This is a genomic window from Sedimentibacter sp., from assembly GCF_032080165.1.
Taxonomy (GTDB): domain Bacteria; phylum Bacillota; class Clostridia; order Tissierellales; family Sedimentibacteraceae; genus Sedimentibacter.
Window position 1 is genome coordinate 173,015 of the sequence record NZ_DAMASY010000003.1, and the last position, 193,783, is coordinate 366,797.

Here is a 193,783-nt window from a genome sequence, read left to right on the forward strand (position 1 = left end):
ATGCACAAGAAAATCCTGTTATGTATAGTTATGGTAATGCGTTATACGATGTATGCAAATATTTAGTATTAACTAACCATGTTTTTAGTACAGATGTGTTCATATTTAATGATAAGTTCTTTAACAGTCTTCCGGCTGAACAACAGCAAATTTTCAAAGAAGCTGCAAAGGAAGCAGGAGATTTCAGAACAAAGCTTGTTGAGGATCTGGAAACAAAAACAATCCAGCAGATGGAAGATAAAGGAATGGAAGTTTTAAGACCGGATTTAACCGGATTTCAAGCGAAGCTTGCTGATTTTGCAAAAGAATTTCCCAATTTAGCTAGTTTAGTTGAAGAAGTACACGCATCAAGATAAGGTAAAAAATTACAAAGTGCTTATTTACAGATATTTTGTATTTCTGTGAATAAGCATTTTTGAAAATTTTATTAGAAGGAGGTAATAATACGGAGATATATCCCTGTATTATTAAAAAAAATGAAAATAGTTTTCGATAAACTAGAGAAATTTATTTTGGGAATATTGTCAATATTATTTACTGTCATGGTAGTAGCTTTATTTTATCAGATCATTATGAGGTTTTTATTTGAGAGTGCGAATTCATGGTCTGAAGAATTGACAAGATATTCATTCATTTGGATGTCTATGCTTGGTTCAGCTATAGCTACAAGGCGTAGTAGACATATGAATGTTGATTTTTTAATGAATCGTATGCCTAAGATTTTAAAAATCATAAATTCAATTATTATAAAAAGCTTAATTATAGCATTTTTAATTGTAATTATTTTTTATGGTATAAGCCTTGTTAGCATTACTTTTAAACAATTATCTCCCGGATTGAGAGTTCCTATGGCATATATGTATGCCTCGGTTCCGATAGGTGGAATTTTGATGTTGTTATTTACAATAGAAGTAATTATTAATGACATCAAGAATAAGAAGATTGCGGAGGGTTAGCATGGGAACTTTATTAATTATTTCAATATTAGTTTTTGCAGCAATAGGTATACCTATAGCATTTTCATTAGGAATTTCATCACTTATAACAATAATAACTGAGGGATATCCACTAATAGTGGTGCCGCAAAAGTTATTTGGCGGCATGGATTCCTTTCCATTGTTAGCTATTCCTTTTTTCATGTTATCAGGAGATTTAATGAATGGAGGAGGATTAAATAAAAGAATTATAAGAGTTGCAAATGCTTTTTTAGGGAATTTACCGGGTAGTCTTCCAATTATAACAATAGTTGCATCTGCTTTTTTTGCAGCTATATCAGGATCCGCTGTCGCTACTGTAGCTGCTATTGGAGGCATAACTATTCCTGCTATGATAAAGCAAGGATACCCCGATCATTATGCAGCAGGCGTTGCATCTTCATCATCTATAGTTGGGCCTATAATTCCTCCAAGTATAACTTTAATAGTCTATGGTTCATCGCTTCAACTTTCAATTAGCTCATTATTTCTCGCATCTGCAATTCCTGGAATTTTTATGACCCTTGTCTTTATATTAGTGGCTGTATATCAGGCAAAGAAAAATAATTATCCTAAGGAAGGAAAAATTAGTTTTGCAGAAAAGATAGATGCTGTTAAAGATGGTTTCTGGGCATTAATGATGCCGGTTATAATATTGGGAGGAATATTTTCAGGAAAATTTACACCTACAGAGGCAGCAGTTGTGTCTGTAGTATATGCTTTTATAATAGGAATGTTTGTATATAAAGGGTTTACGCTTAGAGACCTACCAAAACTGCTTTCAGAGTCTGCAGTTTCCATTGCAACTATTATGTTAATTTTGGCAACATCAAAAATACTCGCATGGGTAATAACAGTTATTAATTTGCCAACAATGGTTGCGGATGCAATATTGGGATTAACCAGCAATGCATTTTTGATATTTATGCTGATTAATATTATATTGCTTTTAGTTGGATGTTTAATGGAAGCAAATGCAGCTGTTATAATTCTAATTCCTATATTGGTTCCAATAATAACAAAACTTGGCATGTCACCAATAACATTTGGAGTTGTTATGACAGTTAACTTATGTTTGGGATTACTGACTCCGCCAGTTGGAATATGTTTATTATTGGGTTCTCAAATGGCTAAATCAAAATTTGAAAAGGCCGTCATATCTATGTTGCCATATTTCGCAGTTGGCGTGATAACATTGCTATTAGCAACTTATGTACCTGCTTTTACTCTTTGGCTTCCAGGATTGATGTAGATTTTTTAGGAATTACTATTTAATATACAACAAAAAGTGGTACATAGAATTTTGTATGATGGTGGGCATTTTGTTGAAGGAGAGAATCACTACTTAATCAGAAAATTTGATGAGGAAACCGGATTTACACTTTTTCAAATTGTTTAATATTAACTATTTTAGTAAGTACATGGAAATGCAAATATATTTAAAGGAGCAGAATATGAAAATGGGAAAGTATAACAAAGAATTATTAGAAACATTTTACTATAAAATGATGAAGATCAGAAGATTTGAAGAAACAGTTGAGAGGTATTTTTTAGATGGAGAAATACCGGGGTTTGTGCATCTATACATAGGTGAAGAAGCAATTGCATCAGGTGTTTGTACAAGCTTAACAGATGAAGATTATATAGCAAGTACACATAGAGGTCACGGACATACAATTTCAAAGGGTGCAGACTTGAATCAGGTTATGGCCGAGATATTTGGAAAGAAGGCAGGTTCTTGCAAAGGCAAGGGCGGTTCAATGCATATTGCTGATTTTTCAGTAGGAATGCTGGGAGCAAACGGAGTAGTAGGCGGAGGATTTAACTTAGCTACAGGTGCTGCATTAGCTATTAAAATGAAAAAAGGAACTAATGTTTCGGTTGCTTTTTTCGGTGATGGTTCATCAAACAGAGGAACATTTCATGAAGCATTAAACATGGCATCTGCATGGAAATTACCTGTAATATTTGTTTGTGAGAATAACCAATGGGCATCAACAACTCCTTATAGAACTACAACAGCAGTAGAAGACATATCAGTAAGAGCACAGGGATATAATATGCCGAGTAAAATTGTTGATGGCAATGATATTTTTGCAGTGTATGAAGGCTTCAAGGAAGCATTAGAATATGTTAAAGCCGGTAATGGTCCATTCTTCTTAGAAGCTAAGACATATAGAATTAAAGGCCACTTTGTTGGTGACCCTGAAATGTATAGAACAAAAGAAGAAGTTAATGAAATCTATGTAAACAATAATCCAATAACAAGATTTGAAGAAGAAGTTTTGTCAGAAAAATTAATGACTGAAGAACAGCTAAAGAAAATAAGAGAAAAAGTTGAAATAGAAATCAAAGAAGCATTAGAATTTGCACTCAATAGTGAATACCCGGATCCTTCAGAAATCTTTGATGACTTATATGTGTAGGAGGTAGAAAAATGAGAGAGATTACATTTTCACAAGCAACATTAGAAGCAATGGCAGAAGAAATGAGATTAGATGAAAACATAATTGTAATGGGAGAAGACATAGTAAGACAGGGTGGAATTTTCGGACAGTTCAAAGGCTTGCCTGCTGAATTCGGCGAAAGAATTATGGATGCTCCAATATCTGAAACAGCAATTGTCGGAGCATCAGTTGGAGCTGCGTTGGCAGGATTAAGACCCGTAGCGGATATGCACTATGCAGACTTTTTAGGTGTTGCCATGGATGAGGTATTTAATCAGATGGCTAAAATCAGATATATGTTCGGAGGACAGACTACAGTTCCAATGGTTATCAGAGCACCTGACGGATTGTCTTTGAGTGCAGCAGCACAGCATTCACAGAGCATTGAAGCATGGTTTATGAATATCCCAGGGCTTATGGTAGTTACACCATCAAATCCTGCAGATGCTAAAGGACTATTAAAGTCAGCAATAAGAGATAACAATCCTGTAATATATTTTGAAAATAAAATATTATATAAGGAAAAAGGACCGGTTCCTGATGGTGAATATTTCGTTCCTATAGGAAAGGCTAAGGTAGCAAGAGAAGGTGCGGATATCACTATAGTTTCTTATTCTATAGCAATGAAAAAAGCTTATGAAGTTGCTGATTTGTTAGCTAATGATGGAATTAATGCCGAAATTATAGACCTTAGAACGATAGTGCCTTATGACAAAGAAACAATATTAGAATCAGTAAAGAAAACTCATAGGTTAGCCATTATACATGAGGCGGTAAAACAAGGGGGCGTTGGATCTGAAATTGCTGCATACGTAGCAGAAGAGGCAGTAGAATATTTAGACGCACCAATTAAGAGATTTGGGGCACCATTTACTCCGGTACCATTTTCACCCCCATTAGAAAATGCTTATAGATTAAATTCAGAAAAAATTGCAAAAGAGTTAAAGGATTTATTTTAATTAAAGCTGTGAAGGAGGATGAACATGGCAAGAGAAATATTAATGCCCAAATTAGGACTTACGATGGCAGAAGGAACTGTCACCAAGTGGTTTGTTGAAGAAGGAAATAATGTAAAAGTAGGAGATAAGTTATTTGAGGTAGAAACAGATAAGCTTACCAATGAAATTATTGCAGATACAGAAGGAATAGTTAGAAAGATAGTTGTACAAGCAGGTGAAACCGTACCTGTTAAGGCACTTATAGGTGTTATTGCTGATGAAAATGAGGATATATCCGAAATAGTAGGAGAGCACTCAGGCGATAAAGAAGAGGAAAAAGCTGCAGATACAGCGGATAAATCAGATGTGGAAGTTAGTGAAGTAAAGAATACAAAAGAAAATTCCGATTACATTCTTGCTACACCTTATGCTAAGAAATTATCCTCTGAAAAAGGTATAGATTTATCGGAAGTTGAAGCAACAGGCTTTAGCGGAGTTATATTGGCAAAAGATGTTGAGAGATATCAAAACGATAAGCCAAGAGTAAAGGCTACACCTGCAGCTAAGAAGATGGCTTCTGAAAATAATATAGATTTATCCGGAATTGAAAAGTATGACAGAATTAAGAAAGCAGATGTTGAAGGATATGCGGCAAGGACTAAAGAAGCTGTATACAGTCAACCGACAGAGACAGAAAAAGCTGTTGGAATGAGAAAGATTATTGCTGAGAGAATGAGAGCAAATTGGGTTGCTACTCCTATGGTAACATTTAATATGGAAGTAGATATGACCGAATTTATCAGATTAAGAGAAAAACTTAAACCGTTATATGCAGAGGAAGGCTTAAAATTAACGTATAATCATATGATTATGAAGGTACTCGGCAAGCTTCTGATGAAGTACAGACATCTTAATGCAAGCTTGGAAGATGATACCATAACATATCATAACTATGTAAATCTTGGCATAGCAGTAGATGTTGAAAAGGGATTAATGGTACCTAATGTTAAGGGTATGGAAACAATGACTCTTAAGGAAATAGCAGAAAAAACAGAAAGATTGATAGATAATGCAAGAACTAATAATCTGAATCCTGATGATTTATTTAATGGAACATTCACGATTACAAATATCGGTATGTTTGGAATGGATTCATTTACACCAATAATCAACAGACCTGAAGTTGCTATTTTGGGAATAAACAGAATAGTTGATAAGCCTGTAACAATCGATAAGCGAGTGGTTGTACGATCTATGATGAATTTAAGTCTGACAACTGATCATAGCTTGGTTGACGGTGCATTATCAGCTAAATTCCTGAGTGAAATAAAGGAATTTATAGAAAATCCATATTTGTTGATTGATTAAACATCAATCAGTGTATTACATTTCTCCTTTTTAAAATAAACAGATGCTATTAAGTAATTTTAGAAGGAGTATTCTAAATTTAATTACTATGAGGTGAATATAATGAAGAAAAAAAGTATTCTTGACTTGCAATCTATGAAGAAAAAGGGTGAAAAGTTAACCTGGATTACAGCATATGATTTTCCTATGGCTTCGTTTGCTGAACAAGCCGGAATTGACATGATACTTGTTGGCGATTCCTTGGGAATGGTTGTATTGGGATATGAAGGAACCATACCTGTTACAATGGATGATTGTATATCACATTGTCAGGCTGTAAGAAGAGGTGCTAAAAATACAATGATAGTAGGTGACATGCCTTTTATGTCATATCAGATATCAGATGAATCTGCAGTTGAAAATGCAGGCAGATTTTTAAAAGAAGCTGATGTTGATGCTGTTAAGCTTGAGGGCGGAAGAAGAATGTGTTCACGTATAAGAGCTATTACTGATGCAGGTATAGTTGTTTGCGGACATATTGGCTTAACTCCTCAAAGCTCAGGAGTTCTTGGCGGATTTAAAGCACAGGGCAGAACCGTAGAAAGTGCAAGAGAATTAATTTTAGATGCTATAGCAATAGAGGAAGCCGGAGCAAAGTTTCTTTTATTAGAAGCAGTTCCGCCGGAAGTAACGGAATATATAACTAAAAAATTAACTATTCCTGTATATTCTATTGGTGCCGGAGCACCATGTGACGGACAATTAATTATTTGCGGAGATATGTTGGGATTGTTCCAGGCATTTACTCCTAAATTTGTAAAGAAATATGCAAACCTGTCAGAGATAACTATAAATGCAATAAAGGAATATTGTGATGACGTAAGAAATGTTAAATTTCCTGAAGATAAACATGTATATCACATAAGTGAAGATATTGCCGAATTCGAAAAGTTATTTGAGGAATTTAAATAATAAGAAAGGAGCAATCTTATGGCAGTAAATGATTATAAAGTGACTGTGATCGGTGGAGGTATAGGGGGATATGTATCTGCAATAAGAGCAGCACAATTAGGCGCAAAGGTTGCATTAATAGAAAGAGCAGAGGTTGGAGGTACTTGCCTTAATGTTGGATGTATTCCTACAAAGGTATTGCTTCATACTGCAGAGCTATATGAAGAATTAAAAAATGCCGACGAATTAGGATTAGAATTAGAAAACAAGCCCAAAGTGAATTGGCAGAAATTACAAACAAGAAGGGTAAACATAATAGACAAGCTTGTTAAGGGAGTGGAAATGCTTCTTAAATCCAATAATATAACATTAATAAGAGGAGAAGCAAGCTTCGTTGACAATAAGAGTGTAAAGGTAAGACTGTCAGATGGAAAAGAAGACGTTATAAACAGCGAATATTTTGTAATAGCTACGGGCTCCGAGCCGATGATTCCACCTATAAAGGGTTCTGACCTGGAAGGCGTTATAGACAGTACCAAAGCCCTTTGCTCAGATAAATTACCTGAAGAAGTGGTTATTATAGGAGGTGGTGTCATAGGTATCGAATTTGCCAGCGTATATAGTGCATTTGGTACAAGAGTAAACATGATTGAAATGATGCCTAAAATAGGTCAATCAATGGATTCTGATGTGGCAGCAATGCTATCTGCAAATATGGAGAAGTCAGGGATTGAAATTCATACCTCAGCAAAGGTTGTCGGAATAGAAAAAAAGGATGGCAGGCTTTGTGTTAAGTATGAGCTAAACGGAGAAGACAAATTTGCATATGGAGATAATGTATTGATTTCAACCGGCAGAAAGTCGGTGATAACGGGACTTGAGACAGAGAATGCTAAAGTAGCCGTAAGTAATAGGGGTTTTGTAACAATCGACAGCAATATGAGAACAAATGTTAATAATATTTATGCAGTAGGGGATGTAACGGGAAAGGTTATGTTGGCACACGTTGCAGAAGAACAAGGAATAGTTGCAGTTGAAAATATGCTGCTTGGGGATAATAAAACTATAAACTATGATATTGTACCTGGATGTCTATACACTAAACCTGAAGTAGCATATGTGGGAATTACGGAGGATGAAGCTAAAAACCGCGGGATTGACTATGAAACAGGTATGTTCCCGTTAATTAATAATGGAAAGACATTAATTACAGGTGATGTTGAAAATACCTTTATTAAAGTTGTAACCGATAAAAAGTATGATGAGATAATAGGAATTTCAATTTATGGACCGAGGGCGACTGAAATGATTTCAGAATTTTCTCTTGGCATCAATTTAGAAGTCACAGTAGATGAGCTCATTGAAACGATTCATCCACATCCTACTGTTTCCGAAGGATTGAAGGAAGCGGTATTAGCCGTGAAAAAACAAGCTATACATTCTATGAAAGCTAAATAAGCAAGATGCCCTAACCCCATTTCTTAGAGTTTTTTTCTGAGAAATGGCAGGTAGGTCATTCGCAATGAATTCTCAATGTTTGCGACCAAAGGGAGCTAAAACATTGGTGAATGAGACTGGGACGACCCAAATCTCTGATTTGGTGTCGGTCGCTTATACTGTAAGTGCAAAAAATGCGGTGCGCCAATGACCACCGCATTTTGAATATCTAATGATCCTCTTATCCGTTCACAACCATTACCGGACACGGTGCTTGTGAAATTACTTTTTGAGTTATAGAACCGATAAAAATTCTTTCTACATTTGACAATCCACGTCTTCCCATAACAATTAAATCAAATTTTTCATCAGTGGCAATTTTTAATATTTCGTCTGCTGCTTTTCCAACTACCACTCTTTTTTCTGTCATTAAATCACCGGAATCAAGGTTTCTTACAAGAATATCAAGCATTTTGGTTTCTTCCCGTATGAGATTTTTAAGCATTTCCTCACAATTTGTGATAAATGCATGCTCCACATTCATTCCGAAGTACGAATATTTATCTTCTGTGGGAAGGCTTACAACTGTTACAAAAGTAAGCTCTGCGTTTATTAATTTACCGATTTCAACCGCTTTTATTGCTGCTTTTTCTGATGCTATAGAGCCATCAACTGGAATTAATATTTTTTTCATACCATCACCTCTAATTATAAATCTTTCTATACTTATACCTATATCTGAATCATGTAAACATTATACTATAAAATAATCATATTGAGAAGTGGTGCTTTATTATGATATAATTTGTTGAGAGTTTAAAAATTTTATAATAAAAATACGTTGCGTTTAAATAAATTGGAGGAAAAATGGATTTGTTACAATCTTTAAATGAAAAACAAAGGGAAGCAGCTTCATATGATAAGGGTCCTATTTTAGTTATAGCCGGTGCAGGTACGGGTAAAACGAGAGTTTTGACTCATAGGATTGCATATTTGATAGATACAAAAAAGTCGATGCCGTGGGAGATACTTGCAATTACGTTTACTAACAAAGCTGCTAATGAAATGAAGGAAAGAATTGGACAGCTATTAGATTATCCAATTGATAGAATGTGGATTGGAACATTCCACTCTATTTGTGTGCGTATATTAAGAAAGAATATAGAAAGAATAGGATATGACTCAAATTTTGTAATCTATGATACTAATGATACTAAAATAGTGATTAAGGATTGTATTAAAGAACTGAATTTGGATACCAAAAAATATAATGTTAATTCTATTAAGGCAGTTATAAGCTCTGAGAAAAACAGACGAAACAACGCAGATGATTATATAAAAGAGCATTTTAATGAATTTTATAAAAGAAATGTGGGCGAGGTTTATGCTCTGTATGAAAAGAAGTTAAAAATTGCAAATGCATTGGATTTTGACGATTTAATTTTAAAAACTATAATACTTCTTGAAAATGAGCAGGATATAAGAGAGTACTATCAGGAGCGCTTTAAATATATATTGGTGGATGAATATCAGGATACCAACTTAGTTCAATACAGCTTAGTTAAAATATTGGGTAAAAAGCCCAATGGCGAAAATAACGTATTTGTTGTTGGTGATGAAGACCAATCAATTTATGGTTGGAGAGGTGCAGATATAAACAATATTCTTAATTTTGAAAAGGATTTTGAAGGAGCCAAGGTTGTAAAGCTTGAAAAGAATTATCGCTCTACAAATGTCATTTTGAATGCAGCTAACGGTGTAATTAAGAATAATTGTCAAAGAAAGGGCAAGAACCTTTATACTGACTTTGAAGGTGGTAATCTCATAAGAATACTGGAAATGGACAATGAGAAAGATGAGGCCTTTACCGTTGCATGCCTTATCAGAAAGGAAAGGAGAGAAAATAATTCCTCATATTCTGATATGGCTGTTTTGTACAGAACCAATGCACAGTCGAGAGCATTGGAGGAAGGATTAATCAGAGAAGGAATCCCTTATAAAATAGTCGGAGGATTAAAGTTCTATGAAAGAAAAGAAATAAAGGATATAATGGCATATTTGATGCTGACCTTTAACCAAAAGGATAACATAAGTTTTAACAGAATAATAAATGTGCCAAGAAGAAAAATCGGGCAGAAAACTATAGATTTGATTACAGAATATGCCGACCGAAAAGGAATATCAAAATTTGATGCCTGCTATGAATTGAATGAAATCGGTTTAACCAATGCTGCTGCTAAAAGCATTGCAGACTTTGTTTCTATGATGGAAATGTTGATGATTAAAAAGGATGTAATGCCTGTTTCGGAATTTATATCAGATGTTTTTGAGGTTACAGGTTACAAATCAATGCTTCTTGAGGATGAAACAGTAGAAGGAAGAAGCCGTTTAGAAAATATAGATGAATTTTTATCGGCAGCCAAGGATTTTGAAGAAAGATATGAAGAAAATGGTTTGGAGGATTTCCTGTCTCACGTATCATTGCTGGCTGATATAGATAAAACTGATGAAACTAAAAATGATTGTGTAACTCTAATGACTGTTCACAGTGCCAAGGGTTTGGAGTATGATACAGTGTTTGTAACAGGTCTCGAAGACGGAATTTTTCCGATTATCCATCAGGAAGAAGCTGACAGTGACGACGAAGAGGAACGAAGATTGTTTTATGTGGCAATAACAAGAGCTAAAAGGATGCTGTTCATAACGTATGCCAATGACAGGATGCGTTTCGGAAACCACGAAACTAAGCTTAAATCAAGATTTTTAAAAGAAATACCTGCAGAATGCATAGAGGACGTTAACCCTATGTCATATGCCGCTAAAAAAATACAAAACTTAGATGAAAACATAAAAAGAATGCCGTCATTTGTGAAAAGTGACTTTTTTAAAGGCGGTTTAGATACAGAAAAGGAAAAACCAAAATTAAAGTCAGATAAAATTGTTGCCGGAGATAAAGTAATGCATAAATCATGGGGAGTGGGAACCGTGGTTCAAATAAAGGATGAGATTGACTCAAAAACAGTGGTTATTGCTTTTGAAAGCAAGGGAATAAAGAATCTTAACTTAGAATATGCCCCGATAGAAAAGATATAGGTCAGAAAAAATATAAATTGAAGAGGATAAGCTATGGAAGATAAGCTTCTGTTGATGAAGGAAAAAATTAAACTGTTAAATGAAGCAAACAAAGCATACTACCAGGAAAACCGGGAAATTATGTCAAACTATGAGTATGATGCCCTTTATGATGAATTGGTTGAATTAGAAAAAGAAACTAATATTACATTGTCTAACAGCCCTACCATTAATGTGGGCTATGAGCTTTTGTCTAATTTACCTAAGGAAAGACATGAAAAACCAATGCTTTCTTTGGATAAAACAAAGGATGTTAATGAGTTGCAGCAGTGGCTTGGAGCTAATGAAGGTGTTCTTTCATGGAAGCTTGACGGCTTAACTATTGTTATGACATATTTAGACGGAAAGCTAATCAAAGCGGTTACCAGAGGTAACGGCGAAGTAGGAGAGGTTATAACAAATAATGCAAGAGTATTTACTAACATTCCACTGAATATCAGCTTCAGGGGAAGCTTGGTTTTAAGAGGGGAAGCTGTTATCAGTTATCCGGATTTTGAAAAAATCAACAATGAAATTACAGATGTTACGCTTAAATATAAAAATCCTCGTAATCTATGCAGTGGATCTGTAAGGCAGCTTAACAACAAAATTACCGCTGAAAGAAATGTTCGATTTTATGCTTTCTCATTAGTGAAAGCAGATGGTATGGATTTTAAAAATTCAAGGACAGAACAATTAATTTGGCTTAAAAATCAAGGCTTCGGAGTGGTGGAGTATAAAAAAGTCAATTATCTTAATTTACAAGATACGGTTATATATTTTGAAGAACAGGTAACTGATAATGAATTGCCGTCCGATGGGTTGGTTTTAATGTATGATAATATTTCATACGGAGAATCCTTGGGAGCAACATCTAAATTTCCGAGAGATTCAATTGCCTTTAAATGGAGAGATGAAATTAAGGAAACTAAGCTGTTAGAAATTGAATGGAGCGCGTCAAGGACCGGACTTATAAACCCTATAGCAATTTTTGAGCCGGTTGAACTTGAAGGTACGACAGTAAGCCGTGCCAGTGTTCATAATTTAAGTATTATGGAAAATCTTGAGCTTGGAATAGGTGATACCGTAAGCGTTTATAAGGCAAATATGATTATTCCGCAAATATCTGACAACTTAACAAGAAGCAATAATATGGAAATTCCGGGCAGCTGTCCTGTATGCGGCGGAGAAACCGTAATTAAGAATGATAATGATATTAAAACCTTATATTGTATAAATGATGAGTGTATGGCTAAGCAGATAAAATCCTTTACGCATTTTGTCAGCAGAGATGCAATCAATATAGAGGGATTGTCGGAAGCAACCATAGAAAAGCTGATTGCTAAGGGTTTAGTTAAAGAATTAAGCGATATATTTCATATTGAAAGCTTTAAGGATGTTATAGTCAATATGGAAGGTTTCGGTGAAAAATCATTTAATAACTTGGTTCAATCAGTTAATAAGGCAAGAAATACAACTGCTGCAAGGCTGCTATATTGCCTTGGTATACCTAATATCGGAGTTTCAAATGCTAAATTAATATGCAGGAAATTCAATGACAATTGGGAAAAAATAGAAAATGCGGTCTATGAAGAATTAATCGAAATATCGGGCATAGGAAATGTAATGGCAAAAGCTTACGTAGATTTTTTTGGTAGTGATAGAAATAAAAAAATTGTGCATGACCTGCTTAATGAAGTTACAATAGAAAAAGCAGAAGAAAATAATGCGGCACAGCTGTTTGAAAGCTTAACATTCGTAATAACAGGTTCGGTTGAACAATTTAAAAACAGAGATGAAATAAAGGATGTAATAGAAGAAAGAGGCGGAAAAGTTACCGGCTCAGTAACTTCAAAAACAGATTATCTGATAAACAATGACAATATGTCCAATTCATCCAAAAATAAAAAAGCAAAAGAATTAAATATTAAAATAATAACAGAAAATCAATTTATTGATTGGTTAAACGGTGGTGTAAAACCGCAGTAGTTATGAGGGGGAGTTATGGCACTTAGAATTTTATTGTATTTCGGTTTATTGGCAGTTGGATGGCTTTTAAGCAGCAAAGGGTTAATCCATAATAATTTGATGAAAAAGATATCAGGTATTCAAGCTGTTATATTGTTTGGCTTAATATACGTGATGGGTGTAAGAGTCGGAATGGACGAGCAGGTACTTTCGTCAATAGGAAAAATCGGCTTGACTGCAGCTGTATTTGCGGCTATTACCGTTGCTTTCAGTATTCTTTTTGTCTATTTATTAAGGAAGAAGCTGTTTTCTGATAAAAGAATCGTAGGAGGCAGCAATGACTAAAAAGATATTGATTGCATTGATATTAGGAATAATCAGCGGATTATTTATAATTCCTCAGGCAATTTATGCTCATACAGGATTATTGATGGATATAGGATTATGCCTCTTACTGTTTTTTGTTGGAATTGATTTAGGCAGCAACAAGGAGATTTTTTCAAATTTAAAGAAGGTAGGCTTTAAAGTGCTGATAGTTCCGGCAGCTACAATAGCCGGAAGTTTATTTGGAGGTATAGTTTGCAGTATAATATTTAAAATGGACTTGTTCGGTTCTTTGGCTATTGCTTCGGGTATGTCATGGTATACCTTGTCGGCGATTATAATAACACCTGTTTCGGCAGAGCTTGGCACAGTTGCATTTTTAACAAATGTTTTCAGAGAAATAATTGCTTTTGTATTTATACCAATCATAGCCAAGCGTATCGGATATTTAGAAACCATTGCTGCAGGTGCTGCAATAAGTATGGATACCGGCTTGCCTATTATAACCAAAAATACAAGCCAGGAGTTAGCTTTAATATCCTTTATAAGCGGAGTAATAATTTCATTATCGGTTACAGTCTTAGTACCTATATTTGTGGGGTTAATATAACAATGGACAAGCGATAGACAGGCAATAGATAAGATGGATCATCCATTGACAGAAAAAAGTAGAAGGAGATATAAATGACAAGAATATATATAACAAGACATGGTGAAACAGAATGGAATAAACAAAGAAGATTTCAGGGAAACAAGGATTCCGCTCTGACAGATAAGGGTATAATGGCTGCTGAGCTTTTATCAAGCAGAATTGAGGATATTGATTTAGATTGCATAGTGGCGAGTCCCTTGAAAAGGGCATATCGTACTGCTGAGATTGTAAAAGGAAATAAGCAAATTGACATAGAAACTCATGACGGCTTCATGGAAATAAATCTTGGAGATTTTGAAGGAATGAGATGGGATGAAATAGTAGAAAATCACGGAGATGTAATTGATAAAATAAAAAGTGATCCATTTAAATACGGATATCCAAACGGTGAAAGCTTAATTCAATTTTATAAAAGGGTGGAAAATGCCTTTAAAGAAGTTGTTGAAAAGTGCAGAGGCAAGAATATTTTAATAGTGGCTCACGGCGGAACTATAAAGTGTATTGAATCATATATAAGGAAGTTTAAAATAAACAACGATTGGATGGGTACGGTAGTCAGTAATTGCAGCTTATCCTGCTTTGAAGTTGATGATAACAATGAAATTAAAGAAATTTTCTACAACGATGTAGAACATCTTAAAGGTTCTGTAGCATTTAACTAATTGTCGAAATTTCCCGGGAAATGGAAAAGTATAAAAGATTTTGAAAAATAATATATAAAAAATCAATCTGTATATAAATTAAACAGATTGATTTTTTATGCCCTAACCCCATTTTTCAGAGTCTTTTTCTGAAAAATGGTTGGTAGGTCAAACGTACAGAATGCCAAATTTATGTGAGTGAAGCGAACAAATAAATTTGATGCATTCCCCTGCGATTATTAAAATTGTATTAATACCGAATAATACAAATAACCTTATTGAAAAAAGGCGGAAAACGATTCGAGAAATTACTTTGTTAATCAAAATAAAGAAAATAAAGTTTTTTATATCTAAATTTAATTTTATTAAATTATATCATTGAAAAACTTATTAAATAATGTTAAACTATGCTTTATAGAATTCGAAAATGTATATTTTTTTGGTGATTTGGAGGACAACATGAAAAATTTCAAAAGAGTTTTGGTTGCTAACCGTGGTGAAATAGCCATTAGAGTTCTCAGAGCATGTGAAGAATTGGGTATAAGAAGTGTAGCAATATACTCTGAAGAGGATAAAAATTCACTTTTCAGAACGAAAGCTGATGAATCCTATAAAATAGGTGAAAATAAAAAACCTGTTGATGCATACTTAGGTATTGACGAAGTAATAAGCTTGGCAAAATCTAAAGGTGTTGAAGCCATTCATCCCGGTTATGGCTTTTTATCGGAGAATGTTGAATTTGCACGCAAATGTGAAGAAGAAGGAATAGTGTTTATAGGACCTGACCACATTATGATGAGCAAATTAGGAGATAAAATTAAATCTAAAATTGTTGCAAATTCTGTAGGGGTTCCTACTATTCCCGGTATTGAAGAAGCCGTTAAATCTGAAGAAGAAGCAAAGAAGTTTGCTGAATTTTGCGGATATCCTGTTATTCTTAAAGCATCGGCAGGAGGCGGCGGAAGAGGGATGCGTATTGCGTGGCGTGAAGATGATTTAATAAGAGAATTCAGAAGTGCTCAAAGCGAGGCAAAAAAGGCATTCGGTATTGATGATATATTTATAGAAAAATATTTGGATAAACCAAAGCATATAGAGGTACAGGTTCTTGGTGATAATTACGGAAACATAGTGCATCTGTTTGAAAGGGACTGCTCTATCCAAAGAAGACATCAGAAGGTTGTTGAATTTACTCCTGCTTTATCAATAAGCAATGAACAGAGAGAAGCGATTTGTCAGGACGCACTGAAAATTGCAAGAGCCGTTAATTACAGAAATGCCGGAACTTTAGAATTTTTAGTAGATAAAAGCGGAAATCATTATTTTATAGAAATGAACCCGAGAATTCAGGTTGAACACACTGTTACCGAAATGGTTACGGGCATTGACTTAGTACAGGCGCAGATTTTAATTGCACAGGGATATAAATTGAGTTCTCCTGAAATTAATATAAAAAACCAAAAAGACATTAAACAAAGCGGCTATGCTATTCAGTGCAGAGTGACGACGGAAGATCCATCCAATAATTTTGCTCCTGATACAGGAAAAATTGATGTATACAGAAGCGGTTCCGGATTTGGTATACGTCTTGACGGCGGAAACGGATTTACAGGCGCCGTTATAAGCCCTTATTATGACAGCTTGCTGGTAAAGGTTATTTCACACGGCAGGTCTTTTAATGATGCTATAAGTAAGAATGCAAGGGCTTTAAAAGAATTAAAGATTCATGGAGTTAAAACAAACATAGGATTTTTGTTGAATGTATTAAATCATGAAATATTTAAAAGCGGTCAATGTGATACCGGATTTATAGCAGACAATCCGTCACTTTTAAATGTAAGAGGCGGTGAGGATAAGGAATTAAAGCTGTTGAATTACATCGGCAACATAGTTGTAAATGAAACAAAGGGTGTTAAGCCTCAATTTAACGTACCGAGAGTTCCTGGTACGAAAAATGCTGAAATCAAGACCGGACTTAAGCAGCTATTGGATTCAAAAGGACCTGAAGAGGTTTCAAAGTATGTCTTGAATCAGAAGAAGCTTTTATTAACAGATACAACGATGAGAGATGCACATCAGTCATTGATGGCAACTCGTGTGAGAACAATTGATATGGAAAAAATAGCACCTGCTATGTCTCTGCTGGCAAGTGAATTGTTTTCAGTAGAAATGTGGGGAGGTGCCACATTCGATGTTGCCTACAGATTTTTAAAGGAAGATCCGTGGGAAAGATTAAGCGTATTAAGAGAAAAAATACCGAATATATTGTTCCAAATGTTACTTAGAGGAGCAAATGCCGTTGGCTATAAAAACTATCCCGACAATGTTATTAGGGAGTTTGTAAAAGTATCGGCCAAGAAAGGAATTGATGTATATCGTATATTCGATTCCTTAAACTGGATTGAAGGCATGGAAGTTGCAATAGATGAAGTATTAAATCAAAATAAAATAGCAGAAGCAAGCATATGTTATACAGGAGATATACTCGATGAAAAAAGAGATAAATATACACTTAAATATTATGTTGATTTGGCTAAGAAGCTTGAAAAAAGAGGAGCCCACATATTAGCCATCAAGGACATGTCAGCTTTGTTAAAGCCCATGGCTGCAGATAAGCTTATCAGAGCTCTGAAAAACGAATTAACAATACCGATTCATCTGCATACCCATGATACAAGCGGAAACGGTGTAGTAACTGTTTATGCCGCCGCAAATGCAGGAGTTGATATAGTTGATACTGCTTTTAACTCCATGGCCGGCTTAACAAGTCAGCCGCCTTTAAACTCGGTTATAGCTGCTATGAACAATACGGAAAGAGACACATCCATTGATTTGGATGATATGCAGAAAATTTCCGACTATTGGGAAGCGGTGAGACCTGTTTATAGTAAGTTTGAATCCGGTTTAAAAACCGGTACGGCTGAAATATATAAATATGAAATACCCGGAGGTCAATATTCAAACTTAAAACCTCAGGTTGAAAGCTTTGGACTTGGTCATAGATTTGAAGATGTTAAAGAAATGTTCAAAACAGTTAACGAAATGCTTGGAGATATAGTAAAGGTTACACCTTCATCAAAAGCAGTAGGAGATATGGCTATATTCATGGTTCAAAATGATTTGTCACCGGAAAATATTTATGATAAAGCAAGAGATATGGATTTTCCTGATTCAATAGTTTCATATTTTGAAGGCATGATGGGTCAGCCGGAGGGCGGATTTCCTGAGAACTTAAGCAAATTAATTTTAAAAGGAAAAGAATCTATTACATGCAGACCGGGTGAATTGCTGCCATCTGAAAACTTTGATGCGATTAAAAGAATACTGAAAGAAAAACACAATCTTGAAGGAACTGATGAAGAAGCTTTAAGCTATGCATTGTATCCTAAGGTGTTTGAAGATTATTTGAAAAATATTAAAGAAGAAGGAAATCTGAGGTTAATGGGAAGCGACATATTTTTCCATGGTTTGGAGGAAGGTGAGACCTGCGGTGTTAAAATTGCCGAAGGCAAAAAGCTGAGCATTAAGCTTGTTGAAATCAAGTCGAATCAAGACGGTACGAAGGATTTGGTATTTGAAGTTAACGGAAACAGAAGAGTAATTACAATAAAAGATAAAAATGCAGTGAATTTAAAAAGCGGGGCAGTTGAGGTTGTTATGGCCGATACCGGCAATCAATATGAAATCGGTGCAAATATTCCCGGCAATGTTTATAAGATTCTTATTAAACAAGGCGACAAAGTGGAATCAGGACAGCCGATCGCTATATTGGAGGCAATGAAGATGGAGACAAACGTACTGGCTCCGTTATCGGGAACTGTCGCTAAAATCCATGTTAAAGAAGGTCAGCGAGTGGTTGCAGGCGAGCTGATTGCCGAGTTGGAATAGTAATTTTAAAGGATGAGGTCTTCAGATGAAATCTGAAGGTCTCATTTTTTAATTTGTGAATAAATGGAATATATTCTATTAATGAAGTAAAAAGGATGGTGTAAAAAATCATTGACAGACATGAGATGTTATTATATGCTATGCATAGGCGACCGACGTTCGGTCTATAATTAAAATGGAGCGAAATTATGAGAATTACTAAAGAATATGGTGAAAGAAAAAATGAAATTCTTGATGCTGCTGAAAAGCTGTTTCTTACGAAAGGATATGAGAAATGCACTGTTAATGATATCCTTAAAGAGGTTGACATTGCAAAGGGTACACTTTATCACTATTTCAAATCTAAAGAAGATATTTTGGATGCGATTGTATGGAGATATAAAGATATGGTAATCAGGAGAACTGAGAAGATACTAAAAATTGATAATATCAGCCCGACAGAAAGACTAATGCGCACATTTATGGCTATGCAGATTACTAATCAGATTGACAACGATATAATCAATAATTTACATAAAACTGAAAATGCTTTATTACATCAAAAAATTTTAAATCAGATAGTCACTGCTATGGCTCCTGTTCTGGCTGGGATTATCCAGGAAGGAATTGAAAAGAAGATTTGGAACTGCAGATATCCGTTACAGTATATGCAAGTTTTTCTTGCAGCATCATTAACATTAACTGATGAAGGTATTTTTGAAATGGACGCTGATTCTCAGATGAAGGTTATGACAGCATTAATTTCGTTACTTGAGAAGATGTTAGATGTTCCTGAAGATTATTTCGCTCAATTGTTTATGCAGAACCGGGGGCAAATGTAAAGACATATGTTGCTGCATATGCAGTCTGCGGTATACTTGCTGACCATGTATTTGAGCCGATGCTTCTGGAGGGTGGCATTCTTGTTGAAGGTGTAGGGCGAATTATCGGCACCGGAGAAGGACGGGGAATTGGATTAATGCTTATAATCACAGGAATTGAAATGTTTACATTTGCGTTTATTTTTGGCTCCGGTAAAAGCATTAAAGAGATGGAAGGGAAATTTATATGAATTGGTTAATAGTTAAAAATGATTTTAAACGAAATAAAGTGATTAATCTTGCATTACTTTTATTTATATTTTTTTCATCCTGCCTTGCAATATTGTCTATGATAATGGCAGTACAAACCTATACATCAATTTCTGAATTATACAAGACAGCACAGCCTCCGCATTTTGTTCAGATGCACAAAGGAGAAATCAGTCAGGATGAAATAGATAAGTTTATGTCAAATTACAGTGGTATTACTTATTGGCAGACATCCGTTATGATTGATGTATATGGAGATAATCTTACAATTATTAATGATAGGGATACATACGATCTTTCTGATTTACGTCTTGACATCGGTCTGGTAAAACAGAGCGAGGCTAAGGATTTATTATTAAATTCTAAACATCAGAAGGTAACAATCCACAACGGTGAAATTGGAATTCCTGTACTATTAAGGGATATGTATGGTTTGGAAATCGGTGATAGAGTAATTTTGAACTCAAATGATATTATGAAGGAATTTATAATTAAAGAATTTATTTTGGATTCCATGATGAATTCCACAATGACCTCTTCCACAAGAATACTATTAAGCAATGGAGATTTTCATATGCTTGAAGGTAAGGTCGGAGAGAATGAATACCTTATAGAAGCATATTTTAATGACTCAAAAGAGGCATCAAATTTCCGGACTGCTTATGAAAATGCAAGACTTCCGCAGAATGGCCAGGCAGTAACATATACAATAATTTTTATTTTAAGTGCTTTAACGGATATCATTACTGTATTTGTGTTACTTCTGGCGAGTATATTTTTAATTATTATTTCTTTTATCTGTATTAAGTTTACAATCATGGCTGCATTAGAAGAAGAAATCAGTGAAATCGGCACTATGAAAGCAATTGGACTGAGTTTTGCCGATATAAGGGATATTTATCTCTATAAATACAGGGCATTGGCGTTATCAGGAATCATATTAGGAAATTTTTTTGCATTATTAATCAGCGGTATATTTACTAAGCATATCAGTTCTGTATTTGGAAATAAAGGGATATCTCTTCTGACAATCATATTATCGCTTGTTGTGAGCTTCATTGTTTTTCTGCTTATAAATTATCGCTGTAAAAAGCTATTTAAGAAAATCAAAAAACTCACGGTTGTTGATGCTTTAGTTACCGGAAAGGGATTTGAAGGAGAAAAGGGCGGTATAAAGGATGGACTATATAAATCAAAGTGGCTTTCCGTTAACTGGCTAATGGGAATACGTGAAATTTTCTATAAGTTTAAAGATTGGACAATTGTATTTGTAATTGTATTGATTGCAGTGATGATGATTATGATCCCCGTCAATTTGTTGAATACCTTCGAAGCACCGGAATTTATTACATATATGGGTAGTTCATTGGAGGATATTTTAATTGAAGTGGAAAATGGGGAAAATCTTGAGACAGGTTACAGGAATGTAAAACAGGTTTTGGATAATGATGATGAAACCCAAGGCTACTTTGAATATAGAAGGGTACGTGTCCAAACTATTGGTGCGGAAAATGAACTTATGAATTTGCATATAGACTGCGGGGATAATGCCGGGAATGAACTTCAGTATTTAAGCGGAAAAGCTCCTGTGGGTCAAAGTGAAATTGCAATGTCCTATCTTAACGCTGAAAAAATCGGAAAAAGTACCGGCGATACAATAGTGCTGTTATTTGATAATAAAGAGCAGGAGTTCATTATTTCCGGAATATATCAGGACGTTACCAGCGGTGGGTATACTGCAAAGTCAAAATATGATTTTTCCGGACGAACTTCTGAAAAATATTCATTTTCAGTAAGTCTTGCTGAAAATGCAGCAGTGGAAAGAAAGGCAGATGAATGGTCTGAAATCCTTGGAACGGGAATAACGGCAGATCCAATGAATGAATTCATAAACCAGACACTGGGCGGGGTTTCAAAGCAGCTTAAGAATATAGTCTTTTCAATAGTCATCATAGGCACATGCATTGTTATGATTATCACTGTCTTGTTTTTAAAACTGCGTCTGACAAAGGATTTATCAGGAATAGCTGTTTTAAAAGCTATTGGTTTTTCTGAACATGATATTAAACAGCAGTATATGATAAAAATAGGATGTGTATCCTTTACAGGCATCTTGTTGGGAACTTTTTTGACGGATGCCTTAGGAGAAAAAATTGTTAATGCGGGATTAGGTATTGCAGGTATTGGGGTTAAGAAGGTTGAACTTATTTCCAATCCTATAATTCAGTATATAATTTGTCCGTTGATAGTGCTTGTGCTGATTCTATCAGTTACTTATTTTGTAGTTAGGTTAATTGATAAGTACAATATTATTTCTATAATCAATGAATAGAAAGTTTGGAGGTGCGGTATGAAAACAATATTAGATGTTCAAAATCTATGTAAAAGCTTTGACAACACTCAGGTATTAAACGATATAAATTTTAAAGTGGAAAAGGGAGAGTTTATAGCAATTATGGGTCAGTCCGGATCCGGTAAGTCTACACTGCTTTATAATATAAGCGGAATGGATAGACCCACATCCGGCAATGTGCTGCTGTGTGGTAAAGATATTTCTAAACTAAAAGATGAAAAGATCAGTGAAGTAAGACTAAATCAGATGGGATTTATTTTTCAACACTCTTATCTCCTGAAAAATTTATCGGTCAGGGACAATATCGTACTGCCTGGATTTAAGTCCGGTAAGCTGTCAAGAGAACAGGTAAATGAAAATGTGGATGCCATAATGGAAAAGACAGGCATTTCAAATGTGGCTGATCATGATATTAAAGAGGTTTCGGGAGGTCAGCTCCAACGTGCGGCAATCTGCCGGGCACTAATAAATCAGCCGGACATTGTATTTGGGGATGAACCTACAGGAGCACTGAACAGCGGCACCACAAAAGAAGTGATGGATATTATCAATGAAATCAATAATGATGGTACAACAATCATCATTGTTACTCACGATGCAAGGGTGGCATCCAGGGCGAACAGAGTTATATTCCTTATGGATGGAAATATACATAATGAACTCATATTGGGAAAATATAAGGCTAATAAAATTAACAAATCATATCGGGAGAAAATATTATCTGAATGGCTGGAAAAACAGGGATTTTAGGGAACTTATTTCGGGAATGGGTTATGGTAATTCTATTCGCGAAAGATTTCCTGAATCAATTTGGGAGAAGGCATTGGGTCACAAAGATTCATAGAATTAATATCAATTAAAAAAGAAGATAAGACAATTGTTTTAAAGTACACTCATCCTGAAAAAGATAAACACCCTTTATATTCTGAAAATTCATATACTTCTTTCGATAAAAATATGATTGTTCAGCTCTGCCCATAATCTAAATTAAAATCATATAGGAAACATTATTTGAGTTACAGATGCTGTCTCAATTTAATATATTTCATGTATACAAGATAATTAATGCCGCTTTTATTACTGTGTTTTTCTTTGATTCTTTTAAATTCTTGAAAACCCAGCTTCGTATATAAATTCACAGCATTAAGATTGGTGTCAGCAACCTCTAACACATAATTTGTGTAAGGAGTGGTTTTAAAAATATTCGTAATAATTTCTGAGGCAACACCTTTGCCTCTATATTCCGGGGTAGTTGCTACAAATTCAATGCACCCCATATCAGGCTCTATTAGAAAAGGATATTGTTTCTCTTCAAATTCATGTTTCAAAATAGTATAAGCAATGGTTCCTTTTACAAAACCAAGGTGTTTTTTCAATTCCTTCTTTTCAAGATGGACAGATTTAATTTTCCCGTCATTACAAGCAGATATCCCGCAAATCTCGCCATTCAGACATGCAATATAGAAAACATCAGGATTAAACATATGTGAAAAAGCGTTTGTCAGTTTCTTTTTGTCTTTTGAAAAATAATGTAACCATTCATAAAATCCATCTACAAATATTTTGCTGATTTTATCATTTGTACTATCCGGGTATTTGGAAGCAAGTTGAATTTCAAACATAGCGATTCTCCTTTATAATATCCAAACATTATATAAATAATTAGAATTTACTATCAATAAAAAGTGTACATAAGAAATTATACCAAAAAATATATAATAAATCTACTTAAATGTTAACAAGGCAGCGATGAGATAAGTGTTCACTTGCGAATAAATGGAATATATTCTATAATGAAGTAAAAGGATGGTGTATCGGTATGAGTAAATTTAAAGCGGCATTACTACAGACAAAGGTATATGATGATAAGGAAAAAAATGTAGAAAATGCAGTCAGGTTAATTGAAAGGGTTTCAAAGGAAGGTGCGGATTTTGCAGTGCTTCCTGAAATGTTTTGCTGTCCCTATGATAATTCTCTTTTTAAAGCTTACGGCGAAAACGAAGGAGGTTTTGCTTATACAGCTATGAGTACCGCTGCCAAGGATTACGGTATTTATGTGGTTGCCGGTACAATTCCCGAGCTAAAAGACGATAAAGTGTATAATACATCCTATGTATTTGACAGAAACGGAAATCAAATAGCTAAACATAGAAAAATGCACCTTTTTGATATTGATATCGAAGGAGGTCAATATTTTAAAGAATCTGACACATTAACTCCCGGCAGGGATGTAACATTGTTTGATACTGAATTTTGCAAGATTGGTCTCGCTATTTGCTATGATATCAGATTCCCTGAACTGTCGAGGTTAATGGCGGCAGAAGGAGCAGAAGTGATTATTTATCCCGGTGCCTTTAACATGACTACAGGTCCTGCTCATTGGGAGCTCAGCTTCAGGGCAAGAGCACTTGATAATCAGGTTTATACTATAGGGGTAGCTCCTGCAAGAGATTTAGAAGCAACATATCATTCTTACGGTAATTCCATTGTGGTATCTCCCTGGGGAACTGTATTGAACAGAATGGATGAAAAAGAAGGATATATTATACAGGAAATTGACCTAAATTATGTGAAAAAAATAAGAAATGAACTTCCCCTGCTGAAACATATCAGGAAAGATATTTATACATTGAATAAAAGTATAAAATAGTTTTGACTATTATATATTTATAGTAGTTATGTACACAGTTAAATATAAAGGTAAGGAGTATAAGATGATAACGATAATAAGAAATGCAGAGGTTTATAGACCTGAGTATGCAGGCATAAAAGATGTATTGCTAATCGCTTACGCTAAAAGTGGAGGTTTTATTGATTTCACTGGAAGTGAGGACCCGGATTTCTGGGAGGAAACAGAAGGCGAGGTTAGCTTCAGCAAGGGACTTAAGAGATTGCTAAAAGAAGGTGTTGATGAAAACAATTATACTCTTTCGTCGGATGGACAGGGAAGCTTGCCGATATTTAATGATAAAAAGGAATTTGTAGGAATTGGTATTGGTAAATCAACTTGCTTAATAAAAGCAATTAAGGATTGTGTAAACAAAGAAAGCATATCTCTTGAAAAGGCACTGAGAGCAATAACTTGCAATCCGGCTAAAATTCTTAAGCTTAAAAATAAGGGAAAAATTGAAGTTAACATGGATGCAGATGTTTGCTTGCTTGATGAAGAGCTAAACATAGACACGGTTATAGCGAAGGGTAGATTAATGGTTCAAGATAAAACTCCTTTGGTGTACGGTACTTTTGAAAATAAATAATTCTCTTTTTATTTACTGTCATCAATCAACAAATTAAGACATATATCATAATTATAAAGTAAAAAGGAGTTTTTTCCATGCGAATTATAATAGATGGGGATGCATGTCCGCAGCGTGTCAAGGAAATATGTGAGCAAGCAGCTAAAGAATTTAAAATTGAATTAATTATTGTAGTAGACATTGACCATTATATTGTTAGCGATTTTGAAGTAATAGTTGTTGAGCAAGGCAGAGATTCTGTGGATTATAAAATTGTTCAAATATTCAGAGAAGGGGACATATTAATTACACAGGATTACGGTCTTGCAAGCTTAGTTTTGTCGAAGGCCTCAGCAATAATCCATACTTCAGGATTTTTTATTAATAAAAATAATATTGATAATCTTTTGCAATCGAGATATATAAGTGAAAGAATAAGAAAGCAGGGAGGTAAGACAAAGGGTCCGTCCAAAAGAACGAAGGAACAGGATGAAAACTTTAAAAAGTGCCTTTATAAAGTCCTGCATGAAAAGTTTGGTAAAAGCTCAAGGAGAACAATAAAAAAACCATAAATATTAACTATTGGAGGAAGAAAATATGTCAAACTATGCAAAACGAATGAAAACAATGGAGAAGCAAGCTAATATAATAAAAAGCTTATTCAGCTCCATGAATGATCCTGATGTAATTTCATTTGGAGGAGGGGCTATTGCTAAGGAATGCCTGCCGGTAGACAAAATCAGAGAAATTACAGAAGATATCATGAGAATTGAAGGCAGAGGTTATGAAATTTTATCTTATGGACCGGTTCTTGGTGCTAAGGATTTAAGAGAAGTTATAGTTAATGATTTATTAGCTCCTAAAGGTGTTAATGCAAATCCTGATAATATATTAATTATAACAGGCGGGTTAGAAGCAATGAATCTGATGTGTCAGCTTTATATCGAGCCGGGAGATGTAATTTTAGTTGAATCTCCTACCTTTGTACATTCGGTTGAAACATTCAGTATGTTTGAAGCAAATTGTATTCCGGTTGATATGGACGATGAAGGAATGGTTACTGAGGACTTAGAAGCCAAAATTATTAAATATAATCCAAAGATGGTTTATGTAATTCCAACATTCCAAAATCCTACCGGAAGAACATTGTCCCTTGACAGAAGGAAAAAAATCGCTGAGCTTGGAAGCAGGTATGATGTAATTATATTAGAAGATGATCCCTACAGGGATATCAGATATAGCGGTGAGGATTTGCTGCCGATTAAGGCATTTGATAAAACGGGTCACACAGTATTAGCCAATAGTTTTTCTAAAATATTTTCTCCGGGAAGCAGAATCGGATATGTATATGCAAATGATGAAATAATTGCTAAAATGATTGATGCCAAATCAGCTACAAATTCACATACATCACTTTTGCCTCAGATAATCTGTGCGGAATTTTTCAAGAGAGGATATTATCCCGGACATCATAAATTGTTGTGTGATGTACACAGAGAAAGAAGAGATGCAATGATAGAAAGCATCGATAAGTACTTCCCGGAAGGAACCAAAAGAACATTCCCGGACGGCGGATTATTTACATGGGTTGAATTGCCGGTCGGAATTAACACATCAGAGTTGTTAACAGAAGCAACCTCAAACCCTGACGTTAAGGTAGCATTTGTAGCAGGTGAGGGCTTCTTTACGGAAGGAAACGGCAAAGGGAGCAATTGTATACGATTAAGCTTCGGAGCAAGCTCACCTGATAAAATAAAAATAGGCATGGAGAGATTAGGAAAATTAATTAAATCTAAATTAATGTAATATTAAGATAACATCCTTGGAGGTAAAAATGTTTGAAAATAAACTTAAGAAGAAACTAAAAGGAGGTAAAGCAGCCATAGGAACATTCATTGTTTGCAATGCACCTGATTTAGTGGAAATTGCCGGATTAGCGGGATTTGACTTTGTTATAATCGATAATGAGCACGGACCTATGAGAGCAGAAAGTTCTCAGCATATGATAAGAGCAGCGGAACTGAGAGGTATAACTCCAATCGTAAGAATTCCTGATAGATTAGAAAGTACGATACTTCATACACTTGATATCGGTGCTCACGGAATTCAAGTACCACAAATAAATGATGCTCAGGCAGCTAAAGAAATAATAGAACGCAGCAAATATGAGCCCATAGGTAAAAGAGGTTTAGCTTTCCCTAAATCTGCGGATTACGGTATGTCGGGTATTTCCAATTTTACCGACTGTTCAAATGAACAAACACTAATAATAACTCACTGTGAAAATAAAATATGTTTGGAGAATCTTGAAGAAATATGCAAGATACCGGAAATAGACGTTATCTTTTTAGGACCATATGATATGTCCCAATCTATGGGAGTAACAGGACAGGTTACCCATGAATTAGTTGAAAATGCAGCTAAGAAGGTAATTGAGCTAACAAGAAAATATAATAAAATTGCAGGCATTTTTGCCGGAAATGGTGAAGCAGCAAAAAAACGTGCCGAGCAAGGCTTTCAATATATTGCAATAGGCATGGATACAACCTTCTACAGTGCTAAATGTGTAGAAGAAATTAATAAATTTAAAAGCTAACTCTTATGTCACCAATTTTTGCGCAGTCGAATTCACAAAAATATCTACTCCCTTTGGTCGTATATTTTTAGAATTCGTTGCGAATGCCCTAACCCTATTTTTCAGAAAAAACACTCTGAAAAATAGGGTTAGGGCATCTATTTCTCTATAGTTTCCACAACGTCTTCAACAATTTTGAAAGATGATGATTTGTTATACATTTTTTTCATATTATTTTTCATTGTATTTAGCATTGAAGGGCTGTTTATCAATTCAATTGTGCTGTTTACTATTTGATAAGAATTATTTGCAATTATGGCAGCTCCTTTTTTTTCAAAATATAATGCATTTTCTTTTTCCTGACCGGGCACGGGTTTAATTATTATTAAAGGAAGCTGGACGGACAATGCTTCACTTAATGTTATACCACCGGATTTAGTAATCATGCAGCATGCAATTTTGTACAGATCATCTATATTTTCTATGAATCCAAAAACCTTTAAATTCCTTAGTTTTAATGATTCAAGCTTTGACTTTTGCAATGTATTGTTACCGCATACCACGGCAACTTGAATTGATTTGTATTTGCAAAGCTCCATACATACTTTTTTTATATCCTTGAAAACTCCAAAAGCCCCCGAATTAATCAAGATGATTTTTTTATTTCTTTTAAATCTATATTTTTTATATAGCATAGAAAAGTTTTCGATTTCTTCAAATGCTTCTCTTATGGGGATTCCCGAAACAACTGTCTTTTCAACAGGTATGTTCATTTTTTTCAACTCTTCCTGTAATTCCTCGGTGGCTATATAAAATTTGTCTATTTCCTTGCTTAACCATAACTTATGAACATAAAAGTCCGTAACAATATTGAAAACAGGAATATTTTCCCCTGATTCATTTTTTATTTTTAATGAAGCTAAAATCGGAAATGTATTGATTATTACGTGGGGCTTAAATGATTTCGCAATATCTCTCAGCTTTTTATATCCGAAATTTCGGTATATTTCAATAACCCTCATATTAGTTAATTTTTCTGAACCATAATATAGCATAGAATATGCTTCACCAAAATCATAGCTTTTAATATAAGCTCTTTTAATTGTTTCTGTAATTGTCGGATGTGCTTCAGTGAATAAATCAACAACAAACACATTGTTGTAACCTTTATTTATAAATGCATTCTTTAATGCAGTTGCAACCATTTTATGACCGTTACCAAAGGGAGCTGTTGTTATTAAAATATTAAATCCCATAATTCCTCCAAAATTATATATCCTTAAATAAATGTATGGTTCTTATTATTTATATCATTAAATATTATAATATATAACTTGTTTTTATTAAAGAGTATTTATGTAAAAATAATTATATATGGAGGAAAATATGACAGGAGAATTTTTAGAAGCTTTTGCACTTGTATTTACCGCAGAAATTGGAGATAAAACTCAATTGATGCTTATGACATTATCGGCAAAATATACAGTGGTGCAAATGCTTTTAGGAATACTTTTAGGAGTTTTTATAAATCACGGAGCAGCTGTTGTAATCGGATGCTGTTTATCCAACGTTATACAAGGTGAACTGCTTCAAATATTCGCAGGTTTTATATTTATTATTTTTGGCATATTAACAATTGTATACGAAGAAGAGGACGAGAAAAGGAAAAGTTTCAAATTCGGTCCGGTAATTACAACGGCACTTACATTTTTATTAGGAGAAATGGGAGATAAAACACAGCTTACAGCAATGACATTGGCAATGGAAGCGGACTATCCCGGATTAGTGCTTACGGGCTCCGTTTTAGGAATGCTTGCAATTGGCTTGGTTGGAATAATAATAGGAACATCATTGACTAAACGCATACCTTCTAATATAATAAAAATAATATCCGGATTGGTATTTATTATATTTGGACTTATGAGGTTTATAGATAAATGAACATAAATGATGTAAAAAAACTAATAGAAAAATATGTACCGCAGCCTATGGATGAAGATTTTAGATTTTCAGTTTTGCTTCCCATAATTGAAATAGAAGGGAAGCTTAATCTTATATATGAGGTCAGGTCAAAATCCATAAGACAACCGGGAGAAATTTCTTTTCCCGGAGGGAAAATCGAAGACGGAGAAAGTCCTGAATATGCAGCTTTAAGAGAGACACATGAAGAGCTGGGTATAGAGATGGAAAACATAGAAATAATATCGGAAATGGACTATGCCACAAGCAAAAGCGGTTCATTCGTTTATACTTATTTAGGATATATTAAAAATACGAAGATAAATGAAATCAAATATAATAAGGATGAGGTTTCCGAAATTTTTTATGTACCTCTATCTTATTTTTTGGAAAATGAACCGGAAAGATATTTTATGAATTATTATCCTAAAGCAGACAATGATTTTCCATATCATATGGTTAATGACGGAAGTAAGTATAATTGGGAAAGCATAAGATATCCTGTTTATTTTTATAAATACAATGACTTTATAATTTGGGGATTGACTGCTAAAATTACCTACAGTTTTGTGAAAAAACTAAAGGGAAATTAAAAGGTTTAATTTTCTATAAAAAAATTTTATAAAAACTGTTGCATTTTGTGATTAGGTATAATATAATAATTAAAAATATAAACCCAACTAAATTAGTAGGAAATACTATGAAGAAGGAAAGTAATGTATACTGAATTTTAAGAGAGAGTATCTCATGGCTGAAAGGATACTTATCGGAGGTATATGTGAAGTGCCCTTTGGAGTACAGCACCGAAATTATTATTTAATAGTAGGCTGCTGCGGAGCATATCCGTTATCGTATAATAGCATGATGGTGCTAGCAAAAGGTGGGCAATTTTATTGTCAATAAGAGTGGAACCGCGGATATACTCCGTCTCTATATAATATTTTTATATGGAGTCGGAGTTTTTTTATGCCCTAACCCCATTTTTCAGTTTTTTTCCTGAAAAATGGTTGGTAGGTCAACGCACAGAATACCAAATTTGTGCGAACGGGAGTGAGCAAACAAATTTGTTGTATTTCCCTGCGACGCATAGCTATTAAAATAAATTTCCTTAGTTTATCGGGTTAAAAGGAAGGTAGTAATATGAAACAATTTACAACATTAAATTTAATAGGTAACACACCTATAATACAATTGCCGGGAGAAAATATTTTTATTAAAATGGAAAAATTCAATCCCGGAGGAAGCATTAAGGATAGAACTGCATTAGGCATGATTTTGGATGCGGAGAAAAAAGGATTATTGCAAAAGGACAGCGTAATAGTTGAACCAACCAGCGGTAATACAGGTATTGCATTAGCGTTTATAGGAAGATTAAAGGGATACAAAGTAATTTTGACGATGCCTGAAACTATGAGTGTAGAAAGAAGAACAATGATTTCTTCATACGGCGCAACATTAATTTTAACCGAAGGACCGAAAGGAATGAAGGGTGCCATTGAAAGGGCTAATGAAATTTTAAAGGATAACAGCAAGAATTTCATGCCTGATCAATTCAACAACCCCGCAAATCCGGAATTTCATTATATGACTACAGCTGAGGAAATAATAAAACAGTTAAATGATTTGGATATGTTTACGGCAGGTGTAGGTACCGGCGGAACTATTTCAGGAGTTTCAAAAAGATTGAAAGAGTATAATAAAAACATTAAAATTGCAGGTGTAGAGCCGGAAAAATCACCTGTAATATCAGGAGGAAGTCCCGGACCTCATAAGATTCAGGGTATTGGTGCAGGTTTTATTCCTAACACATACAACGGAGAAAATATTGATGAAATATTGACAATAACTGAAGAAGAGGCAATTGACACAGCCGTTGAGGTATCAGCTAAAACAGGTATATTGGTTGGTATTTCTTCAGGAGCCAACGTAGCGTCAGCAAGGAAGCTTGCGGCTAAATACGGCAATAATAAAAAAATATTGACCATAGCTCCGGATGGCGGCGAAAAGTATTTGTCAATGGTGAAATATTACTAACATCAAATCAATTGTTATTCAATTGAATGGAAGGGGTTGATAATATGATTAAATTTGTTAAATCAATTATTGAAGATATAGATTCGGTATTTGACAGAGATCCGGCTGCAAGAAACAGGATAGAGGTATTGTTGTTATATCCTCACATTAAGGCATTAATAGCATATAAAATATCCCACGGCTTGTACAAAAAGAAAAGATTCTTTTTGGCAAGATGGGTTTCAAATATAGGAAGGCATATTACAGGTATAGAAATTCATCCGGGAGCAACAATCGGCAAGGGGCTTTTCATAGACCATGGTATGGGTGTAGTTATAGGTGAAACCGCTGTTGTAGGCAACAACGTAACTATGTTTCACGGTGCTACATTAGGTGGTACAGGAAATGAAAAAGGAAAAAGACATCCTACAGTTGGCGATAATGTTGTAATCGGAGCGGCAGCTAAAATATTAGGCAATATTTATATAGCTTCAGGTACCAAGGTGGGAGCTAATGCAGTTGTGCTAAACGACACAAAACCTAATGCAACAGTTGTGGGGATTCCCGCAAGAGAGGTAAAAAATACCGGCAAGATAATATCATTATATGATTACGCAATTTAAAATAGGTCGCTGAAAATGCCCACCTGCTGCGTTGCCGTTCAGCCAGTCAATCCTCACGTATGTTTGAATACGCTGCGGTTGCCAGGCTTCCGGCGCCTTGCAGGATGAACTTTTTCAGCAACCTACCCAACGAGGGATTTTCCCTCGTTTTTAAATTGCACTTATTTATTGATTTATTACATTGCTGTAATCCGCTTTAAGAGGTTCATTTTCTTTTAAGGAAATATGACCTGATTCATATAAATTACCGTCTACGGTAAGATATATATTTTCTACTCCGTAGTAAGAACCTAAAGTGTTGGCAATACTTTGAAGTATCAAGCCTTCAAATCCTGCGCCGGCATTCATTTCATCAATGAAATTCTTTGTTAAATCTATATGCACACTTTCATCATTTTCATCAAAGTAAAGCTCGTTTATTTCGGTATTTATACTGAATAATTCATATACAGATAAATCCTTGACAGTTTTTTCAATAACATCCTTAGTTAAATCGTTTGTGTTAAATGATATTTGTACATCGACAGAGTTTAAATGAACTCCGTCAATATCAGGATAATATAATGTAACAGTTTGTATTAAGGGTATATTTTGTTCAATGCCGGCTAAAGTTGATGATACTTCGTAGTCATCATCCTTATATATTGACTTTATTAAACCGACATCCTTTGCATAGTAATTTGTACTTGTTCCCTGACCGTTTTCGACTATTACTTCAATTGCATTGAAATTGCCTTGAGGAGTTACAATTTGTTTTAATTCTCCGGTATAGGGAACCTTTAGTGCTGCGTTACCCTCTTGAAATTCACGGTTTGTAAAATCCTCCCTGAAGTAAGTTTCTCCTCTGCTATACAGCTCGACTAATTGATTATCTTTAAACTCATAAACTTTGATGGTTTCAGTTCCGCCGTTATTAGTTCTTGTTTGAAATCTGTTATTGTTTATATAATCTATGAAAACAGTGTATGCAGCAAATTCGTTTCCTTCACCTTGATACGAATATTTAGTATTTTCAACCACCGGGAAATAATCTTCTATAGAATATTCATCTTGATTATCATTATTACCATCAGGTATATTTGTATTATTTTCACATGCAGTAAACAGCATAAGAATTATTAAACCTAAGCTTATTAATTTTTTCATACATTCCTCCTAAATTTAAATATTTATTGTTTATATTATACCTAAATTTGAATATATTAACCATTCATACACATAAAAAACCTCCAAGGTAAATTCAATTTTATCTACTTTAGAGGCATTAAATTATTTTAATTAACTTTCCTTAACTTGAATGGTTCACTAATGTAGTATTCCCATTGTTTCAATGAATCCGTCATATATCCTGCAACATCCATGTCATACACTTTATTTAACAGCTTAGACGATATTACATCAGTTGCTTTACCGTAAGCAGCAATTTCCCCTTTATCCAAAAGCAAAATGTTGTCGGCTAATTTCATGGTCAAGTTTAAATCATGAAGAACGCCTATTACAGCATGCCCTTTTTCTTTGGACCAATTTTTTAAGAAATCTATTAACTCAGCCTGATTTTTCAAATCCAAGTGATTAGTGGGCTCATCAAGCAATATAATTTTTGGTTCCTGAGCCAATGTTCTTGCTAAATATACTCTTTGAAGCTGACCACCTGACAATGTGTTAATCTGCTTATCCTTCAGATTGTATAAATCTACTGCCTTCAAGCATTTTTCTGTATATTCCTTATCCTTTACAGAGGGCTGTTTGAAGCTTCTGTCCTTCATATGCAAATACCTGCCTAAAAGTACGGTTTCATAAACTGTATAAGAAAAGTAAATAGAAGAAATTTGACTCATAACAGCCATTTTCTTAGCCACTTCAGCACGTTTCATGGATAATATGTTTACATCATTTATTTTTATGTTACCTGTGTGAGGAATAAGTCCGGCAATTGCCTTTATAAGAGTTGTTTTGCCGCAGCCGTTTGGACCTATGATACATAGGTTTTCACCCTCGCTTATATTCAGAGATATGTTTTTTAATACGTCATATCCGTTGTAACCTGCCGATACATTTTTTAAAGTGAGCATTTATAACTCCTTTCTTTTTGAGAAATATACATAGGCAAAAAACGGTGCTCCCACCAATGCTGTAATAGCACCCACCGGAAGCTCGGAAGGTGATACAACGGTTCTTGCTATTAGATCACATATAATCATGAAAGAACCGCCGAAAATCATTGACATGGGGATAACAATTCTATGTGAAGAACCAAATATTTTTCTCACTACATGAGGTGCGATTAAGTCTATAAAGCCAATGACACCTACAAACGAAACTGCACTGCCTGTAAGTCCGGCTGATAAACCAAGCAGCAGCCATTTTAATTTATATACATCTACCCCCATTGTAAATGCCTGTTCTTCACCAAAGGTCATTATGTCCATTTCTCTTGAATAGCTTCTTAAGATTATAGTTCCTATCAATACAATCGGAAACAGAACGAACACGTTTGACCAATCCTTTAAGCTGAATGAGCCCATTTGCCAATAGGTAAGCTGTTGAAGATGTTCATCAGATAAAGCGGTTACCAATGTAAGTAATGCATTAACAAACAAAGAAAAAACCATTCCAACCAATATAATTGTATTATTTTCTAAATTTTTATCCATTTTAGCTGCAAATTTAACTGCAATAAAAACAGTAAACAGCCCGCATAATAAACCTATACTCGGCAGTGTAAATAATCCTAAAATCGGTATTCTAAACCCTGTTACGATTACTAAAGCAGCACCTAAGGAAGCCCCTGAAGAGACACCCAATGTATATGATGATGCAAGGGGATTTTTTAATACAGATTGCATAACAGTACCGCTTACGGCCAGGGCACCTCCTACAATAAATGCCAATATAGTTCTTGGTAATCTTAAATTCCAAACTATAGACACATGATTAGGTAATATTGTCGGTAACAATTCCGTATTAAACATTTTGTGTGAAATAATGTTTATTATTTCGTTAAACGGTACGTTAATACTTCCTAATGCAATACCCAATATAAAAATCAGCAAACAAATAATTATAGAAGCTGTTAATTTAATATTTCTCATTTTTTATAAGCTTCAGGATAAATTGCCTCTGCCATTTGCTCTAATGCCTTAATAATATTATGATTTGACAAAGAACTTGCATCCTTATCAATATAATAAACATCATTATTTTTTACGGCAGTTATATTTTCCCACCCTGAACGAATTTTAATTTCGTCTGTAGCATTTGCTATATAATCCACATTTGTAAGTATAACGTCCGGATTTTTAGATACTATTGCCTCTTCCGATACGGTAATCCATTGGTCCTGATCCTTTAATATATTTTCCGCACCTAAAATTTCAATCATTTCATTTAAAAACACTCCGCTGCCAAAGCTGTATAAATTAGGAGCTCCTGCTATTTCAAAATAAACGGTTTTTTTGTTCTCTATTTTTGAACCGAATTCCCTGTATTCATCTACCTTTATTTTCATCTCATCGATTATTTTTTCACCTATATCCTTAACCTGTAAAGTTTCGGATATATATATTATATCTTCGTATATACCTTCAATGCTATTGCTTGACGGTATATATACTACCGTAATTCCTAAATTCTTAATGGGCTTAAATGGATCATTACCCTTTGCCATACTCATTCCTGTTGCGTAAATAACATCCGGATTTAAAGCAACCAATTGTTCAACATCCGGATTCATTATATCAAATTGCGGTATATCTGAAGGGATTCCTTCAATATCCGAAGAATGCTTATCTACTGCAACTAATTTATCACCTAATCCTAATGCGATAATTATTTCGGTATTAGACGGTGAAATAGATATGATTCTATTTATTTCTTCAGGTATTTTAACCTCGTTACCTGCTCTGTCGGTCGTCGGTAATTGGGGAGCTTCTGTCTGAGGTTGTTCCTGTACTGCCCCTTGTTCTGCAGGCTCTGACGGTTTCTCGTTTGTGCATGCAGCCAAGCTTGCCAATATAAGTATCATAGCAATGGATAAAGAGATTTTTTTAATAATTTTGTTCATTTTGATCCTCCGTGTTATACGTTATGTTTAGTCTTTTTTATTAAAGTGAGTTATTTAGGAGCAAAGTTATCGCAGGCTTCATCACAAATTTGTTCGCTCCCTATGATCGCGCAAATTTGGATTACGCTGCATTAGGTCTACCATCCATTTGTTCATCGCTGTCGCTTGAACAAATGGTGGTAGCACCATAATAAAAAAAACGTTCCGAATTTTCGAAACGTAAAGCCCACAAATTGCTTTGAATGTGTATTCAAGTTTGCTACTACCTTTTTTCCATGAAAAGCATAGCATTTGCGGTATTTACGCAAATAATACTGGCAGGTTTTCCGACTTAGAGGTCATCGCAAGTTTTTAACCTTCCCGGGTTTCCAGTGGTTGGCATTGCCTAAAAAACTGCTCTCTCATTACGGCAGCAGGACTGTTTAGGATTTTAACCTAATTCCCTATTATCACATTTTATGTGCACCAATATCGAAAGATGTTTAGTTAAATAAAGTATATTACAAACAAATGTAGTTGTCAATTGAAGAATTAATGCTTTATGTTCATCTAAATCATATTAGTATTTAATACCTAAAATATTTAAAATCTCTGTAATATTTTTTATACTAACGTCTGCCATTAAACCTTCTTTTTTGTCTCCGTATCCGTATTCACAGTATATAGATTGAATGCCATTTTTGGTGGCCGCATCAATGTCGTGGAATCTGTCACCTACAATAACCTGATTCATTTCATAATTATCTTTTATTATTTTAAGCACCTCATGCTTTGGAATAAAATCATACATTTCAGAACAAATCATATCATCAAAATATAAGTTTAGGTTAAAAAGTTTTTTTGATGCCTCCATGTACTTTATTGAACAATTGCTTAAAAATATTAATTTATATCCTCTGATTTTCAATTTCTCCAATACTGTTAAGGAATTTTCATAAAGCTTTGCATTGCCCAAAAGAAATTGGTTTTGCATTTCTTTTCCGATGATTGAACTGACTTTCTTTTTAAATGGTTCCTCTAAATCTTTAATAAAATTGTCCCACATTTCTTTGATCGTATAACCTAACCATTTTTGAATTTCTTCATCATGCCAAATCTTATGCTCAGCTTTTTTGTTTTCAACTAAAAAATCATATCCTTTTCTAAAGCTTGGTGCATATATTTTTATACTGTCATGAAGTGTTCCATCAAAATCAAAATATATAGTTTTAATATTACTTAGTTTCATTTTGCTTTTTTAGCTCATCAATTAAATTTACAATTTCAATTGCGGTACAAGCTGCGTCGTATCCCTTATTTCCTGATTTTGTTCCGGCTCTTTCAATAGCTTGCTCAATTGAATCAGTGGTAAGCACTCCAAATATAACCGGTATACCTGATTCAAGTGAAACATTAGCAATTCCCTTTGATACTTCGCTTGAAACATAATCAAAGTGAGGAGTAGAACCCTTAATTACTGCACCAAGACAAATAACGGCACTGTATTTATTTAAGCCAACCATAGTTTTAGCTATCAAAGGAATTTCAAAAGCACCCGGTGCCCATGAAATTTCTATATCATCCTCTGATATGCCATGTCTTTTTAATGCATCCAATGCTCCTGAAAGAAGCTTTCCGCCAATAAACTCATTGAACCTTCCCACTACTATACCATATTTCTTATTATTAGCTATTAATTTACCTTCAAATATTTTCATCTTTTTCCTCCAAGATTTTTTAATTTTAAGTCGAATTTAAAATTTTAAGTCGTGTCCCATTTTTTCTTTTTTGGTTTTTAAATAAAATTCATTTACTGAATTACAGCCGACCTGAATATTTTCTTTTCCGATTATTTCAATACCAAAACCTGATAAACCAATTATTTTTTTAGGATTGTTTGTCATCAAATTTATTTTTCTTATGCCAAGGTCATAAAGTATTTGTGCACCTATTCCATAATCCCGTAAATCATCTTCAAATCCTAATGCTATGTTAGCTTCAACTGTATCAAGACCTTGATCCTGTAAAGTATAAGCTTTTAGTTTATTTATAAGACCTATACCTCTTCCTTCTTGTCTCATGTATAAGAGAACACCTCTGCCTTCTTCTTCTATCCTTTTTAATGCCTCGTGCATCTGATCTCCGCAATCGCATCTCATGGAACCAAAAGCATCACCTGTTAAGCATTCCGAATGTACTCTTACTAAAACAGGCTCATCTGTTCTTACATTACCTTTGACTAAAGCAATATGATGCTCACCGTTTATTTTATTGATATATCCAATAATTTTAAAATCACCATACTTTGTTGGCATATTTGCTTCAGTAACTCTTTCGATTAAAACTTCTTTTTTTCTTCTGTATTCAACTAAATCTTTAATAGTAATTAGCTTTAAGTCGAATTTTTTTGCATAATCAATTAAATCAGGCACTCTTGCCATTGTTCCATCATCTTTCATTATTTCACATATAACTCCTGCCGGATAAAAACCTGCTAATCGTGCCAAATCAACCGAAGCTTCGGTGTGACCGGTTCTGACAAGCACCCCTCCATTTTTTGCAGCTAACGGAAAGATATGTCCCGGCCTGCTAAAGTTATTTGGTTTAGCATCCTTTTCCAATAAATGCTTTATAGTACATGCTCTTTCATATGCTGAAATGCCTGTAGTGCATCTGTCAGAATCAACAGAAACTGTAAATGCTGTTTCTTTTGGATCAGTATTGTTGCTAACCATACTTTTTATATTTAATTCATCAAGACGTTCATGTATCATTGGCATACATATGAGACCTCTGCCGTGCTTTGCCATGAAATTAATGTGTTCAGGTGTAACCATTTCGGCAGCCATTAGCAAATCGCCTTCATTTTCCCTGTCCTCATCATCTACAACAATAACCATATTGCCTTTTTTTAATTCTTGAATCGCTTCTTCAATTGTATTAAACATTTCTATTCTCCTTCAATGAGGGCTTTGCCCTTTATAAAAATCCGTTTTCCATTAAAAAATTCATATCTATAGTTTCTTTATCCTTCTTATCATCTTTAAACTTCAAAAATCGTTCGATATATTTTCCAACTATGTCGCATTCTAAATTTACTTCATCTCCGATTTTTTTCGTTAATAAAATTGTTTCTTTTTTCGTAATAGGTATTAAAGAAACTCTAAATGAATTATCAAAAACGTCTACCACAGTTAAGCTTGTGCCGTCTATAGAAATCGATCCTTTTGGAATAATATATTTAATTATATTCCTGTTAGTTTCAACAGTAACCCAAGTAGCGTTGTATTCATCCTTATACCCCTTTATACTGCCTGTTCCATCAATGTGACCGGACACTAAGTGACCGCCAAGCCGGTCACTTACTTTTAAAGCCCTTTCAAGATTAACACAGCTTCCATTTTTTAATTTGCCAAGGTTAGTCTTTCTCATAGTTTCAGGCATCACATCAACAGTGAATGAATTTTTGGTAAAGTCAGTAACAGTCAAACAAACTCCGTTTGTGCTTATACTGTCTCCGATATTAATATTTTCAAGTATTTTTTTAGCTTTAACAGATAGCTTCATAGATTGTTTCCCATTTATTATGGCTTCTATTATTCCGATTTCTTCTATTAACCCTGTAAACATATTGAATCCTTTCTGACATAAGCTTCAATCATAATATCATCATTAAAAGTTCTCATATTTATATCCTTTAGCATGACAGCATCTTTAAGTTTTTCAAAACCGTTTCCACCTACAGGAGATTTTGAATTTTTACCTCCTAATATCTTTGGCGCAATAAAAATTATTACCTTGTCTACCAGCCCTTCTTTAAGAACAGAGAAATTAAGTTCAGAACCGCCCTCAACTAATACACTGTCTATACCTTCATTACCAAGCCAACAAAACAAATAAATTAAATCAACCTTTGATTCCTTAATAGGTGTAATAATTACCTGAATATTTTCCATTTCATTTAATGCTTCTAACTTGTTTTTATCAGCTTTCTCTGTCGTAGCAATGATAGTTTTTTTTGGTGAGTTTATCTTTAAAACTGTTGAATTTAGTGGTATTTTCAAAGAAGAATCAACAATTATTCTTATGGCATCATTGCCTTCGTTTGTTACCCTTGTTGTTAAAGAAGGATCATCTTTGATAACTGTATTAACCCCTACTAATATTGCAGATGCCATGTTTCTTAATTCATGAACATAATATCTTGATTTTTCATTTGTAATCCATTTAGATTCACCGGTACTTGAAGCTATTTTTCCATCCATGGTCATGGCCGACTTAAGAATGCAAAATGGTCTTTTTTCTTTAATATATTTAAAGAATATTTCATTAATTTTTTTTGCTTCGCTTTCTAATACACCGATTACTACCTCAATATTATTTTCCTGAAGAATCTTTATACCTTTGCCTGCAACTTTAGGATTTGGATCCGTTATTGAAACTACAACTTTTGACAGTTTTTCCTTGACAATTAATTCAGCGCATGGAGGTGTTTTTCCATAATGTGAACATGGTTCCAATGTTACATATAAAGTTGCACCCTCAACATTTTCCGTGGCATTTTTTATTGCATTTACCTCAGCGTGAGGACCTCCATAATATTCATGGTATCCTTCTCCTATTATTTTTCCGTTTTTTACAATAACAGCACCAACAAGAGGATTAGGGTTTGTTTTTCCAACACCATTTAACGCCAAAGCCAAAGCTCTTTTCATATACAATTCATCCATTCAATACATCCTTTCATATATTAATTTTTAAGATATTAATAATAAATATCAGTTCCTTATAAGTATCGCCTGTATAATCATTTGTATGCGAATATCTGTGTAAAGAACAAGCAGGGGAATGCATCAAATTTATTTGCTCACTACCGTTCGCATAAATTTGGCATTCTTTGCATTTGACCTACCGCCATTTTTCAGAAAAAAGACTCTGAAAAATAGGGTTAGGGCATAAAAAAAGGTCCTGAAATAAAAATTCAGAACCTATACGTTCAAAATAAACAAATATAAAAAAATATATTTGTAATCACTTCTCCCATCCAGACTTTACTGTCGGTCTTGGAATTACACCAAGTCAACCGCATTGCGGCTCGTGGACTTTACCACCGGTCGGGAATTACACCCTGCCCTGAAGATTTATTTAATTTTGTTAATTATAAAACTATTAAAGATAAATGTCAAATGCTTTTTTATACTTGTAAATTTTTATATAATGAAAATAAAAATACAAATACAAATTTATATGTCAAATAAGCTTTTAATTGATAAAAAGAAACTTTATTGACAAGCTAAAAAACGTAATGTATAATGAAAATAATTTAATATCGATATTTTGGTAACAAATGTTTTAAAAGGGAAAACAGTAAAAGCTGTTACAGCCCCCGCTACTGTGAAAGGTGATAGCGTTCGATGCCACTGTGCTATGCATGGGAAGGTGAATGTTAGATGAACCGAAAGTCAGGAGACCTGCCAGGATATGTATTTATAGATTTTCGGGAGGAATTTCTAAAATAATCAAATAGTATGAAAATATTTATTGTTATTTAATCTTCTGAAAATTCAGAAGATTTTTTTATGTGCATAAATAATAAGGTTTCGTAAGCAAAGAGAAATTGAGTGGCGTTTTCAATGCTTGGAGGAATATATGGAAAAATTTACGATTAAAAATGGAAAAAAGTTAAGATGCGGATTTACTACAGGAACATGTGCTGCAGCTGCCGCAACAGCAGCTGCGTTGATGATATTTATCGGTGAGGTTGTGGACAAGGTTTCAGTCAGATTGCCAAAGGGTGAAATATTGAGTATTGACATTAAAGAGCCAACCTTCAGTGTGCATGGAGTAAGATGCTGCGTAAAAAAAGACAGTGGAGACGATCCTGATGTAACAGACGGAATTTTAATATATGCGGACGTAAATCTTGATGATTCAGGTGAAATTCGCATTAGCGGGGGAAAAGGCGTAGGATACGTTACTCAAAAGGGATTGGATTGTCCTGTCGGGGGACCTGCTATAAATTCAGTACCAAGAAAAATGATAACTGAAAATGTTCAAAGGATATGTAATGAATATGGTTACAATGGAGGGGTGAACATTGTAATATCCGTACCGGAAGGTGAAGAGGCAGCGAAAAAAACCTTTAACCCTCAGCTGGGTATTGTGGGCGGCATATCGATCATAGGTACTACTGGCATTGTGGAGCCCATGAGTGAAAAAGCATTGATTGACAGCTTAAAGGTTGAAATGCAGGTAATAAAAGAAAGAAGATACAATACACTTTTAGCATTTCCCGGCAACTATGCAGAGAAATTTATTTACGATACACTTGGTATACGCAGTGAAAACAGTTTAAAATTCGGCAATTATTTAGGAGAAGTTTTAAATTTTGCGTTGGAGCTTGATTTTAATGAGATATTAATTGTGGGACATATAGGTAAGATGGTGAAGGTGGCCGGAGGCATGATGAACACTCATTCTCATACCGGAGATTTCCGGATGGAGATGTTTGCTTGCTATGCAGGGCTTTACGGAGCAGGAAGAAGTGTTATTGCTGAGATACTCTCCTGTGCTGCAACAGAGCAGGCAGTAGATGTTTTAATCAGAGAAAAACTAAAAGATAAGGTTATTTGTAAAATAAGCGAAAGAGCTCTTTATTATATAAATAAAAAAGTAGATAACAGAATTAAAATTAAATTGATTATTTATTCAAATAATCATGGGATTTTAAATTAGCAAGGAGGATAAAATGGTACATTTTGTAGGAGCAGGTCCCGGGGCAACGGATTTGATAACAATGAGAGGATATAAACATTTGTCCGAAGCTGATGCAATAATATATGCCGGCTCATTGGTAAATAAAGAATTATTAAGTTATGCAAAAGAAGGGGCGGAAATTCATAACAGCGCGCATATGACTTTAGAAGAAGTTATAGACGTTATAAAAAAAGCTGAAAAGGAAAATAAGGATACGGTAAGGCTGCATACCGGAGACCCAAGCATATACGGTGCAATAAGAGAGCAAATTGATTTGTTAAAATCATTAAATATTCAATATGACGTGGTTCCCGGTGTCAGCTCCTTTTGCGGCGCAGCAGCTTCATTGAATGCTGAATATACATTGCCAAATGTGAGCCAGTCGGTCATCATAACCCGTATGGAGGGAAGAACTTCCGTTCCTGATAGAGAAAGCATACGATCATTTGCTGCACATAAATCAACCATGGTTTTGTTTTTAAGCTCCGGCTTAACGGAAGAATTATCAAAAGAATTGATTGCAGGAGGATATGAAAAAGAAACACCTGTTGCGGTAGTTTACAAGGCAACGTGGCCTGATGAAAAAATATTCAGATGCACCGTTGAAAGCTTGCCTCAAACCATGAAGGACAACAATATAACAAAGACGGCTCTGATTTTAGTTGGTAATTTCCTTGGGGATGATTACGAAAGAAGCGAATTGTACAACCCCAAATTCACACACGAATTCCGAGAGGGGATTAAATGATGCATGTGTGCATTTTCGGAGGAACGACGGAAGGTCGTTTGTTAGCTGTATTTTTAAGTGAATTTAATGTAAAAGCTGATTTATATATAGCCACTGAATATGGTGAGCAGTTTGTTAAGGATTTAAATAATGTAAATGTTCATCAAAAACGGCTTGATAAACAGCGTATGATTGAATTATTTGAAAAAAACCGCTTTGACTGTGTCGCAGATGCAACTCATCCCTTTGCTAAAATTGTTTCACAAAATGTCAAAGAAGCAGCAGAACATTGCAATTTAAAATATTACAGAATTGTAAGAGAAACAGATAAAAATGAATATCCGATGTACTTTGACCATATTGAAGATATTATAAGCCATCTGAATAATGATGAAGGAAGTATATTGTTAACCACCGGCAGCAAGGATTTAGATAAATTTATAGCCGTCAATAATTATAAGGAAAGAATTTTTGTAAGAATTCTGCCTATGGAAAGCTCGTTGAAAAAAGCTGTAGAGCTCGGTTATTCAAACAAAAATATTATATGTATGCAGGGACCCTTCAGTGAAGAGCTGAATATAGCAATGATGAATTCTATCGGTGCAAAATTCATGGTAACAAAGGAAAGTGCAGCATCCGGAGGATTTGAGGAAAAAGTAAACGCATGTATTAAAACAAATGCAAAATGCCTTGTATTAAAAATGGCTGAAGAAGAAGGTATAACCTTAAAAGATTTTAAGCAAATAATAAGAGGGAAAATATGAAGACGGTTTATATAATCGGACTGGGTATCGGAAATTTAAGTTACGTGCATAACAAGGCGACAGAGACAATATGGTCGTGCGAATGTTTAATAGGAGCCAAAAGAATGCTTAAGGATTTTCTCGGTTTTAACAAACAAATTTATGAAAATTCAAATGCTGAAAGCATATGTAATTATGTTGCTCAGGGAGATTATCAAACTTATGGAATTTTAGTTTCAGGTGATTGCGGTTTTTACAGCTTATCTAAAAAGATTACCGTAATTTTAGGAAAAAACGAGGATATTAAGGTTGAAAACATTCCGGCAATCAGTTCAATTCAATATTTTGCATCAAAATTGAATATACCCTGGGACAATATAAAATATGTCAGTGCGCACGGGAGAAATTTGAACATTATATCCAACGTTATTTTCAATAAAAAAATATTTATTCTTACTTCGGTTGATTTTGGTCCGGACAGTATATGTGAAATTCTGACAAGCAAGGGATTGGGACATTTAAGAGTCAGCGCAGGAGAAAATTTATCCTATGATAATGAAAGAATAGTGGAAGCTGAAGCATGCGTAATTGCTGAAATGAAATTTAAAGGTCTCGCCGTTATGATAGTTCATAATGATGATTACATATCCATGGATGAAGCGCATCGTTCTATAAAGGATGAAGAGTTTGTTACAGGTAACGCTCCCATGACTAAAAGTGAAGTAAGGACCGTAAGTGTCGGAAAGCTTAATTTGAAAAGTGATTATATTGTATACGATATTGGCGCCGGAACAGGTTCCGTATCGGTTGAAGCAGCTTTAAAATTATACAACGGAGCTTTGTACGCTATAGAAAAAGATGATGCAGCAGTGAATTTAATTGAAAAGAATATAGAGAAGTTTAAAACTTATAACATTGAAATTATCAGAGGTACAGCACCTGAGGCAATGAAAAATCTTCCAAGACCTGATGCCTGCTTTATAGGAGGAAGCAGCGGAAACATGGATGAAATAATAAATGCTGTTCTGAAAAAAAATCCAAATGTGAATTTGGTTATTAACACAATTACGATTCAAAGCTTAAACGAAGCAATAAATTGTATGGAAAAGTATGATCTTAAAGATGTGGAAATTATCAGCGTTACTGTTGCAAAATCCAAAAAAATGGGCAGGTACGATCTTATGATAGGACAAAATCCCATTTATATAATCAGTGGAAGAGGAAGTGATGTACTGTGATATCAAATGTGCCAAGACTTATGATTTCAGCAGCAGGCAGCAACAACGGTAAAACAACGGTGACATCGGCAATTTTAAAAGCATTCACAATGAAGGGAAAAAAGCTTGCGGCATTTAAGGCAGGACCTGATTACATAGACCCAATGTTCCACTCAAGGGTGATTAAAATTCCATCCAGAAATTTAGATAAATTTATGATGGGTGAAAATAATTGCAGATATGTATTTGACAAGAACAGTCGTGGCATGGATATTTCAATCATTGAAGGAGTAATGGGTTATTATGACGGTATAGGTACAGGTACTTCCTGCAGTTCCTATGAGCTTGCATCCATCTTGAATTGTCCCGTTGTCTTAGTCATTAATCCAAGCGGCATGGCTGCATCCGTAGGTGCAATAATTGAAGGATTTAAAAATTTCAAGGGAAAAAGCAATATCAAAGGAGTAATATTAAACGCTGTTTCAAATACAATGTTTGAATATTACAGAAAAATCATTGAATCAAATACGGGTGTCAGAGTTTACGGCTACATGCCCCGATTATCAGACTGTAAGCTTGAAAGCAGGCATCTGGGGCTTGTAACTGCTGAGGAAATCGGAAACCTTGAATCAATAATAGAAGAATTAGGCGAGGAGGCACTAAAAACCATTGACTTAGAAGGCTTATATTCACTGGCTGTAAGTGCAGCTCCCATAGAATATGAGGAACCGAGCATAAATTATATAGGCAAGATAAAAATTGCCGTGGCATATGATAAAGCATTTTGCTTTTACTACGAGGATAATTTAGACATACTTGCAGAAATGGGTGCTGAAGTAATTAAATTCAGTCCGATTAAGGATAAAGTGCTCCCGGAAGACATAGGCGGATTATATATCGGAGGAGGTTATCCTGAGTTATATATCAAAGAGCTTTCCGGTAATAAATCAATGCTTGATGACATAAAGGCAAAAGTTGCTGCAGGTCTTCCTACCTTTGCGGAATGCGGAGGATATATGTATTTAATGGAAAGCTTCATTGATAAGAATGTGGATAAGGACGGCAAGGTTTACAGCTTAGCCGGAGCAATAGAAGGAAACAGCTGCATGACGGGGTCTCTTAGAAGGTTTGGATATATTACCTTAACCAGCCGCAATGATAATTTAATGTGTAAAGCCGGAGAATTAATAAACGGACACGAATTTCATTATTCGGACAGCAGCAATACAGGCGATTCATTTTTGGCTGTAAAGCCGGAGTCGGACAGAAGCTGGAAGACAATTATAGCAGACGATACGAAGTTTGCGGGATATCCGCATATAAATTTTATGGGAAACTTAAAGTTTGCAGAAAATTTTATAAAAAAATCAATTGAATATTATTCCGGTAACAGGTGAAAAAAATGAAAATTGACATATATGCATTTTCCGGTAACGGAGCAAAGATTTGCGATAAATTAATTGAACATTTAAATGATAATGAAGTGAATTCCTATGTTCCTCAAAGGTATACAGCTTCTGCCAAATTGGTTAAACTGCGTGAAGAGAACCTGTATAAGGCAACTGAGAAATCCTTTAAAAGTGCCGATTGCATTATTTTTGTCGGCTCCGCAGGCATAGCGGTTAGAGCCGTAGCGCCCTTTGTCAGAAGTAAAAAAACCGATCCTGCTGTCATATGCATGGATGAAAGAGGCAGTAATGTAATCTCTCTTTTATGCGGTCACATAGGCGGGGCCAATAAGCTCACCAAAAAGATTGCGGATATTGTTGGGGGTAATCCTATTATAACTACGGCTACCGATATTAACGGTAAATTTGCGGTTGATGAATGGGCTCATGACACAAACCTCCACATAATGAGCTTAAAAAGAGCAAGGGACATCGCTGCCGACATACTGGACGATAAAAAAATAGGTTTTAAATCGGATTTCGAAGTAAGAGGTAATGTACCTGATGAAATAAATTTTGATGAAAAGGAAACAGGAATATGTATAAGCCTTGATTCAAATAAAGCTCCATTTAAAAATACATTGAATTTAATTCCAAGAATTATATCTGTGGGTGTGGGCTGCAGAAAAGGAATCGATTTTAATGATGTTTACACTGCCGTAAAGGAGATTTTAAGCAGGAACAATATCTCGCATTTTGCCATCAGCTCCATAAATTCAATTGATTTAAAAAAAGAAGAAGAGGCTATTAAGAGGACAGCCGAGATTTTCAAGGTACCCTTTCATACGTATTCAAAGGACGAGCTTAATCAAGCGCAGGGACAGTTTTCAAGCTCTGATTTTGTAAAAGGTGTTGCGGGAGTTGACACCGTATGTGAAAGAGCCGCAATTATGGGCAGTAAAACAAAAAGGGTAATAATAAATAAAACAGTTGTTAATTCGGTTACAGTAGCGGCAGCAGCAGACGATTATGAAGTGGTTTTTTAAGATGAACTTTTTCAACAGCCTACTATATGTGTTTTAGAGGAGAAAAGATGGAAAATATTATATTTATAGAGCCAAATAACATTGAAAAGAGAAGCTTTGAAATAATACAGAAGGAAATGGGAGAAATACGGCTTGAAAAAGAAACAGAGCCGATTGTAAAAAGAGTCATACATACATCAGCAGATTTTGATTATTTAAATAACATGTGTTTTTCAAAGAGTGCCGTAAAAAAAGCGAAAGAGGCTTTAAAAAACGGAGCAACAATTGTTACCGACACAAACATGGCTCATTCGGGAATAAATAAAAAAGCAGCTGCTAAATATGGAGTAAATATACAGTGCTTCATGGCTGACGAAGATGTGGCGAAGGAATCAACGCTGCGGGGAGAAACGAGAGCTGCTGTTTCCATGGAGAAGGCAGCCATGATAAAGGGTCCCGTAATTTTTGCCGTAGGCAATGCCCCGACGGCTTTGATAAAGCTTTATGAAATGATAAAAAGCGGAATGATTAAGCCGGAGGTTATTATCGGAGTTCCTGTGGGCTTTGTAAATGTAGTTGAAGCAAAGGAATTGATAATGAGCCTGGATAATGTTGAATACATTGTTGCAAAGGGAAGAAAGGGAGGCAGCAATATAGCTGCGGCAATATGCAATGCCTTATTATACAACATTGAATAATACAGAATAATTTTAATAAGGAGGTTTTATGTTTTATGGTATCGGAGTAGGTGTGGGAAGCAGTCTGACAGTAACAAAAAAAACAATAGATGTACTGGATACACTGGACATTTTATATGTACCTACAGCTAAAAAAACAGAAAGTTACAGCACTGCACATAGTATTGTAAAAGATTATATAAATGAAAAAACAATAATAAAAGCTAAGCATTTCCCTATGAATTACAATACTGAAGAGCTTCAGAAAGTATGGAATGAAATTGCATCTGAAATAATTAAAGATGTATCAGAAGGTAAAGATGTAGGCTTTATAACTATCGGAGACCCAATGGTCTACAGTACCTATATTTATCTTTTAAAAATCTTGAAGGATAAAACTAAAATAACAACAATACCCGGCATAGCATCATTTTTGGATATTGCTTCCAATAATAATTTTCCTTTAGTGGAGGGAGAGAACCCTTTGATAATTCTGCCTGCTACCATGGGCACAGAAAGGTTAAGAAGCTATATCAAAAATGAAAATTCAATTGTTTTGATGAAGGTATACAATAATTTTGATGAAATTTTAGAAATGCTTATTGAGGAATGCTTAGAAAATCATTCTATAGTAGTAAGCAATTCATCAAAGGATGAAGAAATAATATATAAGAATATTAAAGATGTTAAAAAATCCGATGTATCTTATTTTACCACCATATTAATAAATAAAAAATGGGAGTTATCATGATATACGCAGTAGGAATAGGTCCCGGAAGCCGGGAAACAATGACATATGAGGCAATGGAGGCAATTGAAAAATCAGATGTTATAGTCGGCTATAAAACATATATTGACTTGGTCAAGGATTTAATAAAGGAAAAGCAAGTGGTTTCAAATGGTATGAAACAGGAAATAGACAGAGTTAAAAAAGCCGTAGAAATTTCAAAAACAGGCAAGACCGTGTCGGTTATAAGCTCGGGAGATGCAGGAGTATATGGCATGGCAGGTTTGATTTTAGAATTGTCAGAGGATGAGGATGTCAGGATTATAAGCGGGGTAACTGCCTCCACAGCTGCCGCCGCTGTATTGGGGGCACCTCTCATGCATGATTTTTGCCACATAAGCTTAAGCGATTTATTAACGCCGTTGGATTTAATATATAAAAGAGTTGTTTTGGCGTCAGAGGGTGATTTTGTTATATGCATTTACAACCCCAGAAGCAAGGGACGTCCGGACTACTTGAAAAATTCCTTTGAAATAATGAAAAAATATAAATCCGGTTCAACTCCTGTGGGCATAGTCAAAAACGCATGCAGGGAAAATCAAAAGGTGCATATTTGTACAATAGATACAATTGATTATGAATCAGTTGATATGCTAAGCATAGTAATAGTGGGCAACAGCTCAACCTATATTAAAAATAACAAAATCATAACCCAAAGGGGATATGAAACAAAATATTAATTATTGGAGGAAAGAATGAAAAAATCAATAATTCTGGACATTATGTTAACGGTTGTAATAATGGCGGTATTTTTTGCAGGATGCAGTAAATACAGCAATAAAAACGAGCTGCCTGTAGAAGAAAATCCATCAGAAGAAGGTGCAAAATCAGCTGATGATGATAAGAAGGACGAAGCATCAGATTACGGAATAGTAATTAATGAAGAAAATGTTGTATTTACAGATTCATCAGGAGAGGAAGTAACAATAACCAGGAATCCTCAAAGAGTGATTGTTTTGCAGAATTCCCTCCTGGAAATTTGGGACCAGTCAGGTGGAAAGGTTGTAGGCAGAGTTGAAGAATCTGAAGATAAAATGGTTGAAAATGCTATGACGGCAGAAGTTGTCGGTTCAATGGGAGCACCAAGTCTTGAAAAAATATTATCACTGCAGCCTGATTTGATTATTATTTCAGGCAGCTACACTGCACAAAGAGAAATGGTACCCTCATTTGAGCAGAATAATATACAGGTAATTAATTTAGATAACGATTTGCTTGAGGACTATTATAAAACAGTAAGATTATTTACTGCCATTACAGGCAGAGAAGATTTGTATGAAAACCATGTAAATGATATACAAAAGAAGGTCGATGAAATAGTTTCAAAAGCACCCAAAGATAAAAATTATAAAGCAGTAGTAATGTTTGCAACAGCTAAAAGTATCACGGTCAGAGATTCAAGTACTATGGTGGGAGAAATGATAAAGGACTTAAATGTAATTAACATATCTGATTCAGCTGATGCAGGTGCAGACACAAAGACATTCAGTATTGAAAAAATATTACAGGAGGATCCTGATTTCATTTTTGTACAAACAATGGGAAGCGACCTGGAGAAAATTACCGAAAGATTGAAGTCTGATGCTTTGGATAATCCCGCATGGGCATCGCTTACTGCGGTAAAAGAAGACAGATACATCGTTCTTCCGAAGAATTTATATTTGTACAAGCCTAATGACAGATACCCTGAGGCATATGAGAGGTTAGCAATAATGATATATCCGGAAGTGTTTTTGGAATAGCCGGTCGCCGAAAAGTCCCGCCTGCTGCGTTGCCGTTCAGTCAGTCAATCATCACGTATTTCTGAATACGCTGCGGTTGTCCTCCTTCCGGCGCCTTGCAGGACGAACCTTTTCGCCAACCTAATGTATTTTATTGTCGTTATCAATATTGTAAAGGCTGGTAGAAATAAATTATGACTAACATAAATAGAAAAGACAAAATTAAAAAAAGCACAATTTTAATTGCTTGTATATGTTTTTCAATTGCGGGATTCTTTATAAGCATAATGAACGGTGCTGTAAAAATATCTCCGTCAGAAATAATAAGTGCCATATTTTTTGAAGAAGCAACAGTCAACTATCAGATAATATGGAATGTCAGGTTGCCCCGTACAATAACTGCGTCATTGGTGGGAACCAGCCTCGCATTGTCGGGCTGCATACTTCAGGGCGTAATGCGAAACCCCTTGGCAAGTCCTAATATAATCGGAGTTTCCTCAGGTGCAGGGCTTATGACCTTGATTGTTTTGATAATTTTTCCTGATTACTATTATCTTGCTCCATTAGGCGCTTTTACAGGAGCACTTTTAGCCACACTTTTTATATATTTTTTAGCCTGGAAGGAAGGAGCAGCAACAACACGGCTCATTTTAGCCGGAGTAGCGGTTTCATCCTTGCTGGGAGCAGGCAACAATGCCATAATGACCTTTTATCCGGATAAGGTTTCCGGAGTTATAGGATTTATGGTAGGAGGGCTGTCGTCTACTAATTGGAAGCATGTTGATATGATATTTAATTATGCGGTTATAGGAATCATACTTCTTTTATTTGTTACAAACAAATTGAATATACTCATGCTTGGAGATGAGGTAGCGACAGGACTCGGGTTAAATGTGGAAGCAACAAGGTTTTTCTTTATAATAATTTCATCCCTGCTTGCGGGAGCTGCAGTCAGCGTAGTGGGATTATTGGGATTTGTGGGTCTTATAGTTCCTCACATTACACGGCTTTTTATAGGCTCGGATTACAGGTACTTGCTTCCTGCATCAATTTTTACCGGCTCGGCTGTTGTGGTTCTTTGTGATACCTTAGCAAGAGTTATGTTCGCTCCTCTCGAAATACCCGTAGGAATTATAATGTCAGCGTTGGGAGCACCATTTTTTCTATATTTGCTGAGAAGAAAGAAGGAATATTAAATGGACTTAAGGGTTGAAGGCTTAAATGTAAGCTATGACGAAAAAAGGATACTTAAGGATATCAGCTTTAATGTTGAATCAGGCGAAGTTGTAACCATTATCGGTCCTAACGGCTCAGGTAAATCTACACTTATAAAATCAATAAGCCGTTACTTAAAACCAAAGAGCGGAGATATTTATCTTAATAAGGTTAATATAAATCGTATAAACACAAAGGAAATAGCTAAAAATCTTGCTGTGCTGCCTCAGGTTAAAGCTGTGTCGTCGGATATTTCAATTGAAGAATTAGTATCATATGGACGGTTTCCACACCTTAAGTTTGGAAAAAGAATGAGTAAGGAAGACAAGGAAGTAATTGCGTGGGCATTGGAGAAAACGGGATTATTTAAAATGAAGGACAGATATGTAGTTACCCTTTCGGGAGGAGAGCGGCAAAGAGCATGGATTGCAATGACTCTGGCACAAAAACCAAAGATGCTGTTACTCGATGAGCCCACAACATTTCTTGATATCTGCTATCAAATGGAGACATTGGAGATGGTAAAAGTACTGAATAAAACACTTGGCATCACCGTTGTCATGGTTTTGCACGACATAAATCAGGCGGCAAGGTATTCGGATAAGATGATGGTCATAAATGACGGTGAGCTAAGAGAATATGGAGAGCCATGCGAAATAGTCAGCAAAGATTTATTAAAAGATATTTTTAAAATTGATGCCGACATTTATGAAGATAAGGTAAACAATTGTCCATATTTTATTCCTAAAAAGAATAATGGTACAGCAGGGAAGGGATTAAATGATTGAAATAAAAAATCTCAGCAAAAAATTCAATGATTTTACAGCTATAGACAATATTGATTTAGTTATAGAATCAGGTGAATTTATTGGAGTTTTAGGACCAAACGGAGCAGGCAAAACTACAACTATAAAAATAATTACAGGTTTGTTAAAACCTACTGCCGGAAATATATATATTAACGGAAGCTTAATGAACAGGAAGAATAAAGAAGTAAAAGGAATCATGGGTATTGTTCCGCAATACTCCAATCTGGACAAGGAGCTTACCATATATGAGAATCTTATTTTTGCCGCAAAGCTTTTCAGAGTAGAAAATTATAGAAATAAAATAGAGGAACTTTTGGATTTCGTTGAATTATCAGATTTTAAAGACAGAATGACGGGAAATTTGTCGGGAGGTATGGCAAGGCGTCTTACAATTGCAAAAGCTCTCATAAATGATCCCGATATAATTATACTTGATGAACCTACGGTAGGAATAGACATAAACGGAAGAAGAAAGATATGGGATATTTTAAAGTATTTGAAGTCAAGGAATAAGACGGTGCTGCTGACCACTCATTATATTGAGGAAGCAGAATATCTGTGCAGCAGAGTATGTCTCATTGATAAGGGTGTGATTATTCAGGACAGTACGCCTGAGAACCTGAAAGAGCAATTAGGAGTTTTCACTGTTGAATATTTTGATAAGGAATCAAAAACCGCATATAAATTTTTTGACTCAAAGCAAAAAGCATTGGATTACTCCATAGGCATAGACAGCTTAAATTATACAATAAGAGAAACCACCTTAGAGGATGTTTTTTATAATTATACAAACAGGAAGGTAATATGATGGAAATAGTTACTGTTTTGTGGAGAGAATATTTGTTTTTTAAAAGGCGGGTCGGAAGAATTACCTCCTCAGCCATCATGAGTCCTGTTTTATATCTTATTGCTTTCGGCTGGGGGCTTGGTAAGGATGTGGTAGTGGAAGGAGCCACATACATGCATTTTCTCATACCCGGGCTTATTGCCATGACAACCATGAACACAGGCTTTAATGCAGTGTCTACGAGAATTGTTACGTCAAAGCTATATGAAAGAAGCTTTGAATATTATCTGACATCTCCCATAAGCATGCCTCTTATGTCCTTCGGATACATATTATCGGGGGCACTGAAAGGAATTTACGCAAGCATTCTTATTATACTGGTATCATTACTATTCGGTGTAATAATAGAAATCAGCTTTTATTTCTTAGTAATTTGTTTTTTAAACAGCTTTGTGTTTTCGGCCTTGGGATATGCTGCCGCTCTGTCAATTGAAAGCCACTATGATATGGGAAGGTTTAATACATACATAATGACACCAATGTCATTTTTATGCGGGACATTTTTCTCGCTGGAGAACTTGCCGGGTGCCGTAAAGTCAATAGTAGGCATATTGCCGCTGTCTCATGCAGCCACATCTCTCAGAAGCATCGTATTAGAGGGGAGTTTCTCGTACAGTTCAATTTTGATTCTGACGGCATATGCATTGTTATTATATATTATCGGTGTCTACATGAGCTACAGGGAAATGAAATGAAATACGAGATTTTGGAGGAAATATGAAAAAAGCAATAGTTATTGCAAGCTTTGGGTGCTCAATAAAGGATTCAAGGGAAAGATATATTGAGACCATTGAAAATGCGGTTAAGGATACATATAAGGACATTGAATGCTTCAGAGTATTCACATCGGAAATTATCAGGAAAAAGATGAAACGGGAAGAAAATCTGGATATCCATAATATGAAGAGCTGTTTGCAGAAGCTTAAGGAAGAAAACTATACTCATGTCTACGTATCCGTAACTCACGTGATACCGGGATTTGAATATGAAAAGGTTCTAATGGCAGTTAATGAATATAAAGACAGCTTTGAAGAAATAAAAACAGCAAGAACATTTTTAGACGAACATATGGGAGAAGTTGAAGTAAACGTCATAAAATCATATATAAATACTGATTTAAAGGATGATGAGGCAGTAGTATTGGTGGGACACGGTACAGAACATGACTCTCATAAATACTATGAACAAATTGAAAGACTGCTGAAAATGGATGTAAATAATCTTTACATAGTAAATATTGAAGGAAGTCCATATATTGACGACGTAATGGACGAATTAAAAGAAAAGAAATACAAAAATGTTCATCTTTATCCGTTTCTAATAGTATCAGGTGACCATGCATTAAATGATATAGGCTCGGATGATAAAAATTCGATACAATCTAAAATTGCTGTCAATGGAATCAATGTAAAAATGTTCTTTACAGGACTGGGTGAAAACGAGAATGCTGTCAATTTATTTGTTGACAGATTAAATGAGGTTTTGACTGTATAATTAAAATACAGTGCAAATAAATAAGGAGGAAGAAATGAAAAAAGGATTTATTTTATGTCTGGCATTACTGTCAGTAATGCTATTATCTCCAAATTATATTTTTGGCATGCACATTATGGAAGGGTTTTTGCCTGTAGGCTGGGCAATATTTTGGATGGTTGTGAGTCTGCCTTTTGTTGTTCTGGGCATAAGAACAATATCCAAAACATTTAACGAAAATCCAAATCAAAAATTATTATTTGCTTTGGTAACAGCATTCGTATTTATATTATCAGCTCTTAAGATGCCTTCCGTAACAGGCAGCACGTCACATCCCACAGGAACAGGACTTGGGGCAATATTGTTCGGACCCTTGCCAATAGCTGTGTCAGGACTTATAGTCCTGTTGTTTCAGGCACTTTTACTTGCTCATGGAGGCATAAGCACATTGGGAGCAAATGTATTTTCAATGGCAGTTGTAGGACCTTTTGCAGCGTATTTTACATACAAGCTGTTAAAAGGCACCAATAAAAAGCTTGCCGTATTTTTAGCAGCAGCTTTGGGAGATTTGGTGACATATATGGTAACATCCGTGCAGCTCGCTTTGGCTCATCCAGATGCGGTAAGCGGAGTAATGGGTTCATTGACTAAATTTTTAAGCATATTTGCGGTTACTCAGATTCCGCTTGCTATAGCAGAAGGAATTTTGTCGGTAATAGTTTTCGAGTTAATTGTAAATTATCAAAAAGAGGGAGGATACCAGCTTGAAAGGATCAACTAAAAATATTTTATTGATTTTAGCTTTAATTGTACTGTTAACTGTGCCCCTGTTAGTTTTAAAGGATGCTGAATTCGGCGGAGCTGACGGACAGGCAGAGGAAGTTATAACAGAGATAAATCCTGATTATGAGCCATGGTTCAGCCCGTTGATAGAGCCGGCAAGCGGTGAAATTGAAAGCTTATTGTTTTCCTTGCAGGCAGCAATAGGAGCAGGAGTTATAGGGTATTTCTATGGTCTTGTAAGAGGCAAGAGAGCAACTAATCAATAAAGAGAAGGTATAAAATGCTTATTATAGACAGATTTGCATATACAAATAAATTCAGCAATTCAAGTCCTTATTTAAGGGTAACAATTTCGCTGCTTTTGATATTACTATCAATTGTCAGCTTAAACGTATACTTTTTATGCTTAATGAGTACAGGAATTATTTTAACTACAATATTCGGTGCCGGTATTCCAAAAAAATCATATGCCAAGATGATTGCGGCTCCCGCAGTGTATTTATTAATAAGCATTTTTACTGTTGTATTCACCTTTGGTTTTTCAGATAACGCATATACTGAAGGATTTATATATTTCAAACAATTTCAGATTTTAAATTTTTACATCGGATTGGCGGAAGGGGCTGCCCAAAACGGATTTATATTGGGATTAAGAGCGTTAAGCGGTATAGCAAGCATGTATTTTCTCATACTTACAACCCCTTGCAGTCAACAGATAAAGGTTATGAAAAAAATAAAGCTGCCGGCTGTATTTATTGAGCTGTATGTATTGACATACAGGTTTATTGCAATATTCTTTGAAGAGGCAATTTTAATTCATACTGCTCAAAAAATGAGGTTTGGATACGATGGATATAAAAATTCAATGAACTCATTGGCGGTATTGATTAAAATACTGTTTGTCAGAATAATGATGAGATTTAAGGATATGGAAGCAATATTGGAACTAAAGCATTTTGACGGTAATTTTTATGTGGATTGATTAAAGCAGGTGCATTATGTTAAGGATGGAAGATGTAACATATATTTATGAAGATGGGACTGTGGCACTTAAGGATGTTAACATAGATTTAAAAAAAAGCGGGAAAATAGGTATTGTAGGTTCAAACGGCTCAGGAAAATCAACGTTGTTTATGATATTTTTAGGTTTATTGAAGCCTACAAAGGGAAGAGTAATTTTTAATGAAAAAGAGTTAAAGTATGATAAGAATACATTATCAGAGCTCAGAAAAAATGCAGGCATAGTATTTCAGGATCCGGACAAGCAGATATTTTTCTCAAGTGTCTTTGATGATGTGGCTTTTGCACTTAGAAATCTTAAATTTAATGAAGACGAAGTACAGAAAAGAGTTAAGCTTGCCATTGAAAAAACGGGCATAACGGAATTACAAAATAAGCCGGTACATTTTCTGAGCTACGGTCAGAAAAAGAACGTATCAATTGCAAGTGTGGCGGCAATGAACCATAATATTATTTTTTTTGATGAACCGACGGCAGGATTAGATTACAGGTCACAAGAAAATGTGAAAAGCATATTAGAAAATATAAGCGAAAAGCAAGAAAAATCCATTGTGGTTTCAAGTCACGATATGAATTTTATTTATGAAGCTTGTGACTATATATATGTACTTAACAAGGGGTGCGTGCTGTCGGAAGGGAAAAAGGAAACAATATTTCTTAATAAAGAAATTTTAGATAAAGCCGGACTGGAAGAACCATTTTTGATTAAGGCCCATAAATATTTGGGAAAAGAACTGTACAAAAATGAAAGTGAGTTATTTGGGAAATTCAAGGAGGACATAGAATGAACGTTATAAAGAGAGACGGAAGGTTGATAGAATTTGATAAAAGCAAAATATCTGATGCCATACTTAAGGCGATGAGCCACACAGCTATAGGACAAGACATAGGAATCGCAAAACAAATCGCACAGGAAATAACGGATGAAACCAATGAAACTATTTCTGTGGAGGACATACAGGATCTTGTTGAAAAAAAGCTGATGGCAAGTCAGCGAAAGGATGTAGCCAAGGAATATATAATTTACAGAAATAAAAGAAATATTGCCAGAGGAAGAAAGCAATATGATATATACATGGATATAGTCAATGCGGTTCCTAATGACGTTACGAGAGAAAATGCAAATATGAACGCTGACACTCCTGCAGGCATGATGATGAAATTTGCCAGCGAATCTTCGAAGCCATTTGTTGATGATTGTCTTTTGTCGGAACAGTCAAAGAATTATGTGGAAAATAACTACATACATGTGCATGACAAGGATTATTATCCTACAAAATCACTTACATGCTTGCAGCATCCCTTAGATTATATTTTAAAAAACGGGTTCAGGGCGGGACACGGATCCAGCAGACCTGCCAAGCGTATAGAGACAGCTTCTATAATAGGATGCATCTCCATGGAGCAAATACAGAATGAAATGCACGGAGGACAATCTATACCTGCCTTTGATTTTTATCTGGCTCCTTACGTAAAGCTTACCTACAAGGAAGAAATACGTAAGATAGAAGCGCTTTTAGATATTGATTTAAGCACTCTCTATGATATCGAAATAGAGGATTATATTGAAAAGCCTTTAGATAGACTTGAAGGGAATTCAAGATATATTCAGCAGTCCGTGAATAATACCGTTAAGCGCGTACATCAATCGATGGAAGCATTTATTCATAACATGAATACGATTCACTCAAGAGGCGGAAATCAGGTTGTTTTCAGCTCCATAAATTACGGTACCGATATCAGTGCGGAAGGAAGATGCATAATAAGAGAGCTGCTGATTTCAACCTATAAGGGTGTTGGAAATGGTGAAACGCCTATTTTTCCCATACAAATATGGAAGAAAAAAAGAGGTGTAAACTACCTGCCCGGGGACAAAAACTATGATTTGTATAAATTTTCCTGCAAGGTTACGGCAAAAAGATTTTTCCCCAACTATTTAAACTTAGATGCTACATACAATATGCATGAAGATTGGGATGAAAATGATCCTCGCAGATTTGAAAAAGAGGTTGCGACCATGGGCTGCAGGACAAGAGTTTTTGAAAACAGGCACGGCGCAAAAACTTCCATAGGAAGGGGGAATTTGTCCTTCACAACTATTAATATAGTTAAGCTTGCATTGGAATGCAGGGATATGGAAAGTCTGGATAATAAGAAAAGAGAGTTTTTTAAGAAGCTTCAGAAATGCATAGACGTAGCTGCAGAGCAGCTTTATGACAGATATGTATTTCAGTGTACTGCAATAAAGAAGCAATTCCCAATGCTTATGTCCGGAATGTGGCTTGAAAGTGAAAAACTGAATCCCGATGACAGCGTTAAAAATATATTGAAGCACGGTACGTTGGGAATCGGATTCATCGGTTTAGCCGAAGCATTAATAGCATTAACGGGAAAGCATCACGGCGAAGATGAAAAAACGCAGGAGCTCGGAATTGAAATTGTTAAATATATGAATAAAAAAATAAAAGAAAAGTCAGATTATTATGATTTGAATTACAGCTTGCTGTCAACACCTGCAGAGGGCTTAAGCGGCAGATTCATAAAAAAAGACAGAAAGCAGTTTGGCAGTATACCTCATATTACCGATAAGAAATATTATACAAACAGCTCACACGTGCCCGTTTGGTATAAATGCTCCATAGAACATAAAGCTAAAATTGAAGCACCATACCACGAATTTGAAAAGGGCGGTCATATATTTTATGTGGAGCTTGACGGTGATGCAACTCATAACCCGTCAGCCGTCATGCAGACCGTTGAATTGATGGATAGGTACAATATGGGATACGGTTCAGTTAATCATACCAGAAACAGATGCAAAAGCTGCGGATATGAAGATGCTTCGGACAATTTAGAAATGTGCCCTGAATGCGGAAGCAAAGACATTGACACAATTCAGAGGATAACAGGGTATCTGGTTGGAGGAGTAGACAGCTGGAATAATGCAAAAAAGGCAGAATTAAAAGACAGGGTGAAGCACAATTGAATGATAAATTACTTTATGTAGCCGATATTGTACAAAATACCATAGTGGACGGCACCGGTTTCAGAACTTCCCTCTATTTAAGCGGATGTGACATAAGATGTGAAGGATGTCATAATAAAAGTTTGTGGGATATTAATTCGGGACATGCCATGGACATTGACGAGGTTTATGAAAAAATTACCGGAAATTTCACAAACATTACCTTTATAGGCGGTGAGCCCATGATGCAGGCAGAGCCTCTCGCTTTGCTTGCAGAAAAAATAAAGACAAATACCCGTAAGGATATATGGATATACAGCGGACATACTTACGAAGAGATACTTAACAATAAAGCATATTTTAAACTACTGAAGCTTTGTGATGTATTAGTCGACGGTAAATTTGATAAAAGCTTTTATAAAAACAATTTGCGGTTCAAAGGTTCAACAAATCAAAGAATTGTAGATATAAAAAAATCGTTGGAGAAAAATAATATAATTCTTTGGAATGATGAAGAGGATTTTAATATAGATTACAATATCAGAAATTAAGCAGCAACTTTTTAATATAGGCGAAGGAGAGCTTGTTATGAATTTAAAAAAAATTGGTGTTATTCACAATATTTATAAAGAAAAAGGAGATGCTCCAAGGCAAGGAAAGCTTTCAAATCAAGAATCTACAATCGAAATATTTCCGGAGTATATAGATGGCTTAGATGGAATTGAAGAGTTAAGTCACATAATAGTTCTATATTGGGGTGACAGGGCAAATAGAGAAACACTAAAATCTACGCCGCCTGGAAGCGAAACAGAAAAGGGAGTATTTGCAATAAGATCTCCCCACAGACCTAATCCCATAGCTCTATGTGTTTGTAAGATAAATTCTGTAAAAGAAAACAAAATAGTAGTAACAGGATTGGATGCGTTCAATGATAGTCCGGTGTTAGATATAAAGGTTTATGTGCCCAAAATAGATACAGATAAAGATTATGAGTAATTTGAGATTTGGTTATTCATATAAGCAGATGACCCAAATTTCTGATTTGGTGTCAGTCGCTTATACTGTAAGTGCAATTTGAATTAATGGCTGATAGAGCATTAATATAAACAACTATATTAGGAGGAGCAAATGAAGGGTTTTAAAAAACTATTTGCTTTAGTATCTTTGGTTTTAGTGATTATTTTGTCTTTAACCGGATGTGGACAAGATATACAAACTCAAGGAAATGAAAGTGAAAAAGTTAACACATCTTTTGCAGGAACATATAACGGTTCGGCAAAAGGGTACAAAGGAGAGGTACCGGTAACGGTAGAGCTTGGAGATGATGGTTCAACAGTAAATATTACAGTCGGAGACCATCAGGAAACAGATGGAATAGGAAGTATTGCAGAAGAAAAGATTCCGCAAGCAATAATAGAAAGCCAATCATTAGATATTGATACCGTATCAGGTGCTACAGTTACAAGTGAGGCAATCATTACAGCTGTCGCAAATGTTTTAGAGATAGCAGGAGTTGATGTTGGCAGTTTTAATTACGTACCAGCAATACGTGATTCAGACGAAGACATTGTTGAAATTGAGCCGGAGGCGATGCCTGAAAAGAAGGCGATAACCGAAACCATTACCGTTACAGATGCAAAGGGAAGAGAAGTAGAAATTGGTTTGCCTATATCGTCATATGCAATCAGTACAATGGATTTAATTGATTTTATTGTACCATTAAAGGGAGAAGAAGCGTTTCATATGTTAGTTGGTTCAGGTCAGGATGGTGGCCACGGGTTGAATAAGTATGCGAAATTATACACACCAATTGTAGGAAATTATATGGCACATACAGGACAAATATCGGATCACAATGCGCCGTTTGACCTTGAAATGATATTGGCGATGCAGCCGGATGTGTTGATTGTAAATTCGGCAATGTCAGCTCATAAATATGCTCTTGAAATAGAAGATCAATTAACACAGGTAGGAATTAAAATAGTATTAGTAGACGTTCCGGGAAAAAATTTAGCAAACTCAGTGCAGCAAACGATGGGAATTTTAGGACAAATATTCCAGGAGGAAGAACGGGCGACTGAAGTAAGTGAATTTATAAACCAGCAATTTCGGCTTATTGCTTCTAAGAAATTAAAAGAAAATCCTGATGCTCCAACTGTTTACTATGAAAAGTCGGGATATGCAGATGTATTTGGTTCAACCTCCACAAGCAAAAGCGGATGGGGCTTAGTAGTAGATATTGCCGGAGGGAAAAATATAGCAGATGATTTATTGTTAAATACTGCTGCATCAGGCGGCGGCGGAAATACATTAGATCCTGAATATGTATTAAATTCTGATCCGGATTTTATAGTAGTAAGTGGAATTAATGATGGCTGGCTTGACAGTGTAAGTGAAAAAAAAGCTTCTAAATTTGATATATTAAACAGAAACGGATGGAGTAATTTAAAAGCTGTTAAAAACAATAATCTATATGAGTTTGCACATTCCACAAGCAGATCAATATACTGCTTCTATCCATCTTTAAAGTTGGCAACGATTTTTTATCCTGAAGAATTTGAAGGGGTAAATCCGGAAGCCGTATTAGATGAGTTTTTTGACAGATTTATGTTAGTTGACAGCAGCATCAGTACTTGGTTTAACAGCATGGAAGACGGCACAAATTAGTTAATATTAATGCGAAGGATATTAACCTTCGCATTATTTTCACTTACAGTATAAGCGACTGATACCAAATGAAAATTTGGGTCATCTGCTTAAATTTGTCTGAAAATTGAGGTGAATTCATGAAAACTGCTAAAACAGTCGAATATATAAGTGATAACAGGAAATTGTACAACAACATGATTGGAAAGAGAGTTCTGATAATCAGTATACTGTTTGCCGGGCTAATAATTTTGTTTTTATTCAATATTTCCGTAGGGTCATCCTCTATAAGCATTAAGCAAATTTTAAGAGCGTTGTTCCTTAATACAGGTGAAGGAAATAATGTTATGATTATAAAAGATATCAGATTACCAATGGCATTAATGACTATAGCTGTAGGGGCAGCTTTAGGAATAGGGGGATGCGAAATTCAGACAATATTAAGAAATCCCATAGCAAGTCCTTACACCTTAGGGATATCTTCCGCAGCTTCTTTCGGTGCTGCAATGGGTTTAATTCTAAATAACAGCATATTAAACTTACCTGAAGCTTTAGCGGTAACAGGAAATGCATTTTTCTTTACACTAATTGTATCAACAGCAATATATATATTTTCGTTGCAAAGGCAGATAGGTAAGACGGCCATAATTTTGTTTGGGGTAGCTTTAAATTTTCTATTTAGTTCTTTAACAATGATTTTGCAGTATATAGCGGATGAAGGTCAGCTGCAAGCGCTAATTTTTTGGAACTTTGGCAGTTTATTAAAAACAACATGGACTAAGTTTTTTATTGTATTTACAGTACTGATTATATGTATGATAATTTTGTATAAAAATGCATGGAAATTAACAGCTATGACTCTTGACGACACAAAGGCAAAGAGTATTGGAGTTGACACGAGTAAAGTAAGGCGATTCGTTATCTTAATAACATCTTTAATTTCAGCTGTTGCTGTTAGTTTTGTTGGAACTATAGGATTTGTCGGCTTAGTAGCACCTCATATAGCAAGGTTAACCGTAGGGGAAGACCAACGATTCTTTATGCCATTATCTGCACTATTAGGCGGGTTTATTTTGTCATTAGCGTTTTTATTAAGTAAATTAATAATTCCGGGAGTAATTTTACCCATTGGCTTAGTTACATCAGTAATAGGAATACCATTTTTTATGTCCGTAATATTCAGTAAAATGAGGAGTATATAATGTTAAAAGTTAATAATTTAAGATTTTCATATAGAGAAAGTACAGCTAATGTTTTTGATAATTTAAATATTAAATTTGATAAGGGCTTTAATGTAATTCTTGGTCCAAACGGAGCAGGGAAATCCACGTTGGTAAAAGCTATTTTTGGATTGCTGGACTATCAGGGAGATATCTATTACGGTCATAAAAATATATCCAAAATGAAAATATGTGAAAAAATTGAATTAATGTCATATCTCCCGCAAATGGATTTAGATATTTCATCATTAACGGTCTTAGAAATGGTGTTACTCGGAAGATTACCCGAGCTTGGTCATAAGGTTTCCGATGAAGATTTAAACATAGTAATGGAAACTCTTAAAGCTTTAAATATTAACCGGTTGGCGACGAATAAATTTAATCAATTAAGTGGCGGACAGAAAAAGATAGTATTCATTGCTCAAACTTTAGTCAGGAATCCCGAAATAATTCTTTTGGATGAGCCGACAAATTCTTTGGATTTACAAAAACAATTAGAATTATGTCAGCTTCTTCGAAGAATAATTAAGGACAGAAAAATAGATATAATAGTAGTTCTACATGATATTAATTTAGCTGCAAGATATGCTGACCACATTGTAATAATAACGAGTGATGGGGAGTATTACGATTCAGGGTCAGCTAAAGATGTAATAACAGAAAAAATGTTAAGGGAAGTTTATGGAGTAATAGGAAGAGTTACTTTAGATGAAGAAAATAAACCTGTAATTTCAGCGAAAAGATCCATACGAGACAGCTGAAAACGAATTTCCATTGACAACACCTTAACTTTGCTGTATAGCCCATCTTTGACAGTTGAAAAGATAAAAAGGTCTGACAACCATTGATATTAATGGTTGTCAGACCTTTTTCTTATGTAAAAATAGTGCACAATGTTATTGGGTTTTGTTGTTTTTAAATTTTTTTCATCTCTAATCATCAGTAAAATCAGCACGAATGTATGAAGGAACATAACCTTCATACATACACTGCGACGACGGTAAATCCTGCAGTGTATGTTTTCATATCATGCAATGATATATTATACAAAATAGGATAATAGTGCCAATACAACAATTTGATTAAAATGTTACTTTAACAATAATATTAAATTAAGTATATCATTAGCCAAAAAATTATTCAAGAATTTTATGACATTTTTTGCTAAAATTGGACAAGAGAATATAATTCATCTTTTTGATCCTGATTAACACCAATATAGCGTAAAGTTATATTTTGAGAACTATGATTGAAAGTATCCATTATTAGACCAATATTATATTTTGACATTTTATAAGTCCAATACCCCCAAGTTTTTCTTAAACTATGAGTTCCGAAATTTTCGATTCCTATTAAAACTGCCGCTTCTTTTAACACGCGATAAGCTTGAATTCTGCCAATATAAGTTCCTTTTTTACTTGGAAACAAGTAATCATCATATAAAAACTTATCATTAATAATATATGACTGTATGTTTTTGCGTAAAGTATCATTAAGCTTTATTTTCTTTTCTTTTTTTGTCTTTTTTTCTTTTATTACAAGATAATCACGAAAATCTCCATTTTTCATGAAAATATCTTTAATCTTCAGAGGAAGGATATCACTTATTCTTAAACCAGTATTAAGTCCAAATTTAAAAATCAAACCATACTTTGGATCTTTTCCATGTAGATAATGGTATAGTTGTTTTATTTTAGATCTATCCCTTATAGGTTCAACTGTCATAAAATTAGCTCCTTTTAATGTAATTATTTAATAAAATATTATATTAAGTGTTACATAAAATTTCAACTAAATTTTATATTTTATTATTATTTTAAATAAATAAAGTGTTTAATAATAAATAAATTTCATATTTTTATATGTAACATTTTAATCAAATTGTTGCATAGATATGACAAAAAGGGGAACGTAAGATGAAAATAGGAAATTTCAATATTTGTGAGATTAAGAAAGCAATAGATGTTAAGAAAGGAATTCTTGATGCACTAATTAATCAAAGTTCATTAAATATAACCGATGAGATACTGGAATTAAGCAACGAGTTAGATAAACTAATAGTGGATTATTATATGATTGAGAGAATAACATCATAACATCATTTAGATGGAATAATATAAAATGTTATACTCATCATATTTGACAAAGAAAAATTATTTTATAATAAGATATGACTATTATTATTAATAGAAAAGGCAAACTTATCGAAAGGTGAGGACGCAAAGCCACAAGTCTAAAGTATGAGATGCTATGACAGTTGGGTTGCCAGATAATAAAGTGTTATTGGTATAGGGAAAATAATTGATAGATAAAGGATCTACTTAAGCCTTAAATATTAGACTTTAACCATATAATAAATAGTGGGCAACTTAACTGCAAACTATTTTTTTATGGAGGAAATTAAGTTGCATTTGACCCAAAATCTTGAAAAAGAGTTTATATATTCTATAACTCATTGGTTTCAACCTATTTATAATTTGAAAAATAACAGCGTTATAGGGTATGAAGCATTGTTAAGAGACGCTTCTGATTTACAACTTTCACCTGTAAATATATTAAAAAATGCTGAACAGAAAGGGTGCAGGAACATACTTGATCTGACATCAATAAAGAATGCACTTGATATATATAAAGGAGAATCACATTATCTTTTTCTTAATATATTTCCATCAACACTATTAAAAGGGAATTTTTTGTCATGGTGGGACATACACGTACCGCGAAAAATACCTGTTGTACTTGAACTGTTAGAAAGTGAGCCTATTAGCGATTGGGAAAAGTTGAAAGCTATAATTAATGAACTGAAAAGAAGGGGAATAAAAATTGCAATCGATGATATGGGTGCAGGATATTCCACCATACGTCAATGGGTTGAGTTGGATCCGGAATTTGTAAAACTAGACAAATACTTTTCGGAAAATTTATCTGTTAATACCCGAAAACAAAAAATAATAAAAAGCTATGCTGATTTATTTTCTGATACTTCTAAATTAATAATTGAAGGAATAGAAAAAAAAGAAGATCTTGAAACTATATATCATTTAGGAGTTCAATATGCACAGGGATATTTTCTTGGCAGACCTTCACCCAGAAAAAAAGACAATGACAATAAAAAACATGTTGACAAAATTTTAAAGATTTAATATTATGGTATGTAATTAAACATTTTTGCGATGAAAAAGAGGAGTAAATACATAAACTTTACAGAGAATGGAATCCACCGGTTGAAAGGTTTCATAAGTCAATGTGTATTGAAGGTAGCTTTGGAGCATTTAATCTGAAATAAAAGTAAGGTTAAACGGTTAAAGCCGTTATAGAATTAAGAGCCGGAAACGGAATTTAGGTGGTACCGCGGGTTTTCTCGTCCTTTTGTGATGAGAAAGCCCTTTTTTATGCCCTAACCCCATTTTTTAGAGTGTTTTTTCTAAAAAATGGTTGGTAGGTCAAACGCACAGAATGCATCAAATTTATGCGACGCAAGGAGCAAATAAATTTGATGCATTCCCCTGCTAAATAATATAGAAAGGAATGATATTTATGAATAATATACCAAGTAAGTATAATCCAAAGGAATTTGAAGAAAAAATTTACAGTGTTTGGATGGAAGAAAATTGTTTTAAAGCAGAAATCAATAAAGATAAGAAGCCGTTCACTATTGTGATGCCTCCTCCCAATATAACAGGCCAGCTTCACATGGGTCATGCGTTAGATATGACATTACAGGATGTACTGATCAGGTGGAAGAGGATGGAGGGCTTTGAGGCATTATGGCTGCCGGGTTCGGACCATGCAAGTATTGCTACCGAGGTCAAAGTGGTTGAAAAGCTAAAAAAAGAAGAAGGAAAAACCAAAGAAGAAATCGGCAGGGATGAGTTCTTAAAAAGAGCATGGAAGTGGAAGGAAGAGTACGGCGGAAAAATAGTTGAACAAGTAAAAAAATTAGGTAACTCATGCGACTGGTCAAGAGAAAGATTTACGATGGATGAGGGCTGCAATGAGGCGGTTATTGAGTTTTTTATATCATTGTACAACAAGGGACTTATTTATAAAGGAAACAGAATTATAAACTGGTGTCCTGATTGTCATACCACACTTTCAGATGCTGAGGTTGAATACGAAGATACACCGGGTAAATATTATTATGTTAAATATCCATATGTTGATAATCCGGATGAATATTTTATAGTAGCAACAACAAGACCTGAAACAATATTCGGAGATGTTGCTATAGCTGCACATCCTGAAGATGAAAGATACAAACATTTAATAGGAAGAAAAGTTATCGTTCCGTTGGTAGGAAGAGAAATCCCGATAATAGGTGATGAATATCCTGATATGACTAAGGGAACGGGAGCTTTGAAGATAACTCCGAGCCACGACCCTAATGACTTTGAAATCGGATTGAGACATAATTTAGAGCAAATAAGCTGCATGAACGAAGACGGGACCATGAACGAGGTTGCAGGAAAATACAACGGTATGGATCGTTATGAATGCAGAAAGGCATTTGTTAAGGACCTCGAAGAAAACGGATTTATGTTAAAGACAGAAAATACTGACCACAACGTAGGAACATGCTACCGCTGCCACAACATTATAGAACCAAGGGTATCAGACCAATGGTTCGTTAAGATGGAACCCTTGGCAAAGCCTGCTCTTCAGGCAAACAAGGATAAAAAGGTTGAATTTGTTCCTGAACGCTTTACAAAAATATATACATATTGGCTTGAAAACATAAGAGACTGGTGTATTTCAAGACAATTGTGGTGGGGTCACAGAATACCTGCATACTATTGTCAGGAATGCGGCGAGATAATGGTTGCAAAAGAGGCTCCCGCAAAATGTACTAAATGTAACAGCACAAATATAAAACAGGATGAGGACGTTCTTGATACCTGGTTTTCTTCCGGACTATGGCCATTCTCAACCTTGGGCTGGCCCCATGAAACAGAGGATTTAAAATATTTCTATCCAACAGATGTATTGGTAACCGGATACGACATAATATTCTTCTGGGTTGTTCGTATGGTATTCTCGGCTTTAGAAGCAACAGGTGAATCACCGTTCAAGCACGTATTCATACACGGCTTGGTGAGAGATGCCGAAGGAAGAAAAATGAGTAAATCCTTAGGGAACGGTATTGACCCTCTTGAAATAATAGATCAGTTCGGTGCAGATGCTTTAAGATTCATGCTTATGACAGGAATATCTCCCGGAAATGATACAAGATTCAATAATGACAGATTAGAATCAAGCCGTAACTTTGCCAATAAGCTGTGGAATGCATCAAGATTTGTTCTTATGAACATTGACGGTGATTTAATAGATGAATCTTTAGCTGAAAACAACTACAAAACTGAAGATAAGTGGATTATTTCAAGAGTAAACAAGGCAGCCAAGGAAGTAACGGAAAACATGGATAAATTTGAATTAGGTATGGCTGCTCAGAGAGTTTATGATTTCATATGGAATGAATACTGCGATTGGTACATTGAAATTGTTAAACCGAGATTATACGGTGAAGAAGGCACAGATAAGGACACTGCAAGATTCGTATTAATTAAAGTATTAAAGAATATGCTTAAATTACTTCATCCGTTTATGCCGTTTATCACTGAAGAAATCTGGTCATACTTGCCTAATGTTGATAAAAGATTGATTAGAGCGCAGTGGCCGTTCTATAATGAAGGTGAAAATTTTGAAGATGCCGAAAACACTATGGAATTTATTATGGAAGCAGTAAGAAGTATACGTAATATCAGAGCAGAAATGAATGTTGCACCTTCAAGAAAAGCAAGAGCAATATTTGTTCCTTCTAAAGAAGGTATTAAAGAATATATTGAGTTAAGTGCTTTACATTTCGCAACATTGGCTAACATTACGGAAATCAAGGTAGTAAATGATAAGTCAATGATAGGTGAAGATACTGCATCATCTGTAATTGACGGAACAGAAATATATTTGCCTCTTTCCGACCTAATTGATTATGAAAAAGAAATAGAGCGCCTTGAAAAAGAAAAAACGAAGCTTCAAGGCGAGCTTGACAGGGTAATTAATAAGCTTAATAATGAAAAATTTATGAGTAAGGCACCTGAAAATGTAGTTAAAGAAGAAAAAGAAAAATTAGATAAATACCAATCAATGATGGATAAGGTAGTAGAGAGATTAGAACAATTAAATAACAACAAGTAAAAAAAGTATCGGGGACGATTTCCTTCATCCTCGAAAAAAGGGAGACAAATATGAACTATCAAGAAGTTTTAGAAAATGCAAGAGAAAAGATGGCACCTAATTGCAGAGTATGCAGGGAATGTAACGGAGTAGTGTGCAAGGGTGAAATCCCGGGAACAGGTGGAAAAGGAAACGGTAACGCCTTTAAAATTTGTATTGATTTTTTGTCGTCAGTAAAAATAAAATTAGATACTATTTATCAAAATGAGGGACAAGATACATCAATCTCATTATTCGGTAAGAATTTTAAATATCCGTTTTTCGTAGCACCAATCGGCGGCATGAGTCTAAATTATAATGGAGCAATTACGGAATCCGAATATATAGATGCCGTTGTTAATGGTTCAATAAAGGCAGGTACTGCTGCGTTTACAGGCGATGGCGCAAATGACAGCTTATTTCTTGACAGCTTACCATATATCAAGGCAGCAAACGGAGTTGCGGTTCCCACAATAAAACCATGGAAAAACGACAAGGCTTTAGAAAAGATAAAGCTGCTTGAAGAAGCCGGTGCTATGGCTTTCGCAATGGATATCGATTCAGCCGGATTAATAAACCTTGCCTTGGCGGGAAAACCGGTTTCGGCGAAAAGCGTTGAAGAATTATCTGAATTAACAGCATCCACTAAAGTACCGTTCATAGTTAAGGGTGTTATGACTAAGGAAGGTGCTTTAAAAGCATTAAAAGCAGGTGCTTACGGTATAGTTGTTTCTTCTCACGGCGGAAGAGTTCTTCAAGATGCTCCTGCAACCTGTGCATGCTTACCTGAAATCAGAGAAGCAGTCGGGGATAAATTAAAAATATTCGTAGACGGAGGCATCAGGTCAGGTGCAGATGTATTTAAAGCAATTGCATTAGGAGCAGATGCCGTCTTGATTGGCAGGACATACGTTATAGCTGCATTTGGCGGAGGAGCCGAAGGTGTAGAGCTTTATACGGAAAAAATAGGTGCTGAGTTAAGAGATGTAATGGTTATGTCAGGATGTAAAAACTTAAGTGACATAATGAGAGATAAGATAATAGTTTAATTGTTTAAAAGAAATATCAGAAACTAAAAGAACCGTCTCTGATATTTCTTTTTCTATTGTGGTGATATAATGACCGGTTGGATTTGTTTGCCTTCAAGTGCTTTTTCAACTGTTGGTATTATTTGATCAACATCAGCAATCATAGAGTTAGGTTTGGATCTATAATTATCTTGACCAAATGGAACAAAAAATACATTCTTAATATTGTAAAGCTCACCTATATTTTTAAAGTTCATGCTAAGTGCGTCGTTTGTTGAAACTGAAATAACAATAGGTTTATTGTTTCTGAGATTCGCTTTTGCTGCCATCAGCACAGGAGTGTCGGTAATTGCATTGGCTAATTTGGCGATGGTGTTTCCTGTAGCCGGTGCAATTATAAAAATGTCGAATAAATTTTTGGGACCAACAGGTTCTGCGTCTACAATCGTTGTAATAGGTTCGGTTCCGGTTAATTTATATACGAGTTCAAGAAAATCCTTTGCTTCACCAAATCTTGTGTCACAAGATTCCGCGTTGTTAGAAAATACGGTATATACATTTGCCTCAAGCTCTTTTAATTTTGCAATCTGAGGAATTATTTTATCAAAAGTACAAAATGATCCTGTAATTCCGATTCCTATATTTTTGCCTGATAAAATCATAATAATCCTACTTTCTTTCATATTTCTTTCAATAAGGGCAATATTTCATTAAATAAAATTTCAGCTGATGCCAAAGGAGCATATTTTCCGGGAATTCCTAAACATAAATAGGCATTGATATTCAGCTCTTTAGCAGCTTCGTAGTCAACACCGCCCGGCAGGGAAGCGATATCTATAATTGTTGTTTTTGGTGATAGAGTCAATAAGAGTTCCTTCGTCAGTATTATAGAAGGTATTGTATTGAAAATATAATCAAACTCGGATACTTTAGTTTTAAACATATCAAGTTCCAATATATTACAACCGCTGACAAATGCTTCTGATAACGCAATTTTACTTCTTGCACCTACAGTTACGTCTACATTAAGGGCTTTAAGTTTAGATGCAATTACTTTTCCTGTCTTGCCGTATCCAAGGACCAATCCTTTGCTTCCATGGAGGTTGCCTAAGCTTTTCATTACCGCTTCAGCGATTGCCCCTTCAGCTGTTGCAATAGCATTAAAAATTGTAATTTCCTCAATTTTCATTAAATCAAGATAAGGGATATTATTTTTATTGCAGATTTCTATAGCTTCTTTAATAAGATTTCCTCCTATTAAATAGTGAGTTGATTTGAGATGAAATAAAAATTCTTCTAAAGTGAGTTTGTTTCCGTCCTGGATATGATCCGTTATATACTTCTTATCTTTTGAAAATGGAATAGGAGTTATGATTAACTTGCTGAAATTCATAGCATAGCTTATATCATCTGTAGTATTTAGATTAAATTCTTTACTGTTTGTTAATCTGTATGTTATTATCTTAAATCCGTTTTCGATTAGAAGCTTAGCCAAATATGTCTGCCTTAAATCTCCGCCTATAAAACATACATCAAATTTATGGATAATATCGTCCTCCTTTTTTACACAATATGTCTTATTTTATGATTGCTTTACTAAAAGGTTACATAATCAGAGCATACAATGTAAATGTTTGCATAAGATCATTGAAATTTAAGTAATTTTTATACTTTTATATTGCTTTAATCGTTTGTTTGTGATATGATTCACAATGGAATTTTAACTGTTGAATGAAGGGTAAACCCTTATTGAAATTATATTGGAGCAGAAAAATGATAAAACAATATTTTCAGGATCTAAAGCTTGAATTCAAAAATTATGATTTAAGAAAATTTACTCTTGATGCCATGGCAGGCTTAACTGTTACCGCTGTTGCTCTGCCTTTGGCATTAGCCTTTGGTGTCAGCTCCGGTGCCGATGCTGCAGCAGGACTTATTACCGCAATTATTGCAGGAGTGCTTATAGGCGGACTATCAGGAGCATCTTATCAGATATCGGGACCAACAGGAGCAATGTCTGCAATACTATTGTCCTTGGCTATGAGAAATGGAATACAAGGCGTCTTGCTGGCAGGATTCTTATCAGGAATTATTTTGCTTTTAGCAGCTGCATTTCGTTTTGGTAAATTGGTTTCATTTATTCCGTCTCCTGTTATTACAGGATTTACTTCGGGTATAGCAATTATTATAGCTCTTGGACAAATAGATAACTTTTTTGGTACAACCTCTCATGGAGAGAATGCCGTTCAAAAGCTGTTATCTTATGGGGAACTTGGATTTTCACCAAATTTATACGCTATAATGTTTGGAATTTTGGTTATAATCGTAATGCTGATATGGCCGAAGAAATGGAATGCAAAATTTCCGTCATCCTTAGCAGGTATTATAATTGCGCTCAGTGTTAACTGGATATTTGATCTGCCTGTAAATGTTGTAGGAAATATACCTAAATCATTAATATCTGAAAACAGATTGATATTTGGATCATTTACAATATCAAATATTATCAGTATGATGAGCCCTGCCATAAGCATAGCCATGTTGGGTATGATTGAAAGCTTGCTTTGCGGAGCTTCTGCCGGAAAAATGAAAAATGAAAAAATAAATGCCGACAGGGAATTGATTGCGCAGGGTATCGGAAATATAATTATTCCATTTTGCGGAGGGGTACCGGCTACGGCGGCAATCGCTCGTACCAGTGTTGCCATCAAATCGGGGGGACAGACAAGATTGGTCAGTATAATTCATTCGGCAGGATTAATCGCTTCTATGTTTTTATTAGGTAATGTTATGTCAAGAATTCCACTTTCTGCACTTGCGGGGATTTTAATGGTTACGGCATGGAGAATGAATGAGTGGCAAGAGATTAAGTACATTTTTGACAAGAAATTCGGTACGGCGATTATGGAATTTGTTATCACGATGGCTGCAACAGTTATGTTTGACTTAACTATTGCAATCTTAATCGGAGTATTCTTTGCAATAATGATGTATGTTGTTAAAAACAGTGAATTACAAATTAATGCAAGTCCTGTTGACTTAAAAAGAATAAAAGGTCATGAGAGTTCATCAGATTATTCTAATACCAAAATTATATATTTAACGGGACCTATGTTCTTTATGACGAGGCAAAAATTATCTCAATTAACCGAATATGCAGAAGATGCTGAAAATATTATACTATCTATGAGAGCCGTAACTACTATAGATGAATCGGCCGTGAGTGAATTAAAACAAATTATAATTAAACTTAATGAATCAAATAAAAATATATTGTTCTGCGGTCTGCAAAATAATGTTAAGGATATGTTTGATCGTTCAGGGCTCACATCATTAATAAATGAAGAGTATTTCTTTTGGGATGCAATTGAGGCACTGAGATATTTGAAAATAATTCAAACAGAAGCCTAAACAATTAAAAAACGGAAGATGAGCATATGCGTTTCTTCCGTTTTTATTGAGTATAATATTTGCTATCCATGATAACACCTTCATATTTTTTTTAATCTTCTTCTTTTCTTAATCCACGTTCATGTAATTCACATTCTTTTTGGCTGCATTTGTTGTCAACATTATATATACATGTGATAGTTCCACATTTTCTAAAAGTCATTTTTGCAACTACATCTTTAATATCTTTCACGCCTACATTCATAATATTACCTCCTTGAATTACTTATAGCTTATTATAACATCAATTATGCAATTTGTAAAGAAAAAAATGCAAAAAAAATTAAAAAAAATATAAATAAGCCATAGAAAACATTTGCTTTTGCAACTTTGCTACTGCAAGGTTCATTAAATTATAATCGAATTTTGGAAGATAATGCAAGAAAAATTGGCAAAGCTTCACAATGATTGATACAAAATATCAATCAAAAGCTCTGTCATCCATAAGTTTGCGGAATTTGTCAATAAAAAATATTTATTGCCAATTCTTTTGTTTTAATATATAATACTTTTGCGAACAAAAAACTAAATATTAGCGCATCAATATAATGTGGAAAATATGGTTCCTAAGTTTCTACCAAACGACCGTAAATTGTTTGACTATTGAGAAGTTGTTATCGATTATGTATGTGATGCGAATATATTCTATTCGTTTTTTTTATGCCCTAACCCCATTTGTGCAAGCGACAGCGCGGCTCAAATGGCGGTAGGTCAAATGCACAGAATACCAAATTTGTGCGAACGAAGTGAGCAAACAAATTAGCTGTATTCCCCTGCTTATGCCCTAACCCCATTTCTTTGACTAAAGGAGAAAGAAATTGATGTGTTTAAAAAGCATATTTCACATACATATGTAAACAATAAAAGTATGGTTAATATTAGTTTAATAATATAATTAATAATTAGGAGGAGCAATGGAAAAGTTTTTTAAACTTAAAGAACACAATACAGATGTAAAGACGGAGATTTTAGCGGGCATTACTACGTTTATGACAATGGCATATATTTTAGTAGTTAATCCGGGAATGTTAAATTTAGCTGGTATGGATTTAGGTGGAGTATTTACAGCAACTGCCTTATCAGCAATGATAGGAACATTAGTAATGGCCATATATGCTAAATACCCATTTGCATTAGCACCTGGCATGGGACTAAATGCGTTCTTTACTTTCTCAGTGGTATTAGGACCTATGGGTAAAACATGGCAATTTGCATTAACTGCTGTTCTTATTGAAGGAATTATCTTTGTATTATTATCTGCTGTAAAAGCAAGGGAAGCAATATTTGAATCAATCCCACTAAATTTAAAAAATGCTGTTTCGGTTGGAATAGGTTTATTTATAGCATTTATAGGTTTATCCGGCTCTGGAATAGTTAAAACAGGAGATGGAACAATCGTAGCTTTAGGAGAATTAACATCTGGTGCTCCATTATTAGCAATTATAGGAATTATTATAACGGGATTTTTATTAGCAAGAAATGTTAAAGGTGCATTATTAATAGGAATAGTTTTAACAACAATTATTGGTATTCCAATGGGTGTTACAGTATTGCCGGAGAACTTCAGTACAATAATTAGTTTACCTCCATCAATGAAGGATGTTGCATTTAAGTTTGTTGGATTTAATGAAATACTTTCTTTTGAAATGTTAATTACAGTGTTTACATTCTTATTCGTTGATATATTTGATACAGTTGGTACTTTAGCAGGAGTTGCAACAAAAGCTGATATGTTAGATGAAAATGGCAAACTACCAAGAGTAGGAAAAGCATTAATGGCAGACTCTATTGGTACAATTGCAGGTGCATGTTTTGGAACAAGTACTGTTACAACTTATGTTGAAAGTGCATCAGGTGTTGCAGAGGGTGGCAGAACAGGTTTAACTTCATTAACAACTGCAATTATGTTTGGAATAGCTTTATTCTTTGCACCATTATTTACATTAGTCCCAACAGCTGCAACAGCACCGGCTTTAGTAATTGTAGGACTATTTATGATGAGCCCTATTACAAAGATTAATTTTAATGATTATACAGAAGCGATTCCTGCTTTCTTAACTATAGTAATAATGCCATTTGCGTATAGTATTGCTGAAGGTATTGTATTTGGTATGATATCATATGTAATTCTTAAAGCTATATCAGGCAGGTACAAAGAAATATCTCCTGTTATGTTGGTATTATCACTTCTATTTGTTTTAAGATTTATATTTATGTAATAAAGAATCGCCCCCAAGCTGTTATATCAGAACAGGAAGAAGAACAGGATACTAAATTTAGTATCCTGCTTTTTTTGCTTTATTCGTATCTTAATGCATCTACTGGTTTTAGCTTTGAAGCTTTATTTGCAGGATAGAGCCCAAAGAAAACTCCTACTGCCAAGGAAAATATAAATGCGCCTAAAATAACAGGTATATTTACCGAATAGCTTATTCCCATCATATTGCTGACTGCATATGAAGCTGCAACACCTGAAATTGCTCCAATTATACCTCCCACACCACTCATGACGGATGATTCTATTAAAAATTGAATCAATATGTTTGCTCTGCCTGCACCGATAGCTTTTCTTATACCTATTTCTCTGGTTCTTTCGGTTACGGTTACAAGCATAATATTCATAATTCCTATGCCGCCTACTAAGAGTGAAATTCCTGCAATACCGCCAAGCATAGCTGTCAGCATTCCGGTCACTTCGCTTATTGTTTCAAGCATTTCATCCTGGCTGAAAACCCTGTAGGAATCCTCATCTTCAAAATAATCCAAAAGATATTTTTCTATATTTTCTTTTGCTGAAATTGACTCTTCAGCAGAATTTGCCTGTACGGTTATTGTGTTTATTGTCTTTGTATTGCTCTGTCTCATCAATGAAGTTATGGGAACTATCACAATTTCATTGCTGTCACCTGCTATTGAACTTCCTTTATCCTTGAGGACTCCGACAATAGTATATTTTTCCCCGTTAATGGATACATCCTTATCAATAGGATTGTCCCTGCCGAATAAATCTTCGGCAGTCGTCAAGCCGATTACTGCTACTTTATTTCTATAATCAACATCAACAGGATTTATTGCTCTTCCGGAACCTATTTCATAATTATTAATGTCCATGTAATTTTCATTACCGCCTGTTATATTTACATTAACTGTCTCCAAATCATATTTGACAGTGGCATTGGTTGTATAAACAGGAGTTACGCTTTTAACACCTTTAAGCTTTTCAAATTCACTTACATCGTTGTAATCAAATGACACTCTTCTTCCGAATATGTTAACACTTATAATGTTTGATCCCATGCTTGATATACTTTCCGTAACTCCTGATGTTGCTCCTTGCCCTATGGATATCAACACAACTACAGCAAAAACACCTATTATTATTCCAAGCATTGTAAGAAATGTTCTCATTTTATTGGAGAAAATAGATTGAAAGGCCATTTTTGTAACACTTTTTATATTCATAATTACTCCCTTTCTAAGCTAATTGTTGCTGTTAACAAGCAGCCCGTCTTTAATTGTAATTGTTCTTTTAGCTTCCATGGCTATTTCACTGTCATGGGTTATCAGCACTATAGTTTTTCCTTCCTTGCTCAGCTGCTTAATTAAATTCATAACGTCGCTTCCTGATTTTGAATCTAAGTTACCTGTAGGTTCATCAGCAAGAAGTACCGGCGGATCTCCTGCCAAAGCTCTTGCTATGGCAACGCGCTGCTGCTGCCCTCCCGACAGCTCTGTAGGTTTGTGATTCATTCTGTCGTTTAATCCTACCTTTGTTAGTGCATCTATGCTTTTTTGCCTTCTTTCCTTTTGATTCATACCTCTGTATATCAGAGGAAGCTCTACATTTTCCAATGCCGTTAATTTCGGAAGAAGGTTGAATTTCTGAAATATGAAGCCAATCTTTTGATTTCTTATTTTAGATAATTGTTTTTCGTTGTAGGTGCTTATTTCTTTTCCGTCCAGATAGTATTCTCCTGTTGTTGGGGTATCAAGGCATCCGACAATATTCATAAGAGTTGATTTTCCTGAGCCCGAGGGACCGATTATCGCTATAAATTCACCTTCATCCACATGCATTGTTATGCCCCCCAGAACCTGGACTTGTACCGAACCCATGTCATATGTCTTAGTAATATTCTTTAAATCTATCATTGTCTCGGACCTTCCTGTCTTATAACAGTATTTCCTCCCGGTCTGCTAACACCTACTCCGGGCATCATTACATTCATCCCTCCCGGCATTTGAGTGTTAGTGGATTGAACTGCATTGTAAACAACTACATCTCCTTCATTCAGACCGGAAGTTATTTCTACCTTGTTCTTTGTGGCAAGCCCCAGCTCCACTTTAACATCTGATTTATTTCCTGCAGAATCCTTCACAGTAACCATGTAATCACCATTTAATCTGTGAACGGCATTTATCGGTACCGTTAATACATTTTCTCTGCTGTCTGCTGATATTTCAACATCTACATTCATCCCCGACATAAGAGATTTCCTGTCGTCTAATTTAATAGTTACATCATAAGTGGTAACGCCGTTTTGAGTTATTCCTTCCATTGAAATTTTAGTTACCTTACCTGTGAATTTTTCGTTGGGGTAAACATCACTTGTAATATTTGCCGGCTGATTTAGTTTTATTTTATTGATATCAAGCTCATCAACCGATATTATTACTTCCATGTTTTCTAAATCTGCAACAGTCATTAATGCGGTTGTTCTGTCAACTACTTCTTCTTCTGAAACGCTTATTTTCAGTACAGTACCTTTCATAGGTGAATATATTGTATCTCCTTCGACTAAATCCTCAATTTGTGAATTGTACCTTTCTATTGTGTTTTGTTTTTCTGCAATTTGTAAGCTTATATCTTCACCTTCTATTGTTGCTATTATATCTCCTTTATTAACGTATTTTCCGTTTTCTGTATTAACAGATTTAATTTTACCGCTTATTTTGGAAGTAACTTTTTCTTCCTTGATATCAATTATTTCTCCTATATTCATTCCCTGATACGTACCTTGTGAATTGGATACCGTAATCTGAGCCAAATCTCCTACGCCGTATCCGCCCGGGTTACTCATTTTAACAGTAACTAAATAACCAAATGTACCACCTCCCATTTGTACAGGAGTGCTGTCCTTTTCAATAACTGTTCCTGTTTCGGTGGCAAAAAATTTTGTCATAAAGATTGAAACACTGTCAGAGATTGATATTTTGTCATATTGGTCCTTGGTGAAATATACTTCAATGTATGAATTGTCTGTATCCTTAATGTTAGCTATGTTATAATTGGTACTTATTTGATTTCCTTCTTCAATGCTTAAGCCGGATATAACACCGGAAACAGGAGCATAAATATTTAATTCATTCTGACTGTTGTATAAATCATTCAATTCTCGTTTGGACTTTTCAATATTCAGATTTATACTGTTAATTTCTGCTTGGTTTCCGCTTGATGTTTCGGATTTCAATGAAGTAAGAATTTGATTTCTTTCAACTGTATCTCCTTCAGTAACATAGATATTTTCAACTGTTCCGTTAATTTCGGATTTTATAATCCTTTTGTCGGTGGAATTAACATTGCCGCTTTCCGATACCGAAATTGATATGTCGTCCTTGGAAACGGTATATTCAATTTCGCTGTTTAAATTTTTACCTGTTGCATTTACCGAAGAATTTTTCCTCACACTATTGATGCCTATAACAGCGATAATTAAGCCTATTGCAATAATTATTGTCAATGCTAACTTTTTGTTTTTCATAAAAAAATCCTTTCTGTTTCATATTTTCTTAATCTTAATAAATATAGAATATTTGTTTAATGTGTTGAAATTGTGATGAAATTTAAAAAAACAATTATCAGTTCAATTTCTTTAATATAAACTTCACTGTTTTATCACAATTGTGGTATATTATTGTAAAATAACTTTTTCCGAGGGTAACATGAAAATTAAATTTACTTTAAAAAATAAATTATTTGTAGCAATACTGTGTGTTCTGATTTTCAATGTTGTTTTATCAGCAATACTTGGTAACACATTGTTTGATGAACTATACACAAATGATAAGATTAACAGCTTGAAAAATGGAGTTGACAGTATTAAAATAAGCTACTTGTCAGGAAATATAAACAAAACTGTCGAAGAAATAATAAAATATGAAGCACAAAATATGACAATATGTATATTTTCTTTAAATACTGAAACAGGAATCGGTGAAATAGAATATTTTTCGAGGCAGAGATATTTTACGTTGAATCCTTTTAACAATGAAATAAATCTTTTAGCAAAAAGGCTGTACATTGAAAATGCTTTTACTGAATTAAACAATCACAAATATTATATTAAAAATGCTGAAATAGGAAGCCAAGACAATAATATAATCGTTTTATCAGGTATTAAAAATAATAAATATATTCTGATGATGACACCAAAGAAATTTATCAATGATATTTCATATTCCGCCATTAAATATTCAATATTTATTTCTGTTTTTTCTTTGATAATAGTTGCGATAATTATGTATTTTGTTGCAAAAAAAACAACCAAACCTATAAGTCGGCTGCAAATTGTTGCCGACAAAATTTCAAACCTGAATTTTTCAGAAAGATGCGAAATATCGTCAGACGATGAAATAGGTCTTTTATCTCACAGCATAAACAACATGGCCGATAAGCTGCAGGATTATGTAGAACGATTGAAGGATGATTTAATAAGCAAAGAAAAAACGGATAAAATGACGAAGCAACTCATTGCCAATGTTTCACACGATTTTAAAACTCCTCTGACTTTAATAATGAGCTATTCAGAAGCATTAATCGATATGGAGGATATTGACGAGGATACAAAAAAGGATTATCTGAACATTATAATAAATGAAGGACATAAAATATCAGAATTTGTACAGGAACTCCTAAAGCTTTCACAGATAGAGGGAGGACTAATAAAGTTAGAAAAATCAAACTTCAGTATCAATGAAATAATTGAGGAAATTATCAATAAAAATTCTATTATAGCCAAAGAAAGAAATATTAATGTTGAAAAAAATATATATTCGAATTGTATAGTACATGCCGACTACTTTAGAATAGAGCAGGTATTTCAAAATTTGTACGAAAATGCAATTAAATATTGTGATTTAGGAGGAAGTTTACGAGTTTCAACCTTTATTGATAATAATAAATGCAAAGTTGCTATATTTAATACAGGTATGCATATACCCGATGAAGATATTGAAAATATATTTTTGAGTTTTTACAGAGCTGATAAGTCAAGAAAATACACGGGAAGCTACGGTCTTGGCTTGGCAATTGTGAAAGTAATAATGGAAATGCATAATGAAAAATACGGGGTAAAGAATGTTGATAATGGAGTTGAATTCTGGTTCGAGCTTGAAAATATTGAAATGAATTTAGAATTGGAGGATTAGAGTGGAAACTACAATATTATTGGTAGAGGATGAAGACAATATAAGAAAGCTTGTTGCAAATTATCTTATAAAAGAAGGATATAAGGTAGTGGAAGCTTCTGATGGTGAAGATGCAGTAATAAAATTCGATAATAATTATGATTTTTCTCTGATAATTTTAGACGTTATGATGCCTAAAATGGATGGCTACCAGGTCGCTTCCTATATTCGAAAAAACTCTGACATTCCAATTTTGATGCTTACCGCAAGGGATACTGAAGCTGATGAGATTACAGGTTTTAATTCAGGTGCGGACGAATATATTTCAAAACCGTTCAGCCCGAGAATTTTAGTGGCAAGAGTAAAAAATATTTTGAAAAGAGCTTCCCAAAACAGTATACAAGATATTGAGTGTGGGGGAATCACTATTAAGTACAGAGAGCGGCTTGCTTTAATAGATGGCAAAAAGGTTATTCTTACACCCAAAGAATTTGATTTACTATATTATTTGTTACAAAATAAAAATTTAGTTTTAGCAAGAAGTCAAATTTTATCAACAGTGTGGGGATGGGATTATTTTGGGGATGACAGAACTGTGGATACTCACATCAAATGCCTTCGTTCTAAAATAGGTGCATATGGTATGAATATAGTCACAGTGAGAAAAATAGGGTACAAATTTGAATATAAATAATGAAACAGGATACAAATTTTTTTGTATCCTGTTATCTTTGCGCTTTCGCTTAGTTTGCAAATACTTGAGTCCAGTATGGTGTGCCGTTTGAATTAGTTACATATCCAACACCGATTCTGCCGAAGTTTGATGATAATATATTTGCTCTGTGTCCCGGTGAGTTCATCCAAGCAGTTACAACCGCTTCAGGAGTTCTTTGTCCGGATGCAATATTTTCACCCCATGCAGACCATTTGATACCAAACTTAGTAAGCATGTCCCCAGCACTTCCGTATGTTGGAGATTGATGTGCAAAGTAATTGTTCACAGCCATATCTTTTGATTTAGTTCTTGCAACGTTTGAAATTGCTGAATCCAATTTAAGTGCCGGTAATCCTGCCTTTTGTCTTTCGACGTTTACAAGTTCTACAACTTTTTGTTCATAGCTTTGATTTGATGAAGAAACTGTTGTGTCTTTTTCTGAAGGTGCAGATGCTTCCGGTGCAGGTGTTTGAACTGTTTTTTCAGTTTCCTGCGCTTTTGGTGCTTCAACAGGTTTTTCAGTTGACGGCTTAGTTATAGCCGGTTCTTGAACTTCAGGTTGTTTTACTACATTTGTATTATTGTTAAGTAGTGTTTTCCAATCAATTGAGTTTACGTCCACAGCTTTTCCATTTACTTTTACTGTGTATTGTGTGTTTGGTTTAGCATAATTACTGATAAATTTATTCAACGTGCCGTTGATATCATTGTAATTAACTGTTGTGCAATTTTCTGCAGCAAATACCGGTGTTGCTGATAATGCCAATACTGCAGATAGTGATAATGCTATTACTTTATTTTTCATAATGTTACTCCTTTTCAAGCTTTTGATTTTTTGGAAGCAGGGTTAGCCCCTACTTCTTACGAAACTACAGAACTTGCCAATGAGTTTCTTCATGTTGGTATTATAGCACTGAAAAATTAGGAATAAAACGCACAAAAAATTCTTTCAATGGCAAATGTGACATTATTATTACACAATAATGCAATTAGAAAAAAATTTTACAATTATATTACAAATACAAAGAGAAAGTACATAATAGCTTAAGGAAATGTTAATTAGATTGGAATTGGTTGTATGATAAGTTAATATTTACTCCGTTAAAATTTAAATTATCTTGACATTATTTTAAATTTATATTATCATTCCATTTATATAACATATAATATCATAACGATGAAGGAAATTAAGTAACAGTTTGGTTACAAATTAAGAGAGTGAATCGGTGGTGAAAGATTCTCAGTACAAAGTGTGAAATACGCTTCCGGAGTTTCTATGGGAAACCATAGCGGATTAATTGACCGATAAAGCAGGAAGAGGCAAATTATTGCGAATTAAGGTGGTACCACGGGTTATCTCGTCCTTTTAGGACAGATAAGCCGTATTTTTTATATTAGGAGGAATTATGGAAAAGAGAAATGTTTTTGATGTATTGAAAGAGAGAGGTTATATAGAACAATGCACTCATGAAGAAGAAATAAGAGATTTGTTAGATAAAGAATCTGTTACATTTTATATTGGTTTTGATCCTACCGCCGACAGCTTGCATATAGGTCACTATATTCAAATAATGGTTATGTCCATAATGCAGCAGCACGGTCACAGACCGATAGCACTTTTAGGCGGCGGTACTACAATGATAGGAGATCCCAGCGACCGTACAGGCATGCGTTCTGTAATGACACAGGAAATTATTGCTCAAAATGCAGAAAATTTTAAAAAGGTATTTGAAAAATTCCTGGATTTTTCAGAAGGTAAAGCCATCATGGATAATAATGCAGAGTGGCTTTTACCTTTAAATTTTCTTGAATTTATGCGTGAAGTCGGAGTTCATTTTTCAGTCAACAGAATGTTAACTGCAGAATGTTACAAAAATAGAATGGAGCAAGGACTTACATTCTTTGAATTCGGATACATGCTGATGCAGTCATATGACTTCTATGTTTTGAATCAGAAATATAACTGTAAAATGCAGTTTGGCGGAAATGACCAATGGTCTAACATCATAGGAGGTATTGAATTAACAAGAAAAAAATCAGGAGAACAGGTATATGGTATGACATTTTCACTGTTGACAAACAGTGAAGGCAAGAAAATGGGCAAAACAGAAAAGGGAGCCCTCTGGTTAGACAGAAACAAAACTACACCATATGAATTTTATCAATATTGGAGAAATATTGATGATGCGGATGTTGAAAAATGTCTTGCACTATTAACCTTCATACCAATTGATGAGGTCAGAAGATTGGGAGCGCTAAAAGGCTCCGAAATCAATAAAGCAAAAGAGATACTTGCATATGAGGTTACTAAGCTTATTCATTCCGAAGAGGATGCTGTAAAAGCGCAGGAAGCTGCACGGGCATTGTTTGGAGGAAGTGCAGATTCTGAGAATATCCCTGCTACAGAGCTTGCAGCTGATGAGCTTGGAGACGGTATGACGGTAATAGACCTGATGGTAAAAGCAAATCTCATTAAATCAAAGAGTGAAGGCAGAAGGTTAATCGAACAATCAGGAGTATCAATTAATGACAATATCGTTGACGATATAGGTGCAACCGTTTCAAAATCAGATTTTGAAGACGGAAAGCTAATGATTAAAAAAGGCAAGAAAATATACCACAGAATAAAACTTTCATAATCTATCCCTATTTAACGCCTATCTTTTAAGGAGATTCTTCGGACTAAAGTGCTCGGAATCTCCTTTTTTTATATCGAAAAATGGAAGTTTATGTGATATAATTTGTAAAACAATACTATAAAAAAATTCCATAAGGTCGAGTAACTGGTAAGCGACGAAATTATGGAGAATCTGAAGGAAAAACATGTATGGGGTAAATAAAACACCATGAAAAAATAGACGATAAATGGGGGGATAATGGTGACTATTGCAATTATAGCGGCTATTAAGGATGAAAATGAAAGAAGTGTTATTGAGGAATTGTACATAAAACATAATAAGGCTATGTGGAAATATGCAAAGTATTTAACAAAAAATAAAGATGAGGCAGATGAATTGATCCAAATTTCTTTCGAAAAGATAATAAGATGCATTGATGCTGTCAAAAAAATAAATTGTTGCAAAATAGATTCTTATATGGTCTCTATAGTTAGAAACTCTTATAATACAATGATGCTTAAAAAATATGAAGAAAAAGAAAAGTTAGAATATATGGATACTGACGAATTACCTGATGTAGAGATACATGATGATTATGAAAGTGTGTTGGAAAGAAGCAGTTCCTCCGACATATTATCTGCATTAGAAAATATGCCTGATAAATATAAGATGGTTCTGAAATTAAAGTATGTTCATGATTTTGATGATGAACAGATAGCTAAAACTATAGATGTGCAAATAAACAGCGTTAGGATGTATAAAACAAGAGCATTGAGAATGTTGGCAGAACGGTTGAAAGGAAGTGAATATAATGAAAAATAGTTTTAATGACGAATACGGAGAAATTTTACTTAGAAAAGCTGCAATACTTTTGTCTGAAGAAGATAAAAAGATTTATGATAAATTACGAGATGATGAAACTATGGTTAATCCGAATCAGGAAGAACTGGATAAAAAAATATTGGGAATGATAAAAAATTATGAAAAAAAAGAGAAAAGAAAGCAAAAGCTGAAGCTAATAAAAAATGTTGCATTAAAAGCAGCAGTTTTGATTGCTGTTCTCACGATAGGTTTTGCAGTAACATTTAGCACCGTAGAGGCATTTAAAATCACAGTTATAAATTTTATAATAGAGCAAAAAGAGAAGTTTTCGCTAATATCATTATCAGAAGATAATAATATTTCTGTTCCAACGGAGTTAAAAGAGAAATATTATCCTCATTATTTGCCGGAGGGTTATGAAATTGAGAGTACATTTATTACTGATAGTGGAGTTGAAATATCATATATAAATAATAACAACGAAATAATTAATTATTGCTATTTTAGCAAGGATGGAACAGTAGGAATCGATACGGAAAACAGAACGGAAACAAGTGTTCTTATTAATGGGTTAAATGGAAGTATATTCAGTAAAAACGAACATATGATGCTGGTTTTCAATTTAGATGAATACATCTTCGTAATAGACGGATATATCACGCAAGAAGAAATTATTAAAATTGCGGAAAGCACAAAAAAATAGTTTATAAAAAAATAAAAGCTGAACAACTATACAGTTTTTATTTTTTTGAAGAAAATTAAAAAAATATTGTTGCAAATTAAAAAAAAGAATGGTCTATATATATGAAAGATGAAATTAATAACAAATTATTATTCAAGGTCATAAATACGTAGGAGGTGATTTTATTGGACAATGGTTGAAAATTGTTAAATTTTACATATTTAAGCTTCGTATAAAGAAATTAAAACAAAAAAAGGAGTTAATTATGAAAACTATACTAAAATCTGTCTTGGTACTTACTTTAATTTTTGCCTTATTAGTAAATGCATTTGCATCAACCATAGGAATACAATGGGATTATTTAAGTAGAGTGAGAAGCGAATTAAGTATAAATACTTTGGGAATTGCCAGTGCATCAGGAACAGCGACTTTGTACAATGGTGATAGCGTATCAGTAGAATTGAATTTACAACAGTTGAAATCTAATGGTTGGACCACAATAAAAACATGGAATGGATCAGGTACAAAATCATGTACGGTTAGCGGTTCATATGCAGTTTATTCTGGATATGACTACAGGGTTGAGACAATTGCAAAAGTTTATGATGGGAATGGTAATAAAGTAGAAGAAAGCAACGTGTATTCACCCATTAAAAACTATTGATATAAATATCTCATTACAAAAATTAAAATAAAAGGTGGTGGTGCCTATGGAAATGAATATGATAGATTTTTAAAATTATTAGCTTCTTTGCTTATAGCTTTAAATATTAATATGTCTATTTATTTATCGCTCATCAGCCGGAGTTGCCCGCAGGAGCAAATAAGCTTCGTAAATTTTAATTATGTATGGTTTTTGTTAAAAGACAACGGATATGATGGTTTAAAATGAGATAATATCCTCGGAAGACAGAGAAATGTATGTATATGATACTATGGACAACCTTATTTGCATAACAATTTCTACAGTATCGGTATTGATTATATATTCTCTAGCCGGTGGAGGATATGAATAAACCATTATACGATACCGAGGTAAAGGTGTATGGAAAGAAAGCAAGGATAATACTTGGTTTTGAGGTTGGTGTGTTGATTTTGTTGATGGCTCTAGGAATGAAAAGCATTTTTATAGTATGGTGATTTCATTGTTTGTGTTGAGTTTTATGTTAATTTTAGGTAAAATAAAAGAGTGTATAACTCCATATAGTATGTATAGATAAATATTTTTATAAAAAATTAGGATAAAATAACTAATTATAATATTAGAATTAAATTTAAGGAGGAAAATATGAGACGATTTTTTGCGTTAGTTATATGTATAATGATGTCAATAATGATATCGATTTCACCTATGGCATTTGCGAATGATAATGTGGAGAAACATAATTATTTTATAACAGAAGCTTATAATTACCCAATTGTTCCCGAAATGGCTGAGTGGGCAGAGTTAAAGTCTTTGTCTGAAATGATTGAAGTATGCCAGATACCAGAAAACATTTTAAATAATATGACTACAGAAGCATTGATAGAGACAGTAATCAACTATCCGTTGTTAATTAATATGTTCGCTTATGATAAACCTCAACAAGGATTTAAAGAAGTGAGTAGTTACTTTAATGGATTACAAGAGCTTGTAAATAGAGATGATGTATCGCCAAAACTGGAAACGTTTGTTAGCAGGATGTCTGTAAAAAAAGATTATTCTTCGTTAAATAGTGTTTTAGCAAGAGTGATAATGGAAAATCTCCAAATTCGCGATGATGTAGCTGATATGTTAAGATTGGAATATCACTATAATTACACACCAAATGGTACAAGAGTTCAATTTATCTATAATTTGACTTGGGCAGATCATGGTATTACTGCTGAATATGCCGATCAACTTAATGAAGAGTACAAATTAAGATATAAAAATGCAACACCAAAAAGGGAGGAAAATCCTGCATATAACTGTCATTCATATGCATGGTATTCTACTAGTTCAGGAAATTTGTATTGGTTGAACGGTGGTTATGCTGCGTACTATATGTCGGATGGCAGTTATACTGAAGTGACATCTGCCAAAAGTGGTGATAAAGTTTGGTATGGATCATCTGATCATTCTGCTATAGTTAGCAGTGTATCTGGTGGTACTGTAACGGTTATATCTAAATGGGGAGCATTAGGATTGTTTGAACATAGTGTAGAGCATTGTCCATATAGTAGTTCGAATGTATCTTATTGGAGGAGATAAGTTGAGTTGAATTATTAACCAAAATATCGAAAAGTATTAATGAATTACTATCTTGATATTTCGATTTACAACTTAAGGATGGATCTTGGAGTTACATAATTATCAATTCAAAGGTCCATCTTCAGATTCTCAATATTACTTGCTTTCAGAGTATAAGATTTTAAAGTGTGTACTATTATCAATCTAATGGTTCTACATTATATAGTTCAAGAAAGGGAGAGATATATGTTTAATAAGATATTTATAATAGTTGCTTCTATAATTGTCGTATCGATTACTATTTTTTCTGTAGTTAATTCTTATACGGCTGAAGATGATATAGAAGGGGAATATGTTTTTGTTGATTTAAGTTATGTAAGTCCGATTTCCTCAACTTTTTGGACTAAAGAATCACGAGAGAATATCAGATATGTTATTGATAAGGATTATTTTTCTATAGGAGATGATAAATGGCTTAACACCTCTTATACGAAAGAAAAAATAGATAGTGTTTTTGTCCAAGACAATTATGGAAGCGAACTTTTAACTAAGGAATATACTCGAATTTTTTTCTCAAAAAATTCAAATGGTTATAGATATATTATAGTAGATGAGAATAAGAAAGAGATCGGCTATCATATTTTTAGGATTGGCGAAGAAACTTATATATGTGAGACATTTGAAGATTATAAAAAAAATGGTTTTGTGAAAGTTGAAAAAATTAAGAAAGATTAGATATAGTGGAGTTGAAATATCATATGTAAACAATAACAACGAAATAATTAATTATTGTTATTTTAGCAAGGATGGAACAGTAGGAATTGATACGGAAAACAGAACGGAAACTTATTAATGGGTTAAATGGAAGCATATTCAGTAAAAACGAACATATGATGCTGGTTTTAAAGGCATTTTAGGGACGGACCTTTGAATGACCAAAGAGGTAACTCAAAGGTCCGTCCTCAGAATTCCGTCCCCAGAATTCCCCATAATAATTCTGTTCTTTTTATTTTTGAAACCATCATTTTAGGAAATAATATCCAAATATCGTGTAATGTGGTATAATAATATAAGGTGGGAAATGGAGGATATTACAATGAAAAGAAAGTATATTTATTTGCTGATAGCCTTGTGCTTAGTAACAAGGAAGGTGGAGCGGTGCCAGAGCTTGATTCTTTAAAAATGACCGAGGATGAAATGATTATTTACGAAAAAGCTTTAGCTCAGTAGTACTCTAGGTACTCTAGGGACGGACCTTGAATTTTCAAAGGTCCGTCCCCAAAATTACGTTTTCATATTACAGATGATAAATTTACTGAATTAATTGAGACTAATAATCTTGAAGATATGTATAATGTCAAAAATATAATAAAAGAAAAAAGTCTTTTATAAAACTTAAAACAAATACAGGAGGATGTATGATAAGGCGTATAAATTATGTAATATATCTATGTGCAGTGATGCTAATATTTCAGGGATGCGATACAACAAAAGAAAGAAATTCTGAAGATATACCACAAGATACAAAACTGGATATGTACACACTTGATCTTCAAGATGATGTCTACTTTTTGATGGGAATGGACTATACATTATTTCAGAAAATTTTAGACAATGAAGCGGTTGATATATATGAACAAAATTCCGAAGAAAGGATGAGTGAACATTATTATCAGCTAAAAAACGGTGTAGGTGTGAATATTAGTTATGACCATATTACTTCTGTGGGAACTTTTTATTATGAGGATTCTTTGGAATATATGGTGCCGTCCTTATTGGGAATAAACGGAAATGATGATTACAAATCTGTCATAGATAAATTAGGAGAACCTTATAATGATGATCCCAATTCGACTCCTCCTTCAGTTGTTTATTTAGTTCGTTATCAGACATATGTGAAAATTTTCTTTGATTCTAATACCGGAAAGGTAATGTATATTTCGTGTTTTCAACAATAAGAAGATACGGTAAGACATGAGGAAGGTTCATTTATTTTTAAGAAAATTGGTAGTCAGTAATATATTTCAGTATTTAATTAATGTTATTGATAAGAACTGCGTAATTGAAGTGCACTCCAAATGTTATACAGAAATAACATTTTAAGTGCACTTTTTGCTTGTACTAATCATTTTTCTTTTGTCCTAAAATTTGATCTTTTAACCAATTATCATCTGAAAAGAATCTATCCGGTAAGCTTGCTTTTAATATAAGGATAAAAGCAGATTGTATGATCCAAAAGAAGGTACAATTTATATTATGCCTTTCCGGTAGCAGAAAATGTTGCCTTGAGGAAATGGAAAATAATATCCAAATATCGTGTAATGTGGTATAATAAACACATAAGGGGTATGGGATTATATTTAATCTTATTGAATATTTAAAATAGGTGGAGATTATTATGAACAATGAAATCGATAACAACAACAAAAATAATATTGAAGAAAATATAGAAAAACCTAAAAATGCTTTTAATGATATAAAATTATTTTTATACCTACTTTTATGTTCTGAAATATATATGTTATTTTTATCTGGTAAAGATATGTTTTTTGAAAAAGCATATTTTTCAACCGGCGTAGTCGGTTCAGTGGCAGGAATAAATACGGTATTGCTGATTCTAACAATCATTCATATAAGAAAAATTAAAAATAGTGAAAAATAGCATTAGGGGTCAGATCCTTTTGAGTATGTTTATAGGGAAAAGTTTATGCTGAGCTATGCAAGAGAAAATGGTATAGAGGTTTCAAAGGAAGAATTGAAAGAACATATCTCATATGAGAAAAATGTTTGGGAATCAGAAAAAGAAATTTTTGAACAATACCTTTCCGGCAGAGGGATTACAGAAGAAGAATTTTTTAATGAAATTGCTCCACCGTCATATGAAAACACTATTCTGAAAAACAAGGTAAGGAATCATATATTAAAAAATGCAGGCATGATGGAAAAGGACAATGAAGCGAAGCAGAAATATTTAGATGAATTTTATAAGGAAAATATTAAAGTTTTAGAAGTTGATAAAGATTTTATTAAAAAGTATAGCGAATAAAATGTCAAAGTTAGTATTAGCAGAAGAACACATACAATAATCATAAAAACAAAGAAAAAACAGGGTTTGATTCGAAGATTGTGTAAATTTTTAAACTGATATAAAAAATATTCAGTTTAGAGGTTTCCATATATAGTATAATATTAAAAAATAGGATTAAAGATTTTGACGGGTTTTAAAATTGTCAAGAATAATAAAAAATCAGTCAAGCTTGATAGTATAATGAAATGTATATGTTATTTATAATGTAGGGAGCGAATAAAGATTCGGTTCCTATTTACTATTTTTTTGTACAGTGATATTATAAATTCATGTAGGATAAAAGGTTAAAAATCAATTTAATTAATGCAGGAAGGAGCTTAATATGATTCAGAAAACAGAGTGGGGACACATCGAATGGCTGCATAAATGCAAGGAGGATACGGCTTCTTCATTTAGCGTAGGAATAACCTCGTTGCTTAAGGATAAACGTATGCTGAAGCATGTGCATTATGGCATAGAACAGTTTATATATATACTGGAAGGTGAAGGAATTTATTATATAAATGAAGACAAAAAATATATTCAGAAAGATATGTGCTTTTATATGGAGCCTGATATAGCTCATGAAACAATAAACACAGGTTCTGTAACTCTTAAAGAGTTAGTGATATCCAGACCGGTAAGTTATGATTCCGGTATAAAGATAGAAGATGATTATCTTAATGCTAATCAAAGAACAGAAAGGTTAGTTTCCGTGAATATAATATATTCAGCAGTGGAGGCAATAAGGAGTTTACTGCTTGAATCTATCAGTCTTCCGTTTACGATTTACGATGATATGGGAGAAATAATAATTCAAAGCAGTAAGTTTTCCGGTTATTGTACTTCAAAATGTAATCCGGCTTGCAACCGTAAAACCTGTAGCTGCATGCTTCAAAAAAACTTTGATAAATTGGACAAGGCAGCACAATTTACATGCGAATATGGTCTTACTGTTTTCAGTTACCCTATTATATATAATGGGTTACAGCTGGGGACTATTAGCGGAGGGCATATTCTTGTATCCAATTATACAATAAATGAGCATGATGATTTATATGATTCCCCGGAAAGCACGGTTATGGGTATAAAAAGCTTGCTTAAACAAATTGTGAAAAGCATTACAAGCTATTGTTCATTTTATGAATCAAGGATGCTGATTGAAAAAAAGGACAAAGATATAAAAGAGGAAATTATAAGAAACGAAACACTTAAAAATAATTTATATATAATAAATGATAAGGTTACTAATCTGCGTATTAATCATCACTTTCTTTTTAATATTCTAAATTCCATTGCAAGCATGGCATTAACCGGAGACAGAAACTGCCTGTATAATTCTATAATCGATTTATCAAAAATGTTCAGATATACTATGACTGTTGATTTGAGGTTTGTAACATTAACATCTGAAATAGAGTATCTGGAAACATATCTTAATTTACAAAGATTAAGGTATGGACAAGATTTAGAGATATTATACAATATTGAAAAGGGTATGGATAATATTAAGGTTCCGTTTAATTTTATTCAGCCTATTGTAGAAAATGCTTTCACACATGGTTTTATACCCAGTGACAATAAAAAATTAGTAAAAATTTCTGTGGGGAAAAATAAAAATAAAGCAGAAATAGTTATATTAAATAATGGTGTACTTTTAGATGATATTACGCTTAACAGAGTGAACAGAGGGTTGTATAGAAATACCGGGCATGGTCTGTCACTAATATATGAGAAACTAAAATTAGCATACAATGATGAGTTTACCATGAATATAACGTCCGATGTAAGTGATAATACTAAAGTTTATGTAAGGATACCAATTATATACGAGGAGGACAAATATGATAAATGCAATAATAGCAGATGACGAACCGGCAGTAGCAAATATAATATGCTACTTTATCGAAAAGGAGAAATTACCTGTAACAATTGTTGGAACTGCATGTAACGGCAAGGAGGCATTAGAATTATTAAAACACAATAAAGTAAATCTGGTATTTTTAGATATTATAATGCCTTTCATGGATGGATTTAAAGTAATAGAAAATGCCCCGGATAATAACTATATAATTATAACAGCATATGATTCCTTTGAGTATGCCCAGCGCGCTTTAAGGCTTGGTGCCAAGGATATACTCCTCAAACCTATTGAATACAAGCAGCTTCTGCAATCAATAACCAGAGCTGTAGGATGGAAATTTACAGACAATGATACATTAAACGATATACTTGAATACATAAATTTATATTATGCAGAAAAAATTGACTTGCAGAAATTATCAAGTGAATTTTTTGTATCTCCAAGTCATGTATCAAGATTATTTAAGAAGTTTATGGGTACTACTACGGTCGAATATATTCACGAAGTAAGAATTAAGCAAGCTATTCATATGCTTAATGAAGGAAAATATAGCATTAAAGAAGTTGCTGAAATTACCGGATATGACAGCCTAAATAATTTCTATAAAAAATTTAAAACTCATACAGGTACAACACCGGCTCTATATATTCAGATGCATAAGTAGTTTTGCTTTAAAATACTTTAAGTGTATACATTGTTGTCAGCTGCTATAAAGAATTGCACTTCTATTTTCAATCTTATCTTGAGAAAAATAAAGATTAAGCTATTAAATTGTATTAAATGTCAAGAACGATAAATAACAGGCTTGAATTGAGAATTTAAATTGATATGAAAGTAATTATAATTAATATAGATTGATCGGTCGATAGGATAACGTTAACAGTTCTTGTAAGGGGAAATAACTTTTAAATTAAATGAAAGGGAGAAGAATGGATAATATTAAAGAATTAGAGAGATTATACAGTAACGAACTAATAAAATTCAGAAGGGATTTGCATGAAAACCCTGAATTAAGTTTTAAAGAATTTAGAACAACTAAGAAGATAAAAGATAAACTTATGTCTTTAGGAGTTAAAATTATAGACATGGGACTGGAAACGGGAGTAATAGGCTATCTTGAAGGATGCAGCGATGGACCAACCATAGCTTTAAGAGGCGACATTGATGCTCTCCCTATAACAGAAATAAATGATGTGCCTTATAAATCTAAAGTTGACGGAGTTATGCATGCATGTGGGCATGATATACATACAGCGTCGGTTATTGGAGCTGCATGTATATTGTCAGATATGAAAGAAAAATTAAAAGGAAACGTTCTTTTTGTATTTCAGCCTGCTGAAGAGCTGAATAAGGGTGCTAAATTAATGGTTGAAAAAGGGCTTTTTACAAAAATAAAGGCTGATTTGGTTTTTGGGCTTCATAATAATCCTGAAATATCTTGGGGTAAAATAGCTATCAAAAAAGGAGGATTAATGGCCTCGGTAGATACCATTAAAATTAAGATTAAGGGAAAGGGTGGACATGGTGCACTCCCTAATGCAACAAGAGATCCTATTGTCGCTGTTGCAGCTGTTATAATGAATCTACAAACTATTGTAAGCCGTAATGTAAGTCCATTAGAGTCTGCTGTAATATCTTTTGGCACATTGCATGCCGGAACAGCAAATAATGTTATACCTGAACTTGTTGAAATTACCGGAACCGTCAGAAGCTTTGATGCAAATGTACGGAAAATGTTGTCTGAAAGGATAAAACAAGTATTAGAAAGTACAGCTCAAGTCTATGATGTTGAAAGTGAACTGGAATATATATTTGATCTTCCGGCTGTGTTTAACTCAAATGAATTGGCTGATTTAGCGTATGAAGCTGCAGTTGAAGTATTAGGACAAGAATCAATAATTGATCCTGTTCCTTCTATGGGTGGGGAAGATTTCTCTATATTTACTGAAAAGATACCTGGATTTTTCTTATGGTTGGGTGTTGGCAATAAAGAGAAAGATATGAATTATGTTTGGCATAGTCCAAGGTTTGATGGTGATGACAGGGCAATTATTAATGCATCTGCCGTTATGAGTAATATGGTTTTAAAAGGCTTTAATTATATAAATAAAAAGAAGGAGTGATAATGTGAGTGATAAATCAATAAATATATATGATTGGAAGTTACATTTAACAATTTTATTAATATGCGTTATTTCTGAAGCTATAGGTATAGTAAAGATACCATTAGGACCCGGGTCAATAATGTTTCTTCCTCTTTTGTACTCAATGACATTTGCATTGATTCTATACTTATTAAAATCTGTAACATTTATAAATGAAAATCAAGCATCATTGGCGGAAAAATTTATTACTATAGGTATAGGTGTTTTTATTGCAAAGGTAGGAGTTCAAAGCGGCGCTGCAGTTAAGTCTGTAATAGATGCAGGACCTGCACTCATACTGCAGGAATTAGGCAATCTGGGTACTATACTAATTTCGTTACCTTTTGCATTATTGTTAGGGTTTAAGAGAGAAAGTGTAGGTATGTGCCATTCCATTGCCAGAGAACCGAATGTTGGGCTTATTGCGTCAAACTATGGTCTTAGCTCTCCTGAAGGAAGAGGAGTAATGATAATATATATTGTCGGAACCTTAGTTGGAACAATATTTATGGGACTTATGTCAAGTATATTGGCATCGTTTACGTCGCTACATCCTTATGCTATTGCTATGGCTACAGGAGTGGGAAGCGGAAGTATGATGGCGGCTGCCTCCGCGCCGTTGGTGGAAATGTTTCCTGACATTGCAACGGAAATTTCTGCCTTTGCCGGAATGAGTAATCTTTTGTCAACAGCTGACGGTATATATATGTCAATCTTTATTGCAATTCCAATGAGTAACTTTTTATATAGAAAGCTTGAACCAATTCTGGGACAAAGAAAAAAATCTTCAAGCTCTGAAATAAAATAATGGGAGAGGACAATTATGAATAAGGAATTTACAGCAGAAAAATTTTGGGAAAATTTGTTGATTCTATTAATTATTGCCTTTATAAGTATACTGGGTAATCTTACAGGCTATGATACTGGAATAATGGAGAGCATTCCCGGAATGTTAATTTTATTGATTGTTGCACTGATAGGAGTTTCATTGGCAAATATTATTCCTGTGAACATACCGTCAGTTGTTTATATTAGTTTGTTAGGACTATTAATTTCTATGCCTGCCAGCCCCATATCCAATGTTGTAATTGAATATACAAGCAAAATACAAATGTTACCTCTTGCAACGCCGGTGCTTGCATATTCCGGAATTTCAATGGGGAAAAATTGGGCAGAATTTAAAAAAGTTGGATGGAAGGGAATACTTGTAGCCTGTTGCGTAATGTTTGGAACATTCATCGGATCTGCAATTATTGCACAAATTATTTTAAAAAGCCAAGGAATTATTTAATGCAAAATAATTTTTATAGAGAGCAGAAACTAACAGAATTTTTTATAAACGGTTAGGTATGACACTTACCTAACCGTTTTACTTATGCAAAATATGATTATTATATTACTAAATATTGATTTATAATTTTAAGTAAATTTATTAACCAATAAAGATAACGTTAATGGAGATATTCATTTTATAGTGTCAAAAATGATAAATAATGAGCTTAATATGAATATATACAAAGAAATTATATTCTATATAATTTAAAATATAGATTGGCCGATCTAATCCAAATTGAAAAAAGCTTTTTTAAGAAAGTTCAAATTAAAATCGAATAGAGGTAATATAAATGCTTAAATATACAAAAATATCGGACCCGGAAGTATATGGAATCGTTGAAGGCGAATTGAAACGTCAGGAGCATAACATAGAAATGATTGCTTCCGAAAGCACCGCTTCTTTAGAAATTATGGAATTGTCCGGATCAATATTCACAAACAAAACACTTGAAGGATATCCCGGGGCTCGTTTTCAAGCCGGATCATATGAAGCAGACAGACTTGAAATTCTTGGGATAGAAAGGGCAAAGGCATTATTTGGCGCCGAGCATGCCAATCTACAGGTTTATTCTGGATCAACGGCAAATTATGGCGTTTATGCATCAGTGCTGAAACCCGGAGACAGGGTGTTGAGTATGAGACTTGATCAGGGAGGACATCTGACTCACGGAAGTCCGGCGAATTTTTTCTCAAAGGTATATGAGTATGATTTCTACGGGGTAAACAAAGAAACAGAGCAAATAGATTATGATGAGCTTGAAAAAAAGGCTAAGGAATTTCTCCCGAAACTGATTATTGCCGGAGGAAGCTCATACCCGAGGCTTATTGATTACGAAAGAATCTGTAAAATTGCAAAATCCGTAGGAGCGTATTTTATGGTGGATATGGCTCATATAAGCGGTTTGGTAGCCGCGGGAGTTATACCAAGCCCTGTGCCGTATGCGGATTTTGTATCATCATCTACCACAAAGACACTATGCGGTCCAAGAAGCGGATTTATACTCTGTAAAAAAGAATATGCCAAGGCTTTGGACAAGGGAGTTTTTCCGGGGTCAATCGGTTCAATGCATTTAACAACAATGGCTGCTAAGGTATGGCTGTTTAAACATGCTGCTACGGAAGAATTCAAAAATGTAATGAAACAGGTACTTGCCAATGGAAAATTACTGGCAAAAGAGCTTGAAAGTCATGGGTTTCGCATTGTAAGCGGTACTACCGATAACCATATAGTCATGGTAGACCTCAGGTCTAAGGGAATAAGCGGTAAACTTTTCCAGAATTCGCTTGATAAAGTGGGTATTACGGTAAATAAAAATCAGATACCGTTTGACCCTGCATCTCCGTTTGTTACAAGCGGTGTAAGAATAGGAGTTACTTCAATAACTCAAAGAGGATTAAAGGAGAACGAGATAAAAGAAATAGCAGATATAATGGATAAGGTTGCATCTGATCCGGAAAATGAATCTAATCTTTTTGAATGCAAAAAAAGAACAGAAAAATTAATATCAGAATTTTCATTGTATCCTACGGGAAGCTTTAACGATTAATAAGAACTATTTTTGGCTTATTAAATGAAAATTTTTTAATGAGTCATGAAAGCTTATTGAGACAAAATTACAAAAGAACATTTAAAATATGGATAAGTAACAATACATACCGATTTAATGTGTAATTTTGTAAATTTCTATAATGGAGGAACCATGGCAGAAAAATATTTAAGCGATATAGAAATAGCACAACAAGCAGAGATGCAGGTAATTAACAATATAGCGGAAAAAATAGAAATTCCGGACAAATATGTTGAGAACTATGGAAAATACAAAGCAAAAATAGATTACAGATATTTGCAGAGTGAATTAAAAGACAATGAAGAAGCAAAATTGATATTAGTGACAGCAATAAATCCAACACCAGCAGGAGAGGGAAAAACCACTACAACTATAGGGCTGGGAGATTCGCTTTCAAGCCTTGGCAAAAAAACAATAATAGCACTTCGTGAGCCGTCATTAGGACCGGTATTCGGAGTAAAAGGAGGAGCCGCAGGCGGAGGATACGCACAGGTAGTTCCGATGGAGGACATTAACCTTCACTTTACAGGAGACTTCCATGCCATAGGAGCAGCAAACAATTTATTAGCAGCAATGCTTGACAATCATATACATCAGGGAAATCAACTGGATGTCGATACAAGAAGAATAGTATGGCGAAGAGCTGTAGATATGAATGACAGACAATTAAGACGAATAGTTGACGGACTCGGAGGAAAGACAGAAGGAGTAACAAGAGAAGACGGGTTTGACATTACAGTAGCATCAGAAGTTATGGCAGTATTCTGCCTGTCAAACGATATAATCGAATTAAAAGAAAACCTGGCAAAAATAATAGTAGCATACACAAGAGACGGCAGCCCTGTAACGGCAGGACAACTAAAGGCAGAAGGAGCAATGGCCGCACTGCTGAAGGATGCCCTAAAACCAAACCTGGTTCAAACATTGGAAGGAACACCGGCATTTATACACGGCGGACCGTTTGCCAACATAGCACACGGCTGCAATAGTGTAATAGCAACAAGAATGGCAAGCAAAACAGCTGATTACGTAGTAACAGAAGCAGGCTTCGGAGCAGATCTCGGAGCAGAAAAATTCATTGACATCAAATGCCGTAAAACAGGGTTAAGACCAAGTGCGGTAGTAATAGTAGCAACAGTAAAAGCACTGAAATACAACGGCGGAGTAGCAAAGACAGAATTAGGAGCCGAAAATCTTGAAGCATTAGAAAAAGGGCTGCCAAACCTGTTAAAGCATGTTGAAAATGTAACACAAGTATTCAAACTTCCGGCAGTAGTAGCAATCAACAGATTTCCGACAGATACAGAAAAAGAGCTTAATTTAATAAGCGAAAAATGTAAAGAATTAGGCGTAAACGTAGCACTCTCAGAAGTATGGGGAAAAGGAAGCAAGGGCGGAAAAGAATTAGCAGAAGAAGTTTTAAGACTTGTTGAAAAAGAAAGCAGCTTAGAATTTGCATATGACCTGGAATTACCAATAAAAGAAAAAATCAAGTCAATAGCAACAAGACTATACGGAGCAAGCGACGTTGAATTCTCGGCAAAAGCAAGCAAGGAAATTGCAAGCCTTGAAAAATTAGGATTTGGAAGCTTACCGATATGCATGGCAAAAAATCAATATTCATTAACAGACGATGCCAAAATATTAGGAAGACCCACAGGATTTAAAATTACAATCAGAGACATAACAATATCAGCAGGAGCAGGATTTTTAGTAGCATTAACAGGAGATATAATGAAGATGCCGGGACTTCCCAAAGTACCATCAGCAGAATTTATCGACGTAGATGTAGACGGAAAAATTAAAGGACTGTTCTAAGCAGTTATTAAAAGGAAATTACATATCCGGAAGCAACAAATAAAGCCGGCTATTCCTTAAAAACAATAAAGGGGATTAGAAAATTGAGTTCAGCTTGTTTATCACCAAAAGAAACATCAGATGCACTTATACGAACTGCTGTAAAAAAGGCTTCATACTCAACAGAGAAGAGGCTGTTGCTGAGTTTTATGGCAGGAGTCTATATAGCTCTTGGAGCGCAAGGTTTTTTAGTTGCTTACGGAAACCCTTTTATAAGAGCAGCCGTATTCCCGGTTGGATTAATGCTCATTGTTTTAGTAGGAGGAGAACTATTTACAGGTAATTGTTTAATGACATTAGGATTAATGCAAAAGGAAATAACATTCAAGGATTACCTGAAAACACTGGTACAGGTATTTTTAGGCAACTTTCTGGGATCATTGTTCATTGTTGCTCTTTTATATTTCGTAGGAGTATATAACAAGCCCGAAATGGCAGAAACAATTATAACAGTAGCAAAAGCAAAGACCTCCCTATCATTTGTTCAGGTTTTGAACAAGGGTATTATGTGTAACATACTGGTAGCATTAGGAGTATGGTTTGCTACCACCGCAAAAGATACGACAGGCAAATTACTTGGGTGCTGGTTTCCCGTAATGCTGTTTGTTCTTTGCGGATACGAGCATGTAGTGGCAAATATGTTTTTCCTGCCAATGGGTGCCATTCTTAATTCTTCAATAACAATAACTCAAATAATCAGTAATTTAATACCCGCCACAATCGGTAATTTTATTGGCGGAGGTCTGGTAATACCGATGATATACAACAAGATTTATTATACCTAAACTTAAGAGGTGGAAAATGCTTACACAAGAATCATGCAGGGAATTTGCGACCCTTCTGGCATCTAAAATTCCGGCGCCCGGAGGCGGAGGAGCTGCAGCATTAACCGCAGCATTAGGTACAGCATTAAACTCTATGGTTGCAAACTTTTCCATAGGCAAGAAGAAATTTATTGATTGTAAAGATAAACACGAAAAATTATTAGCAAGAGGAGAAGCTTTAAGAGAAAAGTTGGTTGATCTTGTAGATAAAGATGCCGAACTTTTTGAACCATTATCAAAAGTGTATGTAATGCCATCAAACACAGAAGAAGAAAAGAATAAAAAAGAAGAAGTGCTTCAAAAATGCTTAAAGGCTGCATGCACAGCACCGATGGAAACATTGGAATATACCTATGAAGGAATTTTAATGCATGAAGAAATAGTCAATATATCCTCTAAAAACATTATAAGCGACGTAGGTGTTGGAGTACAATGTTTAAAAGCAGCTCTGAACAGCGCTTACCTGAATGTTCTTATAAATTTGAACTCAATAACCGATGAAAGCTATGTAACAGAAAATAAAGAAAAAGCAGAAAAAATTTTATCTGACGGAAATAAAATTGCAGATGAAGTTTATGCTAAGGTTATTAATATGGTAAACGGATAGGAAGTGCAATATGGGAGAATTAATAAAAGGAAAGGCTGTGGCTGATGCTATTACACAAGAGGTAAAAAGCAGTGTCAGTGAGTTAGCAGCTAAAAACATACATCCAAAGTTAATGATTGTCAGGGTCGGAGAAAGGCAAAAAAAGTATCCAGGTTTCTGCATGTTGCAATAAAAAAAGCATGAAACCAACATTTTTGGTATACATGCTTTTTTTCTACTCACCATACATAAATTCCTTAACTCTCAGATAACTATTGTCATCTCCCACAAAGTAAAAAATATCATCTTCTAAAAACAAGGAATATGCGCCTGGGGATAAAATAATGCTGTTATTTCTTTTAATTGCTACAATAGTGGCATTGGTATTTTGCCAGAAATTAATTTCAGATGCTGATTTATTCAAGTGCTTTGAATCCTTAGTAATTTTTATTTCAAAGGGAATAAAGGGATTTGAGGCCTGAAAACGTTGGGTATTCTCAGTCAGCAAATCAAAGTTTTTCTTCAAGGCTTCTATTTCTTTTATTTGATTATTAAAACTTTCATTTATTTCATTTATTAAGGATTTTATAGTTTGCTTATCACTAAAGCCTCTTACATATTTGACAGCATTTTCATAGGACTTAATAATTACTCCGCTACCCTTCATGGTTTCTACTATTTCCAGGTCTGAAAGAATATTTATGGCTCTCCTTGCAGTTTCCGGAGATACTTTGTATTGACTGGATATGGAAGAGCGAGAATATATTTTTTCACCGATTTTCAGGTTTTTTTCTACGATTCTTGAGGCTATATCCAAAGCTATTTTTTGATAAACAGAACCTTTAACTTTATTTTCCACTTTCATCTTCCTTCATCTTTTTTACTTTTCTTTAATTTGTGGAAATTATATCATATAATAATATAAAAAACCATATGATAATTTGTTATATACAAAGATGGCACCCATTGGGTGCCATCAGGCCGCTGAAAAAGTCCCCCTGCTTCGTTGCCGTTCAGCCGGTCAATCCTCACGTATGTTTGAATACGCTGCGGTTGCCCGTCTTCCGGCGCCTTGCAGGATAAACTTTTTCAACAGCCTACCAGCTTGATGACTTTGTCATCAAGCTGATGGCACCCATTGGGTGCCATTTTTTACATTAGTCTATTAAGCCTGCTGATTTTAACCATTCCTCTGCAACATCATCCGGCTCTCTTTCGTTTATATCTACCTCATAGTTAAGCTTCGTCATTGTTTCTGAATCTAATAGCGGTGATATTTTCTCAAGAATCTCTTTAATTTCAGGATGTTTCTCCAAGGCATCCTTCCTGACTACAGGGGCTGCGTTATATACAGGGAAGAAATACTTATCATCCTCTAAATTTACCAAATCAAAGGCAGCAATACGTCCATCGGTTGCAAATCCCATGGCTACATCAACCTGATTTTCTCTTAAGGTTTTGTACATTATACCCAAGTCCATTATTTTAATTTCGTCATCACTCTGGTTAAATCCGTAGTGAGCTTGTACTCCCGGATATCCATCCGGTCTTACTGAAAATTCGTGGTCTATGGCAGATAATAATTCTCCCGGATTTTCATTAATATATTCAGCTAAATCACTTATGGTCTTTATTCCCAAATCTTCTGAATGCTCTCTGCGCATCATCAAGGTATAGGTATTATTTAATGTAGCATATTGCAGCCATATAAAGCCATTTTCTTCGTCTGCATCTCTCACTTTTTCGTAAGCCTCCTGAGAATCCGTTATAGGCTCTTCATTTTGAAGCTGAGATAACCATGCAGTTCCTGTATATTCCCAGTATAGATCAAAATCTCCGTTTTCCAGAGCCAATCTAACCTTATCTGAGCCTGCAACTCCAGTTTTATCCTCAACCTTAAAACCCGCATCCTTTAATGCTAACACAGTTATTTTACCCAGCAATAGCTGTTCCGTAAACTCTTTTGAGCCTACTTTTATAGTATCGCCACTATTGCTGCCACATGCACTTAATATCCCTATGGACAGTACAAGTACCAATACTAACGCAATTATTTTAATAAATTTTGATTTCTTAATCATAACTCCTCCTATATTTTAATGTTCTAAGCTTTTTCAAATAAAGCCATTAAATAATCTGCTAAAATTGCAAGCAGTGCAGATAACAAAGCACCCAGTATTACAATCTGCCATCTGTTTATATTGTTACCTGCAATTATCAAGTCTCCAAGACCTCCTGCTCCTATAAATGCTGCCAGAGTGGCAGTGCCAATATTTACAGTGGCAGCAGTTCTTATTCCTGCCATTATTACCGGAAATGCAATAGGCAGCTCTATTTTGGTTAATATCCTTACCGGACTCATTCCCATTCCTGCGGCAGCCTCCATAACGTATCTGTCAACACCTGTGATACCCACCAATGTATTGTTCAATATGGGAAGAAGTGAATAAATCCACAATGCAAATACGGCAGATTTAAAGCCAATGCCCAGAACACTGACAAATAAGGCCAGTATAGCAAGACTGGGTATGGTTTGCCCCATGTTGACTATACTTATAAATATATTGGCAAGACCTTTGAATTTCGGTCTGGTCAAAAATATGCCCAGTGGAACTGATACCAGTACTGCTGCAGTAGCAGAAACTAATACCAGTACTATATGCTGTTTAAGAAGATTAAAAACCTTGCTGTATGAAACGAAGTCTGCCACAATTTTATCTTGTGGGTAATTTATTACATAGAAGGTATAGGATAGACCGATGAATATAAGAACTAAGGGAATTAACATTGCTTTAATTACAGGTTTTTTATTATTTTTTACATTGCCTGAATCAGTCATTTATACTCACCGCATTTAAAATATCATTGATACCAATCCATCCCTTTAGATTATCTCTTTCATCTGCAACATAAATGTATCGTTGACCTATACGAAGCATTTCTGAAAGTGCATCGTTTAAGGACATTCTTTCATCTACAGTGACCTCCATTTCTTTTTTGTAGTCTCCCGATACTCCTGTTTTACCTTCTATATCCTTTAACTCTGCATAGCCTATAAGCTTATTGTTTTGACCTGTGAGAGCTATGGTTTTAAGACCGTTTTCCAGCATTATTGTTCTGGCTGTATTTAGCGGAGCATCCATTTTTACACTAAACGTATCATGCATTATTTCACTGCATGTAACCAGATTTAAGCGCTTAATAGAGCGATTGCCTCCAATTAAGTTTTCCACAAACTCATCGGCTGGATTACTGAGAATATCGTCCGGGGTGCCCTGTTGAACTATCTTCCCGTTTCTTACCACTACTATTTTATCTCCCATCTTTATAGCTTCATCAATATCGTGAGTAACAAATATAATAGTTTTGCGTATCTTTTCCTGCAAACGCAAAAATTCATTTTGCAGCTTACTTCTGGTAATAGGGTCTAACGCTCCAAAAGGTTCATCCATAAGCATTACAGGAGGGTCTGCTGCTAAAGCTCTGGCAACACCTACTCTTTGTCTCTGACCCCCGCTTAAATCTGAAGGTCTTCTGTTTCTATAAATCTCCGGATTTAGTTCCATTAATTCCAGAAGCTCATCCACCCTATTATCTATTCTTTCTTTATCCCACTTTTTTTCTCTGGGAACGGTGGCAATATTTTCTGCAATAGTCATATGGGGAAATAATCCTATATTTTGGATTACATATCCAATATTGCGTCTTAGATCAACCGGATTATGAGACATAATATTTTCCCCGTTAATATAAATATTGCCGGAGGTTGGTTCTATAAGGCGGTTAACCATCTTCATGGTAGTTGTTTTACCACATCCGGATGGTCCGACAAGCATGCATATTTCTCCCTCGTTAATTTCAAGGTTTAAATTGTTAACAGCCGAATTTTTTGTATTAGGGTACTTTTTAGTTACATTTTCAAATTTAATCAAATTATCCTCTCCTTTCTATGATAATTTTCTTTCTGCCTTTTTTTGCACTAAGGATAATAGTCTGTCTACCAAAATAGCCATTAACGAAATCATAAGAGCACCGATAATAATCATCTTATCGTTGGTTCTCTGTATTCCTTGAAATACATAATCTCCTAAACCGCCGGCTCCCACATAGGATGCAATAGCTCCCATGCCTACACCCATAACTACTGCTGTTCTGATTCCAGCTATTAAAACCGGAAGAGCCAGTGGCAGTTTAATCTTAAAGGTTATTTTAAATCTGGACATACCCATTCCTCTGGCAGCCTCAATAATTGACGGATTAATATTTTTAATTCCTGTATATACATTTCTGACTATGGGTAGCTGGGTATAAAGGACTATCCCTATAATGGCTGGTGTTGCACCGATACGGAATATTGGTATAAGGATTGCAAACAGTGCTAAGCTTGGAATTGTCATGAGAATTTTTGTGATATGCAAGACCACTTCAGCTGCTTTCTCATTGTAAGTAATAAGTATTCCAACTATAATACCTATGGCGATAGAAATAATCATAGCTGTTAATACCATGAAAAAATGTTGTGAAGTCAGTTTCATTATAGTTTCTATACGATCAATAAAAAAAATAAAAATATCCATAATATCCCCCCTTAAATTAATAATCTGACTACCTTAGTATAAAGCGCAAGTAGTTGGTTGTCAAGGATTTTATGGATAAAGTTGGGGATTTAATAAAAATTATTAATACTTTAAGGAAAGTATGGTAAAATATATATAATTATATATATAAAGGAGTGATTGTGTGTTAAATAAAAAGTTGATTGAAGATACATTGAATGCTGCCTTGTCCACGGGAGGAGATTTCGCAGAGGTCTTTGTTGAAGACAGAACAAATACCGGAATTGTAATGATAGGGGGCAAGGTTGACAGCACTATGTCGGGCAGAGATTACGGAGTTGGTGTTCGTATTTTTAAAGGATTTAACAGTGTTTATGCATATACAAATAAATCCGACAGGGATACCCTTATAGAAACAGCAAGGAAGGCAGCTGCAGCAATAGAGGGAAGTACGTTGAACCTGACTGTTAATCTTGAAAAGTCACAGGTTAAAAATATACATAATATAGAAATTGACCCGAATTCCATAGAAAAAACAAGAAAAGTTCAAATTATGAGAAAGGCATATGATACTGCCTTTAACTACAGTGATTTAATTACACAGGTAACCATAAGCTACACTGATTATACACAGGATATAATGGTTGCAAATTCTGAAGGCTTATGGAGAGAGGATAGAAGAGTTCGCTCTCGTCTCGGTATTTCATCGGTTGCATCAAAGGACGGAGAAATGCAATCAGGATTTTTCGGACCGGGAGCAAGCAAGGGCTATGAATTTTTTGAAAATTTGGATATTGATTATTATGCTAAGGAAAGCGCGAGAATTGCAGTAACAATGGTTAATGCAAAGTACAGCCCAAGCGGCAGGATGCCTGTTATAATTGATAACGGATTTGGAGGAGTTATATTTCACGAAGCATGCGGTCACGGTTTAGAAGCTACTTCTGTGGCAAAGGGTCTTTCCGTTTTCACAGGAAAGGTTGGTCAGAAAATCGCATCTCCTCTTGTAACAGCAATTGATGACAGCTCGATTTCAGGAGAATGGGGCTCTTACAACATAGACGATGAGGGCACAAAATCTCAAAGAAATGTTTTAATAGAGAACGGTATATTGAAGGGTTACATGGTTGATAAGCTGAATGCAAGAAGAATGAACATGGATATAACCGGCTCAGGAAGGAGACAATCATACAGATACGCTCCAACATCCCGTATGTCCAATACATTTATAGACAACGGCAAGACGACACCTGAAGAAATAATTTCAAGTACCGAAAAAGGTATTTATGCAAAGTATATGGGCGGCGGTTCTGTAAACCCGAGCACAGGAGAATTTAATTTTGCGGTTATGGAAGGCTATATAGTTGAAAACGGAAAAATAAAAGATCCTGTCAGAGGAGCAACGCTTATCGGCAAGGGAACAGATGTGCTGAATAAAATAGACATGGTAGGAAACAATCTTCTTCAAGGTCAGGGTATGTGCGGCTCGGTAAGCGGCAGCATACCGGCAAATGTAGGTCAGCCAATGATTAGAGTTTCCGAAATAACTGTTGGCGGAAGGGAAGGTTAGAACTAATGGATAAAAAATCATTAATAGAAAAAATATTTAATGAAGGAAAAAAACAAGGTCTTGGAGATATGGAGGTTTATTATTCTTCAGGCAGATCACTTTCGCTTAAGGTTTTCAAAAAGGAACTTGACGGATACAGCTTATCTGAAAGCGAGGGTATATCTTTAAGAGGAGTATATAATGGCAAGATGGGCTATTCTTATTCTGAAAAAGTTGATGAATCATCAATAGAATTATTAGTCAGAAATGTTATAGAAAATGCAACAATAATCGATTCGGATGATGAAGAATATATCTATGAAGGTTCAAAGGAATACAGAGAAATAAAAATATTTAATGAAGCGCTTGAAAAAGTAGAAGAAAGCGATAAGATAAAATTTGTAAAGCAGCTGGAATTTGAGGCGCTCAGTTTAGATAAAAGAGTTGAATCCGTTGATTCTTGTGTATACGGTGACGGCTATGGCGAAGCAATAATTTCTAATACAAAAGGACTGTATCTGCATGACAAAAGCAATATTGCTTATACGTATGTGCAGGTGGTTGCCAAGGAAGGCAATGACATAAAAACCGGCTTGGCTTATAGAACAGGCAATGATTTCAGTAAATTTGACCCTAAGGAAATAGCTAAAGAAGCTGTCGATGAGGCAACTGCACTTCTTGGAGCAAAATCCGTTAAATCGGGGGATTATCCCATAATAATCAGAAACAATGCAGCGGCAGATTTATTGGAGTCATTCAGCAGTATATTTTCCGCAGAAAATGTACAGAAGGATTTATCCTTGTTAAAGGGCAAGCTTGGACAAAAAATAGGAAGCGACAAATTCACCCTTATAGACGACCCGTATCTAAAAGAGGGCTTAAGCTCTAAGTCCTTTGACGGAGAAGGAGTTGCATGTAAATATAAAAAGGTTATTGATAAAGGAGTATTAAAAACATATTTACATAATTTAAAAACAGCTAAAAAGGACGGCATTGAAACTACCGGAAATGCCAGCAAGGGTTCATATAAATCATCTATAGATATTTCACCGTCAAATTTCTATGTTGAGAAGGGTGAAAAAACGTTGGATGAAATGATTTCTGAGATCGGCTCAGGAATTATGATTACTGAATTGCAGGGACTTCATTCGGGTCTTAATTCAATATCGGGAGATTTCTCTCTTGCAGCTTTGGGCTATGAAATAAAAGACGGAAAAATAATAGGTCCGGTTGAACAAATAACCGTGGCGGGAAATTATTTTGAAATGATTAAAAATATAGAAGATGTGGGTTCAGACTTAAAATTTGGTTTACCTGGTGAAGCGTATATCGGCTCACCGTCCTTAAAGATTAAAAAGCTTGCAATAGCAGGGGAATAAGATTCCTGAAGTGCATAAAAAAGACAATCCGGCTTCGGATTGTCTTTTTGTTTCACTTTAATCTACCCTTTCGCGTTGGTCGAACAATAATGTTATGCAGTACAAGCCTGCTAAACCTACAAGCCCATAAACTAAACGGCTGAATATCGCTAATTGTCCGCCGAATATGGCAGCAACGAGGTCAAAACTGAATAATGCTATCAAACCCCAGTTTATAGCTCCTATTATGACTAATATTAATGCAAATTTATCCATAAGTCATATCCTCCTTGAAATTTAATATAAAGATATTGTTTCAAGAATTTTCTATATTATGCATAACTTTAAAAATACTTTGTTTTAGCGTCAATAACGAATTATGTCACCACTTACAATTAAGCTGAATATAATAACTCAAAATGTATTTTTGTTAAGGAGGGTATTATGGATAATTGTAAACCTGAAAATATTGAAGCTGCTGTAGAAGATTTAAATATTCAATGTGATAAAGGTTGTGACAGGATAGGTGGAAGATTTGATAGAAGACCTGTGAGACCACCGGTAAAACCACCATGTGTACATGACAGAGTATTAGGAACCGGAGATAATTCATCTCTTTTATTTTTCTTCCTTCTTTTAGTTCTTATAGTTTGCCAAAGTGACTGTGACATTGAAATGGATACATTGTTGTGGTTCTTCTTGTTGTTGGTAGTACTATTTAACAACAAATTATTTTAGTCAACTGTCATTCTGAGGGCATAGTCCGAAGAATATCATTGCAAAGATCCTTTGCTGACGCTCAGGATGACAAATAAATACGACAATGGAGGGTATCGCCCTCCATTGTTTTTTGCACTTACAGCATAAGCGACCGACACCAAATCAGAAGATTTGGGTCGTCTGTTTATCCAATCCATCATCAATTAATTCAATTTCAAGTCTGTCAAAATCTACTTCATCCACGAAATCATAAGGATAGAAGGTAACATACTTAAATTGAGAGAATTCCAAGTCATGTTTTTTAAGCCATAACGGTACGCTTATATCTAATTTAGCGCATATTTCTTTAAAGGACTTATCTCTTTTCATATCAAGAGATATTTCTTCCTTGTTTTTTATAACTATTGAACTGATTATATGGTTAGTTTTTATTTTTTTAGCCCATAATTTGTACATGCTGATTATTTATAAAATGGTGTTATTATGAAATCTTTTAATATTAAGCCGCCGTAATTAATTTTAACACCTTTTAATTCCTTTTCAAATTCCTTAGGTACAATAATTTCAATGCCATCAACATTGTAAACATTATCTTCATCTGTTTGCTCCGCCGAAGCAATTTCGTATGACTTGCCGGCTCAGCCAACTCTGTAAGCGGTTAACATAATTGGAATATTATGTTCCTTCATTGCTGTCAATTTTTCTTTTGCTTTATCAGTTATATTAAAATCCATTTGTTCCTCCTTTATTTAAATATTGGAACAACTTCAAATCCTTTTTTGAAAACTCCGTTTTTATAGTCAATTTCAGCTCCGTTAATTGCACCTGATAAATCCTCAGAAACAATTAAATCGAACCCTTCAATGCTGTATACTGAATCATTTTCTGATTGTTTCTCCGAAACAATGCCTAATTCGGCACCACATCAGGAATAGCCTGTTATAGCTAATTTAATAGGTTGTTGTCTTGATTTTAATTCTGATAATTTTTCTTTCGCACTGTCAGTTAATTTAAAGTTCATAAAAATTTCTCCTTTCCGCTTTTTGTTTAGTCTTACACCAAACTATTATTTTATGTTTGATTTATATATTATTATAATTTTGTTAAATGTCAAGACGGTGTTTCACCTTGACCATATCATTATATTCCGATATATCGATATAGTCAATAACTTTTGCAGGTTTTTCTTTCAAAATATAAATAAAATCCGACAATGCTACTGCTTCATCCACATCATGAGTAATGAAAAGAACTGTTCTTTTACTTTCATTCCAAAGCTTTTTAAACAGTAAAATCATTTCACGTTTTAATTTCATATCAAGACCTTTAAAAGGTTCATCTAAAATCAACACATTGGATGGATAAGCAAATGCTCTTGCCAAGGACACTCTTTGAGCCATACCGCCGCTTAATTCCTTAGGTTTGAAATTTTCAAACTCCTTTAACTCAACCATATTAATATAATTCTTAATAATATTTACCCTTTTCTCAAAATCATAAACATTTTTTAATACAAAGTCAATATTATCATAGACACTGTACCATTCAAGCAGTCGTGATTCCTGAAATACAAATGAATACACTGCATTCTCGGTTCCTTTGACATATCCGTTGTCAATTTCCAATAAATTTGCCGCTATGTTGGCAATAGTAGTTTTACCTACTCCTGAAGGCCCGAACAAGCAAGTGATTTTATCTTTTTCAAATTTGATATTAAAATTATTTAAAACCTCTAAATCATTAAATTTTTTGGAAACATTTATAAATTCAATCATACAGACCTCGCAAAAATATTTTTAATATTTTTTCAAACAGGATGCTAAGCAGTATTATTATGAAAGTCCAGGCGAACAAATCCGGTATTTCAAGATAAACCTTTGAATCATACAAAAATCTGCCTATAGAATATTTAGGTAAACTCAAAACCTCTGCAGCGGAAGTTACTTTCCATCCTAAACCTAATGCAGAAATCATTCCTGCTTTAATATAAGAAAATGCAGAGTAGAAATAAACCGATTTTATAATTCTGAGCTTATTAATATTATAAACCTTACACATCTGCAAAAGCTTAATATCCGTAGATTTAATACCACTTACGGTATTTGTCCAAATGATGGGAAAACACATGAGAAATGCAACAAATATTGGTACATTGGTGTCCCTAAACCACATTATTGCTATTATAATTATTGACATAACAGGAACTGTTCTTATAATTCCTATCAAAGGGTTAAATAAGTCATAAACAAATTTATTAATTCCGCAAAAATATCCAAGTATAATTCCGGCAAAACAGGAAATCAAAAAACCTGCAATTGTTCTATAAGTGCTGTATAAAATAGTGACGTAAGTATCGCTTGATTTTAACATATCAATCAGAGCATAAAAGGTTGTAATAGGAGAGGGGAGGTAAATCTCCTGATCTATAATCAGGCTAAATATCTCCCACATAAAAATCCAAAATAATGCTATAAATATTTTATTGTATTTATTCTGTAAAGTAGAACCCTTCATCAGGCATTTTACCTCCAACGGAAGCAGGATCGGAATCAAATAAAATTTTGTAAAACTCATTTAATCCGTCTTTAACCTTATCTGCGGGTTCATATACAATTCCGCAATAAGGTATTGCTTTTTCTACAACTGCTGCACTGGGCATAATCTCATTTTTTTCCACTAACAAGGAAGCATCTTTTTGATTTTCTAAAACCCATTTTACCGAGGATTCATATTGTTTTAAAAATTCTTTTACGAAATCCTTGTTATTTTCAGCGAATTCTTTATTTACAATTATAGCACCGGTATATAGTTGGCTTTTATTGTCTGTTGCAATTTTCCATGCTTCATTTAAATCCACCAGAATATTTACATTATTGTTTTTCATTATAGTTTGTGTAACAAAGGGTTGAGGAAGAAGCGCAATTTTTGTATCTTCTGCGATTACCGACTGAGCCATAGTAGCATGATCCATTGCGTAATCTAATTCTACCTTGTCACTTATGTTATTTTGATTCAACAAATAGTTCATTGCAAAATCAGGAGTGGAACCCTTGGCACTCATACCAAGAGTTTTTCCTTCCAATTCATCAATTGATTGTATATCATCAGTTCCTACGATGTAAAAATTGCCGATGGTGTTAACGGCCATTAACTGAATTTTTCCTCCTGTTTTGTTGTACAACACAGAAGCTAAGTTAATGGGAACGGAGGATATTTGTATTTCACCGTTGATGATTTTTCCGGTCAGTGCATCCGGTGCACTTTCAGCCACATAGTTAACATTGTATTTATCTGTGTTTAATGCGTTTTCATCAATCATTTTAATCATACCGATAGATGTAGGTCCCTTCAAGCCCGCAATTGTTATATTGACCGGCTCGGTATTTATCGGTTCCTGGTTGCTGCAGCCTGCAGCTATAATCAATACTGAAATTAATACTAATAACAAACTTGTTTTTTTCATAATTCTATACTCCTTATTTTCAAACAGCCCTTAAGTTCAGTTAATTATTTAGTTATAATTTATTAAATGAATTCAAATCATCCCTTGAAATGCCAAAATAATTTGCAAAGCTTGACAAATAAAAATCAGATGGCTCTTCTTCATTTGCTTCATATAATTTTATTCTTTCTTTAGGAACATTCAGTGCAATACTCAGTTCTTGTTTCGTTAAATCCTTTTCTTTCCTGATTTGTCTTAACTTTTCACCTAATGTCATAGTATCACCTCAATTTTTATTTTGTTTATCAATATATATTATATCAAAACATAAAATTAATACAATAAAATCTGCCATAGAGTAGTGATGAGTAAAAGTATATACTCCAACTATTTTAAATTTTGTCAATATTAAATATTTCAATACAGCGTTTTAATATTCCTTGAATGTATGCCATTAAAATTCCGTAATTTGTTATAGGGATACACTGATTTTGAGTACATTTTATTCTATGTTTCATTTCTCGTTCATTGAGCATGCAGCCACCGCAATGAACAACCAATTTATACTTTGTTAAATCCGTAGGAAATTCTGCTCCGCTTGTAAATTCAAAATTAATATTCTTTTTAGTATGATTTAAAATAAGCTTTGGAAGCTTTACAGTTCCTATGTCTTCGCATTGGCGGTGATGGGTACAGCCTTCTGAAATTAAAACCGTATCACCATCATTTAGAGAATCTAAAGTATATGTGCCTTTTATAGCTTCTTTTAAATTACCTTTATATCTTGAAAATAATATTGAAAAAGATGTAAGCATTATATCTTCCGGCGCATCAGCAGATACTTTAGCAAAAACCTGACTGTCAGTTATTATAAGCTTTGGTTTTTTAACAAGGCTTTCAAGAGTTGATTTAAGCTCGCTATCTTTTACAACTATGGAAATAGCATCAGCTTCTAATATATCTCTGACAGTTTGTTGTTGAGGCAATATGAGTCTGCCCTTTGGAGCTGATTTATCAATAGGAACAACTAATACTACAAAATCAGAGGGGCTTAATAAATCTGCTACTAATCTTTTTATTGGCTCCTGACAATTGATTTGTTTAGCAATTAACTCTTTTAATTCATAAATATTTTTATTAGTTTTAGTACTGACCCAAAATGCTTTTATATCATTGTCTTTTATTTCATCATCTTCAATCAGATCTTCCTTATTCATTACAACAATATAGGGAATGTTTTTATTTTCAAATTTATTTATTAATTCTTCATCTTCTATGGATTTACCTATTGTTCCATCGATAACTAATATTGCAATGTCAGTTTTATTTAATACTTCATTACTTTTTTCAACTCTTAAATTTCCAAGTTCTCCTTCGTCATCAATTCCGGGCGTATCTATTATAATTACCGGTCCTAACGGGAGCAATTCCATAGATTTATAAACCGGATCGGTAGTTGTTCCTTTTATATCTGAAACAATTGCTGAATTTTGTCCTGTTATAGCATTTATAACGCTTGATTTTCCGGCATTTCTTTTGCCGAAAATACCAATATATATTCTTTCAGATGAGGGGGTGCTGTTTAAACTCATACCTTAATCCTTTCATATTATTAGAAGCGGAAATCCCTTTTTCCATTTTCTATATCTTTTAAATTTTTTATTGCAATTTCCCTGACTTTTTCTTTAGGAACATTGAAAATTTCTTGGACTATGAGCTTCTCGCCAATTTCTTTTGTTTTCTCAGAAGCATAATCCTGCAGATATTCCTTTAAAGTCATTAATGCATTAGGGTGACAACAATTTGATATTTGCCCGCTCTTTAACAAACTCATAAAACGGTCTCCTGTTCGGCCTTCTCTATAGCAAGCAGTACAAAATGATGGGATATATCCAATTTCCATTAGCCATTTAACTATTTCATCAAGTGTTCTGTTGTCGCTTACATCAAATTGTTCTGATTTTTCATTTTCAGGTTCTTTCTCTGCATAACCACCAACGCTTGTTTTTGAGCCTCCGCTTATTTGAGAAATACCTAAAGGCAGAACTTTTTCACGACAATTTTGGCTTTCGCGAGTTGATATTATCATGCCGGTATAAGGAACTGCGATACGGATACAAGCAACTAATTTTTCAAATATTTCATCGCTTATACCGTTATCAAATGAATCCGCATCTATGCCATCAGCATGTTTTATTCGAGGAACGCTGATTGTGTGAGGTCCAACGCCATGAACAGTCTCAAGGTGTTCTGCATGCATTAATAATCCTACGAATTCGTATCTGTATAGTTCAAGCCCAAACAATACACCAAGTCCTACATCATCTATGCCACCTTCCATAGCTCTGTCCATAGCTTCTGTGTGGTAGGAATAGTTATGTTTTGGTCCTGTCGGGTGAAGTTTTTCGTAAGATTCTTTATGATATGTTTCTTGGAACAATATATATGTTCCTATGCCTGCTTCATGTAATTTTCTATAATTTTCTACAGTTGTAGCGGCAATATTAACATTTACACGTCTTATAGCACCATTTTTATGTTTAATACTGTAAATTGTATTGATACTTTCAAGAATGTATTCAATCGGATTGTTTATAGGATCTTCTCCTGCTTCAAGTGCCAATCTTTTATGTCCCATGTCCTGAAGAGCTGTAACTTCTTTTTTAATCTCTTTTTGTGTTAGTTTTTTTCTTGCTATGTGCTTATTTTGATGGTGATAAGGGCAATAAACACAGTCATTTATACAATAATTAGAAAGATATAACGGAGCGAACATTACTATACGGTTTCCGTAAAAATCCTTCTTAATTTGGCTTGCAAGTCTGTATATTTCTTGATTTTTTTCTTCAATAGAACAATCCAATAAAACTAAAGCTTCCTTGTGGCTTAAGCCTTTTCTCTGTTTTGCTTTTTCAATTATTTTATCAATTAATTCGATATTATTTTTATTGTCATCTGAATATTTTAATGATTCCAAAATTTCATCATGGCTAATAAATTCTTCGGCTTTCAATGATTTAACATTATACATATTACACCCCTTTTGTAATTATATTGTTTTAGGTTTAATATCTCCTCTTGATACTACTACATCATATCCTATTTTATTCATTCGGTTTTCCATACAGTGTCTGCATTCAGCAGACTCGTCACCGGTACAAATTTTATTATCATATAATAGATATTTATCTCTGACATTAACAGGAGATAAATTTGGCATAACTACATTTGCACCCGACAAAATACCTTTTTCTCTTCCATTAGGATCAATTGTGCCTAAAGCTGTTGTGGATGGAAGTAATACATTTGGTATCATGAGTCTAATAATTCCAATCATAAACAGAGTAAGTTCACCATTATCGCCTTTAAATTCTTTAAAAGGTGTATCATGGTGAGGGATAAATGGTCCTATACCTACCATTTCTGGGTTAAGCTCTTTTATAAACAATAAATCTTCAACCAAATTTTCAGTTGTTTGATATGGAGAGCCTACCATGAAACCTGAACCAACTTGATATCCTATTTCTTTTAAATTTCTCAAGCACTGCTTCCTATTTGAAAGTGAAAGTTCCTTTGGATGAATCTTATTATAATGTTCTTCTGAAGCAGTTTCATGACGCAAAAGATATCTGTCAGCGCCGGCTTTAAAGTACGCTTTATAACTTCTGTATGATTTTTCACCTATTGAAAGTGTTACCGCACAGTCAGGATAATTTTGCTTTATTTCACGTATTATTTCAATAAGATTATTATCAGTAAAAAAAGGATCTTCACCTCCTTGTAGTACATAGGTTCTAAAACCAAGTTCGTAACCTATTTTACAACACTCAAGAATTTGTTCTTTTGTTAATCTGTATCTTATTGCATTTTTATTACTTTTTCTTATTCCACAATAATAACAGTCATTTTTACAATAATTTGTAAATTCTATTAAACCCCTTAAGTAAATATCTTTACTATAATATTTATGCCTTACTGCTCTTGCTTTTTCAAATAAATAATCAGCTGCTTCAGGAGTACGGTTTTCAATCAATTTAACAAATTCTTCTTTAGTTAATATTTGATTTTTTTCAAGTTTATCTATTAAATCTTTCATTAATCACCACCTTCTTTAATTTCCGAAACTTTTGAATATATTGTTTTTGTGTTGACTCCCGGAAGCATTCCTAATTTTCCGGATAATGCGCTTATTACATCTGGAGGAGCATCAATAACAATACTTATTATGTTTATATTTTTTTTAGAATATGGTATACCCATACGACCGATTACATATTTTCTGCTTTTATGCAGCAATTCATTGATTTTTTCTACGGATTCGGTATTTTCTACAACAATACCTATTAATGCAACTCTCGTTTCCATATTTGTCCTCTCATTATAATTTAATATATAAACAAAAAAACTACGCAGTAAAATGGCGCAGTTCACATTGCTTTTCAACAGCCACTTTTACCTTAGAATTAGATTCATAACCTTTAGTATTAGCGCAGTATTTATAGTGGATTTGCTGCAAGAAAGATCTCAACAACTTATCCAAAATTCAGGTTAAAATTATAACTAAATTAATTATTAAACTTATAGTGCTTCTATATATACAATATCAGATTGTTAATTAAATGTCAAACACAATTTATTGTATATACAATAAATTTTTAGAATGATATAATTGCATTATTACAAACAATCAAGGAGTATGAAAATGGTATCAACTAAATGGATGGAAGATAATTGTTTATTAATATATGAAGATGATGTTTTGGCAGGCACAGGTAAGCTCGTATTAATTGATGGAAAATATTTTATTGAAAATGTCAGTATTGAAGAAGAATTCAGAGGAAAATCATATGGAGAGCTGGCTGTCAGAATGCTTGTAAGAAGAGCTGTAAACATGGGAGCGGAAAAAACCTATGCAAACATTGATAAGAGTATAGTTAAATTATTTGAAAAAATCGGCTTTTATAAGCAAGAGGAAACAGATAACGGTGATTACCTGATGTGCATGGAGGGAGATGTTGGGGGATATTGCTGTAAATAATAAAAAGATTTGGGTGGACAGTTAGAGGGATCTCTCGCAATAATTTAACGTAACAAAATAATTAAACATATTTCTTCAGATATATAAATATATATATACAGGTCCTATTATTTTTGAGGAGGAACTGATGAAAAAATATGTTAGCAAATGGATGAAATATCTTTTTATTTTTACAGTTATTTTATTTATTTTACAGTATAACGGCTTTTCAACAACAAAAGAATCAGCCGGTGAAATAAAAATTAAGGGAATACGCGCCAAGGTCACAGAAGTGATAAGTGCGAATAAGGACAGCCAGCTTTTGGAACTTATTATCATTGAAGGAGACTATTTCAATTATAAATTAAAAGCAGAGTTTTATCCCGTGTTTAATTTTTACGGCATCACACTTTCTGAAAATGACGAAGTATTTTTAAATATAACCGTTGATGAGAATAAGGTGTTGAAAAATGTTACTGTTACTAATGTTGTCAGGGACAGGTACATGCTTTATTTATTTGCGGGATACGTTCTTCTGCTTTTTATCATAGGAGGATTCAAGGGATTAAGGGCAGTTATATCCCTGATTCTTTCGTATCTGATAATTATAAAGCTGCTTTTCCCTTTAATCATCAAAGGATATACTCCGGTGTATGCCACAGTGCTTATATGCTCGATTATAACAGTTTTTACCTTAGTTTTGATCGGAGGTTTTAATAAGAAAACATTATCTGCAATATTGGGCACATTTTGCGGTCTGATAATAGCGGCTGTTCTTGCGGTTAAGGTAGGTGATATGGCTCATATTACAGGTGTTATAGATGATGAATTTTATTTATTAAAATACCTTCCTCTAAATTCTTCATTTAGCTATCAGGGACTTCTTTTTTCAGGAATGATAATCAGTTCTTTAGGAGCAGTAATGGATGTAAGCATGTCTATATCGTCTTCAATTAATGAATTGAAGGAACACTCGTACAATATGAGTACTCTTAAATTAATATCTGCAGGTATGAATGTAGGAAGAGATGCAATAGGTACAATGACAAATACACTTATTCTGGCTTATATAGGCGGTTCAATATATATGATGCTAATCATAATTGCTGAAGATGTTTCTTTAATCCATTTTATCAACAGTGAAGCAGTGGCAACAGAAATTTTACGCTCTATGGCAGGGAGCATAGGAATTATTGTTACTGTTCCCGTTACGGCAATCATATCAGGATTACTCATATAGTAGTGCATATATCATAGCTACTGACACCAAGTCTTTAATTTGGTGTCAGTTATTTAATATGGGAAAATATAGCCAAGCACTTCTTCGGCAGGCGATATACCGGTTACGGTAATCTGAGGCTCGTCCTGTCCGTTGTACTGCCCCTTATGAAGTATTCCCGTAACTGTGATCCATTGCCCTGACTCCAATTCAGATAAATTATCATATAAGCATAGGATACCGACAGGAGCCAAATCTGCGGCACAGCATACCATCGCGAGCCTTGCCGGAACAAATTCATTTTCATAAAAATATTCCTGATCCTTAAAAACAAAACCTGTCATAGTAATTTCATATCCTTCGTATCTATCCATATTAGTATATATTTCAGTTATCCATGGATAAAACTCATCGTTGTTTATGGTTATTTTTTTATTTTCTTCGTCCAATCCGCTTTTTACATTCTGCTCATACGGAGACGGTGCGATGTCATATGAGCTGTAATCTTCCTGAGTCGAGGGGTAGGTAGTGCTGCCGCTGTAATCTACGGGGTCATCGGTAAAGTTGTAATATTGTTCTGAATAATATTCTGATTGATCCAAAGAATTTCCGGCCGGCGGATTTTTTGCAAATGCTCCTGCTCCAGTGTATCCGGTTGAAACATCGTTAATTCCCAGTGCACTGTGGGGAAGAAGCAAAAGCAAAACCGGAATTATCAGAACAAAGCAGTGTGCTGACCGTATCAGATGCTGAGGCTTAAACAGCCTTTTGATTCCTGCCAAAGACCAGATTGTTGAAATTATGGCTGAAAAAATAAAGTAAGGCTTCATTCTGGGGGTAACATAATATAGATAATTACCGCTCTTAAGCAGATGAATTATAATCAACACAAAGACAGTATTGCATAATATCTCCAAAAAAACCTGAGAATTAAAAGCTTTAGCCTGCATATTACATTCCTCCCCAATTTGCAAACAAAAATACGGTTAAAAAGCAAATTACAAATGATGTAAACAGAAATCTTCCAATGAAACTTTTTGAAAATCCCGAAGATAGCATCATTACATTTTTAATATCCATCATGGGACCAAAAACTAAAAATCCCATAAGTGCTCCCATAGGAAATTGATTAGCAAAGCTCCGTGCCACCACTGCATCTGAAGATGAGCAAAGAGACAGGACGAATGCCATAATCATCATAATAGTCATTGATATTGCCAGGGCTGTACCACTCTGAGCCGAAACAAAGACACTTATACTTACAGCCTGGAACAGAGAAGAAATAAAGGTTCCTATAATCAGGTATTTTCCAACATCAAAGAATTCCGCCTGCGAATGGCGCAGAAATAAGTTTAGCTTTCCCTTAAGAGTAGCAACAGATTCAGCATCCTCATAGCAGCCGCAGCTGTACATCAACCCATCCAGCACGCCTCCGTTAAGGATACTTTTTTTAGGAGGTATGAGCTCGAAAGAAAAGCCGATAATTACGGCTGATATTATTCCAAGACATATGCGCCCCAAGACAACTGTCATATTACCACTGAAGGCATAATAGGTAGATAATATAACCACAGGATTAATTATGGGGCTGACAGTCATGAATGTTACTGCAGCTGAAATAGGAACTCCTTTTCTCACAAGGCTTCGGAAAATAGGAATGGAAGCACAGTCACACACCGGAAGGAAAAAGCCTCCGATTATCGCTGTAAGTATTCCGAGACCCGGAGATTTTGGGAATCTCCGCCCTATGGTTGCCTTAGGGACAAAAATTTGTATAAAGGATGACAGCAGGACACCAATCATCAAAAATGGCAGTGCCTGAAGAATTATGCCTAAAAATATATTTATAACGGTATTCACAGGAATACCCATCATTTCTAAAAATGGTCTTATGACAAGATGGGCAAATAATATTGCTAATATTGCCAGAAAAAACATTGTTACAGGATGTTCGTCGCGCTTAAGCAGATGCTTGTATATATTTTTATGGGATTTAAACCTGCATACGTGGACATCTGGATTTATATTTCTGATAATATTCCGTATTCTTTTAAAAAACACAGATGAGCCGGCGTTTCGTACAACGGCTATATTGCTGTTCGATATTTGCTCCGGCAAGGCTTCTCCGGTTTTTCCTAAAAGCTTTTCTATCTGCTCTCCGTCTGAAACGTTAATGACCTTGTGTATTGTACATAAATTTCTTAGAGAAGGACTCAGAAGAAGGTTCTGCAGCTTCGAAAAAGGAACTGTTCCGTTCCATTCAATCCATATTTCATCAAATGGGTTTTGGACTATGGTCTCAAGGAGTTTATCCTCAATTATGTCCGGATGCTGTTCCAGTTCCTTTTTCATAAAGGAAAGATAGGTAAAGTTTTCATTTGTGCTGCAAAATTCCGCATCTCCGGTTTCAAATTGTACAATTAATATATATGAATCACTCCAATCCGCGCGGTTCAACAGATTGTTCATGAAAGTTGTCTTTCCCGCATCTAAAAAACCTGTTACGGCATAAACGGGTAACTTAGTTTCAAAGCTCATTACAGACCACCGTTAAACACAGATATAATATCCTGACGGTTCAGTCCGCTTCCTATGATGCACAGCATATCTCCGGAAGTGCTGCATGCTGTTATGCTCGTGACGCCGGGTACATACTGCAAATTTAAATTTCCGTCTGTGCTGCGCAGAATACCCTTCATGCGCAATATTTTTTCACCATACCGCATGTCTATTTCTCCAATAAATTTTGTCAGCTCTTCATGGGTAAAAGTGCGTTTTGTTCGTATGGTTATTGTATCAAATATTTCATCGGCAGAATGTTTATGTTCATGTTTACGTTTAGATACTCTGCATCCGCCAAGAGATTTATAATTCAGACGTTTGCGGGATGAAGGTATAAGCTCGTCAAATTGTATATCACTCCAGGCTTTTGACAATATGGGAGCCTTTGTATTCAAATTATTTATCAATTCTGATGCCCCTTCAATTTTGTCAGGATACTCATTTGTTCTGCTTAGAAGAACAATGTCTGCATTCTCTATTTGATCCTGAAAAAACTCTCCGAAATTATCCAGATATTTCTTGCAGCGATTTACATCCACAACCGTAATTTTCGCTTTTACTTTTGCTAATTCCCGGATTCTGCGATCCAGACAGTACTTGTATATATCAGACAGTTTTCCAACTCCTGAAGGTTCAATAATGATTTTATCAGGATGAAATTTTTCTAACAGGTCTCTGACAGAATTTACAAAGTCACCGGAGATACTGCAGCAGATACACCCTGAGTTCATTTCCCTTATCTCTATGTTGGTGTCCTTCATCAGTGCAGCATCTACGCTTATATCTCCAAAATCATTTTCAATAAGAGCAACATTGCTATTTTGAAAAGCTTCGTTAATCAGCTTCCTTATTAAGGTGGTTTTACCAGCTCCTAAGAAACCTGAAATTATATATATTTCTGCAGTCATAGTTGGTCCCCTTCGTAATTTGATTTATCGGCGGTACTATTATTTTTTATGATAACAGTCCCTGCATATACCGTAAACTTCAACATTATGACCAATAACATGAAATTCATTATCCTCAATCTTAGGAACAAATTTTTCCATAGGACAATTGTTCATTGGAATAATTTTATGGCAATCCATACATACGGCATAATGCTTGTGTATAAAACGGTTCAATTCGTAAACGGCCATTTCGCTGTTCATGACCGAAATTTTTTTTACTATGTCTTTTTTAACAAACAGTTCCAGTATCCGGTAAACTGTAGAAAGCCATATGTTGTCTCCGTTTTTCTCGATTTCTGAGCATATATTCATTGCACTCAATGGTTTTTCTGCATGCTCTAAAACTGACAGTACGGCTTCCCGGGTCTTGGTCTTTTTTATTCCTTCAAGCAGCTTTTCTCGTTTATTGTTCAATTATATCACTCCCTCTGTGTACTCTGTAATTTCATTTATCATATAATCACAGTTTGTCTTTTGTCAATATAATACTCGCTGTGATACCCTTAATGATTAAAATAAACACAAGGCATATAACACCTATGAGCACGATGGTACCTCCGGGTTTCAGACGTTGATAATACGAGATATATAACCCTGCAGCCATGAAAAAAACGGCAAAACAGACAGAATAAATAACGGTCTGTTTATAGCTTTTTCCGAATTGCATAGCACATGCTACAGGAATTACCATCAGGGATGATACTATCAGAGCGCCAACGGTACGGGCGGCAACGGACACTGTTACGGCAGTAAGTATGGTAAAAACAAAATTCACAGTTTTTACAGGAATGCCTGCCAGTCGTGCGGATCGTTCATCCAGAGCGATATAAAAAAGTTCTTTATAAAGAAAGAAAAAGGTTAACATGACTGCGCAGCTTATGAGTATAACAAGAAGCATTTCAAAATTGCTTATGGCAACGATACTGCCGAACAGGAAGCTGCTGAAATTAGCCGAGTTTTTCACGAATCCTGATAAAACACCCGCAAGCCCCACACCGGCCGACATTATAATTGCTATGGACATTTCGGCATACTTCGGAATTTTCTTGCGTATGACTTCTATTCCCAATGCGGCAATTATACAGGCAATTATAGAGCCCAGTATGGGGTTTATGCTCATTACAAGACCTGCTGTCACACCGGCCAGAGATGTATGAGAGAGCGCGTCTCCAATCATGGATAGACGTTTCAATACTACTATTATCCCTACACATGGAATGATGAACGCAAGAAGTATTCCAACAATAAATGCTCGTCTCATAAAGTCATATTTTAGAATTGCTTCCATGCTAATCATCCCTTTCTTCAAGAGAGCCTTCTTCTAAGCTCAAAATACGCGATACATAGCCGGATGCCCTTCCTATATCGTGAGTGACCATCACTATAGTTATTCCCGTTTTACGGTTCAGGGAAGACAGCAATTTATAAAGAGAGTCTACTGCTCTTGAATCCACTCCTGTTGTAGGTTCATCCAGAATCATTATTTCAGGATTGCTCACCAGCACATGTGCCAGCATGACACGCTGACGCTGTCCGCCGGAAAGCTCACTTATCATGCGTTTAGAATATGCCTCCATTCCTACGAGTTTAAGTGCTTGCCGTACTTTATCACGGTGTTTTTTTTTAGGAAAGCGAAGCAGCCCGATTTGAGAAAAAAGATTTGCCATTACAATTTCTTCTGCGGTAGCAGGAAAACTGTCGGCAGATTGCAGCCCTGACTGGGGTAAATAACCAATTTTTGGCCAGTCTTTGAATTTTGATACATCTTGATTTAAAATTCTGATGCTTCCATCTGTTGGTGTAAGCTCGCCAAGTATTATGCGCATCAAGGTGCTTTTTCCGGTTCCGTTGGAACCGATAACAGCTACAAAGTCTCCCTTATAAACCGAGAAGCCGATTTTCGTAAAAATTGACTCGTTTCCGTAGCTAAAGCTCAAATTTTCGGCTTCTATTGCCTTAGGCATTCTGTCCTCCTTATTCTAATGCAGCCTTTAATGATTTTAGGTTCTGACGCATAACGGCAAAATAATCATCTCCGTTTTTTCTTTGTTCGTCGCTCAGTGCTTCTATAGGATTAAGAACATCTGTCTTTGCACCGATATTATTTGCTATAACTTCAGCCACCTTAGGATTTACCAGTTCTTCAAAAAATATTACCTTTACATTGTGTTCCTTGGCAAATTCTATTATTTCGGCAATTCTTGCAGGATCGGGCTCAGAATCAGGTACCAGACCCTCTACAGGAACCTGATTTAATCCGTATGCAGAACATAAATAACCGAATGCCTGATGAGTTACTATAATATCCTTGTTGAGAAGAGGGGTTAGGGTATCTCTGAACTCTTCGTCCAGAGCATCAAACTCAGCTGCATATTTTGTATAGTTTGCTTCATAATAATCCTTATTTTCAGGATCAGCTTTTATAAAAGCATTTTTGATATTTTCCATTTCTATCTTTGCATTCATCGGATTAAGCCATACATGAGGATCAAATTTACCATGCGAATGTCCCTCATCGTCGTGTTCTTCATCATCATGGTCACCATCATGCTCATCTTCGTGATGATGACCTTCCAGAAGTGATAGCCCTTCAGAAGCTTCCACAATTATCAGGCTGTCGTTATGTATAGATTCAAGGACATCCTCAACCCAATGTTCCATGCCGGCCCCGTTATATATAAATACCGAAGCCTCTTCAAGTCCCACTATATCTGCTGCGGTAGGTTCCCAGTGGTGAGGTTCCGCACCGTCCGGAACCATGTTTACTGCGTTGATTTTATCTCCTCCGATTTTAGCGGCGAAATCGTACATAGGATAAAAACTGGCATACACTGAAAGTTTTTTGTCTTGGGTCTGATTATCACCTGCAGCTGAAGCAGATGGCTTCTGAGTTGTTGTTCCACACCCTGCAAGCAGAGACAGAATTAAAATTATTGATAACATTATGCTGTAAAATTTTTTCATTTTCAATACCTCCCAATATTTTTTCAGACTAATTTCTAATATCTAAACATATTACCGTTAATGCAAATGATTCGCATTTGCATTAATTATAATTTGAATTAGGTATTATGTCAATAATTTATTAAGAAAAATTACAGAATTAGATGTTTGGATTTTTTGAATCTCCCTGTTTTACATCAAAAAATATATAGACAAATTAAAACCGAAGTTATATAATTATTATTGATATGACTCATTGGTCAAGTGGTCAAGACGCCACCCTCTCACGGTGGAATCAGGGGTTCGACTCCCCTATGGGTTATTAAAATTTTGAGGGACGGTTATACCGTCTTTTTATTTCACTTACAGCATAAGCGACTGACACCAAATTAAAAATTTGGGTCATCTGCTTAATTTATACAAACGGAGGTTAAAATGGATTATAAAAAACTTGCTGAAATATTATTCTCAAATATAAAAGAAACTGTTACGTATTATGAAAATGAGGTTTTTCCCATAAGAAATCTGGCTGAAGGGGCAAAGGTTACAAGATTGGCGCCAAGCCCTACAGGATTTATTCATTTAGGTAATTTGTACGGAGCTTTCGTTGATGAAAGATTAGCACATCAAAGCGAAGGTGTATTTATGCTTCGTATAGAAGACACTGATGAAAAAAGAAAGGTTGAAGGTGCGGTTGAAACAATTATATCATCCCTGAAATATTTCGGGTTGAACTTTGATGAAGGTGCATTGTTAGACGGAGAAAAAGGAAACTACGGACCCTATTATCAAAGTAACCGCGGAACGATTTATCAATGTGTTGCCAAATATTTAGTAGAGCAGGGCAGAGCGTACCCATGCTTTTGTACGGAAGAAGAAATAGAAGAAATAAGAAAACAACAGGTTGAAGAAAATGTAAATACAGGCTATTACGGAAAATGGGCTAAAGACAGGAACTTAAGCTTCGAAGAAATTCAAAAGCATTTAGACAATGGTGACGAATTTGTAATCCGATTCAAATCAAACGGAACAGAAGAAGGTGCATTTGAAATTGAAGATGCCATAAGAGGCAAACTTTCAATTCACGAAAATTATCAGGATGTAGTACTTTTAAAAACTAACGGCATACCTACATATCATTTTGCCCATGTTGTTGATGATCATTTTATGAGAGTTACTCACGTCATCAGAGGAGAAGAATGGCTTTCAACATTACCTATACATTATGAAATATTTAAAACTATCGGCTGGGAGTATCCTGTATACTGCCATACCGCACATTTGATGAAAATGGATAACGGGGCTAAAAGAAAGCTTTCAAAAAGAAAAGACCCTGAATTAGGACTTGGATATTATATGGATTTAGGATACCATCCTGCCGCAGTGAGAGAGTATTTATTAACTATTTTAAATTCCAATTATGAAGAGTGGAGAATAGAAAATCCCGACAGTCCGACAGATGATTTTAAATTCTCTTTGGATAAAATGAGCAATTCAGGAGCATTGTTTGACTTGGATAAATTAAATAATATCAGCAAGGACGTTTTGTTGAAAATATCTGCAGATGAAATATATGAATTTTTGCTGAACTGGTCAAAGGGGCATAAGCCGGAAATTACGGAAATCTTAGAAAATAATAAGGAAGAAGTAATTAAATTGTTGTCAGTGGGAAGAGATGGGGATAAACCCCGTAAGGACCTGATGTACTGTGAGCAGATATTTGATTTTATAAGCTATTTCTTTGATGAACACTTTAAAATAGTTGACAGCTATCCTGAAAATATAAATGATGAAGAAGCAAAAAAATTACTTGAGCTATACTTACAGACTTATAACCACAGTGATGACCAAAGCCAGTGGTTTGAGAAAATAAGGGTAATATCACAGGAGAACGGCTATGCAGCTAAACCTAAGGATTACAAGAAAAACCCGGATATGTACAAAGGACATGTGGGAGATGTAAGCTCGGTTATCAGATTAGCAATAGTTGGAAGAAGCTCATCACCTGACGTATGGGAGCTCCAACAAATTATGGGTGAAGAAAAGGTAAGAAGAAGAGTAGAAAATATAACAAATAATTAAAACAGACCTAAAAAACATTAGGGCTGTTATTTGTGATTGTTACAAATCCTTAATAATAAACTTGTTGAAAAGAATAGAACTTTGTATGTATAATGACATGTAAAAATTCCCCCTCTATTTATTATATATTTGTTTGATTATTGTTTGAGCTAGGATACCCCTAGTTCTATTTTTTTTCATGACCTTCCGCTATTTTTTCAAGCGACAGCGCAGAAAAAATAGCGGAAGGTCAGATGCAGCGCAATCCCAATTTGCGCGACCAATGGGAGCGAACAAATTTGAGATGGAGCACTGCCATGACCTATAATCCCAATTTTTACTTATCATTTGCATCGACGTCTTTTTTTCTTTCTTCCACTTCAAAGTCGGTTGGTATATAAACATTGCCCGGGTTTTCCATAGTAGAATTTCTCATTTTTAATTTATTAACCAACTTGTCAATAATTATCACAATATCACCACCTTTTTTATAGTTTTTCAGATTATTTCAAAATTATTATTTTTTATTTATTCTTGATATTCTCCACCTTTGGTTCAGAATGATAAAAAGTTTAATATTCCATTAACTAATTTATTGATTTTGAATAACATAATGTAAATAGCTTTTGCATCGTCTGTTGGAGGTAATAATGGAATATATTTGCGAATTAAAAAATGTCTCTAAAAGATTTCATACAATAAATCACGAAACAAAGGCAATTGAGAATTTGTCCATGAAAGTTAAAAAAGGGGAGATTGTATCTGTAGTAGGACCTTCCGGCTCAGGTAAATCAACCGTTTTAAATCTAATAGGTGATCTTGAAAAACCTTCAGAGGGTGAAGTTATAGTTAATACTAACAGTATCGGCTTTATGTTTCAAAAGGATCAGCTTTATGAATGGAGAAATATTTTTAAGAACTGTCTTTTAGGATTAGAAGTTAAAAAAGCAGTTACAGATGAAAACAAAGAAAAAGTTATTGACATGCTGAAGAAATATGAACTTTATAATTTTAGAAATCATTACCCAAGCCAGCTTTCAGGCGGTATGCGGCAACGTGCTGCTTTAGTGCGTACTTTAGCCATAGAGCCGGATTTATTGCTTTTAGATGAGCCGTTTTCTGCATTAGACTATCAAACCCGTCTATCTGTAGGGAATGAAGTCGGTCAGATATTAAGAAGAGAAAAAATATCTACTATATTGGTAACTCACGATATTCCCGAAGCGGTAAGTATTTCTGACAGGGTTATTGTATTTACGGAGAGACCTGCAAGAGTAAAAAAAGAATACATTATCGATTTTAAAGAGTGTCAGGATAACAGAACTCCTATGAATTGCAGAAACACTTTAGAATTCGGAGAATATTTCAGACAGATATGGAGGGATTTGGATGTGGGAGAAAAAGAGTAAAATTAAAAATGATTTTAATATTTCTAAGGAACACTCCGATTATTTAAAATCAATAAAACGAGAAGATTATTTTATAAGAATTACTCAAATATTGGTTTTTGTTTTTTTTATTGCCATATGGGAATGGGCTGCCAGACATAGGCATATAGATGTATTTTTGACAAGCAGCCCTGAGGCCATATACAAATTAATTGTTAAATTTATAGAGGACGGAAGTTTAATAAAGCACTTATCTATATCTACTATGGAAACAATAGCCGGTTTTTTTGTAGGAACAGCATTGGGACTGTTGACAGCAATTTTATTATGGTGGTTCAGAAGACTTGCTCGCATAATGGACCCTTACATTGTTATATTAAACAGTTTGCCTAAAACTGCCCTGGCTCCTATTATTATTTTGTGGGCAGGTATGGGATTTTCGGGTATAGTGGCTACTGCTGCATCAATATCTGTTATAGTTACAACCATGACATTATATACCGGATTTATAAATGTGGAAAAAGATAAAATAGTGCTTTTAAAAACTATGGGTGCCAATAAGTTTCAGGTGTTAAACAAGGTTGTAATACCTTCAAATATCCCTAATATTTTGAGTGTTATCAGAGTTAACATAGGTCTGTCGTGGATTGGTGTTATAGTTGGTGAATTTTTAGTTTCGAAGGCGGGTATCGGTTATCTGATACTTTACGGAAGCCAGACATTTAAGCTTGATTTAGTTATGATGGGTGTATTTGTTTTGGGAGTCGTTGCAGCAATTATGTATTTTTTTGCATCCTGGTTGGAGAAAATTGTAATAAAGTATTGAAGAATCGTTTTCTTTGTTGTATAATATTTCTAATAATTAATTTGTTGAAAATATTTTACAATATAGAACCGAGGCATAAAAGAACAAAGGAGAAGGATATGGAGTTAGGGGATAAAATCAGGTCATTAAGATTAAAACAAAAGATAAGTATAGAGCAGTTAGCGTCTATGACCGGTTTAAGCAAAGGTCTAATAAGTCAAATTGAAAGAGATTTAACCGGACCGTCGGTTGCATCATTATGGAAAATTTCAAAGGCATTAAATGTTACTATGAATTATTTTTTTGATGAATATGACGATTTTAATCAAGTAGTCAGAAAAAATGAAAGAAAAAAAATATTGATGAAAGATGCCAGCAGAATCTATGAACTTTTATGCCCAAATCTTAAAAATCAAATTGAAATGTTATGGATAGAAATTGAACCCGATGACAGCAATATAGGAGATTATATAAGTCATGACGGAGAAGAGTGCGGGGTAGTTATAAAGGGAAGCCTAAGAGTTTTATCGGGAGATAAAATTTATGACCTTGAAGAAGGTGACAGCATTTATCTTGACAGTACAATACCTCATAAATATATAAATACAGGGAATGTGCCATCGGTGTCAGTATGGGCAATGGTACCTCCGAGTTTTTAAGATAAAAAAAGAGAACTTATCTCTCTGCCGTTGAGATAGTTCTCTTTTATTATGGTAGGTTAATGGTTAGTATGCAAAATATGTGTTTTATTTTTCAAAAGTCCGTTATAAATATTTTTAACGATATAGTTATCTTCGGCATCCTTTAACTGATTTGTTTTATCTATATCATACAGACCCTTGGATCTCAGTGCTCTTGTTTCTCTTGTTATCATTTTAGGCTGCGGCTGACCGCCTCCTGCGACACATCCGCCGTTGCAAGCCATAACTTCTATTAAGTCATATTTCTTTTCACCGCTTTTGAGTTGCTTTATAAGATTATCTGCATGCTTCAGTCCGTGTACAACAGCGATTTTTATTTCATTTCCATCGATGTTTACAATTGCTTCTTTAACGGAGTTTAAACCTCTCACGTTATTGAAGATAATATTACAGTCTTCCTTATCAAATTTATTTTTTAATACCCTTCGTAAAACTGCTTCAGTTACACCACCGGTTGTTCCGAATATAACACCTGCTCCCGAGCCGGTTCCGAAAGGCATATCCATTGCCTCTTCTTCTACTTCATCAAATTTGATGCCTATTTCTTTTATCATAATAGATAATTCTTGTGTAGTTAATACTAAATCAACCTCTCTGACTCCTTTATAAGAAAACTCCGGCCTTGCTGCTTCGGCTTTTTTAGCCGTACACGGCATTATTGATAAAATATATGTGTCTCTTAAATCTTCCTCATCCTTTTCTTTATACGCTTCTCTCAGAACAGTACCAAACATTTGCTGAGGAGACTTGCAGGATGATATATTTTTCTTAAGTTCAGGATATCTGTTTTCTGCAAATTTTACCCATCCCGGGCAACAAGAAGTAAATAGTGGCAGGTTTTCACCATTATTATATCTTTTCAAAAATTCATTACTTTCTTCAACAACTGTTAAGTCTGCTGAAAGTGATGTGTCAAAAACCTCTTCAACTCCAAGCTTTTTTAAGATTGCTACAATTTTTCCTGTTGTGACCTCGCCGGGTTTTTTACCAAATTCTTCTCCTAATGCAACCCTGACTGCAGGAGCAATTTGTGCAATAACCCTTTTGCTCTTATCATATAGTGCATCCCATAGTTTTTCTGTTTCATTTTTAATTATAATGGCTCCCGTAGGGCAGACCATACGACATTGACCGCAATTTATGCAGTTAGTTTCAGCTAAGGATTTGTTGAATGCAGGCTTTATTATTACCTCAGAGCCCCTGTTAACGAAACCAAGTGCTCCAACTCCCTGGACTTCTTCACAAACCATGACACAGTCGCCGCATTTAATGCATTTATTCGGATTCCTGACTATGCTTGGACTTGAGTCATCAACCTTGTTATCCTGAGTCAGCTGAGTAAATCTGTTAACTCCTAATCCATATCGTTTAGCTAATTTTTGAAGCTGACACTTACCTGTACGCTCACATGAGGTGCAATCCTTATCGTGGTTAGCTAATAAAAGCTCTAATATCATTTTTCTGTATTTTCTGATTCTTGGTGAATTTGTATATATTTCCAATCCGTCCCTGGGTTTTTCAGAACAGGTTGCTATAATTTCTCCCTTGGAGGTTTCTACGGAGCACATTCTGCAAGCACCATAAATACTTAGCTCTGAGTGATAGCAAAATGTAGGCAGGTCAATACCGGAGTCCCGTATGAGACTTAAAATATTCTTTTGGTTATTAAATTGTACCTTCATTCCATCTATAATCATTATTCCGCTCATTGCTATACCTCCTTAATTGCTTTAAAGGCACAAGCTTCTATACATGCGCCGCATTTAATACATTTTGCGGTGTCTATAATATAAGGTTCCTTTACCTTTCCGGTTATGGCATTAACAGGGCAGTTTCTTGCACATTTTGAGCAGCCCTTGCATAATTCTTCATCAATTTTCAGTACCATCAATTCGGTACATTGCTTAGACGGACATTTTTTGTCCACAACGTGAGCAAGATATTCGTCATAAAAATACTCTAATGTGCTTAATATCGGATTGGCCGCAGTCTTGCCCAAACCGCAAAGGGATGTATTTTTAACAGTGTCGGCAATTTCTTTTAATAATGACAAATCTTCAAGAGTACCGCTTCCATTTATTATTTTTTCCAATATTTCAAGCATTCTCTTAGTACCTTCTCTGCAAGGTATGCATTTACCGCAGGATTCTCTTTGGGTAAAGTTCATAAAGAATCTTGCAACCTCTACCATGCATGTATCTTCGTTCATGACAACCATGCCGCCTGAACCGATCATTGCTCCGACTTTCTTTAATGAGTCAAAGCTGAGCGGTATATCTAAATGTTTTTCATCAAATGTTAAACACCCTCCGGAAGGTCCGCCTATCTGGACTGCTTTAAATTTTTTGCCGTCAGGAATACCGCCTCCTATATCAAATATAACTTCTCGGATTGTTGTTCCCATTGGAACTTCAATAAGACCGGTGTTAACAACATTACCGGTAAGTGCAAATGCTTTAGTTCCGGGACTGTCTTTGGTTCCGTATTTTTTATACTCGTCAGCTCCTATGTTGATTATTAACGGAACGTTGGCAAAGGTTTCTACGTTGTTTAAAACCGTCGGGCATCCAAACAATCCTTGCTCTACAGTCCTTGGGGGCTTCACTCTCGGCATTCCTCTTTCACCTTCGATAGAAGCTGTAAGAGCACTTCCTTCTCCGCAAACAAATGCACCGGCTCCCTTATTGATTCGAAGAGCAAAATTAAATCCTGAATTTAATATATTTTTCCCTAATAATCCAACACTTTCAGCCTGATTGATGGCTATTTTTAATCGCTCAACTGCCAAAGGATATTCGGCTCTGACATATATATAACCTGAATGAGCTCCTGTTGCGTATCCTGCGATTATCATACCCTCTATAATCTTGTGAGGATCACCTTCCATGATGCTTCTGTCCATAAAAGCACCCGGGTCTCCTTCGTCACCATTACATACCACATACTTGGTGGGGTTGTCCTGTGATAAAACCTGATTCCACTTCTTTCCTGCAAGATAACCGCCGCCGCCTCTTCCTTTAAGCCCGGAATCCTGTATCAGTTTACATACTTCTTTCGGCTCCATAGCGTTGGAACTCAGTACTTTAGAAAGAGCCATATATCCGCCTCTGCCTATATATTCCTGTATATTTTCAGCATCCATATGACCACAGTTTTCCAACACCAGCCTCGTTTGCTTCTGATAAAAAGGTATTTCTTCCTGTGTTCTATATATTTTGTCGCCATCTGTATACATCAACCTTTCAACCGGATCACCCTTTAAGATGGTGTGATTGAATATATCCTCGCAGTCCTCTGATTTTACCCTCAGGTATAAATAGTTGTAGGGTTCAATCCGAACTAACGGTCCTGCTTCACAAAAGCCGTGGCATCCGCTTTTTTTGACGCTGGTACCTTCTTCTTCCTTCAGTAAATCAACATCGCATAAAACTCCGTTATCTTTAACCAATCGTACAAATTCGTCATATAATTTCAGTGAACCGCTTGCAACACAGCCGGTACCGGCACATATCAATATTTTAACCTTCTGCTTGTCTAATGATTTTTTAAAAGTATCCGCATATGATGATAAATCGTAATATGATTTTACAAACATTAATCTTCCTCCTTTTTCATCGCCTTTAAAAGCTTAATAGCAGATTCAGGCGTCATTTTAGGATGAACATGATCATTTATCGTAATCACAGGAGCTAACCCGCATGCTCCTAAGCATGAAATTGTTTCAACCGTGAACAATAAATCATCAGTAGTTTTTCTCTTGTCAGATAATCCAAGTTCTTTATAGATTGCATTAAGAATAGGAACCGATTTTCTCACATGGCAAGCCGTACCGTCACAAATTTTGATAATATTTTTGCCTTTTGCTTCAAGTGAGAAGTTTTCATAGAAGGTGGCAACACCATAGATTTTTGAATGACTGATATCCAGACAATCGGCCACGTAAGTCAAGGCATCTTCAGGTAGATAATTGTATTCTTTTTGAATTTCCTGAATAATTGTGATAAGTTCTTTTTTTTCGTATTTATGATTAGTTAATATGTTGTCCATCTTTTCTTTTACTGCTGATAACATAACATCCTCCCTCTCTTAAGATACTCCATATCATTTGATAATAATATAACAAACATTAAGTATTAAACACAACAGCATAAAATAAAACATTTAAACTAAACATTAGATATGAATTTGACATATTTAGAAAAGTACAAATACGATTTCCTTGATATTATTTTAACTAAAAGTATTGACATACATATATTATCTATGTAAGATACAAACATAGATAATATATGTATAGGGCGGATTGATGATTTTATTATCAGGAGGAAGCGATGAAAATTGATAACAATTTAATGAGAGGCAATACAAGAATGCTTATTTTAGCAATAATAGAAACGGGCAACAAGTATGGATATGAAATTATTAAGGAACTCGAAGCAAAATCATATGGAACCTTTGTAATTAAGGAAGGCACTCTTTATCCTATACTGCATGACCTTGAAGAAGAGGAGTTGATTTTTTCAAAAAGCTACAAGATGGAAAATAATAGGATAAGAAAATACTATAAAATCACAAGAAAAGGAAAAGCTTATTTATATACTAAAAAGAAAGAGTGGTCGGAATTTGTTTCAAAGGTAGACATGATTATAGGAAAGGAAGCAGAAACTATCAATATATGACCATACTTCTTGAATGTTTATCACTGATATGCTAAAATACTAACAAAACAAAAAGAGAAAGGATATAAATATGGCTGCACAGATTATTTATCCCATTTTATTTATTTTAGTAATTTATTTTATATTTGTAAATTTCAGAAATAATATGAATTATAAGAAACAAAATATGAAGGTATTATTCCAATTGAAGGATGATGATAAAAAACGACAGACATTCAGCAATATATTAATAATTTTTATTTTGGCTATGACAGTATTTATGATTGCAGGAATAATAAATACAGATGAAGAATTTAGTTTGGAATCAATTTTTACAATGGTAGTTTTACCCTTGTTGATGATTGGTTTATATATTCCTTTAACCAAAAAAACCTTTGTATCAACCTTAGGTATACATAAAAGAGGCGGATTAATAAAATGGGAGAGCATAAAGAACGTTAATTATCACAAACCTAATGAAAAAGGCATGGTAATCGTAAAAGTATTGTATTCAATAATGTCAAAAGATGCATCGGCGGATATTACAATTAATAAAGATGATGAATTATTAGAGGTATTTAAAGAAACAGTAAAGGAATACAGAAATACAAAAAAGAAGGAAAAGAAAAGTGGAAAATAAATTAATTGACAGTCATGCCCACCTTGACGATGGTAGGTTTGATAATGACAGAACAGAAATAATCAATAAACTGAAGGATAACGGAATCGAATTGTTTCTGAATCCGGGAGCTGATTTAGAAACATCAAAAAAAGCTGTGAAGTTAGCTGATGAATATTCATTTATATATGCTGCGGTAGGCTGTCATCCCCATGATTCTAAGTATATGAATGATGACACAATGAACGTATTCAGAGAATTGTCTAAAAACGAAAACGTTATTGGAATCGGGGAAATAGGGCTGGATTATTATTACGACAATTCAGACAGAGAAACTCAGAAAATATGGTTCAGAGAACAGATAAGGCTTGCAAATGAATTGGATATGCCATATATAGTACATGATAGAGATGCCCATGAGGATCTTTTTAAAATAATGAAGGAAGAAGCCAAGTCAAACATGAGAGGCGTCTTGCATTGCTATTCAGGAAGTGTTGAAATGGCAAAAGAATTTATCAAATTAGGTTTCTATATTTCACTGGCAGGTCCTGTTACATTTAAAAAGGCTAAAACTCCCAAAATGGTGGCGAAGGAAATTCCTCTTGATAAACTACTGATTGAAACAGATTCACCATATTTAACTCCTGAGCCATACAGAGGAAAAAGAAACGAACCGAAATTCGTAAGACATGTTGCAGAGGAGATTGCAAATATCAGAAATGTATCCTTGGATGTGATTATAGAAAGCACCAACCAAAATTTTAAAAGATTATTTCGTTTAAAGGAGTAATATTTTGAAGTTAGACAGAAGTTTTTATAACAGAGACGCACGAATTGTGGGTCAGGATTTAATAGGTAAAATTATAGTCAGACGGTATAATGGTAAAATCATTAAGGTAAGAATAAATGAAGCAGAGGCATACATAGCTGAAATCGATAAGGCAAGTCATGCTTACGGCAACAAGATTACACCTCGAACCAAGATAATGTTTGGACCGCCGGGCTTTATCTATGTATATTTTATATACGGCATGTATTATTGCATGAATTTTGTAACTGAAAAAGAAGGTACATGCAGCGCAGTGCTGATCAGAGGTGCTGAATCGGTTGAAAACATAGAATTAATGAGCTTAAACAGATATGAAAAATCATACGGTGAATTAACAAGGTATCAGATTAAGAATTTACTTAATGGTCCCGGGAAGTTATGCAATGCATTGAATATTTCTAAAGAGCATAACGGCTTCGACCTTATAGGCAATGAAATTTATGTTGAGGATGATGGCTTCAGGGATTTTGATGTGGAAAAAAGCAAGAGAATAAACATTGACTATGCAGAAGAAGCAAGAGATTTCTTATGGCGTTATACAATGCTAAAAAACAGTTGACAAACTTGTTAAAAATAAATATAATTTGATTATCAAAATAAATTGAGGTGATTTTATGAATAATCACGAAACTGTTAATGAAATACTTGTCAGGTTATTTGCAAACATTCTGGATATCGAAGAAAAATGTTTAAAAATCGGAGAATTTTCTGATTTATCTATTTCCGAAATGCACGTAATAGAAAACATCGGCATAAACAGAGAAAGAACCATGTCTGACACTGCTAAAGATTTAAGAATTACATCAGGTACACTTACTACAGCTGTAGATAATCTCATAAGAAAGGGATATGTAGAAAGAAAACGTTCAATCGAAGACAGGCGTGTGGTTATAATTAAATTGACTGAAAAGGGTATAGCGGCTTATCATGCTCACGAAGATTTCCACAAGGATATGGTTATCAGTGCATTACAGCAGTTAGATACTAAGGAAGAGGAATTACTAATCAAGATTTTGACGGATATTGACGTGTTTTTCAATCAAAAATATAATCTTGGTTATAAATAGCTAATTTTTATTAGGAATTTCTTAGGTTTTTTGCAATATAATACTTTAAGAATCAAAAAATTTGATAATGAAAATAGTGAGGTTATTATGGGTATCAGAATAGTTATAGACAGTACTTCAGATGTTACGCAGGAGATTATAGAAAAACACAATTTGAAAATGGTTCCGCTAACAGTTAATTTTGGAGATGAATCATATTTGGATAAGGTAGAATTAACTGCATCCATGTTCTTTGAAAAGTTAACTAAAGCTGAAAAATCTCCGACAACATCTCAGGTTTCACCCGGTACTTTTGTAGAAGCATTCAGCGAAATATTATTAGAAGGCGATCAGGTCCTTGGGATATTTTTAGCATCCGAGCTGAGCGGTACGTATGATTCGGCGCGTATGGCAAAGGATATGATAGGAAGCGACGATATAAGAATCATCGATTCCAAAAGCGTATGTCTTGGAGCTTTTGCTTTAATATTAGAAGCAATTGAATTAGTTAATCAAAACAAGAATATAGATGAAATAGTTGAAGAATTAGAAAATGTAAAGGGTAAAATTGTTGCTGTAGCAGGTGTCGATACTCTTAAATATCTTGAAAAAGGAGGCAGATTGTCAAAAAGTCAGGCGGTTATCGGTTCACTTTTAAACATAAAACCGATAATAGGTATAAAGGACGGCGCAGTATCGGTAATAGATAAAGTAAGAGGCAAAAATAAAACAATCAAATGGTTTGATGAATGGATTGGAAAAAATAATTTTGATTTATCAAATAAAATTGTTCTTTTATTTCACGGACAAAGCTATGACCAGCTTCAAATTTTAAGAAAGACAATCGAAGAAAAATATAAAATCAAGAATATCATAGAGCAGGAGATAGGAGCCGTTATAGGGACACATGCAGGGCCAGGTGTTTTAGGAATAGGATTTTTAAATAAATAATAATATTATAAAGGCAGAATTCAATGAATATGAATCCTGCCTTTACTTTCTTATTTAATTATCAATTCTGTTTTTTCTTCATTTATTGTAACGGTAACTGAGCTTCCTTCTTTCAGGGTTCCTCTCAAATAAGCTTCAGATATTTCATCCTCCACATATTTTTGTATTGCACGCCTTAAAGGTCTTGCTCCGTATTTTGTATTGTAACCTTTTTCAAGTATGAATGTCTTCATTTCATCAGTTACATCTACAGAAATTTTCTTTTCTTTACCTTCCTTAATAACTTCCTTTAACATTAAATCAACTATTTGCTTCAGTTCATCCTTTGTTAATTCGTTGAACACAATTATATCATCAATACGATTTAAGAATTCAGGTCTGAAGGATTGTTTTAAAGCATCCTTAACCTTTGCTTCCATTGCTTCATATTCCTTATTTCCGAAACCGATTTTATTTGCCTTAATACTCGTTCCGGCGTTGGAAGTCATAATAATTACCGTGTTTTCAAAATTTACGGTTCTTCCTTGATTGTCGGTTAATCTTCCATCCTCTAATATTTGTAATAATATATTAAATACATCTTCATGAGCCTTTTCTATTTCATCAAGCAATATAACCGAGTATGGTTTTCTTCTTATTTTTTCTGTCAAGAATCCCGCCTGATCAAAACCGACATATCCCGGAGGTGCTCCTATCAGTTTGGAAACTGTATGCTTTTCCATGTATTCGGACATGTCTAATCTAATCATAGCATCTTCGTTTTCAAACAGCTCAAAGGCAAGCGTTCTTGCCAATTCTGTCTTGCCCACACCTGTAGGTCCTACAAATATGAATGAAGACGGTTTTTTCTTTTTCTTAAAACCGGAGCGGTTTCTTCTTATGGCTCTTGCAAGAGACGTAACTGCAGGATGCTGACCGATAACGCGCTTGTGCAAGCTTTCTTCTAAGTGAATTAATTTTTCTGCTTCAGCTTGATTAATTTTCTGAACAGGAATTTTTGTCCATGCTTCAATTACAAATGCCACATCCTCTGTAGTCAGATGTACATTATCGCATTCCTTGGATAATTCTCTTATTTTTGCCTCAACCTTTAATTCCTTAACCTTTAGCTCGGCAGCTCGTTCATAATCATCATCTTCGGCAGCTGTTTCTTTTTCTTCTCTTATTTCATTTAATTCGGTTCTTAGTGCCTCAAGCTCAACCAAACCGCTGTTTTTTAAATTAGCTCTTGAACCGGATTCATCTATAACATCTATTGCTTTATCGGGAAGGAATCTGTCGGTAATATATCTTTCCGACATTAAGACTGCCTGTTCAATCACCTCATCAGAGATTTTAACATTATGATAATTTTCATAATAATCCTTGATACCCTTGATTATTTGAATAGAGTCCTCAATTGACGGCTCGTCTACAAGCACAGGCTGAAATCTTCTTTCAAGTGCTGTGTCCTTTTCTATATGCTTTCTGTATTCATCTAAAGTTGTTGCACCTATTACCTGAACTTCTCCTCTTGCAAGCGCCGGCTTTAAAATGTTAGCAGCATTCATTGCTCCGCCTTCGGCTTCGCCTGCTCCGACAATGTTATGAACCTCATCAATAACAATAATAATATTTCCTGCCTTTTTTGCCTCATCAATAATTGCTTTCATACGAGCTTCAAATTGACCTCTGAACTGTGTGCCTGCAACAACAGAGGTTAAATCAAGCAAGTAAATTTCAGTATTAAACAGTTTTACCGGAACATTATGCTCCGCTATTCTCACAGCAAGCCCTTCAGCAATTGCTGTCTTTCCGACACCCGGCTCACCTATTAAAATAGGGTTGTTTTTGGAACGTCTGTTTAATATCTGAATAACCCTGTCAATTTCTCTTTCCCTTCCTACGATTCTGTCTAATTCGCCCAATCTTGCCTGTTCTGTCAAATTAGTTCCGTAAGTATCAAGATATTTTAATTTCTTTCTCTTAACTTTTTCTTTTACCTTTGTTCCGGAGCCGCTGCCGGTACTTTGCATTTCAATATCTCCGCTTTCATCATCTGTTGGTTGAAATTCTTTGTTAGATGAATTTGATAAACCGGAAAAAGCTGAATTCATAAAATTCATTAATGATTTCATACCTTCAGAATCATCAGATTCAATATTTTTTGATAAATTGTCTATATCAACATCTCCCATTATTTCTGCAAGCTGATTATTAATATTTTCAAAATCTTCAGGTTTCATGCCGCTTTGCTTCATTATTTGATCCATTGGGGCAATACCTTGTTTTTTTGCACAAGGAATACATAACCCCATAGTTTGCATTTTGCCTTCTAAAATTTTATTAACATATATAACAGCTACGTTTTTCTTACAAACTGAACACAACATTTTTTCATCTCCTATATTTGCTTTTGCTTCTGCCATAATTAACTTATCAGTAAATTTATTTAAATTTATTATGCTTATATTCCAAAAAAGTTTATTTATACCAGTATATTCTTAAAATTAATTATACAAAATTGATTATAATATATAATTCTTAAAAAAGCATTAAAAATTTGCTTTGTAATATAAATTTAATAAAATAGTACAACTCTGAAAATAAAAAATTCCTGAATTGTCAGCTTCTCTCATCTAACTATCTGTTATGTTATCTATATGAATATATTCAATTTGTAAAACATTATACGTATATTAGCTTTAAAAAAACTTAATTGATAATGATTATCAATTACTTATTGACAAATTAAAATCAATAAATTATACTAAACTTACCGATAATGATAATCACTATCATTTTGTTCAGGAGGTTAATATGGCACTTGCTATGGTTGCAGTGGGAGATACAAGAGAAGTTTTATGTTATAGGGGAAAAGATGAAATGAAAAGACGCCTTTATGATTTGGGTTTAGTTAAAGGTGAAATGGTTAAGGTCTTAGGAGAAAACCAAGATGGGCTTATTTTATTGGTTAAGGGTGTTAAGATTGCTATTAATAAGGGGTTAGCTTCATTAATAATTGTTAAATAAGGAGGATATAAATGACATTAAACGATTTGAAATCAGGACAAACAGGAACAGTTCAAAGTATAGGTGAAAAAGGTCCTATGAGAAAAAGACTTATGGATATGGGCGTAACACCCGGAACTACTATAAAAGTAATTAAGGTAGCACCGCTTGGAGATCCTGTTGAGGTTAATATAAGGGGATACGAATTAAGCCTGCGAAAAGATGAAGCAAGAAATATAGAAATTGAAATATAAGTATGAAAAGGAGACATGTATGAATTATACAATAGCGCTTGCCGGAAATCCGAATAGTGGAAAAACAACGCTGTTTAATGAGCTTACCGGGGCAAAGCAGCACGTAGGAAACTGGCCTGGTGTAACTGTTGATAAAAAAGAAGGGATTTATAAAAAGAACAAGGAAATAAACATTTTAGATTTACCCGGAACGTATTCACTTTCACCATATTCAGCTGAAGAAGTTATAGCGAGAGACTATATAGTGAAGAACAAACCGGATGCAGTAATCAACATAGTTGACGGTACTAATATTGAAAGAAACCTTTATCTTACATTACAAATAATTGAAACTAACATTCCAATGGTAGTAGCGGTAAATATGATGGATGAAGTTGAAGATACCGGTATTGTTATTAATTTCGAAAAACTGTCGGAAGTATTCGGAATCCCTGTAATTCCTATAGTAGCAAGAAAAGGAAAGGGAATAGACGAATTAATGGAAGCAGCTGTTCGTGTTGCCGATACTAAAATAGCACCAAAAGAATTAAAAATATTCGACAGTAATATTAATACTGCTATAGATGCCGTATATGAAATATTAACATCAGATTACAATTTATCAAAAAGAGATGCAGTTGAAAAAGATGCAGTTAATTATTGGAAAGCAATTAAAGTAGTTGAAAATGATGATATTGTAACTGACGAATTGACTGACAATCAAAAACCTGAAATAATTGCAATATTAAATGAGGCAGAAAAATATGCGGATGGAGATACTGAGGCAAAGATTGCCGATTTGAGATATAAATTTATAACAAATCTCGTTAGCGAGGCTGTTAAAAAACCAAAAGCACATACAGAAACAGGTTCTGATAAAATAGATAAAATATTAACCAACCGTTTCTTGGCAATACCTATATTTGCAATAATAATGTACATTATGTTCGCGTTAACCTTCAGCGAAAATCTTTTATTTATTGAAGGACTGCTAAGCCCCGGTATATGGTTGGCAGGAGTAGCAGAAACCTTATGGGGATATGTTGCAGGCGGTGTTGATGCATTGGTTGCTAATACTTCACCTTGGGTATATTCGCTGGTTATGGACGGAATAATTGAAGGATTAGGAGCTATTATTGGATTTATTCCTTTAGTGCTTGTATTGTATATGCTTATATCCTTCCTTGAGGACTGTGGATATATGGCGCGTATAGCGTTTGTTATGGACAGAATCTTCCGTAAGTTCGGTTTGTCGGGACGTTCCTTCATACCTTTATTGATGGGTTTCGGCTGCGGAGTTCCGGCTACGATGGCTACAAGAACTCTTGATACTGAAAAAGACAGAACAATTACGACGATTCTTACGGGATTTATGCCATGCGGAGCTAAGCTTCCGATTTTTGCAATGTTTGTGTCAACATTCTTTGTTAACAGCAGTAAGACATTAATAACTTATTCGCTTTATATGTTAAGTATAGTCGTGGCGATAATTGTATCACTTCTGTTAAATAAATTTGTATACAAATCAAAGGCATCCAACTTTGTTATGGAATTGCCTAAATACAGAGTTCCTACCTTAAAAAGTATCGGTATTCACGGATGGGAAAAGGTAAAAGGCTTTGCTGTAAAGGCAGGAACGGTAATATTCATATCAACGATTATTATATGGGCTTTGAGTAATTTCAATGCAGATTCATTTAACGGTGTTAATGCTGCAAACAATGAAGACGAAAGCATTATGTCAGAAATGGATGAAAGCTTTTTGGCTTCTGTCGGAAATGTTATTGCTCCCGTATTTAAACCGCTTGGTTTCGGAGAATGGAGACCTGCCGTAGGCGTGGTAACCGGCTGGATTGCAAAGGAAATGGTTGTTGTTACTTTGGCACAGTTATATAATGAGGATGTAAATCCGGAATATCTCGAAGAATTTTTCTCTGAATTCAGTGAGGAGGAATTAGAAGAGCTCGGTTTTGAAGATGGTGTATATGATGATGAAGCTGCCTTTGATATTTATGCCGAAGCAATTTTATGGGAAGGCGGAGACGAAAATGCTCTCAAAACCATGAAAGATGATATAAAAACCGATGCTGCCGCTTACGCATATATGGCATTTAACCTTTTATGTATGCCATGCTTTGCAGCTGTAGGAGCAATGAAAAGAGAGTTGAAAACCTGGAAAAAGACAGGAGCAGCAATTGGGGTACAGATGCTTACGGCATATGTTGTAGCATTAATTATATACAACGTTGGAAGTTTATTAGCTTAGAGGTCGCTAAAAAACTTTTTCAACAACCTACCGGATTGTGTCATTAATCCGATTGTGGTATCAATTTAAGCTATGCTAAGTGATTAGCATAGTTTTTTTATTTCACTTACAGTATAAGTGACTGACACCAAATCAGAGATTTAGGTCATCTGCTTAAAATAAAATAATTGTATTCTCATATTATTGTGATATAATTAAAAAAATTTTATATGAGGTGCGCCATGATAAGCAAAAGAATTCAGGAAATGATACCTTCAGTTACATTGGCTCAATCTGAAAAAATAGCACAATTAAAAAAACAAGGAATCGATGTAATTGGATTTAATATAGGAGAACCGGATTTCAATACACCTGATAATATTATTAAAAAGGCGGAGGAGGCTTATAGATTCGGCTATACAAAATATACTCCCGCATCCGGTTCAATTGAATTAAGAGAAGAAATATGCAGAAAATTTAAAAAAGATTACGATTTGAATTATACCATGAAGGACGTTATTGTTTCAGCAGGAGCAAAACAATCTCTTACAAATGCACTTATGGCAATAATTGACCCGGGAGATGAAGTGATAGTTCCGACACCCTGTTGGATCAGCTACATCGAAATGATTAAATTGACAGGCGGTATCCCGGTATTGATTGAAATGGATGAAAATACGGGATATGATTTAGACGTTGATAAAATTAAAGATAAGATAACTAATAAAACAAAGGTAATTTTAATAAATTCCCCAAACAATCCTACAGGTGCTGTCTATAAAAGGGATAGCTTAGAAAAATTAGGTAATTTGGCAGTTAAAAATAACTTTTATATTATATCCGATGAAATATACGAAAAATTGGTATATGACGGGGAAGCAAACTTCTGCACAGCTTCTATATCGCCGGAAATAAAAGAAAAAACAATAACCGTTAACGGTGTATCTAAATCATATGCCATGACCGGGTGGAGGATTGGTTACGCTGTCGGACCGGCACACGTTATTAAAGCTATGAGCGACTATCAGGGGCACACAACCACCAGCCCTAATTCTCCTGCACAATATGCTTCAATCGAAGCACTTTCAAATTCTGAGAAATTTGTTGAGAAAATGAGAAAGGAATTTGATAAAAGGAGAAAATTCATAGTAGAAAGATTAAATAAAATAGAAGGAATCAGCTGTGTACTGCCAAAAGGTGCTTTTTATGTAATGATAAAGATAAATGAATTTTACGGCAAAAGCTATAATGGTTTTACTATAAATAACTCCATGGACATGTGTGATTATATGTTAAGTGAAAGCAGAATAGCGGTAGTAACCGGAGATGCATTTTTTGCAAAGGACAGTATAAGAATTTCCTATTCCAATTCCATAGAAAATATCAAGGAAGGTATGGATAGAATGGAAGAGGGATTGAGAAAATTGAAATAAGCGACTGACACCAAATCTTTGATTTGGTGTCAGTCGCTTATGCTGGAAGTGAAAAATAGGCTGATGAACTTTTTCAACAGCCTATTTTTGTTAGGAGAACCGCTGTCGCTTAGGTGATTAAGTTCTTTTTTACCCGTATAAAGCATAACATTATATTATGTAGAAATTCAACTAATCATGTTGTGATTAGCGGCAACAAAAATAAAATGTATAAAAGAAAACGATATTTTAGCTTGACATATCGGATACTTCGGTATATAATTCACATATAACTAATCAAGTGATGAGTAGGAGGGTTTGTCTTGGAAAACAAAAATTATAAAAGACCGGTAATAGCAATTCTTGGCGCCACGGGTGCTGTAGGAATACAAATGCTTGAAGTAATGGAAGAAAGAAACTTTGAGATAGAAGATTTAAAATTATTGGCTCATATTAGTGATGCAGGAAAGGAATACGTTTTTAAGGGTAAAAAATATATAGTTGAAGAAGCTGTTGAAAGCTCATTTGAAAATGTAGATATTACGATGGTTGCTGTTGAAGGGGATATAAGCAAAAGATTTATGCCCCACATTAAAGCAAGTGGTTCTGTTGCAATAGATAACAGCAGCGCGTTCAGATTAAATGATGATGTACCGTTAGTAATACCTGAGATTAACCCGGATGACGTCAATTTACATAAAGGTATAATAGCTAATCCAAACTGCTCCACAATAATCGGGTTAGTGGCAGTAAATGAAATTTACAAACATGCAGGTATAAAGAGGATGGTAGTTTCTACTTATCAGGCAGTATCCGGTGCAGGAGTACTTGGTATAGATGAGTTAAAAAAGCAAACGGAGGATGTTTTAGGTGATAGAGAGACAACAAACAAGGTATTTCAACATGAAATAGCATTTAATATAATACCTCACATAGATAGCTTTGAAGAGAACGGTTATACAAAAGAAGAAATGAAAATGTACAATGAGGGTAGAAAAATACTTCATGATAACAATATCGGAATTTCATGCACCTGTGCAAGAGTTCCTGTATTCAGAAGTCATTCTGAATCCATAACATTAGAGACAGAGAAACCGATAAGCATTGAAGAAGTAAGAGAGCTGCTTTCTAAAGCACAAGGTGTTAAGTTAGTGGATGATCCTAAAAATAATTTATATCCAATGCCGATAGATACAGCCGGGCAGGATTTAATATATGTAGGCAGAATACGAAAGGATTTCAGTAAAAATAATTCAATAAACCTATGGTGCTGTGGAGACCAGGTAAGAAAAGGTGCAGCGACAAATGCTGTTCAAATAGCTGAGTTATTGGTTAAAACCTTGTAAGAAGGACCATTGGAGGTATCTATGCGCATATTGGTGCAAAAATTCGGGGGCACGTCTGTAGCTACTAAAGATTCAAGAAATTATGTTTACAAAAAAATTGAGGACACCATTAATAATGGTTATGCACTAATCGTGGTTGTATCGGCAATGGGCAGAAACGGTGACCCCTATGCTACTGACACACTTTTAAATCTATTAAAAAATGAATACCCTTCGGTAAGTAAAAGAGAATTAGATGTTATTTTCAGCTGCGGAGAAAATATATCAGGTACTGTTATTACTTCTAATCTACAAAAAAGAGGATATAAATCAGTTTATTTAACAGGAGCTCAGGCAGGCATAATAACAGATAATAATTATACTGATGCAAAAATAATAAGAATTGACAATACAGGTATAATTTCATTATTAAAGGATGGATACGTAGTAGTTGTAGGCGGAGGTCAAGGTATATCGGAAAACGGAGATACAACAAGCTTGGGAAGAGGCGGCAGTGATACAACTGCATGCGCTTTAGGCGTTTCTGCAAAAGCAGCGGAAATTGATATTTTTACAGATGTAGAAGGTATTATGACAGCAGATCCAAGAAAAGTTGAGGACGCGATTTTATTAGATGAAATAAGCTATGAGGATTGCTGCAATTTAGCTAATAAAGGAGCCAAGGTTATACACCCGAGAGCAGTAGAGGTAGCAATGACCAATCCTGAAATCAAACTATACGTTAAATCTACATTCAGCGACCACCCCGGTACTTTGATAGGTGAGGAAAAAGAGGAATTCAAAGATATTTTAAAATTAACCGGTATTGCAGGAATAGAAAATATAGATTTTACAAATGGAACTAAAAGTACTGAAGCTTGTGAAATTAGTTTAGTAGGCAGCAATTTCTTAAAATATCCTGAATTTGGAGAAGAATTAAGAAACAGATTAACATCTGAAAAAATTGACATATATAAACTGTCTAACAATGACAGATGTATTACTTACGTAATTAATAATAAATACTATGCAAAGGCAATTGAATTGATACATTATTACATAGTGAAACAGCTTAATCAACTGTTAGATTATAATATTTAAGTGGAGGACCGGCATGAAGACGTATGACGCAGTTATATTAGGCGGTGGAATAATAGGATTATCATGTGCTTATTATTTAACGCTTAAAAATAAGAAAGTCGCTTTAATAGAAAAAAATCAAATAGGAGACGGTTCATCCGGTGCTTGTGATGATATGATACTGTTGCAGTCAAAGAAACCGGGCAAGAACTTAGAGCTTGCTATAGAAAGCTTAAATTTATACAAGGGCTTATCAAAAGATTTAGATTATGATATAGGATTTCATAGCAGAGGCGGAATGATTCTTATTGATAACGAAGATCATATGTCATTTATGGAGAACTATGTAAGACAACAAAAAAATTATGGTCTTAACATTGAGCTGATAGATAAGAAAGATGTTAAGAAACATCATCCGCATGTTAAGGATGGCATTATTGCTTCCACGCACGGCACAGAGGATTCACAGGTATATCCCCTATACGTTATGAGAGCATTTTTGTCTAAAGCATTAAAGGCAGGCATGGATGTTTATAAAAAAACTTATGCAACAGAGTTAAAAAAGAAATCAAGCTATTGGGTTGTAAAACTGGAAAACGATTTAGAGCTTGAAACCGAAAATATTATCAATGCAACCGGGGCATGGTGTGCAGAGATTGGAGAATTAACAGGAATAGATATTCCCATAACATCAAAAAAAGGTCAAATTATTATTACAGAAAGTATTCCTCAGCTTGGAAAAGAAAATATATGGAGTGCTGATTATATAATTTCAAAATTAAATCCTGAGCTTGTCAACTACAGTGAAAGATATAAAGAGCTTGGCATAGGATTATCCTGTTCACAGGCAAGCAGCGGAAACTATTTGATCGGAAGCACAAGAGAAAAGGGCAACTATAATAAAGGTACCGATACAGAAGTAATAGAAATTTTAGTAAATCAGGCAGTTGATTTTTTTCCGATATTTAAAAATGTACATATTATAAGAACCTTCGCCGGTTTCAGACCGGCATGTGAAGATGGTAAACCGATTATATCTGAAGTAAAAGGACATGAAGGATATTACATTGCTTCAGGACATGAAGGGGATGGTATAGCAATGGCACCCATAACCGGCAAACTTATTTCTCAAATGATTTGCAGAGAAAAAACTACAATTGATGTAGATGAACTCAGTTTCGAGAGATTTAATTAATTAAATCTCAGGCCGCTGAAAAAGTCCACCTGCTTCGTGCCGCTGCGCCGGTCAATCCTCACGTATGTCTGAATACGCTGCGGTTGCCAGCCTTCCGGCGCCTTGCAGGATGAACTTTTTCAACAGCCTGTCAAATAAAAAAATAGGAGGATATTATGAGTTTAGGAATGGCTATTTGGATTATTACTTTTGTAATGTGCGGTGCATTCATGTGGATATCTCTGAAATTTAAAGGTCAAGCAGAGCTTAGTTTCTCAAACTATGCAATCGGCGGGAAGTCTTTCCCGATGTACCTTATTTTATTCACACAGTTTGCAACAATAATGGGTGTAGGTAATTTTGTAGGCCATGCCGGTAACGGATATAGTGTCGGTTTATCATGGATGGCATTTATACTTGGCGAACAAGGATCAAAAATTATTTTTGCTTTATTCATAGCCGGCTTTGCAGGTAAATTTACTTACAACACATTCCCTGAATTATTGGATGATTTAATCACCAAGGATAAGACAACAAGAGCATTGGCAGGTGTATTGGCATCATCAATTATGATTGCGTGGGTTGGCGGACAAGGTAAAGCGTTAGGAAGTATATTCAGTGTTATTACCGGAGTTGACCCGTTACCGATTATACTTTTATTTTCAACAGTATTTATTATATACACCACATTAGGAGGAATATATTCGGTTGTATGGACTGATTTATTACAAGGTGTACTTGTATTGATATTTGGTACTATATTTTACATCTATGCTTTCAAAGAAGTTAACTTTTCAGTTGCAGAAATAGGCATCAGATTAGAAGCATTAGGTAAAGCAGAAATGTGGCAATTCGGGATTTCTGATCCTATGAGGATAATTAATATGGTAGTAACAGGTACCATAGGTATATTGGTTGCTCAAATTTATTGGCAAAGATGTTTTTCGGCAAATAATCCTAAAACTGCAAAGAACGGCTTGCTTTACAGCGGTATCATTGCAATATTGGCAGTTATGCTGACTGCATTTGTTGGTATGATTATTTACACTATAAACCAAGATTTAGCACCAGGGGATGCAATGGCGTGGTTTATGATGAATAGAATACCTGTGGTAATTGCAGGTATGATATTTGCTCTTGTTTTAGCAGCAGGTATGTCTTCCGCAGATTCAAACTTAAACTCTGCCTCCATATTAATTACGAATGACTTAATTAAACCTTTCAAACCGGATGCAACAGATGCTCAACTGGTTAAGTACGCTAAATGGCTTACTGTAGTTATAGGAGTATTTGCGGCATTAGGTGCAATTTATGCAAGCTCAATTTTAGATTTGTTCTCAAAAGCTTACTCAATGGCAGGTGCCGGCTTAGTACCTTTGCTTACCATAGGATTATTGTGGAAAGAAAGCCCTGAAGCACATGAGGCAGGTAAAAGAAACAGCAAGGTTACTCCTTGGGGTGCAAGAGTCAGCATAGTTGCAGGTGCTGTATTAAGTCAAATAAATGCACTTGGAGCAAATAAAGTTTTAATAGCGCTTGCAGTAGCATCCATATTGCTTGTGGTCGTTTCATTGGCAACTAAAAGGAACAGTGAAGAAGCTGTATAAATTGTAAAAAATATGAAATTTTAGGGTTTGCTGTTGTAATAACACTTTCCTTATGAGATAATAAGGCATAATATTAATCATTATAAGAGGTGTAATTATGAGGCAAATCCTTGATTTAATAGAAATTGAAGTATTGAAAATTATAGAAGAAGAAAATAAACCTATTGGTACTTGGGCTATTGAAAATATATTAAGAGAAAAAAATATTGAGGTCAGCACTGCAACTGTTGGGAGAATTTTATCCAAATTAGAAAGCAATAACTTTTTAGAAAAGTATAAGAACGAAGGAAGAATAATTACGACAGAAGGTCAGCTGGCATTAAAAAAAGCCGAAACAATCAGTATTATTAATTATCATCAGGAGAAATTAGATAAGATAATATCGACAGAGGTTTTAGAAAATTTTATTATGGTTATTCAGGCAAGAAAAGCGATTGAAAAAGAAACTACAAGGCTTGCAACCAGATATATCTCCAAAGAAGATTTGAATAAATTAAAAATAATTGTAGACAGACAAAATGAGAAAGCAAAAAGTGGTGACAGTATATCTGATGAAGATCTTGAATTTCACAGAACAATAGCAAAAGCATCAGGTAATTCAATCTTGGAGGCAATGTACAACATAATTGCTACATTTAAACAGCAGTCAAAGCTTTTCGAAAATTTGAGAAGACAAATTAATTCTCCTTACACTTCCTCTCACGAAAAAATTTACAATGCTATAAAAAATAATGATGAGAATGAAGCAGAGAGATTAATGGCAGAGCATATGGATAATCTTATGGAGGATGTATTGACATATTGGCACAAGTATAGCAGCAGGGATAAATAATTATCAATAAGGAAGTGGCTCAATGAGTAAAATAATTTGCAGATGTGAGGAAATAACAGAAGAAGAAATTTTAAAAGCCATAGAAGATGGTGCAACTACTGTTGATGAAGTGAAAAAATTTACTCGTGCAGGAATGGGGTTATGTCAGGGACGTACATGCAGAAAAACTGTAGAAAAGATTCTTGCAAAGGAATTAAGCATTAAAATAGAAGATGTAAAAACTTCAAGCTTCAGGGCTCCGGTAAGACCGGTAAAAATGAAAGTTTTAAAGGAGGGTTAAATATGAATTGGGGACGTTTAATAACTGCAATGGTAACACCTTTTGATTCTGAACTGAATGTTGACTACAATCAGGCCGTTAAATTAGCTGAAAAGCTTGTAATTGAAAGAAGTTCGGCACTGCTGTTAAATGGAACAACAGGCGAGTCACCTACTTTAACAAGTGATGAGGTGTATAAGCTTATATCCGAAATAAAGAAAAATGTAAATATACCTGTCATTGCAGGTGTTGGAACAAATAATACTAAGAAAACAATTGAAAACATTAAAAATATAGAGGATTTAAATGTAGATGGATTATTGGTCATAACACCATACTACAACAAACCAAATCAAGAATCATTATATGAACATTTCAAGACAGTTGCGCAAAATACTGATCTTCCTATAATAATTTATAATGTACCCGGAAGAACAGGAGTAAATATAAGCGTAAAGACATTATCGAAGCTTGCGGAAATAAAGAATATAGTCGCAATTAAAGAAGCAAGCGGTGATATGGCGCAATTTATCAGAATGGTGAATGAAACTCCCGGAGATTTTTTAGTTTACAGCGGTGAAGATATATTAACGCTGCCGTCATTAGCAGTAGGCGGATATGGAATAATAAGCGTTGCATCTAATGTGAGCGGAAAAATAATGGGAGAAATGATAGATGCCTTTGAAAATAAGGATATGGAAAAAGCTGCCCAAATAAATTTAAAATTAACAAATCTGTTTGATGCACTGTTTGTTACTACAAATCCTATTCCTGTAAAATATGCTTTAAACTCAATGGGATTTAATGTAGGAGGATATCGGCTTCCGCTGACAGAACCTACTTCTGAGGTAAAAAGGATTGTAAATGAAAGCTTAACGGTACTTCAGTGAGGTGAATTATGACAAGGATAAAAGATCATCCCATACTGGGTAATGACACAAGAGAGGAATACGTTACAATAACCTTTGATGGCAGAGAGATTACTGCATTGAAAGGTGAAATGATTGCATCGGTATTAATAGCTAATGGTGTGCATAGCTTCAGATATACTGAAAAGCATAATAAACCAAGAGGTATATATTGCGGTATAGGAAGATGTACCGACTGTGTTATGATTGTTGACGGAATACCGAATGTAAGAACATGCGTCACTGAAGTGAAGGATGGGATGAAGGTAGAAACTCAATATGGAAGAGGGCAGTGGAAAAATGAATAATAATTACGATGTTGTTATTATCGGTGCCGGTCCTGCCGGTCTTGCTGCATCCATAGAAGCTGCAAAAGCAGGAGCGAGGGTATTGTTAATTGATGAAAACAATAAACCCGGAGGACAGCTTTTCAAGCAAATTCACAAATTCTTCGGCTCAAGAGAGCATAAGGCAGGAACAAGAGGTATAAACATAGGTACAGAGCTTTTAAACGATACGGAAAATTTAAATATAGAAGTAATGCTAAATACTGAGGTATGTGGACTAACGCCCGATAAAAAGATCTGGATAATAGAAAATAAAGAGATTTCAAGAGAGATAACGGCAGATAAAATTATAGTTGCAACCGGAGCATATGAAAATTCAGTTCAATTTGACGGCTGGGAGCTCCCGGGAGTAATGGGTGCAGGTGCAGCTCAAACGATGATAAACTTAAACAGAGTACTGCCCGGTCATAAAGTATTGATGCTTGGCTCGGGAAATGTTGGAGTAATAGTGTCATATCAATTAATGCAGGCCGGTGCTGAAGTGGTTGCAATAGTTGAAGCAGCTCCTGCCCTTGGAGGATATGGAGTTCATACAGCGAAGGTTGCAAGGGCAGGTGTACCATTTTATACGAGTCATACTATAAAAAAGGCATATGGAGCTGATAGAGTAGAACATGTCGAAATAGTTCAATTAGACAGTAATTGGAAAGAAGTTGAAGGAACCGAAAAAATATTTGATGTAGATACAATATGTCTTGCAGTCGGCTTAACACCAATGGTAGAGCTTATATGGCTGGCAGGCTGTGAATTTGCCTACATAGGCAGCATGGGAGGCTATGTGCCTGTTCATGACAGATATATGAGGACCACTGTTGACGGCATATATGTGGCTGGGGATATATCAGGTATAGAAGAAGCAAGCACAGCTATGGAAGAAGGGCGCCTGGCCGGTGTCAGTGTTGCTTATGCTTTAGGTTATTTAGACGGAATCATGGCAGAACAAAGAATTAAAGAAATATGGAATAAGCTTGATTCATTAAGATGCGGACAATTTGGTGAAAAAAGAAGATTGGCTAAGGACATGATATTGGAAAAGGGTAAGGAGTTGGTTAAATGAATGGCTGTCTGAAAAAATCCGGTGCACCGTCGCTGGAAGAATTAAAAAAATCACCGGGGTTTCCTAAACCGGAAGATTATACTTTGGGTAATATTGCAGTTATAGAATGTACAGAGGAAATTCCCTGCAACCCATGTGAGACATCCTGTCCTAAAAACGCCATTACTGTGGGTAATCCAATAACTAATCTTCCGACAATAGATTTTAAAAAATGCATAGGGTGCGGCATCTGTGCTGCCAAATGCCCCGGTATAGCCGTACATCTCATAAATTTAAATTATGCCCCGGACAAAGCGTTAATTACATTTCCATATGAATATTTACCCTTGCCGGAAGTCAATGAGTATGTTACACTTGTCGACAGGATGGGAAAAGGTGTATGCGACGGAAAAGTTGAAAAAGTAACAAGCATAAAATCATATGATTTAACTAAATTAATTGCCGTATCCTTTGACAAAAAATATTATGAAGATGTAATATCAATGAAAAGAATAAAATGAAACGAATTTAGTAATTTAAGCAAACTTCATTAAGGAAAATGCAGATAAAATATCTGTTCAGCAATTTATAAAAAACACCCATGGGCGGATATTTTCATATCGGCAGATGGGTGTTTTTTAGCCTTACTGCCCTAAGGCTTTAACAGCTAATTCAATATCGTTTTGAAGATGTTCCTTAAGCAGTTGAGATGCGAGTGGGATGTCATCCTCCGAAATTGCCTGATAAATACGGTTGTGAAATTCCTGGGTGACTTCCGCATTTTGGTCTTCAAGATAATAAAGGTTATAGAGCAGTGTAGTCTGAGCACGAAGCTTTCTGGCTGCATATTCGAGTCTGGAGTTATTTGCATATTTGTATAAAATAAGATGAAATTGATCAGACAGTTCCTGCCACCTATTCAACCTTTTTTCTGCAATACAGAGCCTTCCTTCAGTTACAGCTTCGCCAAGCTCTTTTAAAAATTCATCTTTCATAGAACCGTAGTAAGAATATTTAAGTGCAATACAATCAAGATCACCGTTGAGCTCGAATATTTCCCGGGCGTCGTTTGCATTTAATGAAACGACTGAGACGCCTACATTTGAATAATAAGTTACGAGATTGTCTTCAACCAAACGAGTCAAGGCTTCCCTGATGGGAGTATGACTGACTTCGAATCTTTCCTTCAGAGATTGTAATGTAAGTTTTGAACCACATTTGATTTTCTGTGTCAAAATGTCATTTCTCAGTATATGGTAAATTTGCATAGACATTGTTTGCTTGTTGATTACATCCATAATATCCCCTTTTGTGTTTAAATTATAGTATTTCTTTACATTACTTTATCACGATTTGAATTTTAAATCAACTTCATTGTTTACAATTTGTGCATGATACGAAATGACCTGAAGACACCTCTTTCAAAATTGTATCATCTCTTGTACAATTGTCTCCTGCATGAGGGCATCGGGCAGAAAAACGGCATCCAGGTTTTGGATTTACAGGGCTTGTAAGCTCACCTTTGATAATCTCTGTTTTTTTGTGGCGCATTTCCGATTTCGGTACAGGGATTGCTGACAGTAAAGCCTTTGTGTATGGATGCACCGGATTTTTAAAGAGCTCTTTTGAAGGACACAGCTCAACGCACTTTCCGAGATACATGACGGCAATATCTGTCGAAATGTGGCGGACAACGCTCAAGTCATGAGTGATGAACATATAAGTCAATTTTAGCTCATCCTGTATATCCATGAGCAGGTTAAGTATTTGGGCCTGAATGCTGACATCCAATGCAGAAACAGGCTCATCGCACACGATGAATTTTGGATTTAATGCCAAAGCCCTTGCGATGCCTATACGCTGCCTCCTGCCTCCATCAAGTTCATGGGGATATGTACCCAAAAACCGTCTGTCCAGGCCTACAAGATTCATCAAATAACATACTTTTTTGAAAACATCGGATTTTGAACTGCAAATCCTGTTGATGATGATTGGTTCCGCAATAAGCTCCTGGATACACATTCTCGGATTAAGGGATGAATATGGGTCCTGAAAAATAATCTGCATGTCTTTGCGTATTTTTTTCATCTCATGCTTATTGTATTGAGTAATATTTTTCTCCTCAAATAAAATTTCGCCGCTTGCAGGTTCATGTAATCTGAGGACAGTACGTCCCAATGTGCTTTTTCCGCAGCCTGATTCACCTACCACTCCCAGGGTTTTTCCTTTTTCTATTCTAAAGCTTATACCGTCAACTGCGTGGAGATACCCCTCCGGTACCTTAAAATGTTTTTTCAGGTCTCTGACTTCAAGTAAAATATCGCTCATAATACACCTCCTGCAGTTTGGCTTTTATTGTTGTAAAGATGGCAAAAAATTATATGTTTTCCGTCAGCATGAAATGGCGGAGGTTCTTTTTTGCAGATATCCATACATTTAGGGCACCGCGGGGAAAAATTACATCCCTTCGGTAAATTTGTCGGATCGGGCATCAACCCTTCAATAGGTGAAAGTCTTTTTTCATTGCCCGTGAGGTTAGGAATGGAACCGAACAATCCGTCAGTATAAGGATGATGGAATTCGGCATCAAAGATATCTTCCATTTTACCGTATTCAATTATTTCTCCCGCATACATTACTGCTACGTTGTCACAGGTCTGGGCAACCACGCCGAGATCGTGCGTTATCATGATCATTGCGCTTTTCATCCTTGACTGCAAATCATTCATCATTGCAAGTACTTGAGCCTGAATCGTAACATCGAGGGCTGTAGTGGGCTCGTCTGCAATAAGGAGCTCGGGACTGCATGCAAGGGCAATGGCAATAACTACACGTTGCCTCATCCCACCAGAAAACTGGTGTGGATAGTCCTTTTTCCGCGAAGCGGGTATACCAACCATTTCAAGGCTTTCTTCAACTCTTTTTTCGATTTCTTCACGGCTTTTGTTATCTGAATTGTGAAATATCAAGGATTCGGCAATTTGATTTCCTACTGTCATGATAGGATTAAGGGCGGTCATCGGGTCTTGAAAAATCATGGAGATTTTTTTGCCCCGGATAAGGCGCATTTTTGATTCAGATAAATTCAAAAGGTTTTCCCCGCAGAATTCAACTGATCCCTTGGTAATTTTCCCGGTGCGCTCCGGCAGCAGGCGCAGGATAGAAAGTGCCGCTGTTGTTTTTCCGGCTCCGGTTTCACCGACAATACCTAAGGTTTCACCACGGTTAAGTGAAAAGGAAATTTTATTAACCGCATAGACTGTTTCAAGATCTGTTTTGTATATTACATTTAAATCCTTAATTTTTAATATTTCTTCGCTCATAATATGACCTCCTGTTAATCCTTAAGCTTAGGGTCAAAAGCATCCCTCAAGCCATCTCCTACAAGGTTAAAAGAGAGTGCTGTCACCAATATGGATAATCCCGGGAAATACAGCAGGTATGGCGACCTGAACATATATTGACGGGCTTCTGAAAGCAAAGCTCCCCATTCTGGTGAAGGAGGCTGTACACCCATTCCTATAAAAGACAGTCCTGCGGCGGACAAAATCATCACTGAAATGTTCATAGTGGTATTGACTATAATCGGCCCCATGGCATTTATGAGGACATATTTTAAAATAATTCTCAAATCACTGCTGTTATAAGAATAGGCGGCTTCTATATAGTCATTGTCTACAACGGTCATTACAACCGACCGTACCAATCTTACGGTGCCCGGAACGCAGGATATTGTAATTGCAATCAAAAGATTACGAAGGTTTGCTCCCAGTGCCGCTACTACAGCAAGAGAAAGAAGAACAGGCGGGACAGACATAATTACATCCATAAGACGCATGACTATATTATCAAAATGGCCGCCGTAATAGCCGCAGAAGGCGCCAAGCATACCGCCTATGGCAAGAGAGATGAGGCTGGTTGAAAAACCTATCAACAGAGAATATCTTGAACCGTGGACGGTTCGGGCAAACAAATCACGGCCTAATTGATCAGTTCCAAACCAGTGGGACATGCTGGGCGGCTGAAGCCTTTCTTTTCCAGACTGAGCTATGGCTTGGCTGTAGGGGACAATCACATCCGCAAATATTGCAATGCATAGTATAAATATCAATAATACAAGTCCTATAAGAGCTGTCCGGCTTTTTTTGAATCTACGCCAGATTTCTTTCCGTTGGCTGTTTTTTTTGTAATATATTTGTTCGGTGGGTATATTTAAATTTTCTTGCAAGGTGGAGCCTCCTTATTTAGCATATTTTGATTTAATTCGGGGATCAATGAAGGCATATAAAATATCTACTGCCAGCATGATCAGGCAGAAAAGCACAGCTAACAGCAATGTGCTTGCAAGTACCACAGGTACATCCTTCTGTCGTATGGCTGTTACAATATGTGTGCCGAGGCCGGGCATTCCGAATACGGTTTCGATGATTATGGCACCACCCAAGGAAGCTCCGAAATTCATGCCTAAAGAAGTGATGACAGGAAGCAGGGCATTTTTAAGGGCGTGTTCATAGATGACAATCCTTTCTGAAGCACCTTTGGACCGGGCAGTCCTTATATAATCCTGACGTATGGTTTCCAGCATGGTAGAACGGGTCAGCCTCAGCAGGCCTGCAGTACCTCCCATTGACAGTGTAATGGTAGGCAGGACAAAATGTTTCCAAGTTTCAACCCCGTTGGAAGGAAGCCACCCAAGCTTTAACGAAAAGAAAAGCATAAGCATGAGCCCCAGCCAAAAACCGGGCATGGAAGCAGAAAACATGGCTATAATCGTAAAAAAGCTGTCGATGAAAGAATACTGCCTGACTGCGGACAAAATTCCCAGGAATATACCTAAAACCGAACTCAGGCAGATGGAGGCCAGTGCCAATTTGAATGTATGGGGAAATCTTGCAAATATCTCTGTAAATACAGGGGTTCGGGTACGATAAGAATCTCCGAAATCAAAATGAAAAACAATGTCCTTGATATAATTGGCAAATCTAATAAAAAAAGGCTTGTCATAACCAAATTCCGCATTGAGCTTTGCAATGTCGGCTTTGTCAGCCGTCATTCCGAGTATCAGTGTACCTGGGTCCCCAGGGGTCATGGACATAATTGCAAATACGAGGAAAACTGCTCCGATTAAAACAGGAATTGTCAGCAGTAACCGTCTTAAGACGAATTTATACATAATAATACTTCTCCTTTCTCATCTGTATAACTGCGTATTAATTTTTTAAATCAAGAATAGCACAAATGGAAATAAAAAGCAAGCATTTTACAAAATATATGTTGCAAAATATAAAATAGTTTGATAATATTAAAATCACATAATCATGTAATTCAATTCTCCGGTTTTATAACCGGAGGGAAAGGATGACAAATGAACACAAAAAATAACTGGCCTTACCCATCCCTTGTTGACGAAACAGAGACTATGGAAGCTGATGTTCTTATACTTGGAGGTGGTATAGCAGGTTGTATGGCTGCAATTTCAGCAGCAAAAAAAGGAAAAAATGTAATTGTTGTGGAAAAAGCCGCAGCTAAACGAAGCGGAGCAGGAGGCTCAGGCTGCGATCACTGGGAAATGGCAGCAACCAATCCATGCTCGTCCGTAACTCCCGAAGAGCTTGTTGAAGCGATGATGGATGACAATGACGGATATAATAACGCTATTTCTCATTATATCGAATGCCGTGAAGGCTGGGACAGATTGCTCGATATTGAGAAAATAGGAGGAAAGATCAGGGATACAGATGATGAATTTGCCGGAGCCATGTTCAGAGATGAAGAAACTAAGCTCATGTTTGCATATGATTATAAGAGTAAAATTACTCTCAGGATATGGGCAACTACATTTAAGCCGGCCATGGAAAAAGAAATGCTGAGATTAGGAGTCCGTATTGTGAATCATGTTGCCGTGACATCTCTTCTGACTGAAGGAGGTAAAAACGGTGCAAGATGCATCGGAGCAACGGGTATAAACGGCAGGACAGGCAAGTTCCATATTTTTCTGGGGAAAGCAGTGGTTATGGCAATGTCGCGGCCGGCAAGGATATGGCTGTTTTCGGCAGCTTATCCCGGACTGTGCGAGTTCCGCCCTATGTCCTGCATAGGAAGCGGACATGCAATGGGGTGGAAAATAGGTGCGGAGTTCAATATGATGGAAAAGTCTGTGAGAGCTCAATTTTCGGCTGCAGGAAGATCGTTTCCACCATACAGTACAGGTAATAATCATAACACCTGGTATGCGGCTTCTCTGATAGATGCGGAAGGAAAAGAGATACCTTATGCCGACAGGGACGGAAATATCCTTAAAGAAGTGAATGAAAGGTTTTATCCTGCAAAAGGCCAAAAGTACTTCATGAAAGGCGGAAATATCGAAAAGGCAAAGTATCCTTATGAAGGCCCGGAAACCTTGCCCTATGAACAGATAAAGGATAAAGGGTACAAGCTCCCTCTTTATGCGGATCTTACGGAATTACCGGAGCACGAAAGGAATGTCATCTGGGGTATGATGGTAGGCGAAGAAGGCAAGACTAAAATACCGGTATACAAAAATTTCACAGAGGCCGGTTTTGATTCTTCCAGACATGTGCTTCAGTGCTACGGCTCGGGGTGGACAAGCGCTGAATTCCTTCCACAGGAAAGACAACTGTTCGGTCTTCCCGGAGGCTTCATGAATGACTGGAAGCTGCAAACCAATATTCCCGGACTGTTTGCCGCAGGAGATGCGCTGTTTGCATCTAATTGCTATGGCCATGCCGCATCAACCGGACATTATGCAGGTCGTCATGCATCTGATTATGCCGATGAGAAGGATATAGTGCAACCCTATATGCCTCAGGTTGAGGATGAAAGAGAGCGGGTCTATGCACCTCTGCATACAGATGTGGATACAGGAATCACATGGAAAGAATTAAACCATGCCATATCCAAAGCCATGCAGAGTTATTGCGGCGAAATAAAAGAAGAAATGCTTCTAAGAACTGGGATGGAGCTGCTTAAAAAGTATGAGCGGGAAGTTGTGCCTAAGGCAGCAGCGGCAAATCCCCATGAGCTGGTCAGGCTGCTTGAGGTATTTGATATACTTACAGTCTCTCAAATTATCATTGAATCAAGCCTGCTGAGAAAGAACAATTGCCCTAAGCTTGAATTTTTCAGATCTGACAGCAATTCCAAGGAACAAGAACCCTTTATTATCATCAGGAATGATGGAGAAAAGGTTGTTTCGAGAAAAGCACCTCTGGATTATGCAGGTGATCTGAAAAGCAATTATGAAACATATAACAGTGAGTATGTAAAGGAGCTGAGACAGTGAATAAAACTTTTATGATGAGGAATGTTGAACCGGCAAGTCCAATCACTTTTGACACACAAAAATGCATCGGGTGCAACAGGTGCATGGAGGCATGCCCTATAGATTTATTTCTTCCCGCTGAGAAAAAAGGAGCTCCTCCTGTGGTTGCTTATCCTGACGAATGCTGGTATTGCGGATGCTGCGTTATGGAATGCCCAAAAGAAGCCATCAAGCTTAAGCACCCTCTTATGAATCAACCCAGATGGGTTGAAAAATCATCCTTATTGAAAGAGAGGAACATGAACCTATGAAATTTTTAGAAGAGCTTACCCAAATATGGGGAGTGGCAGGAAGAGAAAAGAAAGTCTGTGAAGCCATAAAGAGGGAGGCAGCTCCCTTTGCTGATGAAATCAATACAGATGCTTTAGGAAACCTGATTGTCCTAAAGAAGGGTAACGGAACAGGAAAGCGTATCATGCTGACTGCCCACATGGATGAAATCGGTTTCCAGGTGACAAAAATTGAAGCTGACGGAAGGCTGCGTGTCTGCAATGTAGGATGGGTATGGGCATCGTCAATTTACAATGGCAAGGTTGTTTTCCAAAACGGTACCATAGGAGTTGTAGGGTGTGCCGGAAATATTGAAGATGCAAAGAACAATTCAAGTAAACTCTATATAGATATTGGATGCACTTCAAAAGAAGAAGCTGCACAATATATAAATGTAGGAGATTATTGCGGATTTTTAGGGCCTTATCACGAGCTCTGTAACGGCCGTATCAGTGCGAAATCACTAGATGACCGTGTCGGATGTTATGTTCTTACTGAAGCACTTAAAAGAAATGACGGCAAAAGTTGCAACGATATTTATTATGTATTTACCGTGCAGGAGGAAATAGGGTGCAGGGGTTCAGCTGTAGCTGCCGAGCGCATAAAGCCTAATATAGGTATTTCCATGGATGTGACGCCGGATCATGCATATCCTTGTGACCTTGAAGGCTCCAATGCCGTAGGTGAAGGAGTCGGAATTAAGATAGGGGATCCTTCCGCAGTGCAGGATGAATACCTTGTGGAGGAAATGCTGAATTGTTGTTCCATGCACGGCATAAAGCATCAAAGAGATGTGATGGACAGAGGAGGCACTGACAGTTCAGGCATGAACAAGGCTTATTATGGAACCCGTGTGGCAGGAATATCTGTCGTGACCAGGTATCCCCACAGCCAAAGCGCAGTCATCGCGAAGGACGATGTCACTGCTGCCATTGAATTGGTTGACAAGTATACTTCTATAAATTTTGAGTTTGAAAAATAATACATATTTCAGGAGGAAAAATAATGAAAAAACTAATGTCATTAATTTTGGTAATGGTACTTTTGTTAAGCACAGTTGCAGGATGCAGCAGCACCACCGGTAACACTGCTGAACCACCGAAAGAAACAACTCCGGCAGGAACCGGCGAAACTGCCGGAAAAACAGAACTTTCAATTGCTATTGATTCGGACATATCTACAATGCACCCAACAGACCACAGTACCACCAATGAGATGGATATAACCAATCAAATCTATGACCCCCTGATGAAAGTTTCTCTTGATGGATCATCAGAACCTGAACATAGAATTGCCGAACGATATGAAATCAGTGATGACGGACTAAGCTATACTTTTTATTTACGCAAGGATGCAACTTTTCACGACGGAACACCTGTTACGGCAGAGGACGTAAAGTTTACGGCAGAGCTCTATGCGGATTCGGTTTATCAAAGTGCAAAAGTTGAAGGAATGGAAAAGGTTGAAGTTATTGACGAAAATACCGTAGTTTTCACAACAGCAACAGCATATTCGCCGTTCCTTAAGAATATAGTTGACATGCACATTGCGTCAAAGGCTTACTATGAGTCTGCAAGCGCCGAAGATTTTGCCAACAAGCCTGTAGGTTCAGGCCCATACAAATATGTAAGTCATGATCTTGGAAGCAAAATAGTTTTGGAAGCCTATGAAGGCTACTATCTGGGTGAAGCTGAAATTATTAATGTAACATTTAAAATTCTTTCCGACGATACTACGGCAGCCGTTGCTTTGCAGACCGGTGAAATTGATTTTGCCTCAATTTCAGAATCCAATTACGGTAACCTTGAAGGTAAAAGCAATATAGTGATTGAAGAAGTTCCTATGTCGCGTTTCGGGTTCATTTCCATGAATCATGAGAAATATCCTTTCAGTGAGGTTAAATTCAGGCAAGCCGTGGCTTATGCCATTGACAGGCAAAATATTATAGACCTTGCTCTGGACGGGTTTGGAAGTGTGAACTCAAATGTTCTCAGTCCCTTGAGATTTGGATATTCCGAAGATCAACCCCAATATGATTTTAATACAGAAAAAACGAAGGAGCTGCTGGCAGAAATAGGTATTGAAACGCCTTATGATTTAGGGATAATGTATGTGGCGGAAAGCTACAAAACACAGGCTGAAATAATACAGAATGACCTGGCAAATGTCGGACTTAACGTAACTCTTGAAATACTTGAGTTTAATGCATACCTTGACAAACTCATGAACGGGGACTGCGGTATAACCGTATTGGCAATGAGCCTGGAAGGACCTACCCAGGAATTTTCACTGGCCTTCAAATCTGATTATATCGGAGCTGCAAATAATGTACGTTACTCAAACAAGGAAATGGATGATCTATTTGACAAAGCAGTTCAGGCTATTGATGAAGATGAGCGTTTTGATATATATAATGAAATTTTTACGAAGGCGCAAAGAGATGCCGTATATGTAGCGCTATACAATACCGTAGGGCTTTATGCACACAACAAGGATTTGAAATGTCATGAATTTGCCCTGGAAGGAAGATATTACCTTTATGAATTTTCTTGGAAATAGGTATTGATATGAAAAACAAAGAATATTTTAAAAAAACAATATATAAAAACGGTAATGTATTATCGATGAAGACGGATGGAATTTCTTACCATACGGACATTGTTGTTGAAAAAGGTGTTATTACAGAAATCAGAAAGAACGCAGCGGCAGAATATGAAGACACAGGCCTGGTGGATTGCACCGGAAAATACCTTATGCCTTCGTTGTTTGATTCCCATGCACATCTCAACTCCAGTGAAATGTGCAGCCTTTTTATCGCAAACGGTATAACTTCCATCAGGCATTTAAGCGGAGGAAGCCGTGTAAAGAAATACTCAGAAGAGATAATGAACGGAGAACGTATCGGCCCCTACGTGTATTCGTCAGGCCTCATATATGACGGCTGGGATGCAAAAGAAAAATTCGAAGGACATGTTTATTTATCTACAGTGGAAGAGGCGGAAAAAGCAGTGTATGACACTATTGAATCAGGATACCAATGGGTAAAGACATATCCGTCCATTTCACCTGAACAGCTCAAAAGGCTTATGGATACGGCAAATGCGTGCGGTATTAAAGTTTGCGGGCATATGAGCTATTTTGTCGATGCAAAAGAGCTGAGGGACTGGGGTTATCATTGCTGTGAACACAGCAGCAGCCTTCCGAAACATGAATCCGATGTCATATATTTAGCAAAAAGCGGCATGTGGTTTTGCCCTACTCAGGTAGTTTGTGAAACCTTGCCTGACTATGTCTGGAACGGTAAGAAATTGAGCGATCTTAAAAATTATGAATATGTGCCTGGCCTTATAAGGAGGTTTTGGGAGGAAAGAAACGAAAAAATCATAAAAGGATATAAAAACAGGGGACTGCGTCCGGATATCAACGTCATCATCGAAAGAGGGAAAACCTTTATGGAACATTCAAACAGGTATCTTGCCGGAAGCGATACTATGTACCCCGGTATGATTGCCGGATTTTCCCTTCATGATGAGCTTTGTAAATTAGTTGAGCTGTACGGAAGGACACCCTATGAAGCTTTGGAGGCCGCGACTGTCAATCCGTCGGTTTATTGCGGCAGCGAGGACTCAAAAGGAACCCTGGCGAAAGGAAAAGATGCGGATATATTGATTTTAGATAAAAATCCTTTGGCTGACATCAGAAACACAAAAACAATATATGGGGTTATCCAAGGCGGCAGATACTTTAACAGGCAGGAACTGGACAGATTGCTTGAAGGAGTAAGGGCACTTCCGGATGAAAAGCTTGAAATTTTTGAAAGATTGTTTTAATCGAATAAATTGGGAGTTCGTTGCGAATGCCCTACCACTATTTTTCAGAAAAATCGTCTGAAAATAGGGTTAGGGCATCTTTCGCTATTGCTCAGGATGACAAATAACTGCTGTGAATAGTAACCTTCATATAACATATAACAAATTTTAAATTTTATAAAAATTTATATTGACATACCAGTTGGCTGAGAATATAATGGAAAAAATTAAATATTTTCGTGGGTATATTACAGAGGTTGCGATGATCAAGAGTAAGGCAATGCTTGAAAGGGTGATTCGCCGAAGGGATTTTTTCTCTGGGCTTACATTTAATAGATGTAATACTGTTTTTATAGGATGCTTCCCAATTCTATAAAAGAGAGCTGTAATGTGCTGGGCAGAAGGTTCGGTGTTTTTTGAAAGCGTCTGAGAGCCCTTTTGCTCTTATGTCGCTTTTTTTATACTAGAAAAAGCGACGTGAAAATTATTTTAAATAATTTTTGAAGGAGAAAAAGACAATGAATGATTTAGTAAATGGCTGTGGAGTAGCTTTAGTAACACCATTTGTAAATGGAGAAGTTGATTATGAAACTTTAGGGAAATTAGTAGACATGCATGTTGAGTCATCCGGCTCAATTATAGTGGCAGGTACAACTGCTGAAACCCCGACATTGACAGATGATGAATACCATGAGATTGTAAGATTTGTAATTGACAGAACGGCAAAAAGAATACCTGTTATAGCGGGAGCAGGAAGCAACTGCACCGCAACAGCTGTTAAAAAAGCGAAATTCTGTGAAGAAGCAGGAGTTGACGGATTGCTGTTAGTAACTCCATATTACAACAAAACAACACAAAGAGGATTGATAAATCACTACAGAATGATTGCAGAAAGCACATCATTGCCGATAATAGTTTACAGTGTGCAGGGAAGAACCGGCATGAACATTGAACCAAGTACAGCATTGGAATTATCAGAAATTGATAATATTATAGGAATTAAAGAAGCGAGCGGCAACATCAGTCAGGTAGCTGAAATACTCAGAATTTGTCCAAAAGATTTTTTGGTCTATTCCGGAAATGACGATATGATTGTTCCGCTAATGTCGTTAGGAGGACACGGAGTTATTTCTGTAGTTGCTAACATACTGCCTGCTGAAACTAAAAAAATTGTGGATGATTACAATAACAGAAACATAGAAGAAGCAAGAGATGCCCAGTTAAATATGAATGGATTGATTAACGCTTTGTTTATAGAAACAAACCCTATACCGGTAAAAGAGGCAATGGAAATCATGAAATTATGCAGCTCTGAGGTTAGAGAACCTCTATATCCTATGTCAGATGATAACAGACATAAATTGATTAACGAAATGAGAAGGTATGGCATAAATTGTTAAGGATGGGAGGAAGAAATATATGATAAATGTTGCTTTATGCGGTTACGGAGCTATGGGAAAGGTAGTCGAGCAAGAGATACAAACTTATGATAATGTCAAGCTTGCAGGGATTATATCGCCTAAAGACGGAAAGCTTTGCGAAAATTTAAATGATATAGACGTAATTATAGATTTTTCAAATCCGGCTAATCTCGACTTTTTATTAAATTATGCAGAGGAAAGGAATGCTGCATTATTAATTTGTACAACAGGATTTAATCAGGAGCAGAAAAATAAAATCACAGAAGCAGGATTAAATGTTCCGGTTATGCTTTCATCAAATACTTCAACAGGAATAAATATTATAAGAAAGATGTTAAAATTAATCAGCAATGATTTAAACAATTTTGAGATAGATATAGTAGACAGACATCATAATAAAAAGGTGGATGCCCCAAGCGGTACGGCTAAAACGTTAGCCGAAGACATAATGCAGGAGACGGGAAGAGAAAAAGTTGAGATGCATTCTTTTAGAGCAGGAACTATACCGGGAGAGCACACAGTTATATTTTCAGGTATTGACGAAATTATAGAGATAAAGCATACTGCATTTTCTAAAAAGATATTTGCCAGAGGAGCAATAGATATTGCGTTAAAATTAGTAAATCAAGAAGCAGGTCTTTATACGACAGAAGAATTTTTTGACATGGATAACAGAAAAATAAATAAAATAATAAATATAGCGTAAAAATCAGGAGGTAAAAATGTTCTTACAAGATCCATATGAAATAGCGAAATTTATAAAAGATGCAAAAAAATCAACACCTGTAAAGCTTTATGTATCAGGCAAGATAAACAATATAGAAAGCTACAATATGAAAGTATTCCAATCAGAAGATATGGCTATACTCATAGGCGAATACACCGATGCACAAAGATTGTTGTCTGAAAATCCGCAAATAGAAAATTACTATTTGGAGTATGACAGAAGAAACTCCGCGATACCTCTGCTAAACACAAATGAAATCAGTGCACGTATAGAGCCGGGCGCTGTTATCAGAGACATGTGTACCATAGGCAAGGATGCGGTAATAATGATGGGTGCAGTAATAAATATCGGTGCCGTAATAGGCGAAAAAACCATGATTGATATGAATGCCGTTGTAGGTGCGAGAGGAACAATAGGTAAAAATGTTCACGTCGGAGCAGGTGCAGTTATTGCCGGTGTTTTAGAACCGCCAAGCAAGACACCGGTTATTATTGAGGATGATGTTTTAATTGGTGCCAATGCCGTTGTTTTAGAGGGAGTAAAGGTTGGTAAGGGAGCAGTTGTTGCTGCCGGAAGCGTAGTTACTGAGGATGTTCCCGAAATGGCGGTTGTTGCGGGAAGTCCTGCTAAAGTACTTAAATATAAGGATGAAAGAACTATAGAAAAAACAAAACTTCTTGATGATTTAAGAGGGTAATTCATTCGCTATTTAAAGACATATGTATTTAATTTGTTGACATGATAATTATAATATGTTATCTTAATAAAATATCAGCTCAAATATAGGAGGACAAATGTTAAAGGTAGCAAAATTCGGCGGAACTTCTATGGCTGACAGCTCTCAGCTAAAAAAAGTACGCGATATTATAAACAGCGATGATGAAAGACGATTTATAGTAGTTTCCGCTCCCGGTAAAAGATTTAATGAAGATAACAAAATTACGGATTTATTGTACTTGACACATGCACATATTAAATTTTCGGTTCCTTATGCACCTATTTTTAAAATAATAGAGGATAGATACGATTTAATTAAAGGAGAATTGCATTTAAACATAGATTTGGAAAAAGAATTTAAGATTATAAAAGATAATTTAGATGATAAATGTGATGAAGATTACATTGTGAGCAGAGGAGAATATTTAAGCGCATTGCTTCTGGCTGATTACCTGAATTGTGATTTTATAGATGCCAAGGATGTAATTTTCTTTAATTATGATGGATCAGTAAACAATGAAAAAACCAAAGAAAAATTATGTGAAGCCTTGCAGAATTCAAAAAGAGCCGTAATACCCGGATTCTACGGTTCATATCCCGACGGAAGCATTAAGGTTTTTTCAAGAGGCGGTTCCGACATAACAGGTGCAATAGTTGCAGCTTTCTCCGGAGCCAATGTTTATGAAAACTGGACAGATGTTTCGGGCTTTATGATGGCTGACCCGCGAATTGTTAATAATCCAAAACAAATAAAAAAGATAACATATCAGGAGCTCAGAGAGCTTTCCTACATGGGAGCTTCTGTACTTCACGATGAAGCAATATTTCCGGCAAGAGAAGCAGGCATTCCTATAAATATAAGAAATACTAATGAGCCGGATAATCCGGGTACAGTAATTATAGATGATAATAGTGTCTACGACGGTAACGGAAACGGAGACATCATTACGGGAATTGCCGGCAGGAAAAACTTTACTGTTTTTTATGTCCATAAGGAGCATATGGCTAATGAAGTAGGCGTTGTGAAAAGGGCATTGGAAGTGTTTGAAGACAGAGGATTAAGCATAGAGCATTTACCGTCGGGTATAGACAGCTTCTCCATCATTCTTCCGTCAGAAGGATTAGAAAGGATAATACATGAGTTATCCGAAGAAATAAAAACAAAATGCGGAGCACAGTCAGTAAATGTTTTTAAAAGCTTAAGCTTAATTACAACCGTCGGAATAAAAATGGCATACAAGCCGGGAATTTCAGCAAAGCTGTTTACGGCACTTGGAGACAATAATATTAACATTCGTATGATTGACCAGGGCTCCAGCGAAATCAATATAATCGTCGGAGTGGAAGATAAAGATTTTGAAGATGCAATAAGAGCAATATACGGTGCATTTGTAAAATAATAAACAGGCTGCTGAAAAAGCCCCCCTGCGTCGTTGCCGCTGCGCCGGTCAATCCTCACGTATGTCTGATACGCTGCGTCTGCCTCTTCCGGCGCCTTGCAGGATGAACTTTTTCAACAGCCTGAGTTTTTTGTAATTTATTTCAGGATATATTCAATCAATCTTCTCAGCACTGCCGCAACCTCAGCACGTGTTGATACGCCGTAAGGATCGAATTTGTTGTCCGTCCTGCCTGAAATAATTCCCGTTCCCTTCAGCTGCATGATGCTTTCCCTTGCCCAGGAATCAATAAGGGTATCATCGCTGAATTCGTTATTGTCTTCTGTGAATTTAAGTCCAAGATAATTCATAAAACGGAACATCATGGCTGCCATTTCCTGACGTGTTACAGCTCTTTCGGGTTCAAATGAATTTCTCGATACACCTAATATTACTCCGCTTTCCGCAGCCCATTTTACGTATGGAGCATAGTATGCATCCTGAGGTACATCCTCGAAGCTGTATCCCATATAGTAATCAGGGTCTGCACCGTACATGCGTCCAAGCACCGCAGCAAACATTCCCCTTGTCATGTGTGTGTCAGGAGAGAAAATTCTCGTTGAAATGCCGTTAAATAAAAGTCGTGAAGAAGAAAAATCTATATCGTTCTTAGCCCAGTGACCTGCTATATCCTCAAATGGCTTCGCATTGTAGATAATTTCATATTTTCCCTGTCCTCTGGATACATACTTCATCCTGTCTCCGAGTATGATCCCCAAACCGAGTATATGCTGCACACCGTCATTATCGGTATAAAGCACAACATTGCCGTACGGATTGCTTAAATCTATACCGGATGCATCCAGCCATCCTATTTCACCTGCAGCGGGTACGAGAGCTTTCTTTGTAGTAAAGCTCATATCTTCACCGTAGCTTGTTCCCATACTGTTGACTGCATACGCACGCACATGGTATGTGGTTCCGGCTTTTAGCTCTTCAACCAATGACGTAAAGCTACCCGTTCCTTTTCCTGATGAAACCTTTAAAACTTCGGAGCTGACTATTGAAGGATTGGCCTTTTTACCGTATACGAAGCCGCGCTCCGTAACAGTTAATCCGCCGTCTGAAGTAACGCTTCCCGACAATGACGCCTTAGATTCAGTAATATCAGACACGCCTTTTGTCACAACAGTGGGTACACTCAGTACGCGGCTGCTTCTTCCGGGTGAAGGGGGATTTACAGGAGTGTCTGAAGCAGTGAAGCTTACAATTGCCCCGTAGCCGGTTCCCTTGCTGTTAACGGCATATGCACGCACATAGTACGTCTTGTTTTCTTCAAGTCCTGTAATTGGTGTAGTAAAACTTCCCGTTCCTGAACCAACCTTTATTGCGGTATATGTTGTTAAATTTGAAGCAGTTCCGAAAAGGAAGCCCCTTTCTGTAACAGTATCGCCGCCGTCACTTGTCACATTTCCCGACAAAATAGCACTTGAGGTGGTTATGCCGGCTACGGCATTGGTTACAACCGTAGGAGCATTGACGGGAGTTACAACCTCGCTGTTGCTTATCTTGACAATGCTTCCGTGTCTACCATTGTAAACCCAATATCCACTTTCTATGTTATCCTTTGAATCACTTGTTCTGATAATATCATCAATTAAAATATAGATATCATCAGCATTAATCTTTCCGTCTACAGTTACCATACTCTTATCATCTACAGTTTCCCTGCTATAGCAACGTATACCGATGCTATCGTCATCTGATGAACTGACATTAACGCTTCCGGTTACATGGACGATACCTCCCGCACCTTCTCCCATATTTGCGTTAATGCCTGTGGCTCCGTTACCTGTCGCAGATACATTACCGTTTATCTTAACGGATCCGAAATCATTGGATATTACTCCAATTGCAAAGTTTTCTTTCACTGTTACGTTGCCGTTTACTGTCACTTCTCCAAAGCTGGCGTCGATACCATAAGCACCATCACCTGTTACTTCAACGTTTCCGTTCAATGTTACTTTGCTCTCATTTTGGTTGCGTACACTAACTCCGCAGGACAAATCTCCGGTCACGGATACCGCCGAACCCGCAGAAGAAACAGAAACTTTTCCTCCGTGTGCCGCTAATGCTCCGGTTGAATTGCCTCCTGAAACATTATAGCATAATGTGAGTTTAAAATCTTTTCTGAAATTGTGATTTATTTCTCATTTTGCTTATGTAGTAAAAAAAAATTCTGCAGTGACAGAATTTTTCAACATACGATTTTCCTGTATTCGGTTGGGGTGATTCCTGTTTTACGTTTGAAAACAGTGCTGAAGTGACCGGCATTTGAAAAACCGGTTTCCAAAGCCACCTCTGTAATGCTTAAATTTTTAAGCTGAAGAAGCTCTTTTGCTTTCTCGATTTTTGCCTCCGTATAGAAGGAATAAGGTGTCTTGCCGGTGCATGCCTTAAAGGCACGAATAAAATAGAAGGTGCTGAGCCCTGCCACGCGGGATGCTTCTCCAATGGAAAATTCAGCAGAATATTGCTCTTTCAGGAAATCCGCAGCACGGTTTATTCCTATCTTTTCTGCTGCCGTAACGGTAAAATCCATATGAATGTTGTTTTTTGAACATCTTATAATTTCTGTAAACAGCATACGTACCAAATTATCCTGTATTATATTGTATCCCTGCTTCTTTGATATACTTTCTTCAACGAACAGTCCGAGAAGGAAACGTATATTGTTACTTATGTCAAAGCTTGTGTTTTCAAAATGAATTGCTGTTTTTCCGAAGCCGTTAAATAAAAGGTCCTCTAAAAATTCCTTCTTGCATGAAATACAGATAAGCTTGTTGATTTTTGTATCCACCGGAACTCCGTGACTTTGCCACGGATTAAAGGGAGTCAGCTTATGCTTTTCTAAGACGGGGTTAATGCTGTCGCTTATAGCCGGTACATTATCGCTCAGAGGCATCATGAATTCATATTCGCTGTGGGAATGCTGACCTGCAGGAAAATCAACAGGCTTGTTGGCAACGAAAATCGATGCATCCGGAACAGTATAAAGATTCACACCAGGACACATTTCCATACAGTCCCTTTCCCATTTTTCATAACTTTTCGGCATAGAATTATCAGCATAATCATTCATGAAACGCACCTCCTATTTTAAATATCCGCCCATCATTGACTTGATGTCATTGACAGTAATATATGCAGTTGGAGCGGTTTGTTTTATTAATTTAACAGCATCAGATATTTTCTTTCTTTTTAATTGGATAAACAGAAGTGATTTTTTGCTGTCATCCTTGCCTCTTCCATCTATTATGGTAACTCCATAGTTTTCTTCTCTTAATACTTCTGCAAGTATTTTTCCTGTATCTTCAGTTACTACAACCTGTATTGAAGCCAATCCAACGGCTATTTTTGATTCGATTGTAATTCCGATATAGTTACCCAGTGAAAAGGCAATTGCATATACGAACATTTTTATAGGATCTTCTGTAATATTATTTAAAACAGAGCTTACAACAACAAGCCAAATAAGTATTTCAACAAAGGCCAAAATTGCTCCTATTACTCTTTCACCTTTGTTAATATACACTAATCGGATGGTCGCTATTGATACTTCTATAATTTTAGCGAGAAATATAATAATATATAGAATAGGACCATGAAAATTCATTAAAAAATCCATATGTACACCTCATAAGTTTTGTTAAGTATATTCTACTTTGTTTAGTAAAATTATGCAACATTTACTTAACGACAAAGTTGTTTAAATTGTTATTGTTTATTATTTCAAAATAATGTAAACTTTTAATAAACATGACACTAAATATTCAGGAGAATCCTATGCGATTAAGATATATACCGGGTCAGTACCAATACCTTCAACAACATGAAAAAACAATTACTGAACCGGAAAAAAGAGGATACAAATTAAATGATGCTTTCAACAACAATCATCCCATACATGTGGAATTAGGATGCGGAAAAGGTAAATTCATCAGAGAAACAGCAATAAAAAACCCGGATATAAATTACTTTGGATTTGAAAAAAGCGTAAAAGTTGCATATAGATGCGCAAAATCAATGCTTGAAAAAGACCCTGATAATTATTTTATCGTTTATTCTGACGGAGATATATTAAAGGAAGTTTTTGAACCTAATTCAATACAAAGAATTTACTTAAATTTTTCAGACCCTTGGTCAAAACCATCACACTATAAGAGAAGATTGACACATAAAAACTTTTTGGATGTATATAAAATTGTTTTGACGGATGATGGTGAAATTCATATGAAGACAGACAACAATGATTTATTTGAATATTCTGTAGAACAATTTATGCAGGACGGCTGGAAATTCGTAATTCTTACAAGAGATCTTCACAGCAGTCCATATGCAGAGCACAATGTTATGACAGAGTATGAAGAGCGCTTTGTAAGAGAAGGAAAGAAAATAAACAAACTCATAGTGAGGCGCCCATGAGTAAATTAACATTAATATTTGCGTATTATATTATTATTAATCTAACTTCATTTATAATATTTTTTATAGATAAACAAAAATCTAAAAAAGACAAGTGGAGAATTCAAGAAAAGACGCTTCATACATTAAGCTATATCGGAGGAGTGTTTGGAAGTATTGCTTCTATGCTGTTATTTCATCACAAAACAAAAAAACCTGATTTTGTAATAATAACAATAATAGCACTTCTGCTAAATCTTTTTGTTTTATATAAGCTTAAGGAAGTGTTGTTTTAAAAGATTTATTTAGAGAGGTGATATTTTGAAGAAATTTAACAAAACTAATGCCATGAGAATCCTTGAAACATTAAAAATAGAATATGATTATATGACTTATGATACTGAGGACGGTCATATAGACGGTATATCAGTAGCACATAAAACAGGACAAAATCCTGAAGCGGTTTTTAAGACATTGGTAGCAGTAGGACACAGCAAGGAACTCTTTGTATTTTGCATTCCTGTAGAATATGAATTAGATTTGAAAAAGGCGGCAAAAGCATCTTCCGAAAAAAACATAGAAATGCTTTTGTTAAAAGATTTAACTAAAAATACCGGATACATAAGAGGTGGCTGCTCACCGATAGGTATGAAAAAACAGTACAAAACCTTTATAGATGAATCCGCTTTACTGCAGGATAAAATAGTAGTAAGCGCAGGAGCAATAGGCGTACAGATAATAATACAACCCGATGATTTAGTAAAAGCTATAGATGCACAGTACGCTGACTTAATATGAATTTTTTATTTTGGAGAACATATGTAAACGGGGACATTCCTTACTATCTTACAAAGATTCAGCATAATTGAGGGGTGTCCCCATATCGACAGGAGAATCTATGAACTTAAATATAATATTCGAAGACAAATATATACTTTGTCTTAATAAGCCTCAGGGCATACCCTCACAAAGTGATAAAACAAACGATGAGGATTTAATGTCGCAAGCAATTAAATATTTATCAAATAAAGGCGAAAAATCGTACTTAGGACTTATACATCGCCTGGACCGTCCCGTCGGGGGAGTAATAGTTTTTGCTAAGACAGAGTTTGCAAACAAAGAATTATCCAAGCAAGTACAGCTAAGAGAAACACAAAAGGAATATCTGACAGTTGTTTGCGGTAAGCCACAAAATAACAATGCAATTTTAGAAGACTACATAAAGAAACTAAAAACCATCAACATGTCCAAAATCACAACCTCAGAAGACAAACAAGCCAAGTTAGCTAAATTAGAATATGAAGTATTAAACAACTGCGAAACAGAAGAATACGGTACACTTACTTTGTTAAAAGTAAAGCTTCATACCGGCAGACATCATCAAATTCGCTTACAGCTGTCAAATGCCGGCTTACCCATATGGGGAGACAATAAATACAACAAAGTATTTATGAAGAAAAAAGAATTCACACAAATAGCACTTTGGTCACATAAATTCGGTTTTAAGCACCCAAAAACAAAAGGGTACATGGAATTTACTTCTAACCCGAACAGTTACCCATTTACACTAATGATATAACATAATATTTATTTATGTAAACTAAACAAGAGGTGAAATATGATTACATTTGACGATATAAGAAACAATAAAGAAATACAAACATATATAACAAAAGCAGATGATTCATTAATTGAATTAGGTTATACAGAACATTCCTTTGCTCACGTAGGAAAGGTTGCAAATCAGGCGCGTGATATACTAAGTCAGTTAGGATATGATGACAGAACCGCCGAATTAGCCCAAATTGCCGGTTTTATGCACGACATCGGCAATGTAGTAAACCGTGTAGATCATGCACAAACCGGTGCTATAATGGCATTCCGTATATTAGATAAAATGGGAATGGACGTTGAAGAAATTGCCACCATAATTTCAGCAATCGGCAACCACGACGAATCAACAGCCATACCGGTTAATGCAGTCGCGGCAGCATTGATACTTGCGGATAAAAGTGATGTAAGAAGAACAAGAGTAAGAAATAAAGTAACATCCACGTTTGATATTCACGACCGTGTTAATTACTCAGTAGAATCATCCAATTTAATTATTGATACAGAATGTAATTATGCAATATTAGAACTGAAAATCGATACAACAACCTTCAAAGTAATGGACTACTTTGAAATATTCTTAGGAAGAATGCTCTTATGCAGAAGAGCAGCAGAATTTTTAAAACTGAGATTTAAGTTAGTGATTAATGGGGTGGAGTTGTTGTAATTGATGAATAATTACGGTTATCAAAAAGTTTAAAGGAGTTTATGTCTTAATTAATATTATATTACGGAAGTTTAAAGGAGGAAATTATGTTTTTTAATTTGGATAAATGAGTGGGCCACATTACTGAAAATGCAATTAAGCAGATTTCAGAAGCTTTCGGTCGGAAGCTGCAAGATTCAGGTATAACACGTATTCAGTGGATTGCACTTTATTATGTAAAGGCAAAGAAAAGAATTTCACAAAGAGAATTATCTAACCTTATGAATGTACAGGATTCAAGTGCAGGTAGACTTATTGATCGCTTGGAGCGTGATGGATTAATTGAAAGAGAACGAAATGATATTGATAGAAGAGTTATTTATATAACACTTTCTGATATGGGAGATAAACTCATTTCTGATTTAATGCTTATAGGTATTAAATTCAATAATGATTTGGTTGCAGGAATTGATGAAGAAGAGCTTATAATTTATGAAAGAGTTCTGAAAAAGATGATTTCAAATATAACTAAATAAGAATAAAAACTGTTCACCGAAATAGTGAGCAGTTTTTTTGTTGAAATTTTTGAAAAAATTGTTTGATATTTAACAAAATGTTTGCTATACTTAATATTGCATAGGCAAGTAAAATTGAGGAGAAGAAATATGGCGTATAATGTTAGAGAATTACTAAATTCATTCGTTGGAGGACTTGAAAATCTTTCAACAACAAATCCTGAAAATGTTGGAGCTTTTATGGGGTTGTTAGGCGCTGCTTATGAACCGAAAGCGCTTGACTTAAAAACCAAAGAGTTGATGAGTGTGGCAATCGGATGCTATAACAGATGCGAGTATTGTATTGTTTACCACTCGTACAAAGCTTTTGAAGCAGGAGCGACTAAAGAAGAAATATTGGAAGCAGCTATGGTGGCAGTAGCTTTTGGCGGAGGACCATCCATGGCTTATTCAGTAACATTGCTAAATGAATGTATTGTTGAATTTGAGGGAGATTTTAAATAAAAAGGGTAAAACCTTTTTATTTAAATACCTTTGGAGGTTAAAAAAATGAAGTATGATTTGATTATAGAAAAACTATCCGGACACGATACATCCGGAAAAGTTGGAAAGATAAATAAAAGACCCGGAGATTCTTTAAATTCCGGTGACATTATATTCACAATAGAATCAGGAAAAGGGACAATTAAATTTACATCACAATATAAGGGTATTTTAGGACAATTATCGATTACAGAAGGAGATATAATAAAAAAAGGTCAGGTTGTCGGAAATGTTGAAGGGGAATTAATTGAGGAAACCGGTACGGCTAAGCCAACCCAATTTAAATCTGGGCAGGAGCTCAAGAAGACGGCATATTCATTTGGACTTGCTAAACCCACCCCTAAAAATTACAACGTAGATGTAGCGATAGTAGGTGGAGGTCCCGGCGGTTATGTTGCTGCTATCAGGGCTGCTCAAGGTGGAAAGAAGGTACTTATAATTGAAGAAAATCGGCTCGGCGGGACATGCCTAAATTATGGATGCATTCCTACAAAAGCACTTGTAAGCAGCATAGATGTTTTAGAAAAAATTAAACACTCTGAAAGCTTTGGTATAGAAGTAGGAGAGGTAAAGTTTTCTCTTGAAAGAATAATAAATAGAAAAAATGAGGTAGTCAATACACTGGTATCAGGGATTGAACACTTGATGAATGTACATGAAATAGAATATTTAAACGGTAAGGCAGAGGTTATGGATTCAGAGACACTAAACGTGAAAAATAAGTTAATTGACGCAACTATAAAATTCGATAAATTAATTATTGCTACAGGATCTAAAACCTCTATTCCTCCGATTGAAGGTGCTGATAGTGAAAATATTCTTACCAGTAAGGAACTGTTAGAGTTAACTGAGGTGCCTTCATCACTTACGATAATAGGCGGCGGGGTTATCGGAATGGAGTTTGCTTTTATATATAACGCCTTAGGCTCTAAAGTAAATTTAGTAGAGTTTTTACCTCAGATTCTGAATAATATGGATGAGGATGTAGCAAGTGTAATCAGAGCTTCTGCCATAGAAAAAGGAATTAATATCTTAGAAGGTGCTAAGGCTTCATCAATTAAGGCTTCCTTAGATGGAACAATGATTGTTGAAATTAATGAAAATAATCAAACAAAATATATAATCAGTGAAAAAGTAGCCATGGCAGTCGGGAGAAAGGCGAATCTTGAAGCTCTTGATTCAGAAAAACTTGGTGTGGAGCTTAATGAAAGACGTAACGGCATAAAGGTGGATGCTAATATGAGAACAAGTAATCTAAACATATATGCTATCGGGGATATAACAAACAAGATACAGTTAGCACATATAGCCTCACATCAGGGAATTATGGCGGCAGATCATATAAATGGAATTGAAAATGAAATGAGCTATGATTTGGTTCCAAGCGCAATATTTACTATACCGGAAGTTGGGCATGTGGGATTGAATGAAAAAGATGCTTGTGCTCAAAATCTTGATTATGTTACAGGAAAATTTCCGTTAATGGCAAATGGCAAGGCACAAGCTATGGGAGAAACTGAAGGCTTTGTAAAGCTTATTGCAAACAAAGATACAAGAAAAATTATAGGGGGAACAATAGTTGGTGTACACGCTACCGACATGCTTAGTACAATAAGCAATATAATAGCTTCGGAGTTGACTATAGATAAGGCGGCACACGTGATATACGCACATCCTACTACAGCTGAATCCATTCATGAAGCATTATTAAGTGTAGATGGCAGAGGAATTCATTTTGCATAGGAAATTTAAAGTGTATCTGTCTGAATCGTTTGATCCTAAATTCAATTTATCCGTAGAAGAGTGGTTAATGAATTGCAGTGAACCTGATGAAGTATTATTGTTTCTTTGGCAAAATAAAAACACCGTAGTTATAGGGAGAAATCAGAATCCCTACAAAGAATGTGATATTAAAAGGCTTAAAGAAAATGATGTACACCTGATAAGAAGATTGTCAGGCGGTGGAGCCGTATACCATGATTTGGGGAATTTAAATTTTACATTTATTGCATCTGACAAAAATTATAACGTTGAAAACAACATGAAAGTGATTACAGATGCCATTGCCAGGTATGGAATCTATGGCTATTTTAATGGCAGGAATGATTTGCTGGTGCAAGAACGGAAATTTTCCGGAAATGCCTTTATCAGCGACAATGGTAGGAATTGTCATCATGGAACTATACTCGTGGATGTTGAGTTAGAAAAGATGTCCGGATATTTAACGGTATCACCTTTAAAGCTGGAGTCAAAGGGAATCGACTCTGTTTTGTCAAGGGTAATTAATCTCAAGGAAATATCTCCGCAATTAACTACTGAAAGCTTAAAAACTTCACTGATAGAAAGTTTTAATGAATTTTACAAAACGGAAGCACAAAGAATAATTTTAAACGAGAATACAACAGATGTATCAAAGTATATTGAAAAGTATGATTCATGGGAGTGGAATTACTCTGAAAGCCCGGATTTTTCAATAGTATTAGAGAATAAGTTCGATTGGGGAATCTTTGAAATTCATTTAGAGCTTTCTGACGGAAAAATCAAGGATTGCCGGATATTTACGGATTCCATGGAGCTTGAAGCCTTTAAATATTTAGAAACAGCCCTTATTAATAAGCAATTAAAAAGTAATAATATTACAGATGTTATTCACAAATCTATTAAAAATGAAAATATTAAACAGGGACTATGTTTGTTCCTAAACGATAAAATCAACATGTAATGCAGAAAGCTTGCTTAAATTTATAATAGGCAAGTTTTTTGTTTTTAAGATGGTGATTATGTGGGCGGAGTTATTGCTGAAATTTAAAATAATAAATAAAATTAAGTAGAAATATGTAAACTTATAGTAGTAAATTATACAAATAAATGGTACAATGAATATGACAACGATTTCAATCAATTATAAATATATTTTAAATTATGATGTTATTTAAGAAATGACCTTCCTAACACCAATATCTAGGGCTATATACTTTCAGTAAGAAACTCATATTAATAATAAATAAAAATCCTTATAGGTAAGCTATAAACAAATTAGCAAATAACATAATATATTTCAAATCCTTATAGGTAAGCTATTACACGTATTATTTTTATTGTATTTAGAATAAAATATAAGTTAGCATATTTATATATGCTTGTCAAGTATTTTATATATTGTTCTCTATTTTCTCTACTTTAATAAATTTATTTTTATACCACTATTTTTAAAAATAATTCTTGTCAAATATATATAAACTTGATAGATTAAATATGTTAATAAACAAATAACAAAATATTAAAATCTAAGATAGGCGGTCGGGTGGTTAAATGAGAGCAGAAATTTATTTCAATTTGGAAGAACCGGCATCTATACCGATTCAATATAATCACATAGTACAAGCTGTTATATATTCTTGGATAAGTGATGAAAAATTTAAGGATTTTATACATAACAAAGGATATAAGTTTGAAGAGAGAGCTTATAAATTGTTCACTTTTTCGAAAATTAACGGCAAATTTCGAATAGATAAGCAGAATCGAAAAATAGTTTTTTATGAAAACATGAGGATTACTATTTCCTCTGCGGTAAATGAATTTATGGAATATTTATTAAGTAGTGTGTTGCTTGAAAGTAGTCCTATAAATATTGGTGGCGTTAAAGTAGAAATTAGTAGGGTTGAGGTTAAAGAACCGCCTGAATTGTCTAAAAAGGTTCAAGTATATACATTATCACCTGTTACTACTTATTCTACCTTAGAAAATAAACAAACAAAATTTTACAATCCATTTGATATGGAGTTTAGTCAATATATTAAAAATAATCTTTTACATAAATATGAGGCTTATCACGGTGAACATCCTGAAAATACTGATTTTATTATAAAACCCATCGGGGCTGTCAAGGAGGCGAGGGTTAATTATAAAGGATTTCACATTTTGGCTTATAATTGTGAATTAGAAATGGAAGGGAGTGAGGAGTTATTAAGAATGGCATATGATGCAGGAATTGGAGGCAAAGGCTCACAAGGTTTTGGCTGTATAGAAGTAAAGAAAAGTAGGTGATTGAAAATGCTATATGATGTTTACAGGGTAGGAAAGGCTATAGGCAATTTAAGTGGTGATAATGATAAATTATTAATTCCGGAGACACCGAAGGATATTACACATGTAATATCGTTGTGTTTTGAAAGAAGTAGGGAGGAAGTAATTTATACGGGTATTGATGTGACGGATTATAATTTAAACATCGCGCAAAAATACTTACTTAGAAGAGGTTCCTCAAGAGGAACAAATTATGGACCAAGTGCACAATTGACAGAGGTTAATAAAACTCTTAACGTTAAAATCAAAGCATGGTTCAAGGACTTACAATCAGAAGAGTCTAATGGAAATGACCAGAACATTATATCACAAATCTATCAACTCATTAATGATAATCAAAAAGAAATAGAAGCTTATATAAGTCAAAATATTCCTAAAGGTAAGGATGTAAAAAACTTGTTAACGGTTAAGGTAGATGGAAAATTTCCGGCAGATATTGGAAAATTTTATCACTCTTATTCTGATAAAATCAGGAAGAAATTAGTTGGTGAAGAGAGTTACAGGGGCACATGCTGTTTATGTGGCGAAAAAAATGTAGATTTGTTACCTAAAGTAGATGTATTTAAGTTTTACACACTTGACAAACCGGGCTTTATAAGTGGTGGTTTTTCTGAAGAAAATATATGGCGAAATTGCCCCGTTTGTATATCATGCGAACCTGTTTTGAGAGAGGGTAAAAAATATATGTTGGACAACCTTGGATTTAATTTCTATGGTTTAAATTATTATTTATTACCTTCATCGACATGCAACCAAGATGTACAGGATATTTTAGTTGATATGTTGGAGAATATTTCAAATAAAAGTTTTTCGTTTAAAGAAGGAGCATCTAAAGAGATAGATTCTCTCAGTGATGATATTTTTGATGAATTAGCAGAGTATGGCGATGTGAATTCATTTAGAATTATATTTTTTAAGAAGGAAAATTCTGCAGAAAGGATACTTCTTGACATTAAGGATATATTTCCTTCGAGATTTAGAGAATTATATTCTGCTAAGTATAAGATTGAAGAAACATATAACATTATCATTAATGAAAAGTTTAATTTTGGCTATTTCAGGGAGTTTTTAAGAAAAACTGATAATAAAATGAGAGATAATGATTTGGATAATAATTTTCTTTCATTGGCAAAGGATATTTTCACAGGCGAGAAATTGTCTATTAATACTTTATTACCTCATTATATGAGGAATATAAGGTATGCATTTGTAAATGATGATAAATTCAAAGATACTATATTATATGCATGGATTGGATTAAGTTATTTATATGAAATAGGATGTATTGATTATAAAAGGGAGGATTTTATGGATGAAAAATTAAATGAGATATTAAGCAATTATAGTGCGGGACTTGACACAAACGTAAAAGTTGCTTTGGTTTTGACAGGTGCATTAGTAGAGAATGTTATGTATGTACAAAAGATAGAATTAAATGGGGCAACTCCATTTGTATCTAAATTAAAAGGTCTTAAAATGCGTCAAGATGACGTGCAAGGTTTAATCAGTGAAGCTGTTAATAAATTGAAAAATGAATATACAAAGTATTATAATGATGATTCGAGATTAATAATAGAATCAATTTCTGATCTTATTCTTAAATCAGATGTAATTTGGAAGTTATCCATTAATGAAATAAATTTTTATATAGCATGTGGAATGTCATTAAGTAAAAAAATATATGAAAAGCTAAATGAGAGAACTAAAAAACAGATTATAAATTAAATGAGGAGGAAGATTAAAATGTCTATTGCCAAAAGAAGTGAAGTAATCTTTTTGTATGATTTATCATGGGGAAATCCAAATGGAGATCCGAATGATGATAACAAGCCACGTATTGATTCGGAAACGGGAGTTAATGTTGTTACAGATGTAAGATTAAAAAGAACAATAAGGGATGAACTTATAGCAAGAAATTATGAGGTATTGGTAAGAGATACAAAAACAGATGATGGATTTTTAGCAGACGGAAAGCATAGAGGGTATGACTTTTTAAATGAACCATTAAAAAGTAAAATCAACAGAATGTCAAAAAAGGAAATTGAAAAAGTTAAAATTAGTTTGGATGATTTAGAACAATTTAAATCAAATATAAAGAAATGTATTGATATTAGATTGTTTGGATGTGTATTGCCAAGTGATATTAATGGAGCAAACTTACAATATACAGGACCGGTTCAATTTAAAATGGGATACTCTATGCATCCTGTCAAATTAGAGTTAGTTAAAGGTACAGGAGCTTTTGCAAGCGGAGAAGGCAAAGACCAGAAAACATTTAGACAAGAATACATTCTGCCATACAGTTTGATTAATTTTTACGGAGTGATTAATGACAGGGCTGCCGAAATAACAGGACTTTCAGAAGAAGATGTAAATATTTTGTTAGATGCAATGTGGCATGGTACAAAAAACTTAATTACCAGAACCAAGGCAGGACAAGTTCCAAGACTATTAATTAATGTTACTTATAAAGAAAAGGACTTTTACATTGGCGAGTTAGATAAGAAGATTAAGTTTTTCTATGATATTGCTGGTGAATCAGTAAGGGCAATAAAAGATGGAATATTGCAATTGCAAGATCTAAAAGATTGCCTTGTCAGAAACAAGAAGAAAATTGAAAAGGTTTCAATCAGACTAGATTCGGAATTAAAAACAGATATTGATATTGTTGAAGAATTTAAAAATATAGGTGTAATAATTGATGTTATCGCCTAAGCGAGGTGATATTTATGAAATGTGTATGTTTTAAACTTACAGGGGATTATGGACATTATAGGCCTTATTATACAACCAGCTCACCAACTACATATTCACTTATGCCGCCGACATCGATTTATGGTTTGTTAGGTGCGATGTTAGGCTTGGATAAAACCGACAACCATTATTATAAAGAGTTGGAGAGTGCCAATATAAGAGTTGGAATAGGCCTGCTTACTCCTGTTAAAAAGACTATTATGAGTACAAACTTGGTAAATACAAAAAATAATTATTGGGTTCCTACAAATAAGAATTCAAGCGGTCCAAGAACTCCCACCAGATTTGAATATGTAGTTAGGCAAGAATATTTATTATTTATTACAATGGAGAATGAGCTATTGCTTGATGAATTGGCTAATAGGCTTGAAAAACACTGCTTTGCTTATGGAATTTCATTAGGATTGTCTAATTTAATAGCTGATGCGAAATTAATATGCTATGATATTTTACAAAAAGTTATCAGCGATGATTACACAGAAATGGATTCAGCTGTACCAACAGGCAAAATAGAAACAGAAAAGGGAATTAAGGTATTACCGGATATTAAATATTGCAAAGAAAGATATGTTAAGAAGTTTGGTGAAAATAGAATTCCTTTAGATTATGTGGATGTTTTGTTTTCAACAAATGCAAGAAAGATATCTGTTAAATGTAATGAAGTATATAAATTAAATAATTATTATATTACTTTTTTAACTTAGTTCTTTAAGAATCCCCCGCTTATATAAGTGGGGGAGCATTTTAAAAATTTCAATGGAGGATAACATGCGAGAGATATTATCTCATCCAAATAGAAGGTTGAAAAAACATTTGGATGAAGTTTTGCATTGGGGTGACTTATATAAAAAAAATGCTAATTGTAAATTACTCAATCATATAAATAATGATTTGTTGTCCAGCTTTTTTATATTTCATGACGTTGGTAAAAGTACGAGCTTTTTCCAGAAATATATCAGGCATGAAGATGTAAATAATGATTTAAAAAGCCATGCCGCTTTATCGGCTATGTTATTTTTATACTATCATATATTAAAAGATGATATTTCAGATAATGAAGAATTGATAGAAATGATGACTTACGCAATTTTAAAGCATCACGGTGATTTAGAAAGACTTTCTGATATAAATGATTATGTTACAAGAAGCAGTTTAGAAAACATAGATAAAGAAAAAATTGTTATTCAATATAAATCTATTGATATGGAATTTATTAAAAAAGAGTTAGTGGAATTAGGATTGGAAGCAGAAATTTTAGATAAAGTATTTAATAATGAAGAAACTTTATTCATTCAAACATTAATTAATTTTTTCACAAAAAGAAGAAAAAAGAAAAGCAGGGATAGAATTAAGGTTAAAAAAGGCGGCATAGAAACTGAAACAAATTTAGAAAAATATTTTACCATGCAAGTTTTATTTTCATTGCTCATAGATTCGGACAAAAGTCAGGTATCTTTAGGAGATAGAGAATTAGTTAAAAGAGCTGAAATCGAAGCAGATGTTGAAAAATATATCGAAGAGCAAGGAACAATACAGTCAGAGTTAAACAATCTGCGCTCCATGGCTCTTGAAGAAGTCAACAGCAATATAAATATAAATAGCAATATATACACTTTAACATTGCCAACAGGTATGGGTAAAACCTTGAATTCTTTTAATTATGCTATTAAATTGAGAAAAAGGTTGTTTGAGCAAACAGGTAAGATATATAGAATTATTTATGTTATGCCTTTTATGAGCATTATTGATCAGAATGCAAATGTTATTGAAGAAGTTTTAAGAAAGTCACACAAAAACATATATAACAACATGCTTTGCAAGCATCATCATTTGACTGAAATTGAGTGGGTAGCAAATGAAAATACATTGATTGAAGGCAGTAATGCACAAATGTTGATTGAAGGTTGGAATAGTGAAATTGTAGTAACAACATTTCAACAATTTTTTTCAACTCTTGCAGGATATAAAAACTCTATGCAGAGAAAATTTAATAAACTTAGTAATTCTATCGTTATTATTGATGAAATTCAAGCTATTCCGGTAAAATATTATAAATTTATAGGAAAGTTACTGACAGAATATGCGGAGTTAATGGACAGCAAGGTTATTGCTATGACAGCAACACAACCTCATATTTTCAGCAATGATGTTAGTGAGCAGCTATGTGAATATAAAAAATATTATGCTCAGTTAAACAGAACAAGAATTATAAATGAACTTAATTACAGTAGAACGGTTGATGAATTTGTATATGATTTGGAATGTGCCGATTCAAAAAGTTATTTGTTTATACTCAACACCATAGAAAGCTCAAAAAAATTATATTCATTATTGAGAGATAAATTCTATGATAGGAGTATTACATATCTTAGCACATTACTTCCGCCTAAGGTAAGAATGGATAGAATTAAGGATATTAAGTCGAAAAAACATGATATTGTGGTAAGTACTCAATTAGTTGAAGCAGGGGTAGATATTGATTTTAACGTGGTATATAGAGATTTGGCGCCATTGCCTTCGATTTTCCAAAGTGCAGGAAGAGCGAACAGAGAGGGAAAGGGTACCAATAAGGGAGAAGTTCATATTGTTAAGCTTAAAGATAACAAGGGCTTTTATGCTGATAAAGTTTATAGAAGCGCAAAAACAGATTTAGATATTACAGAAAAATTATTAAAAGATTATGATACCTTGAATGAACCGGAGTTTATGTTAATAATAGAAAAATACTTTGATAAAATGGCAGATGAAAATATTAAATCGCAACATATTTCAGATGCGCTTTTAAAAGGGGCAGAAGAACATTGGTTTTATGGAGAGAATTATAGTTTATCTGATGAGAAGATTCCGTTAAATGGCTTTGAATTAATAGAAAATAATGGGGAAAAATTTCAGGTATTTATTGAGCTTGATGATGATGCAGAATTAATTTGGAATGAATATATGACTATAAGCAAACAAACGGAAGATAAATGGGAACATAAAATAAAGCTCAAGGCAATATCAAGGAAAATGTCAGAATATATTGTAGACATTAATAATACTACAAAGTCAAAATACAATCGACCACCTTTGGATAGCAATCAAGTATATTATTATGTTAGCAGGAGTGAGCTTGATAGATATTACAATGAAGAAACTGGATATGGAGTTGAGTCAGATGTATATTATTTTTAGGTAAGTGATGAAATTTCCCTACATCTTTTAAGATATAGAAAGGATTTTTGATGATGAATGAATTTAATGTAAGTGGTACCTATATATGGTACTATTGTATATGTAAAAGAGAAGTATGGCTTTTAGCTCATGCGTTAGAAGCAGATCAGCAAGATGAGAATATGCAAATAGGAAATGTAATTCATGAAACATCTTATAGCAGAAACAGCAAAGAAGTTGGATTTGGACATTCTAAATTTGATGTAATTTCTAAGGATAATGGTAAATTGGTGGTAGGTGAAGTGAAAAAGAGTTCAAGGTTTGTTGAAAGTTCACGGATGCAGTTATTATTTTATTTAAAGGAATTATCAGATAACAATATAGCTGCAGAAGGAGTACTGATGTTTCCTGATGAAAAGAAGAGAGAAATTGTAAAATTAGATGAGGAAGGCAAAATAAAACTCGAAAATATTGTCAAGGATATAAAATTAATTATAAACCTTGAACATGCTCCACCACCAGTTATGATTAAATATTGCAAAAAATGCGCATATGCTGAATTTTGTTGGGCATAGGGAGGAGATTTAACATATGAAGAAAACAATTTATATATTTAATGATGGAGAAATTTATCGTAAAGATAATACAATTTATTTTGAAGGTGAGGATGGCAAAAAGTATCTACCTGTTGAGGATATCGGCGAGATATGTGTAATAGGTGAAGTTGGTACAAGTAAGAAGTTTTTAGAATTTTGTACATCTAATCAGATTGTCATTCATTATTTTAATCATCATGAATATTATGTTGGAAGTTATTATCCAAGAGAACATTACAATTCAGGTTATATGATTTTAAATCAGGCAGAACATTATCTTGATATATGTAAAAGAAAGTGCTTAGCATACAAATTTATTAAGGGTAGCGCCCTTAATATAATAAATGTTTTAAAATACTATAATAGTAGGGGGAAAGATATAGAAAAGAACATAGAAAATATAGTGCAATTATTAGACAAGTTAGATATCTATATGGATATTGATCAGATGATGGCTATCGAAGGAAATATTAGAGAAGTGTATTATGCAGCATTTGATGATATATTAGAAAATAATACTTTTTCATTTGATGTTAGAAGTAAAAGACCTCCGTTAAATAAAATGAATTCATTGATAAGCTTTGGAAATTCATTGTTATATACATCAATTTTAAGTGAAATATATAATACCCATCTGGATCCTCGAATAGGGTATTTGCATTCTACTAATAACAGAAGATTCACGCTAAATTTAGATGTAGCAGAAATATTCAAACCTATAATTGTGGATAGAATTATTTTCACATTGATAGGTAAAAAAATGATTCAAGCAAAGCACTTTAATAAAAGCTTGAATTCTGTTTTACTTAATGAAGAAGGTATGAAAATATTCATATCACTTTATGAGGAAAAGCTACAGTCTGTTTTTATGCATAAGGAATTAGGTCGCAACGTATCATACAGGAGATTAATAAGAATGGAATTATATAAAATAGAAAAACATTTAATGTCAGAGAAAAATTATGAGCCTTTTATTAGTAAATGGTAGGTGATTATATATGTTTGTTATATTGGTTTATGATGTAGGTGAAAAAAGAGTTGCTAAAGCATTAAAAACTGCGAGAAAATATTTGTATTGGGTTCAAAATTCTGTATTTGAAGGCGAGATTTCTGAAGCAAATCTTCGAAAATTAAAAGATGAATTAAAAAAATTATCAGACGAAAGTGTAGATTCTTTTATCTTTTATTCATTTAGAACAACTAAATATTATGATAGAGAAATTATTGGTATAAAAAAAGGCGGTCACGAGCTATTTTTATAATTGTCGATGCCCTATAATGTAAAAATATGTGGCGATCGACAATTAATAATATGTTGAAAATCCAGAATTACTTTATATTTGCACATATGAAATAACAATAGTAATTTTTATATTTTACTGTGAAATTTAGTGTTTTTGTGGGTTTATAGATTACCTATAAGGATTTGAAATTCAGCTGCCTCATCACCTGCAACTTGAAACTCACGTTTATAGATTACCTATAAGGATTTGAAATATACATCATATGTCCCGTTTGCCAGTGCTATTCTAGTTTATAGATTACCTATAAGGATTTGAAATCCGTATACAATGCAAGTCCTTCGGGATTGTAATAAGTTTATAGATTACCTATAAGGATTTGAAATTAAAAATCCTGTACTCTAATGGTAGCGTGTAAATGGTTTATAGATTACCTATAAGGATTTGAAATCTATTAGGACCGCCTTCACCAAAAAGAAAATAGACTCGTTTATAGATTACCTATAAGGATTTGAAATCAGCATAACAGACAATTTAAAATATTACAATACTAAGTTTATAGATTACCTATAAGGATTTGAAATCTAAAACGACTTCTGAAACAATTCAAATACCAAACACGTTTATAGATTACCTATAAGGATTTGAAATGATTCTGACTTGGATATAATTGGAGAATTAAAACAGGTTTATAGATTACCTATAAGGATTTGAAATGAACTTGAGTATGAGAAATATAAGATCATCATAAAAGTTTATAGATTACCTATAAGGATTTGAAATAATAAAAAAGGAGCGAATAACATGGAAATTAAAAACGTTTATAGATTACCTATAAGGATTTGAAATAATACATAAAAACCCTTTCCGTAATCCTCCTTGATAGTTTATAGATTACCTATAAGGATTTGAAATTCAATAAAATATAAAAATAACCGTTGACAAACAAGTTTATAGATTACCTATAAGGATTTGAAATAAAATTTCTCCACAATATGGACATTCGCAAACATCAGGTTTATAGATTACCTATAAGGATTTGAAATTCATATATTTCTAAATTGTTTTTTGTGCTACTACATAGTTTATAGATTACCTATAAGGATTTGAAATTGGAATAGAAAAACAGAGACAACTGGACAGGATCCTGTTTATAGATTACCTATAAGGATTTGAAATAAGTCACTGGCTTTCAAGATGCGGTAATGGAACTACGTTTATAGATTACCTATAAGGATTTGAAATACAGTAAGTAATAATATAGCTACTATAGTTGGAACAGTTTATAGATTACCTATAAGGATTTGAAATTTTTCAATTATTTGAGGTTCCGCTACTGAAAGTATTCGTTTATAGATTACCTATAAGGATTTGAAATTGGATAAGTACAGAGATATTAAAGCGGAAAAAGTTTCGTTTATAGATTACCTATAAGGATTTGAAATACAATACGCAATACAAAAGGCTAAAACAATAGTAAGTTTATAGATTACCTATAAGGATTTGAAATTCTGTAGAGGGTGGAACTACAGATAAAGATATAAAGTTTATAGATTACCTATAAGGATTTGAAATCACAAAAACAAACGGTACAGTATAGCAGGATATATGTTTATAGATTACCTATAAGGATTTGAAATACAGCAATGTTGGCAGAATAAGAAAGGAGAAAACATGGTTTATAGATTACCTATAAGGATTTGAAATCTCCAAATAAGATATGAAATTTTTAGATATATTCTCGTTTATAGATTACCTATAAGGATTTGAAATAGAAAATTAAATACTTCATAAGGAGGAATGATGGAGTTTATAGATTACCTATAAGGATTTGAAATATCCCTGTATCGGATAAATCTCTATTGGATAACCGGTTTATAGATTACCTATAAGGATTTGAAATTCAATGCGGTCAGTTGTTTCTGCTGCCTTTGTTGCCACAGTTTATAGATTACCTATAAGGATTTGAAATTTCAGCAAGTAGAGCAGCATTGCTTGAAGCTTGGAAAATGGTTTATAGATTACCTATAAGGATTTGAAATTGATACACAATGTATCAAGTTGTGCATGCGGAGATTGTTTATAGATTACCTATAAGGATTTGAAATCAGAGAAAGACTTTATAAAAGATATCATAAAGGCTTGTTTATAGATTACCTATAAGGATTTGAAATCAATACCTTTCAGGCTTCCGAGTCTGAACGAGTACATAGTTTATAGATTACCTATAAGGATTTGAAATCCGGACAATACAAGATTGCTTCCCAATGATGTCCGTGTTTATAGATTACCTATAAGGATTTGAAATGTAATATCTATAACTATATCAGACGTATTTAATAAAGTTTATAGATTACCTATAAGGATTTGAAATACGGGTAATTTTCCGATATTCAAATTAGGTTGCGCGTTTATAGATTACCTATAAGGATTTGAAATTTGGCATCCAAATCCTCAATTTGTAGACCACGTTCAGTTTATAGATTACCTATAAGGATTTGAAATTCAGAGAAGTGTTTAGAATTGTTGGCGAACTCAAAGAGTTTATAGATTACCTATAAGGATTTGAAATTTGTTATAAATAAAAGCAACAGCACCAACAGCTTTAGTTTATAGATTACCTATAAGGATTTGAAATTTAGGGGGCGAGTGTTGGAATATGAAAAAAGTTTATGTTTATAGATTACCTATAAGGATTTGAAATTTGTTATAAATAAAAGCAACAGCAC

The 193,783-nt window shown here is 34.8% G+C and carries 189 protein-coding genes, 1 tRNA gene, 1 pseudogene, 1 CRISPR repeat array, 6 riboswitches and 3 other annotated features (1 of these 201 only partly in view); of the genes and pseudogenes, 136 read left to right on the plus strand and 55 right to left on the minus strand.

Annotated elements, in window-relative coordinates; genetic code table 11:
• The 8 genes from RT412_RS05540 to lpdA (RT412_RS05575) all read left to right on the plus strand — a co-directional run.
• Window positions 1-356: the 3' portion of a TRAP transporter substrate-binding protein gene (locus RT412_RS05540; RefSeq protein ID WP_313342298.1), read on the plus strand. It extends 649 nt beyond the left edge of the window; the window shows 356 of its 1,005 coding nt (coding positions 650-1,005); its start codon lies beyond the left edge, outside the window; the stop codon is at window positions 354-356.
• A gap of 186 nt (window positions 357-542) precedes the next feature.
• On the plus strand, window positions 543-956 hold the full coding sequence (locus tag RT412_RS05545) for a TRAP transporter small permease (RefSeq protein ID WP_313413115.1): 414 nt from the start codon (window positions 543-545) through the stop codon (window positions 954-956).
• Window position 957: 1 nt separating this feature from the next.
• Complete coding sequence (locus RT412_RS05550) at window positions 958-2,226, plus strand: TRAP transporter large permease (protein WP_313342292.1); 1,269 nt, start codon at window positions 958-960, stop codon at window positions 2,224-2,226.
• Between the two features lie 208 nt (window positions 2,227-2,434).
• Window positions 2,435-3,400 (plus strand): thiamine pyrophosphate-dependent dehydrogenase E1 component subunit alpha, encoded by a 966-nt coding sequence (locus RT412_RS05555; protein WP_313342530.1) that lies wholly within the window; start codon window positions 2,435-2,437, stop codon window positions 3,398-3,400.
• A gap of 11 nt (window positions 3,401-3,411) precedes the next feature.
• Complete coding sequence (locus RT412_RS05560) at window positions 3,412-4,380, plus strand: alpha-ketoacid dehydrogenase subunit beta (RefSeq protein ID WP_313342289.1); 969 nt, start codon at window positions 3,412-3,414, stop codon at window positions 4,378-4,380.
• A gap of 24 nt (window positions 4,381-4,404) precedes the next feature.
• On the plus strand, window positions 4,405-5,727 hold the full coding sequence (locus tag RT412_RS05565; RefSeq protein ID WP_313342287.1) for a dihydrolipoamide acetyltransferase family protein: 1,323 nt from the start codon (window positions 4,405-4,407) through the stop codon (window positions 5,725-5,727).
• A gap of 102 nt (window positions 5,728-5,829) precedes the next feature.
• Window positions 5,830-6,678: a 3-methyl-2-oxobutanoate hydroxymethyltransferase gene (panB, locus tag RT412_RS05570; protein ID WP_313342284.1), complete on the plus strand. Its 849-nt coding sequence runs from the start codon at window positions 5,830-5,832 to the stop codon at window positions 6,676-6,678.
• Between the two features lie 18 nt (window positions 6,679-6,696).
• A complete protein-coding gene (gene lpdA, locus RT412_RS05575) occupies window positions 6,697-8,115 on the plus strand; it encodes a dihydrolipoyl dehydrogenase (protein WP_313342281.1) in 1,419 nt (472 codons plus the stop codon).
• A gap of 220 nt (window positions 8,116-8,335) precedes the next feature.
• On the opposite strand, the gene RT412_RS05580 is transcribed toward lpdA (RT412_RS05575), so the two are convergent.
• Window positions 8,336-8,788 (minus strand): universal stress protein, encoded by a 453-nt coding sequence (locus RT412_RS05580; RefSeq protein ID WP_313342278.1) that lies wholly within the window; start codon window positions 8,786-8,788, stop codon window positions 8,336-8,338.
• A 173-nt stretch (window positions 8,789-8,961) separates the two neighbouring features.
• On the opposite strand from RT412_RS05580, the gene RT412_RS05585 reads away from it, so the two are divergent.
• The 9 genes from RT412_RS05585 to RT412_RS05625 all read left to right on the plus strand — a co-directional run bounded on the left by RT412_RS05585 (window position 8,962) and on the right by RT412_RS05625 (window position 22,851).
• Window positions 8,962-11,187, plus strand: coding sequence for a UvrD-helicase domain-containing protein (locus RT412_RS05585; protein ID WP_313342275.1), 2,226 nt, complete (start codon window positions 8,962-8,964; stop codon window positions 11,185-11,187).
• Window positions 11,188-11,220: 33 nt separating this feature from the next.
• The gene (gene ligA, locus RT412_RS05590) at window positions 11,221-13,194 is read left to right on the plus strand and encodes an NAD-dependent DNA ligase LigA (protein WP_313342272.1); all 1,974 of its coding nucleotides are present in this window, start codon (window positions 11,221-11,223) and stop codon (window positions 13,192-13,194) included.
• A 15-nt stretch (window positions 13,195-13,209) separates the two neighbouring features.
• A complete protein-coding gene (locus RT412_RS05595) occupies window positions 13,210-13,518 on the plus strand; it encodes a DUF340 domain-containing protein (RefSeq protein WP_313342269.1) in 309 nt (102 codons plus the stop codon).
• Complete coding sequence (locus RT412_RS05600) at window positions 13,511-14,107, plus strand: lysine exporter LysO family protein (protein WP_313342266.1); 597 nt, start codon at window positions 13,511-13,513, stop codon at window positions 14,105-14,107. The genes RT412_RS05595 and RT412_RS05600 overlap by 8 nt, the downstream gene beginning before the upstream one ends.
• 74 nt (window positions 14,108-14,181) lie before the next feature.
• Window positions 14,182-14,811: a histidine phosphatase family protein gene (locus RT412_RS05605; protein ID WP_313342264.1), complete on the plus strand. Its 630-nt coding sequence runs from the start codon at window positions 14,182-14,184 to the stop codon at window positions 14,809-14,811.
• 438 nt (window positions 14,812-15,249) lie between these two features.
• Complete coding sequence (locus RT412_RS05610; RefSeq protein ID WP_313342262.1) at window positions 15,250-18,678, plus strand: pyruvate carboxylase; 3,429 nt, start codon at window positions 15,250-15,252, stop codon at window positions 18,676-18,678.
• Between the two features lie 188 nt (window positions 18,679-18,866).
• Entirely contained in the window at window positions 18,867-19,499 is a 633-nt protein-coding gene (locus RT412_RS05615) for a TetR/AcrR family transcriptional regulator (protein ID WP_313342259.1), read from the plus strand.
• Window positions 19,500-19,725: 226 nt separating this feature from the next.
• Entirely contained in the window at window positions 19,726-22,080 is a 2,355-nt protein-coding gene (locus RT412_RS05620; RefSeq protein WP_313342253.1) for an FtsX-like permease family protein, read from the plus strand.
• Window positions 22,081-22,098: 18 nt separating this feature from the next.
• Window positions 22,099-22,851 (plus strand): ABC transporter ATP-binding protein, encoded by a 753-nt coding sequence (locus RT412_RS05625; RefSeq protein WP_313342250.1) that lies wholly within the window; start codon window positions 22,099-22,101, stop codon window positions 22,849-22,851.
• Between the two features lie 266 nt (window positions 22,852-23,117).
• On the opposite strand, the gene RT412_RS05630 is transcribed toward RT412_RS05625, so the two are convergent.
• Window positions 23,118-23,723, minus strand: coding sequence for a GNAT family N-acetyltransferase (locus tag RT412_RS05630; RefSeq protein ID WP_313342244.1), 606 nt, complete (start codon window positions 23,721-23,723; stop codon window positions 23,118-23,120).
• Between the two features lie 197 nt (window positions 23,724-23,920).
• Here RT412_RS05630 and RT412_RS05635 point away from each other — a divergent pair, with 197 nt between their 5' ends.
• The 5 genes and pseudogenes from RT412_RS05635 (at window position 23,921) to RT412_RS05655 (ending at window position 27,933) form a co-directional block, all read left to right on the plus strand.
• Complete coding sequence (locus tag RT412_RS05635) at window positions 23,921-24,751, plus strand: carbon-nitrogen hydrolase family protein (RefSeq protein WP_313342241.1); 831 nt, start codon at window positions 23,921-23,923, stop codon at window positions 24,749-24,751.
• Window positions 24,752-24,884: 133 nt separating this feature from the next.
• Window positions 24,885-25,358, plus strand: a pseudogene (locus tag RT412_RS05640) (amidohydrolase family protein); the annotation flags it as partial.
• A gap of 77 nt (window positions 25,359-25,435) precedes the next feature.
• Window positions 25,436-25,909: a YaiI/YqxD family protein gene (locus RT412_RS05645; protein ID WP_313342238.1), complete on the plus strand. Its 474-nt coding sequence runs from the start codon at window positions 25,436-25,438 to the stop codon at window positions 25,907-25,909.
• A gap of 25 nt (window positions 25,910-25,934) precedes the next feature.
• Window positions 25,935-27,143 carry a PLP-dependent aminotransferase family protein gene (locus RT412_RS05650; protein WP_313342235.1) on the plus strand — a complete coding sequence of 403 codons (1,209 nt, stop codon included), beginning with the start codon at window positions 25,935-25,937 and terminating at the stop codon, window positions 27,141-27,143.
• Window positions 27,144-27,171: 28 nt separating this feature from the next.
• On the plus strand, window positions 27,172-27,933 hold the full coding sequence (locus RT412_RS05655; RefSeq protein WP_313342232.1) for an aldolase/citrate lyase family protein: 762 nt from the start codon (window positions 27,172-27,174) through the stop codon (window positions 27,931-27,933).
• A 137-nt stretch (window positions 27,934-28,070) separates the two neighbouring features.
• Here the strand turns inward: RT412_RS05655 and RT412_RS05660 are convergent, their stop codons facing one another.
• The gene (locus RT412_RS05660) at window positions 28,071-29,168 is read right to left on the minus strand and encodes an MGDG synthase family glycosyltransferase (protein WP_313342230.1); all 1,098 of its coding nucleotides are present in this window, start codon (window positions 29,166-29,168) and stop codon (window positions 28,071-28,073) included.
• 130 nt (window positions 29,169-29,298) lie between these two features.
• Here RT412_RS05660 and RT412_RS05665 point away from each other — a divergent pair, with 130 nt between their 5' ends.
• The 4 genes from RT412_RS05665 to epsC all read left to right on the plus strand — a co-directional run bounded on the left by RT412_RS05665 (window position 29,299) and on the right by epsC (window position 32,507).
• Window positions 29,299-29,853: a TMEM165/GDT1 family protein gene (locus RT412_RS05665; protein ID WP_313342228.1), complete on the plus strand. Its 555-nt coding sequence runs from the start codon at window positions 29,299-29,301 to the stop codon at window positions 29,851-29,853.
• A complete protein-coding gene (locus RT412_RS05670; protein WP_313342225.1) occupies window positions 29,850-30,464 on the plus strand; it encodes a CoA pyrophosphatase in 615 nt (204 codons plus the stop codon). Before RT412_RS05665 ends, RT412_RS05670 begins: the two co-directional genes overlap by 4 nt.
• A gap of 98 nt (window positions 30,465-30,562) precedes the next feature.
• Window positions 30,563-30,806 (plus strand) — a binding site (T-box leader).
• A gap of 205 nt (window positions 30,807-31,011) precedes the next feature.
• On the plus strand, window positions 31,012-31,905 hold the full coding sequence (gene cysK, locus RT412_RS05675) for a cysteine synthase A (protein WP_313342222.1): 894 nt from the start codon (window positions 31,012-31,014) through the stop codon (window positions 31,903-31,905).
• A 44-nt stretch (window positions 31,906-31,949) separates the two neighbouring features.
• The gene (gene epsC, locus RT412_RS05680; RefSeq protein ID WP_313342219.1) at window positions 31,950-32,507 is read left to right on the plus strand and encodes a serine O-acetyltransferase EpsC; all 558 of its coding nucleotides are present in this window, start codon (window positions 31,950-31,952) and stop codon (window positions 32,505-32,507) included.
• Window positions 32,508-32,672: 165 nt separating this feature from the next.
• Here the strand turns inward: epsC and RT412_RS05685 are convergent, their stop codons facing one another.
• The 9 genes from RT412_RS05685 to ribD form a co-directional block, all read right to left on the minus strand.
• The gene (locus RT412_RS05685; protein ID WP_313342216.1) at window positions 32,673-33,653 is read right to left on the minus strand and encodes a GerMN domain-containing protein; all 981 of its coding nucleotides are present in this window, start codon (window positions 33,651-33,653) and stop codon (window positions 32,673-32,675) included.
• A 128-nt stretch (window positions 33,654-33,781) separates the two neighbouring features.
• Window positions 33,782-34,579 (minus strand): ABC transporter ATP-binding protein, encoded by a 798-nt coding sequence (locus tag RT412_RS05690; protein ID WP_313342214.1) that lies wholly within the window; start codon window positions 34,577-34,579, stop codon window positions 33,782-33,784.
• A complete protein-coding gene (locus tag RT412_RS05695) occupies window positions 34,580-35,599 on the minus strand; it encodes an iron ABC transporter permease (RefSeq protein WP_313342212.1) in 1,020 nt (339 codons plus the stop codon). It lies immediately after the preceding gene.
• On the minus strand, window positions 35,596-36,570 hold the full coding sequence (locus RT412_RS05700; RefSeq protein ID WP_313342209.1) for an ABC transporter substrate-binding protein: 975 nt from the start codon (window positions 36,568-36,570) through the stop codon (window positions 35,596-35,598). The genes RT412_RS05695 and RT412_RS05700 overlap by 4 nt, the downstream gene beginning before the upstream one ends.
• A 298-nt stretch (window positions 36,571-36,868) precedes the next feature.
• A riboswitch (cobalamin riboswitch) is annotated at window positions 36,869-37,055 on the minus strand.
• Between the two features lie 74 nt (window positions 37,056-37,129).
• The gene (locus tag RT412_RS05705; RefSeq protein ID WP_313342207.1) at window positions 37,130-37,798 is read right to left on the minus strand and encodes an HAD hydrolase-like protein; all 669 of its coding nucleotides are present in this window, start codon (window positions 37,796-37,798) and stop codon (window positions 37,130-37,132) included.
• Window positions 37,785-38,267, minus strand: a complete 483-nt coding sequence (gene ribE / locus RT412_RS05710) for a 6,7-dimethyl-8-ribityllumazine synthase (protein ID WP_313342204.1) — start codon at window positions 38,265-38,267, stop codon at window positions 37,785-37,787. Before ribE (RT412_RS05710) ends, RT412_RS05705 begins: the two co-directional genes overlap by 14 nt.
• Before the next feature lie 36 nt (window positions 38,268-38,303).
• The gene (locus tag RT412_RS05715; protein WP_398438973.1) at window positions 38,304-39,497 is read right to left on the minus strand and encodes a bifunctional 3,4-dihydroxy-2-butanone-4-phosphate synthase/GTP cyclohydrolase II; all 1,194 of its coding nucleotides are present in this window, start codon (window positions 39,495-39,497) and stop codon (window positions 38,304-38,306) included.
• Window positions 39,498-39,528: 31 nt separating this feature from the next.
• Entirely contained in the window at window positions 39,529-40,179 is a 651-nt protein-coding gene (gene ribE, locus RT412_RS05720; protein WP_313342201.1) for a riboflavin synthase, read from the minus strand.
• A complete protein-coding gene (gene ribD, locus RT412_RS05725; RefSeq protein WP_313342198.1) occupies window positions 40,164-41,279 on the minus strand; it encodes a bifunctional diaminohydroxyphosphoribosylaminopyrimidine deaminase/5-amino-6-(5-phosphoribosylamino)uracil reductase RibD in 1,116 nt (371 codons plus the stop codon). The genes ribE (RT412_RS05720) and ribD overlap by 16 nt, the downstream gene beginning before the upstream one ends.
• A 298-nt stretch (window positions 41,280-41,577) precedes the next feature.
• A riboswitch (FMN riboswitch) is annotated at window positions 41,578-41,694 on the minus strand.
• A gap of 176 nt (window positions 41,695-41,870) precedes the next feature.
• Window positions 41,871-42,043: riboswitch (cobalamin riboswitch) on the plus strand.
• 155 nt (window positions 42,044-42,198) lie between these two features.
• Here ribD and cbiD point away from each other — a divergent pair.
• The 25 genes from cbiD to RT412_RS05850 all read left to right on the plus strand — a co-directional run bounded on the left by cbiD (window position 42,199) and on the right by RT412_RS05850 (window position 65,329).
• Complete coding sequence (gene cbiD, locus RT412_RS05730; protein WP_313342196.1) at window positions 42,199-43,284, plus strand: cobalt-precorrin-5B (C(1))-methyltransferase CbiD; 1,086 nt, start codon at window positions 42,199-42,201, stop codon at window positions 43,282-43,284.
• Window positions 43,285-43,297: 13 nt separating this feature from the next.
• On the plus strand, window positions 43,298-44,053 hold the full coding sequence (gene cobM / locus RT412_RS05735) for a precorrin-4 C(11)-methyltransferase (RefSeq protein ID WP_313342193.1): 756 nt from the start codon (window positions 43,298-43,300) through the stop codon (window positions 44,051-44,053).
• On the plus strand, window positions 44,050-44,796 hold the full coding sequence (gene cobK, locus RT412_RS05740) for a precorrin-6A reductase (protein WP_313342191.1): 747 nt from the start codon (window positions 44,050-44,052) through the stop codon (window positions 44,794-44,796). Before cobM ends, cobK begins: the two co-directional genes overlap by 4 nt.
• On the plus strand, window positions 44,793-46,013 hold the full coding sequence (cbiE, locus tag RT412_RS05745) for a precorrin-6y C5,15-methyltransferase (decarboxylating) subunit CbiE (protein WP_313342189.1): 1,221 nt from the start codon (window positions 44,793-44,795) through the stop codon (window positions 46,011-46,013). The genes cobK and cbiE overlap by 4 nt, the downstream gene beginning before the upstream one ends.
• The gene (locus RT412_RS05750) at window positions 46,010-47,389 is read left to right on the plus strand and encodes a cobyrinate a,c-diamide synthase (protein ID WP_313342186.1); all 1,380 of its coding nucleotides are present in this window, start codon (window positions 46,010-46,012) and stop codon (window positions 47,387-47,389) included. Before cbiE ends, RT412_RS05750 begins: the two co-directional genes overlap by 4 nt.
• A gap of 5 nt (window positions 47,390-47,394) precedes the next feature.
• Window positions 47,395-48,426, plus strand: a complete 1,032-nt coding sequence (locus RT412_RS05755; protein ID WP_313342184.1) for a cobalt-precorrin 5A hydrolase — start codon at window positions 47,395-47,397, stop codon at window positions 48,424-48,426.
• A 47-nt stretch (window positions 48,427-48,473) separates the two neighbouring features.
• The gene (locus RT412_RS05760) at window positions 48,474-49,103 is read left to right on the plus strand and encodes a precorrin-8X methylmutase (protein WP_313342181.1); all 630 of its coding nucleotides are present in this window, start codon (window positions 48,474-48,476) and stop codon (window positions 49,101-49,103) included.
• Window positions 49,104-49,131: 28 nt separating this feature from the next.
• Window positions 49,132-49,833, plus strand: coding sequence for a precorrin-2 C(20)-methyltransferase (cobI, locus tag RT412_RS05765; protein WP_313342179.1), 702 nt, complete (start codon window positions 49,132-49,134; stop codon window positions 49,831-49,833).
• Window positions 49,830-50,549, plus strand: coding sequence for a precorrin-3B C(17)-methyltransferase (gene cobJ / locus RT412_RS05770; protein ID WP_313342176.1), 720 nt, complete (start codon window positions 49,830-49,832; stop codon window positions 50,547-50,549). Before cobI ends, cobJ begins: the two co-directional genes overlap by 4 nt.
• 15 nt (window positions 50,550-50,564) lie before the next feature.
• Window positions 50,565-51,611, plus strand: coding sequence for an ABC transporter substrate-binding protein (locus RT412_RS05775; protein ID WP_313342173.1), 1,047 nt, complete (start codon window positions 50,565-50,567; stop codon window positions 51,609-51,611).
• Window positions 51,612-51,784: 173 nt separating this feature from the next.
• The gene (locus tag RT412_RS05780; protein ID WP_313342170.1) at window positions 51,785-52,786 is read left to right on the plus strand and encodes an iron ABC transporter permease; all 1,002 of its coding nucleotides are present in this window, start codon (window positions 51,785-51,787) and stop codon (window positions 52,784-52,786) included.
• Window positions 52,787-53,593: an ABC transporter ATP-binding protein gene (locus RT412_RS05785; protein WP_313342167.1), complete on the plus strand. Its 807-nt coding sequence runs from the start codon at window positions 52,787-52,789 to the stop codon at window positions 53,591-53,593.
• Entirely contained in the window at window positions 53,586-54,422 is an 837-nt protein-coding gene (locus RT412_RS05790) for an ABC transporter ATP-binding protein (RefSeq protein ID WP_313342164.1), read from the plus strand. Before RT412_RS05785 ends, RT412_RS05790 begins: the two co-directional genes overlap by 8 nt.
• Window positions 54,419-55,156, plus strand: coding sequence for an ABC transporter permease (locus RT412_RS05795; protein ID WP_313342161.1), 738 nt, complete (start codon window positions 54,419-54,421; stop codon window positions 55,154-55,156). Before RT412_RS05790 ends, RT412_RS05795 begins: the two co-directional genes overlap by 4 nt.
• A 22-nt stretch (window positions 55,157-55,178) precedes the next feature.
• Entirely contained in the window at window positions 55,179-55,955 is a 777-nt protein-coding gene (locus tag RT412_RS05800; protein ID WP_313342158.1) for a sirohydrochlorin cobaltochelatase, read from the plus strand.
• A gap of 34 nt (window positions 55,956-55,989) precedes the next feature.
• Complete coding sequence (locus RT412_RS05805; protein ID WP_313342155.1) at window positions 55,990-56,715, plus strand: energy-coupling factor ABC transporter permease; 726 nt, start codon at window positions 55,990-55,992, stop codon at window positions 56,713-56,715.
• Entirely contained in the window at window positions 56,699-56,983 is a 285-nt protein-coding gene (locus RT412_RS05810; protein ID WP_313342152.1) for an energy-coupling factor ABC transporter substrate-binding protein, read from the plus strand. The genes RT412_RS05805 and RT412_RS05810 overlap by 17 nt, the downstream gene beginning before the upstream one ends.
• A 14-nt stretch (window positions 56,984-56,997) precedes the next feature.
• Complete coding sequence (locus RT412_RS05815; protein WP_313342149.1) at window positions 56,998-57,699, plus strand: CbiQ family ECF transporter T component; 702 nt, start codon at window positions 56,998-57,000, stop codon at window positions 57,697-57,699.
• A 16-nt stretch (window positions 57,700-57,715) separates the two neighbouring features.
• Window positions 57,716-58,525, plus strand: a complete 810-nt coding sequence (locus tag RT412_RS05820; protein ID WP_313342146.1) for an energy-coupling factor ABC transporter ATP-binding protein — start codon at window positions 57,716-57,718, stop codon at window positions 58,523-58,525.
• On the plus strand, window positions 58,522-60,723 hold the full coding sequence (locus tag RT412_RS05825; RefSeq protein ID WP_313342143.1) for an anaerobic ribonucleoside triphosphate reductase: 2,202 nt from the start codon (window positions 58,522-58,524) through the stop codon (window positions 60,721-60,723). The genes RT412_RS05820 and RT412_RS05825 overlap by 4 nt, the downstream gene beginning before the upstream one ends.
• On the plus strand, window positions 60,720-61,253 hold the full coding sequence (gene nrdG / locus RT412_RS05830) for an anaerobic ribonucleoside-triphosphate reductase activating protein (protein WP_313342141.1): 534 nt from the start codon (window positions 60,720-60,722) through the stop codon (window positions 61,251-61,253). Before RT412_RS05825 ends, nrdG begins: the two co-directional genes overlap by 4 nt.
• Before the next feature lie 37 nt (window positions 61,254-61,290).
• On the plus strand, window positions 61,291-61,698 hold the full coding sequence (gene tsaA, locus RT412_RS05835) for a tRNA (N6-threonylcarbamoyladenosine(37)-N6)-methyltransferase TrmO (RefSeq protein ID WP_313342139.1): 408 nt from the start codon (window positions 61,291-61,293) through the stop codon (window positions 61,696-61,698).
• Window positions 61,699-61,830: 132 nt separating this feature from the next.
• Window positions 61,831-63,369: an ABC transporter substrate-binding protein gene (locus RT412_RS05840; protein WP_313342137.1), complete on the plus strand. Its 1,539-nt coding sequence runs from the start codon at window positions 61,831-61,833 to the stop codon at window positions 63,367-63,369.
• A 119-nt stretch (window positions 63,370-63,488) separates the two neighbouring features.
• Window positions 63,489-64,550, plus strand: coding sequence for an iron ABC transporter permease (locus tag RT412_RS05845; protein ID WP_313342134.1), 1,062 nt, complete (start codon window positions 63,489-63,491; stop codon window positions 64,548-64,550).
• Window positions 64,550-65,329 (plus strand): ABC transporter ATP-binding protein, encoded by a 780-nt coding sequence (locus RT412_RS05850; protein ID WP_313342131.1) that lies wholly within the window; start codon window positions 64,550-64,552, stop codon window positions 65,327-65,329. The genes RT412_RS05845 and RT412_RS05850 overlap by 1 nt, the downstream gene beginning before the upstream one ends.
• Before the next feature lie 403 nt (window positions 65,330-65,732).
• Here RT412_RS05850 and RT412_RS05855 read toward each other — a convergent pair whose 3' ends face one another.
• Window positions 65,733-66,293 carry a tyrosine-type recombinase/integrase gene (locus RT412_RS05855; RefSeq protein ID WP_313342128.1) on the minus strand — a complete coding sequence of 187 codons (561 nt, stop codon included), beginning with the start codon at window positions 66,291-66,293 and terminating at the stop codon, window positions 65,733-65,735.
• A 191-nt stretch (window positions 66,294-66,484) separates the two neighbouring features.
• On the opposite strand from RT412_RS05855, the gene RT412_RS05860 reads away from it, so the two are divergent.
• From RT412_RS05860 to RT412_RS05875, 4 genes are all read left to right on the plus strand, one after another.
• Window positions 66,485-66,664, plus strand: a complete 180-nt coding sequence (locus tag RT412_RS05860) for a Spo0E family sporulation regulatory protein-aspartic acid phosphatase (RefSeq protein ID WP_313342125.1) — start codon at window positions 66,485-66,487, stop codon at window positions 66,662-66,664.
• 88 nt (window positions 66,665-66,752) lie between these two features.
• Window positions 66,753-66,838: riboswitch (cyclic di-GMP riboswitch) on the plus strand.
• Window positions 66,839-66,973: 135 nt separating this feature from the next.
• Complete coding sequence (locus RT412_RS05865) at window positions 66,974-67,711, plus strand: EAL domain-containing protein (RefSeq protein ID WP_313342122.1); 738 nt, start codon at window positions 66,974-66,976, stop codon at window positions 67,709-67,711.
• A 21-nt stretch (window positions 67,712-67,732) separates the two neighbouring features.
• Window positions 67,733-67,940: a binding site (T-box leader), on the plus strand.
• Between the two features lie 165 nt (window positions 67,941-68,105).
• Complete coding sequence (locus tag RT412_RS05870; protein WP_313342120.1) at window positions 68,106-70,760, plus strand: valine--tRNA ligase; 2,655 nt, start codon at window positions 68,106-68,108, stop codon at window positions 70,758-70,760.
• Between the two features lie 50 nt (window positions 70,761-70,810).
• Window positions 70,811-71,827: an alpha-hydroxy-acid oxidizing protein gene (locus RT412_RS05875; RefSeq protein ID WP_313342117.1), complete on the plus strand. Its 1,017-nt coding sequence runs from the start codon at window positions 70,811-70,813 to the stop codon at window positions 71,825-71,827.
• Between the two features lie 53 nt (window positions 71,828-71,880).
• On the opposite strand, the gene RT412_RS05880 is transcribed toward RT412_RS05875, so the two are convergent.
• On the minus strand, window positions 71,881-72,468 hold the full coding sequence (locus RT412_RS05880; RefSeq protein WP_313342114.1) for a dipicolinate synthase subunit B: 588 nt from the start codon (window positions 72,466-72,468) through the stop codon (window positions 71,881-71,883).
• Window positions 72,469-72,485: 17 nt separating this feature from the next.
• Window positions 72,486-73,355 (minus strand): dipicolinate synthase subunit DpsA, encoded by an 870-nt coding sequence (gene dpsA / locus RT412_RS05885; RefSeq protein WP_313370095.1) that lies wholly within the window; start codon window positions 73,353-73,355, stop codon window positions 72,486-72,488.
• Between the two features lie 224 nt (window positions 73,356-73,579).
• On the opposite strand from dpsA, the gene RT412_RS05890 reads away from it, so the two are divergent.
• The gene (locus tag RT412_RS05890) at window positions 73,580-75,217 is read left to right on the plus strand and encodes a SulP family inorganic anion transporter (RefSeq protein ID WP_313342111.1); all 1,638 of its coding nucleotides are present in this window, start codon (window positions 73,580-73,582) and stop codon (window positions 75,215-75,217) included.
• A gap of 91 nt (window positions 75,218-75,308) precedes the next feature.
• Here the strand turns inward: RT412_RS05890 and RT412_RS05895 are convergent, their stop codons facing one another.
• Entirely contained in the window at window positions 75,309-75,461 is a 153-nt protein-coding gene (locus RT412_RS05895; RefSeq protein WP_313342109.1) for a hypothetical protein, read from the minus strand.
• A 316-nt stretch (window positions 75,462-75,777) separates the two neighbouring features.
• Window positions 75,778-75,879, plus strand: a riboswitch (purine riboswitch).
• 291 nt (window positions 75,880-76,170) lie between these two features.
• Here RT412_RS05895 and RT412_RS05900 point away from each other — a divergent pair.
• The gene (locus RT412_RS05900) at window positions 76,171-77,475 is read left to right on the plus strand and encodes an NCS2 family permease (RefSeq protein ID WP_313342106.1); all 1,305 of its coding nucleotides are present in this window, start codon (window positions 76,171-76,173) and stop codon (window positions 77,473-77,475) included.
• 79 nt (window positions 77,476-77,554) lie between these two features.
• On the opposite strand, the gene RT412_RS05905 is transcribed toward RT412_RS05900, so the two are convergent.
• The 3 genes from RT412_RS05905 to RT412_RS05915 are packed head-to-tail and all read right to left on the minus strand — an operon-like array spanning window position 77,555 to window position 81,018.
• On the minus strand, window positions 77,555-78,718 hold the full coding sequence (locus tag RT412_RS05905) for an ABC transporter permease (RefSeq protein ID WP_313342104.1): 1,164 nt from the start codon (window positions 78,716-78,718) through the stop codon (window positions 77,555-77,557).
• A gap of 18 nt (window positions 78,719-78,736) precedes the next feature.
• A complete protein-coding gene (locus RT412_RS05910; protein WP_313342101.1) occupies window positions 78,737-79,408 on the minus strand; it encodes an ABC transporter ATP-binding protein in 672 nt (223 codons plus the stop codon).
• Window positions 79,405-81,018, minus strand: coding sequence for an efflux RND transporter periplasmic adaptor subunit (locus RT412_RS05915; RefSeq protein WP_313342099.1), 1,614 nt, complete (start codon window positions 81,016-81,018; stop codon window positions 79,405-79,407). The genes RT412_RS05910 and RT412_RS05915 overlap by 4 nt, the downstream gene beginning before the upstream one ends.
• Window positions 81,019-81,199: 181 nt before the next feature.
• Between RT412_RS05915 and RT412_RS05920 the strand changes: the two genes are divergently transcribed.
• Both RT412_RS05920 and RT412_RS05925 read left to right on the plus strand, forming a co-directional pair.
• Window positions 81,200-82,684, plus strand: a complete 1,485-nt coding sequence (locus RT412_RS05920; RefSeq protein ID WP_313342097.1) for a HAMP domain-containing sensor histidine kinase — start codon at window positions 81,200-81,202, stop codon at window positions 82,682-82,684.
• Window position 82,685: 1 nt separating this feature from the next.
• Complete coding sequence (locus RT412_RS05925; protein WP_313342094.1) at window positions 82,686-83,357, plus strand: response regulator transcription factor; 672 nt, start codon at window positions 82,686-82,688, stop codon at window positions 83,355-83,357.
• Between the two features lie 49 nt (window positions 83,358-83,406).
• Here RT412_RS05925 and RT412_RS05930 read toward each other — a convergent pair whose 3' ends face one another.
• Complete coding sequence (locus RT412_RS05930) at window positions 83,407-84,183, minus strand: CAP domain-containing protein (protein ID WP_313342091.1); 777 nt, start codon at window positions 84,181-84,183, stop codon at window positions 83,407-83,409.
• A gap of 363 nt (window positions 84,184-84,546) precedes the next feature.
• Window positions 84,547-84,747: a binding site (T-box leader), on the plus strand.
• A 37-nt stretch (window positions 84,748-84,784) separates the two neighbouring features.
• On the opposite strand from RT412_RS05930, the gene tyrS reads away from it, so the two are divergent.
• From tyrS to RT412_RS06035, 21 genes are all read left to right on the plus strand, one after another.
• Window positions 84,785-86,017: a tyrosine--tRNA ligase gene (gene tyrS, locus RT412_RS05935; protein ID WP_313342088.1), complete on the plus strand. Its 1,233-nt coding sequence runs from the start codon at window positions 84,785-84,787 to the stop codon at window positions 86,015-86,017.
• A 237-nt stretch (window positions 86,018-86,254) separates the two neighbouring features.
• Window positions 86,255-86,818 carry an RNA polymerase sigma factor gene (locus tag RT412_RS05940; protein ID WP_313342085.1) on the plus strand — a complete coding sequence of 188 codons (564 nt, stop codon included), beginning with the start codon at window positions 86,255-86,257 and terminating at the stop codon, window positions 86,816-86,818.
• Window positions 86,808-87,521, plus strand: coding sequence for a DUF4367 domain-containing protein (locus RT412_RS05945; protein ID WP_313342082.1), 714 nt, complete (start codon window positions 86,808-86,810; stop codon window positions 87,519-87,521). The genes RT412_RS05940 and RT412_RS05945 overlap by 11 nt, the downstream gene beginning before the upstream one ends.
• A gap of 244 nt (window positions 87,522-87,765) precedes the next feature.
• Window positions 87,766-88,164, plus strand: a complete 399-nt coding sequence (locus RT412_RS05950; RefSeq protein ID WP_313342079.1) for a hypothetical protein — start codon at window positions 87,766-87,768, stop codon at window positions 88,162-88,164.
• A 344-nt stretch (window positions 88,165-88,508) separates the two neighbouring features.
• Complete coding sequence (locus RT412_RS05955; protein WP_313342077.1) at window positions 88,509-88,640, plus strand: hypothetical protein; 132 nt, start codon at window positions 88,509-88,511, stop codon at window positions 88,638-88,640.
• A 148-nt stretch (window positions 88,641-88,788) separates the two neighbouring features.
• A complete protein-coding gene (locus RT412_RS05960) occupies window positions 88,789-89,733 on the plus strand; it encodes a CHAP domain-containing protein (protein WP_313342074.1) in 945 nt (314 codons plus the stop codon).
• 225 nt (window positions 89,734-89,958) lie between these two features.
• Entirely contained in the window at window positions 89,959-90,447 is a 489-nt protein-coding gene (locus tag RT412_RS05965; protein WP_313342071.1) for a hypothetical protein, read from the plus strand.
• A gap of 339 nt (window positions 90,448-90,786) precedes the next feature.
• Window positions 90,787-90,942 (plus strand): hypothetical protein, encoded by a 156-nt coding sequence (locus RT412_RS05970; RefSeq protein WP_313371237.1) that lies wholly within the window; start codon window positions 90,787-90,789, stop codon window positions 90,940-90,942.
• 188 nt (window positions 90,943-91,130) lie between these two features.
• The gene (locus RT412_RS05975) at window positions 91,131-91,670 is read left to right on the plus strand and encodes a hypothetical protein (RefSeq protein WP_313342067.1); all 540 of its coding nucleotides are present in this window, start codon (window positions 91,131-91,133) and stop codon (window positions 91,668-91,670) included.
• A gap of 440 nt (window positions 91,671-92,110) precedes the next feature.
• Entirely contained in the window at window positions 92,111-92,374 is a 264-nt protein-coding gene (locus tag RT412_RS05980) for a hypothetical protein (protein ID WP_313342065.1), read from the plus strand.
• A gap of 45 nt (window positions 92,375-92,419) precedes the next feature.
• Window positions 92,420-92,758: a hypothetical protein gene (locus RT412_RS05985; protein WP_313342063.1), complete on the plus strand. Its 339-nt coding sequence runs from the start codon at window positions 92,420-92,422 to the stop codon at window positions 92,756-92,758.
• 364 nt (window positions 92,759-93,122) lie between these two features.
• Window positions 93,123-94,649 (plus strand): histidine kinase, encoded by a 1,527-nt coding sequence (locus RT412_RS05990; protein ID WP_313342060.1) that lies wholly within the window; start codon window positions 93,123-93,125, stop codon window positions 94,647-94,649.
• Window positions 94,624-95,307: a response regulator gene (locus RT412_RS05995; RefSeq protein ID WP_313342058.1), complete on the plus strand. Its 684-nt coding sequence runs from the start codon at window positions 94,624-94,626 to the stop codon at window positions 95,305-95,307. The genes RT412_RS05990 and RT412_RS05995 overlap by 26 nt, the downstream gene beginning before the upstream one ends.
• A gap of 265 nt (window positions 95,308-95,572) precedes the next feature.
• Window positions 95,573-96,766 carry a M20 family metallopeptidase gene (locus RT412_RS06000; RefSeq protein WP_313342055.1) on the plus strand — a complete coding sequence of 398 codons (1,194 nt, stop codon included), beginning with the start codon at window positions 95,573-95,575 and terminating at the stop codon, window positions 96,764-96,766.
• Window positions 96,767-96,770: 4 nt separating this feature from the next.
• Window positions 96,771-97,595 carry a DUF3100 domain-containing protein gene (locus RT412_RS06005; protein ID WP_313342052.1) on the plus strand — a complete coding sequence of 275 codons (825 nt, stop codon included), beginning with the start codon at window positions 96,771-96,773 and terminating at the stop codon, window positions 97,593-97,595.
• 15 nt (window positions 97,596-97,610) lie between these two features.
• Window positions 97,611-98,078, plus strand: a complete 468-nt coding sequence (locus RT412_RS06010) for a hypothetical protein (RefSeq protein WP_313342049.1) — start codon at window positions 97,611-97,613, stop codon at window positions 98,076-98,078.
• Window positions 98,079-98,412: 334 nt separating this feature from the next.
• On the plus strand, window positions 98,413-99,669 hold the full coding sequence (gene glyA, locus RT412_RS06015; protein WP_313342047.1) for a serine hydroxymethyltransferase: 1,257 nt from the start codon (window positions 98,413-98,415) through the stop codon (window positions 99,667-99,669).
• Between the two features lie 153 nt (window positions 99,670-99,822).
• Complete coding sequence (locus RT412_RS06020) at window positions 99,823-101,508, plus strand: formate--tetrahydrofolate ligase (protein ID WP_313342044.1); 1,686 nt, start codon at window positions 99,823-99,825, stop codon at window positions 101,506-101,508.
• A gap of 83 nt (window positions 101,509-101,591) precedes the next feature.
• Window positions 101,592-102,332: a formate/nitrite transporter family protein gene (locus tag RT412_RS06025; RefSeq protein WP_313342042.1), complete on the plus strand. Its 741-nt coding sequence runs from the start codon at window positions 101,592-101,594 to the stop codon at window positions 102,330-102,332.
• A gap of 16 nt (window positions 102,333-102,348) precedes the next feature.
• Window positions 102,349-102,978, plus strand: coding sequence for a cyclodeaminase/cyclohydrolase family protein (locus tag RT412_RS06030; protein WP_313342039.1), 630 nt, complete (start codon window positions 102,349-102,351; stop codon window positions 102,976-102,978).
• 10 nt (window positions 102,979-102,988) lie between these two features.
• Entirely contained in the window at window positions 102,989-103,150 is a 162-nt protein-coding gene (locus RT412_RS06035; protein ID WP_313342037.1) for a hypothetical protein, read from the plus strand.
• Between the two features lie 42 nt (window positions 103,151-103,192).
• On the opposite strand, the gene RT412_RS06040 is transcribed toward RT412_RS06035, so the two are convergent.
• The 5 genes from RT412_RS06040 to RT412_RS06060 form a co-directional block, all read right to left on the minus strand.
• Entirely contained in the window at window positions 103,193-103,822 is a 630-nt protein-coding gene (locus RT412_RS06040) for a TrkA C-terminal domain-containing protein (protein WP_313342035.1), read from the minus strand.
• Between the two features lie 292 nt (window positions 103,823-104,114).
• Window positions 104,115-105,038 carry a glycine betaine ABC transporter substrate-binding protein gene (locus tag RT412_RS06045; RefSeq protein WP_313346197.1) on the minus strand — a complete coding sequence of 308 codons (924 nt, stop codon included), beginning with the start codon at window positions 105,036-105,038 and terminating at the stop codon, window positions 104,115-104,117.
• A 23-nt stretch (window positions 105,039-105,061) separates the two neighbouring features.
• Window positions 105,062-105,796: an ABC transporter permease gene (locus RT412_RS06050; RefSeq protein WP_313346194.1), complete on the minus strand. Its 735-nt coding sequence runs from the start codon at window positions 105,794-105,796 to the stop codon at window positions 105,062-105,064.
• Window positions 105,789-106,889, minus strand: a complete 1,101-nt coding sequence (locus tag RT412_RS06055; protein ID WP_313346191.1) for a betaine/proline/choline family ABC transporter ATP-binding protein — start codon at window positions 106,887-106,889, stop codon at window positions 105,789-105,791. Before RT412_RS06055 ends, RT412_RS06050 begins: the two co-directional genes overlap by 8 nt.
• 15 nt (window positions 106,890-106,904) lie before the next feature.
• On the minus strand, window positions 106,905-107,534 hold the full coding sequence (locus RT412_RS06060) for an ABC transporter permease (protein ID WP_313346188.1): 630 nt from the start codon (window positions 107,532-107,534) through the stop codon (window positions 106,905-106,907).
• Window positions 107,535-107,697: 163 nt separating this feature from the next.
• Between RT412_RS06060 and RT412_RS06065 the strand changes: the two genes are divergently transcribed.
• Together RT412_RS06065 and RT412_RS06070 are read left to right on the plus strand one after the other, a co-directional pair.
• A complete protein-coding gene (locus tag RT412_RS06065) occupies window positions 107,698-109,083 on the plus strand; it encodes a TldD/PmbA family protein (protein WP_313346186.1) in 1,386 nt (461 codons plus the stop codon).
• Window positions 109,084-109,088: 5 nt separating this feature from the next.
• Window positions 109,089-110,441, plus strand: coding sequence for a TldD/PmbA family protein (locus tag RT412_RS06070; protein WP_313346184.1), 1,353 nt, complete (start codon window positions 109,089-109,091; stop codon window positions 110,439-110,441).
• Between the two features lie 57 nt (window positions 110,442-110,498).
• Here RT412_RS06070 and RT412_RS06075 read toward each other — a convergent pair whose 3' ends face one another.
• On the minus strand, window positions 110,499-110,696 hold the full coding sequence (locus RT412_RS06075) for a DUF378 domain-containing protein (protein WP_313346181.1): 198 nt from the start codon (window positions 110,694-110,696) through the stop codon (window positions 110,499-110,501).
• A 168-nt stretch (window positions 110,697-110,864) separates the two neighbouring features.
• Here RT412_RS06075 and RT412_RS06080 point away from each other — a divergent pair, with 168 nt between their 5' ends.
• Complete coding sequence (locus RT412_RS06080) at window positions 110,865-111,158, plus strand: hypothetical protein (protein WP_313346178.1); 294 nt, start codon at window positions 110,865-110,867, stop codon at window positions 111,156-111,158.
• Between the two features lie 144 nt (window positions 111,159-111,302).
• Here RT412_RS06080 and RT412_RS06085 read toward each other — a convergent pair whose 3' ends face one another.
• The 9 genes from RT412_RS06085 to RT412_RS06125 all read right to left on the minus strand — a co-directional run bounded on the left by RT412_RS06085 (window position 111,303) and on the right by RT412_RS06125 (window position 118,947).
• Window positions 111,303-111,596 (minus strand): hypothetical protein, encoded by a 294-nt coding sequence (locus RT412_RS06085; protein ID WP_313346175.1) that lies wholly within the window; start codon window positions 111,594-111,596, stop codon window positions 111,303-111,305.
• Between the two features lie 647 nt (window positions 111,597-112,243).
• Window positions 112,244-112,915 (minus strand): ABC transporter ATP-binding protein, encoded by a 672-nt coding sequence (locus RT412_RS06090; RefSeq protein ID WP_313346173.1) that lies wholly within the window; start codon window positions 112,913-112,915, stop codon window positions 112,244-112,246.
• Window positions 112,908-113,654, minus strand: a complete 747-nt coding sequence (locus RT412_RS06095) for an ABC transporter permease subunit (RefSeq protein ID WP_313346170.1) — start codon at window positions 113,652-113,654, stop codon at window positions 112,908-112,910. Before RT412_RS06095 ends, RT412_RS06090 begins: the two co-directional genes overlap by 8 nt.
• Window positions 113,629-114,603, minus strand: a complete 975-nt coding sequence (locus RT412_RS06100; protein ID WP_313346167.1) for an ABC transporter substrate-binding protein — start codon at window positions 114,601-114,603, stop codon at window positions 113,629-113,631. Before RT412_RS06100 ends, RT412_RS06095 begins: the two co-directional genes overlap by 26 nt.
• A gap of 52 nt (window positions 114,604-114,655) precedes the next feature.
• Entirely contained in the window at window positions 114,656-114,859 is a 204-nt protein-coding gene (locus tag RT412_RS06105; RefSeq protein ID WP_313346164.1) for a helix-turn-helix transcriptional regulator, read from the minus strand.
• A gap of 115 nt (window positions 114,860-114,974) precedes the next feature.
• Window positions 114,975-116,174 (minus strand): [FeFe] hydrogenase H-cluster maturation GTPase HydF, encoded by a 1,200-nt coding sequence (gene hydF / locus RT412_RS06110; RefSeq protein ID WP_313346161.1) that lies wholly within the window; start codon window positions 116,172-116,174, stop codon window positions 114,975-114,977.
• 20 nt (window positions 116,175-116,194) lie between these two features.
• Entirely contained in the window at window positions 116,195-117,613 is a 1,419-nt protein-coding gene (hydG, locus tag RT412_RS06115) for a [FeFe] hydrogenase H-cluster radical SAM maturase HydG (protein WP_313346158.1), read from the minus strand.
• Window positions 117,614-117,631: 18 nt separating this feature from the next.
• Entirely contained in the window at window positions 117,632-118,678 is a 1,047-nt protein-coding gene (gene hydE / locus RT412_RS06120) for a [FeFe] hydrogenase H-cluster radical SAM maturase HydE (RefSeq protein WP_313346156.1), read from the minus strand.
• Window positions 118,678-118,947, minus strand: a complete 270-nt coding sequence (locus tag RT412_RS06125) for a TM1266 family iron-only hydrogenase system putative regulator (protein ID WP_313346147.1) — start codon at window positions 118,945-118,947, stop codon at window positions 118,678-118,680. Before RT412_RS06125 ends, hydE begins: the two co-directional genes overlap by 1 nt.
• 337 nt (window positions 118,948-119,284) lie before the next feature.
• On the opposite strand from RT412_RS06125, the gene RT412_RS06130 reads away from it, so the two are divergent.
• Together RT412_RS06130 and RT412_RS06135 are read left to right on the plus strand one after the other, a co-directional pair.
• The gene (locus RT412_RS06130; protein WP_313346144.1) at window positions 119,285-119,620 is read left to right on the plus strand and encodes a GNAT family N-acetyltransferase; all 336 of its coding nucleotides are present in this window, start codon (window positions 119,285-119,287) and stop codon (window positions 119,618-119,620) included.
• A 127-nt stretch (window positions 119,621-119,747) separates the two neighbouring features.
• Window positions 119,748-120,839, plus strand: a complete 1,092-nt coding sequence (locus RT412_RS06135; protein ID WP_313346141.1) for a YibE/F family protein — start codon at window positions 119,748-119,750, stop codon at window positions 120,837-120,839.
• A gap of 53 nt (window positions 120,840-120,892) precedes the next feature.
• Here RT412_RS06135 and RT412_RS06140 read toward each other — a convergent pair whose 3' ends face one another.
• The 7 genes from RT412_RS06140 to RT412_RS06170 are packed head-to-tail and all read right to left on the minus strand — an operon-like array spanning window position 120,893 to window position 127,294.
• Window positions 120,893-121,768, minus strand: a complete 876-nt coding sequence (locus RT412_RS06140) for a TIGR03943 family putative permease subunit (RefSeq protein ID WP_313346138.1) — start codon at window positions 121,766-121,768, stop codon at window positions 120,893-120,895.
• Window position 121,769: 1 nt separating this feature from the next.
• Window positions 121,770-123,356 (minus strand): permease, encoded by a 1,587-nt coding sequence (locus RT412_RS06145; RefSeq protein ID WP_313346135.1) that lies wholly within the window; start codon window positions 123,354-123,356, stop codon window positions 121,770-121,772.
• On the minus strand, window positions 123,356-124,288 hold the full coding sequence (locus RT412_RS06150; protein WP_313346132.1) for a GTP-binding protein: 933 nt from the start codon (window positions 124,286-124,288) through the stop codon (window positions 123,356-123,358). The genes RT412_RS06145 and RT412_RS06150 overlap by 1 nt, the downstream gene beginning before the upstream one ends.
• A 39-nt stretch (window positions 124,289-124,327) precedes the next feature.
• Window positions 124,328-124,744 carry a transcriptional repressor gene (locus RT412_RS06155; RefSeq protein ID WP_313346129.1) on the minus strand — a complete coding sequence of 139 codons (417 nt, stop codon included), beginning with the start codon at window positions 124,742-124,744 and terminating at the stop codon, window positions 124,328-124,330.
• A 46-nt stretch (window positions 124,745-124,790) separates the two neighbouring features.
• Complete coding sequence (locus RT412_RS06160; RefSeq protein WP_313346126.1) at window positions 124,791-125,618, minus strand: metal ABC transporter permease; 828 nt, start codon at window positions 125,616-125,618, stop codon at window positions 124,791-124,793.
• A 1-nt stretch (window position 125,619) separates the two neighbouring features.
• Window positions 125,620-126,294, minus strand: coding sequence for an ABC transporter ATP-binding protein (locus RT412_RS06165; protein ID WP_313346123.1), 675 nt, complete (start codon window positions 126,292-126,294; stop codon window positions 125,620-125,622).
• Window positions 126,295-126,304: 10 nt separating this feature from the next.
• Window positions 126,305-127,294 (minus strand): metal ABC transporter substrate-binding protein, encoded by a 990-nt coding sequence (locus tag RT412_RS06170; protein ID WP_313346120.1) that lies wholly within the window; start codon window positions 127,292-127,294, stop codon window positions 126,305-126,307.
• A 229-nt stretch (window positions 127,295-127,523) separates the two neighbouring features.
• Here RT412_RS06170 and RT412_RS06175 point away from each other — a divergent pair.
• Both RT412_RS06175 and gltX read left to right on the plus strand, forming a co-directional pair.
• Window positions 127,524-127,595 (plus strand) — tRNA-Glu (locus RT412_RS06175).
• A gap of 113 nt (window positions 127,596-127,708) precedes the next feature.
• A complete protein-coding gene (gltX, locus tag RT412_RS06180; protein ID WP_313346117.1) occupies window positions 127,709-129,355 on the plus strand; it encodes a glutamate--tRNA ligase in 1,647 nt (548 codons plus the stop codon).
• 316 nt (window positions 129,356-129,671) lie between these two features.
• On the opposite strand, the gene RT412_RS06185 is transcribed toward gltX, so the two are convergent.
• Entirely contained in the window at window positions 129,672-129,806 is a 135-nt protein-coding gene (locus RT412_RS06185) for a hypothetical protein (RefSeq protein ID WP_313346114.1), read from the minus strand.
• A 175-nt stretch (window positions 129,807-129,981) separates the two neighbouring features.
• Here RT412_RS06185 and RT412_RS06190 point away from each other — a divergent pair, with 175 nt between their 5' ends.
• The 3 genes from RT412_RS06190 (at window position 129,982) to RT412_RS06200 (ending at window position 132,186) form a co-directional block, all read left to right on the plus strand.
• Complete coding sequence (locus RT412_RS06190; RefSeq protein ID WP_398439026.1) at window positions 129,982-130,743, plus strand: ABC transporter ATP-binding protein; 762 nt, start codon at window positions 129,982-129,984, stop codon at window positions 130,741-130,743.
• On the plus strand, window positions 130,724-131,548 hold the full coding sequence (locus RT412_RS06195; RefSeq protein WP_313346109.1) for an ABC transporter permease: 825 nt from the start codon (window positions 130,724-130,726) through the stop codon (window positions 131,546-131,548). The genes RT412_RS06190 and RT412_RS06195 overlap by 20 nt, the downstream gene beginning before the upstream one ends.
• A 98-nt stretch (window positions 131,549-131,646) precedes the next feature.
• Window positions 131,647-132,186 (plus strand): helix-turn-helix domain-containing protein, encoded by a 540-nt coding sequence (locus RT412_RS06200; RefSeq protein ID WP_313346106.1) that lies wholly within the window; start codon window positions 131,647-131,649, stop codon window positions 132,184-132,186.
• A gap of 59 nt (window positions 132,187-132,245) precedes the next feature.
• Here the strand turns inward: RT412_RS06200 and RT412_RS06205 are convergent, their stop codons facing one another.
• Genes RT412_RS06205 through RT412_RS06215 form a run of 3 tightly spaced genes read right to left on the minus strand, consistent with a single transcriptional unit; the run spans window position 132,246 to window position 136,275 of the window.
• Window positions 132,246-133,937, minus strand: a complete 1,692-nt coding sequence (locus RT412_RS06205; protein WP_313346104.1) for a [FeFe] hydrogenase, group A — start codon at window positions 133,935-133,937, stop codon at window positions 132,246-132,248.
• A 2-nt stretch (window positions 133,938-133,939) separates the two neighbouring features.
• On the minus strand, window positions 133,940-135,823 hold the full coding sequence (locus tag RT412_RS06210; protein WP_313346101.1) for an NADH-quinone oxidoreductase subunit NuoF: 1,884 nt from the start codon (window positions 135,821-135,823) through the stop codon (window positions 133,940-133,942).
• Window positions 135,823-136,275 carry an NAD(P)H-dependent oxidoreductase subunit E gene (locus RT412_RS06215; RefSeq protein WP_313346203.1) on the minus strand — a complete coding sequence of 151 codons (453 nt, stop codon included), beginning with the start codon at window positions 136,273-136,275 and terminating at the stop codon, window positions 135,823-135,825. The genes RT412_RS06210 and RT412_RS06215 overlap by 1 nt, the downstream gene beginning before the upstream one ends.
• A gap of 284 nt (window positions 136,276-136,559) precedes the next feature.
• Between RT412_RS06215 and RT412_RS06220 the strand changes: the two genes are divergently transcribed.
• The 6 genes from RT412_RS06220 to RT412_RS06245 all read left to right on the plus strand — a co-directional run bounded on the left by RT412_RS06220 (window position 136,560) and on the right by RT412_RS06245 (window position 140,331).
• On the plus strand, window positions 136,560-136,907 hold the full coding sequence (locus RT412_RS06220) for a PadR family transcriptional regulator (protein ID WP_313346098.1): 348 nt from the start codon (window positions 136,560-136,562) through the stop codon (window positions 136,905-136,907).
• Window positions 136,908-136,977: 70 nt separating this feature from the next.
• Window positions 136,978-137,526 carry a hypothetical protein gene (locus RT412_RS06225; RefSeq protein WP_313346096.1) on the plus strand — a complete coding sequence of 183 codons (549 nt, stop codon included), beginning with the start codon at window positions 136,978-136,980 and terminating at the stop codon, window positions 137,524-137,526.
• A complete protein-coding gene (locus RT412_RS06230; RefSeq protein WP_313346094.1) occupies window positions 137,516-138,295 on the plus strand; it encodes a TatD family hydrolase in 780 nt (259 codons plus the stop codon). Before RT412_RS06225 ends, RT412_RS06230 begins: the two co-directional genes overlap by 11 nt.
• A gap of 4 nt (window positions 138,296-138,299) precedes the next feature.
• A complete protein-coding gene (locus RT412_RS06235) occupies window positions 138,300-138,893 on the plus strand; it encodes a DNA-3-methyladenine glycosylase (RefSeq protein ID WP_313346091.1) in 594 nt (197 codons plus the stop codon).
• 55 nt (window positions 138,894-138,948) lie between these two features.
• Window positions 138,949-139,401, plus strand: coding sequence for a MarR family winged helix-turn-helix transcriptional regulator (locus RT412_RS06240; protein ID WP_313346088.1), 453 nt, complete (start codon window positions 138,949-138,951; stop codon window positions 139,399-139,401).
• Between the two features lie 87 nt (window positions 139,402-139,488).
• Window positions 139,489-140,331, plus strand: coding sequence for a DegV family protein (locus tag RT412_RS06245; protein ID WP_313346085.1), 843 nt, complete (start codon window positions 139,489-139,491; stop codon window positions 140,329-140,331).
• Window positions 140,332-140,381: 50 nt separating this feature from the next.
• On the opposite strand, the gene RT412_RS06250 is transcribed toward RT412_RS06245, so the two are convergent.
• The gene (locus RT412_RS06250; protein WP_313346082.1) at window positions 140,382-142,739 is read right to left on the minus strand and encodes an ATP-dependent Clp protease ATP-binding subunit; all 2,358 of its coding nucleotides are present in this window, start codon (window positions 142,737-142,739) and stop codon (window positions 140,382-140,384) included.
• Between the two features lie 391 nt (window positions 142,740-143,130).
• Between RT412_RS06250 and RT412_RS06255 the strand changes: the two genes are divergently transcribed.
• The 14 genes from RT412_RS06255 to RT412_RS06320 all read left to right on the plus strand — a co-directional run bounded on the left by RT412_RS06255 (window position 143,131) and on the right by RT412_RS06320 (window position 156,301).
• Complete coding sequence (locus RT412_RS06255; RefSeq protein ID WP_313346080.1) at window positions 143,131-143,343, plus strand: FeoA family protein; 213 nt, start codon at window positions 143,131-143,133, stop codon at window positions 143,341-143,343.
• An 11-nt stretch (window positions 143,344-143,354) separates the two neighbouring features.
• The gene (locus RT412_RS06260) at window positions 143,355-143,576 is read left to right on the plus strand and encodes a FeoA family protein (RefSeq protein WP_313346079.1); all 222 of its coding nucleotides are present in this window, start codon (window positions 143,355-143,357) and stop codon (window positions 143,574-143,576) included.
• A gap of 19 nt (window positions 143,577-143,595) precedes the next feature.
• On the plus strand, window positions 143,596-145,821 hold the full coding sequence (gene feoB, locus RT412_RS06265) for a ferrous iron transport protein B (RefSeq protein WP_313346076.1): 2,226 nt from the start codon (window positions 143,596-143,598) through the stop codon (window positions 145,819-145,821).
• A 221-nt stretch (window positions 145,822-146,042) separates the two neighbouring features.
• On the plus strand, window positions 146,043-147,233 hold the full coding sequence (locus RT412_RS06270; RefSeq protein WP_313346073.1) for a pyridoxal phosphate-dependent aminotransferase: 1,191 nt from the start codon (window positions 146,043-146,045) through the stop codon (window positions 147,231-147,233).
• A 302-nt stretch (window positions 147,234-147,535) separates the two neighbouring features.
• The gene (locus tag RT412_RS06275; RefSeq protein ID WP_313346071.1) at window positions 147,536-148,558 is read left to right on the plus strand and encodes an aspartate-semialdehyde dehydrogenase; all 1,023 of its coding nucleotides are present in this window, start codon (window positions 147,536-147,538) and stop codon (window positions 148,556-148,558) included.
• 21 nt (window positions 148,559-148,579) lie between these two features.
• The gene (locus RT412_RS06280; RefSeq protein ID WP_313346069.1) at window positions 148,580-149,638 is read left to right on the plus strand and encodes an aspartate kinase; all 1,059 of its coding nucleotides are present in this window, start codon (window positions 148,580-148,582) and stop codon (window positions 149,636-149,638) included.
• Window positions 149,639-149,651: 13 nt separating this feature from the next.
• Complete coding sequence (locus RT412_RS06285) at window positions 149,652-150,812, plus strand: FAD-binding oxidoreductase (protein WP_313346067.1); 1,161 nt, start codon at window positions 149,652-149,654, stop codon at window positions 150,810-150,812.
• Between the two features lie 155 nt (window positions 150,813-150,967).
• Complete coding sequence (locus RT412_RS06290) at window positions 150,968-152,398, plus strand: sodium:solute symporter family protein (RefSeq protein ID WP_313346065.1); 1,431 nt, start codon at window positions 150,968-150,970, stop codon at window positions 152,396-152,398.
• 97 nt (window positions 152,399-152,495) lie between these two features.
• Entirely contained in the window at window positions 152,496-153,230 is a 735-nt protein-coding gene (locus RT412_RS06295; protein ID WP_313346062.1) for an FCD domain-containing protein, read from the plus strand.
• Between the two features lie 22 nt (window positions 153,231-153,252).
• The gene (locus RT412_RS06300; RefSeq protein WP_313346059.1) at window positions 153,253-153,510 is read left to right on the plus strand and encodes a (2Fe-2S)-binding protein; all 258 of its coding nucleotides are present in this window, start codon (window positions 153,253-153,255) and stop codon (window positions 153,508-153,510) included.
• Window positions 153,511-153,512: 2 nt separating this feature from the next.
• Window positions 153,513-154,379: a 4-hydroxy-tetrahydrodipicolinate synthase gene (gene dapA, locus RT412_RS06305; RefSeq protein ID WP_313346058.1), complete on the plus strand. Its 867-nt coding sequence runs from the start codon at window positions 153,513-153,515 to the stop codon at window positions 154,377-154,379.
• 8 nt (window positions 154,380-154,387) lie between these two features.
• Complete coding sequence (locus RT412_RS06310) at window positions 154,388-154,705, plus strand: (2Fe-2S)-binding protein (RefSeq protein ID WP_313346055.1); 318 nt, start codon at window positions 154,388-154,390, stop codon at window positions 154,703-154,705.
• Window positions 154,698-155,801 (plus strand): NAD(P)/FAD-dependent oxidoreductase, encoded by a 1,104-nt coding sequence (locus RT412_RS06315; protein WP_313346053.1) that lies wholly within the window; start codon window positions 154,698-154,700, stop codon window positions 155,799-155,801. Before RT412_RS06310 ends, RT412_RS06315 begins: the two co-directional genes overlap by 8 nt.
• Window positions 155,798-156,301 carry a 4Fe-4S binding protein gene (locus tag RT412_RS06320; RefSeq protein WP_313346050.1) on the plus strand — a complete coding sequence of 168 codons (504 nt, stop codon included), beginning with the start codon at window positions 155,798-155,800 and terminating at the stop codon, window positions 156,299-156,301. The genes RT412_RS06315 and RT412_RS06320 overlap by 4 nt, the downstream gene beginning before the upstream one ends.
• A gap of 123 nt (window positions 156,302-156,424) precedes the next feature.
• On the opposite strand, the gene RT412_RS06325 is transcribed toward RT412_RS06320, so the two are convergent.
• The 5 genes from RT412_RS06325 to RT412_RS06345 form a co-directional block, all read right to left on the minus strand.
• Entirely contained in the window at window positions 156,425-157,078 is a 654-nt protein-coding gene (locus tag RT412_RS06325) for a GntR family transcriptional regulator (RefSeq protein ID WP_313346046.1), read from the minus strand.
• A 73-nt stretch (window positions 157,079-157,151) separates the two neighbouring features.
• Window positions 157,152-158,108 (minus strand): oligopeptide/dipeptide ABC transporter ATP-binding protein, encoded by a 957-nt coding sequence (locus RT412_RS06330; RefSeq protein WP_313346044.1) that lies wholly within the window; start codon window positions 158,106-158,108, stop codon window positions 157,152-157,154.
• On the minus strand, window positions 158,105-159,103 hold the full coding sequence (locus RT412_RS06335) for an ABC transporter ATP-binding protein (RefSeq protein WP_313346041.1): 999 nt from the start codon (window positions 159,101-159,103) through the stop codon (window positions 158,105-158,107). Before RT412_RS06335 ends, RT412_RS06330 begins: the two co-directional genes overlap by 4 nt.
• Before the next feature lie 14 nt (window positions 159,104-159,117).
• The gene (locus RT412_RS06340; RefSeq protein ID WP_313346038.1) at window positions 159,118-160,008 is read right to left on the minus strand and encodes an ABC transporter permease; all 891 of its coding nucleotides are present in this window, start codon (window positions 160,006-160,008) and stop codon (window positions 159,118-159,120) included.
• 12 nt (window positions 160,009-160,020) lie between these two features.
• Window positions 160,021-160,953 carry an ABC transporter permease gene (locus RT412_RS06345; RefSeq protein WP_313346035.1) on the minus strand — a complete coding sequence of 311 codons (933 nt, stop codon included), beginning with the start codon at window positions 160,951-160,953 and terminating at the stop codon, window positions 160,021-160,023.
• Between the two features lie 192 nt (window positions 160,954-161,145).
• On the opposite strand from RT412_RS06345, the gene RT412_RS06350 reads away from it, so the two are divergent.
• From RT412_RS06350 to RT412_RS06390, 9 genes are all read left to right on the plus strand, one after another.
• A complete protein-coding gene (locus RT412_RS06350; RefSeq protein ID WP_313346032.1) occupies window positions 161,146-163,083 on the plus strand; it encodes an FAD-binding protein in 1,938 nt (645 codons plus the stop codon).
• Window positions 163,080-163,373, plus strand: a complete 294-nt coding sequence (locus RT412_RS06355) for a ferredoxin family protein (protein ID WP_313346030.1) — start codon at window positions 163,080-163,082, stop codon at window positions 163,371-163,373. The genes RT412_RS06350 and RT412_RS06355 overlap by 4 nt, the downstream gene beginning before the upstream one ends.
• Window positions 163,370-164,374 carry a M42 family metallopeptidase gene (locus RT412_RS06360; protein WP_313346027.1) on the plus strand — a complete coding sequence of 335 codons (1,005 nt, stop codon included), beginning with the start codon at window positions 163,370-163,372 and terminating at the stop codon, window positions 164,372-164,374. The genes RT412_RS06355 and RT412_RS06360 overlap by 4 nt, the downstream gene beginning before the upstream one ends.
• Before the next feature lie 23 nt (window positions 164,375-164,397).
• Window positions 164,398-165,951, plus strand: a complete 1,554-nt coding sequence (locus tag RT412_RS06365) for an ABC transporter substrate-binding protein (protein WP_313346024.1) — start codon at window positions 164,398-164,400, stop codon at window positions 165,949-165,951.
• A gap of 8 nt (window positions 165,952-165,959) precedes the next feature.
• Entirely contained in the window at window positions 165,960-167,222 is a 1,263-nt protein-coding gene (locus RT412_RS06370; RefSeq protein WP_313413113.1) for an amidohydrolase family protein, read from the plus strand.
• 222 nt (window positions 167,223-167,444) lie between these two features.
• A riboswitch (Lysine riboswitch) is annotated at window positions 167,445-167,595 on the plus strand.
• A 124-nt stretch (window positions 167,596-167,719) separates the two neighbouring features.
• Window positions 167,720-168,601, plus strand: a complete 882-nt coding sequence (gene dapA, locus RT412_RS06375) for a 4-hydroxy-tetrahydrodipicolinate synthase (protein ID WP_313346018.1) — start codon at window positions 167,720-167,722, stop codon at window positions 168,599-168,601.
• Window positions 168,602-168,620: 19 nt separating this feature from the next.
• Window positions 168,621-169,328 (plus strand): 4-hydroxy-tetrahydrodipicolinate reductase, encoded by a 708-nt coding sequence (gene dapB, locus RT412_RS06380; RefSeq protein ID WP_313346015.1) that lies wholly within the window; start codon window positions 168,621-168,623, stop codon window positions 169,326-169,328.
• Window positions 169,329-169,344: 16 nt separating this feature from the next.
• Window positions 169,345-170,046: a 2,3,4,5-tetrahydropyridine-2,6-dicarboxylate N-acetyltransferase gene (gene dapD / locus RT412_RS06385; protein ID WP_313346012.1), complete on the plus strand. Its 702-nt coding sequence runs from the start codon at window positions 169,345-169,347 to the stop codon at window positions 170,044-170,046.
• A 97-nt stretch (window positions 170,047-170,143) separates the two neighbouring features.
• Window positions 170,144-171,466: an aspartate kinase gene (locus RT412_RS06390; RefSeq protein WP_313346009.1), complete on the plus strand. Its 1,323-nt coding sequence runs from the start codon at window positions 170,144-170,146 to the stop codon at window positions 171,464-171,466.
• Window positions 171,467-171,603: 137 nt separating this feature from the next.
• Here the strand turns inward: RT412_RS06390 and RT412_RS06395 are convergent, their stop codons facing one another.
• The 3 genes from RT412_RS06395 to RT412_RS06405 form a co-directional block, all read right to left on the minus strand.
• On the minus strand, window positions 171,604-173,523 hold the full coding sequence (locus tag RT412_RS06395; protein WP_313346006.1) for an S-layer homology domain-containing protein: 1,920 nt from the start codon (window positions 173,521-173,523) through the stop codon (window positions 171,604-171,606).
• Between the two features lie 179 nt (window positions 173,524-173,702).
• Complete coding sequence (locus tag RT412_RS06400; RefSeq protein ID WP_313346003.1) at window positions 173,703-174,587, minus strand: AraC family transcriptional regulator; 885 nt, start codon at window positions 174,585-174,587, stop codon at window positions 173,703-173,705.
• A 12-nt stretch (window positions 174,588-174,599) separates the two neighbouring features.
• Window positions 174,600-175,133: a DUF5698 domain-containing protein gene (locus RT412_RS06405; protein ID WP_313346000.1), complete on the minus strand. Its 534-nt coding sequence runs from the start codon at window positions 175,131-175,133 to the stop codon at window positions 174,600-174,602.
• A gap of 158 nt (window positions 175,134-175,291) precedes the next feature.
• On the opposite strand from RT412_RS06405, the gene trmB reads away from it, so the two are divergent.
• The 17 genes from trmB to cas2 all read left to right on the plus strand — a co-directional run bounded on the left by trmB (window position 175,292) and on the right by cas2 (window position 191,075).
• Window positions 175,292-175,930: a tRNA (guanosine(46)-N7)-methyltransferase TrmB gene (trmB, locus tag RT412_RS06410; RefSeq protein WP_313345997.1), complete on the plus strand. Its 639-nt coding sequence runs from the start codon at window positions 175,292-175,294 to the stop codon at window positions 175,928-175,930.
• On the plus strand, window positions 175,927-176,205 hold the full coding sequence (locus tag RT412_RS06415; protein ID WP_313345995.1) for a DUF1294 domain-containing protein: 279 nt from the start codon (window positions 175,927-175,929) through the stop codon (window positions 176,203-176,205). The genes trmB and RT412_RS06415 overlap by 4 nt, the downstream gene beginning before the upstream one ends.
• Window positions 176,206-176,257: 52 nt before the next feature.
• Window positions 176,258-176,707 (plus strand): Cys-tRNA(Pro) deacylase, encoded by a 450-nt coding sequence (ybaK, locus tag RT412_RS06420; protein ID WP_398439029.1) that lies wholly within the window; start codon window positions 176,258-176,260, stop codon window positions 176,705-176,707.
• 100 nt (window positions 176,708-176,807) lie between these two features.
• Window positions 176,808-177,488: an RluA family pseudouridine synthase gene (locus tag RT412_RS06425; protein WP_313345992.1), complete on the plus strand. Its 681-nt coding sequence runs from the start codon at window positions 176,808-176,810 to the stop codon at window positions 177,486-177,488.
• 39 nt (window positions 177,489-177,527) lie between these two features.
• Window positions 177,528-178,187, plus strand: a complete 660-nt coding sequence (locus RT412_RS06430; protein WP_313345989.1) for an HD domain-containing protein — start codon at window positions 177,528-177,530, stop codon at window positions 178,185-178,187.
• Window positions 178,188-178,297: 110 nt separating this feature from the next.
• Window positions 178,298-178,702 carry a MarR family transcriptional regulator gene (locus RT412_RS06435; RefSeq protein WP_313345986.1) on the plus strand — a complete coding sequence of 135 codons (405 nt, stop codon included), beginning with the start codon at window positions 178,298-178,300 and terminating at the stop codon, window positions 178,700-178,702.
• Between the two features lie 129 nt (window positions 178,703-178,831).
• On the plus strand, window positions 178,832-179,185 hold the full coding sequence (locus tag RT412_RS06440; RefSeq protein WP_312815848.1) for a carboxymuconolactone decarboxylase family protein: 354 nt from the start codon (window positions 178,832-178,834) through the stop codon (window positions 179,183-179,185).
• A 45-nt stretch (window positions 179,186-179,230) separates the two neighbouring features.
• The gene (gene lpdA / locus RT412_RS06445; protein WP_313345982.1) at window positions 179,231-180,967 is read left to right on the plus strand and encodes a dihydrolipoyl dehydrogenase; all 1,737 of its coding nucleotides are present in this window, start codon (window positions 179,231-179,233) and stop codon (window positions 180,965-180,967) included.
• The gene (locus RT412_RS06450; protein ID WP_313345979.1) at window positions 180,960-181,946 is read left to right on the plus strand and encodes a lipoate--protein ligase; all 987 of its coding nucleotides are present in this window, start codon (window positions 180,960-180,962) and stop codon (window positions 181,944-181,946) included. Before lpdA (RT412_RS06445) ends, RT412_RS06450 begins: the two co-directional genes overlap by 8 nt.
• Before the next feature lie 590 nt (window positions 181,947-182,536).
• A complete protein-coding gene (gene cas6 / locus RT412_RS06455) occupies window positions 182,537-183,271 on the plus strand; it encodes a CRISPR-associated endoribonuclease Cas6 (protein WP_313345977.1) in 735 nt (244 codons plus the stop codon).
• A 6-nt stretch (window positions 183,272-183,277) separates the two neighbouring features.
• On the plus strand, window positions 183,278-185,035 hold the full coding sequence (locus RT412_RS06460) for a TIGR02556 family CRISPR-associated protein (protein ID WP_313345974.1): 1,758 nt from the start codon (window positions 183,278-183,280) through the stop codon (window positions 185,033-185,035).
• Between the two features lie 18 nt (window positions 185,036-185,053).
• Window positions 185,054-186,025, plus strand: a complete 972-nt coding sequence (cas7b, locus tag RT412_RS06465; RefSeq protein ID WP_313345971.1) for a type I-B CRISPR-associated protein Cas7/Csh2 — start codon at window positions 185,054-185,056, stop codon at window positions 186,023-186,025.
• A 14-nt stretch (window positions 186,026-186,039) separates the two neighbouring features.
• Window positions 186,040-186,768 (plus strand): CRISPR-associated protein Cas5, encoded by a 729-nt coding sequence (gene cas5, locus RT412_RS06470; RefSeq protein ID WP_313345968.1) that lies wholly within the window; start codon window positions 186,040-186,042, stop codon window positions 186,766-186,768.
• A gap of 64 nt (window positions 186,769-186,832) precedes the next feature.
• Complete coding sequence (gene cas3 / locus RT412_RS06475; RefSeq protein ID WP_313345965.1) at window positions 186,833-189,238, plus strand: CRISPR-associated helicase Cas3'; 2,406 nt, start codon at window positions 186,833-186,835, stop codon at window positions 189,236-189,238.
• A 53-nt stretch (window positions 189,239-189,291) separates the two neighbouring features.
• Entirely contained in the window at window positions 189,292-189,792 is a 501-nt protein-coding gene (gene cas4, locus RT412_RS06480) for a CRISPR-associated protein Cas4 (protein ID WP_313371178.1), read from the plus strand.
• A 16-nt stretch (window positions 189,793-189,808) separates the two neighbouring features.
• Entirely contained in the window at window positions 189,809-190,801 is a 993-nt protein-coding gene (cas1b, locus tag RT412_RS06485) for a type I-B CRISPR-associated endonuclease Cas1b (RefSeq protein ID WP_313345960.1), read from the plus strand.
• A gap of 10 nt (window positions 190,802-190,811) precedes the next feature.
• A complete protein-coding gene (gene cas2, locus RT412_RS06490) occupies window positions 190,812-191,075 on the plus strand; it encodes a CRISPR-associated endonuclease Cas2 (protein ID WP_313345956.1) in 264 nt (87 codons plus the stop codon).
• Between the two features lie 141 nt (window positions 191,076-191,216).
• Window positions 191,217-193,758: direct repeats of the CRISPR family, unit length 30 nt; unit sequence GTTTATAGATTACCTATAAGGATTTGAAAT.
• Window positions 193,759-193,783 lie beyond the last annotated feature (25 nt).

Coding starts and splice junctions, on each gene's coding strand:
- cobJ (WP_313342176.1), top strand. CDS start 49,830: ATGATATACGCAGTAGGAATAGGTCCCGGAAGCCGGGAAACAATGACA.
- RT412_RS06145 (WP_313346135.1), bottom strand. CDS start 123,356: ATGAGCTTTGAAACTAAGTTACCCGTTTATGCCGTAACAGGTTTTTTA.
- RT412_RS05930 (WP_313342091.1), bottom strand. CDS start 84,183: ATGAAAAATAAAGTAATAGCATTATCACTATCTGCAGTATTGGCATTA.
- RT412_RS05580 (WP_313342278.1), bottom strand. CDS start 8,788: ATGAAAAAAATATTAATTCCAGTTGATGGCTCTATAGCATCAGAAAAA.
- ribE (WP_313342201.1), bottom strand. CDS start 40,179: ATGTTTACAGGGTTAATAGAAGAAATCGGAATAATAGAAGCCATAATA.
- RT412_RS06260 (WP_313346079.1), top strand. CDS start 143,355: ATGACATTAAACGATTTGAAATCAGGACAAACAGGAACAGTTCAAAGT.
- RT412_RS05705 (WP_313342207.1), bottom strand. CDS start 37,798: ATGAAACTAAGTAATATTAAAACTATATATTTTGATTTTGATGGAACA.
- dapA (WP_313346058.1), top strand. CDS start 153,513: ATGAATTGGGGACGTTTAATAACTGCAATGGTAACACCTTTTGATTCT.
- RT412_RS06090 (WP_313346173.1), bottom strand. CDS start 112,915: ATGATTGAATTTATAAATGTTTCCAAAAAATTTAATGATTTAGAGGTT.
- RT412_RS06325 (WP_313346046.1), bottom strand. CDS start 157,078: ATGGATGTAATCAACAAGCAAACAATGTCTATGCAAATTTACCATATA.
- RT412_RS05655 (WP_313342232.1), top strand. CDS start 27,172: ATGTTTGAAAATAAACTTAAGAAGAAACTAAAAGGAGGTAAAGCAGCC.
- RT412_RS06240 (WP_313346088.1), top strand. CDS start 138,949: ATGAATAATCACGAAACTGTTAATGAAATACTTGTCAGGTTATTTGCA.
- tsaA (WP_313342139.1), top strand. CDS start 61,291: ATGAATTTAAAAAAAATTGGTGTTATTCACAATATTTATAAAGAAAAA.
- RT412_RS06315 (WP_313346053.1), top strand. CDS start 154,698: ATGAATAATAATTACGATGTTGTTATTATCGGTGCCGGTCCTGCCGGT.
- RT412_RS06205 (WP_313346104.1), bottom strand. CDS start 133,937: ATGAGCGGAATAATGATTATAGATGGAATGAAGGTACAATTTAATAAC.
- RT412_RS06365 (WP_313346024.1), top strand. CDS start 164,398: ATGAAAAAACTAATGTCATTAATTTTGGTAATGGTACTTTTGTTAAGC.
- RT412_RS05645 (WP_313342238.1), top strand. CDS start 25,436: ATGCGAATTATAATAGATGGGGATGCATGTCCGCAGCGTGTCAAGGAA.
- RT412_RS05775 (WP_313342173.1), top strand. CDS start 50,565: ATGAAAAAATCAATAATTCTGGACATTATGTTAACGGTTGTAATAATG.
- RT412_RS06070 (WP_313346184.1), top strand. CDS start 109,089: ATGGATAAAAAATCATTAATAGAAAAAATATTTAATGAAGGAAAAAAA.
- RT412_RS06270 (WP_313346073.1), top strand. CDS start 146,043: ATGATAAGCAAAAGAATTCAGGAAATGATACCTTCAGTTACATTGGCT.
- RT412_RS06010 (WP_313342049.1), top strand. CDS start 97,611: ATGAATAAGGAATTTACAGCAGAAAAATTTTGGGAAAATTTGTTGATT.
- RT412_RS05915 (WP_313342099.1), bottom strand. CDS start 81,018: ATGAAAAACAAAAAGTTAGCATTGACAATAATTATTGCAATAGGCTTA.
- RT412_RS06045 (WP_313346197.1), bottom strand. CDS start 105,038: ATGATTAAGAAATCAAAATTTATTAAAATAATTGCGTTAGTATTGGTA.
- RT412_RS05695 (WP_313342212.1), bottom strand. CDS start 35,599: ATGAGAAATATTAAATTAACAGCTTCTATAATTATTTGTTTGCTGATT.
- RT412_RS06390 (WP_313346009.1), top strand. CDS start 170,144: ATGTTAAAGGTAGCAAAATTCGGCGGAACTTCTATGGCTGACAGCTCT.
- RT412_RS06440 (WP_312815848.1), top strand. CDS start 178,832: ATGGCGTATAATGTTAGAGAATTACTAAATTCATTCGTTGGAGGACTT.
- RT412_RS06050 (WP_313346194.1), bottom strand. CDS start 105,796: ATGACTGATTCAGGCAATGTAAAAAATAATAAAAAACCTGTAATTAAA.
- RT412_RS05960 (WP_313342074.1), top strand. CDS start 88,789: ATGAGACGATTTTTTGCGTTAGTTATATGTATAATGATGTCAATAATG.
- RT412_RS06300 (WP_313346059.1), top strand. CDS start 153,253: ATGAGTAAAATAATTTGCAGATGTGAGGAAATAACAGAAGAAGAAATT.
- RT412_RS05875 (WP_313342117.1), top strand. CDS start 70,811: ATGAACTATCAAGAAGTTTTAGAAAATGCAAGAGAAAAGATGGCACCT.
- RT412_RS06285 (WP_313346067.1), top strand. CDS start 149,652: ATGAAGACGTATGACGCAGTTATATTAGGCGGTGGAATAATAGGATTA.
- RT412_RS05800 (WP_313342158.1), top strand. CDS start 55,179: ATGAAAAAAGCAATAGTTATTGCAAGCTTTGGGTGCTCAATAAAGGAT.
- dapB (WP_313346015.1), top strand. CDS start 168,621: ATGATAAATGTTGCTTTATGCGGTTACGGAGCTATGGGAAAGGTAGTC.
- RT412_RS06310 (WP_313346055.1), top strand. CDS start 154,388: ATGACAAGGATAAAAGATCATCCCATACTGGGTAATGACACAAGAGAG.
- RT412_RS05880 (WP_313342114.1), bottom strand. CDS start 72,468: ATGATTTTATCAGGCAAAAATATAGGAATCGGAATTACAGGATCATTT.
- RT412_RS06250 (WP_313346082.1), bottom strand. CDS start 142,739: ATGGCAGAAGCAAAAGCAAATATAGGAGATGAAAAAATGTTGTGTTCA.
- trmB (WP_313345997.1), top strand. CDS start 175,292: ATGCGATTAAGATATATACCGGGTCAGTACCAATACCTTCAACAACAT.
- RT412_RS05585 (WP_313342275.1), top strand. CDS start 8,962: ATGGATTTGTTACAATCTTTAAATGAAAAACAAAGGGAAGCAGCTTCA.
- RT412_RS06245 (WP_313346085.1), top strand. CDS start 139,489: ATGGGTATCAGAATAGTTATAGACAGTACTTCAGATGTTACGCAGGAG.
- RT412_RS05690 (WP_313342214.1), bottom strand. CDS start 34,579: ATGCTCACTTTAAAAAATGTATCGGCAGGTTACAACGGATATGACGTA.
- hydG (WP_313346158.1), bottom strand. CDS start 117,613: ATGTATAATGTTAAATCATTGAAAGCCGAAGAATTTATTAGCCATGAT.
- RT412_RS05995 (WP_313342058.1), top strand. CDS start 94,624: ATGATAAATGCAATAATAGCAGATGACGAACCGGCAGTAGCAAATATA.
- RT412_RS05840 (WP_313342137.1), top strand. CDS start 61,831: ATGAAGGGTTTTAAAAAACTATTTGCTTTAGTATCTTTGGTTTTAGTG.
- RT412_RS05595 (WP_313342269.1), top strand. CDS start 13,210: ATGGCACTTAGAATTTTATTGTATTTCGGTTTATTGGCAGTTGGATGG.
- RT412_RS06220 (WP_313346098.1), top strand. CDS start 136,560: ATGAAAATTGATAACAATTTAATGAGAGGCAATACAAGAATGCTTATT.
- RT412_RS05665 (WP_313342228.1), top strand. CDS start 29,299: ATGACAGGAGAATTTTTAGAAGCTTTTGCACTTGTATTTACCGCAGAA.
- RT412_RS05550 (WP_313342292.1), top strand. CDS start 958: ATGGGAACTTTATTAATTATTTCAATATTAGTTTTTGCAGCAATAGGT.
- RT412_RS05780 (WP_313342170.1), top strand. CDS start 51,785: ATGACTAACATAAATAGAAAAGACAAAATTAAAAAAAGCACAATTTTA.
- RT412_RS06165 (WP_313346123.1), bottom strand. CDS start 126,294: ATGCCTAAGGCAATAGAAGCCGAAAATTTGAGCTTTAGCTACGGAAAC.
- RT412_RS05890 (WP_313342111.1), top strand. CDS start 73,580: ATGATAAAACAATATTTTCAGGATCTAAAGCTTGAATTCAAAAATTAT.
- RT412_RS06200 (WP_313346106.1), top strand. CDS start 131,647: ATGGAGTTAGGGGATAAAATCAGGTCATTAAGATTAAAACAAAAGATA.
- lpdA (WP_313342281.1), top strand. CDS start 6,697: ATGGCAGTAAATGATTATAAAGTGACTGTGATCGGTGGAGGTATAGGG.
- RT412_RS06330 (WP_313346044.1), bottom strand. CDS start 158,108: ATGAGCGATATTTTACTTGAAGTCAGAGACCTGAAAAAACATTTTAAG.
- RT412_RS05620 (WP_313342253.1), top strand. CDS start 19,726: ATGAATTGGTTAATAGTTAAAAATGATTTTAAACGAAATAAAGTGATT.
- ribD (WP_313342198.1), bottom strand. CDS start 41,279: ATGGATGAATTGTATATGAAAAGAGCTTTGGCTTTGGCGTTAAATGGT.
- cbiD (WP_313342196.1), top strand. CDS start 42,199: ATGGAAAAATTTACGATTAAAAATGGAAAAAAGTTAAGATGCGGATTT.
- RT412_RS05850 (WP_313342131.1), top strand. CDS start 64,550: ATGTTAAAAGTTAATAATTTAAGATTTTCATATAGAGAAAGTACAGCT.
- RT412_RS06295 (WP_313346062.1), top strand. CDS start 152,496: ATGAGGCAAATCCTTGATTTAATAGAAATTGAAGTATTGAAAATTATA.
- RT412_RS05905 (WP_313342104.1), bottom strand. CDS start 78,718: ATGAATATAAAAAGTGTTACAAAAATGGCCTTTCAATCTATTTTCTCC.
- RT412_RS05955 (WP_313342077.1), top strand. CDS start 88,509: ATGAATAAACCATTATACGATACCGAGGTAAAGGTGTATGGAAAGAAA.
- dapA (WP_313346018.1), top strand. CDS start 167,720: ATGAATGATTTAGTAAATGGCTGTGGAGTAGCTTTAGTAACACCATTT.
- cas1b (WP_313345960.1), top strand. CDS start 189,809: ATGAAGAAAACAATTTATATATTTAATGATGGAGAAATTTATCGTAAA.
- RT412_RS06000 (WP_313342055.1), top strand. CDS start 95,573: ATGGATAATATTAAAGAATTAGAGAGATTATACAGTAACGAACTAATA.
- RT412_RS06400 (WP_313346003.1), bottom strand. CDS start 174,587: ATGAATGATTATGCTGATAATTCTATGCCGAAAAGTTATGAAAAATGG.
- RT412_RS05895 (WP_313342109.1), bottom strand. CDS start 75,461: ATGAATGTAGGCGTGAAAGATATTAAAGATGTAGTTGCAAAAATGACT.
- RT412_RS06075 (WP_313346181.1), bottom strand. CDS start 110,696: ATGGATAAATTTGCATTAATATTAGTCATAATAGGAGCTATAAACTGG.
- RT412_RS05845 (WP_313342134.1), top strand. CDS start 63,489: ATGAAAACTGCTAAAACAGTCGAATATATAAGTGATAACAGGAAATTG.
- cysK (WP_313342222.1), top strand. CDS start 31,012: ATGAAACAATTTACAACATTAAATTTAATAGGTAACACACCTATAATA.
- RT412_RS06095 (WP_313346170.1), bottom strand. CDS start 113,654: ATGAAGGGTTCTACTTTACAGAATAAATACAATAAAATATTTATAGCA.
- RT412_RS05565 (WP_313342287.1), top strand. CDS start 4,405: ATGGCAAGAGAAATATTAATGCCCAAATTAGGACTTACGATGGCAGAA.
- RT412_RS05980 (WP_313342065.1), top strand. CDS start 92,111: ATGAACAATGAAATCGATAACAACAACAAAAATAATATTGAAGAAAAT.
- RT412_RS05605 (WP_313342264.1), top strand. CDS start 14,182: ATGACAAGAATATATATAACAAGACATGGTGAAACAGAATGGAATAAA.
- cobI (WP_313342179.1), top strand. CDS start 49,132: ATGTTTTATGGTATCGGAGTAGGTGTGGGAAGCAGTCTGACAGTAACA.
- tyrS (WP_313342088.1), top strand. CDS start 84,785: ATGGAAAAGAGAAATGTTTTTGATGTATTGAAAGAGAGAGGTTATATA.
- RT412_RS06290 (WP_313346065.1), top strand. CDS start 150,968: ATGAGTTTAGGAATGGCTATTTGGATTATTACTTTTGTAATGTGCGGT.
- RT412_RS06425 (WP_313345992.1), top strand. CDS start 176,808: ATGAACTTAAATATAATATTCGAAGACAAATATATACTTTGTCTTAAT.
- epsC (WP_313342219.1), top strand. CDS start 31,950: ATGATTAAATTTGTTAAATCAATTATTGAAGATATAGATTCGGTATTT.
- RT412_RS05715 (WP_398438973.1), bottom strand. CDS start 39,497: ATGTTTAATACAATTGAAGAAGCGATTCAAGAATTAAAAAAAGGCAAT.
- RT412_RS06255 (WP_313346080.1), top strand. CDS start 143,131: ATGGCACTTGCTATGGTTGCAGTGGGAGATACAAGAGAAGTTTTATGT.
- RT412_RS06415 (WP_313345995.1), top strand. CDS start 175,927: ATGAGTAAATTAACATTAATATTTGCGTATTATATTATTATTAATCTA.
- cas5 (WP_313345968.1), top strand. CDS start 186,040: ATGAAATGTGTATGTTTTAAACTTACAGGGGATTATGGACATTATAGG.
- RT412_RS06130 (WP_313346144.1), top strand. CDS start 119,285: ATGGTATCAACTAAATGGATGGAAGATAATTGTTTATTAATATATGAA.
- RT412_RS06370 (WP_313413113.1), top strand. CDS start 165,960: ATGAAAAACAAAGAATATTTTAAAAAAACAATATATAAAAACGGTAAT.
- lpdA (WP_313345982.1), top strand. CDS start 179,231: ATGAAGTATGATTTGATTATAGAAAAACTATCCGGACACGATACATCC.
- feoB (WP_313346076.1), top strand. CDS start 143,596: ATGAATTATACAATAGCGCTTGCCGGAAATCCGAATAGTGGAAAAACA.
- cas4 (WP_313371178.1), top strand. CDS start 189,292: ATGAATGAATTTAATGTAAGTGGTACCTATATATGGTACTATTGTATA.
- RT412_RS05630 (WP_313342244.1), bottom strand. CDS start 23,723: ATGTTTGAAATTCAACTTGCTTCCAAATACCCGGATAGTACAAATGAT.
- cas2 (WP_313345956.1), top strand. CDS start 190,812: ATGTTTGTTATATTGGTTTATGATGTAGGTGAAAAAAGAGTTGCTAAA.
- RT412_RS06020 (WP_313342044.1), top strand. CDS start 99,823: ATGGCAGAAAAATATTTAAGCGATATAGAAATAGCACAACAAGCAGAG.
- RT412_RS06060 (WP_313346188.1), bottom strand. CDS start 107,534: ATGGATATTTTTATTTTTTTTATTGATCGTATAGAAACTATAATGAAA.
- RT412_RS05860 (WP_313342125.1), top strand. CDS start 66,485: ATGAAAATAGGAAATTTCAATATTTGTGAGATTAAGAAAGCAATAGAT.
- RT412_RS06320 (WP_313346050.1), top strand. CDS start 155,798: ATGAATGGCTGTCTGAAAAAATCCGGTGCACCGTCGCTGGAAGAATTA.
- RT412_RS06030 (WP_313342039.1), top strand. CDS start 102,349: ATGCTTACACAAGAATCATGCAGGGAATTTGCGACCCTTCTGGCATCT.
- RT412_RS05615 (WP_313342259.1), top strand. CDS start 18,867: ATGAGAATTACTAAAGAATATGGTGAAAGAAAAAATGAAATTCTTGAT.
- RT412_RS05820 (WP_313342146.1), top strand. CDS start 57,716: ATGTTAAGGATGGAAGATGTAACATATATTTATGAAGATGGGACTGTG.
- RT412_RS05660 (WP_313342230.1), bottom strand. CDS start 29,168: ATGGGATTTAATATTTTAATAACAACAGCTCCCTTTGGTAACGGTCAT.
- RT412_RS06140 (WP_313346138.1), bottom strand. CDS start 121,768: ATGCAGGCTAAAGCTTTTAATTCTCAGGTTTTTTTGGAGATATTATGC.
- glyA (WP_313342047.1), top strand. CDS start 98,413: ATGCTTAAATATACAAAAATATCGGACCCGGAAGTATATGGAATCGTT.
- RT412_RS06280 (WP_313346069.1), top strand. CDS start 148,580: ATGCGCATATTGGTGCAAAAATTCGGGGGCACGTCTGTAGCTACTAAA.
- ligA (WP_313342272.1), top strand. CDS start 11,221: ATGGAAGATAAGCTTCTGTTGATGAAGGAAAAAATTAAACTGTTAAAT.
- RT412_RS06345 (WP_313346035.1), bottom strand. CDS start 160,953: ATGTATAAATTCGTCTTAAGACGGTTACTGCTGACAATTCCTGTTTTA.
- RT412_RS05940 (WP_313342085.1), top strand. CDS start 86,255: ATGGTGACTATTGCAATTATAGCGGCTATTAAGGATGAAAATGAAAGA.
- RT412_RS05945 (WP_313342082.1), top strand. CDS start 86,808: ATGAAAAATAGTTTTAATGACGAATACGGAGAAATTTTACTTAGAAAA.
- RT412_RS05855 (WP_313342128.1), bottom strand. CDS start 66,293: ATGACAGTTGAACCTATAAGGGATAGATCTAAAATAAAACAACTATAC.
- RT412_RS06460 (WP_313345974.1), top strand. CDS start 183,278: ATGCTATATGATGTTTACAGGGTAGGAAAGGCTATAGGCAATTTAAGT.
- gltX (WP_313346117.1), top strand. CDS start 127,709: ATGGATTATAAAAAACTTGCTGAAATATTATTCTCAAATATAAAAGAA.
- RT412_RS05805 (WP_313342155.1), top strand. CDS start 55,990: ATGAAAAAAGGATTTATTTTATGTCTGGCATTACTGTCAGTAATGCTA.
- RT412_RS05625 (WP_313342250.1), top strand. CDS start 22,099: ATGAAAACAATATTAGATGTTCAAAATCTATGTAAAAGCTTTGACAAC.
- RT412_RS05920 (WP_313342097.1), top strand. CDS start 81,200: ATGAAAATTAAATTTACTTTAAAAAATAAATTATTTGTAGCAATACTG.
- RT412_RS06135 (WP_313346141.1), top strand. CDS start 119,748: ATGAAAAAATATGTTAGCAAATGGATGAAATATCTTTTTATTTTTACA.
- RT412_RS05600 (WP_313342266.1), top strand. CDS start 13,511: ATGACTAAAAAGATATTGATTGCATTGATATTAGGAATAATCAGCGGA.
- RT412_RS05825 (WP_313342143.1), top strand. CDS start 58,522: ATGAACGTTATAAAGAGAGACGGAAGGTTGATAGAATTTGATAAAAGC.
- RT412_RS06430 (WP_313345989.1), top strand. CDS start 177,528: ATGATTACATTTGACGATATAAGAAACAATAAAGAAATACAAACATAT.
- RT412_RS05985 (WP_313342063.1), top strand. CDS start 92,420: ATGCTGAGCTATGCAAGAGAAAATGGTATAGAGGTTTCAAAGGAAGAA.
- RT412_RS05795 (WP_313342161.1), top strand. CDS start 54,419: ATGATGGAAATAGTTACTGTTTTGTGGAGAGAATATTTGTTTTTTAAA.
- RT412_RS05700 (WP_313342209.1), bottom strand. CDS start 36,570: ATGAACAAAATTATTAAAAAAATCTCTTTATCCATTGCTATGATACTT.
- RT412_RS05610 (WP_313342262.1), top strand. CDS start 15,250: ATGAAAAATTTCAAAAGAGTTTTGGTTGCTAACCGTGGTGAAATAGCC.
- RT412_RS05755 (WP_313342184.1), top strand. CDS start 47,395: ATGAAAATTGACATATATGCATTTTCCGGTAACGGAGCAAAGATTTGC.
- cas3 (WP_313345965.1), top strand. CDS start 186,833: ATGCGAGAGATATTATCTCATCCAAATAGAAGGTTGAAAAAACATTTG.
- RT412_RS06040 (WP_313342035.1), bottom strand. CDS start 103,822: ATGAAAGTGGAAAATAAAGTTAAAGGTTCTGTTTATCAAAAAATAGCT.
- RT412_RS05990 (WP_313342060.1), top strand. CDS start 93,123: ATGATTCAGAAAACAGAGTGGGGACACATCGAATGGCTGCATAAATGC.
- RT412_RS06080 (WP_313346178.1), top strand. CDS start 110,865: ATGGATAATTGTAAACCTGAAAATATTGAAGCTGCTGTAGAAGATTTA.
- RT412_RS06150 (WP_313346132.1), bottom strand. CDS start 124,288: ATGACTGCAGAAATATATATAATTTCAGGTTTCTTAGGAGCTGGTAAA.
- RT412_RS05815 (WP_313342149.1), top strand. CDS start 56,998: ATGCTTATTATAGACAGATTTGCATATACAAATAAATTCAGCAATTCA.
- RT412_RS06035 (WP_313342037.1), top strand. CDS start 102,989: ATGGGAGAATTAATAAAAGGAAAGGCTGTGGCTGATGCTATTACACAA.
- RT412_RS05900 (WP_313342106.1), top strand. CDS start 76,171: ATGGAAAAGTTTTTTAAACTTAAAGAACACAATACAGATGTAAAGACG.
- RT412_RS05670 (WP_313342225.1), top strand. CDS start 29,850: ATGAACATAAATGATGTAAAAAAACTAATAGAAAAATATGTACCGCAG.
- hydF (WP_313346161.1), bottom strand. CDS start 116,174: ATGAGTTTAAACAGCACCCCCTCATCTGAAAGAATATATATTGGTATT.
- RT412_RS05870 (WP_313342120.1), top strand. CDS start 68,106: ATGAATAATATACCAAGTAAGTATAATCCAAAGGAATTTGAAGAAAAA.
- cas6 (WP_313345977.1), top strand. CDS start 182,537: ATGAGAGCAGAAATTTATTTCAATTTGGAAGAACCGGCATCTATACCG.
- RT412_RS05975 (WP_313342067.1), top strand. CDS start 91,131: ATGATAAGGCGTATAAATTATGTAATATATCTATGTGCAGTGATGCTA.
- RT412_RS06105 (WP_313346164.1), bottom strand. CDS start 114,859: ATGACATTAGGTGAAAAGTTAAGACAAATCAGGAAAGAAAAGGATTTA.
- RT412_RS05560 (WP_313342289.1), top strand. CDS start 3,412: ATGAGAGAGATTACATTTTCACAAGCAACATTAGAAGCAATGGCAGAA.
- RT412_RS06335 (WP_313346041.1), bottom strand. CDS start 159,103: ATGAGCGAAGAAATATTAAAAATTAAGGATTTAAATGTAATATACAAA.
- RT412_RS06225 (WP_313346096.1), top strand. CDS start 136,978: ATGGCTGCACAGATTATTTATCCCATTTTATTTATTTTAGTAATTTAT.
- RT412_RS05635 (WP_313342241.1), top strand. CDS start 23,921: ATGAGTAAATTTAAAGCGGCATTACTACAGACAAAGGTATATGATGAT.
- ybaK (WP_398439029.1), top strand. CDS start 176,258: ATGAGAATCCTTGAAACATTAAAAATAGAATATGATTATATGACTTAT.
- RT412_RS05790 (WP_313342164.1), top strand. CDS start 53,586: ATGATTGAAATAAAAAATCTCAGCAAAAAATTCAATGATTTTACAGCT.
- RT412_RS06160 (WP_313346126.1), bottom strand. CDS start 125,618: ATGGAAGCAATTCTAAAATATGACTTTATGAGACGAGCATTTATTGTT.
- RT412_RS05685 (WP_313342216.1), bottom strand. CDS start 33,653: ATGAAAAAATTAATAAGCTTAGGTTTAATAATTCTTATGCTGTTTACT.
- RT412_RS06350 (WP_313346032.1), top strand. CDS start 161,146: ATGAACACAAAAAATAACTGGCCTTACCCATCCCTTGTTGACGAAACA.
- RT412_RS06210 (WP_313346101.1), bottom strand. CDS start 135,823: ATGTTTGTAAAATCATATTACGATTTATCATCATATGCGGATACTTTT.
- RT412_RS05650 (WP_313342235.1), top strand. CDS start 25,935: ATGTCAAACTATGCAAAACGAATGAAAACAATGGAGAAGCAAGCTAAT.
- RT412_RS05760 (WP_313342181.1), top strand. CDS start 48,474: ATGGAAAATATTATATTTATAGAGCCAAATAACATTGAAAAGAGAAGC.
- cbiE (WP_313342189.1), top strand. CDS start 44,793: ATGAAGACGGTTTATATAATCGGACTGGGTATCGGAAATTTAAGTTAC.
- RT412_RS06085 (WP_313346175.1), bottom strand. CDS start 111,596: ATGTACAAATTATGGGCTAAAAAAATAAAAACTAACCATATAATCAGT.
- hydE (WP_313346156.1), bottom strand. CDS start 118,678: ATGAAAGATTTAATAGATAAACTTGAAAAAAATCAAATATTAACTAAA.
- RT412_RS05545 (WP_313413115.1), top strand. CDS start 543: ATGGTAGTAGCTTTATTTTATCAGATCATTATGAGGTTTTTATTTGAG.
- panB (WP_313342284.1), top strand. CDS start 5,830: ATGAAGAAAAAAAGTATTCTTGACTTGCAATCTATGAAGAAAAAGGGT.
- RT412_RS05950 (WP_313342079.1), top strand. CDS start 87,766: ATGAAAACTATACTAAAATCTGTCTTGGTACTTACTTTAATTTTTGCC.
- RT412_RS06125 (WP_313346147.1), bottom strand. CDS start 118,947: ATGGAAACGAGAGTTGCATTAATAGGTATTGTTGTAGAAAATACCGAA.
- RT412_RS06195 (WP_313346109.1), top strand. CDS start 130,724: ATGTGGGAGAAAAAGAGTAAAATTAAAAATGATTTTAATATTTCTAAG.
- cas7b (WP_313345971.1), top strand. CDS start 185,054: ATGTCTATTGCCAAAAGAAGTGAAGTAATCTTTTTGTATGATTTATCA.
- RT412_RS06170 (WP_313346120.1), bottom strand. CDS start 127,294: ATGAAAAAATTTTACAGCATAATGTTATCAATAATTTTAATTCTGTCT.
- RT412_RS05785 (WP_313342167.1), top strand. CDS start 52,787: ATGGACTTAAGGGTTGAAGGCTTAAATGTAAGCTATGACGAAAAAAGG.
- RT412_RS05965 (WP_313342071.1), top strand. CDS start 89,959: ATGTTTAATAAGATATTTATAATAGTTGCTTCTATAATTGTCGTATCG.
- ribE (WP_313342204.1), bottom strand. CDS start 38,267: ATGAAAATATTTGAAGGTAAATTAATAGCTAATAATAAGAAATATGGT.
- RT412_RS06100 (WP_313346167.1), bottom strand. CDS start 114,603: ATGAAAAAAACAAGTTTGTTATTAGTATTAATTTCAGTATTGATTATA.
- cobK (WP_313342191.1), top strand. CDS start 44,050: ATGATGCATGTGTGCATTTTCGGAGGAACGACGGAAGGTCGTTTGTTA.
- RT412_RS06405 (WP_313346000.1), bottom strand. CDS start 175,133: ATGGATTTTTTAATGAATTTTCATGGTCCTATTCTATATATTATTATA.
- cobM (WP_313342193.1), top strand. CDS start 43,298: ATGGTACATTTTGTAGGAGCAGGTCCCGGGGCAACGGATTTGATAACA.
- RT412_RS06215 (WP_313346203.1), bottom strand. CDS start 136,275: ATGGACAACATATTAACTAATCATAAATACGAAAAAAAAGAACTTATC.
- RT412_RS06360 (WP_313346027.1), top strand. CDS start 163,370: ATGAAATTTTTAGAAGAGCTTACCCAAATATGGGGAGTGGCAGGAAGA.
- RT412_RS05910 (WP_313342101.1), bottom strand. CDS start 79,408: ATGATAGATTTAAAGAATATTACTAAGACATATGACATGGGTTCGGTA.
- dapD (WP_313346012.1), top strand. CDS start 169,345: ATGTTCTTACAAGATCCATATGAAATAGCGAAATTTATAAAAGATGCA.
- RT412_RS05555 (WP_313342530.1), top strand. CDS start 2,435: ATGGGAAAGTATAACAAAGAATTATTAGAAACATTTTACTATAAAATG.